The organism is Mycobacterium gordonae (assembly GCF_001417955.2).
GTDB classification, from domain to species: Bacteria; Actinomycetota; Actinomycetes; order Mycobacteriales; family Mycobacteriaceae; genus Mycobacterium; species Mycobacterium gordonae_B.
In genome coordinates, this window is sequence record NZ_LKTM01000112.1 from 1 (window position 1) to 230,686 (window position 230,686).

The 230,686-nt window shown below is 66.8% G+C and carries 178 protein-coding genes, 3 tRNA genes and 1 pseudogene (1 of these 182 cut by a window edge); 91 read left to right on the forward strand and 91 right to left on the reverse strand.

Features of this window, described 5'->3' with window-relative positions; all coding sequences use genetic code 11:
- Positions 1–57: 57 nt before the first annotated feature.
- From AO501_RS10850 to AO501_RS10870, 5 genes and pseudogenes are all read left to right on the forward strand, one after another.
- Positions 58–1,332 (forward strand): amidohydrolase family protein, encoded by a 1,275-nt coding sequence (locus AO501_RS10850; RefSeq protein WP_055577909.1) that lies wholly within the window; start codon positions 58–60, stop codon positions 1,330–1,332.
- A gap of 8 nt (positions 1,333–1,340) precedes the next feature.
- Positions 1,341–2,960 (forward strand): annotated as a pseudogene (locus AO501_RS10855) (acyl-CoA synthetase).
- Positions 2,957–3,811, forward strand: a complete 855-nt coding sequence (locus AO501_RS10860; RefSeq protein WP_055577720.1) for an amidohydrolase family protein — start codon at positions 2,957–2,959, stop codon at positions 3,809–3,811. Before AO501_RS10855 ends, AO501_RS10860 begins: the two are co-directional and overlap by 4 nt.
- 3 nt (positions 3,812–3,814) lie before the next feature.
- The gene (locus AO501_RS10865; protein WP_055577721.1) at positions 3,815–4,852 is read left to right on the forward strand and encodes an acyl-CoA dehydrogenase family protein; all 1,038 of its coding nucleotides are present in this window, start codon (positions 3,815–3,817) and stop codon (positions 4,850–4,852) included.
- A gap of 5 nt (positions 4,853–4,857) precedes the next feature.
- The gene (locus AO501_RS10870) at positions 4,858–6,060 is read left to right on the forward strand and encodes an acyl-CoA dehydrogenase family protein (RefSeq protein WP_055577722.1); all 1,203 of its coding nucleotides are present in this window, start codon (positions 4,858–4,860) and stop codon (positions 6,058–6,060) included.
- A 51-nt stretch (positions 6,061–6,111) separates the two neighbouring features.
- On the opposite strand, the gene AO501_RS10875 is transcribed toward AO501_RS10870, so the two are convergent.
- Both AO501_RS10875 and AO501_RS10880 read right to left on the reverse strand, forming a co-directional pair.
- Positions 6,112–6,360, reverse strand: coding sequence for a hypothetical protein (locus tag AO501_RS10875; RefSeq protein ID WP_055577723.1), 249 nt, complete (start codon positions 6,358–6,360; stop codon positions 6,112–6,114).
- Positions 6,361–6,512: 152 nt separating this feature from the next.
- Positions 6,513–7,580 (reverse strand): YihY/virulence factor BrkB family protein, encoded by a 1,068-nt coding sequence (locus tag AO501_RS10880; RefSeq protein WP_055577724.1) that lies wholly within the window; start codon positions 7,578–7,580, stop codon positions 6,513–6,515.
- Between the two features lie 160 nt (positions 7,581–7,740).
- On the opposite strand from AO501_RS10880, the gene AO501_RS10885 reads away from it, so the two are divergent.
- Both AO501_RS10885 and AO501_RS10890 read left to right on the forward strand, forming a co-directional pair.
- A complete protein-coding gene (locus AO501_RS10885; RefSeq protein WP_055577725.1) occupies positions 7,741–8,460 on the forward strand; it encodes a YoaK family protein in 720 nt (239 codons plus the stop codon).
- A gap of 181 nt (positions 8,461–8,641) precedes the next feature.
- Complete coding sequence (locus AO501_RS10890; protein WP_055577726.1) at positions 8,642–9,847, forward strand: cytochrome P450; 1,206 nt, start codon at positions 8,642–8,644, stop codon at positions 9,845–9,847.
- Here the strand turns inward: AO501_RS10890 and AO501_RS10895 are convergent.
- The 3 genes from AO501_RS10895 to AO501_RS10905 form a co-directional block, all read right to left on the reverse strand.
- A complete protein-coding gene (locus AO501_RS10895; protein ID WP_055577727.1) occupies positions 9,844–10,221 on the reverse strand; it encodes a lipocalin-like domain-containing protein in 378 nt (125 codons plus the stop codon). The genes AO501_RS10890 and AO501_RS10895 overlap by 4 nt on opposite strands.
- A complete protein-coding gene (locus AO501_RS10900) occupies positions 10,218–11,855 on the reverse strand; it encodes an acyl-CoA synthetase (RefSeq protein WP_055577728.1) in 1,638 nt (545 codons plus the stop codon). The genes AO501_RS10895 and AO501_RS10900 overlap by 4 nt, the downstream gene beginning before the upstream one ends.
- 78 nt (positions 11,856–11,933) lie before the next feature.
- Entirely contained in the window at positions 11,934–12,551 is a 618-nt protein-coding gene (locus tag AO501_RS10905) for a PaaI family thioesterase (protein ID WP_055577729.1), read from the reverse strand.
- A 288-nt stretch (positions 12,552–12,839) separates the two neighbouring features.
- Here AO501_RS10905 and AO501_RS10910 point away from each other — a divergent pair, with 288 nt between their 5' ends.
- Genes AO501_RS10910 through AO501_RS10920 form a run of 3 tightly spaced genes read left to right on the forward strand, consistent with a single transcriptional unit; the run spans position 12,840 to position 15,396 of the window.
- Positions 12,840–13,985 (forward strand): PHB depolymerase family esterase, encoded by a 1,146-nt coding sequence (locus tag AO501_RS10910; RefSeq protein WP_055577730.1) that lies wholly within the window; start codon positions 12,840–12,842, stop codon positions 13,983–13,985.
- Entirely contained in the window at positions 13,985–14,362 is a 378-nt protein-coding gene (locus tag AO501_RS10915; RefSeq protein WP_055577731.1) for a nuclear transport factor 2 family protein, read from the forward strand. The genes AO501_RS10910 and AO501_RS10915 overlap by 1 nt, the downstream gene beginning before the upstream one ends.
- Positions 14,359–15,396 (forward strand): TIGR03857 family LLM class F420-dependent oxidoreductase, encoded by a 1,038-nt coding sequence (locus tag AO501_RS10920; protein ID WP_055577732.1) that lies wholly within the window; start codon positions 14,359–14,361, stop codon positions 15,394–15,396. The genes AO501_RS10915 and AO501_RS10920 overlap by 4 nt, the downstream gene beginning before the upstream one ends.
- 73 nt (positions 15,397–15,469) lie before the next feature.
- Here AO501_RS10920 and AO501_RS10925 read toward each other — a convergent pair whose 3' ends face one another.
- Positions 15,470–16,966: an acyl-CoA carboxylase subunit beta gene (locus AO501_RS10925; protein ID WP_055577733.1), complete on the reverse strand. Its 1,497-nt coding sequence runs from the start codon at positions 16,964–16,966 to the stop codon at positions 15,470–15,472.
- Positions 16,967–17,061: 95 nt separating this feature from the next.
- Between AO501_RS10925 and AO501_RS10930 the strand changes: the two genes are divergently transcribed.
- The 5 genes from AO501_RS10930 to AO501_RS10950 are packed head-to-tail and all read left to right on the forward strand — an operon-like array spanning position 17,062 to position 21,451.
- On the forward strand, positions 17,062–18,081 hold the full coding sequence (locus AO501_RS10930; protein WP_055577734.1) for an LLM class F420-dependent oxidoreductase: 1,020 nt from the start codon (positions 17,062–17,064) through the stop codon (positions 18,079–18,081).
- A gap of 11 nt (positions 18,082–18,092) precedes the next feature.
- Entirely contained in the window at positions 18,093–19,313 is a 1,221-nt protein-coding gene (locus tag AO501_RS10935) for a cytochrome P450 (RefSeq protein ID WP_055577910.1), read from the forward strand.
- A 12-nt stretch (positions 19,314–19,325) separates the two neighbouring features.
- Complete coding sequence (locus AO501_RS10940; RefSeq protein ID WP_055577735.1) at positions 19,326–20,159, forward strand: SDR family NAD(P)-dependent oxidoreductase; 834 nt, start codon at positions 19,326–19,328, stop codon at positions 20,157–20,159.
- 21 nt (positions 20,160–20,180) lie between these two features.
- Positions 20,181–20,663: a VOC family protein gene (locus AO501_RS10945; protein WP_055577736.1), complete on the forward strand. Its 483-nt coding sequence runs from the start codon at positions 20,181–20,183 to the stop codon at positions 20,661–20,663.
- A complete protein-coding gene (locus AO501_RS10950; RefSeq protein WP_231752438.1) occupies positions 20,660–21,451 on the forward strand; it encodes an SDR family NAD(P)-dependent oxidoreductase in 792 nt (263 codons plus the stop codon). The genes AO501_RS10945 and AO501_RS10950 overlap by 4 nt, the downstream gene beginning before the upstream one ends.
- A gap of 70 nt (positions 21,452–21,521) precedes the next feature.
- On the opposite strand, the gene AO501_RS10955 is transcribed toward AO501_RS10950, so the two are convergent.
- Both AO501_RS10955 and AO501_RS10960 read right to left on the reverse strand, forming a co-directional pair.
- On the reverse strand, positions 21,522–22,679 hold the full coding sequence (locus tag AO501_RS10955; protein WP_055577737.1) for a Zn-dependent alcohol dehydrogenase: 1,158 nt from the start codon (positions 22,677–22,679) through the stop codon (positions 21,522–21,524).
- A complete protein-coding gene (locus AO501_RS10960) occupies positions 22,676–23,902 on the reverse strand; it encodes a cytochrome P450 (RefSeq protein WP_055577738.1) in 1,227 nt (408 codons plus the stop codon). The genes AO501_RS10955 and AO501_RS10960 overlap by 4 nt, the downstream gene beginning before the upstream one ends.
- Before the next feature lie 120 nt (positions 23,903–24,022).
- On the opposite strand from AO501_RS10960, the gene AO501_RS10965 reads away from it, so the two are divergent.
- Genes AO501_RS10965 through AO501_RS10980 form a run of 4 tightly spaced genes read left to right on the forward strand, consistent with a single transcriptional unit; the run spans position 24,023 to position 27,603 of the window.
- Positions 24,023–24,382, forward strand: a complete 360-nt coding sequence (locus AO501_RS10965; RefSeq protein ID WP_055577739.1) for a Rieske (2Fe-2S) protein — start codon at positions 24,023–24,025, stop codon at positions 24,380–24,382.
- On the forward strand, positions 24,379–25,437 hold the full coding sequence (locus AO501_RS10970; protein ID WP_055577740.1) for an amidohydrolase family protein: 1,059 nt from the start codon (positions 24,379–24,381) through the stop codon (positions 25,435–25,437). The genes AO501_RS10965 and AO501_RS10970 overlap by 4 nt, the downstream gene beginning before the upstream one ends.
- A complete protein-coding gene (locus tag AO501_RS10975) occupies positions 25,434–26,600 on the forward strand; it encodes an amidohydrolase family protein (protein ID WP_055577741.1) in 1,167 nt (388 codons plus the stop codon). Before AO501_RS10970 ends, AO501_RS10975 begins: the two co-directional genes overlap by 4 nt.
- Positions 26,601–26,643: 43 nt before the next feature.
- Positions 26,644–27,603: an alpha/beta hydrolase gene (locus AO501_RS10980; RefSeq protein ID WP_055577742.1), complete on the forward strand. Its 960-nt coding sequence runs from the start codon at positions 26,644–26,646 to the stop codon at positions 27,601–27,603.
- 81 nt (positions 27,604–27,684) lie between these two features.
- Here AO501_RS10980 and AO501_RS10985 read toward each other — a convergent pair whose 3' ends face one another.
- Both AO501_RS10985 and AO501_RS10990 read right to left on the reverse strand, forming a co-directional pair.
- A complete protein-coding gene (locus AO501_RS10985) occupies positions 27,685–28,392 on the reverse strand; it encodes a hypothetical protein (RefSeq protein ID WP_371935002.1) in 708 nt (235 codons plus the stop codon).
- A 50-nt stretch (positions 28,393–28,442) separates the two neighbouring features.
- A complete protein-coding gene (locus AO501_RS10990) occupies positions 28,443–29,282 on the reverse strand; it encodes a hypothetical protein (RefSeq protein ID WP_055577743.1) in 840 nt (279 codons plus the stop codon).
- Positions 29,283–29,466: 184 nt separating this feature from the next.
- Between AO501_RS10990 and AO501_RS10995 the strand changes: the two genes are divergently transcribed.
- On the forward strand, positions 29,467–30,588 hold the full coding sequence (locus tag AO501_RS10995) for an acyl-CoA dehydrogenase family protein (protein WP_055577744.1): 1,122 nt from the start codon (positions 29,467–29,469) through the stop codon (positions 30,586–30,588).
- A complete protein-coding gene (locus AO501_RS11000; protein WP_055577745.1) occupies positions 30,585–31,820 on the forward strand; it encodes an acyl-CoA dehydrogenase family protein in 1,236 nt (411 codons plus the stop codon). Before AO501_RS10995 ends, AO501_RS11000 begins: the two co-directional genes overlap by 4 nt.
- Before the next feature lie 6 nt (positions 31,821–31,826).
- On the opposite strand, the gene AO501_RS11005 is transcribed toward AO501_RS11000, so the two are convergent.
- From AO501_RS11005 to AO501_RS11020, 4 genes are all read right to left on the reverse strand, one after another.
- Positions 31,827–33,791, reverse strand: coding sequence for a SpoIIE family protein phosphatase (locus AO501_RS11005; RefSeq protein ID WP_055577746.1), 1,965 nt, complete (start codon positions 33,789–33,791; stop codon positions 31,827–31,829).
- Between the two features lie 140 nt (positions 33,792–33,931).
- A complete protein-coding gene (locus AO501_RS11010; protein ID WP_055577747.1) occupies positions 33,932–34,357 on the reverse strand; it encodes an anti-sigma factor antagonist in 426 nt (141 codons plus the stop codon).
- A gap of 173 nt (positions 34,358–34,530) precedes the next feature.
- Complete coding sequence (locus AO501_RS11015; protein ID WP_055577748.1) at positions 34,531–35,736, reverse strand: amidohydrolase family protein; 1,206 nt, start codon at positions 35,734–35,736, stop codon at positions 34,531–34,533.
- Positions 35,737–35,807: 71 nt separating this feature from the next.
- A complete protein-coding gene (locus AO501_RS11020) occupies positions 35,808–36,836 on the reverse strand; it encodes a hotdog fold thioesterase (protein ID WP_055577749.1) in 1,029 nt (342 codons plus the stop codon).
- A 78-nt stretch (positions 36,837–36,914) separates the two neighbouring features.
- Here AO501_RS11020 and AO501_RS11025 point away from each other — a divergent pair, with 78 nt between their 5' ends.
- From AO501_RS11025 to AO501_RS11035, 3 genes are read left to right on the forward strand one after another with little or no spacing between them, the layout of a single operon-like run.
- The gene (locus tag AO501_RS11025; RefSeq protein ID WP_156452473.1) at positions 36,915–37,718 is read left to right on the forward strand and encodes a hypothetical protein; all 804 of its coding nucleotides are present in this window, start codon (positions 36,915–36,917) and stop codon (positions 37,716–37,718) included.
- Positions 37,705–38,190, forward strand: coding sequence for a hypothetical protein (locus AO501_RS11030; protein ID WP_055577751.1), 486 nt, complete (start codon positions 37,705–37,707; stop codon positions 38,188–38,190). Before AO501_RS11025 ends, AO501_RS11030 begins: the two co-directional genes overlap by 14 nt.
- A gap of 43 nt (positions 38,191–38,233) precedes the next feature.
- Complete coding sequence (locus AO501_RS11035; RefSeq protein ID WP_156452474.1) at positions 38,234–39,706, forward strand: hypothetical protein; 1,473 nt, start codon at positions 38,234–38,236, stop codon at positions 39,704–39,706.
- A 358-nt stretch (positions 39,707–40,064) separates the two neighbouring features.
- Here the strand turns inward: AO501_RS11035 and AO501_RS11040 are convergent, their stop codons facing one another.
- The 10 genes from AO501_RS11040 to AO501_RS11085 all read right to left on the reverse strand — a co-directional run bounded on the left by AO501_RS11040 (position 40,065) and on the right by AO501_RS11085 (position 51,565).
- Complete coding sequence (locus tag AO501_RS11040) at positions 40,065–40,835, reverse strand: hypothetical protein (RefSeq protein ID WP_055577753.1); 771 nt, start codon at positions 40,833–40,835, stop codon at positions 40,065–40,067.
- Between the two features lie 21 nt (positions 40,836–40,856).
- Entirely contained in the window at positions 40,857–42,236 is a 1,380-nt protein-coding gene (locus AO501_RS11045) for a hypothetical protein (protein WP_055577754.1), read from the reverse strand.
- 35 nt (positions 42,237–42,271) lie between these two features.
- Complete coding sequence (locus AO501_RS11050; RefSeq protein ID WP_055577755.1) at positions 42,272–42,631, reverse strand: hypothetical protein; 360 nt, start codon at positions 42,629–42,631, stop codon at positions 42,272–42,274.
- Positions 42,632–42,776: 145 nt separating this feature from the next.
- Positions 42,777–43,490: a hypothetical protein gene (locus tag AO501_RS11055; RefSeq protein ID WP_055577756.1), complete on the reverse strand. Its 714-nt coding sequence runs from the start codon at positions 43,488–43,490 to the stop codon at positions 42,777–42,779.
- The gene (locus AO501_RS39135) at positions 43,487–45,007 is read right to left on the reverse strand and encodes a hypothetical protein (RefSeq protein WP_231752439.1); all 1,521 of its coding nucleotides are present in this window, start codon (positions 45,005–45,007) and stop codon (positions 43,487–43,489) included. Before AO501_RS39135 ends, AO501_RS11055 begins: the two co-directional genes overlap by 4 nt.
- Before the next feature lie 67 nt (positions 45,008–45,074).
- A complete protein-coding gene (locus tag AO501_RS11065; protein ID WP_055577758.1) occupies positions 45,075–45,326 on the reverse strand; it encodes a hypothetical protein in 252 nt (83 codons plus the stop codon).
- A complete protein-coding gene (locus AO501_RS11070) occupies positions 45,323–50,230 on the reverse strand; it encodes a glycohydrolase toxin TNT-related protein (protein WP_055577759.1) in 4,908 nt (1,635 codons plus the stop codon). The genes AO501_RS11065 and AO501_RS11070 overlap by 4 nt, the downstream gene beginning before the upstream one ends.
- A 76-nt stretch (positions 50,231–50,306) precedes the next feature.
- The gene (locus AO501_RS11075; RefSeq protein ID WP_055577760.1) at positions 50,307–50,600 is read right to left on the reverse strand and encodes a hypothetical protein; all 294 of its coding nucleotides are present in this window, start codon (positions 50,598–50,600) and stop codon (positions 50,307–50,309) included.
- A gap of 42 nt (positions 50,601–50,642) precedes the next feature.
- A complete protein-coding gene (locus AO501_RS11080) occupies positions 50,643–51,161 on the reverse strand; it encodes a YbaB/EbfC family nucleoid-associated protein (protein WP_055577761.1) in 519 nt (172 codons plus the stop codon).
- 86 nt (positions 51,162–51,247) lie between these two features.
- Positions 51,248–51,565 carry a WhiB family transcriptional regulator gene (locus tag AO501_RS11085; protein ID WP_055577762.1) on the reverse strand — a complete coding sequence of 106 codons (318 nt, stop codon included), beginning with the start codon at positions 51,563–51,565 and terminating at the stop codon, positions 51,248–51,250.
- A 348-nt stretch (positions 51,566–51,913) separates the two neighbouring features.
- Here AO501_RS11085 and AO501_RS11090 point away from each other — a divergent pair, with 348 nt between their 5' ends.
- Positions 51,914–53,041 carry an FHA domain-containing protein gene (locus AO501_RS11090; RefSeq protein WP_197419820.1) on the forward strand — a complete coding sequence of 376 codons (1,128 nt, stop codon included), beginning with the start codon at positions 51,914–51,916 and terminating at the stop codon, positions 53,039–53,041.
- Here the strand turns inward: AO501_RS11090 and AO501_RS11095 are convergent.
- Both AO501_RS11095 and eccE read right to left on the reverse strand, forming a co-directional pair.
- A complete protein-coding gene (locus AO501_RS11095) occupies positions 53,034–53,816 on the reverse strand; it encodes a DUF5336 domain-containing protein (RefSeq protein WP_055577763.1) in 783 nt (260 codons plus the stop codon). The two genes, AO501_RS11090 and AO501_RS11095, sit on opposite strands and share 8 nt — an antisense overlap.
- 15 nt (positions 53,817–53,831) lie before the next feature.
- Positions 53,832–55,544, reverse strand: coding sequence for a type VII secretion protein EccE (gene eccE / locus AO501_RS11100; RefSeq protein ID WP_231752440.1), 1,713 nt, complete (start codon positions 55,542–55,544; stop codon positions 53,832–53,834).
- Positions 55,545–55,664: 120 nt separating this feature from the next.
- Between eccE and eccB the strand changes: the two genes are divergently transcribed.
- On the forward strand, positions 55,665–57,161 hold the full coding sequence (gene eccB / locus AO501_RS11105) for a type VII secretion protein EccB (protein WP_231752441.1): 1,497 nt from the start codon (positions 55,665–55,667) through the stop codon (positions 57,159–57,161).
- A gap of 5 nt (positions 57,162–57,166) precedes the next feature.
- Here the strand turns inward: eccB and eccD (AO501_RS11110) are convergent, their stop codons facing one another.
- Positions 57,167–58,651, reverse strand: coding sequence for a type VII secretion integral membrane protein EccD (gene eccD / locus AO501_RS11110; RefSeq protein WP_055577765.1), 1,485 nt, complete (start codon positions 58,649–58,651; stop codon positions 57,167–57,169).
- Between the two features lie 119 nt (positions 58,652–58,770).
- On the opposite strand from eccD (AO501_RS11110), the gene eccCa reads away from it, so the two are divergent.
- The 4 genes from eccCa (at position 58,771) to AO501_RS40155 (ending at position 68,812) form a co-directional block, all read left to right on the forward strand.
- Positions 58,771–62,784 (forward strand): type VII secretion protein EccCa, encoded by a 4,014-nt coding sequence (gene eccCa, locus AO501_RS11115; RefSeq protein ID WP_055577914.1) that lies wholly within the window; start codon positions 58,771–58,773, stop codon positions 62,782–62,784.
- A complete protein-coding gene (gene eccD, locus AO501_RS11120; protein WP_231752442.1) occupies positions 62,781–64,250 on the forward strand; it encodes a type VII secretion integral membrane protein EccD in 1,470 nt (489 codons plus the stop codon). The genes eccCa and eccD (AO501_RS11120) overlap by 4 nt, the downstream gene beginning before the upstream one ends.
- Positions 64,250–65,635 carry a type VII secretion-associated serine protease mycosin gene (gene mycP, locus AO501_RS11125; RefSeq protein ID WP_055577766.1) on the forward strand — a complete coding sequence of 462 codons (1,386 nt, stop codon included), beginning with the start codon at positions 64,250–64,252 and terminating at the stop codon, positions 65,633–65,635. Before eccD (AO501_RS11120) ends, mycP begins: the two co-directional genes overlap by 1 nt.
- Before the next feature lie 102 nt (positions 65,636–65,737).
- Positions 65,738–68,812 (forward strand): MinD/ParA family ATP-binding protein, encoded by a 3,075-nt coding sequence (locus AO501_RS40155; protein ID WP_055577767.1) that lies wholly within the window; start codon positions 65,738–65,740, stop codon positions 68,810–68,812.
- 151 nt (positions 68,813–68,963) lie between these two features.
- Here AO501_RS40155 and AO501_RS11135 read toward each other — a convergent pair whose 3' ends face one another.
- The 13 genes from AO501_RS11135 to AO501_RS11195 form a co-directional block, all read right to left on the reverse strand.
- Complete coding sequence (locus AO501_RS11135) at positions 68,964–69,305, reverse strand: hypothetical protein (RefSeq protein ID WP_055577768.1); 342 nt, start codon at positions 69,303–69,305, stop codon at positions 68,964–68,966.
- Positions 69,306–69,307: 2 nt separating this feature from the next.
- Positions 69,308–70,006, reverse strand: coding sequence for a hypothetical protein (locus AO501_RS11140; RefSeq protein ID WP_055577769.1), 699 nt, complete (start codon positions 70,004–70,006; stop codon positions 69,308–69,310).
- 1 nt (position 70,007) lies between these two features.
- On the reverse strand, positions 70,008–72,377 hold the full coding sequence (locus tag AO501_RS11145) for a hypothetical protein (RefSeq protein WP_156452475.1): 2,370 nt from the start codon (positions 72,375–72,377) through the stop codon (positions 70,008–70,010).
- Positions 72,378–72,498: 121 nt separating this feature from the next.
- Positions 72,499–72,849 (reverse strand): hypothetical protein, encoded by a 351-nt coding sequence (locus AO501_RS11150; protein ID WP_063892853.1) that lies wholly within the window; start codon positions 72,847–72,849, stop codon positions 72,499–72,501.
- Positions 72,850–72,943: 94 nt separating this feature from the next.
- Positions 72,944–73,240 carry a hypothetical protein gene (locus tag AO501_RS11155; protein WP_055577772.1) on the reverse strand — a complete coding sequence of 99 codons (297 nt, stop codon included), beginning with the start codon at positions 73,238–73,240 and terminating at the stop codon, positions 72,944–72,946.
- Between the two features lie 17 nt (positions 73,241–73,257).
- Positions 73,258–73,533, reverse strand: coding sequence for a hypothetical protein (locus tag AO501_RS11160; protein WP_055577773.1), 276 nt, complete (start codon positions 73,531–73,533; stop codon positions 73,258–73,260).
- Between the two features lie 67 nt (positions 73,534–73,600).
- Complete coding sequence (locus tag AO501_RS11165; protein WP_055577774.1) at positions 73,601–74,419, reverse strand: ESX secretion-associated protein EspG; 819 nt, start codon at positions 74,417–74,419, stop codon at positions 73,601–73,603.
- Entirely contained in the window at positions 74,416–75,489 is a 1,074-nt protein-coding gene (locus AO501_RS11170) for a PPE domain-containing protein (protein ID WP_055577775.1), read from the reverse strand. Before AO501_RS11170 ends, AO501_RS11165 begins: the two co-directional genes overlap by 4 nt.
- A 54-nt stretch (positions 75,490–75,543) precedes the next feature.
- Positions 75,544–75,834: a PE family protein gene (locus tag AO501_RS11175; protein ID WP_055577776.1), complete on the reverse strand. Its 291-nt coding sequence runs from the start codon at positions 75,832–75,834 to the stop codon at positions 75,544–75,546.
- Positions 75,835–75,844: 10 nt separating this feature from the next.
- Positions 75,845–77,209: a hypothetical protein gene (locus AO501_RS11180; protein WP_055577777.1), complete on the reverse strand. Its 1,365-nt coding sequence runs from the start codon at positions 77,207–77,209 to the stop codon at positions 75,845–75,847.
- 10 nt (positions 77,210–77,219) lie between these two features.
- The gene (locus AO501_RS11185) at positions 77,220–77,507 is read right to left on the reverse strand and encodes a hypothetical protein (protein ID WP_055577778.1); all 288 of its coding nucleotides are present in this window, start codon (positions 77,505–77,507) and stop codon (positions 77,220–77,222) included.
- A 185-nt stretch (positions 77,508–77,692) separates the two neighbouring features.
- On the reverse strand, positions 77,693–78,043 hold the full coding sequence (locus AO501_RS11190; RefSeq protein ID WP_055577779.1) for a YbaB/EbfC family nucleoid-associated protein: 351 nt from the start codon (positions 78,041–78,043) through the stop codon (positions 77,693–77,695).
- Complete coding sequence (locus AO501_RS11195; protein WP_063892854.1) at positions 78,040–78,387, reverse strand: hypothetical protein; 348 nt, start codon at positions 78,385–78,387, stop codon at positions 78,040–78,042. Before AO501_RS11195 ends, AO501_RS11190 begins: the two co-directional genes overlap by 4 nt.
- Positions 78,388–78,580: 193 nt before the next feature.
- On the opposite strand from AO501_RS11195, the gene eccA reads away from it, so the two are divergent.
- Both eccA and AO501_RS11205 read left to right on the forward strand, forming a co-directional pair.
- A complete protein-coding gene (gene eccA, locus AO501_RS11200; protein ID WP_055577780.1) occupies positions 78,581–80,416 on the forward strand; it encodes a type VII secretion AAA-ATPase EccA in 1,836 nt (611 codons plus the stop codon).
- 173 nt (positions 80,417–80,589) lie between these two features.
- Positions 80,590–82,020 (forward strand): MinD/ParA family ATP-binding protein, encoded by a 1,431-nt coding sequence (locus AO501_RS11205; RefSeq protein WP_082658571.1) that lies wholly within the window; start codon positions 80,590–80,592, stop codon positions 82,018–82,020.
- Between the two features lie 30 nt (positions 82,021–82,050).
- On the opposite strand, the gene AO501_RS11210 is transcribed toward AO501_RS11205, so the two are convergent.
- From AO501_RS11210 to AO501_RS11230, 5 genes are read right to left on the reverse strand one after another with little or no spacing between them, the layout of a single operon-like run.
- Entirely contained in the window at positions 82,051–83,541 is a 1,491-nt protein-coding gene (locus tag AO501_RS11210) for a class I adenylate-forming enzyme family protein (RefSeq protein ID WP_055577782.1), read from the reverse strand.
- Positions 83,538–84,473: an acyl-CoA dehydrogenase family protein gene (locus AO501_RS11215; protein WP_055577783.1), complete on the reverse strand. Its 936-nt coding sequence runs from the start codon at positions 84,471–84,473 to the stop codon at positions 83,538–83,540. The genes AO501_RS11210 and AO501_RS11215 overlap by 4 nt, the downstream gene beginning before the upstream one ends.
- Positions 84,470–85,627 (reverse strand): acyl-CoA dehydrogenase family protein, encoded by a 1,158-nt coding sequence (locus tag AO501_RS11220; RefSeq protein WP_197419821.1) that lies wholly within the window; start codon positions 85,625–85,627, stop codon positions 84,470–84,472. The genes AO501_RS11215 and AO501_RS11220 overlap by 4 nt, the downstream gene beginning before the upstream one ends.
- Entirely contained in the window at positions 85,624–86,718 is a 1,095-nt protein-coding gene (locus AO501_RS11225) for an acyl-CoA dehydrogenase family protein (RefSeq protein ID WP_055577784.1), read from the reverse strand. Before AO501_RS11225 ends, AO501_RS11220 begins: the two co-directional genes overlap by 4 nt.
- On the reverse strand, positions 86,715–87,779 hold the full coding sequence (locus AO501_RS11230; protein ID WP_055577785.1) for an acyl-CoA dehydrogenase family protein: 1,065 nt from the start codon (positions 87,777–87,779) through the stop codon (positions 86,715–86,717). The genes AO501_RS11225 and AO501_RS11230 overlap by 4 nt, the downstream gene beginning before the upstream one ends.
- A gap of 76 nt (positions 87,780–87,855) precedes the next feature.
- Between AO501_RS11230 and AO501_RS11235 the strand changes: the two genes are divergently transcribed.
- Positions 87,856–88,707: an LLM class flavin-dependent oxidoreductase gene (locus tag AO501_RS11235; RefSeq protein WP_055577786.1), complete on the forward strand. Its 852-nt coding sequence runs from the start codon at positions 87,856–87,858 to the stop codon at positions 88,705–88,707.
- On the opposite strand, the gene AO501_RS11240 is transcribed toward AO501_RS11235, so the two are convergent.
- Both AO501_RS11240 and AO501_RS11245 read right to left on the reverse strand, forming a co-directional pair.
- Entirely contained in the window at positions 88,670–89,398 is a 729-nt protein-coding gene (locus tag AO501_RS11240) for an SDR family oxidoreductase (RefSeq protein WP_055577787.1), read from the reverse strand. The two genes, AO501_RS11235 and AO501_RS11240, sit on opposite strands and share 38 nt — an antisense overlap.
- Positions 89,395–90,216, reverse strand: a complete 822-nt coding sequence (locus tag AO501_RS11245; protein WP_055577788.1) for a FadR/GntR family transcriptional regulator — start codon at positions 90,214–90,216, stop codon at positions 89,395–89,397. The genes AO501_RS11240 and AO501_RS11245 overlap by 4 nt, the downstream gene beginning before the upstream one ends.
- Before the next feature lie 86 nt (positions 90,217–90,302).
- Between AO501_RS11245 and AO501_RS11250 the strand changes: the two genes are divergently transcribed.
- From AO501_RS11250 to AO501_RS11280, 7 genes are all read left to right on the forward strand, one after another.
- On the forward strand, positions 90,303–92,693 hold the full coding sequence (locus tag AO501_RS11250; RefSeq protein ID WP_055577918.1) for a CaiB/BaiF CoA-transferase family protein: 2,391 nt from the start codon (positions 90,303–90,305) through the stop codon (positions 92,691–92,693).
- 17 nt (positions 92,694–92,710) lie between these two features.
- Entirely contained in the window at positions 92,711–92,902 is a 192-nt protein-coding gene (locus tag AO501_RS11255; RefSeq protein WP_055577789.1) for a ferredoxin, read from the forward strand.
- Between the two features lie 199 nt (positions 92,903–93,101).
- The gene (locus AO501_RS11260) at positions 93,102–94,229 is read left to right on the forward strand and encodes a Rieske 2Fe-2S domain-containing protein (RefSeq protein WP_082658572.1); all 1,128 of its coding nucleotides are present in this window, start codon (positions 93,102–93,104) and stop codon (positions 94,227–94,229) included.
- A gap of 10 nt (positions 94,230–94,239) precedes the next feature.
- The gene (locus tag AO501_RS11265; protein WP_055577791.1) at positions 94,240–95,799 is read left to right on the forward strand and encodes an AMP-binding protein; all 1,560 of its coding nucleotides are present in this window, start codon (positions 94,240–94,242) and stop codon (positions 95,797–95,799) included.
- 22 nt (positions 95,800–95,821) lie between these two features.
- Positions 95,822–96,244 (forward strand): nuclear transport factor 2 family protein, encoded by a 423-nt coding sequence (locus tag AO501_RS11270; RefSeq protein ID WP_055577792.1) that lies wholly within the window; start codon positions 95,822–95,824, stop codon positions 96,242–96,244.
- 59 nt (positions 96,245–96,303) lie between these two features.
- Positions 96,304–96,777, forward strand: coding sequence for an FAS1-like dehydratase domain-containing protein (locus AO501_RS11275; protein WP_055577919.1), 474 nt, complete (start codon positions 96,304–96,306; stop codon positions 96,775–96,777).
- The gene (locus AO501_RS11280) at positions 96,774–97,214 is read left to right on the forward strand and encodes a MaoC family dehydratase (RefSeq protein WP_055577793.1); all 441 of its coding nucleotides are present in this window, start codon (positions 96,774–96,776) and stop codon (positions 97,212–97,214) included. Before AO501_RS11275 ends, AO501_RS11280 begins: the two co-directional genes overlap by 4 nt.
- Here the strand turns inward: AO501_RS11280 and AO501_RS11285 are convergent.
- Positions 97,186–98,670 carry an aldehyde dehydrogenase gene (locus AO501_RS11285; RefSeq protein ID WP_055577794.1) on the reverse strand — a complete coding sequence of 495 codons (1,485 nt, stop codon included), beginning with the start codon at positions 98,668–98,670 and terminating at the stop codon, positions 97,186–97,188. The two genes, AO501_RS11280 and AO501_RS11285, sit on opposite strands and share 29 nt — an antisense overlap.
- A gap of 93 nt (positions 98,671–98,763) precedes the next feature.
- On the opposite strand from AO501_RS11285, the gene AO501_RS11290 reads away from it, so the two are divergent.
- Complete coding sequence (locus AO501_RS11290; protein ID WP_055577795.1) at positions 98,764–100,077, forward strand: lipocalin-like domain-containing protein; 1,314 nt, start codon at positions 98,764–98,766, stop codon at positions 100,075–100,077.
- Here AO501_RS11290 and AO501_RS11295 read toward each other — a convergent pair.
- On the reverse strand, positions 100,066–101,217 hold the full coding sequence (locus AO501_RS11295; RefSeq protein ID WP_055577796.1) for an aromatic ring-hydroxylating oxygenase subunit alpha: 1,152 nt from the start codon (positions 101,215–101,217) through the stop codon (positions 100,066–100,068). The two genes, AO501_RS11290 and AO501_RS11295, sit on opposite strands and share 12 nt — an antisense overlap.
- Positions 101,218–101,257: 40 nt before the next feature.
- On the opposite strand from AO501_RS11295, the gene AO501_RS11300 reads away from it, so the two are divergent.
- The 5 genes from AO501_RS11300 (at position 101,258) to AO501_RS11320 (ending at position 114,897) form a co-directional block, all read left to right on the forward strand.
- Entirely contained in the window at positions 101,258–102,115 is an 858-nt protein-coding gene (locus tag AO501_RS11300; RefSeq protein WP_055577797.1) for a MerR family transcriptional regulator, read from the forward strand.
- A gap of 89 nt (positions 102,116–102,204) precedes the next feature.
- Positions 102,205–102,921 carry a DUF1906 domain-containing protein gene (locus AO501_RS11305; protein WP_055577798.1) on the forward strand — a complete coding sequence of 239 codons (717 nt, stop codon included), beginning with the start codon at positions 102,205–102,207 and terminating at the stop codon, positions 102,919–102,921.
- 536 nt (positions 102,922–103,457) lie between these two features.
- Complete coding sequence (locus tag AO501_RS11310; protein WP_055577799.1) at positions 103,458–112,679, forward strand: type I polyketide synthase; 9,222 nt, start codon at positions 103,458–103,460, stop codon at positions 112,677–112,679.
- A 28-nt stretch (positions 112,680–112,707) separates the two neighbouring features.
- Entirely contained in the window at positions 112,708–113,100 is a 393-nt protein-coding gene (locus tag AO501_RS11315) for a holo-ACP synthase (protein ID WP_055577800.1), read from the forward strand.
- Positions 113,101–113,331: 231 nt separating this feature from the next.
- The gene (locus tag AO501_RS11320) at positions 113,332–114,897 is read left to right on the forward strand and encodes a cytochrome b (RefSeq protein WP_055577801.1); all 1,566 of its coding nucleotides are present in this window, start codon (positions 113,332–113,334) and stop codon (positions 114,895–114,897) included.
- A gap of 66 nt (positions 114,898–114,963) precedes the next feature.
- Here AO501_RS11320 and AO501_RS11325 read toward each other — a convergent pair whose 3' ends face one another.
- From AO501_RS11325 to macS, 3 genes are read right to left on the reverse strand one after another with little or no spacing between them, the layout of a single operon-like run.
- Positions 114,964–116,799 carry a DUF2339 domain-containing protein gene (locus AO501_RS11325; RefSeq protein ID WP_055577802.1) on the reverse strand — a complete coding sequence of 612 codons (1,836 nt, stop codon included), beginning with the start codon at positions 116,797–116,799 and terminating at the stop codon, positions 114,964–114,966.
- Positions 116,800–116,858: 59 nt separating this feature from the next.
- Positions 116,859–117,515, reverse strand: coding sequence for a response regulator (locus AO501_RS11330; RefSeq protein WP_055577803.1), 657 nt, complete (start codon positions 117,513–117,515; stop codon positions 116,859–116,861).
- The gene (gene macS, locus AO501_RS11335) at positions 117,508–118,638 is read right to left on the reverse strand and encodes a MacS family sensor histidine kinase (protein ID WP_055577920.1); all 1,131 of its coding nucleotides are present in this window, start codon (positions 118,636–118,638) and stop codon (positions 117,508–117,510) included. Before macS ends, AO501_RS11330 begins: the two co-directional genes overlap by 8 nt.
- A gap of 453 nt (positions 118,639–119,091) precedes the next feature.
- Here macS and AO501_RS40160 point away from each other — a divergent pair, with 453 nt between their 5' ends.
- Together AO501_RS40160 and AO501_RS11345 are read left to right on the forward strand one after the other, a co-directional pair.
- The gene (locus tag AO501_RS40160; protein WP_055577804.1) at positions 119,092–120,561 is read left to right on the forward strand and encodes a PE family protein; all 1,470 of its coding nucleotides are present in this window, start codon (positions 119,092–119,094) and stop codon (positions 120,559–120,561) included.
- A gap of 42 nt (positions 120,562–120,603) precedes the next feature.
- Positions 120,604–121,932 (forward strand): dipeptidase, encoded by a 1,329-nt coding sequence (locus tag AO501_RS11345; protein WP_055577805.1) that lies wholly within the window; start codon positions 120,604–120,606, stop codon positions 121,930–121,932.
- On the opposite strand, the gene AO501_RS11350 is transcribed toward AO501_RS11345, so the two are convergent.
- Positions 121,925–122,296, reverse strand: a complete 372-nt coding sequence (locus AO501_RS11350; RefSeq protein WP_055577806.1) for a nuclear transport factor 2 family protein — start codon at positions 122,294–122,296, stop codon at positions 121,925–121,927. The genes AO501_RS11345 and AO501_RS11350 overlap by 8 nt on opposite strands.
- A gap of 56 nt (positions 122,297–122,352) precedes the next feature.
- Entirely contained in the window at positions 122,353–122,826 is a 474-nt protein-coding gene (gene bcp, locus AO501_RS11355) for a thioredoxin-dependent thiol peroxidase (protein WP_055577807.1), read from the reverse strand.
- A gap of 80 nt (positions 122,827–122,906) precedes the next feature.
- On the opposite strand from bcp, the gene AO501_RS11360 reads away from it, so the two are divergent.
- The gene (locus AO501_RS11360; RefSeq protein ID WP_055577808.1) at positions 122,907–123,134 is read left to right on the forward strand and encodes a DUF3618 domain-containing protein; all 228 of its coding nucleotides are present in this window, start codon (positions 122,907–122,909) and stop codon (positions 123,132–123,134) included.
- 74 nt (positions 123,135–123,208) lie between these two features.
- Here the strand turns inward: AO501_RS11360 and AO501_RS11365 are convergent, their stop codons facing one another.
- Together AO501_RS11365 and AO501_RS11370 are read right to left on the reverse strand one after the other, a co-directional pair.
- Positions 123,209–123,586 (reverse strand): SDR family NAD(P)-dependent oxidoreductase, encoded by a 378-nt coding sequence (locus AO501_RS11365; RefSeq protein WP_082658558.1) that lies wholly within the window; start codon positions 123,584–123,586, stop codon positions 123,209–123,211.
- Positions 123,583–125,334, reverse strand: coding sequence for a DUF3556 domain-containing protein (locus AO501_RS11370; protein ID WP_055577809.1), 1,752 nt, complete (start codon positions 125,332–125,334; stop codon positions 123,583–123,585). Before AO501_RS11370 ends, AO501_RS11365 begins: the two co-directional genes overlap by 4 nt.
- Before the next feature lie 438 nt (positions 125,335–125,772).
- Here AO501_RS11370 and AO501_RS11375 point away from each other — a divergent pair, with 438 nt between their 5' ends.
- From AO501_RS11375 to AO501_RS11385, 3 genes are read left to right on the forward strand one after another with little or no spacing between them, the layout of a single operon-like run.
- Positions 125,773–126,507 carry an ABC transporter ATP-binding protein gene (locus AO501_RS11375; RefSeq protein WP_055577810.1) on the forward strand — a complete coding sequence of 245 codons (735 nt, stop codon included), beginning with the start codon at positions 125,773–125,775 and terminating at the stop codon, positions 126,505–126,507.
- Complete coding sequence (locus AO501_RS11380) at positions 126,504–127,664, forward strand: ABC transporter substrate-binding protein (RefSeq protein WP_055577811.1); 1,161 nt, start codon at positions 126,504–126,506, stop codon at positions 127,662–127,664. Before AO501_RS11375 ends, AO501_RS11380 begins: the two co-directional genes overlap by 4 nt.
- Positions 127,661–128,452 carry an ABC transporter permease gene (locus AO501_RS11385; RefSeq protein WP_055577812.1) on the forward strand — a complete coding sequence of 264 codons (792 nt, stop codon included), beginning with the start codon at positions 127,661–127,663 and terminating at the stop codon, positions 128,450–128,452. Before AO501_RS11380 ends, AO501_RS11385 begins: the two co-directional genes overlap by 4 nt.
- 1 nt (position 128,453) lies before the next feature.
- Here the strand turns inward: AO501_RS11385 and AO501_RS11390 are convergent, their stop codons facing one another.
- Positions 128,454–129,302, reverse strand: a complete 849-nt coding sequence (locus tag AO501_RS11390; protein WP_055577813.1) for a lysophospholipid acyltransferase family protein — start codon at positions 129,300–129,302, stop codon at positions 128,454–128,456.
- A 64-nt stretch (positions 129,303–129,366) separates the two neighbouring features.
- Here AO501_RS11390 and AO501_RS11395 point away from each other — a divergent pair, with 64 nt between their 5' ends.
- Positions 129,367–129,939 carry a TetR family transcriptional regulator gene (locus AO501_RS11395; protein ID WP_055577921.1) on the forward strand — a complete coding sequence of 191 codons (573 nt, stop codon included), beginning with the start codon at positions 129,367–129,369 and terminating at the stop codon, positions 129,937–129,939.
- Here the strand turns inward: AO501_RS11395 and AO501_RS11400 are convergent.
- The 6 genes from AO501_RS11400 to AO501_RS11425 are packed head-to-tail and all read right to left on the reverse strand — an operon-like array spanning position 129,920 to position 136,304.
- Positions 129,920–131,161: a flavin monoamine oxidase family protein gene (locus tag AO501_RS11400; protein ID WP_055577814.1), complete on the reverse strand. Its 1,242-nt coding sequence runs from the start codon at positions 131,159–131,161 to the stop codon at positions 129,920–129,922. The genes AO501_RS11395 and AO501_RS11400 overlap by 20 nt on opposite strands.
- 1 nt (position 131,162) lies before the next feature.
- Positions 131,163–131,966 carry a TauD/TfdA dioxygenase family protein gene (locus AO501_RS11405; RefSeq protein WP_231752444.1) on the reverse strand — a complete coding sequence of 268 codons (804 nt, stop codon included), beginning with the start codon at positions 131,964–131,966 and terminating at the stop codon, positions 131,163–131,165.
- Positions 131,945–133,006, reverse strand: coding sequence for a D-alanine--D-alanine ligase family protein (locus AO501_RS11410; RefSeq protein ID WP_055577815.1), 1,062 nt, complete (start codon positions 133,004–133,006; stop codon positions 131,945–131,947). Before AO501_RS11410 ends, AO501_RS11405 begins: the two co-directional genes overlap by 22 nt.
- Complete coding sequence (locus AO501_RS11415) at positions 133,007–134,335, reverse strand: ATP-grasp domain-containing protein (protein WP_055577923.1); 1,329 nt, start codon at positions 134,333–134,335, stop codon at positions 133,007–133,009.
- Positions 134,336–134,361: 26 nt separating this feature from the next.
- Positions 134,362–135,588: a sedoheptulose 7-phosphate cyclase gene (locus tag AO501_RS11420; RefSeq protein WP_055577816.1), complete on the reverse strand. Its 1,227-nt coding sequence runs from the start codon at positions 135,586–135,588 to the stop codon at positions 134,362–134,364.
- Positions 135,589–135,629: 41 nt separating this feature from the next.
- A complete protein-coding gene (locus AO501_RS11425) occupies positions 135,630–136,304 on the reverse strand; it encodes an HAD family hydrolase (RefSeq protein WP_055577817.1) in 675 nt (224 codons plus the stop codon).
- A 248-nt stretch (positions 136,305–136,552) separates the two neighbouring features.
- Here AO501_RS11425 and AO501_RS11430 point away from each other — a divergent pair, with 248 nt between their 5' ends.
- A complete protein-coding gene (locus AO501_RS11430; RefSeq protein WP_055577818.1) occupies positions 136,553–137,146 on the forward strand; it encodes a TetR family transcriptional regulator in 594 nt (197 codons plus the stop codon).
- Positions 137,143–138,051 (forward strand): oxygenase MpaB family protein, encoded by a 909-nt coding sequence (locus AO501_RS11435; protein WP_231752445.1) that lies wholly within the window; start codon positions 137,143–137,145, stop codon positions 138,049–138,051. Before AO501_RS11430 ends, AO501_RS11435 begins: the two co-directional genes overlap by 4 nt.
- Here AO501_RS11435 and AO501_RS34530 read toward each other — a convergent pair.
- Both AO501_RS34530 and AO501_RS11440 read right to left on the reverse strand, forming a co-directional pair.
- On the reverse strand, positions 138,034–139,413 hold the full coding sequence (locus AO501_RS34530; protein ID WP_063892855.1) for a tetratricopeptide repeat protein: 1,380 nt from the start codon (positions 139,411–139,413) through the stop codon (positions 138,034–138,036). The two genes, AO501_RS11435 and AO501_RS34530, sit on opposite strands and share 18 nt — an antisense overlap.
- A gap of 1 nt (position 139,414) precedes the next feature.
- Positions 139,415–139,490 (reverse strand) — tRNA-Lys (locus AO501_RS11440).
- 208 nt (positions 139,491–139,698) lie between these two features.
- On the opposite strand from AO501_RS11440, the gene AO501_RS11445 reads away from it, so the two are divergent.
- Positions 139,699–140,907 carry a L,D-transpeptidase gene (locus AO501_RS11445; protein WP_055577819.1) on the forward strand — a complete coding sequence of 403 codons (1,209 nt, stop codon included), beginning with the start codon at positions 139,699–139,701 and terminating at the stop codon, positions 140,905–140,907.
- Positions 140,908–141,008: 101 nt separating this feature from the next.
- Here AO501_RS11445 and AO501_RS11450 read toward each other — a convergent pair whose 3' ends face one another.
- The 10 genes from AO501_RS11450 to AO501_RS11495 are packed head-to-tail and all read right to left on the reverse strand — an operon-like array spanning position 141,009 to position 151,385.
- Entirely contained in the window at positions 141,009–141,776 is a 768-nt protein-coding gene (locus AO501_RS11450) for a mannan-binding family protein (RefSeq protein ID WP_055577820.1), read from the reverse strand.
- Positions 141,777–141,793: 17 nt separating this feature from the next.
- Positions 141,794–142,444, reverse strand: a complete 651-nt coding sequence (locus AO501_RS11455) for a hypothetical protein (protein WP_055577821.1) — start codon at positions 142,442–142,444, stop codon at positions 141,794–141,796.
- A gap of 19 nt (positions 142,445–142,463) precedes the next feature.
- Positions 142,464–143,714, reverse strand: a complete 1,251-nt coding sequence (locus AO501_RS11460) for an MlaD family protein (protein WP_055577822.1) — start codon at positions 143,712–143,714, stop codon at positions 142,464–142,466.
- Positions 143,711–144,913 (reverse strand): MlaD family protein, encoded by a 1,203-nt coding sequence (locus AO501_RS11465; RefSeq protein WP_055577823.1) that lies wholly within the window; start codon positions 144,911–144,913, stop codon positions 143,711–143,713. Before AO501_RS11465 ends, AO501_RS11460 begins: the two co-directional genes overlap by 4 nt.
- Positions 144,910–146,016 carry an MCE family protein gene (locus AO501_RS11470; RefSeq protein ID WP_055577824.1) on the reverse strand — a complete coding sequence of 369 codons (1,107 nt, stop codon included), beginning with the start codon at positions 146,014–146,016 and terminating at the stop codon, positions 144,910–144,912. The genes AO501_RS11465 and AO501_RS11470 overlap by 4 nt, the downstream gene beginning before the upstream one ends.
- Positions 146,013–147,053 (reverse strand): MlaD family protein, encoded by a 1,041-nt coding sequence (locus tag AO501_RS11475; RefSeq protein WP_055577825.1) that lies wholly within the window; start codon positions 147,051–147,053, stop codon positions 146,013–146,015. The genes AO501_RS11470 and AO501_RS11475 overlap by 4 nt, the downstream gene beginning before the upstream one ends.
- Positions 147,046–148,110, reverse strand: a complete 1,065-nt coding sequence (locus AO501_RS11480) for an MCE family protein (RefSeq protein WP_055577826.1) — start codon at positions 148,108–148,110, stop codon at positions 147,046–147,048. The genes AO501_RS11475 and AO501_RS11480 overlap by 8 nt, the downstream gene beginning before the upstream one ends.
- Positions 148,107–149,660, reverse strand: a complete 1,554-nt coding sequence (locus tag AO501_RS11485; RefSeq protein WP_055577827.1) for an MlaD family protein — start codon at positions 149,658–149,660, stop codon at positions 148,107–148,109. The genes AO501_RS11480 and AO501_RS11485 overlap by 4 nt, the downstream gene beginning before the upstream one ends.
- A 2-nt stretch (positions 149,661–149,662) precedes the next feature.
- Positions 149,663–150,526, reverse strand: coding sequence for an MlaE family ABC transporter permease (locus AO501_RS11490; protein ID WP_055577828.1), 864 nt, complete (start codon positions 150,524–150,526; stop codon positions 149,663–149,665).
- A gap of 1 nt (position 150,527) precedes the next feature.
- Positions 150,528–151,385: an MlaE family ABC transporter permease gene (locus tag AO501_RS11495; protein WP_055577829.1), complete on the reverse strand. Its 858-nt coding sequence runs from the start codon at positions 151,383–151,385 to the stop codon at positions 150,528–150,530.
- A 313-nt stretch (positions 151,386–151,698) separates the two neighbouring features.
- Here AO501_RS11495 and AO501_RS11500 point away from each other — a divergent pair, with 313 nt between their 5' ends.
- Positions 151,699–152,304, forward strand: coding sequence for a TetR/AcrR family transcriptional regulator (locus AO501_RS11500; RefSeq protein WP_055577925.1), 606 nt, complete (start codon positions 151,699–151,701; stop codon positions 152,302–152,304).
- A gap of 100 nt (positions 152,305–152,404) precedes the next feature.
- Here AO501_RS11500 and AO501_RS11505 read toward each other — a convergent pair.
- Together AO501_RS11505 and orn are read right to left on the reverse strand one after the other, a co-directional pair.
- Positions 152,405–152,480, reverse strand: a tRNA-His gene (locus tag AO501_RS11505).
- A gap of 28 nt (positions 152,481–152,508) precedes the next feature.
- Positions 152,509–153,156 carry an oligoribonuclease gene (orn, locus tag AO501_RS11510; RefSeq protein WP_055577830.1) on the reverse strand — a complete coding sequence of 216 codons (648 nt, stop codon included), beginning with the start codon at positions 153,154–153,156 and terminating at the stop codon, positions 152,509–152,511.
- Between the two features lie 97 nt (positions 153,157–153,253).
- Between orn and AO501_RS11515 the strand changes: the two genes are divergently transcribed.
- A complete protein-coding gene (locus AO501_RS11515; protein ID WP_055577831.1) occupies positions 153,254–154,801 on the forward strand; it encodes a helicase HerA-like domain-containing protein in 1,548 nt (515 codons plus the stop codon).
- A gap of 3 nt (positions 154,802–154,804) precedes the next feature.
- Here the strand turns inward: AO501_RS11515 and cmrA are convergent, their stop codons facing one another.
- Positions 154,805–155,611: a mycolate reductase gene (cmrA, locus tag AO501_RS11520; RefSeq protein ID WP_055577832.1), complete on the reverse strand. Its 807-nt coding sequence runs from the start codon at positions 155,609–155,611 to the stop codon at positions 154,805–154,807.
- Positions 155,612–155,686: 75 nt separating this feature from the next.
- Between cmrA and AO501_RS11525 the strand changes: the two genes are divergently transcribed.
- Positions 155,687–157,051, forward strand: a complete 1,365-nt coding sequence (locus tag AO501_RS11525) for an MFS transporter (RefSeq protein ID WP_082658559.1) — start codon at positions 155,687–155,689, stop codon at positions 157,049–157,051.
- Here AO501_RS11525 and AO501_RS11530 read toward each other — a convergent pair.
- Together AO501_RS11530 and AO501_RS11535 are read right to left on the reverse strand one after the other, a co-directional pair.
- A complete protein-coding gene (locus tag AO501_RS11530; protein ID WP_055577833.1) occupies positions 157,048–157,839 on the reverse strand; it encodes an MmpS family transport accessory protein in 792 nt (263 codons plus the stop codon). The two genes, AO501_RS11525 and AO501_RS11530, sit on opposite strands and share 4 nt — an antisense overlap.
- Before the next feature lie 67 nt (positions 157,840–157,906).
- The gene (locus AO501_RS11535; protein WP_055577834.1) at positions 157,907–158,548 is read right to left on the reverse strand and encodes a TetR/AcrR family transcriptional regulator; all 642 of its coding nucleotides are present in this window, start codon (positions 158,546–158,548) and stop codon (positions 157,907–157,909) included.
- Between the two features lie 66 nt (positions 158,549–158,614).
- Between AO501_RS11535 and AO501_RS11540 the strand changes: the two genes are divergently transcribed.
- From AO501_RS11540 to AO501_RS11580, 9 genes are all read left to right on the forward strand, one after another.
- On the forward strand, positions 158,615–160,258 hold the full coding sequence (locus AO501_RS11540) for an AMP-binding protein (protein WP_055577835.1): 1,644 nt from the start codon (positions 158,615–158,617) through the stop codon (positions 160,256–160,258).
- A gap of 103 nt (positions 160,259–160,361) precedes the next feature.
- Positions 160,362–161,105, forward strand: a complete 744-nt coding sequence (locus AO501_RS11545; protein WP_055577836.1) for a CoA transferase subunit A — start codon at positions 160,362–160,364, stop codon at positions 161,103–161,105.
- Positions 161,106–161,196: 91 nt separating this feature from the next.
- Entirely contained in the window at positions 161,197–161,844 is a 648-nt protein-coding gene (locus tag AO501_RS11550) for a CoA transferase subunit B (protein WP_055577837.1), read from the forward strand.
- Complete coding sequence (locus AO501_RS11555) at positions 161,841–163,418, forward strand: carboxyl transferase domain-containing protein (protein WP_055577838.1); 1,578 nt, start codon at positions 161,841–161,843, stop codon at positions 163,416–163,418. Before AO501_RS11550 ends, AO501_RS11555 begins: the two co-directional genes overlap by 4 nt.
- 1 nt (position 163,419) lies before the next feature.
- Positions 163,420–165,414 carry an acetyl-CoA carboxylase biotin carboxylase subunit gene (locus AO501_RS11560; RefSeq protein ID WP_055577839.1) on the forward strand — a complete coding sequence of 665 codons (1,995 nt, stop codon included), beginning with the start codon at positions 163,420–163,422 and terminating at the stop codon, positions 165,412–165,414.
- 6 nt (positions 165,415–165,420) lie between these two features.
- Positions 165,421–166,587 carry an acyl-CoA dehydrogenase family protein gene (locus AO501_RS11565; RefSeq protein WP_055577840.1) on the forward strand — a complete coding sequence of 389 codons (1,167 nt, stop codon included), beginning with the start codon at positions 165,421–165,423 and terminating at the stop codon, positions 166,585–166,587.
- Positions 166,584–167,138: a MaoC family dehydratase gene (locus tag AO501_RS11570; RefSeq protein WP_156452476.1), complete on the forward strand. Its 555-nt coding sequence runs from the start codon at positions 166,584–166,586 to the stop codon at positions 167,136–167,138. Before AO501_RS11565 ends, AO501_RS11570 begins: the two co-directional genes overlap by 4 nt.
- A complete protein-coding gene (locus AO501_RS11575) occupies positions 167,135–167,956 on the forward strand; it encodes an HpcH/HpaI aldolase/citrate lyase family protein (protein ID WP_055577841.1) in 822 nt (273 codons plus the stop codon). The genes AO501_RS11570 and AO501_RS11575 overlap by 4 nt, the downstream gene beginning before the upstream one ends.
- 56 nt (positions 167,957–168,012) lie before the next feature.
- Positions 168,013–168,759, forward strand: a complete 747-nt coding sequence (locus AO501_RS11580) for an adenylate/guanylate cyclase domain-containing protein (RefSeq protein WP_055577928.1) — start codon at positions 168,013–168,015, stop codon at positions 168,757–168,759.
- Here AO501_RS11580 and AO501_RS11585 read toward each other — a convergent pair.
- Both AO501_RS11585 and AO501_RS11590 read right to left on the reverse strand, forming a co-directional pair.
- The gene (locus tag AO501_RS11585) at positions 168,738–169,892 is read right to left on the reverse strand and encodes a hypothetical protein (protein ID WP_156452477.1); all 1,155 of its coding nucleotides are present in this window, start codon (positions 169,890–169,892) and stop codon (positions 168,738–168,740) included. The genes AO501_RS11580 and AO501_RS11585 overlap by 22 nt on opposite strands.
- A 269-nt stretch (positions 169,893–170,161) precedes the next feature.
- On the reverse strand, positions 170,162–171,370 hold the full coding sequence (locus tag AO501_RS11590) for a PucR family transcriptional regulator (protein WP_055577843.1): 1,209 nt from the start codon (positions 171,368–171,370) through the stop codon (positions 170,162–170,164).
- Between the two features lie 130 nt (positions 171,371–171,500).
- On the opposite strand from AO501_RS11590, the gene AO501_RS11595 reads away from it, so the two are divergent.
- Both AO501_RS11595 and AO501_RS11600 read left to right on the forward strand, forming a co-directional pair.
- Positions 171,501–173,012, forward strand: a complete 1,512-nt coding sequence (locus AO501_RS11595; protein ID WP_055577844.1) for a flavin-containing monooxygenase — start codon at positions 171,501–171,503, stop codon at positions 173,010–173,012.
- A gap of 71 nt (positions 173,013–173,083) precedes the next feature.
- Positions 173,084–173,644 carry a DoxX family protein gene (locus tag AO501_RS11600; protein WP_231752446.1) on the forward strand — a complete coding sequence of 187 codons (561 nt, stop codon included), beginning with the start codon at positions 173,084–173,086 and terminating at the stop codon, positions 173,642–173,644.
- A gap of 20 nt (positions 173,645–173,664) precedes the next feature.
- Here AO501_RS11600 and AO501_RS11605 read toward each other — a convergent pair whose 3' ends face one another.
- Positions 173,665–175,092, reverse strand: coding sequence for a PE-PPE domain-containing protein (locus tag AO501_RS11605; protein WP_055577845.1), 1,428 nt, complete (start codon positions 175,090–175,092; stop codon positions 173,665–173,667).
- A complete protein-coding gene (locus AO501_RS11610; protein ID WP_063892856.1) occupies positions 175,089–176,711 on the reverse strand; it encodes a PPE family protein in 1,623 nt (540 codons plus the stop codon). Before AO501_RS11610 ends, AO501_RS11605 begins: the two co-directional genes overlap by 4 nt.
- 370 nt (positions 176,712–177,081) lie before the next feature.
- Here AO501_RS11610 and AO501_RS11615 point away from each other — a divergent pair, with 370 nt between their 5' ends.
- Both AO501_RS11615 and AO501_RS11620 read left to right on the forward strand, forming a co-directional pair.
- Positions 177,082–178,770, forward strand: a complete 1,689-nt coding sequence (locus AO501_RS11615; protein WP_231752447.1) for an ABC transporter ATP-binding protein — start codon at positions 177,082–177,084, stop codon at positions 178,768–178,770.
- Positions 178,767–180,551, forward strand: a complete 1,785-nt coding sequence (locus tag AO501_RS11620; RefSeq protein WP_082658562.1) for an ABC transporter ATP-binding protein — start codon at positions 178,767–178,769, stop codon at positions 180,549–180,551. Before AO501_RS11615 ends, AO501_RS11620 begins: the two co-directional genes overlap by 4 nt.
- Here the strand turns inward: AO501_RS11620 and AO501_RS11625 are convergent.
- Positions 180,518–181,336 (reverse strand): class I SAM-dependent methyltransferase, encoded by an 819-nt coding sequence (locus AO501_RS11625; RefSeq protein WP_055577847.1) that lies wholly within the window; start codon positions 181,334–181,336, stop codon positions 180,518–180,520. The two genes, AO501_RS11620 and AO501_RS11625, sit on opposite strands and share 34 nt — an antisense overlap.
- A gap of 31 nt (positions 181,337–181,367) precedes the next feature.
- The gene (gene gjpA, locus AO501_RS11630; RefSeq protein ID WP_055577848.1) at positions 181,368–182,591 is read right to left on the reverse strand and encodes an outer membrane porin GjpA; all 1,224 of its coding nucleotides are present in this window, start codon (positions 182,589–182,591) and stop codon (positions 181,368–181,370) included.
- A 303-nt stretch (positions 182,592–182,894) separates the two neighbouring features.
- Between gjpA and AO501_RS11635 the strand changes: the two genes are divergently transcribed.
- From AO501_RS11635 to AO501_RS11650, 4 genes are read left to right on the forward strand one after another with little or no spacing between them, the layout of a single operon-like run.
- Positions 182,895–191,924 (forward strand): non-ribosomal peptide synthetase, encoded by a 9,030-nt coding sequence (locus tag AO501_RS11635; protein ID WP_082658564.1) that lies wholly within the window; start codon positions 182,895–182,897, stop codon positions 191,922–191,924.
- Entirely contained in the window at positions 191,921–197,380 is a 5,460-nt protein-coding gene (locus tag AO501_RS11640; RefSeq protein ID WP_082658565.1) for a non-ribosomal peptide synthetase, read from the forward strand. The genes AO501_RS11635 and AO501_RS11640 overlap by 4 nt, the downstream gene beginning before the upstream one ends.
- Positions 197,377–198,438 carry a saccharopine dehydrogenase NADP-binding domain-containing protein gene (locus tag AO501_RS11645; protein ID WP_231752448.1) on the forward strand — a complete coding sequence of 354 codons (1,062 nt, stop codon included), beginning with the start codon at positions 197,377–197,379 and terminating at the stop codon, positions 198,436–198,438. The genes AO501_RS11640 and AO501_RS11645 overlap by 4 nt, the downstream gene beginning before the upstream one ends.
- A complete protein-coding gene (locus AO501_RS11650; protein WP_231752449.1) occupies positions 198,435–199,472 on the forward strand; it encodes a Gfo/Idh/MocA family oxidoreductase in 1,038 nt (345 codons plus the stop codon). The genes AO501_RS11645 and AO501_RS11650 overlap by 4 nt, the downstream gene beginning before the upstream one ends.
- Here the strand turns inward: AO501_RS11650 and AO501_RS11655 are convergent.
- Positions 199,467–201,797 (reverse strand): ABC transporter permease, encoded by a 2,331-nt coding sequence (locus tag AO501_RS11655; RefSeq protein ID WP_055577850.1) that lies wholly within the window; start codon positions 201,795–201,797, stop codon positions 199,467–199,469. The genes AO501_RS11650 and AO501_RS11655 overlap by 6 nt on opposite strands.
- The gene (locus tag AO501_RS11660) at positions 201,794–202,558 is read right to left on the reverse strand and encodes an ABC transporter ATP-binding protein (protein WP_082658566.1); all 765 of its coding nucleotides are present in this window, start codon (positions 202,556–202,558) and stop codon (positions 201,794–201,796) included. Before AO501_RS11660 ends, AO501_RS11655 begins: the two co-directional genes overlap by 4 nt.
- A gap of 127 nt (positions 202,559–202,685) precedes the next feature.
- On the opposite strand from AO501_RS11660, the gene AO501_RS11665 reads away from it, so the two are divergent.
- The 5 genes from AO501_RS11665 (at position 202,686) to AO501_RS11685 (ending at position 210,500) form a co-directional block, all read left to right on the forward strand.
- A complete protein-coding gene (locus AO501_RS11665) occupies positions 202,686–204,155 on the forward strand; it encodes a biotin carboxylase (RefSeq protein ID WP_055577851.1) in 1,470 nt (489 codons plus the stop codon).
- Positions 204,152–205,321 carry a serine hydrolase domain-containing protein gene (locus AO501_RS11670; protein WP_055577852.1) on the forward strand — a complete coding sequence of 390 codons (1,170 nt, stop codon included), beginning with the start codon at positions 204,152–204,154 and terminating at the stop codon, positions 205,319–205,321. The genes AO501_RS11665 and AO501_RS11670 overlap by 4 nt, the downstream gene beginning before the upstream one ends.
- Positions 205,322–205,773: 452 nt before the next feature.
- Positions 205,774–206,529, forward strand: a complete 756-nt coding sequence (locus AO501_RS11675) for a hypothetical protein (protein WP_055577853.1) — start codon at positions 205,774–205,776, stop codon at positions 206,527–206,529.
- Positions 206,526–208,658, forward strand: a complete 2,133-nt coding sequence (locus AO501_RS11680) for an Rv1355c family protein (RefSeq protein ID WP_055577854.1) — start codon at positions 206,526–206,528, stop codon at positions 208,656–208,658. The genes AO501_RS11675 and AO501_RS11680 overlap by 4 nt, the downstream gene beginning before the upstream one ends.
- Before the next feature lie 18 nt (positions 208,659–208,676).
- Positions 208,677–210,500: a putative bifunctional diguanylate cyclase/phosphodiesterase gene (locus AO501_RS11685; RefSeq protein ID WP_055577855.1), complete on the forward strand. Its 1,824-nt coding sequence runs from the start codon at positions 208,677–208,679 to the stop codon at positions 210,498–210,500.
- 210 nt (positions 210,501–210,710) lie between these two features.
- On the opposite strand, the gene AO501_RS11690 is transcribed toward AO501_RS11685, so the two are convergent.
- Positions 210,711–210,784, reverse strand: a tRNA-Arg gene (locus tag AO501_RS11690).
- 187 nt (positions 210,785–210,971) lie between these two features.
- On the opposite strand from AO501_RS11690, the gene AO501_RS11695 reads away from it, so the two are divergent.
- The 9 genes from AO501_RS11695 to AO501_RS11735 all read left to right on the forward strand — a co-directional run bounded on the left by AO501_RS11695 (position 210,972) and on the right by AO501_RS11735 (position 226,410).
- Entirely contained in the window at positions 210,972–212,231 is a 1,260-nt protein-coding gene (locus AO501_RS11695) for an alpha/beta hydrolase (protein WP_055577856.1), read from the forward strand.
- A gap of 158 nt (positions 212,232–212,389) precedes the next feature.
- Entirely contained in the window at positions 212,390–213,859 is a 1,470-nt protein-coding gene (locus AO501_RS11700; protein WP_055577857.1) for a WS/DGAT/MGAT family O-acyltransferase, read from the forward strand.
- Positions 213,856–215,691, forward strand: a complete 1,836-nt coding sequence (locus tag AO501_RS11705) for an HAD-IB family hydrolase/lysophospholipid acyltransferase family protein (protein ID WP_055577858.1) — start codon at positions 213,856–213,858, stop codon at positions 215,689–215,691. The genes AO501_RS11700 and AO501_RS11705 overlap by 4 nt, the downstream gene beginning before the upstream one ends.
- 8 nt (positions 215,692–215,699) lie before the next feature.
- On the forward strand, positions 215,700–218,051 hold the full coding sequence (locus AO501_RS11710) for a glycerol-3-phosphate 1-O-acyltransferase (RefSeq protein ID WP_055577859.1): 2,352 nt from the start codon (positions 215,700–215,702) through the stop codon (positions 218,049–218,051).
- Positions 218,052–218,177: 126 nt separating this feature from the next.
- Complete coding sequence (locus AO501_RS11715) at positions 218,178–218,666, forward strand: single-stranded DNA-binding protein (RefSeq protein ID WP_055577860.1); 489 nt, start codon at positions 218,178–218,180, stop codon at positions 218,664–218,666.
- Between the two features lie 64 nt (positions 218,667–218,730).
- The gene (ettA, locus tag AO501_RS11720; RefSeq protein WP_055577861.1) at positions 218,731–220,407 is read left to right on the forward strand and encodes an energy-dependent translational throttle protein EttA; all 1,677 of its coding nucleotides are present in this window, start codon (positions 218,731–218,733) and stop codon (positions 220,405–220,407) included.
- Positions 220,408–220,535: 128 nt separating this feature from the next.
- Positions 220,536–225,356, forward strand: coding sequence for an NAD-glutamate dehydrogenase (locus tag AO501_RS11725; RefSeq protein ID WP_055577862.1), 4,821 nt, complete (start codon positions 220,536–220,538; stop codon positions 225,354–225,356).
- A complete protein-coding gene (locus tag AO501_RS11730) occupies positions 225,353–225,766 on the forward strand; it encodes an acyl-CoA thioesterase (protein WP_055577863.1) in 414 nt (137 codons plus the stop codon). Before AO501_RS11725 ends, AO501_RS11730 begins: the two co-directional genes overlap by 4 nt.
- Positions 225,754–226,410, forward strand: a complete 657-nt coding sequence (locus AO501_RS11735) for a hypothetical protein (RefSeq protein WP_055577864.1) — start codon at positions 225,754–225,756, stop codon at positions 226,408–226,410. Before AO501_RS11730 ends, AO501_RS11735 begins: the two co-directional genes overlap by 13 nt.
- A gap of 32 nt (positions 226,411–226,442) precedes the next feature.
- Here AO501_RS11735 and AO501_RS11740 read toward each other — a convergent pair whose 3' ends face one another.
- Entirely contained in the window at positions 226,443–227,459 is a 1,017-nt protein-coding gene (locus tag AO501_RS11740; RefSeq protein WP_055577865.1) for a pyridine nucleotide-disulfide oxidoreductase, read from the reverse strand.
- 383 nt (positions 227,460–227,842) lie between these two features.
- Here AO501_RS11740 and AO501_RS11745 point away from each other — a divergent pair, with 383 nt between their 5' ends.
- Positions 227,843–229,609: a PE family protein gene (locus AO501_RS11745; RefSeq protein ID WP_055577866.1), complete on the forward strand. Its 1,767-nt coding sequence runs from the start codon at positions 227,843–227,845 to the stop codon at positions 229,607–229,609.
- A 40-nt stretch (positions 229,610–229,649) separates the two neighbouring features.
- On the opposite strand, the gene AO501_RS11750 is transcribed toward AO501_RS11745, so the two are convergent.
- On the reverse strand, positions 229,650–230,686 hold the 3' portion of the coding sequence (locus AO501_RS11750; protein WP_055577867.1) for a glycoside hydrolase family 13 protein. It continues 538 nt past the right edge of the window; the window shows 1,037 of its 1,575 coding nt (coding positions 539–1,575); its start codon lies off the right edge, out of view — the gene reads right to left on this strand; it ends in the stop codon at positions 229,650–229,652.

The following is a 230,686-nucleotide window of genomic DNA, read 5'->3' on the forward strand; positions in this document are numbered from 1 at the left end:
GATCAACCCACCAGCCCAGGAGGCCGACACGACCGCCGCTTAACACCCGATGGACTCATCCGCCTTGACAAGTTCCGGATCGACGTCGACAATCACTACTACGAACCGATCGACTCGTTCACCCGTTACCTGCCGAAGGAATTCAAGCGGCGTGGGGTGCAGATGCTGCGCGACGGCAAGCGCACCTGGGCGGTGATCGGGGAGCGGATCAATCAGTTCATCCCGAACCCGACCTTCGACCCGATCATCGAGCCGGGTTGTCTCGATCTGCTGTTTCGCGGTGAGATTCCCGACGGCGTCGAGCCGGCGTCGCTGATGAAGGTCGACCGGCTGGAAAACCATCCCGAATACCAGAATCGCGATGCCCGGGTGCGGGTGATGGACACCCAGAATCTCGAGACGGTGTTCATGTTGCCGACCTTCGCCTGTGGCGTCGAGGAAGCCCTCAAAGACGACATCGACGCCACCATGGCCTCGGTGCACGCCTTCAATCAGTGGCTCGATGAGGACTGGGGCTTCGATCGTCCCGATCACCGGATCATCTCAGCGCCGATCATCTCGCTGGCCGACCCGCAGCAGGCGGTCGACGAGGTCGAGTTCGTGCTGGGTCGGGGTGCCAGGATGGTGCTGGTGCGTCCGGCGCCCGTGCCGGGCCGGGTCAAGCCGCGCTCGCTGGGCGATCCGTCGCACGACCCGGTCTGGGCCCGCCTGGCCGAAGCCGGCGTCCCGGTCGGGTTCCACCTCAGCGACAGCGGCTATCTGGCCATCAACGCGCTGTGGGGTGGAAAGGCCACCTTCGAGGGATTCGGCAAGAAGGATCCACTCGACCAGGTACTGCTGGACGACCGGGCGATCCACGACACCATGGCGTCGATGATCGTGCATCAGGTCTTCACCCGGCACCCGACGCTGAAAGTCGCCAGCATCGAGAACGGTTCCTACTTCGTCTACCGGTTGATCAAGCGGTTGAAGAAGGCGGCCAACACCGCGCCCCACCATTTCAAAGCGGACCCGGTGGAGCAGCTCAGAAACAACGTCTGGATCGCGCCGTATTACGAGGACGACGTGAAGTTGCTGGCCGAGACGATCGGGGTGCAGAAGATTCTGTTCGGTTCGGACTGGCCGCACGGTGAGGGCCTGGCCGATCCTATGTCCTTCACCGCCGACATTCCGCAATTCCCGGAGTTCAGCGCCGAAGACACCCGGAAAGTCATGCGCGACAACGCTCTTGACCTACTGGGCGCGAACAGTCTGGGCGTGACTGTGAATTCCGCGACGCGACACGCCGCTGCGGCGTCGCCGGATTCGCACTCGCGGCGCGCGTCGGTGTAGCAAGCCCGATGAGCGAGTGGACCATCGGAGCGGTACTGGACGCGGTCGCCGAGGCCGTGCCCGATCGGGTGATGACCGTCTGCGGCACCCGCCGAAGCACCTTCGCCGAATCGGCAGCCCGGACCCGCCGCCTCGCTGACTACCTGGCCGGCAAGGGTTTCGGCGCGCACACCGAGCGCGACGCGCTGGGAAACTGGGAATGTGGCCAGGACCGGGTGGCGCTCGTCATGCACAACGACCTCTACCCCGACATGGTCATTGCCTGCCTGAAAGCGCGGGTGGTTCCCGTCAACGTCAACCACTACTACACGCCGCGCGAAGTCGCCGACCTGCTGGCCTACGTCAAGCCGCGCGGGGTCATCTACCACCGATCCTTCGGCGGCAAGGTCGCAGGAGCGGGCGTCGAACTGCTCGTCTCGATCGACGACGGCAGCGAGGTTCCAGAACTCGACGGCGCCGTCAGGCTCGAAGAGGCGCTGGCGCAGGGCGATTCCGGCCGTCTCGGCACGCCGTCACCGGACGATCTGCTGATGATCTGCACCGGCGGCACCACCGGCCGGCCCAAAGGCGTCTTGTGGCGGTAGGCCGACATGTACGTCGCGTCGATGAACGGTGACGACCACGCGGGAGTGGACGAGATCCACCAGCGGGCGCAGCGCGCCGGCGCACCCTGGTTCGCGGTGTCCCCGCTGATGCACGCCGCCGGTCTGTGGACCGCGTTCTCCGCGATCCTGTCCGGGCAGACGGCCGTCCTCTACGACACGCAACGCAAGTTCGATCCGGCGGCGGTGCTCGAGATCGCCGAACGCGAGAAGGTCGGCCTGATGACGATGGTGGGCGACGCTTACGCGGGGCCCCTGGCCGACCAACTCGGGCGGCGCAGCTATGACCTGTCCGCCCTGTTCGCGATCGGCACCGGCGGAGCGGCGACCAATGTCCGTCACCAGCAGGCGCTGCTGAACTACCTGCCGCATATCACGGTGATCAACGGCTACGGGTCCTCGGAAACCGGGAACATGGGTTTCGGGCACAGCCGGCGCGGCACCCAGGCACACACCTTCACCATCCGGACCGGCGGTCTGGTGCTGGCCGAGGATTACAGCCGGTTCCTCGAGCCGGGCGAGCCGCAGATCGGCTGGGTGGCCCGCACCGGCCGTATTCCGTTGGGCTACTTCGCCGATGAGGCCGCGACGGCCAAGACGTTCCCGGTCGTGGCGGGGCAGCGGGTGGTGATCTCCGGCGACCGTGCCTCACTGGAGGCTGACGGCACGCTGCGCCTGTTCGGCCGGGATTCGCTGGTGGTCAACACCGGCGGCGAAAAGGTGTTCGTCGAAGAGGTCGAAGAGGTGCTGCGAGCGCACTCCGCGGTTGCCGATGCGCTGGTGGTGGGTCGCGCCAGCGAGCGGTGGGGGCAGGAGGTGGTCGCGTTGGTCGAGCCGGGCGACGGAGGCGAGGCCGACACCGACGCAATACGTGCGCACTGCGCGGCGAAGTTGGCAGGGTTCAAGGTGCCCAAGGCCTTTATCGTGGTAGACCGGGTACGTCGGCTCGGCAACGGCAAGGCCGACTACCGGTGGGCTGCGTGCCACGCCGAAACCGCCAGCAGCGCAAGGACAGTGCAGCAATGACGTCACCTTATGCCCGGCCGGTCATCGACTGCCTCGTCAACGTGCATTTCGGTGAGACGGAGACCCAGCCGGAATTCATGAACAAGGTGCGCGACGACTACTTCAAGGGGCCGCAGTCGATGTTCGACCCCGTCGATCTCGCCGCGCTGCTCGACGAGATGGACGAACACGGGGTGCGCAAAGCCATCCTGATGGACAACCTGGCCAAACCGTCGGTCACCGCGCGCAAGTTCGTCGACGAACGGCCCGACCGGTTCGCGCTGGCCATGGGCGGGATGAACCTGCTGCGCCCGGTCAGGTCGTTGCGGGAGTTGACCTCGGTGGCGGCCGACCTGCCGGTGGCCTATGCGGTGGTCGGACCCAGTTTCTGGGCCGACGGCCAATATCCGCCGAGCGATGCCGTGTATTACCCGCTGTACGCCAAGTGCGCAGAGATCGAGCTGCCGCTGTGTGTCAACACCGGCCTGCCCGGACCGCCGATCCCCGGCGAGGTGCAGAACCCGATCCACCTCGACCGGGTGTGCGTGCGCTTTCCGGAACTGAAGTTGTGCATGATCCACGGTGCCGACCCGTGGTGGGACATCGCGATCCGGATGCTGATCAAATACCGCAACCTGCGGCTGATGACTTCGGCATGGTCACCGAAGCGATTGCCGGACAGCCTGATTCACTTCATGCGCACCCGCGGACCGGACAAGGTTATCTTCGCCTCCGACTGGCCGGTGCTGCGTCAGCACCGGGTGGTGCCGGAGGCCCGCGCCCTGGACCTTCCTGCCGATGTCCTGGACAACTACCTCTACAACAACGCCAGTGAGTTCTTCTTCGGCGCCGACACAGATCAGGAGCGCTAACGCATGGATCGCTACGAACTACGCCGAATCGACTACAGCCTGACCGAGGATCACAAGGCTCTGCAGGCCGCCTACCGCCAATTGCTGGACACCCATTGCCCGATCGAGACGGTATGGGCAGCCCAGGAGACCGGTTTCGACAAGAGCCTCTGGGAGCGTTTGTGCGCCATGGGCGCTACCTCGATGGCGGTGGGTGAGCACGCCGGTGGTGACGGGGCGACGCTGGTGGACCTGGCGTTGGTCGCCGAGGAACTGGGGCGGGCGCTGGCACCGGTGCCGTGGATCGATCATGTCTGTGCGGCGCGGCTCGCCGAGCGGCTCGGTGCCGTGACGTCAGACGCGGTCGACGGCAACCGGATTCTGGGCCTGGACATCGCCCCGGAACCCGTTGCGGGCCGGCGCCTCATTCCGTCCGCGGCGGTCGCCGACGGTCTGATCGTGTGCGACGGCGACCAGGTGCTCCTGGTCAGTTTCGCCACCCGGCCCGAGCGCGTCTCCAATCTCGGCCAGCTGCCGATGGCCTGGGTTGATCCGGGAACAGCCGATTCGCGCACCGTCCTGGGTTCGGGTTCGCAGGCCGTCAAGGAGTACCGCCGGGCTATCGACGAGTGGCGGGTGCTGACCGCCGCGGCTCTGGCCGGTCTGGTCGAGCAGACGATGACGATCGCGGCCGAGTTCGCGAAGTCGCGCTACACCCTCGGAGTGCCGATCTCGACGCTGCAAGCGATTTCGCACCCGCTGGCCAACATGGCGATCGCCGTTCAGGGCGGCCGCAACCTCGCCCGCCGCGCGGCGTGGTTTCTCGACAACGAACCCGGGGAGCGGCCCGAACTGCCGGGGTGTGCATTCGTGTTCATGGCCGAGGAGGCGCCGAAGGCGGCGACCATGGCGGTACACATCCAGGGCGGACTGGGAGTCTCGGTGGAGGCGGCCGCAACGGCCTATCTGGTCCGGGCCCGGGGTTGGGCCCTGGCCGGCGGCGATCTGGGCCTCACGGCCCGGCAGGTGGGACGGATCGTGGCCGAGCGGGAAAGCGCGTAGCGGCAATGGATTTCAGCCTTGTCGAACTCGACGACGATGACCAGGCCTTTCACTCCGAGGTCCGCGCGTTCCTGGCCGAACACGTGACCGACGAGGTCCGACGGCGTGACCGCGAAACCGGTGACAATTTCGATGAGGGCGTACATCTGGCGATCGGCGCGGCCGGTTACCTGGAAAAGGAGTGGAAGCCGTTGTCCGACGGCGGTTTCACCCGGGTCCGTCGCCGAATCTGGGAATTGGAGAAGCGCCGTGTCCATACCCCTTGGGTGACGTGGGGGACCACGGCCATGGTGGCACGGGCCGTCGCCGCCTTCGGCAAACCCGAACTCGTTGCGGAGGTGATGCCGAAGGTTTTCACCGGTGAGGTGCGAATGTGCCTGGGCTACACCGAACCCGAGGGCGGCTCGGACATCGCGACGTGTAAGACGCGCGCGCTGCGGGATGGCGACCAGTGGGTGATAAACGGCTCGAAGATGTTCACCACCGGTGCGCACAACTGTCAGTACGTCTTCCTCATCACCAACACCGACCCGGATGCGCGAAAGCACAAGAGCCTGACCATGTTTTTGGTTCCCCTCGACCTGCCGGGCATCGAGATCCAGGGCATCCGCACCGTCGACGGCGACCGGACCAACATCGTCTACTACAGCGACGTCCGGGTCGACGACAAATATCTGCTCGGTGAGGTCAACGGGGGCTGGACGGTGCTGCGCGGGCCACTGGACGCCGAACACGGGGCCGTCGCAGCCGCGCCGGACGGGTTGCAGGACGTTGCCATCATGCAGCATCAGACCGGGTTCATGTCCGCGGCACTGGACGCCGTGGCCGCCCGCGTCGCACAACCCGACGCGAGCGGTACGTGCCCGATCGACGACGGATCCGTCGCATATCGGTTGGGGCGCAGCGCCGCTCGCTTGGAGGCGGCTCTGTCGACTCCGAGCATCTTCGGCCGGGTGGCGCAGGCGCAGACTATGCGCGACATCGGCCCGGACCTGATGGACATCGCCGGGCCGGCCTCAGTGCTGCCCTTCGAGACCGACGGTGCCGCCGATCACGGGACGTCGGAATACCTGTACCGCTTCGCTCCGCTGGCGGGGATCTACGGCGGCACGCTGGAGGTGTTCCGCAACATGATCGCCCAGCACGTACTGGGCCTCGGCAAGCCGAGCTACTCACCTCCCGCGGCTCCTGTGGCGAGCAGACGCTAACTCGCATGAAAATGCTGACTTTTATGCGAGTTAGCGTCTGCTCGCGGGTGGTCAGGTGTGCGAGGTGGGGCTTTGGACGGACTCCCACTTCGATTCCAGTGACCTCGTGACGGCGGTGCCGGCCGCCAGGTCGATCTGGAACGTTTCACCATTGTCGCCTTCGAGCGTGATGACGTACCCGGAGTCAGTGGCGTCCTTGAACACCACCTTGTAGGGCTTTTCACCCGATCCGCGGTCGACGGCGATGACGTCGCCCGGCGCGACGTCGTCGATTCGATCTTTTCCCGAGATTTCGGCCATAGCTTCGACGGTAGACGACGGGAGCAGCCGCGGTGGCACCGGCGTTGCACCGTGCAACGGCTTCTGCTGCGCTGGCCGATCGTCTTCTGGATATCCGGCGGATCTACCACGAACCCGGCGTTGAGTGCTTCCGCGTGCCCGCGACGTCCTTGTTATTCGCGTTGTCCGCGGGTGCGCCGTAACCACCGGCCGCGCCGGACGTCCTTGCGCTCGGCGGCCTCGTTCTTCAGGAGTACGCGAGTGTCCTTGGGAGGCAGCTGCAATTCGTGTTCGGCCTCGATGCCGGCCTGCAGTTGCCGTCCCCGCTCCAGTTCGGCATCGAGTTCGGCGCCGAACAACAGCGCGAGATTGGTGATCCACAGCCACAACAGGAACACGATGACGCCGCTGAGTGCGCCATAGGTCTTGTTGTAACTGCCGAAGTGGCTGACATAGAAACCGAACCCGACCGAGGCGGCGGCCCACACCAAGATGGCTACCGCGGCACCGATGCTGATCCAGCGGAACCTCGGCTGTTGGACGTTGGGTGTGGCGTAGTAGAGGATCGCCACCACGAGCGTGACGATCGCCAGTATGGCCGGCCACTTGGCGATCGCCCACGCTGTCTGGGCGGCACTCCCCACGTGGGCGGCCCGTCCGACGGCCTCAGTGACCGGACCGCTGACCACCAGCATGAAAGCCACCGCGGCGGCCAGCACCAGACCACCCAGCGTCAGCACCAACTGCAGCGGCCGCAGCTTCCACACCGGGCGGCCTTCGCCGATCTCGTAGACCCGGTTCATCGCGCGCCCGAATGCGCCGACATACCCGGACGCCGACCACAGAGCGGCGAGCGCGCTGAAAATCAGCGCCAGGCCGGCCGACGGATTGTCGACCACCTGCTGAATCGGTTGGCGCAACATGTCGACCGCCGAGGCCGGAGCCACCCCGGCCACCACCTCAAGCAGGGCGTCGGTGGTGCGGCGGCCCTCGCCGAAGACGCCGAGCAGCGACACCAGCACCAGGAGCGCGGGAAAGAGTGACAGCACCGCGTAGTACGTGAGTCCGGCGGCCAGATCGAGACATTGATCTTTGTTGAACTCATACGCGGTCTTGCGCAGCACGAACAACCAGGACGCCCTGGTCAGGTCGTCCGGGGAATCCGGTTTGCTCGGGTCGTCGGGGTCGGGCGCGTGTTTGCGCTCCACCTGCGGTGTGTCACGGGCGTCAGATCGGGCCATACCATCCGGTTCCCGCCGCGGCGCCCGTCCACACCGGCAATTTCGCTGTGCCGCGCCAGGAATCGTCCAAGGATCCTCCAAGGCCGCCGCCCCAGCATGGAGGTCAGGCCACCGGCAGCGCTGACCAGCGTTCGTAACGGTTCACAGGGGAGGAACACGAATGTCCAACGATGCCGCGCAGGAAAGCAGCCCGCCGACTCCGCACGGGCGGCTGCTCGGTTTCTGCGCGGCATTGGCGTTCAACGCCGGATTGGTGAATGCGGTGGCGATCATGATCCTGGCGGTGCCGGTGGGAAACCTCACCGGTGTGACCACCCAACTCGGCATGGACACCGCCAACCCGTGGCGGTACCAGAGCCACGTGCTGATCGCCATCTTGCTGGGCTTCCTGCTCGGCTCGGCCGTTGCAGGCGCGCTGGTCACGTCAAGCCGAGTTGCGTTGGGCGCGCGTCACGCCGCGGTGCTGACGATGCAGGCGACACTGCTGTTGCTGGCCGCCGCCGGGGTGGAGGAAACCGCTGTAGGCACCGGGGTACAGGCGCTGTTGGCCGCGGCCGCGCTCGGTCTGCAAAACGGCCTGACCTCCAGCTTCCGTGGAATGGCTGTCCGCACAACGCATTTCACCGGTACTATCACTGATCTCGGTCTGATGATCGGCCGCAGCCGCAAACAGGGCATCGACAGGGAGAAGGCCGCGATCCTCGCGGTGACGCTGCTGCTGTTCCTGGGCGGCGGCGTGGTGGGGATACTGGCCGGCGCCCGATTCGGGGGATATGCGCTGCTGATCCCCGCGGGGATCTGCCTGGCTCTGGGCGGCGCGTACCTAATGCAGAACCGAGCCGTCAACGAGCATGCACCGCAGCCTGTAGCAGGTAACTAGGCGGTTGCTCATTTCCCGCGCGAGCCGGCAGGTAAAGCGCCTGGCCCTGCGCGAGCAGTCGCATAATCGCGTTGGAGCGCGGGCCCCGGTGCGAGCTTGTGTCTGCTCGGCTTTCCGCAGTCACCTGTTCGTATTACTGTAATTGTTACCGTAAATGGGCCGAGCGGGAGATGAAGCGTTAATGACCACTGCCACGGTGGTTTTCGATCCGTTCTCCGAGGACTTCTTCAACAGTCCCTACGAGACGTACCGACGGATGCGCGACGAAGCCCCTGTCTACTACAGCCGGCAGTACGACTTCTACGCGTTGACCCGCCACGAAGACGTGGCCGCGGCGTTCAAGGACTACGCGACGTACTCGTCGGCTTACGGCGTGGATCTCGCCCAGGTGCGCAAAGGCCACGTGACCGAGCACGGTTCGATCATCGCCATGGACCCGCCCGCCCACCGCCGCATGCGCGGACTGCTCAACAAGGTCTTCACCCCGCGGGCCATCCAGGCGCTGCGGCCGTTGGTGACCCACGTCGTCGACACCTACCTGGCCGCGGTGGACCCGAGTGGTTTCGACTTCGTCCAGGACTTCACGGCGCTGTTTCCCGTCGACGTGATGACCACGCTGCAAGGTGTGCCGGAACAGGACCGGCAGCAGATCCGGTTGTGGATCGACGACCTTCTGCACCGCGGGCCCGGCGAAGTCGAGATGGGCGAGACCGGACAGAAGTCGGCCGTCGACATGGCCGTCTACTACTACCGGCTCACCAGACAGCGACGCAAAAATCTCGGCGACGATCTGTTGAGCAGGCTGATCGAGGCGGAGATCGAACGCGACAACGGCGAGACCGGTCCGCTGAGCGATGTCGAAATCACGGAATTCGCAACTCTGTTGGGCGGTGCGGGCGCGGAGACGGTGACCAAGCTGATCGGCAACGCCGCTGTGGTGTTCGCCAAGTATCCGATCCAGTGGCGCAAGCTGCTCGACGACCGCTCCAAGATCCCGCTCGCGGTCGAGGAACTGCTCCGATACGAGGCGCCCGCGCAGTACAACGTCCGGCGCTCGACGCGCGAGGTCACGCTGCACGGTGCCACCATCCCGGCGGGCAAACCGGTATTCCTGGTAGGAGCCTCCGCCAACCGAGATCCGTTGGCGTGGAACGATCCCGACACTTTTGAAATCGATCGCGACCGCACGCAAGCGCAGAACCTCGGCCTCGGCTACGGCATCCACAGCTGCCTGGGTGCGGCGCTGGCGCGGCTGGAAAGCACCATCGCGTTGGACCGGATGCTCGACTTCATGCCGCGCTACGAGGTCGACTGGGCCGGCTGCAAACGGGTGAACATGCAGAATGTGGCTGGCTGGAGCCACGTTCCGGTGCGGGTGTCGCGCTAGCGGTCGCGGCGCCAGACCAGCGTGCTGTGCGTGGAGCCGCCGTCGGCCGAGGTGACGCGAGCCGACAGCGTCAGACGGTCGCCCTCGACCTGTGCGTGCCGAATCTGGGGCTGCAGCAACAACTCCGGCATCGTGGCGATCAGCACATGGTGGGTAACCGTTCCCGCCGCCTCGTCGACCTCGAATCGTCCTCCGTAGGAGACGAATTCGTGGCCTGGACCGGGCGTCAGCTGCGCCGACATGTGGCCGTCGGTGGTGTAGAGGATCAGACCGGAGGGTTGGTCACCGAACGGGTGACGGACCGGGCCGGTGTCACGCCGGGATACGAAGGACTCCAGCCGCCAACCGCCGGGCAGCGCCTGCCGCAGGGTCACGGGTTGAGCGCCTGCTCGCGCGCCCACCGGTAGTCGGCCTTGCCCGACGGGCTGCGCTCGATCACGCTGCGGAACACCACGGCCTTGGGCAGCTTGTAGCGGGCCAGGGACTGCCCGGCATGAGCCACCAGTTCCTCGGCCTCGACGCCGGCGCCTTCGGCAAGTGCGACCACGGCGACCACCTCCTGGCCCCAGCGCTCGCTGGGCCGGCCGGCCACCACCACGTCGGCCACCGCGGGATGCGACGCGATCGCCGTCTCGACCTCCTCGGCGAAGATCTTCTCGCCACCGGAGTTGATGGTCACCGAATCGCGTCCCAGCAACTCGATGTGCCCGCCCTCGTGATGGCGGGCACGGTCACCCGGAATCGCGTACCGCACGCCATCGATCACCGGGAACGTCGCAGCCGTCTTGACGGCATCGCCCTTGTACCCCAACGGGACATAGCCGCGCTGCGCCAGCCAGCCGATGCCGTCGTGCCCTGGGGCCAGGATCGTCGAAAAGTCCTCGGCCGCAACAAATGTGTCCGGCCCGGCATTGAACGTGCCGGTCGACACCGCACCGGAGGTCGACAGGTGGTGCATCTGGGCGCCGGTTTCCGAAGACCCGACTCCGTCAACGATCATGGCGTTGGGCAGGGCGTCGATCAGGCGTTGCTTGACGTAGGGCGTCAGCAGGGCGCCGCCGTTGGCGACGACGAACAGAGACGATACGTCGGCGATACCTTTCTCGATCGCGGCGACCAGCGGGCGGGCGATGGCGTCGCCGACCACCGACACCACCGCCACGCCCTCACGCTCGATGGTGCGGACCACGTCGTCGGCGTCCAGATGATCGACCACCGTGGGGAAGACGATGGTCTGTCCAGTGTTCACCGCCATCATCACCGTCCACTGCGCGGCACCGTGGATCAGCGGCGGCAACACCATGACCTTGGTGCCGGGACCGGCGCTCACCCGCGCCACCACCTCGTCGACGGACGTCACGAACTGCCCGGTCATCAGGTCGCGGCCACCGAAGGAGGTCATGAAGATGTCGTGCTGGCGCCACAGCACGCCCTTGGGCATGCCCGTGGTGCCGCCGGTGTAGAGCACGTAGAGATCATCGGGTGAGTGCTGCACCGGCGGCGGGTCGGCGGGCTTGGACACTATGCTCTCGTAATCGACTGCCCCGTAGAGCAATTCGTTGCCCGAGTCATCGGCGATCTGAATCAGCACCCGCAGGTTCGGCAGTTCGGGCAGCACCTCGGCCACCCGTGGCGCGAATGCCGCGTGGTACACCAGCGCGGTCGCCCCGGAGTCCGACAACAGGTACAGCAGCTCGTTCTTGACGTAGCGGTAGTTGACGTTGAACGGAGCGACGCGCGCCGCGAAGCTGCCGAACAGCGCCTCGACGAACTCGTTGCCGTTGTAGGCGTACAGGCCCAGCAAATCCTGGCCGGCCTCGTGGCCGGGCAGATCGACACGCTCGGTGTGGCAGCCCAGCCCCCGCGAGTGCAGGTAGGCGGCCAGCCGGTTCGATCGCTCGATGATCTGCGCGTAGGTGAAGCGCTTGTCACCCTGGATCACCAGTTCGCGATCGGGTACCGCGGCGGCCACCGCCGCCGCGACCTCCGGCACAGTGAATTCAGGCACGTGAGTCCTTCCTGCCGAGCAGTCGCAAAATCGCACGCGTGGGCCCCGACGGGTGCGATTTTGTGTCTGCTCGCGCCATTACGGTTGGTGGGGGAGCAGGCGGACCATCAGCCCGCTCGCTTCAGTGAGTACCGCACCATCGGAGCTTGTCATGCTCGCGGTGATGAACACTTTGCGACCCTCGATTCGGTCGATGCGGCCGTGAGCGGTCAGCGGCGCGTCGATCGGCGTGATCTTGCGGTAGTCGACATGCAGGTAGGCCGTGCGGGTGGGACGGATGTCCGCGCCGGTGACCACCATGCCGAACAGCCAGTCGTAGAACAACGGGATCATGCCGCCGTGCACCGCGTGGTTGCCGCCGACGTGGGAGGCGGTGAAGTGTCCGTGCATGCTGACTCCGTCGGACCTCATCTCGGTGAGTGTCCATGGTGGCATCAGGGGATGACCCAGTCCGGGGATCTCCAGGACCCGCCCGGCCGGCACCTCGACCTCGGGTGCCCGATGGGACTCCAATACGACGCAAGCACTTTCGAGTTGCTCACTGGCCGCGTCCCACGCCGCGGCGTCCGGTTTGGTGGAGACGGTCAGGTCCTGCAACCGGCGCAGGGCGGTGATGTAGCGCTCCAGCCCGGGTGGCGCGTCCAGTGGCCGCACGTCGGGGAAACCGCCCTGGATCTCGCTGGCTGTGTGTGTCATGGCGTCCCTTCAGCCCAGGCCTCGAGCAACCGGTCGGTGGTGGTGATCACGGCGTCGGGGCCACCGGGCATGCGCGAGCTTCATGCGGACGCCGTCGCCGGCAGGTCGTAGCACCCTCGGGCCGACTTCGGTAGCGGCGCACACCCGCCGGTGGCCTTCCAGGTGAACGGAACCCTCATGCCGGAGACCTCCCGCCGTCTGATACTAAAGTCGTTACAGTATAGATTTCAGCAGCTCGGCACTACTCGCCGGCTACACCGGTTTCAACGCTGAGGTAGGTGATCGGTCATGTCGTGGGCAATGCGTGGGCTGGGGATCACCCGGGAACTCGGCATGGTGCTGCCACGGACAGTGGCCGGCTTCAACGAATCGACGCGGTCGGGCCCTGCGACCGCGCGAGGTGTGCGCCAGTTCGGTGAAGTCTTTCTGGACGAACTTGTGCTGACCGGGTTTTCGGTGCTCGGGGGCAGCACGCCGCGCAACATCCGATCGCTGGACGCATGTGTCGCGGCGGCTGAGGAGTTGTCGGCGCTCGGCATCGACGGTGCGCACGCCGAACCGGCTCCGTTGCGGGTACGGTCCATCCGGCGCCACCGGATCGCCGGGCTGCACTACGAGCGGATGTCCTTCGAGCACGACCCCGTGCTGCCGCGGACGCTGGTCGACGCGGGCTTCGGCGGCCCGTCCCGGGCCGCGGTGCATCTGTGCCGGCACCGCTCACCCGGTCCGGATGGCCGTCGGCCCTGGCTCGTGTGGATACACGGCGCCGGCCAGGGCGGGGCCGAGGACATGTTGATGTCGCGCATCGACCGTATCTACCGAGGGCTCGGCTACAACGTCGCGATGCCCATCCAGCCGGGCCACGGAAGCCGTCGGGGCTATTGGCCGAGCTATCCGGACATGGATCCCCTGGGCAACGTCGCCGGCATGATGCGGTCGGTCTCGGAGATCCGCGCGGTGGTGCGCTGGGCGCGGCGGCAGGCCAGCGCGGTTGTGGTGGCCGGAGTTTCGATGGGCAGCCCGGTCGCCGCGCTGGTGTCGCACCTCGAGCGGGACGTCGACGCGGTGGCGCTGTATACGCCGATCCTGGGGCTCAACTCGATGATCGCGCGACACCTCGGACGCTCGGGGTCGGCGCACGGCGAGTACCGGCGGTTGCTGCGGTCGGAAGTAGTCTCCCAACTCACGACGGTGATCGACCCGCTGATGGCTGACCCGGCGCCCCCGCCGCAGCGCCGGCTGATCGTGGCCGCGCGCCACGACCGGATGGCGATGCTCGAACCGGCCCTGATGTTGCAGGAGAAGTGGGGCGGTCAATTGCACTGGTACGGGGGCGGCCATGTCAGCCATGTGTTCTCCCGCCGCGTGCAGGCCGTTTCCGAGCGCTTCCTGCGTGAGGTCAGAGACGATATGGCGCTGCGGACGGCCGATTGATGGGCGCGGTGCGCACCCCGCGCGAGGTGGTGGAGCTCTACAACCTCGTCGTCTGGAACGAACGTGACCTGCGGCTCGCCGAAGAATTATTCGCCGACAACGTCATTCGGCACGGCGTCGATGCGTCCCAGACGTTGACCCACGATCAGGCGGTGCAACGTGTCGCCGACATGTGGCAGGTATGTGACTCGCTGCGCTTCGACCTCAATATCGTGATTGCGGGCGATGACGGCGAGCACGTCGCCATCGTCTACGACTCGACCATCATGGCCAACGGCGCCGAAACCAACGTGGCCAGCATCGAGGTGTTCCGCGTCGTCGGCGGCCGGATCGCCGAGGTCTGGAATTGCGGCTACCAGCAAGGGGTTTGGAAGTGACTGAACGGGTGCTCGAGGAGTTGGGCTACTACCTGCTGGCCGGAGCCGGGGGTGAGGGGCCGGCGAGCCTGATGGACGAGGCGCGCCGCGGCGAAGAACTGGGCTTCGGCACCGCGTTCATCTCAGAACGCTGGAACGTCAAAGAGGCGTCGTCTCTGGTCGGGGCCGCCTGCGCGGTGACCAGTCGCATGCAGATCGCCACTGCCGCAACCAATCACAACACCCGCCATCCCCTGATCACCGGATCGTGGGCGACCACCATGCACCGCCTCTCCGGTGGACGTTTCACGCTGGGGATCGGTCGAGGCATCGCCGCGATCTACGGGGCGTTCGGCATACCCGCGGTGACCACGGCGCAGATGGAGGACTGGGCCCACGTGATGCGCCGGTTGTGGCACGGCGAGGTGATCTTCAACCACGACGGGCCGATGGGCAAGTACCCCATCCTGTTTCTGGACCGGGACTTCGACGAGGACATCCGCCTGGCGCTGGTGGCCTTCGGTCCCAAGACACTGGCGCTGGGCGGGCGCGCGTTCGACGATGTCATTCTGCACACCTACTTCACGCCCGAGACGCTGCAGCGCTGTGTGACAACGGTGAAGTCCGCGGCCGAGAAGGCCGGCCGCGACCCGGACAGCGTGCGGGTGTGGTCGTGCTTCGCGACGGTGGGCGACCACCTGCCCGAGCCGTTGCGGCTGAAGAAGACCGTCGCCCGGCTGGCCACCTACCTGCAGGGCTACGGCGACCTGATGGTGCGGACCAACAATTGGGATCCTGCTGTGCTGCAACGATTCCGCGAGGACTCGGTGGTCACGTCGATCGCCGGGGGAATCGATCACAAGGCCACAGCGGAACAGATCGAACACATCGCGACGCTGATCCCCGACGAATGGCTGGAGCCGTCGGCCACGGGCTCGGCCCAGCAGTGCGCCCAGCGGATCCGGCGCGAGTTCGACTACGGCGCCGACGCGGTGATTCTGCACGGCGCCACGCCCGACGAGCTCGAACCGGTGGTCGCGGCCTACCGCAGTTAGCCCTGTGAGCAGACGCGAACTCGCACGGATTCCGAAGGAATCGTGCGAGTTCGCGTCTGCTCGCGGTACACAATCAGGGCAGGATCACCGTGCGGGTGACCGGCTCGGCGGCCACCTGCCGCGCGTACAGCGCGCGCTGCAGCGAGGCCAGCAGCGCGTCCCGGGTCTCCCGCGGGTCGATGAGTTCGTCGAAACCGAAACCCTCGGCAGACCGGAAGGAAGCCTGCAACTCGGCGTCGCGCAGCTTGGCGGTCAGGTCCTCACCGGCGTGGGAGGCGCGGCTTAGGGCAGCGGCACTCATGGCTCCCATCGTGGCGCCCGGATAGGCGAAGGTGGCGGACTGGTGGTCGAAGCCAAGCAACGACATGACCATGGAGCCGAAGCCGTAGGCCTTGCGCAACGTGAGATGCAACTTGATCGTCGTCGCGGCCGTCTGCGCCGCGAACATCCGCCCGCCGCTTCGCAATACGCCGGTGCGCTCGGAGCGGCTGCCGGGCAGCATGCCCGGGTTGTCGGCCAGAAAGACGATGGGCAGATGGAAGGAGTCGGCGACCAGGATGAAATGCGCGGCCTTGTCCGCGGCATTGGCGTCGATCGAACCGGCCAGCACCTGCGGCTGGTTGGCGACGACGGCGACCGGATGCCCGCCCAGATGCGCCAGTGCGCAGATGATCGCCTTGCCGAACGACGGCTGGACCTCGAACCAGTCGGGACGGTCGAAGACCACGTCGAGCACCGCACGCATGTCGTAGACGCGGCGATTGTCGCGGGAGACGATGTTGAGCAACTCCGGGGTCGGCCGTGGCCCCGTCGTTTCGTCGGCGGGCAGTCCGGCCGGGTAGGACCAGGCGCTGGACGGAAAGTACGACAGGTAGCGGCGGATCTCGTCGAGCACGGTTTCGTCGTCCTCGGCGACGTTGTGAATGACCCCGCTGGGCAGCGCAACGTCCGGCCCGCCCAGGTCTTCTTTCGAAATGTCCTCTCCGGTGGATTCTTTCACCACTGGTGGCCCGGCAGTGAAGATGGTGCCGTGCCGGCTCATGATCCGGAAGTCGCAGACCGGGGCAACCAGCGCGCCGTGTCCGGCCGACGGGCCCAGCACCGCGGCGACCGTCGGCACCCGCCCCGAACACTGCGTCTGGGCCAGCAAATCGGTGGGCGTGCGCCCGTAGTGCCCACCGGTGGGCCGGAAACCCGCGCCGTCGAGCAGCATCACCAGCGGAACCCGGTCGCGCACCGCCAGTTCGGCGATCCGGTAACGCTTCGAATTGCCTCCCGGGCCGATGCTTCCGGCCAGCGTCGTGAAGTCCTCGGCCCCCACCAGCACCGGCTTTCCGTGCACCAGGCCCGAACCCGTGACGATCGCGTCGGCGGCGACGTCACCGCCGACCAGGGTGCCGATTTCCCGGAACGAACCCGGATCGACGAGTCGCTCGATGCGCGCCCTCGCGTCCAATTTGCCCTTGCCGCGGTGCTTGTCGAGGCGCTCGGAGCCGCCCATGCCGCGCGAGAGCCGGCGGCGACGGTCGAGATCGTCGAGCGTCTCCTGCCAGTCCTGAGAGTTGGCCATGTCTGCGGTCTCCCTCGTTGCCGAGCGGTCGATGGCTCACTGTAGCGCCGCGCTGACGTTGACCCTACCGAATCGCTTACTGTAGCTTTTGCCTCATGGTGCTCGGGGGCCTCAAGATCGACGGTGGCATACCCAACAGGCTGGACCGGGTGGTCGATGCGGCCGGCGCCCTGGAAGAACAGGGTTACGACGGCGGCTGGACCGCCGAGACCAGCCACGACCCGTTCCTGCCGCTGTTGCTGGCCGCCGAACACACCGCGCGCATCGAGCTGGGCACCAATATCGCGGTGGCGTTCGCCCGTAACCCGATGACCGTCGCCAACCTTGCATGGGACCTGCAGGCCTATTCGCAGGGACGGTTCATCCTGGGGCTGGGCACCCAGATTCAGGCCCACATCGAGAAGCGGTTCAGCATGCCGTGGAGTCACCCGGCCCGGCGGATGCGCGAGTTCGTGACCGCCCTGCAGGCGATCTGGTCGGCCTGGAAAGACGGCACGAAGCTCCGGTTCGAGGGCGAGTTCTACACGCACAAGATCATGACCCCGATGTTCACGCCCGAGCCGCACCCGTATGCGTTGCCGAAGATCTATCTCGCCGCCGTCGGAGAGGCGATGACCGAGATGTGCGGCGAGGTCGCCGACGGGCATCTCGGGCACCCCATGGTGTCCAAGCGCTACCTGACCGACGTCACCCTGCCCATCCTGCAGCGCGGCATCGCGCGTTCCGGTCGTGAACGCGGCGACTTCGAGGTGTCGGCCGAGGTGATGGTCGCCACCGGCACCAACGAGGACGAGCTGAAAACCGCCATGGCGGCCACCCGCAAACAGATCGCGTTCTACGGTTCCACGCCCGCCTACCGCAAGGTGCTCGACGTGCACGGCTGGGGTGACCTGCATGACGAACTGCACCGCCTCTCCAAGGAAGGCGAGTGGGACGCCATGGGGTCGCTGATCGATGACGAGATCCTCGGCACGTTCGCGGTCGTGGGCCCGGCCGACGAAGTCGGTGCCGCGCTGCGCGCCCGCTGCGAGGGTGTGGCCGACCGGGTGCTACCCATTTTCTACGCCGCCTCGCAGGACTGTATTCGTCTGGCGTTGAAAGATTTTCGCCAGTGAGCGCACCGACGATGGAAGAGGCTGCCAGACTGCTGGCCGACCCACAGGCCTACACCGATGAACAACGGCTCCACGCGGCCCTCACCCGGCTGCGGGCCGACGCGCCGGTGTGCCGCGTCGAAGTGCCGGGTTACCGGCCGTTCTGGGCGATCACCAAGTACGCCGACGTCATGGACATCGAGCGCAACAACGCGCTGTTCACCAACTGGCCCCGGCCGGTGCTGGCGACCATCGAGGGCGACGAGCTGCAGGCCGCCTCCGGCGTGCGCACCCTGATCCATCTCGACGACCCGCAACACCGGGTGGTGCGAGCCATCGGTTCGGACTGGTTCCGCCCGAAAGCCATGCGCGCGCTGAAGATCCGCGTGGACGAGCTGGCCAGGATCTACGTCGACAAGATGATGGCGGCCGGCCCGGAATGTGACTTCGTCCAAGAGGTCGCGGTGAATTTCCCGCTCTACGTGATCATGTCGCTGCTCGGCATACCGGAGGCGGACTTCCCTCGCATGCTCAAGCTGACCCAGGAGCTGTTCGGCAGCGACGACAGCGAGTACAGGCGCGGCACCACGGCCGAAGACCAGTTGCCGGCCCTGCTGGACATGTTCAGCTACTTCAACGGCGTCACAGCCGCGCGCCGCGAGAACCCGACGGAGGATCTGTCGTCCGCGATCGCCAATGCCCGCATCGACGGCGAACCGCTGTCGGATATCGAGACGGTGTCCTACTACCTGATCGTGGCCACCGCCGGTCACGACACCACCAGCGCCACCATCTCCGGTGGGCTGCATGCGCTGCTGGAAAATCCGGACCAGCTGCGGCGACTGCGGGACGACCCGGGCCTGATGCCGCGTGCCACCGAGGAGATGATCCGGTGGGTCACCCCGGTCCGGCATTTCATGCGCACCGCCGCCGCCGACACCATGGTGCGCGGAGTCCCGATCGCGGCCGGCGAATCGGTGCTGTTGTCGTACGTGTCGGCCAATCGGGACGAGGACGTGTTCGACGATCCGTTCCGCTTCGACGTCGGACGCGAGCCCAACAAACATGTGGCCTTCGGATATGGCGTGCACTTCTGCATGGGCGCCGCACTGGCCCGAATGGAGGTGGGCAGCTTCTTCACCGAGTTGCTGCCCAGGCTGAAGTCCATCGAGCTGGCCGGCGATCCGCAACTGGTCGCGGCGACGTTCGTCGGGGGTCTCAAGCACCTGCCGGTCCGGTATTCGCTGTCCTAGGATGCCTTCGATATGACGCGTAAGACGATCGTCATCACCGGCGCCAGTGACGGCATCGGCGCCGCGGCCGCGCGGCAGCTGACCCGCGGCGGCGCACACGTTGTCGTAGTGGGCCGCTCGCAGAGCAAGACCACCGCGGTGGCACAGGAACTCGGCGCGGACTACCACGTGGCCGACTTCGCCGACCTGTCGCAGGTGCGGGCGCTGGCGGACAAGATCCGCTGCGAGTACTCACGAATCGACGTGCTGGCCAACAACGCGGGTGGCATGTGCCGAGAGCTCGAGATGACCGCCGACGGCCTGGAGAAGACGTATCAGGTCAACTACCTGGCACCATTCCTGCTCACCACGCAGTTGATGGACATGCTCGCCGACTCCCGCGCGACCGTCGTCAACACCACCAGCTCGTCGCAACGGCTGCTGCCGAAAGTCACAATCTCCGACCTCGAGCACACCGCCGAGCGCCGGCCCGGCATCGCCTACGCGCTTACCAAACTGGCAATCGTGTTGTTCACCAAGGAATTACATCGCCGCTACCATGACAGCGGCGTGTCGGCGGCCACCTTCCATCCCGGCTACGTCAACTCCAACTTCGGCGATGCCTCAGGCTCGCGGCTCCTGCTGTTCATGAAGAACTATGTTCCGGTGACGGCGCGATTCACGGCCACCGTGGACCAGGGGGCCGAACAGCTGGTCTGGCTGGCCTCGAGCGCTCCCGGTGTCGACTGGCAGCCAGGGGAGTACTACTCCAAGCACAAGGTCGCCAAGGCCAACCGCGCGGCGTACGACCCCGTCCTGGCCGGCGAACTGTGGGATCGCACGCTGGCCGCGCTGTCTAGGACTTAGGGTCGCTGTCGGGCTGTCGCCGTGGGGGCGGTAATACTGGTTGCGCTACCGGAAGGGGAATTCGTGCTGGGTGTTCATCACGCCGCCATCTGTACCGCCGACGTGGGGCGTTCGCTGCGCTTCTGGCGGGACGGGCTGGGGCTGACCGAGTTGTTCGACCACACCTTCACCGGCGACTGGCCAGAGTTGTTCGGAGCCAAGACGGATCAGTTGAGATCGATCTTCCTGGGGGACCCGCAGGCGCCCGACGGCGGCATCGTCGAGTTGGTGGAGTTGTCCGGCGCGGGCGAGGCGCCGAGTGAGTACTCCGGGCCCCGGCACGGCTTCTTTCTGCTGTCGTTGCAGCGCGAGGTGGACGCCACCCTGTCTGCGCTGGCCGACCTGGGATTCACCGACGGCGTCCGCCAGATCACCATGCCCGCCCCGGCGGGCAAGACCGTTCCCATGGCGGTGATCACCGCGCCGGACGGAGTGCTGGTCGAGTTGATCGGACCCGCGGCGTGAGCGCCACCGGCGCCTCGGTGGCCCTGGTGACCGGCGGCGGGTCCGGCATCGGGAGAGAAGCTGCCGCCATGTTGCGCGACGCCGGCCACGACGTCGTGGTGTGGGACGTCGCCGGAGGCGACATCGATTGCGACATCAGCGATCTCGACGCAGTGCAGGCGGCGATGGAGCAAACCGTCCGGGAGCACGGGGTGCCTACCCGGGTGGTGGCCTCGGCCGGTATCGGTTCGTCGGGTCTGCTGCTGGCCATCGATCCGGCCGAGTGGCAGCGGGTGCTGGCCGTCAATCTCACCGGCACCTTTCACACCATCCGGGCGGCTGCCCAGGCCATGGTCGACGCCGAAGTCCAGGGCTCGATCGTGGTCGTCTCCAGCATCAGCGGCACCGTCGCGGACCGGGACATGGGGGCCTACTGCGTATCGAAGGCCGGCCTGGACATGCTGGTGAAGGTCGCGGCCGTCGAGTGGGGTGTGCACGGCATCCGCGTCAACGCCGTCGGGCCCGGCGTCACCCGGACCCCGATGCTCCCCGACGCCGAGAAGTGGCCCGCCTGGGTGGAGGGGATGTCCAAGCGCACCGCGCTGCGCCGGCTGGGAGAACCCGGCGACGTGGCGCAGGCGATCGTCGGGGTCCTCGAAATGTCCTGGGTGACAGGCCAAGTGCTGCACGCCGACGGCGGGCTGTCGCTGCACAGCCCGATCGACGCCTACGGTCAGGTGGAGAAGCTGATGCGGCTCAAGAAGCTACAGGAACTGCACAAGGCGAAGCAGCAGGCGAACGACTCCTAGCCCGCGAGCGTGAACGCCACGACGCCCCGGCGGCGTGTCGCGTCGCCATATTCACAATCGGCGACGGGGCCTACGAAAGCCCGTAATCGATCACGCCCCTGACTATTTCACCGTTCAACAGGTCGGCGTAGGCCTGGTTGATGTCGTCGAGACGGTAGCGCCTGGTGATCATCTCGTCGAGCTGCAGCTGACCGGTCTGGTAGAGCCGGGCGAGCCGGGAGATGTCGGCCTTGCCGTTGCACGAGCCGAAGATGGTGCCCGCCAACGTCTTGTTCATCAGGATGAAGTCCTGCAGGTTGATATTGACTGAATGGGTCAGTTGCGAAGTCATGCCGGTGAGCACACACGTCCCGCCCTTGCGGGTCAGCGCCACCGCATCGCGTACGTCGTCGGCGGTGATCAGCGACGGCGACACCACCACCGAGTCCGCCATCACCCCATAGGTGAGGCCGCGCACCAGGTCGGTGGCCTCGGCCACCGACGCGACGGAGTGGGTAGCGCCGAACTGCAGGGCCGACTTCTGTTTGAACTCCACCGGATCGACGGCGATGATCTGCGCGGCGCCGTTGATGCGGGCACCCTGGATCGCGCCGGTGCCGATGCCGCCGGCCCCGATGACGACGACGGTGTCGCCGCCGCGCACCCCGGCCCGGTTGGCGGCCGAGCCATACCCCGTCGGGATCGCGCAGGACAGCAGGGCACTGGGCACCAGGGGCAGGTCGCGCTCGATCTTGATCAACGAATTCACGGACACCACAGTGTGTTTGGCGAATGCGCCGACCTTGGCCAGGTGGCCCAGCGGCTTACCGTCGGCGGTGTGATGACGGAAGGTGCCGTCGGTCGGCATGCCCGGAATCATGGTGCCCATGCCCTGATCGCAGATGTACTCCATGCCGCTGGCGCACCAACGGCACTGCCCGCACACGGCGACGAACGACATCACCACGTGGTCACCCACCGCGAAATCGGTGACGCCGGGGCCTACTTCGCGCACGACGCCCGAACCCTCATGGCCGCCGATCATCGGGAACATGGTCGGCAGTCCCAGGGCCTTCATCACCTCGTTGGGCGCCGACATGTCGCCCTTGAGGATGTGATCGTCGGAGTGACACAACCCCGCCGCGGCCATTTCGACCAGGGCCTCGCCGGCCCGCGGCGCGTCCAGTTCGAAGTCCTCGACCGACCAGGGTCCGCCGATACCGTGCAGGATCGCCGCGCGGCTTTTCATGATGCGGGACTGAAGGTGACGGGAAGTTTGTTGGGAGAGCGGAAGACCAGTCCGACGATCTTGGACTCGACGCCGGTGCCGTCGTCGGGGACGAACCGCAGATCTTGGACTCTGTCGAACAGGCTGTTGAGCATCACCCGTGTCTCCAGCCGGGCCAGGTGCATGCCCAGGCACATGTGAATGCCGCCGGCGAAGGCGATGTGGGCCTGCCGCGGGCGGCGGATGTCGAAGGAATTCGGGTCCTTCCAACGGGTTTCGTCACGGTTGGCCGACCCCATACACATGTCGATCTGTGCGCCGGCCGGAATCGTCTTGCCGCCCAGTTCGATTTCGCGGGTCGTGGTGCGCATGACCATGGTCAGCGGGGTCTCGTAGCGCAGGCCTTCCTCCATCGCCACCGGGATCAGCGACCGGTCCCGATAGACCATCTCCAACTGCTCGGGGTTGGTCAGCAGCGCGTGCAGCAGATTCCCGGACGAGCGATAGGTGGTTTCCAGCCCTGCCGGCAACAGCAGCCGCAAGAACGCGATGATGGCTTCGTCGGTCAGCTTCTCGCCGTCGATCTCGGCGGCCACCAGGTCGCCGATGATGTCGTTGGTGAGCTTGCGGCGACGCTGCTCGACCTGGTTGAGGAAGTAACCGTGCAACTCGCCGGCCGCGGTCAGGCCGGCCATGATGTCGGTCGAAATCGAGATGAGATCCATCGACAGTCGACGGAACATGTCCAGGTCTTCGCGCGGCAGCCCGAGCAGTTCGGAGATGATCCGGGTGGGGAACTCGAAGGTCAGTGCCTTCACCAGATCGGCGTGTCCGTCCTTCTTGATCTCGTCGATGAGCTGGTCGCACACCGGTCCGATGACCGACGGCTCCCAGCGTTCCAGGGCGGTGGCCCGGAAGGCCTTGGCCACCAGGCTGCGGTGGTCATGATGCTCCTTGCCGCCCATCGCAAGGATGGTGTGGCCCATCACCAACCCGATTGTCTCGTCGTACTTGGCGGAGGTGAACGTCGCGTCGTCGCGGAAGCCGTGGAACACGTCGTCATAGCCGAAGAAGACCCATTCGTCGCTGGGTCGCAGTTCCTCCGGCACCTGCTCGGTATCCATCAGCCCGCCGTGCCAGACCGGGTCGGTGCGGCGCATGTACTCGAAGAACGGGTACGGACTGTTCTCGCCGGTGAAGTCGAGCGCGACGGGCGCACCCTCTTGGTCGGTGCTGACCGTCATCAGCGCTCCTCCCTGAGCAACCGAGTTTGCCCGGGCACGCGGGCAGGACAGTGGAATGTCGCTATCATAATATAAATAGCAACGAAGCTGAACGACGGGCCGGAAGGCGGTGACATCGGAATGCCGCAGCGTCGATTCGTCTGTGCCGTCGACGAGTTGCCGCCGGGCGCGATGAAGCTGGTCGACATCGGGAAATTCGGGGTGGGCGTGTACAACGTCCGCGGTTCGCTGTACGCCATTGTGAACTACTGCTCGCACGAGGGTGCGCCGCTGTGCCTGGGCCTGCTGGGCGGCACCAACGAGCCCGCACCCGACCAGCCCGACGGGGTGCGCCGGGTGCGTGACGGTCAGATCGTCCGATGCCCTTGGCACAATTGGGAATTCGACATCACCACCGGGCGCAACGTGGCTGACCCGTCCCGGCGCGTCCGCACCTACCAGGTTGACGTCACCGATGGGGAAGTGTTCGTGACCGCATGACCGGCCCGGTAATCGACGCCAACGTCCAGCCGCATTTCCGCTACAACGCCGAGATCCGGCGCTATCTCCCGCCCGCCCACAAGCTGCGGTCGATCCCAGACGTCGAACAGCAGTGGTACCAGGCGCCCGGCGGCGATTACCGCGCCGATCTGTACGGCGACGGGTATCCAGGGTCGGATCCGGAGACCGTGAGCCGCCACCTGTTCGACGAAGGCGGGTCGCACTACGCGATCCTGAACCCGCTGACCCGGGGCAATATCGCCGACTACCTGCTGAACAGCCGTATCTGCGCCGCGGTCAACGACTGGCTGCTGAACCGCTGGCTGGAGCCGGACAACACCGACCGCTTCCGGGGCACCATCCGGGTCAACCCGGAAGATCCCAGAGGCGCGGTCGCCGAGATCGAGCGCCTGGCCGGCCACCCCAAGCTGGTGCAGGTCGGCGTACCGATGCAGTCCCGCGAGCCGTTCGGCAAGCCGATGTTCGAACCGATCTGGGAGGCCGCCGCCGCCCACGGGCTGCCGGTGGCGGTGCACATCAACGGCGGCAACGGCGTCGACCATGCGCCCACGTTCGCCGGGCATGCGCACACCTATCCGGGCTACGCGTCCTTCATGCCGCTGAATTACTTCGTGCACCTGGCCACGTTGATCGTCGAGGGCGTGTTCGGACGGCATCCGGGGCTGAAGTTCGTGTTCGCCGACGGCGGCTACGACATCCTGACGCCGCTGATGTGGCGGCTGGACACCTTCTGGCTGTCAATGCGAGACCAGACACCGTGGGTGGACCGCTATCCCAGTGAATACCTGCCGGGACATGTCCGGTTCTGCTCGTCGGCGCTCGACGGGCCGGCCGACACCACGCACGCGGCCCGATGGTTGGACTTCTCCGGCAAGGCGGACCTGATCATGTACGGGTCGAGTTATCCCCATTGGTCGACGTCTTCCCCCGACGACGTGACGGACGGGCTGACCAGCGAACAACGGGAAAAAGTTCTGTGGCGCAACGCCTCTGAGCTGTACGGGTTGCCGGTGAGTGAAGGAAGCACGTTATGACAATTGTCGAACGGTCGGAGTCGGACATCACGCAGGACGTCGCGGTCACCGTCGTCGACACCGATGTGCACCCGCTGCCCGTCTCCGCCGACGTGCTCAAGTCCTACGCCCCGGCCGAGTGGGTGGACAAGATCTGGCCGACCGGCAACGCGGTGACGCCGGTGCCCCATTTCTATGACACCCCGGACTCGTACAAGACGATGTCGATGCGACTGGACGCCGCGCCGCCGGGCGGCGGATTCGCCGGCAGCGACCCGGACTACGCCGCCAAGCAGTTGCTGGTCGACGCCGGCGTCAGCATCGCCTCGCTGGAGCCGATGTGCGATGCGCAGTTGCCGCAGGCCGAGCACGTGCTGAAGTCGACCTACAACGACTGGCTCGCCGACGTGTGGCTGGGCAAGCACAACTGGCACGGCCGCTGGCGCGGATCGATCAGTGTCAGCGCGCAGACGCCCGAGCAGGCGGCACGGGAAGTCGAGCGGTGGGCGGGCCATCCGCATATGCACCAGGTGCTGATGACGCCGCAGACTCGCGGAATACCTTTCGGCAACTCGCATTTCGACCCGCTGTATGCGGCGGCGGCGCGCAACGGCCTGCCGGTGGCCACCCACCTGATGGGTCAGACGCCGTTCGAGCTGATTCCGCTGTACCCGGTCGGCAACCCGGCGCACTGGCACGACTTCTTCGCCTCCTGGCCGCTGCTGTACGTCTCCCATCTGATGAGCCTGGTCTTCGACGGCGCATTCGATCGTCGTCCCGATCTGCGGGTGGTGTTCATCGAGGGCGGCTTCACCTGGGCCATGCCGGTGATGACCCGCATGGACCGGATCTGGGAGGCTCGCCGCGGCGACCTGCCGCACGTGCGGCGGCGCCCGTCGGAATACGTGCGCGAGCACGTGCGGTTCACCACCCAGCCGCTGGAAGACGCCGACACCGTGCAGTTCCGCGAGTATCTGGAAATGATGGACCTGGGCGACAACCTGATGTTCTCGACGGACTACCCGCACTGGAGCTACGACTCCCCGATGTATGCCATCAACCGGTTCCCGCGCGAGCAGCGGGAGCGGATCATGCGCGGCAACGCGACGGCCCTCTACGGTCTGCCCGCGACCGTCAAGGCCCTGCCCGGCGAGCGCGTCGACGGCGGTACGGTTCTCGATTAGCCGTACAAGTCCGTTTTCAGGTCGAGCCGGAAGATCAGAGGGCATGACACAAACGAATCTCACTCGGCCGCAGGGCCTGGGCCGTATCGATCCTGAGCTCAGAGACGCCGCTTCGGCGCTCGCCATGGTCGAGTTCAGTGCCGACACCCTGCCGGCCGAGCGCGAGCGTGCCGACCGGGAGGCCGCCGAACGGGCCGCCGCGGTCGACACCACCGGAGTCACCGTTGAGTCGCTTGCGATTCCCGGTCCGGACGGCGGCGAACTCAACCTACGGTTGTATCGCGGTGCCACCGGAACGGGCGTGCCGCTGGTGATCTACGCCCACGGCGGCGCATTCGTCACCGGCAACCTGGACACCGACCATGCGCACTGCGTCGAGTTGGCCCGCGACGCCGGCTGCCTACTGGTGTCGGTCGATTACCGCCTCGCTCCCGAGAACCCGTGCCCCGCTGCACTCGACGACGTCGAAGCGGCGCTGTGGTATGCCATCAAGCACGCGTCCGAACTGGACATCGACGCCGCTCGCCTGGCCGTGATGGGCCGCGATGCAGGTGGTGCGCTGGTCGCCGGAGTGGCCCAGCGCGTGTTCGACGCGGAGGGCCCACGGATCGCGGTGCAGATCCTGCATCAGCCCATGCTCGACTCCGACGCGACGCCCTCGCGGCGGGAGTTTCAGCGCACACCGGGGCTCAACGGTCCGGCGGTCAGCCGGGCGTGGGGACACTACCTCGAGCACGCCACCGCCACCGGGCAGTTGGTGCCCGCGCACCGCGCGAACCTGGAGGGATTACCGCCCGCGTTCGTCAGCTGCTCAGACGTCGACCCGTGCCGCGACGAGGCCATCGACTACGCGAACCGGCTGCTGCACGCCTACGTGCCCGCCAGCCTGCACGTCATCGCCGCGACGTTCCACGGCTTCGACTCCGTGGTACCCGATTGGGTTGTCTCGCAAGAGAATCGGGCACTGCACGCCCAGACACTGCGGCGCGCGTTCGCCGTCTGACCGCGCGCGCCCAGCGTGAACACAGGGCGAATTTCGGCGCTGTTTCCCGCCCTCAGTTCACGCTCGGCGACAGGGGTCCGGCTAAACCGGCGTGAACTTGGTGATCAGCCACTTGCCGTCGACCAGGGCGAGGTTCACCAGCGCGCTGCTGGCCGCCATCGACGGCTCGGGGTTGTCCTTGCTGGTGGTGCTCTGGTCCACGAACACCAGCACGACCGCTGAGTCGGGGTGCAGTTCCTGCACCGCGGCGCGCATGACGTGCGCCGAGGTCTTCAGCGACTTCTGCTTGGCCGCGGGCGCGACGATCTGCTGGGTGAACTGGTCGTAGTAGGACAGGAAGTCACCGGTCAGGTGCGAGCGGGCGGCGGCGAAGTCCTTGTCGAGGCTGTCGGGAGAGTAGGACAGCAACGCGACCGTGCCGTCGGAGGCTGCGCTGACCGCCGCGCGCGCCACGCCGGGACTGGTCCGCTGGTCCGGCTTGTGATAGTGGGCGTACAGCCAGGCCGTCACCCCACCGGAGATCAGGACCAGCACGATCAGGATCACCGGGATGGGCTTGACGGTGATCTTCCGGCTCCAGATGTCGCGCCGCCAGTTTCGCTTGGGCTCCGCGGGCCGGGCTTCCTCGACGGCCGCAACCTCGGTTTCGTCGTCCGCGTCTGCTTCGGCTTCGTCGTCGACGTCCCCATAGGCCTCATCGGCCGGGTAGGCGTCGTCGGCGTAATTGTCGGGATGGTCGTCGGCGTAGTTGTCGAGCTCGGCGTCGTGCTCTTCGCCGACGGTGTCGATCACCGCGGTTTCGGCGTCTTTGTTCGCGTCCCGGTCGCGTTCGTCGTCGCTCACGGCACGAACTCAACTTTCGACATCTTGTACTGTCCGTCCTCTTCGGTCACGGTCACCCGCAGACGCCAGGCGCGCGGCTCGTCCTTGGCGCCGGCGGAATTGGTCACGCGGGAGGTCGCCGACACCAGAACCTGGGCGGTGCGGCCGTCCATGGATTCGATCGCGGCCGCGTTCACCGTCCCCTCGGTGACCACCTTGGACTGTTCGACCACCTTGGTGAAGTCGGCGGCGCGTTGCTGGAAATCATCACGGAACTCGCCGGTGGAACTGTCGATCACCCGCTGGACGTCTTCCTTGGCTTTCTTGAAGTCCAGCGAAGTCATGTTGACGACGCCCTTCTTGGCGCCGGCGATGAAAGCCGCTGCCTTCTGTTCGCGTTCGGTGGCTTCGTGGTGCTGCCACATGAAGTACGTGCTGAGGCCGCTGAAGCCCAGGATGAGCAGTACCGCGACCACTTTGGCGATCGTTGACACACGCGGGAATCGCACGGCACTGCGCATGCGTTCCCGGCGCGACGGCTTGGCCGCTACCTCGGGTTCGGCCTCGCTGTAGTTCTCTGCCTCTTCGTACTCGCCGGACTCTTCGTATTCGTCGGAGTCTTCGTACTCCTCGGACTCGTCGTACTCGTCGTCGTAGTCCTCGTACTCGTAGTCCTCGTCGTCTTCGTCGTCATCGTCGGCCGCGGCGAGCGCTTCACGACGGAGCCGGGCGGCGCGGGCCTTGGCGCGTGCCGCGGCGGCCAGCGCCTCTGCCTCGGCGGCTTCCGCCTCAGCCTCCGCCGCCAGGGCCAGCACGTCGGCCTTCGACGGCACCGCGTCGTCGTCTGTGTCAGCCATTACGGCCACCGCTCGTCATTATCGACTGAACTCCGGTATCTCTTACGGTATCGCCCATTGGTAACATCGGAGTCGCCAGCGAACTCCGACGAGGACCGATCAGGCGGATGATCAATCACCCAATCATTTCCCCCAGCTTCCCTCGCGACCGCGAAGGAATGCCGAGGAAAGTCCGGCCGGCATCATGACCGCTGTCGACTCTCCCGAAAAGATACTCTTTACCACCACCAGCCAAGCCTTTCTGTCCAAAGAAGCGTCGCTGCGTCATGTCCGGGAACTGCACGCCGCGGGCTCATCGTGGGATCCGGCGTGGTGGCGGCGAGCCGCCGAACTCGGCTGGACCGGCCTGCTGGTTCCCGAGGAACTGGGCGGCGGCAGCGTATCGGGTGACGGCCTCGCGGATCTGGCCGTGGTCGCCGAGTTGCTGGGCAAAACGGTGGCGCCGGGACCGCTCTATCCCGTCAGCACGGTGCTCGCCGCGCTGGTGGACTGCGCCGACCGGGACACGCACACGGCACTGATCGATTCGCTGATCTCCGGGGAGACGGTGGCGTCGTGGGCCGTGTCGGAGCCGCGTCGGGGATGGGCCCCTCAGGAGCCGACGGTCACCGCGACCGCCGTCGACTCCGGGTACCGGATTGACGGCACGAAGGACCGGGTCGAGGCCGGCGCCCAGAGCGCGGCGCTGTTGGTGGTGGCGCGCAGCGCCGAGGGTGTGCGTCAGTTCCTGGTTCCGACGGATGCGCCGGGCGTGCGGATCACCCCGGTGCAGTCGGTCGACCTGGTCAAGCAGTATGCGCGGGTGGAATTCGACGGCGCGGTGGCCTCCGGGGTGGTCGGCGACGTTACCGAGACCCGCGCCCTGATCGACCGGCAGAGTCAGATCGCGCAGGTGCTGCAATGCGCCGAGTCGGTCGGGATCTTGCAGACCGTCTTCGACTTCACCGTGCAGTGGGCGCTGGACCGGCACAGCTTCGGCCGCCCCCTGGCGTCGTACCAGGCGCTCAAGCACGGGTTCGCCGACATGAAACTGTGGCTGGAGGCGTGCCGCGCGACGACGGCCGCGGCGGTCGCCGACGTCTCGGCGCGCGCCCCCGACGCCGGCCTGTCGGCCAGTGTCGCCAAGTCCTATGTCGGTGAGGTCGGTGGTGAGATCGTGCAGCGGTGCGTGCAGATGCATGGCGGTATCGGCGTCACGTGGGAGCACGACCTGCACCTCTATCTCAGGCGAATCACGTTGTACCGCTCCATCTTCGGCACGCCCGAAGAGCACAACGTCCGGGTGTATCAGGCGGGTGCGAAATGAGTCCGACGGAGACCGTCGCCGAATTCGCCGCCCGCGCCAGAAGCTGGCTGGCCGAGAACATGCCGAGCATCGACCCCGATTCGCCGCCGGCCGTGCCGCGCGATGCCGAGCAGTCCTGGCAACGGGCCCGCGAACTGCAAAAGCGGCTCTACGCAGGCGGATTCGCGGGCATCTGTTTTCCGCGTGAGTACGGCGGCCTCGGACTGGACTACGAATACCAGCGGGCGTTCGACGTCGAATCCCTCAACTACGAGATGCCGCTGATCCTCAACGTGCCGACCTTCACCATCTGCTGTGCCACCTTGCTCGACACCGGCAGCGAGGAGCAGAAGAAGCAGCACATCGGCGCCGCGCTGCGCGGCGAGGAGATCCTGGTGCAGCTGCTCTCCGAACCCAGTGGCGGCTCGGATCTGGCCGGTGTGATCACGCGTGCCGAACGGCAGGGAGACCGCTGGGTCATCAACGGCGCCAAGACCTGGAGCACCAGCGCGTTCGCGGCCGACTACGGACTGTGCCTGGCCCGCACCAACTGGGATGTGCCCAAGCACGACGGGCTGACCATGTTCCTGGTGCCGATCAATCACCCCGGCATCACGCTACGGCGCATCACCCAGGTCAGCGGCGGCGCCGAGTTCTGCGAGGAGTTCCTCGACGGAGTCGACGTCGGCGACGACGCGGTGGTCGGTGAGGTGAACAAGGGCTGGGCGGTGGCGTCACGGCAGCTCTATCACGAACGACGCGCCGTCGGGCAGGGCTCGGAGTTCGCCAGCGGCTCGGGCAGCGAGGGCGGACACACCACGCCGGTGGACTATGCCGATCTGCTGGCACGCACCGGGCAGGCCGACAGCGAGCGTGCGCAGGAGATGGCCGGACGGGCGCTGGTGCATCGCGCCGTCGCCGAGCAACTGATCAGTCACGTTTACCGCAGTGTCAGGGACGGCGCGCTGCCGCCGGCCGGCGGGACGCTGATCAGGCTCTTCCATGCCGAGACGGTGATGCTGGAAATGGACACCGCCCTGGCGCTCGCGGGTGCGGCCGGCGTGGTGGGCGAGGTCGGAGAAGGGTTGCAATCCGGGCTTCGTTACCTGTCTCGCCAGTCGGTCGCCATCGGCGGCGGCACCACCGAGATGGCCCGCAACGTCATCGGCGAGCGGGTGCTGAACTTTCCGCGGGAGTACGCCGCCGACCGCGGCGTGCCGTTCAATCAGGTGCGGCACGGCAAGACGCGGTAGGCGCCGTCAGTCCTCGACGAGGATGTCCTCGGAGTCTCCGGTGCTGACGGGGATCTGAACCAGCGACAGAACGTGGTGGGCGGGGCTGCCCGGCGGTGCCACCAGCACGCAGTCGCCGCCCTGCTTACGCGCTCGTTCGCGCGCCGCGGCCAGCGCGCTGACGCCCGCTGAGCCGAGATGGGTGACCGCGCTCAGATCTATCGTCAAAGACGCTATGCCCGAGCGACTTTCAACCGCAATCTGCCGATCCAGGGTGGACGCGGTGTTCGAGTCGACCTCGCCGCGTACCACGATCCGGCCGCCGTCGGTGACCAGCGACACGAACTCGCTGTCGATCTCGCGGGGGTGCCCGACCCGGTTGGGCACCGGGTCGCTGACGAAGTTGACCGGGCGGCTGAGCCGGTGAACGATCGTGGCGGTGGTGCCGTCGAGGCTGTGCCTGACGTGAGATTCGGTCACCAGTGCCTCGGCCATCGCCAGGCCGCGTCCGCGGCCCTTTTCGCCCTCACGATGGTCCTTCCACTCGCCGCGGTCGATCACCGATGCCCGCAACCTGCCGTCGCCGCCCAGTGACGCTTCAACGATGAGCCCCCCGGAAACCTCTGTGCCATAGCCGTGTTCGACCGCGTTCTCGACGAATTCGGAGATCGCATGCACCACGTCGGAGATGTCGGCGGAGTCGGCGCCATTCTCGGACAGCCATTCCCGCAACTTGGCGCGGATGCCCCGGGCGGCATGAATGTTGGCATCCGCCATGATGTGCAACGGCGGTGCCGGTGTCCGCCGCTGCACCGCAAGGAGGGTGACGTCATCGGTGTAACCCGTTGAACGCAAGAGCAATTCGAGCGTTTTCGAGCACAGCCGGTCGATCGGCCGGGCGGGTGAGTCGAGCACGAAGCCGCGGGTGCCGGCGGCGATGCTGCCCGCCAGGTCGGCGAACTCCGCGGTGCTGGCCACCAGCGGACGCCCCGGGCGTTCGATCAGGCCGTCGCTGTACAGCAGCACGGAGTCGCCGATGTCGAGGGTCTCGGTGCGGACCGGAAAACCCGTGCCACTGCCCAATGGTCCGCCACCCGAGGGTTGCACGTACCGCGCGCTGGCATCGGCCGCGACGATCAGCGGGGGCGGGTGCCCGGCGGTGCAATACTGAAACTCGCCCGTCGCCAGGTTCAGTGAGCCGACGCAGACCGTGGCCGACTTCGATCCGGGCACGTGCTCGTGGAAGTCGTCGAGCGCCTCGAGCGCCTCGGCGATCGGGCGTCGGGCGGTGAGCTGCATGCGCAAAGCGGTGCGCAACTGTGACATCACCGCGGCCGCTTCGACGCCGTGCCCCACCACGTCGCCGACGACCACCACCAGGCGGTCGCCGAGCGCCAGGGCATCGAACCAGTCCCCACCGGCCGCGGTATCTTCGGCCGCCACGAGGTATTCGGCCGCGATGTCGGCTCCCGGCACCACCGGGACCGAGGGGGCCAGCAGCGTCTGCTGCATCAGGATCGCCGAGTCGCGGACGTTGCGGTACCGCTTGGACAGCTCTTCTACCCGGGCTTCCGCGGCCAACCGTGCCTGTACCCGAGCGGTGACGTCGTCGAAGACCAGTTGCACACCCTCGATGGATCCGTCCGGGGCGCGCCGGGGCGTGACCAGGAAGTCGAAGTAACGCTCTTCGAGCCCGGAACCCTGCAGGTCCACCTGCAGACGCCACTCGGAACCCGACTGCGACTCGCCGGTCTGATAGACCCGGTCGAACATCTCGTAGATCTGTTGGCCTTCGAGTTCGGGATAGATCTCTTTGGCCGTCTTGCCCACGGTGTTCAGCGATGGATTGAAGGCGCGGAAGGCAGCATTGACCGCGATGAAGCGGTGATCCGGCCCATGCAGGCCGACCACCATGGCCGGGATGTTCTCGAAGATGCGACGCACGTCCTCAGCCGCGCCCACCGTGTCATCCCAGTCCTTTTCGGCCGACATATGGCCGTACCTCCCGCGGACCGATGTAGCAAACTAGTCGGGTGCGCTGACGACAGCGCCAAGCAACACCAACAAGACTAGCAATGTGCGGGACATGCACCACGCACCAAAATTTTTGAGCGGCGCGCGGGCCGCGCAAGCTACGCCGCGGCGAGCGCCGATTCCGTCGTGGGGTGAACCGGCAACATGTGACCGAACCCGCACGCATTCACGATGCGGGCGATGCCGGGGTCACTGCTGACCAGTCGCAGGGTGATCCCGCGGCGTCGGCACCGTTCCGCTTCGTCGGCCAGCACGGCGAAGGCGCAGCAGCCCATGAAGTCGAGTCCGGTGACGTCCACGATCAGCGGGCCGGGCCGGGCCGCGACCGCCGAAGCCTCGACAAGCAGGCCCCGCCAGGTGTGCTCGTTTGACGCGTCGACTTCGCCGCCGGCGCGGATGACCACCGCCGAGCCGCTGCGCACCGTGGTGGCCCGCAGCGTGCCGTTCGGTTCACCCAGCTCCAGGGACAACCGGTCGCTCAATGGCACCGGGATGGAGAAAGAGTCGGATGGACCCAGGTTCATCGTGCACCCCCAATGAGGGCCGCGCGGAAAAATCCCCCCGATGGAATGTCCACTGCGCGTGCCCGGAAGACAAAGTGATGCCTTGTGTATAGCAGAAACTGTTGCCGGATTAGGCCGAATGGAAAGATCGGTAGGAGCCCGATACGTCCGGCTCCCACCGATCGATTTGGTGGTCAGGCGGAGACCGGTTTGGCGGCCGGCGCGGAGACCTTCATCAGCTTCATCAGGTTGCCGCCCATGATTTTCGCGATGTCGGCCTCGTCGAAGTCGGTGAGTTCGTCGACGAAGGAGATGGGGTCCTTCAAGCCTTCGGGGTGCGGCCAGTCCGAGCCGAACAACACCCGGTCGGTTCCGACCATCTTTACGATCTCGGTGAACCTGTCCTCCCAGAACGGGGTGATGTAGACGCAGCGCTTGAACGCTTCGACCGGGTCCTCGCTGAACGCCTGCGGCATCTTCTTGTAGACGCCCTTGAGGCCCTTGAAGAGGTCCGGCACCCAGTCGGCGCCGTTCTCGATCGAGAGGATCCGCAGCTCCGGGTTGCGGGACAGCGCGCCGTGGCACACCAGTGCACCCATCGCGTCCAGGATCGGCCGATGCCCCATCGCGAAGCTGCGGAACGGGGTCGGCTTGAACGGCAGGAACTCATCGCCGGGTTCCCACACGTTGGCGAACTCCGAGTAACCGCTGTCCGAGGCGTGCATCGACACCGGCAGCTCGGCTTTGACGCAGGCCTGCCAGAACGGGTCGAACTCTTCGAGCCCGAACGAGCGGCTGCCCTTGTAGCCGGGGACCGGCGCCGGGCGGACCAGCACGGTGCGGGCACCCCGCTCCAGGCACCATTCGAGCTCTTCGAGCGCCCGCTCGACGATCGGCAGGGTGATCACCGGGGTGGCGAAGATGCGGTCCTGGTAGTTGAACGACCACTGCTCGTACATCCACTGATTGAGCGCATGGATGACGTCGTGGGTCATCTCCGGGTCGTCCTTCATCCGCTCCTCGACCAGGCTGGCCAGGGTGGGGAACATCAGGGCGTAGTCGATGCCGAGCTCGTCCATCACCTCGAGACGCGCTCCCGGCTCGCGGAAGGCGGGAATGGCCTTCATCGGCTCGCCCAGGATCTCGCGGTAGCTCTTGCCCTGTGCGCCGTTGCGGAAGTAGTCCTCCTGGGCGCCGGGGCGTGCCACCACCTCGAACGTCGGATTGGGGATGTACTCGCTGATGTGGCCGCGCACCACGATCTTGGTGCGGCCGCGAACCTGCACGTAGTCGATGACCCGCTTGCGGTTTTCCGGCAGGAACTTGGTCAGTGCCTCCTGCGGCTCGTACATGTGGTTGTCGGCGTCGAAGACGGGGAAGGGAAGTTCGCGGGACGGCATGGCGATCTCCTGTAGAAGTCTTGATCTCACTGTGCGGTAATGACGTTACCACTTGGGGCCGGGTGCGCGTATCAGCGGTCGGTGGGGGCGGCACCGTCCGGGTTGCCGATGATGGCGAAATTCACCGTCGCGGTGGCTGCCAGCTCGCTTTCGCTGTCGCCGTAGATGTCGATCTGCATGACCAGCGACCGGCGCCCGGCCCGCAGGACTTTCGGGACGGCCAGCGCGGAGCCCTGCCTGATCGGCCGCAGGTACCGGATCACGAGGTCGGAGGTCGTCATCGCGGTGCCCGGCTGCAGGTACTGCAGGCCGAGTTGTCCGCCCGCGACGTCGGCCAGGGTGGCGATCAGCCCGCCCTGTAGCGCGCCCGAGGTGTTGACGACCTGAGGGCTGACCGGCATGGTCATCGCGAAGCCGTCGTCGTGAAAACTGGCCGGGCGCAGGCCGATCCGGGCGAACAGTTCGGCCAGCGAGGGATCGGGGGTGTCGTCGTCGGCCTCGCGGATACCGAGGGCGCGGCTGCAGAAGTCGTAGAGTTGACCGGAGTCGATCGGCGTTCCGTTCAATTCGGTTCCCAGCCAATGCAATCGGAGCGCGCCGACCATGGTCTGCATGACGATCGCGGCGGCCGCGCCGACGTCCAGGCCCGGGTTGAAGACACCCTCGGTGATGCCCTGCCCGATGATGTCGCGCATCAGGCGGTGCAGAGGCGAAAGAACACGGGCGTATTCACGGGGCCGGGTTTCGGCCAGGTTCTGGTTGTAGAGGCTCAGCGCGCGGTTGAGGCTGTCCTGGGTGCTGGACTCCGGCTGGGCGCCGACCCGGTCGATGATCAGTTTGAGCGCCGCGGTGCTGTCCAGGCCGGCGGTCTCGGCGCGCCAGGTCTGCGCCGCCTGCGCCATCGTGCGCTCGAAAAGCGCCAGTAACAGTTCGTCCTTGCTGCCGAAGTGTTGGTAGAAGGCGCGCAGCGAGGTCTTGGACCGGGCGACGACCTCCTGCACGGTGAAGTCCGTGCGCCCCGTCTCGCCGAGGATCTCGACCGCGGTCTTGATGAAGCGGTCGGCGCGGGTGTCTTCGGCTTCATCGGTGGGGCCGGCCATGGGCGGTCTCCTCCTCCTAGGGCGTGGCACACGCTGTGAGAATGAGATTACCGCCATCCCCTTCGATAGGGTCGGGCGGTGAGCGTCGGCGCCGCTGGTGGGGGAGCGGCAGATGATCGTGGCCTGGTAGAGCAGGCGGTTGTCATGGTGCTTGGCGAAGCGCCGCCGGGCTGGACGCGCGTGAATATCGCATTTGACGCCGCGTCGTCGGCGGTGACGGCGACGGCGGACGGACGGGCGGCGCCGCTTTCGGTGCCTCTCCAAGCGGTCGAAGCGCTGAGCGAATACCACCGTCAGGAGGTGTTGGGTGGGTCGTCTTGGCGTCGCCTGTCGATCGATTGCGAGTCCGACGGAACGCTGTCGATGCGGAAAGATGCGGCCGCGCAGGCTGTTTCGCACCGGTGGCCGGAGCGCGTGCTGGCGGCAATCACCGTCCTCTGTCTGGCCGCCGCCGCAGTGGTGTTCGCAGTCGGATGGCGGCGGTCGGAGCCACCTCGCCTGGGGGTGCTCGCCGTGCCACCCCCGGCGCGTGCCAAGGCGGCGTTCGCGGTGCTCGAGCAGTGGTATGCCGCCGAAGACCGCGGCGACGCAGCACGAATGCGGGAACTGTCCTGCGCTCATCCGGCGCAGTCGCTTAGCGACTGGATCAACACCATCGCGTATTACGGGCAGGACCAGGGCCTGGTCTTCCCCGATGCGCTGACCCAGTTCCGCGACGACGGTGAAACCGTGTGGGTGAAAGTGGCGGTGCGGATCCGGCCGATCGATGACCGGATGAAGCGCGCAGTCGAAGAGGCGCAAGGGCATGGCGGGTTCTTCTTCGAAACGGTGACTTTCGCCGACGAAGGCGGCACGCTCAAGGTGTGCGATGGCCAGCGCTGAGCCGGGCGGGGTCCGGCACCGGGCGCGAATCACGATGATTCTCTGGGTTTTCGCGGCTGTGTCGTCGGTCGCGCTTTTAATGTTCGCGGTCGTCGGTCGAGACCCCGGCGACGGGCCGACGTTGCGGCCGAGGGTGGTCGGCGACTCGATGACGGAAGCGCAGGCGTACGAGGCTGCCGATAGCACGGTGCGGGCCTGGGTGCGAGAACGCAACGCACGACACCTGTCCAACCTCGAAGCGCTGACGTGCCCGGACAGCGAGGGCACCGTGACCTCCGAGGTCGACGGCGTCCGCAAGAATGAACCGGTCGGCAAGCCGATGCACGTGGTCTCCACGGGGGCGCTCGGCCGCCACGAGTCGCTGTGGACCATGAGCACGCACTTCGACAATGACGTCAGCGTGCAGTTCGTTCTGGGCGTGCGTCAGGGTGAATTGCTGGTCTGCCGGATCGCTTCCGCGCCAGTGCCATGACTAGCGTGATCGCCGTGACGGTGTCGAACGGGGGGTGGTGTTGATGCCGGATTCGTCGATGCCGCCGCAGGGGTTTCGCTGGGTCGAGCCGCCGCCACCGCAGCGGCGCTCGCGCCGATTCTGGTGGGGCACCGCGGCGGTGGTCGTCGTGATCGCGGTGGCAGTCGGCGTTGTTGTGGTGCTGCGGGGTCACGCACCCGGCCACGGCGCCGACGTATCCGCTGGACGCCCACCTATCGGGACACCGCAAGACCTGCTCGTGTCGTTTCCGCTGAATCGCCGACCGGTGCCGGGTTGGCAGGTCAGCGGCACTGATATCGGACTGCCTGCCGGCGTCAAGGTCGGAGACCTGTTCTCCCGTAACGGCACCAAGGCATATTTCATCACGCTGGAGGGCTGTGACAAGTCCTGCCACAATCCGACGGGTTGGCTGTACGGTCTCGAAACGACCACTGGTGCCACGCTTTTCCCGCCGCTGGCGCTGCCGGGCTTTTTCGGCACCAATTCGGATTGCCACAGCAATGGTCCTGCGGTGGCCGTCTGCACGAGCCGCACCGAAGGCCAGGAAGCGCATCTCCCGCCACCGGGAGCATGGGTGATCGATCTCGATCACGGTGCCCTGACCTATCACGGACCAAACACCCTCAATCCCAGCATCATTGGCGGTGGCATCCAACTCGAGGCCGTGGGTTACAAGTACGGCCCTTCCTATTTGGTGGCCGCCCGCCCCGGAGAGGGACTGCACGGTATCGGCGCACACGCTGAGCTGACCTGGTTCCTGCCCGGCAGCGGGCAGATCAGCGTTCCGGGGGCGTGGAATCCCGACATCCCGCCACTGACTCTCGCCGTGCAACCGGCGAAGTCTGCCGGCGATAACCGGGGAGATCAGGTCTTTTCGGTTGTTGACGGCAAAGTGCTGACGCCCACGCCGCCTTCGGGCACGAGACTGGAGGCGGCTGTGGTGTACAACGGCGGGTTTGCCTACCAGGTCGATGCGGGCTCGGCGACGGGCACCCGGATGTACGACACCACTGGACGTGAAGTGGGACGGCAGGAACCCGAGCGCAGTTACCCGCGGCAGAACGCCGCGATGCTGACGCTCGTGGTCGGGGGCAACTTCCAGATCTACGATGCGGCAGGCAAACTCGTCGCGACGATCCCGTCGCGCGGTCTGGCCGCCGATTTCGAGACCGTCGGTCCGAAGGTGTACATCAAGACCGCGGGTAGCGGCGACGGCGGTAAGTCGGCCTGGCAGCAATGGGACCTGCGCACCGCGGCGCCCGGTGCCACCTGCACCATGGCCCTGGGGCCCGACTATGCCGCCTCCGATGGCACCGTGGTGGTAACCAACAGTCATAGCGGCGCCGGGTCCCACTACGTCGCCATCGACACCACGAACTGCCAAAGCCAGTGGGAGATAACCGGAAAGACCTGGATCCATAAGATCGGCACGGGTCTGATCCAAGTGGACCATGACCGGGACACGGTCTCGTCGCTACGGGAACCCGCGAAGTAATACCGGTGCAATTGTCGATTGGCCGGGTGTCGCCGCCGAATACGTCGGGTCCGACGGGACGATCGTCATCTCTCGCAGAACGTTAGAGGGCTATGCGGCCATCGACACCTCAAGCTGCCAGACGCTGTGGCAACTTCCTGGAGCGAAGAGGATCGACATCAGGAAAGTCGGGACCGGGCTAGTGCGGATCGATCACGAACAGCAGACGATCAGTTCGCTGCGGCCGCCGCACTGAGGACCGGTAATGACTTTGTGTACGGGGTTTCGGCGAAATACGGAAAACACCCACGCGCTGATGTTTCGATGCCGGGCCGTACGAGCAGCCTCCGTCCAAAAGGCAATTGATTGACTGACCGGTTCACCGACGTGATTCGCGCAGGTCAGCGACGTCCTCGGCGATCGCCGCGTCGATCCGACTGCCGAGATTTTGCATGGTCGTCGGCGTCAGGTAGTCGAACCCCGGCGAGTAGATGTAGTCGCCGTCATTGCTGACGGCCACGGTGGCCACCGTGGTTTTGCGACGGTCGAATCCCCAATCTCGCGCCGGCCGCCAGCGGCTTTGAATGCGGGTGTACCGCGTCACCTTGTTTCGGGGTACCGAAACTCGGCCAGTTCTGCTGTCACGTTGCACGACTGAGGAATCGCTGTCGCTGCCGCCACCGGCCGGGAAGGGCTGCCGCACGAGACCCGGAATGACGACTTTTGGATGCGTGCCAGGTTGCGTGAGTGCGAGCGAACCGGCGATCACCGCACCGAGTTCGTACGGCGACACCTCAAAGATGTCGACACAATCGTTCTCATAATTCTGGGCGGCGATGAACCCCAATTGATCCCGGCGATGTGCCATGATCCGTCCCCGCTGTGAGCCCACGATGCTGACGACACATTCGACCCGAAGATCGGCCTCCTGATAGGAGGCAACCCACCGACTGATGCTACGAAGATCCCCGCGGGCTATCCGCTCGGGAATTGCCGCCACGTAGTCCTGGTATTGCTGGTAGCTGCCGAAGCGCGACTGCCGGAGCACGACAAACGGATGCGGGATGAAGTCCCGTCCGAGACTGTCGCTGACTGCCTGCAGGTCGACCAGGTCAATACTGCCGACTGGACTAAGTGCGGGGCGCTTCATGTTCAAATGCTGTGCGACCGTTCACTTCGGATTGGATGGGCCGCTTTCGTTGGATTCGTCGCCGACGACTGGAACCACCCCTTCGGTCTCACCGATCACCTCTTGGCCGTGCTTGGTGTTACGGAGCGCCTTGCTTGCCTTGTGTTCTCTGGCGGTGCCACCGGGGCCCCGCTGGCCCGCCACCGGCGTGCCCGCGCCGGGCGAGGCGGAGCCGCCCGCCACCCCTGACCTCGGGGCCGGAGCGCTCGTGACCGCCTTGCTCGGCTGTGTCAGCGGGGCGGACGGCTTACTGACGGCAGGGGATCGAGCACCCCCGGCTCCTCCGCCGCGGGCGCCCGACCCCGAACCGTTGGCCGCGCCCTTGAGTCCTTTGGGTCCCAGACCCAACACGCCCTCCGGTAGGCCACCCGTGCCGCCCTGCCTTCCTTTCGGCGTCTGACCGAGCGCTTGATTTGCGGCGTTGCCAGCCTGGCCGGCGGCATTCTGCGCTTGTTGGCCTGCATTGTTGGCGGCGTCACCAGCGCCTTTCGCCGCATCGCCGAGGCCTTGCAAAGCATCCGCCGATGGGGTCGGCGCGCCGGACTGGGCCGCCGGCGCATGGGGCAGAGCGAGTCCTCCGGGGGACGGAGTCGCCGGCGCTCCGAGACCGCCAGGCTTCAGGCCGCCCGGGGGTCCCCCTCCTAATCCACCCGAGCCCGGCGAGGGCGAGCCCCCGATCTGGGGCGCTGCGGTCGACATGTCGGGGTGCCGTTGGCCTATCCATTCGATCGGCGGGTTGTAGAACGAGTGGATCGTTTGCTGCGCTTCACGATTGTAATGAGCTACGAGCAGGTCATCCCTGGCGTCATTTTCCGGTATGTCCATATAAGCGGCCCGGGCTTTGGCGTCGTTGTCCAACTGCGCCTTGGCCGCGATGAACCAGTCTCGTGTTTCTTTGATGTCTCGCGAAAATGTGTCTACCAGCGGATCCATGCGTTGAGTCGCGTCGGTCAACGCCATCAGGTAACCGAGCGATTCCCTGGCTTTGTTGAAGACGGCAGTCGCTGTCGCGCCAGAAAGACTGTTCTCTGCTGCTGCGATGGCGTCCTGGAAAGCATTGTGCGCACTCTGCAGGGCAGTACTGATGTTGTTCCAGATGTTGTGGTGCCCAACCGCAATATCGTCGGCCGCGTCTTTCAGGCCGTCGTAGCCTTCGACGAAAGTGTTGATGTGCTCGAGAGGTGCAGCTTTTGTGCTCTGGCCCGCACTCTTGGTGCTGTCGAGATTATTCAAGTCGTTGAAGAGCGTCTGGCCGATATACGACTTGATGAGGTGGGGCAGCTTATAGTTTTCCGGACCCGGATCGCCGAGATATTGATCGTCGTGAACTGTCCACTCTAGATCGGGCGGATCATTAGACATAGGCGTCGCTCTGACTTATCAAGGGCTGACACTGCTCAACGGTCGGTGTTGAGCAATGCGTTGTAAGCCGCATCAGAGAAGTCTCGCAGCGCTGCGGCGAAGGTTGCATACTCGCTGATCCGTTGTCGAATGGCGTCGCCGGTCTCATTCAAATTGCGAGCGGTGATTCTGGCCGACTGGAAGCTGCCGACCGCTCCCTCGTTGATTTTGAGGTTGCCGGCGGCGGCTGCTTGCTCGTGCAGCGCATCCACCAGCCGCCCAGCGGCGGCGAACCATTGACTCATGGCCGCCCGGTCGAGTTTGAGAATGTCCTCCGGCACGTTCTGCCCCCATTGGCGCAGTTGTTGTGTCGCATCGTTCAACGATCCCAGTGACGGCGGCTCGTCAACAGACATGGCAGTTAACTCCCCTCGGTGTGCCGTCGGTCGCGTCGAGTGCTGGTTGACTCGACCTCGCCTATCCCCGAAATGATCGCTGGTTGCCCAGTGCCAGGCGCGTGGCCAACGGAACGTCCTGCCAGCATAAGACACCGAGTCAGCACTATTCCTCGCCTGATTTCCGCACGGGGTTTTCCCGGTCGAGTTCGCTTTCCACCTCGGCTGATCCTCGGCGTGCCGCTGAGGGAGGCGCTGACGACGCCAGCTGTTGGATGCGTCCGTTGCTGCCAACGACGAACGTCGCCGTGTCGACCGGTGCGTGCCTGGGCGTCGCGGCAGGACTGGGGTCGACAGCGGCTGGGGCGTGGACCAGCCAGCCGGTACCGAGTCGTTCGGCCACCAAGGCGGTCGTGGGGTGGTCGATTCCCGCCTTGCCGAGGTACTCGATTACCGCGGTCACCGCCTGTTCCGCGTTGTCGATCGTTGTGGCGGCGAAAGCGCGGCGCAGCCCGGCCTGAGGGTTCTCGACGGACCGTCCGGCCATGCGGGTGTGCTGGGCCCATTCGCTGAGTCCGACGAGGGTCGCGTACCAGACTGCGAAACCGAGGGGGACCGCGATGAGCGGGTAGAAGAACGTCGGCCCGCTCGCCCTGGTCGCGAGAACCACTGCCGTGAGGTAGATCCCGAAGAGGAAGAACGCTGGCACCGCAAGTGCTGCCGCCCGCTGCAGCGTATCGATTCGGCCAGGACGCGCCTGTTGCTGATCCATGGCGACGCCGGCGGTGAAGACGCCGAAGGGGAGACCGAAGAAAATCACGAGAGGCGCGCTGACGACGAAGGCGGCGACGGTGATCGCGGTGTCGGTGGCCGGGCTCATCGGGTCAGGCCGGCGAGGGTGAGTTGTTCGTACGCGGCGTCGAGATCCGGGTCGGCGAACTGAGCGAAAACGGCGGCAAGATCATCCCGTCTGACCTGGTGATCTCGGGCCGTGGACAGCAGCCGGTGACAGGCGGACTCCACCCCCGGGCCCACGACGGAAGTCATGGCGCCGACTGTCTCCTCGGGTGTCCAGATCGGCGGGAGCGGGTCGTCGAGTTCGTCGAAGGTGTCGGTCGCACCACGCCACCAGCGGCCATCGTCCCACCAGTAGCAGAAGCTGAGCAGGCCGTTCTGGTTTCGGCTGTTCAGCACCGAATCCTCGACCCAGGCCGGAGCGCCGCAATAGAGGTCGGGCAGCGGCTGGTGCCCCTGGTAGGCAGCTGTCAGCAGGGCTGAGTTCCACAGTCCGCCCGACAGCACGGCCCGGTTGTCGGGCAGGAGGCACAAGCTCGATCCGCTGCGCGCGTCGGATTCATACGACGCCAAGCCCACGGCGATGCGCGGTCCCCACTGCGAGCGGGCGCCCGCGTAGACCGCGGCAAGCACGGACCACCGGCTCCAGGTGTCGGGCAATGGCTCGATGTCGTCCGTCTCGGCGGCGTGCCGACCGGTTGCCTGGTCCCTCGCCACCGCCGCTGCGGCTTGGGTCGCGGTGCGGCCCTGAGCGGCGGGGCCGGCGATGTAACCGGCAAGCCAGACAGGTATCAGGGGGCGTGGGTGGGCGCCGATATCGTCGCGGTAATTCTCCGGAGGCTGGAGTTGGTTCTCGGGAAAGGGTTGATCGCCATAGTCGTAGTCGGCTCTCAGCTGGCCATCACTGGTCACCGTGAGCAGCAACCGCCACCAGGGCCCGGCCGACATTAGGGCGCTCGTCTCGCGTTGGGCGTGCACGAGTTCCATCACCGAGCGCGGCACGGTGATCGGCTGCCAACCGTCGCCCGTGGCGAATGCGCACTGGGCGCTGCCGCCGCGTACCGTCAGCGAAAATACTGCGCTGAAGACGTGCCAGCCCGGTGGCCCCAGCTGCGCCAGTTCCTGGGCGACCGGTTCCAGCATCGCTGAAGCTCTGGCGCCGATCTGTTCATCGCGGCGCGATACCTCCGGATGCGCCGCGCCGTCATCGACCATCGTGAAGTCACGGGAGACCGGCCGGCCTCCGTCAGGCCCCTGGCCGAACGACTCGGCGAATCCGGTCATGAACTCAGCCGAGTCGGCGGGTTCACCCGCGTTGGCCAGGGCACGCTCGCGCTCGACGAATCGTTGTCGCGCCAGTTGCGGCGGCGTCGACGACGTCGTCTGCTCGATCCGTCCGCTGTCACCGATCAAGAAAACCGCCCGGTCGACGGGCATCGCCAGGAACGCGTCGGAATCACCGGTGTCGACGCGTACCGGCTGGAATACCGACCAGCCCGCTTCAAAGCGGTCGGCGACCAAACCGCCCGTCGGATAGTCGATTCCCGTCGCCCGAATGTAATCACTGACGGCGGCAATCGCCTCGGCAGCACTGATGCTCACCGCCACCGACCCCCTCCATCGTGTGGTATCCGAGGCGTCTGGCTGTGAATCCGGCGGCGCGTCAGGTTCATGACGGCCGTATCGCCCCTGCGAGAAGCTGGCTATAGGCCAGCCGGCCGAGCAACTGGTAGCACGCATCCGTCTCGGTAGGCAGCCGGACGAGCCCGTTCTTGTTTCCGCGCTCTGACCAGTACACTTCCCACGCACCGTCCTGGGCCCGTTCGACGCACCACGAATAGTCCGCATGACCGCCCAAAGCCAGCACTTGGGCAGAAATGCCGATCGCGTCCAGTACGCGGGCCAGTTCGTCCAGATTCACAGCGGGATCTCCCTCAAGTAGCCGGCATTCACCAGGTCGACGATCGAGCGCGGGAAGTAGTACTGAACACCGCCGCCGGGCTGACCCATGGCGGGTGCGATCGGGCCCTCCCAGACCGGGACGGGACGCAGCACTTCATAGCGATGGAAGCCGGCGTCAAGGCTGTGCGGGGGCAACGCACGTTCGGGAAACGACGTGCCCGGCGGTGAGCCGAACACGCCGAAACCCGGCCCGAATCGGTCGAAAACCTGTCCCGGGTTGAGCACCACGGGTGTGCGTGACTCGGGGGTAGCGAAACCTTGCGGATGCGTGCCGGGGTCCGGCCAGACAAGCTCCGGGTTGCCGTGCGCGTCACGGTTGCCGGTCGGCCAGTATCTGTCATTCCAGGCCTTCTCGCCCAGGCCCGCGAGCGGGTCATAGCCTTCGAGAACCATGTGCTGAACTTCCGGATGTGTGCTGGGTACGCCTGGCGCCAAAGCGTCGCTGACCCGGTGCGGGTTTGCGGCCGCGCCGTCCAACAGGCTCAGATCGAGTAGCTCGGCTTGAGGATGGACGAGTCGGTCGGTGGGAATTGTGTGGCCGCTGGCATCGTAATCGCGCTGCGGGGTGACAGGTGCAGGGCCGTTGTCGCCAGGGCCCGGTTCGGCGCCCGCCACGTGTCCTATCGAGTCGGCCGCCGCAAGGTGAGCGGGCGTGCCGGACAAGGGTTCGATCGGGTTGCCGTAACGATCGAAGTAGCCGACGGCGGTCCTGTCGACCGCGTCTTGGCCCCACGACGGCGGCCATCCCGATCGCTCGAAGCGGTCGACCAGATACACCGCGCCGCCGTCATTCACGGCGATGTAGGCATGCCCTCCCTGCTCGGAACCTCCTGCCCACTGAGACGTGAGAAGCGCAGCCGACCCGTCACCGTGGCGTATCAGCGCGTCGTGGATTTCGTTGTAGCTCGCAAAGTTTGACGCGGATCCCCATGCTTCGAAGAGATTTCTGGCGGGTACGCCCGACGGTGTCGACCCGGCGCGCAATGCGGTGTCGCGGCCGTAACGCTCGGATAGAAAGTCGCTGACATCGTGAGCACACCGACCCTCGTGCACGTTGGGCACGCGAGGTTGCACGCCGCCTTCAGCGACGAGGGATTGTTGGGCATCGGCATGGTTTTCGGGATGGCCGGAGTGCCAGTCAGGGTCCCAGATGCGGCGATTGACTGAATAGGGCTCGCCGTTGGTCGGCTCCAATCGCAGCGGGCGGCCCACTACGGGTTCGTCGGTCAGCTTTCCGGCACTCCACCACCGTCGCGCGGTTCGATGCTGATCGAGTTGCACCTCGTCGAAGTGACCCGCTGCGATGCGGCCGAAGTTGGCGAGCGACTCGGTGCGTACCCCGAGCCGGGTATCAAACGCGTAGTACGCCGTGTGAGTGCCTTTGGTGTCCCAATTGTCCATGTGGTGCGGGAATTCGGCGGTGATCCGCGTCGCCCCGAAGCCCTGCATGGCGGGATCCATTCCGAGCCCGATGCCCCGGACCCTTCCACGCCATACGGGAGTGCGAGCGCCGGCCGCGGTGACCGGGTCACGCGATGACGATGCGACGAAGACGCGGTCGCCGATCTCGAACTCGCTTGCGCGGTGCTGGCCCGCGGCGCCGGGCGAGCCCAGCAGCGTGACGGAGCGGACATGTCCGGCCAGCCCTCCGTCGCTGCCGGCGAAGCTTGTGGTGGTGGAACCATAGGAGTGACCGAAGATGTGGTTGTCGTTGAGGTGCCCCCTGATGACACTGACGGCGGAGTTGAAAGCCGCGACGTCGGACCGCAAAATGGCCCCTCCCGCCCGGGCCAGCCCGCGAAAAGGCGTCCGGATCAATCCCTTACCGCTGGGCGCGTCATAACCGATCCATGCGATCGACGCGGCCGCGAGGTGCGGGTCCTCTCTGCGGGTCGATTCGAGATGGTTCAGCGCATTCGTCAGGTTGATGTCCAGGCTGGCGATGGTGGTGGTGATCCCGGGAACATGCCAGGAAACCGACTCTGCGTGGTGGGGGTCGTGTCCCACGCTGACCACGATCCGGCCGTCTCCGCCGAAGGCGTGCGGATCAAATGCAAGGATGTGGACTTGACCGCCGCGGCCCGCGAGTTCGGCACGGGCGTTGTCGAGTGTGCGTCGTATCTGGTCAAAGCGCCTGAGCTGCTTGACCTCTCGACGGCTCAGGTGCTCGCCCGCGTCTCTGCGAGCCTGCAACTCGTCGTGCAATCGGGACAGCTGGTGCTCGTTCGCCTCGGTGCGCGCCCAGGCGGGAATGCCTTCGGCGTTACCGATTTCGCGGGAGTAGGAGTCGATCAGCGCGCGCTGTTCCTCGCCGCTGAGCTCGCGCCACCAGGTGGCGTTGTCCCTGGCCCGTTGCTCGCCGAAAGCGCTGTCCGCCAGGTGATGTCGAACCTCTTCGGGGCGGACCGGCGGAATACGTTTCCACAGAGCCTCATTCGCCACGCCCCGCGCGTGTGCGGGATCCGGGTCAGAGGCGACCCCGCGCCCGCGGTCACCGGCACCGGGGTCGGAAGCCGCGGCGTCGATTACTAGCGCATCACCGTCGCCTTCTCTGGCCAGGTTCCTCGATTGTGCCGGCTCATCCACACGGCGCGAGACATCGCCACCCTCGACAGGGCGTCCCTGGTTGGCACGTCCGTCGACGGCCGGGCCGCCGTCATTGACGAGGGCACCATAGGCGTTGGTACGTGGGTCGGCCCCTATCTGGTACTCGCCGTTCGGCTTTCGCAGAGCCTGCTCCAGCGCGGTCTGATGCGCGTGATCTTCAAGCCGAGCAAGCTCATTGGGTCCGTAATTGCGATGATTGGCCGGGTTGCCCACACCCGTCGGGTCGACGGGATCGGGCCCCGGCGGCGGGAGGTCGTCACCGCCGCGCGAAGTGTCGCCCTCCGGACGCCGGGGCGGCGGGTCGTCGGCTGCCGGGTGCCGATCTCCACCCTGTGGACCCGGTGGGCGCACGGTGTCGGACGGTGTCGGACGAAACCGGCCGGTCTCGGGTGACCCCGCGGCCGCGATGATGGGTGGCGTGTCTGCTGTGGTGCGCGGGAGCAGTGGATCGGGAGTGTTCTCCCCGTGTTCAGCGCCGCTCTTGCCATGACCGGGCGCAGAATCCGCGCGCCGCACGGTGTCGGCGTGGGTCTCGCGCGTAGATCGACTCTCCGGGGCCGCAGGACGCGACCTGTCCCCGGTGTCAGCGGTGCTGTCGCGGGAAGACTTTGCGTCTCCTGCTGACTGGGCATCCCGTGGCGCCTGGCCGTCGCGCGGTGGTTGGCCGTCCCGGGCCGACACAGGGTCGCGTCGCGGCTGCGGGTCGCGAGCCGGCTGCGCATCTGGAGCCGTTCGGGTGTCGTGTGGTGGGGGAGCATCACGTGGCGGCGGCGCGTCACGCGGAGCCGAGACGTCACGCGATGCCGTTGCTTCCCTAAGGAATTCGGGACTCGGCTGTGCGGCGACCTCACGAGCCGGATCCGCTGCGCCCCGCCCCGGATGCGCGTTGGGACCTGTCGGCGTGACGGCGTCGGATGCACGGGCGGCAGGGGCAGCGGCCCCGTCGGACACTCCCGCGCGCGCGGCCGGAGCTTGTGGGCCGGCGGTCGACGGGCCGGCATGGCCGGCGGGCGCCGTGGGCGGTCCCGTCGAAGCTGATGCGCCGTGGCCGGCAGCCGGTGAGGCGGCGGACGGCGATCCCGTCATCGGGGCGTCGGTGACGCCGGTGTGGGACGTGGGTGCGGAAGGTTGCGGGGTGGCGGTCTCGGCGCCGGCAAACCCACTGGGATTCATAGGTACTGCGTCGTGCGGCGGCGAACCGAGGTTGAACGGTACATCCACATCGGCAGGCCGAGCGGAGCTCACGTCGGCGGGCCGACCGGCGACGCTCGGGGACGACTCGATCGGCGTCTGCTGATGCTGCGTCGCCGGCAAGGGCTCGACCAGAGGACTGCCCCGCCGGTCGCCGGTCAGCACGGGTGTGTCCGGGCCGCCGCCGTGCACGCCCGGACTGCGCACCCCGTCCACCGCACCGAACACCGCGCCGGCGCCCAACGCGTCGGCGAGATTGACGTGCCCCGTCAAGGCCTGCTGCGCCGCCGCCGCGCCACCGGCATTGCCGACGAATGACGCGCCGAAGTTCTTGGCGCGGTTACCTAACGCGGAGCCTGCGTCGAAATCGTGCGCGCCCTTGAGGATCGGTCCCATGACAGCGCCCGAGATGGCGCCGGACGCGACGTCATTCCGCCAAGATTCCCAGTCGAAGTCATGCCGGTTGCCTTGCACCATCTGCTGGCCCTGGATGCCCGCGTTGAGTCCTGCGGAGATGCCGGCGTTGACCGCTGCGCTACCGAGTGCGCGCGTGACGAGCTGGGCGATCACCCGGGCGAGGGCTTCGGAGGCTACTTTCGCGGCTGCTGCCCGAATGCCTTGGCTGATAACAAGTTCGATGCCGGCGATGGCTGCCGCAGCCTCGACAGGAGCGCCCCAGTTGATCCATGCAGACGCGGCCAGCGCGACCAGAGTCGCGGCCAGCGCGGCAAGATTCGCGATGAACATCTCTTTGGCGAACTCGATTTCGGTCGCCACATTGTCGACCGCGTCCGCCAACTGGCGTAACTGCCCGGCGATCTGGTCGATCGACGAGCCGTACGGTTTGAGCAACTCGTCCAGGGTGTCGTGAAGCTCGCCGGACGTGAATCCGGACAAAGTCGTCCGCGTGGCGGCGGACAGTCCGTCCCTGTGCGACTCCAACTGATCTGCGTAATGCCGCCATCGGTCGGCCTGGCGGCGGCACGCAGTCTCGTCTCCTTCGGGGAACGGCTCGCCGATGAGGTCGCCTACCCACCGCAGCCAACCGGGGATCTCGATGCCCACGGATCAGGCGCCCGAGATGTTGAGGCAAGCCCAAAAACGTTTCACGGCAATGGTTCCGGTCGGTCCAGGGCGGCGCTTAGCCGGCCGTGCCGCCGTCCTGAGCGACGATTTCGTCGGCAGCGTCGGTGAGTGTCGGCGCCACGCTCTGTATGGCCTTGCGCAGATCGCCCGCATTGCCGATCACCTTCGAACGATCCGGGTCGAATTTGCCGGCGAAACTCGAGCCGATCTTGTCATGCGACCACGGCGAATCACCGGACAGCTCGCTGCTCAAGCTGTCGATCAACGAGCCGAGGGAGGCTCCGAGTTCATCGAACTGGGAGATACCCGCGCGGGCCGTCCCGTCGTCATACTCGAACCGTTCTGCCATGGTGCCTCTCCTTCATCGCCCGACCTTCAGTTGCTGTCGCGATCAGTCCTTATCGCGGATGCTCGGCCGCCAATCCTGCGAGTCGATGTCCGCGTGACCGGTCCCCGCGCCGGGGTTGAGTTCGGCGGCCGCACGCCTTTCCCGCGAACCGGGGCCCGACAGCGGCACCTGCGGTTGCATCGCCTTGAACTCGTCGATCTCGTTGATCGGCCGGACGCCGAACTGAGCCACCTGCTGCCACAACCCGGTCTGAAATTCGTCGGTCTTCGCCCGCATCTTGGCAGCGGCCGCCTGCGCGGCCTGCACCACTGCGACACCTGCCTCGGCGCCGGTTGCCTCGGGGAACAGGCGGTCGTCGAACTCGACCTGAACGACGACACCCTGGGCATTCACCCAGACGTGCGCCAGGTCGTCCTTCGACCAGGCGTCCGCGGTCTCGATCGCCATCCGCTGCGCGGATTGGGCTGCCGCACCGGTGAACTCCTGCAGATGCGACAGCAACTGCTCGACATCGAGCCCGTCGGAACTCACGCCGCCGAACAGGTCACCGAGACCGCTCACTGCTTCCCCCATACCGATCTGAGCTGTGCCGATAGTTTACGGTGCCGCCGGCGGACAAACATGCGCGAGTTCCCCCTGCCCGGGGCTCAGTTGCGCGATCCGCGGGGCCGCCCGCGACGGCGCGGCCGAACGTGGTAGCCGCCGCGTTCGGCCAGAGCGCGCAGTCGGCGCAACGCAAAATCACGTGCCCGTCCGGACTCGGGGATCACCACTCCCGCCCACAAACCCTCGACGCCGGTGACCTGGTAGGCCTCGCTGGCGCACAGCCACCGCCGGGGGCACGCAAGACAGAGCGCCTTGGCATCCTCATCGGGCTCGGTGGTAGTCCATCGCTCGGGCTCGCTGGTGCACGCCGGAACGTACTCGTTCAGCGGTGTGGACAACGGAATTGCCGCAGCAGTCATCGCTTTCCTCCCAGTTCGGGCGCGCACGCGCCGTCGATGCGACGACATAACCACAAATCTAGCATCAACGCAACATCTAAACCGTAGCAGCTACAACTTTAAGTCTAACTCGGCGGTGTTAGACATGTGTACTACAACTGAATCGTGGCACTTGTCTTGTTCGGATTATTACCGGGCCACGCCGACTCGCGCGGAAAAACCGCAGATAAGGCGGTAAAAATATGTCCAGGGTGCGATGTCGGCTGCAGAGCCGTAGCGGGAAAGATGTAGCATCTACAAACGTAGTGCCGACGGAAGGCTTTTGCGACGTGCCCGAGACTTCTGGGTTCGAGCCGGGGGAGAAGCGCAGTGACGTCTGACCAGGCGGTGTACAAATGGCCACCTGCTCTGGTGGTGCGACTCGGCGATGAGGTACACACTCTGGACCCGCGGGCGGGTATCGCCATCATCGGCCGGGACAACTCGGCCACCGTTCGTCTCGCCGACGACAGGATTTCGCGCTGGCATGTTCGTCTGGAACCCCACCGCGAAGGCTGGCAGGCCATCGACACCAGCACCAATGGCATGTATCTGGACGGCGTGCGGCGCAGTTCGGTGCTGGTCTCCGGCGCGACAACCCTGCACCTGGCCAACCCAGAGGGTTTTCCCGTCACGCTGACACCGGAGGCCGACGATGTCACCGGCGTGATCGACCTCCCCGAGCCCGACGAGGACGAGTGGTGGGATGCCGACCTCGACCCGGGTGTCGCGCGCGCCGGGCAGGCGGTGGCCGCGCGCCGCAGCGAACTCGAGATCACCCAGCGCGGCCTGGCCAAGGACAAGATCATCAACGCCGGCACATTGATCGCCTTCGAGAAGGGACGTAGCTGGCCGCGGCGCGGCACGCTGGCCAAGCTCGAGAAGGCGTTGCAGTGGTCGCCAGGCACCATCGCCCGCATCCGGAGCGGATCTGCGGTGATACCGATCTCGGGGCCGGCGACCGCGCCGGCCGAGATGCCGGGCGTCACCGACGAGGCGACCGAGTCGCTCACCGACACGGTTCGAGCGCCGCTGATGGCCGAGGCGGTCGAACTGGCGATGCACTCCATCAGTGCGGCCACCCAAGAGCTGCCCGAACCGTCGGAACCCGCGTTCACCCCGAAGGTCACCAAGATCCTGGCCGACTTGCGCAAGCTCGAGAACGTCGCGGCCAGCGCGGCCCGCAATGCCAAAGGCACCCCCTCGGTGGTGCTGGCGTTGAGCACCGTGCGGCGCACCTACAACGATGTGATGGCCAAGGCCGCGCAATCTCCGAATGCGACGCTGGGGCAACGGCTTTACGAAGCTCGCCACCGCGCCGCCCTCAGCCTCGACGAGGCCGCGGCCGCCGCGGGCCTGCACGCTGACGCACTGGCTGACGCCGAGGCCGAACGGCCCATCCCTGACGACGTGGCAGCCGCGATCACCACGCTGATCGGGCAGCTCTCGGTCAGTTAGACGTGCGGTACTCCGGCTCGCTCGCAACGTGCTGTTGTTCGGCGGGCGCCGCCGAATGCCCCATATTCGGCAGGCCGGCCGCCGGCGGTGCCGCATGCGGGGTGGACGCCTGCCCGGGCTGTGCGTGGCCGACGAAGTCGTCGTAGCTCGCCTGCTGCGGTGCCACGGCCCGTCTGGGTTCCGGAGCGGAGACCTGCTGCGCCTGTTGGGCGTGTGCGGTTCCGCTCTCGTATCCGGCCTCGGGTGGGTCCTGGTCTGCGTACTCGCCGTAGTACTCGGCCGCGGCCTGTGCGTACTGCTCGGCGTATGCCGCGTACCAGGCTTGTTGCTCATCGGACCCGCTCGGCTGAGTCAGCAGTGCGCCGACGGCCGCGCCGGCCTGTAAACCGTTGAGCACCAACACAACCCACATGGCCCAGCCGGGCTGAACGCCCTCGGGAAGGACCAGCACGCGGGACAGGGCATCGAGGAATCCGATCGTCGCCAGCGCGGCGACGATCTTGCCGGACTGGCCGGATGGTGACGTCTGCCGGGGTAGAAGTGCGAAACCGGCGAGCAGCCCGGCCAGGACGGCGAAGCGCACATCCCAGTCGATCCCGAAGCCGTTGAGCATCGGCCCGAAACTCACCAGATAGGAACACCCGCCCAGGAGCAGGACGGCCCAGGTCAATTGGCGGTGTGAAACCTTGGTGCCGGTCTCGGGTTTTGGGGTCCACTGTGAATAGCCGCCGGCATGGTCGGCCGGGTGATAGCTCTGGCTGCCAGGGTAGGCCATGATCGCTCCTCTGAGTCAGTCTTCGGCGGCGAACGACGCTTTCAGGTAGCGCATCTCTTCGTCGGTGGCGACCATGGTCACGACCGACGAGCCGGTGCGCGTGCTCACCTTGACGGTATCGGTGTCTATGTTCAGCGATTCCAGCGCGACGTCGGCGTTGGCCGTCACCGGCGAATTGGGCGGCACCACCACGATCGCGGTCACACCCACTCGCACGGATTGCTCGGCCACTCCGTCGAACATCTCGACCGAGTAGTTGCGATCGGCGCCGGCCTGCATGGACCCGCGGTTGAAGTCCGACACCCACAGCAGATCGTGGTCGTCCACCTCGTCGACCATGGTGCGCCACTTCGTCGGACGCCGGCTGTGCACCAGCACGTGCGCCCCCAGAGCCAGCGAACGCAACACCACCTGCTGGGCCAGATGCAAGGTGCCGGCGATCTCGACGCGCCGGATCTGCGGGCCGAACAGCGACAGCGCCACCGCGCGCCCGAGGTCGTCCGCGCCGATCACCTGCCCGCAGCCGGAGGCGGGTATGCGCAGGTCCTGAATATCGGCTGGATCGCTTGCGTACGACCACTTTTCAACCGGCCGGGGTGGCGGGGGCACCGGCAGGCTGGCGGCCAGGGCGGAGTACTGCTGCCCACGCAAGTGGGTCAGGCCGCGTAGTTGGATGCGGGCCCGGCCGTGGGTGTCGAATCGGGCCATTCCCCGGACCTGGATCGGCCCACGAAGATCGTCGTGGCGCAACGAGAGCGTCATGGTGGTCGAGTAACTGGGGATGGTCCACAGCAGGCCGAGCCCGGCCGTCGTGAGCATGCGTGGCCTGATCGCGAAGCTGCGCAACCGGAAGCGGCCTTCCCGGCAGGTGCGCCAGGTCTCCTCGACGGTGGTCAGATCCACGCCGTCGGTCAGTTGGTTGGTGGCCTGCCCGATCTCGCCGGCGGTCAATACCCGGGTACGCAGGCCGCCCTCGGTCAACCTGTCGGCCACCCGGCGGGTCGCGGTGCCGGCGGTTCGGATGATCCCGTTGCGGCCGCCGCCGCGCCGGCGCACCGCGGCGGCACACCGCGACGGGTCGAGGCGGATGGCGATCCACACGTTGCGCTGGGCGATCGCCGGAAGCGGGCCCAGGACCGCGTCGTACACCGCGGCGACCTGACTGTGGCCCTGCGACCGGGCGCCCTGGCTGATCACGTCGATCGAATCCAGCGTGATGTCGAACTGCCGCAGGCAGTCCACCAGAGCCTGCACCGGGACGGTCTCCCCCGACACCGTCATGCCCGGCTCCATGATCGTCATCGCCTGCGGGTTCTCTTCGATCTGCAGCAGCGACATCAAAGTGCTTCCATCCCAACGAAAGCCGATCAGGGAACCGTCAGCCATCGGCACGTCGAATGGTTCGGCCGGTGTGGTTTTCCGGATTCGTCGACGTCGCTGCCACCAGAACCCGGTCCGTGACGCGACCAACCGCGGCAGCGTCGTGCCACGCAGCCGGACTACCAGGACCAGAGCGAGCGCCAGCCCGGCGATGCTGCCCTGCCAGCCCGGGAAACCGAGAAGCGGCGCTGTCACCGTCCCGGCGGCCACGATCAGTTGCAGGACCAGCAGGTCGGGGAGGGGCAGCAGACGCGCGGCGCCGATGTCGGTCGTCGACCGCAACTCGTTCTGTTCCGAAGGCGCGCCCTTTGCGGGCGTCGCCGCTGGGTGGGCGGGACGACGCGGCACAGAGCGATCCTATCCACAGCGGTGGGTGAAAATTCGCGCGGATTTGGCCGCTGACGTTGTTATACGCTACCGAGGCTCGGTGCTTGCCCGACGCTGATGGGGGTGTTTATGCCCGCGCAAGTGACTACGCGCGCGCAGGTCAATGGCTATCGGTTCTTGATCCGCCGGTTGGAGCATGCGCTGATTCGCGCCGACTCCCGGATGATCCACGACCCGATGCGCGGCCAGATCCGCTCGCTGCTCGTCGGTCTGGTGATCGCCATCCTGATCACCGGTGCGGCCGGGGTGCTGGCCTTCTTCAAGCCGTCACCCAACATCGGAAATGCGCAGATCCTGCTGAGCACCTCCAACGGCGGCCTGTACGTCCGCATCGGCGATCGCCTGCACCCGGTTCTCAACCTCGCGTCCGCACGCCTGATCACCGGGAAGCCGGACGCCCCGAAATCCGTCAGCGACAAATGGCTGAATCAGCTGCCGCGCGGGCCCATGGTGGGAATCATCGGCGCCCCCAACAGCATTCACGCCGGTGCGGACATGCGGACCTCGGTGTGGACCGCGTGTGACTCGGTCACCACACCGGATGTGGCCAAGAGCGTCGGTGTGGCGAGCGTGCAGACCACGGTGATCGCCGGCGACCTCACGCTCAACGAAGACATCGGCAAGGCGTCGCCGGCGCAGATGCTGCTGGTCCGATCGGGCGATACCTCCTATCTGATCTACGGCGGCGTGCGCGCGGTGATCGACCCCAACGACTCGGTGGTCCTCAATGCCCTGCACCTGCAGAACGCCCAGACCCGCCCGATCTCCGGAGCGTTGCTCAACGCCTTTCCGCTGGTGCCACCCATCCGGGCGGTCACGATCCCGGGTGCCGGCACTGCCATTCCCGGCCTGCCCGCCGGATTCCCGGTGGGCTCGATCGTCAAGACCGTCGACTCCCGCGGTGAGCAGCTGTACGTCGTGCTGCCGGACGGGTTGCAGCCGGTGTCCTCGGCGGCGGCCGACATCATCCGCTACAGCAACCCCGGCGAAGCCTCCTCGCAGGGAGCGCGGGAAGTGGCGCCCTCGGTGATCAGCCGCGTCCCCCTCGTGCATTCACTGGCGATCGACCACTACCCGGCCGTGTCGCCGCAGATCGTCAACACCGAGCCGGACCGGGTGGTGTGCATGACGTGGGACCGGTCCAACTCCGCCGCGCAGGCAGCAGTCGGGTTGCTGGTCGGGCATCGGCTGCCGATTCCGGACGGTGCCCAACCCGTCGGGCTGGCCACCGGAGACGGCAACGGGCCGGGCGTCGACTCGGTGTACGTGAAGCCCGGCAGCGGCGAATACGTCCAGGCGACCGGAGGAGAAGCGGACAGCCGCGCCCTGGGGCAGCTGTTCTACGTCTCCGACGCCGGGGTGCGGTACCACATCAAGGACCTGCCGACGGCCGGCGCGCTCGGGGTGACCGGCGTTCACGATCCCCGCGTCGACGCCGACGTTCCGCAACTGGCGCCCTGGCCGGTCGTTTCACTGTTACCGGCCGGTCCAGAGTTGTCTCAGGAGGCGGCGCTGGTCGCGCACGACGGGATGGGCGCCGACCCGCGCGGATTGAAGGTCGAACCGCCGAAGTCGTGAGGCGGCTACAAGCGCAGCTCGCGGAATACCGCGTAGAGCCGCACGATCCAGAAGCACAGTGGGAACACCAGGACGATCGCGAGGTATTCCAGGATCTCCACCTGCCGACGCATCACCGGTGAGAACTCGAGTCGCGGCGCGATGACACCGCAGGCGACCATCAACACCATCAGAACGACCAGCGACAGCGTTGCGTAGACCTGCCACCCGTCGAGGCCGACCGCAATCTCGACGATGGACAGCAGCGCGATCGCCGTCCCGGCGGCGATCAGCGTGGCGGACTGCACCAGATCGTGATGGCTGCGACCGCGCAGGCACAGCACGGTGGCCACTACGACCGCGAAAACGGTTCCCTGCCAATAAAACCCGTCACTGAGATCGAGCGCCAGATAGCATCCGGCGGTCGCCGTGACCGCGGCCGCGGCCAGGATGCCGGTCAGGTACTGGCCGGCCCTGCGGACCCGCACGATCATGCCCTCCTCGGTCGGGATCACCTGTTTGCCGACGGCATTGACGCCTTCGACGGTGGTGCCGCCCTGGGTCTCGATGTCATCCAGCGGCTCGCCGGCGGTCGGTACCCGCGGCACCGGCAGCTTGGCCAGCAGGATTGTCACGCGGGGCGACAGGTAGACGACGATCACCGACACCGTCGCCAGCACCGCTCCGACGGCCCGCGGCGCCGGATCCCAGAGCAGGTCGGCCGCTCCCGCGGCGCCGCCGATGACGGCCAGCGAGATCACCGCGGTGTGCAGGGCGCGACCGCGTCCGGTGACCAGCAACACCAGCAGTGAGGCGAGCCCGGTCAACCCGAACGCCATCGGCAGTGACTTCGCGCCGAAGCCGTCGGGAACCACGTACAGCGCGCCGCCGAACAACAGCGGGGTGGCCACCGCCGCCAGCCATTCCGAGCGCCGGGCGCCCGCCGAACGGTGCGCGATCACGCACGCGGCGATCACGGCCAGGACACCGACACCGAGGGCGGTCGCCGGCACATAGAACTCGGTGGCGCGGCGCGGCAGCAGGAAAGCGGCGGTGAGAGCGGCGGCCAGTCCGACACCGAAGCAGGTGACCAGGCGTGCGTCACGGGACAACCAGTCCAGGGTGGGGTGCTCTTCGTGGCGGGCCTCGTCTTCGACGTCGTCGAACAGCATCCGGCGGCTCGGCTGGTCCAACGCCCGGATCATCAGCAACTCGCCGTCGTAGACGTTGGCTTCGCTCAGCGACCGGCCGGGATCGATCGCGTCGTCACCGAGGCGGGCCAGGGTCCACTTTCCCTCGGTGGTGTCGAACATGAGGTCGTCGGTGCCAGGGTGTGCGGCGAGTTGCTCGTTGGCGATGTCGATGACGTCGTCGATGAACCCGGCGATGCTGTTGTCGGCCGGTAACCCCACGTCAAGTCGTAACTCCCCGACCACCAGGGTGACCCGGCTGAGCGTGGGCTCGGCCTCAGATTCCGCGTCTAATTCCGACAGCGACGGCGGTAGAGTCATCGCTGTCGGCCTCCTGGGGGTTGTGTCATTTGCTGGTGACATTACCTAGGCACCGGGGGCCAAATCTGAGCCAATTTTTGAGTTTCGGGGAATTTGGGGAGATTTCAAGGGATGTGGCGTTGAGTACGCAGGGTTTCGTGCGCCGCCTGCGGGTTTCGCCGCCGCGGATGCCGGGCGGCGAGGTCAACCTGCAACCGCCACCCGAGGTGCCGCGGGTCATCCCCGGCAGCCTCCTGATGAGGCTGCTGCCATTCGTGATGATCGTCGCCGTCATCGGGATGATCGCCCTGATGGTGACCGTCGGCGGGCGGGATCTGATGAAGAACCCGATGTTCCTGATCTTCCCGATGATGATGGTCATGTCGATGGCCGGCATGTTCATCGGAGGTGGTGGCCGATCCGGCAAGGCCGCTGCGGAACTCAACGAAGAGCGCAAGGACTATTTCAGCTACCTGGCCAATCTGCGCGACGACGCTGACATGACCGGTGCGGGTCAGCGCACGGCGCTGGAGTGGAGCCACCCCGATCCGCGGGCGCTGGCCGACGTCGTAGGCACCCGCCGCATGTGGGAACGCCGTCCCACCGACACCGACTTCTGCCATGTCCGGGTGGGCATCGGCACCCACCGCCTGGCCACCCGGTTGCTCGCACCGGAGACCGGCCCGCCCGAGGATCTGGAACCGGTGTCGACGGTGGCGCTGCGCCGGTTCGTCAAAACTCACTCGGTGGTGCACGCCCTGCCCACCGCGGTGTCGCTGCGGGCGTTCCCGGCCATCACCTTCGAGGGCGACCGGAAGTTGGCTCGGCAGTTGGTGCGCTCGATGGTGTTGGAGCTGTGCGCATTTCACGGACCCGACCACGTCCAGGTCGCCGTGGTTACGGCCAATCCGGATGGCGAGAGCTGGAGCTGGGTCAAGTGGTTGCCGCATGCCCAGCACGCGACGGCCCGGGACGGCATGGGTTCGATGCGACTGCTGTTCCCCACATTGGAGCTGCTGGAGCGTTCGCTGGCAACGGATCTGGGGGAGCGGGGCCGGTTCAGCCGCAACGCCGAGCCGACCAAGGGCCTCAAGCATCTCGTGGTGGTGATCGACGACGGATACATCGCCGGAACCGAACGTCTGGTGACCGACGCAGGCCTGGACAGCGTCACGTTGCTGGACCTCAACGGCGCCGACGCTCCGGCCAACCGGCGCGGCCTGCAACTCGTGGTGGATGGTGACGACGTCGGGGCGCGCACCGCGGTCGGTGTCGAGCGTTTTGCCACGCCGGACACGATCACGGTGGCCGAGGCCGAGGCGACCGCCCGCCGGATCGGCCGGTACCGGCTGGCCAGCGCCGCCCACATCGTCAACCTCGAAGCCGACGCACGCGCCACCGACCCGGGCCTGATGGCGCTGCTGAAAATTCCCGATGCCGCCGAGATCGTCCCGGAACAGGTGTGGCGCAAGCGCTCTCCGCGTGAGCGGCTTCGCGTGCCCATCGGCTACACGCCCAACGGCCAGCCGCTGGAACTGGACATCAAGGAGTCCGCTGAGTCCGGCATGGGCCCGCACGGGTTGTGTATCGGCGCTACCGGTTCGGGCAAGTCGGAGTTCCTGCGCACGCTGGTGCTGTCGATGGTCACCTCGCACTCGCCCGAGGTGCTCAATATGGTGCTGGTCGACTTCAAGGGTGGCGCAACGTTTCTCGGTCTGGAGGGGGTGCCGCACATCGCGGCGATCATCACCAACCTCGAGGACGAGCTGATCCTGGTCGACCGCATGCGCGACGCACTGGCGGGTGAGCTGAACCGCCGCCAGGAGCTGTTGCGATCGGCCGGCAACTTTCCCAACGTCAACGAGTACGAGCGCGCCCGCGCCAACGGCGCAGAACTGGATCCGCTGCCGGCGCTGTTCGTGATCGTCGACGAGTTCTCCGAACTGCTTTCGCAGAAGCCGGATTTCGCCGAGCTGTTCGTGATGATCGGCCGCCTGGGCCGGTCGCTGCATGTGCACCTGCTGCTGGCGTCCCAGCGGCTGGAGGAAGGCAAGTTGCGCGGCCTGGATTCGCACCTGTCCTACCGGATCGGCCTCAAGACCTTCTCGGCCGGGGAGTCGCGCAGCGTACTCGGTGTGCCGGACGCCTATCACCTGCCCAGCGTCCCAGGCTCCGCGTTCCTGAAATGCGATGCCGCCGAACCGGTCCGGTTCAACACCTGCTATGTCTCCGGCGAATACGTCCGGCCGCGCCGGGCGCAAACCGGCCGCGGCAGGCAACTGGGCGCGCTGGCGCCGAAGCTGTTCACGGCGACCCCGGTAAAGAAGGATGCGTTGCCCGCGGCACCCGCGGTCGAGCCGGAAGCTCCCAGCGTCTCGTCGACCCCGGTGCGGACCACGCTGCTCGACGTCGTGGTGTCGCGGTTGCGGGGCCACGGACGCCCGGCGCACGAGGTGTGGCTCCCGCCGCTGGATGAGAGCCCCGCGGTGAATCAGCTTCTGGCGGATGCCGATTGGTCGGCCCCGGAGAATCTCGACGGGCGGTTGTGGCTACCCATGGGGGTGGTGGACCGGCCCTACGATCAGCGTCGCGACGTGTTGATGGTCGATCTGTCCGGCGCTCAGGGCAATGTGGCGGTGGTCGGTGGGCCGCAGTCGGGCAAGTCGACGGCGTTGCGCACCCTGATCATGTCGGCCGCCGCTACCCACACCCCCGAGCAGGTGCAGTTCTTCTGCCTCGACTTCGGCGGCGGCACGCTGGCGAGCCTGGTCAACCTGCCGCACGTGGGCGGGGTCGCGGGCCGCATGGACGCCGACGGGATCCGGCGCACGGTGGCCGAAGTGGCCGGGGTGCTGCGCGCCCGGGAGGTGCGCTTCCGCGATCTGGGCATCGAGTCGATGCGTGACTTCCGGCAGCGCAAAGCGCACCTGGCGACGCTGCCCCCCGAGGTGGCCGCCCGGGATCCGTTGAGCCAGGACAAGTTCGGTGACCTCTTTCTGGTCATCGACGGCTGGGCCTCGATCCGCAGCGACTTCGAGATACTGGAGCCCACCCTCAACTCACTTGCCGTCCAAGGACTTTCCTACGGAATTCACCTGGTGATCTCGGCGACGCGCTGGATGGAGATGCGGGCCGCGGTCAAGGACATGCTCGGCACCCGCATCGAGCTCAAGTTGGGCGATGCGCTGGACAGCGACGTGGGCCGCAGGTTCAACGAACTCATCCCGGTCGGCCGGCCGGGTCGTGGCATGAGCCACGAACGGCTGCATATCCTGATCGCACTGCCCCGCCTGGATTCCAATTCGGGGGTGGAGGATCTGCCCGAGGGAGTGTCGGCCGCCGTCAAGGCGATGCGGGCGCATTACGGCACCCGGCAGGCGCCGCGGGTGCGGATGCTGCCGCACAAGGTGGACCGCGCCGCGGTGGTCCGGGTGGCGCGCTCGGCCGGAAGGCTGGGCAGGGCCCGTTTCGCGATCGGCATCAACGAAGCCGAATTGATGCCCGTCGTCCTGGATTTCGATGTGCAGCCGCATCTGGTGGTGTTCGGTGAAGGGGAGTGCGGCAAAACCGGTTTGCTGCGCAACATCGCCACCGGGCTGATGGAGAACGCCACCTCGGAGCAGTGCAAGATCGTGCTGGTCGATTACCGTCGCTCCATGCTGGGCGTGGTCGGCAACGACTATCTGGGCGGCTACGCCACCGCCTCGCAGTCCTGCACGGAGCTGATGACCGCCCTCGCGGGCACGCTGCGGGAGCGGATCCCACCCAGCGACATCACCCAGCAGCAACTCAAGGAGCGGTCGTGGTGGTCGGGTCCGGACATCTTCGTGATGATCGACGACTACGACCTGGTCGCAACCGGTTCCATCGGCAGCCCGTTGAGCCCGCTGGTCGAGTTCCTGCCGCAGGCGCGTGATATCGGATTGCGCATCGTGGTCGCCCGCCGGATCGGGGGAGCCGGACGCGCGATGATGGACCCCTTCGTCGGGCGGCTCAAGGACCTGTCCTGCAACGCGTTGGTGATGAGTGGAACCAAAGACGAAGGGGCATTGTTCGGCTACAAGGCCACTGAGATGCCGCCCGGCCGTGGAATGCTGATCTCGCGCACGACCAAGAGCGGTGTGATCCAGCTGTCCAGGATGCCGGACCTGTGACCGGTGTGAGCGAATTGCGACGGGTCCGGGTGGTCTCGGCCGCGCCCGACCATATCCGGGTATCGATCTTCGGTGGCCGGACGCAGCTGGATATCGCGCTGCCACTTGATGTTCCCGTGTCGGGCTTCGTCCCGGAGGTGGCGCGGCTGGTCAGCTCCCGGGACGCCGACGACGAGACGTCCAAAGACGAACGCCGCACGTTCTGGGTGCTCAGCCGGTTCCACGGCGGCACCGAGCTGCGACCCGAACAGACGCTGCGCGAGGCCGGGCTGGTCAGTGGGGAACTGCTGCGGCTGTCGCCGCGCCAGGCACTGACGCCACCGACCCTCTACGACGACGTGGTCGACGCGGTCGGCCGGCTGAACAAGGCTGCTCATGCCGCCTGGGGTTCGGTATCCGCACGCTGGATGGCTTTCGCCGGAGTGCATTTCGCGGCGCTGGCGGTCGCCTATTGCCTGGTCGGCAGACCCGGCGCGGCGAATCTGTACGTGATGGTCGGTGTGGCCGGCGCGGCGGTGCTGGCGCTGGTCGGCGGTGCCACGATGGCGCACCGCTCTTACCGTCTTGACGACGTAGCCGCCGCGCTGGGGTGGGCGGCCATCCCGATCACCGCCGGGATCGCCCTCGCGCTGCTGAGCCGTTACGGGTACTTCGGTCTGGCCGGCGCCTGTGGTGCGGTGCTGGTGCTGTGCGTTGTGTACGACCGGGTGATCGGCACCGGGCACTGGGCTTATCTGGCGGGTGCGTTGACGTTCGGGTTGGTTGGCGGCGCGTTGCTGAGTCGAGCCCTGCAGGCACGCGCCGACATCGTCTTCGTGACCGCGTCGGTGGTGGTGATCCTGGGCTGCCTGTCGGTGCGACGGTTGACAGCGCGGTTGGGCCGATTTGAGACGCCGACCGTCACCGTCGAAACCAACCGCGAGGACTGGGATTTCGAGAATCCGTTCGAGCCGTCCGCCGCAACCGAGGATGGGGACTCGGGTACGGCGATGCCGACAGCCGAGGCCGTGTGGAACAGAGCGAAGTCGGCTGCCATCACGCGGTCGGGGCTGCTGACCGGATTGGCCTCCACCGCCGCGGTTTACGTGGTGCTGCTGCTGCGCAGCGGCACGGTTGTGGGCTGGCCGGTGTTCGTGTTCGCGCTCACGGTCGCCGCGGTGCTGGCGTTGCGCCCTCGTACGCTGCGCACCTGGTTCGAGCGCGCTGCGGTAGCGGTGCCGGCGGTGGTCATCCTGGTCGGCACCTGCGTGATGGCGCAGGACGGATTCGCGCCGATGCCCGTGACGGCGCTGGGCGTACTGCTGGCCGTCGCGGGTGGTGCCACGGTGGCCGGCCTGGTCATCCCCGCGGACGGCACGCGACAGCGAGTCGTCACGTTGCTGGCCTACCTGGACTACCTGGCCGTCGGATCGCTGATCCCGCTGGCGCTCTGGGTGGTGGGTGTCTACCAGCGGCTGGGACTGTGATGAAGCGGTTGCTCGCGGTGTCGGCCGCGCTGATCCTGGCGACCCTGATGGACCCGGCGCCGGCGTGGGCGATCCGGCCGCCGGTGGTGGAGCCCGGACCGCCGCCGAACGGGCCGGTGGGTCCTCCCGAGCCGACCGACCTCAAAGCCATCTGCGGAGTCCCGACCGGGGTGCTGCCACAGACCGACTTCACCCTGCAGACCAGCGCCGAAGCCATGCTCAACTACACCGATGCCTGGCGGTTCTCCCGCGGCGCGGGCCAGAAGGTCGCGGTGATCGACACCGGTGTCAACCGGCACCCCCGGTTGCCGCAATTGGAGGGCGGCGGCGACTACGTCTCCAGCACCGACGGCCTGCAGGACTGTGACGCGCACGGAACCCTGGTGGCCGGACTCATCGCCGGTGCGCCCAGCCCCGCCGACGGCTTTGCGGGGGTGGCACCCGAGGCGACCATTCTCTCGATCCGGCAGAACAGCACCGTCTACGGCGTCAAAGAGGGTGGGTCCGGGCAGGCCAACGACCCCAACGCCACCTCGCCGGGCTATGGGAACACCGTGACGCTGGCATATGCCATCACGCGTGCGGTCAGCCTGGGTGCGACCGTCATCAACCTCTCCGAAGTGGCGTGCAGTCCGGTCGGTGGCGGCCTGGACGACGCCCTACTCGGGCGCGCGGTGCGCTACGCCTACGAGCACAACGTGGTGGTGGTGGCCGCGGCGGGCAACTTCAACAACCAGGGATTGTGCAAGCTCCAGAACGCGATGCCCGATCCGAACATGCCGCTCAAGAGCGGCTGGGACTCGGTACGCACCATCGCCAGCCCGGCCTGGTTCAGCGATTACGTACTGACCGTCGGCGCGCTGACGACGTCGGGCGAGCCCGCCGATTTCAGTCTGCACGGGCCGTGGGTCGGGGTGGCAGCGCCGGGCGAGCGGATCCTTTCGCTCGATTCCAACGGGGCGGGTCTGATCAATGCCGTCATGAGCCAGCAGGGGTTGGCGCCGGTCAACGGCACCAGTTTCGCCGCGCCGTTCGTGTCAGGGGTGGTGGCGCTGATCCGGTCGCGCTTCCCCGAACTGAGCGCGGGTCAGGTCATCGATCTGATCAAACGCACCGCTCACATGCCGGGCGCGGGTCCCAACGAGGCCACCGGGTACGGCGTGGTGGACCCTATCGCTGCGTTGACGTATCGGGTTCCCGCGCCCAATGAGGCGCCCAACCCCGAGGCCGCGAAGCCGATAGCCGGACGTCCGCACGTCGACCCCCGCAGCCAGCGCGCCCGCGTCATCGTCCTCTCGGTGACGGCGGGTGCGGTGGCGCTGGCCGCGGTGGCGTGCGCATTCTCGGTGGCCAGACGGCAGCGGGATTCGAGCCGCTTGAAGTAATTGCGCTTATCGTCGCTTATCGGACTGAAAATTATGCGATTAGCGCTACGTAGAATTGAATACGGCGAATAACACGTTCTTGTTGCGGAAAGGGGGACGACGATGTCGAAGCAATCGCCTGAGCAGAAGCCCGACGAGGACGAGCGCGGGTCGCTGGCGCGTCCTCCTTGGTTGACCGGCGAGAAGAAGCGCCGCCGGGTTCAGATCGGTCGCGGGAAGCGGCACGAGGACGCCGACGAGCCCCGGGATCGACCGGTGAAGTCCGAACAGGAGACCATCGACACCGGCCCGCAGCGCGTTCCGGTGTCTAGCCGCGGGCCGGACGCCGAGTCCGAGGCTCCCGCGGAGCGTTCCGACGAAACGCCGGAAATACGGCCGAAGCGGGTCGCGGTGCCGTTCGACCGCACCCGCCGTCTGCAGCAACTGGAGCCCGAACCGGCGCCGCCGGCGCCTCAACAGATTTCCGCTCCGGTGCCGCACAATCCGGCCGCGGACGCCGAGGTGTCGGAGGTAGCGCCTGACGAGGAACCGGAGCCACCGTTCGCGTCGGACCAAGTGCCGCCCGCATCGGACCAAGCGCCGCCCGCGTCGGAGCCCGTGCCGGAGCCTGTGCCCGAGCCGGTGCCGCCAACCGAAACGGCGCCGGAATCGGTGGAGTGGGTGTCCGAGGCGCTGGCGCGATTGGAATGGCAATATGATTCGCTGCTTGCCGAGTCCTTGGTAAAACCCGAAGCGCCGTCTGAGCCGACGGTCGGCTCCGAATGCGAGTCGGCTGCCGAGGTTTCGGCGGAACCGGATCTCGAGTCCGTGATCGAAGTGCCGAGTGAAATCGCCGGTGCCGCTCACCCGGATCCGGAGCCCGAGACAGCCGAGGAGCTGCCGCAAGCGGAACCTTCGGCGGATCCCGAGCCGGACGTCGAGTTTCCAGGCGAACCCGTTGCCCCGCTGTCTGTTTCCGCAGATGCTTTTGCGGCTGAGCCGGACTTTGAACTTCGGGACGAGCCCGAGCTACCCGAGACGGCGACAGAAGCCGAGCCTTCTTCGGATGTGTCAGAACCGCGGTGGGACCCACCGCCGACGGAAACCGAGGCAGTGGTTGAGGTTTCGGCAGAGCAGGTGGTGGAACCCGAATCGGACGGCGATCATTCGATCGAACCTGTTGCGCCAGTCCTTGTTCCGGAGGATGTTGTCGAGGACGCGCCCGACTTTGAACTCCGGGAGGAGTCTGAGTTGCCTGCGACGGTGACGGAACCCGCGCCGGTCCTGGAATCCGAGCCCGTCGCGCTTGCGTCGGAACCGGAGTGGGTACCACCGCCGCGGTCGGAACCCGTTGCAGTGGTTGATGTTTCGACGGAGCGTGACTGGACGCCTGAGGATGAGCCGGCGCCGGTGGAACCCGAGCCGGCCGAGGAATCGACGCAGGAGTCCGGATCCGGGGAACTCGACGAGATCGAGTTGAGAGCCGCGGCCTTGCTTGACCGGATGGCCGCCAAGAGGGCGCAGGCCACGGGCGCCCCGCAGGAACCGGAGGTTGACCTCATCGCTGACGACGAACGGGACGCGGAAGGCCCGGACCGGATACCTGTGGCACCCACAAAAGAATTCGGACCGCCGCCAGAAGAAGAACACGCCGACGAGGCGGTGCCGGAGCAATGGCTGCCGGCAGATCTGGTGGGCGACGTCCAGCAGGCTGCGGTCGAGCCGGAATTTGACGCCGAACCGCTCGATGACGACGCAGTCGTCGCCCCGACCGAATCTTTCGTGGCTGCGCAGCCAACGGAGGACGTCCAAGAGACCGCGCCCGTCGCCGCGGAGCGAACGAAAGAACCTCGTCGTCCGGCACCACCCCCGTGGCAGACGCCGAGCTCCGCCATGGCGGCGGAGATCGAAGAGGTGGTGATGGATGCTTCTGTCGCGCAACAGGAGCCGGTGGCCGAGTCGTATGAGCCTCCAACACAACAGGGGCCGTTGATTCCCGGCCCGCGACCGCCCGCGCCACCGTCGCCGCCCAGAAAACGACCCAGCACGGGAGCCCGGCCTCCCTTTCCGCCTCCGCCGCCGCCCGGACCATTCCCGCCGCCGCCCTGGTGGCCGGGACCGCCGCCCGGGCTGCGTGTGCCCCCGTCGGCAAGGCCGGCAGCGTCAGTCGCACCGCCGCGGGCGCCGCAGCCGACACCGCCGCCGGGCCGGCCCCAGCCGCCCGTCGGAGGCCCCCCGCCGGGTTACCAGCCTTTCCGGATGCCGCCATCGATCGACGAGGCGGAGATCGCCAACCCGGATCGCTTTGCGCCGCCGTCGGGTTGGCGCCGTGCGGTGCACAAAGCCACCGGCGGTCACGTCAATCCGGGGGCGTCGCGGAAGGAACGTCAGCAGGACCACCTGCTCGCCGAGATTCGGCAGCCCATCGTCGGCGACTTCCGCATCGCCGTGCTCTCGATCAAGGGCGGGGTCGGCAAGACCACCACTACATTCGGGTTGGGCTCGGCGCTGGCCACGGTGCGGCACGACAGGGTGATCGCCGTCGACGCGAATCCCGACCGCGGCACGCTGGGGGAGCGGGTCGGCGACCTGTCGACGCGATCGACCGTGCGTGACCTGTTGTCGGATCCCAACATCAACCGCTACGCCGACGTCCGCAATCACACCCTGATGGCGACCAGCCGACTGGAAGTGCTTGCCAGCGAGCAGGACCCGGCGGTTTCCGAGGTCTTCGGCGCGGACGATTACCGGCGGACCGTCGATATCCTGCGGCACTACTACAACATCATCCTGACCGACTGCGGCACCGGCATCATGCATTCGGCGATGTCGGCGGTCCTGGACCTGGCGCACACCATCGTGCTGGTCAGCTCGCCCGCCATCGATGCGGCACGCAGCGCGTCGGCCACGCTGGATTGGCTGATGCAGCACGGACATTCGGGTCTGGTGCGGGAAGCGCACGTGGTGCTGAGTGCCTCCCGCCCGGGCTCGGCCGCGCTCAAACTCGACAAGGTTTATGAGCACTTCCAATCACGTTGCCGTTCCATCCATCTCATCCCGTTCGATCCGCATCTGGCCGAGGGTGCCGACGTCGACTTCGGTCGCTTGAACCCAGCCACCAGGCAGGCTTACCTCGAACTGGCCGGCTCGGTGGCGGAGAACTTCGGACGGCTGCGGGCGCCGCGGGAACAGCCTTGACGCCTGCCGGCGCCGGCATCATGGTGGCCGACACCGGTCGCGTCGCAGGCGTTTTCGACGGCGAGCATCCGGCTAGGAGCACAGAACACAGGTCGTTACCCACCCGGGGAGGACGCTGGTCGTTGATCGAAGGCGAGCACTGTCGCGCCTACTACGGGCCACGCCCGTCACCGTCGTCTCGGTCGTCGAGTTCGTCTCGCTTGCTTACAAAAATGCGCCACTGGTGTTGGATCTGGCGCTCGCAATATGCCTCGATCCGCTCGCGTTCCTGCTCCGGAACGCTCTTGCCGTAGCCGGGGTTCTCATCGAGCCAGTCCGCGATGCGTTCGTCGACCATGGCCCGATACCGGCGACGAAACCGCTCGGCGTCCTGCCCGGAAGATTCGTCGGGTTCGGCTGCGACCTCAGGATTGGAATCGAGCAGGTGCGGCGGAAGTTTTCCGGTCCGCAGCGCGTAGAGCACCTCTGGCGGCAGATGCGAGGTATCGGCCAATGTTAGACCCCCGGTGTATCGGGCCACCCCGGGGTGGACACCGGACTTTTGTCCACTGGCGGCGGATCGGTCGCACAGTCGGGATCCATCAATGGGTACTGGGTTGTGAATGTGCTTGTGTACCAGTCACCGAACACCGATACCAACGGTGCCCGGGCCGGCCCCTTCTGGTTGGCAGGCGGCGCCTGTCCCACCCGTTGGAAGGTGAGGGTGCGCTTGAAGATGCCGTAGTTGTCCGGGAAAGAACCGCTTACCGATACTTCGCCGGCGTAGCAGACCACAGCCGTCGCCGACCCGTCGGGAGCTGCGGTGAGTTCGTGCACCCAATTCGTGTGAAAGCCCTTCGCCGGAAACCCAGTCCCGGTCCAGTGATAGCTGCGGTCCCGGGCAGCCTTGGCGAAACCCGGATAGGATCCGTCAGCGCGGTCCACGTTGTAGTCTGCGACGTGGTCGGCTTCGATGTAAGCGCGGAGGTAAGTGCCCTCGGGGCTCATCAGATCCACCGCGGGCGTCGTCGCCCAATGCTCGGAGAACATCACATTGCGCGGCACCTGATAACCCGCCGGGGCAGTGGTGTTCGACGATGGGGCTGTCGCAGGCGCCTTCGACGACGAACATCCGGCCAGCACGGCCACCGCGCAGCCCAACGCGCACCAGGCCGTCGACTTGGCGCCGCGGCGAGTCATCGCTGAAATGCGCATGTCATCGTCCCGTGGGTGGTTTAGCCACGTTTCCGGGGTCGGGTAGCCCCGCATAGTCGATCACAGTGTTCTTCATACCTTCTTCGTACTTCGTGTCCCAGCTCCCGACGTCTATCTGATGACTGCCTTCCCAATTCGAGTAGATTTGCTTGAATTTGTCGCCGTTCTGTGTGACGGCGTTCCAGTCGAGTTTCCAGCCGTTGCTGCCGTCGGGAACGAAGAAATTCACCGGTCCGTCCGGAGTCTGCACATTCTGAAATGCACTGACAACCGATGGGTCCCGAATCTCGTATCCGGAGACGATGCTGTAGTCATGATAGATGCTGTCATTGAGGATGGTGAATTGTGCGTCGTTATTCCGCAGCGCGGCCGCGGCGGCTTGTTGTATGTCGTTCGACGGTGTCAGCGGTGGTAGCTCGTCCAGTTTGAGGTAGGGGTTATATCCGTCAATCACCATTTTTCCGAGGAACGACAACGCATCCCCGCCGGGTAATTTACTCAGGGGCAGGGCGCCGAAGACGTCGCTGATCATGCCTTTCTTACTGTCCCAGTCCGCAGACCGCTGGTTGTATTCCAGGATGCGCGCGGTGTCGTGATTGGCCTTCATGGCATCCAGTTCTGCGCTGTAGCCTCCGTGCACAGCGGTGTCTAATTGGCCGGCCGCGTGCGCATATTTTATTTCGCCGGTCTCTCCATACCGCTCGGCGTAGTGATGCTCCCAGGATGCCGCTGCCGCCTGGAGTCCTTCTGCCGAGGCAGGGTCGGAGGACAGCACCTTGAACAGATTCAACAGGTCAGTCGAATTCTTGAATCCAGGGACACCGGCCGAATCGATACCCGGCACCTCGATTCCCCCGAGGTTTCCGAAGTACGGGGTCAGGTTGCGAGTCAATGCCTTGACCAGTTCCGGATCACGCTGCCCCAAACTCTCGAATTGTCCTGAGGGGTTTCCGTCGGCACCCAGGATCGGGATTTTTCCGCCCAGCAATTCGTGGTGCGTAGCAGTCAGACGCGCCAGCGAGTCCGCAGCAACCGCCGCATGGTGGCCCTCGAAGCCGGGGGTGTGCGCATTGGGACCGATCCAGTCCAGCATGTCCTTCCAACCGTGGTCGTTCGGGTCGAAACGCACCGTCGCCAGTGCCTCGAACGCATGACCGTTGTCGAAATGGCCCCCGGCGACCCGGTCCATCGCCGGACCGGCGTGTAGAAAATCAGCCACGGCCTGATGGTCGACGGAGGCGTTGGACATCATCGCGCTGACCGTTTCGTTGACCTTGCTGAGCGAAACGTACTCACGCCGGAGATCGCCCTTCGGCTGATCGGGATCAGCAATGACGGCGATCGGCGACCGTTCGGTGGCGGCGATCCGCGATGCCTGGTTGAGCAGCGCCCGGTCGACGTCTGAACCCAGCGCCAAACCCTTATTGCCTTTGCCCAGCATGTCATTGAGTGCATTGAACTGCGTCACCGGTATCGACCGGGATCCGAACTCCGGGCTGCCGATCAACCCCGCCGGATCCTTGGTGAGTAACTCACTGACTTTGGTGGGCAACGTCTGTAGTCCACCATGGGCACCGAGTGCAGTCTGCGTGTTCGGGTTGCCCATCATCCGCATGCCGTCGCCCATTGCCCCTTGCAGGCCGTACTTGCCCATCGCCGCGTCGATGTCGGCCACCGATTTGCCGTCCATCGCGTGCATCAACGACGTCAGATAGTCGTACTGCCCTTGTGGCATGTCCGCAGGTCTGCCATTGGCCAAGGCCGCCGACTCTTCTGGTGTCCAGCGCGTCAACGACGCGCGCACCCGAGCCACTTGCTGAGGTGTGGCGTTGCCACCCAAGATGGCGCCGGCGTCATCACGGGCCTGCTGGCCTCCCACCAGGCCAGTGGCGATGGGCGCGGCTGCACCGAGTTCGGCCTTGGCCGCGTCAATCGCGTTCTTGGTGTCGGCGTCCGCTACGCCCAATTCGTCGGCGAGCCGCTGCAACGTCGCGGTTCCGGTCGCCGCTTCGTTCGCACGCTGGGCCTTGAGGCTGTCCATCTGATCCTGCGCGGCCTGCTCATCCGAGCCCAGCAGCATCAACGCCATCTTGCCCATGTTGTAGTTGTATCTGTCGGTGACTTTCCAGTCCTCGGACACGTCGAAGTCGTCGCCTTCGAAACCCTTGCCCTGCGAACGAAGACTGTCGATCATCGGCTGCATGGCCTTCGCGCCGTTCTCGTACGCGTTGGCCAGCGCGTCATAGCCCGCAGCGACTTTCCGGTCCTGAGCAAGCTCTCGATCGGCCCTTCCGTCGCACGCGTTCTGGGTGTCACCTTTCCAATCAAGGCCATGAACGGTTTGTCGGACGGTTTCGGCGGCCGCCAGCATCCTGCGGCCTACCTCGCGGGTCGGGGCAGCCAGATCGGCCAACGCGTTGGCGTTCGCGTTGTAGACCATCGTCTTTTGCGGACGTGTCACTACATCGGTCCAGGTCGTGGATTACGGAGAGCTAGGACGCCGGGTTCATATCACCTAGCGCTGTCATCGATTTACCGACCGCTGTCGTCAACGCCTGCTGTCGCGTTTGTGGTGGCAGCGCTTGGTCAGCCAACTGGAAAATGGTTGCGGCTCCGCGAATCATCTCAGACATCTTCTCGTAGCGTCCGGCCACGACACCCAACGAATCAGCCACCGCTTCCTTCACCCCGGCCAACGCCCCGGCGGTCTGAAATCCGGCCAGCCCGCCGGCTGCGGCACCGGTGTCCGGCGATTGGATGGCGGCAATAGTGCTCTTTGCTGCGCCGATCGCGTTGGCTCCCGCCAGCACATTGTCGAAGTTCACCTCTAAAAGCGGGGCCACTCATATCCTCCTTGACAGATTCGCTGATGCTGCGACGTAGGCCCGGACTCACCGAGAACAGTGAGCCCGGGCCACGGTCAGGCCGCCGGAACGATCAGCAGCTGATGTTGGCAGCCTGGCTGTTGTCGAGGTCCTGAACCTGCTGGTTCTGGTCGACGGCACGCGCCCGTGTGGTGTGCAGATCGTTGATGATCTCGTCCATCTCGTTGGAGAACTGCGTGCGCAGCGCGTGAATCTCTTCCGGGGCGTGGCCGGTGTAGGCCCCCGAGGTGAGCGCGTTGAACAGTTGGTCGACTTCGCTGCGCATCTGCTCGGCGTCGGAGGTGATGCTGCCGATCAGGTCCAGCGATTCGTAGTTCGCCGCGAAGTTGTACTTGATGCTGTGCGTCATGATCTTCTCCTGAATTCCTAGCCGTCGAGGTTCTGGTGGGCCTGGATGTACTGCATCGAGCTTTCTGCGAGATTCTTTGTGCGCTGCTGGATTTGGGTCAGGTGCTCGAGGTGCTCGGTCATGCGTCCGTGGAACACCTGGGCCTGGTTGCCGGCCCAGTTCGGGCCGACCATCAGATTGACTTCGTCTTCCATCTTGCGCAGCAGTCGGTCGGTCTCGACGAGGTGCTCGTGGATCGACTTGACTTGTGGTGGTGCGTCTTCGGTGACTTCAAACTGCCCTGGAACTGCCATGTTTACTCCTTTGTCGGGTGCCCTGGATGGTCGGGCACGACGGGTCTGGTCTCATCGAAAAACCGTGCTACACCAATGACGCCTCCCACTGGTCCGTCGATATTTCGACAAGCTGGCGGATCGCCTGGCCGATCGCGTGATCCGAACCCGGCTTCAACGTGGTCCACAGCTGGCCGCTCGGTGAGGCACTCGGTGCGGCCACGATGCGGCCCTTCCTGGTGTAGAACACCCCCGCCGCGGCGGGACGACGGGTGAACCGGTCCTGTTCGGGGCACAGTGCGTAGTACACGATCTCCGCGAACGCCATTCGTGACGAAAGTGCGGCTCCCAGAACCATTGCCGCGCGCGGCTCGGCGCCCAGGGCACGGACCCGGTCGGCCAGCTGCCGTGCGTCATGAGTGCCGATGAGGTTGCGGGTGACGATTTCCGTCGGCGCTCCGACCGGCGTGACGTCGGCGGCTTCCGCACGCGGCAGCGCACCGATCAGCGCGTGCGTGGCCCAGGAGAGGCTCGCGGCATCGTTTGCCGCCTGCAGGCTGATGTTGTTGCTCACCCGTCGCGCAACCACACCCGAAGCGCCGCAACGAATTACGCAAACCCGTGCGATGCCGTCCGGGGTGACCAGCCGCATCGCGAGCTCGCGCTCCGGCCGGCGCAGCGCCCGCAACAGCGGCGCCAGGTCGGGATCGATCGCACCGTCGGCGATCAGGCCGCGTGCGATGAGGCTGCGGGTGGCCGCGTCGAAAGCCGCCTCAAGGGTGTCGACGCGCTCATACCGCGGCCGCACATCCAGCACGGTGGGAAACCCCTGAACACCGGCCCGCTCACCGACGACCTGCAGTTCGTCGTCAGTCAGCGTGAACCCGGACGTCACGGCGGCGGTCACAGGCTCACCTCCTGCTCAGCGCCGATCACCGGCGGGGAGACCCACCGATCGGACACCTGCTGCAGCGTCCGCTCGGGTTCGTCGGCAAAGCCTTCCGGCTGCTGCGGATCGGGCGCGGCGAGGTCGTCGAAGATCGCGGTGTTGGGGCCCCAGCTGACGTGCGAAACCTCGAAGGGTGCGTCACTCTGCTGCGCGGCCGGCAGCCAGGACTGGCCGCCGTCGGACAGGCCGGCTCCGGCTTCGCCCGCCCCTTCCAGCGTGCCCGCCTCGCGGAACGACTCGTAGGACTGGCCGCTGCCGTCGCGCCGGTTCCCAGCCATCGGCGCATAACCTCCGCCGCGGCCCATCCCGGAGCCACTGGAACCGTCAGATTTGAAGCTGGTCTTCTTCAGTTCCTTGGCCTCGGCGCTGGCCGCGACCGGGGTAGCCAGCATGGGTGACAGCTGGCGCGCCGCGCCACCACCACCGCCGCCACCGCGCGACCCGCCGCCGGACTTGCCGTCCTTCTCGCCTTTGAGTGCAGCGGAATTGGTGACCTGCGGCGGAACCGGCTGTTCCCATGGTTCGGCGAGTTCGGAGACGGCGTCCTCGTAGCGATGCATCACCGCGGCGGCGTCCGCCTGCTGCGCGGACGCGGCTTCTTCGAATTCGGCGAAGCTGCCCTGCACGATTGCGCCGTTGTAGGCCGACAACGACGCCATCATGTCCTGGGCCGCTTTGGCTTCGATGGCTTCGGACACGCTGGGCATCGACAGGATGGCAACGGTGTTCGCGACGGCGGCCTCTTCGGCCCGGCGGCCGTTGGCGGCGGCGCTCAGGCTGGCCGCCTGCAGCCACTTGCCGAACGCCTCCAGCTTGCGGACGGCAGCTTCGGAGGCGTTGCTCTCCCACGACCCCCGGACGCTTTCGACCAACCGGTCGTAATCGGCTGAAATCTTGGCGAATTCGTTGGCCACCCGGATCCACGCGGCGCCGGCCTCACCGACCGAGGAGGGGCCGGGACCCTCGGTCAGATCGCGCGCCAGCTGCTCGGTGCTGCGCGATTCCCAGACCACGTTGGTGAATCCCATTGCCGTTACCTCCTTTCGGTGTCTTCGCGATGTGCCGGTGCTGGTCGGTCCGAATCAGTCCGCGAGATCGGTATCGGAGATGCGTCCCGCGTGGGTGCGCATGGTCGCCGAGACCTCGCGAATCTCGTTGGCGCCCTGGTCGGATGCCTTGGTGAACGACCCGTGCACCTCGTTGAGGGTGTGGGCGACGCGCTGAGAAACCTCGTCCTGACCCGACGCGATGGTGGTCAGGTTGGGCCGCTCGGTGTCCAGCACGTGCTGCATCCGGTTGGCGAGTTCGTCGAGTTGCCGGGTCACCTCGGTGACCTCGTCGGGCCGGATCGAAAGTCGGTTGTAGTCGGTCATGTCGGTGCTCCTAGATTCGAAGTTTGATGTCGGGGCTGTCGTCGGGATCGATTGTGGTGTCGCCGATTACGGCTGGACTGGCATGGCCGAGGTCGCCCACGATCTCGCCGCCCTGATCGGTCGTGTGCAGGAACGAGGCGGCGGTGTGGTTGCCGCCGGCACCGGCCTTGCCGCCGTGAGCGCCGGCCGCGCCGCCCATCATTCCCGCGCCGCCCATGCCCATTCCGGCCGCACCGCCGCCGACCGAGGCTCGCGCGGCGCCGATGGATCGTGCCGCGGCGGCGCCGCTGTTCTCGTTCTGCACCAGCGGCGAGGAGGCGGGGCTGCGGGCCGGTGTGGTCGCACCGACCCCACCGCCGCCGCCACCGTGCCCGCCGCCGCTGGGGTGGGTCGAGCTGACCATGCGGCCCGTGTGGCCCAGAGCGGAGGCGGGTGACGCAGCGCCCTGCCCGGCTTGGCCCAGACTCGATATCAACCCGGTGCCGGCCTGCATGCCCGCCTGCAGGGCCTGGGTGCCGGCCTGGACGCCCATCGTCAGCGGCATCATGCCCATCTGCATCGCCGGGCCGATCATGCTCATGCCCACCGACATCATCGGGCCGAGCATTCCCATGGCCATCTGAGGTCCCTGCGCAATGGCGACCGGAGCACCGGTGGCGGTGGTGGTGGCCGCCTGGCTGGTCAACGTGCTTTCCAGCTCGGTGATGCACTCGGTGGCCAGCGCGCTGGCCCGGGATGCGGACTCGACCATGTTCGCCGCGGTCCACGGCAGCCCGGCGGCCAGGCCTTCCAACTCGTGCTGGCACTGCTGCAGGATCTCCAGCAAGCGCGCCTGGCCCTGGGCGACGTTGGCGGCCGCGGCGCTGTATTCGCCGCCGAGTGCGGTGCCCTGGGCGGCCACCGCGGCGCCGTTGGCCAGGGTCTCGCCGGTCTTGGCGGCGGCGGCACCGGCCCCGGCGCCGGACCAGCCCTGACCGCCCATGCCGCCCATCATCTGGCTCATGGCCTGCTGCACACCGCCCGCAGCTTGCTGGAAGGCCTGCGTGATCCCGCCGAACATTTGCGTCGGATTGAGGCCCTGGAACAGGCCCGGTCCCAGGGTGCCCAGCATGTCGGTGACGGGCTTGAGCAGCCCACTGGTGAAGTTGCTGCCCATGCCGCCGGGACCGGCGGCGCCGGCGAGTTCGGCGGGGATGTCTTCGCCGGGTATGCCCGGGCCGCCGGCGGGGAGCTGCCCCAGGTTGAACTGGTTCAGGATGTCCTGAACGGGCCGGTTCAGCCACTCCTGCAGGTCGTTTTCCATCTGGTTGACGACCGGGGTGTGATCGAAATCGGGAATCGGCCCGGGCTGCGGCGCCGGGTCGGTGGTGGCCACGACCGGCGACCTAGACGTCGGTGGCGTCGATCGCGGCGTGGGTCGCGCCGACGATGTGGGTTGCCGCGCCGAGCGCCCCGTGCTTGGCGGCGGTCATCATCCCGCTGGCGACATTGTTCGCCGTGGATTCGAACATCGCCGGGATCATGTTCGCCGCGGCGATCGGGCCGAGCGCCATCGAAAACGAGCTCAGCTGCGCCGGTGTGACCGCACTGAAGGCGGTGGTGATGGCGGTGCCCGCGGCCTCCTGCGCGTCGGTGAGCGCCTCCATGAACTCGGGCTGTAATTCAAATGTCATAGTCGGCTTCTTTCCCCCAGGATTCCCGTTGAGCTGCCGCTGGCGCTGGTCTCTCAACCTTAAGTGCCGTCGCCACCAATAAATTGCACGAAATTTAAGCAGACTTTCGGAATGACCGCAGTTCACGTGTGTGCAATAACGCGAGGGTAGTGCTCGACATATGTTCAATAAGATGCGGAAGTCGGCTATCTCGGTTCGATAACGGTGCCATCGGAGCGGGTCAGCGGGGCCTTTTGGAGCTCGTCCATGCGGGTCATGAACTCCTTCAGCAGGAAGTTGTACCGCTCGGCGGCCACCTTGGCCGCGGCCTGCGCGGTCTCCACGATCAGGGCGGCCAGCGCGTCGGGGTCAAGGCGGCTCGCCGGGGGGCCCAGCCACAGTCCGGTGAGACTGCCGAGCCCGTCCACTTCGGCGCTCACCGCCCGGTCGCGGCTGGTCACCCGCGCTGTGATGGTCTTGGATTGCTCGGTCATCGCCTGCATCAGGTCGCGTTGCTTGATGGCCCGCGCGATCACGGACTGCGCCAGGCTGGTCATACCGACCTCATCCAGGTGGCGGGGAGCTCGCCATCGTCGTCCTCGCCGAACAGGTCTGCTTCGGCTCGGGCGAGGTCTTCCTCGGTGGGCAGGCCGATTTCGCGGAGCGTCGAGGCGGGGTAACCCTTGCCGGCCAGGTCACGCCGGAAGGCGACCTGGCCGCGCAGGGCCGACAGCTTGCACAGCGCGAGGATTTCGTTGGCCAGTTCCTGAGGGGGTCGGGCGAGTTCGGAGCGGTCGAGCTTGAGTGCGGTAGGCAGTCCGCGCTCCGTCGTGACGACTGCGATGGTCCCGGTGCGGGACCGCACCGGCGGCCGCTGTTGCGGCTGTTGCTGTTGTGGCATGCGGCCTCGTTTTGGCTGGCGTGATTTGACGGCGAATTGAAAGTCGTCAAATCGGTACAATAACTTTCTACCGCTATGTCGTGGCGCCGGACGTTTACGTGCATGATTACGCGGGACACCTCGAGGGGCAGCGGATTTGCCGGTGCGGCAAGACCACCGAGCGGCAGCCGCTAGAAGTAAGGACACCGAGTAGATGCCTGGCACCAGGGACGCGCAGCGGGTCTTCGACGCCGGCGTGCTGTCACTGGGAATCCCCATCGACGGCTTGGAAACCGACCGCGATGTCGCCTATGCGGCACTGGCTTTCAAGCGTGCGACCGAGCACGACCCGCAGATGAGCGACGCCTGGTTGGGGCGTGCCGCAGCCGGCGACGTCAGCAGTGAGGTGCTCTACCACCTGTGGCGCACCAGCAAGGACAACCTCAACCGCGAGCAGCGCCGGCTCGGGCTGCCCCGGCACGCGCTCAGCGGCCGGTTTCAAACCGGCCTCTACCTGGACTACACCCTGAGCACGCTCACCGAGGTGTGGCTCGCGTACGCGGCCAGCATGATCGCGGGCAAGGACTACGACGAGGCCGAGCGCGTGCTCGACGAACTCGAAACGTTGCGACGCTCGATGCCCGACGGCGACGCGGGCAACAACGAGATCTGCGCCTACATCCGGGCGGTACTGCACTTCACCACTCAGCGCTGGCCGGATGTGCTTACCGCACTGGCTAATTCGTCCTCATTCAGCGACGAGTACATTTCCGCCGGGGCGCATCTGATGGTGGGTTCGGCCTGTGCTCAGATGGGTTTGTTCGGCGAGGCCATTCGCCGGCTCGACCAGGCCATCGAGGGACCTATTCCGGCGGCGAGCCGGGCGGCCGAATTCTGCAAAGGGCTCACGCTGCGCGAGATGGGCAAGGAATCCGAAGCGCGGACCATCTTCGAGCGCATCTACAGCGAGGAGCCCGGCTTCGAGGCTAATGCGGCCGCGCTGCACGACCCGAAGTACCGCCTCATCGTCAGCACCAGAGACGACATCGACTCCCGTACCGACAAGTGGGATCCCTCAACCGCGCGCAGTGCCCGAGACGTCAGCGCCGAGAGCCTGACCGAACGCGGCAACGAGTACCTGCGTACCGCGCAGATCGAGCTGGACCGCCAGATCGGCCTGACCGACGTCAAGTTGCAGGTGGCCAAGCTGCGCTCGGCCGCCAAGCTGGCCAAGGTGCGGGAAGGCAAGGGTCTCAGCGCGGCCGCGCGCAGTCTGCACCTGGCGTTCACCGGCCCTCCTGGCACCGGCAAGACCACCATCGCGCGCGTCGTCGCACAGGTGTACTGCGGACTGGGCCTGCTGAAGACGCCCGCGGTCATCGAGGCCAAGCGCAGTGATTTCGTCGGCGAACACCTTGGTAGCACGGCGATCAAGACGTCGGCCCTGATCGACTCGGCGATGGATGGGGTGCTGTTCATCGATGAGGCGTACAGCCTGATCCAGACCGGGTTGTCCGGTGGTGACGCCTTCGGCCGGGAAGCCGTCGACACCCTGTTGGCCCGGATGGAGAACGACCGGGACCGCCTGGTGGTGATCATCGCCGGATACGACGCGGAGATCGACCGGTTCCTGGCATCCAACGAAGGCATGGCGTCGCGATTCACCAAACGGATCCGGTTCGCTTCCTACAACCCGACCGAACTCGGCGACATCGGCCGCCTGATCGCCAAGACCAGGGATTCCGAGCTGACCGAAGCGGCGTACGACGAACTCGTCTCAGCCTGCGAGGTGCTCTACCGCAACCAGTCGGCGGACGACACCGGAGCGCTGCGCCGCGAGATCGACCTGATGGGCAACGGGCGCTTTGTCCGCAACGTCATCGAATCGGCCGAAGAGGAGCGGGAGTATCGGTTGAGCGAGCGCGCCGACGTCGACGTGGAGGATCTCGACGAAACCGAACTGATGCGCATCGAGCTCGGCGACATGCGCGCCGCGCTGGAGAACGTGCTCGGAATGACTACCGGCCAGCTGATGTCGAGAACCCGATAGTGAGCGGACCCGACACCCCGAAGTTCAAGCGCAGCAGCGACGCGGACACGAATCCCATTCCGGTGCGCGAGATCCGGGCCGAGCTGGCCCAGGAGGCTGCGGAGTCCGAAGCGCCCACCGTCGTCGAGGACGTGCCGGTGGCGACGGGCCCGTCGACCGCGGGGACCAAGGTGATGGACGTGCCGCCGCTGCCCGAGCCTGAGCCTGAGCCTGATCCGGTGGTCGAGGCCGAGCCGGTGGTTGAGCCGGGACCCGTGCTCGCGGCCCCCACCACCGAGGGCACCCGGGTGATGGACTTACCGCCCTTGCCGCGGCGTCCGGTGCCCGAGCCGCCAAAGGAAGCGCCGCCGCCCCGTCCGGCTCCGGTATTCAGCAGGCCACCGGTGTTCAGTGAGCCGCCGCCGCCACCCGAGCCTCCGAAGGCGGAAGCTACGGCTGTCATCGAGGTCTCGGAGCAGCCGCCGGTTCGCCCGGCGCCGATTCCGGGCCGGCGCGTTCCCGAACCGCCGCCGCCGGCACCACCGCCACCAGCGCCGACGCCCGCACCGCCTGCTGCGGTCACCCAGCGACCGCCCGATCCGAGGCTGAACCCACCCGCCCCGCCGCCGGTGGCAACACCTTTCACCCAGGCCGCGCCGAGTGCTCCCCCGCAGCACTACCAGGACCCGCGGATGCCCTCGCACACCGATCTGGGGCTGGTCCGTCGTGTCCGGCCGCTGCCGCAGAGCGGATGGCGCAAGATGGTGCACCGCGTCACCGGCCTCAATCCCAAAGAGTCCGAACAGGAGAACACCCGCCAGAAGCTGGTGGCGAGGGTGAGCCAACCGGTGCGCGGCGACTACAGCATCGCCGTGTTGTCGATGAAGGGCGGCGTCGGGAAGACCACGACAACGGTCGGGCTGGGATCCACCTTCGCCGCGATCCGGGGTGACCGGGTCATTGCAGTCGACGCCAACCCCGACTTCGGCACTTTGGCGCAGCGCGGTCCCGATCAGAGCCGCTCCACGGTGCGGGATTTGTTGCTGGACGACAACATCTTTCGCTACTCCGACATCCGCCGGCATACCTCTCAGAGCACCAGTCGGCTGGAAATCCTTGCCTCCGAACGTGATCCGGCGACATCTGAGGCATTTTCCGAGGCCGACTACCGGGTGGTGATCCGCCTGCTGCAGCGGTTCTACAACCTGATCCTCACCGACTGCGGCACCGGGCTGGTGCATTCGGCGATGTCCGCCGTGCTGGACGAGGCCGACGCGATCGTGTTGGTCGCCTCGCCGGCCATCGACTCCGCGCGCAGCGCGTTCGCCACGCTGGACTGGCTGGAACACCATGGCCGCGGACATCTGGTTCCCAACGCGACGGTGGTCATCAGCGCGGCGCGACCCGGGAAGTCGTCGGTGGACCTGGACAAGCTGGCCGCACAATTCCTCACCCGGATTCGCGCGCTCCATGTGATCCCCTTCGACGACCATCTGGCCCAGGGGTCGGAGATCGTCCTGGATCTGATGGGCGGGAGAACCAGGCAGGCGTTTCTGGAATTGGCCGCATCGATCGCGGACGGTTTCGCCGGCACCAAACGCACCGATCGGACTTCCCGGGGCTAGACCGTCGGCGCGATTGCACGCTCGGCTTGTCTACCCGCCCCGTGCCGCGACCATTGCGGACCGGTTCACCTTAGTGGCCGCGGTGCGCGGGATGCTGTCGACGAATTCCACCGTCTTGGGGACCTTGTAGGGCGCGAGTCGGCTCTTGGCATACTCGATCACCTGCTGCTCGGTCAGGGGACCAGCGGCGTGTATGACGGCGTGCACCCGTCGTCCCCATCGTGCGTCGGCCAGGCCGATGACCACGACATCGGCGACGCCCGGGTGCCCCGACAGGGCTGATTCCACCTCTGCCGGAAAGACATTCGCGCCGCCGCTGATGATCATGTCGGCGCGCCGGTCGGTGATGTGCAGGTAACCGTCCTCGTCCAGGTGGCCGATGTCGCCGGCCGAGCGAAACCCGTCCTCGGTGGACGGCAGCGGCGGCGCCCCGCCCAGGTAGCGGTAGCCGGCGCTCATCGGAGCCCGCAGATAAATGTCCCCGTGTTCGCCCGGCCCGAGGGGCCGCTTGTCGGCGTCCAGAATCCGGATCTCGGTGTCCCGGAAGCCACGACCGACGCTGCCCGGATGGCTCAGCCACTCGTCGCCGCGCAGTGCGGTGAGCCCCAGGTTCTCGGTCATGCCGTAGGCCATCACGATCTGTTCCGGGCTGAGCAACTCGAACCAGGTGTGCAGCAACGACGGCGGCATCACAGCCGCGCCCTGCAGGATGAACACGATGCTGGACAGGTCGCGCCGGCCGATGTCCGGCAGCGCGGCGACGCGGGACAGCATCGTCGGCGTCGCCGTGAAGTTGGTGATGCGGAAGCGCTCGATGGTGTCGACAAACGTTGGTGCGTGGAACTTTTCGAGGATCACCAGGTGATCGCCGCCCAGCAGCATCAGTAGCGGGGCGAAGCCGTTGGTGTGATACATCGGCGCCGGCACCATGATCCGCTGCGGCTTGGGCACCGGTGTCCAGTTCTCCATGAACGGCTCGCCCTGCTGCGGGATCCACAGCGACGGCGCCAGGTTCAGGATCACCTTGGGCACGCCGGTGGACCCGCTCGAACAGATGCCGTTGGCGGTCGGGGACACCGCGGTCGGCAGCGGCCTCGCGGGTGCGGCGGACGCGAATGCGTCCAACTCCCAGCGGGTGGTCTCGTCGACCACGACGGTCGGGTTGATCACCGCCCGCACCCGCTCGCGTTCCCACTCAGGCAGGTCCCAGTGCATCGGAATCGGAACGGCGCCAACTTTCCAGCAGCCGAGTGTGGCCAGCACCAGGTGCATAGAGTTCGGGATGGCGATGGCGACCAGCGAACCCGTCTCCGCACCGCGTGCCGCCAGTGCCCGTCCCCACTGATTGGCCCGGGCATCGAGTTCTCCGAAGGTCAGTGCATGCGCACTGCCGTCCAGCGAGACGACCGTGACCGCGGTGTCGTCACGTTGTCGTTCGGCGAGTTCGGTCAGCTTGGTCGCGAAGGGGACGCCGTCTTCGAACGGGTTGGGGGGAACCTCTTCGGTGACTGGCTGATTCATGCCGGGATGCGCCCGCTGAACAGAGTCTCGAAGGAACCGTCGGCCACGTTTGAAATCAGCCGCAAGGCCAGCGCCTCGGGACTCAACGGCAATCGGATCAGCGGCTGGGTGTGCCGGTCGAGCACGCTGATGTCGGACTCGTCGCAGAAGCCCAGCGCGCCGAGCAGTTGGTGCGCGGTGCGCAACACCTGTCGTGCCGTCTCGGCCGCCTTCAGTCGCAGCACCAGCGCGTCTGCCGAAAGAGTCCGCGCCGGAATCGATTCCGGCCGGCACAGGGTGTACTTGGCCAGCTCGTGCAACCCGCGCACCGCGACCGCGGCATCGGCGACGGTGAACCGGACGGCCTGGAAATCGGCGAGCGGCTTACCGAACTGCACCCGGGCCTGCACGTGCTGCGTCGCGATGTCCAGCGCCTGCTGCACCGCACCCAGAATCCGCCATGATCCCAGCACGAGATGAAGGTTAACGTCGGCGGCCGGCACCGTGCCGTCCGGTGCCGACAGTGTGGCCGGCACCAGAAACGGTCCCAGCTTCGCGGCCGTCCGCGACGCGGGCCGGAGCTGGTAACTGTTGCCCTCGAGATCGGCGCCGAGCCACGGGCCGGGCAGGTCGCCATGATCGACGCGCGGCGCCAGCGGGTTCACCAGGCTCAGCCGGGCACCGTCGACCGTCAGCAGTTCCTCCACGACCGGATAGGGCAGCGCCGTCGCTCCCGCGGCCTGGCAGAGTACCGCGGCGGCCAGCAGGTCGTCGGATCCCGACCGGACGTCAAGATCGAATGCGCCGACCTCGATCAGCGCGTCGCGCGCCGCGAGCCGGATGCCGTCGTCGGTCTCGGCGCGCAGCGCCGCCGGCGGACCGCCCAGCCGGCCCAGCCGCTTGACGGCAACGGCGGCGAAGTCGGTGATGTCCTGTGGCAGTTCGGTATTCACCGGTGCTCTCCCAACACGTCACGCGCCACCATCATCCGCTGAACTTCGATGGTGCCCGAGGCGACGGTGGCGGCCTGCGCATAGCGCCAATGGTCGTCGACCGCGCCGTACAGTGCCGCCGAGCTGCCGCTGTCCAGCGCGGTGGGGCCCAGCACGTCGAAGAGCAGCTCGGCGACCAACTGATCGCAGGTGGTGGTGGCGATGCGCGCGGCGCTGGCGGCCGCCCCTGCGGCCGGGTCGTCCTGCAGTGATACGGCGCGGTAGGCCATCAATCGGGCCACGCGCAGATCGACCAGCGCCCGAACCCATCGCACCCGAATCGATTCGGGCAACTTGTCCCAGTCCGGTCCGAGCTCGTCCTGCATCCGGTGCAGCAGCGATTCGCAGCGCGCGTAGCGGGCGATGCCGACGCGCTCGAATGCCAACGCCTCCCGCATCACCCGCCAGCCGTCGCCCGGCTCGCCGAGCACGTCACCGGAATACGCCGGCAGGTCGTCGAGGAACACCTCGTTGAGGTGATGCGGTCCGAGCATGGACGGGATGCCGCGGACCGTGAAGCCGGGCCGGTCCATCGGAATCAGAAACAGGCTCAGCCGCTTGGGTTTCGGCGCGTCCGGGTGGGTGCAGGCGGCCAGCACGCACCAGGACGCCATCCGGGCGTACGACGTCCATACCTTCTGGCCGGTGATCCGCCAGCCGTCACCGTCCGGGACGGCGCGGGTGCGCAGCGACGCGAGGTCGGTTCCGGCCTCCGGCTCGGAGAAGCCCTGGCACCAGATCACTTCTCCGGATGCAATGCCGGCGAGGTGTTTGGCCTTCTGCTCGTCGGTCCCGTAGCGCATGATCGCCGGGCCGACCCAGTTGATGCCCATGTACTGTGGTCCCCGGGGCTCGTAATTGGCCCACATCTCCTCGCGCAGCACGGTCTGCTGCCAGATCGAACCACCGCCACCACCATGTTCTTTCGGCCATGCCAGCGCCAGCAGCCCCTCGGAGGCCAGCAGCTTGCAAAAGGATTCGGTGGTGGCCAGGTCGTCGGGATCATCGGTGCACGCGCCCAGGAAGTCGGCAGGGATGTGTTCGGCGATCAACTGCCGCAACCGGTTTCGCAGTTCACCCGCGTCGTCTCCGAGGTCATAGTCCATCCTGGTCATCCCTTCGGCAGCCCGAGCAGTCGCTCGGCGATGATGTTGCGCTGAACCTCGGAGGTCCCGCCGTAGATGGTTGCGGCCAGGGCGTCCTGCCGCTCGAACAACAAATCGGGGTCCGCCGCCGAGGCCGGTCCTGCCGCGGCCGCGGACAGGTCCCAAACCCGTTGCAAGGTAATTGATCCAAGCAGTTTCATGGTGTCGGCTTCCGGGCTGGGGCGGCTGGCGAGCTCGTTCGCCAGGGCACGGTATCCGGTGGCCCGCAGAGCTTCGGCGTCAGCGATCAGCGCGCCGAGTTCGGAGTAGATGTCCTCGGTTGCCGCACCCCGGATCGAGTCCAGTCCCCGCTGGATCTCCACCCAGTTCATGATCCAGATCATCTGGCGCTCATGGTGAAGCGACGACATCGCGACGGTCCAGCCGCCGTGCAGGGGACCCAGCAGGTTGTCCACCGGCACCTCGACGTCGTCGAGGAAGACCTCGCAGAACGTCTCGTCGGAGATCGAGGCCATTCGGATCGGCTCGATCCGCACGCCGGGCGACTGCAGATCGAGAATCAGGCAGGAGATGCCGCGGTGTTTGGGTGCCTCCGGGTCCGTGCGGGCATACAGGGTGCACCAGCGCGACTCATGAGCCTGAGTGGTCCAGATCTTGTGGCCGTTGACGCGGAACACATCGGCGTCGCGCTCGGCGCGGGTGCGCAACCCGGCGAAATCGGACCCGGCTTCGGGTTCGGACATGCCCAGCGCCCACCATTCGTCGCCGCGCAGCAACGGCACCAGCAGGCGGTCGACCTGGTCGGGCGTGCCGAATTGCCGGATCCCTGGCGCAGCGACACCCGGTCCCGCGACGTTGGGCAGCTTGGGTGCCGACCGCAGCGCGGCCTCGATGCGGATCTCCATCGCGTCCCGCAGGCCCAGGGACCGGCCGCCATGTTCACGGGGCCAGGTAGGTTGCAGCCAACCGGCTTCGAAGGCGGCCCGCTGGTAGTCGCGGCGCAACGGGATGTCCCAGCGGTACTCGCGATAACGGTCGTAGTAGTCGCCCGGCAGGAAGTCGGCTAGCCAGGCTCCGAATTCCGCTGTGATGGAAGTCATTTAGCACCTTCCGCGTACCGGCGGCCCACTTCGTGGTACAGCGCGCGGCTGTCGCCCAGCAGGGTTGCCCCCTGCCAGGCGTGCCGGACATAGAGGTGCGCGTCGTGCTCCCAGGTCTGACCCAGCGCGCCGTGCACCTGGACCATCGTGCGCGCGCAGGCGCTTGCGGCATCGGCGGCGGCGGCTTTGGCCAAAGCGGCCGCGGTCCATGAGCCGGGTTGCTCGAGCCGGCCCGCGGCAGCGTAGGTGAGACTGCGGGCGCGCTCAACGCTGACGTAGTTGTCCGCCAGCGCGTGTTTGACGCCTTGGAAGGCGCCGATGGGGCTGCCGAACTGACGACGAGTCTTGGCGTGCTCGACGGAACGCTGCAGGGCTGCGCTCGCCGCTCCGAGAAGGTCCGCGGCGATCGCGACCAGCGGTGCCGATAGCGCGGAGTCGACGGATTCCACCGGCGCGACGGCCAGGGGGACGGTGTCGATCTCGACCTCGGCGACGGGCTGGGCGGGGTCGGTCGACTCGCCGGCCACCATGCTGACGCCGTCACCGGCACGTACGACCGCGGCCACCGGGCCACGCTCGTCGGCGTCGGCCAGGGTGACGATCAGCTCCGCGCGGGCCGCGTGGGGGACGACGACCGCCCGCCCGCGCAACCGGCCGTCGCGCAGCGTCGTAGCCGTACCCGGCAGCCGGGCGTCGGGGGAGTGCACCGCCAGCGTCGCGACGGCTCCCGAGGCGATCTCGGCAAGCGCCTCATTGACCTCCGGGCCGGCCGCACGGAGTACGCCGGCGGCCAGGCCCACGCTGCTCAGCAACGGAACGGGCGCGAGGGCGGCGCCGCATTCCTCGAGCACCACCGTCAGCTCGACCGGTCCGAACTCGCCCCCGTCGTCGTAGCTGGCCAACTCGGTCCAGCCCAGGTCGACGAACGTCTTCCACAGACTGCTCCACCGGTCCGGGTCCGCACAGGCCTGACGGGCGGCATCGGGTGGACACTCGGCGCGCAGGATGCCGCGCACGGTGTCACGCAGCGCCAGCTGCTCCGCAGTCAGACCAACATCCATAAGACCCCTAACATAATAAAAATAGTAAACTAGCGAGCGGCACGCAATCGCAGCCACCGGGAAAGGGTCGGGTCGGATGGTCGAGTGGTATCTGTTCCTGCCGCAGGTGCGGGTATCGGTCGCGGACATCGTGGATCGCGCCCAGTGTGCCGAAGCGGCCGGATTCGACGGAATCGCCTTCATCGATCATCTCGAAGCTCCGGGGCAGCCCGATGAAAACATCTGGGAGGCAATGGGCATTGCCAGTTGGGTTGCCGCCCGGACCCAGCGGCTGCGCATCGGTCACCTGGTGCTCTGCGACGCGTTCCGGCATCCGGCGGTGCTGGCGAAGCAGGCAGTGACGCTGTCCGCGGCCTGCGACGGGCGCTTCGACCTCGGCCTCGGATCGGGCTCGTGGCCCGCGGAGTTCACGAAATTCGATGTCGGCCAGCAGGATCCGGTGGCACGGGTCGAACAACTCGGACGCCATCTCGAGCTTCTCACCAAGTACTGGGCCGGGGCCCAGAATCCCTCGCCGGCGCACCCGATACCGCTGGTCCTCGGCGGCAGCGGCCCACGAATGATGAAACTCGTTGCCAAGTACGCGGATTGGTGGAATCTGCAGGCGAACCACCTGGATCGGCTGCCGCGGCTGGCCGATTCCACGGGATCGGCCCGGATCTCGGTTCAGCAGATGGTCGGCTTCGCGCGGGCGGGAACCGACCCCGGCACCGTGCGGGAGGTCAGCGTCCGGCGATTCGGCCATCTTGGACCGGGCCTGGTCTGCGGCGATGCCGACGAGTTGATCGCCCATTTCGCGGGCCTGGCCGCGCAGCGGGTCGAACGCTGCTACGTCTGGTTCGCCGACTTCGCGGCACCGCAGACTCTCGAAGACTTCGGTGAATCGGTGATCAGGAATTTTCCGAACGACGCCGGCGCACTTCGGTAGGCACCACCGGCGGGCGGGCATAGGGTCCGCGCTGCACCGCGCTGAGCCTGATTTCCGGCAGGTCGACCGACGGTTCGACGGTGTCCAGCCATGCCACCGCGTTGGCGATGTCGGAGACCTGAATCGCGTACATCTCGAACGGAACATCCTGCAGCATTTCGGTTTCCACCGGACCCGGGGTCACCAGATGTACGGCGATGCCGTCGCGGTCGACCTCCATCGCCAGGGCACGGGCGAATGCGTTCATGCCGGCCTTGGACGCCGAGTACGCGGTGCGCGCCATCATCGGTTCGTGCGACGCCGACGATGAGATGAAGATCAGACGTGAGCCCGGGCGCATCCGGGGGAGCACCGCGGAGGTGACGACGAAGCAGGAATCGAGGTTGGCCGAGATGATCGTGCGCCACTGCTCGAATGTCTGCTTGCGCGCGTAGGTTCCACCCAGCGCCCCGGAGGCGTGGACGACGAGGTCGACATGTTCGAGCGGACTGATGGCAGCGGCGAATCCGTCGGGGTCGGACGCGTCGGCCACGATGGCGCGGGCGCCGATCTCCTCGGCTGCCGCGCGCAGGGGTTCCGCCCGGCGCGCCACCACCACGACGTCGTAGCCGAGCTGACTCAGCTTGGCGGCACACGCTTTTCCGATGCCACCGCTGCCGCCGGTGACCAATGCGGTTCGCGGGGTCGTCAAGGGCGCCGGACGTCCCGCGGACGCGACAACGCCTGCGGGGACAGTGCGTAGATCCGTTGTTCCGGTCGGCCGGAGAGCACGTAGGTCTGGGTGTCGGCGAGGTGGCGGCCGGCGATGCGCCGGGCCCGGTCGACGTCGCCCTCGGCGATCGTCTCGGTGAGCTTGATGTGGGTGTTGAGGGCCGCGCGGCGCTTGGCCAGCGAGGGATAGGTGCCGCGGGCGGAGCTCTCGTCCGCCCACTGTTGTTCGTGGCTGCTCCACAGTGTTTCGAGGCTGCCGACTACGGCGATGATGGTGTGGTTGCCGCAGCCTCGGACGATGAGATTGTGGAATTCGCGGCCGATTTCGGTGAACAACCGCCCGTCTTCCAGGTTCTCGGCCATGGCGTCGTTGACCCGCTTGAGTTCGGGCACCAAAGTGTCGGCGCGGTCGGGGCGCTGGGCGGCGAGCGCGGCGCAGGCGGGCTCCAGCTCCTGCAATGCCGCGCCGAGGTCGCTGACGGCGACGGACTCGCTCTGCAGGACCAGGCCCAGCATGTAGGCGGCGCTGGTCTTGGCCGGTGCGTGTACGACGGCACCGCCGCGGTTGCCCCGCCGCACCGAGACCAGCCCTTCGGTCTCCAGGATTCTCAGGGCCTCGCGCAGCGACACCAGACTGACCTTGAACTGCTCGACGAGCACTTCCTGGCGCGGCAGCAGATCGCCGTCGGCCAGTTCACCGTCGATGATCTGGCGGCGCAACTCGTCGGCTACGATTTCAGCGATCCTGGGCGCCGACAGCCGGCGACGGGCGTCGGGTCCAATACCCAAGGCGGTCATCCGGTTCCTCGCAACCTGCAGCAGGAGAGAGCGCACGGTGATTGAGCCGCGAACTCGGTTGGCTTAGCTATTTTAGCAGTAATGGTATAAATAGCCGCGTGAGTCACCAGGCCGATAACCGGCCGACGCCCCTGGACGAACTTCGGGTCGTCGAGATCAGTGACCGCCTGGCCGGCAGCTACTGTGGGAAGCTGTTGGTGGATGCCGGCGCACAGGTCCGCAAAGTGGAGCCGCCACAAGGGGATCCGCTGCGTGGCTACTCGGCGACGTGCTCGCCCGTACCGCCCGGGCACGACGCGCCGCTGTTTAGCTACCTCAACGCCGGTAAGAGCAGCCTGAGCGTGTCGCCGGAATCACAGCGATTGCAAGCCGAACTGGCTGGGGCTGACGTGGTGATCGTGGCCGTGGCACCTTTGCGCGCCACCGAGTTGGGCATCGACCCGCAGCGACTGCTGGCCGAGTCGCCCCGCGCAGTCGTCGTCACCATCTCAGACTTCGGCTGGTCCGGTCCGTTCGCCGACCGCGCCGCCACCGAGTTCACGCTGCAGGCCTGGTCGGGCTGCACCGGTTTCCGCGGCGACCCGGCGGGTCCGCCGATCTCGATCGGCGGCGACCTCGGCGAGTACATGGGTGGCGTGTACGCAGCGTTCGGAGCGCTGGCCGTGCGCCGCCGGGTCCAGCGAGGCGGCCCCGGCGAGCACCTGGACCTGTCCATGCTCGAGGCGATCACCGCGATGCAGAGCAGCGAATGGCTGCATTCCCAACTGCTGCGTGTCCCTCCGATCCGCCGCACCCTGGAGGTGCCGTCGATCGTGCCGGCCAAGGACGGCTACGTCGGCATCACGATGGTCACCGGACAGCAGTGGCTGGACTTCGCCGCGATGGTCGAATGCCCGCAGTTCGAGGAGATTCCGCAGCTGCGGTTTCAGATCGGCCGCTGGGAATACCGCGACTTCATCTACGAATCGATCGGTCCCTGGTTCGCCGAGCGGACGGTCGCCGAAATCGTCGAGCTGGGCCAGCTCTTCCGGCTGCCGATCGCGGCCCTGGGCAACGGCGCCACCATCCGTGACATGGAGTACATGACCGAACGTGGGGTATTCGTGCGCAACCCCGCGGGATTTCACCAGCCTCGTGCGCCGTGGCTGATGGCGGAGTGTGGGCCCGCGCCGGTGGGCGAAACCCCCGCGCTCGGTGCCAATGATGACGAATCACCATGGCAGCCAAGCGAACACGCGTCTTCGACCGCGGATGCCGGGCTGCCGCTGCGGGGTGTCCGCATCGTCGACCTGACCGCCTTCTGGGCCGGGCCCGCCGCCACCCACCTGCTTGCCGCGTTCGGCGCCGACGTGCTGAAGGTGGAGTCCATCCAGCGTCCCGACGGCATCCGCTATTCGGGCGGCATGCGCACCGATGTGGACGACTGGTGGGAGTACGGCTGGGTCTTCCATGCGATGAACACCAACAAGCGTTCCGTCACACTCGATTTGGGCAGCGAAGAAGGCCGGGGCCTGTTCCGGACCCTGGTTGCCGGCGCCGATGTGGTGATCGAAAACTTCTCGCCGCGTGTGATGGACCACTTCGGTCTCACCGCCGACGTGCTGCTGAAGATCAATCCCGCACTCGTGGTCACCCGGATGCCGGCGTTCGGACTGGCCGGCCCGTGGCGCGAGCGGGTGGGATTCGCTCCCACCATGGAGCAGATCGGCGGGCTCACCTGGGTGACCGGGCTACCCGAGGCGCCACCGGTGACGCCGCGCGGCGCCTGCGACCCGCTGGCAGGCGTGCACGCCGCGTTCGCGGTACTGGCCGCGCTGCATTTCACCGAGCGCACCGGAACCGGCCAGCAGGTCGAGTTGCCGATGCTGGAGACGGTGCTGAATACCACGGCGATCCAACCGATCGAAGCCGAGGTATTCGGTAAGACGTTGAGCCGGAGGGGAAATCGCGGACAGGGCGGCGCACTGCAGAACATCTACCGGTGCGCGGGGGACGACGACTGGATAGCGGTCAGCGTGTGTGACGACCGTCAATGGGCGTCCCTGGTGGACGTGATCGGCGCATTACGCGACGAGGAATTGACTGGCGAGGCCGGTCGCCGGGAACGGGCCGACGAGATCGACCTCGCGCTGCAGGAATGGTTCGCCACACAACCGCTCGATGCGACGGTGGAGTTGCTGGCAGCGGCCGGTGTGCCCGCCGCACCGGTCGGTTCGCCGTCGCTCGTCACCGAGAACCCTCAGCTGCGCGCACGGGGCTTTTTCGAGTCGCTGGTGCACCCGAGAACGGGCCCGGGCCTGTATCCCACCCCACCGTTCGCCCTGCTGTCCGGTCAGCGGCAGTGGCTGTTGCGCCCGCCGCCGACGCTCGGCGAGCACAATGAGGACATACTGCGCGATCAATGTGGGCTGACTGAGGCCGAACTCGAGCATCTTGCCGCCGGCAAGGTGATCGGGACCCGCCCAGTAGGGCTCTGAGGAGGAAGGGGCATTCGATGCGGGTGATCGTCGACCCGGATATGTGCGAGGCCAACGGTTTTTGCGAGTCCATCGCCCCGGACATCTTTGAACTGGGGGATGAGGACGTCGTGCAGATTGCCGATGGTCCGGTGCCCGCGGAACGCGAAATCGACGTGCGCGCCGCAGTCGAACAGTGTCCGAGGGCGGCGCTGCGCATCGTCGAGTGACATCGAACTGAGCGCGCTGCGTCAAGGCGCGACCGACATTTGGCCTTTGAGTGACTGGCGCAAACCCATGTCGAATCGGGGCTGAGGCAGCCGCGTTGACGTTCAATGTCTAAAATAGTAAAAATAGACATACGCGCCGAACCGCGGTGAAGTGTGAGCGTCCTCATCGCTGCACCGCCGCGTGGGAAACGGAGAACTCGTGACGGACATATCTTCAGACCTGGCATCGGCCGACACCGAGGACCCGTCGGAACAGGAGTTCGGACCCTCCGGGATCGCGCTGTCCACCTACCGTTTCCCGACCGGCTGGTTCATCGTCGGCTTCGCTTCTGACCTCGCGGCCGGCGAGGTCAAGAGGGTGCACTACTTCGGCGAGGAGTTGGTGCTGTTCCGCACCAAGTCCGGAAAGGTGCATGTGCTGGACGCCTACTGCCAGCACCTCGGCGCGAACATGGGCGTCGGCGGCACGGTGGAGGGTGAGCACATCGTCTGCCCGTGGCACGGCTGGCAGTGGCGCGGTGACGGCACCAACGCGCTGATCCCGTACAGCAAGATCGGTTGCAAGAACAACGTCCGCATCCGTACGTATCCGGCCGCCGAGTGGTACGGCTTCATCCTGGTCTGGCACGAACGGCACGGCCGCGCGCCGTACTGGCAGCCGCCGGTGCTGCCCGAGCTGGAGACCGACGAGTACTACCCGCTGCATCCGCACACCCGCATGGTCAACCGGGTCAAGGTGCATGCGCAGATGATCATCGAGAACGCGGCCGACCCGTATCACGTGCAATACGTGCACAAAGCGGCAAATCCCGCCAACACCGCCTCGTTCGAGGTGTCCGGCTATCACCTGCACGCCACGGTCAACGCCCACTTCGGCGGCGGCCGGGCCAAGACGTGGTTGACGCCGAACGGCCCGGTGGACGCCAAGATCATCTACGACAACTACTCGCTGGGACTCGGCGTCGTCCGCTTTCCCAGCGACCTGGTTGCCACCTGTCAGGTCACCGGGCAGACCCCGGTCGACGAGGATTACACCGACTACTTCTACACCCAGGCCTCTATCCGTGAACCCGGTGACAGCGGCGACGCGCCGACCGGTCGTGCGGCCAAATTCCTGGCGCTGCAGCAGGAAGTGATCAAGCAGGACTTCTTCACCTGGGAGAACATGAAGTACCTGGAGAAGCCGAACCTGGCGCCGGAAGAGGCGCACGATTATGCGGCACTCCGGCGCTGGGCACACCGCTTCTACCCGGGCAAACAACCGTCGCCTAACGACTTCGGCTACACCGCCGACGGCGAGCCGGACCCGGCGGCTGCCAAGGCCTGATGGCAGCCTGATGGGACGCCCGCGGCCCGACGACTTCGGTGTCGACAGCTTCACCGTGGCGGCAGTACTCGATCGCCGCGCCGAGCAGTATCCCGACCGGGTCATGCTGTCAGTAGCCGGGACGGACATCACCTTCGGGCAACTACGGCAACGGTCCTGCGCGGCGGCGAACCTGTTGCTGGATCAGGGTATCGGCTCGGGCGATTGTGTCGCGTTGTTCAGCGCGACCTGCCCGGAGTGGATCTACTTCTGGTTGGGGGCGGCCCGGATCGGCGCGGTGAGCGCCGCGGTGAACGCGGCCAACAAGGGCGACTTCCTGCTGCACGCTCTGCAGTTGTCACAGGCCAAGCTGGTTATCGCCGATGTCGAGCGGCGCAGTCGCATCGATGAGATCGTCGATATCAGAACCATTGTGATCCAGGATGATTGGGTGGCCGAGGTGCTGTGTCAAGACGTTCCGGTGCCGGCCGTCGGGACCCCTGAAATGTTGACGTTGTTCTTCACCTCGGGCACCACCGGCCCGTCGAAAGCGGTTGCCACATCGTGGCAGTACCTTTTCACCGTGGCGGCTACCGCGGTCGCAGCCTGGGAGTTCGCGGCGGGGGAGGTGCTGTGGACCGCGATGCCGCTGTTCCACCTCAGCGCGGCGCCCAGTGTGCTGGCGCCGCTGCTGGTGGGCGGAACGACGGTGCTGGCCGGCGCTTTTCACCCCGCCGCCGTATGGGACGCCGTGCGGGCACACGGTGCGGTCGGCTTCGTGGGTGCCGGTGCGATGGTGTCGATGCTGCAGAACCTGCCACCGGATCCGCGTGACGCGCAGCTTCCGCTGCGGTTCATCTCGGCGGCCCCGATCGACGCGAAGTCCTACCGGACGATTGAAAAGCGTTACGGCTGTGCCGTTGTCACCATGTACGGGATGACCGAGGCCTTTCCGCTGGCGGTCAACGGCGTCGCCTATGACGGGGTGCCCGGCACGTCGGGCCAGATCAATCCGAACTTCGAGGTACGCATCATTGATGCCGCCGGGGCGGAGTTGCCGGCCGGATCCGTCGGCGAGATCACCTGCCGCGCCCGGTACGGCGGCGTGATGAGTCATGGGTATGTGCGCGGGGGCGACGGCCCGGATCTGCAGGTGGATCCATACCCGGACTGGTTCCGCACCGGTGACTTGGGCTCGCTCGACGCCGACGGAAACCTCACGTACGTGGACCGGGTCAAGGACTCGCTGCGCCGACGTGGCGAGAACGTCTCGTCGGTGGAAGTGGAGGCGGTGGTGACGAGTCACCCGGCCGTTGCCGAAGCCGCCGCGGTTGCCGTGCCGAGCGACCTCGGTGAAGACGACATCCTGTTGGTCGTGACGTTACGTGGCGGCGCCGCACTGGATTGCGCGGAGCTGCTCGATTACTGCGCCGCCCGGATGCCTTACTTCTGCGTGCCCCGATACGTCGATACCGTTGATGAACTTCCGCGGAACGTCATCGGGCGGATACGCAAAGACCTGTTGCGCGCCCGCGGGTTGTCGGCGGGCGCGTGGGATCGTGAACGCCACGGATACGTACTGAGTCGGTGACAGACAGGTTGGAGAAACAACGATGACAATGACCTATCAGGAGCAGCAGATGCTGCAGGCCGCGACGGGACGTGCGGGCATCCTGGACCTGACCGCGCGGCACAACCGGGCGTACTCGCAGGGGAACCGCGAGGCGTGGATCACCACGTTCCGCCATTCCGGCGCCCGCTACATTCGCGGGGGTGAGTCATTCACCGACCTGTGGTCGGCCTTCGACGGCGGCGACGGACAGCGGCTGGTCTCGGTTGACCATGAGATCCACATCGACGGCGTCAATGCGACACAGCATTGTGTGGCAATACTTTTCGCCGCCGTGCACAACGACACCACGCTGCAGGCCACCGGCACGTACCGGGACCGGCTGATCTACGAGCGGGGCGGCTGGTATTTCACGTCCCGCGAGCTCGTCTGGGATTCGGTGCCGAGCCGCCACCTCGTCATGTGAGTGCCGACGTGGAGCTGAGCTACCAGCTGGCCTTCGGCACCTACGAAGACGCGTTGCGGATGGTTGGCATGGCGGGTGAACCCCGCACGGCGGCAACGCCGATCAGTGGCGCGCGCATCCACTTGTTCGCTGCGATGGTCCGCGACGGCAACCGCTCTTACTGGGATGCCGAGTTCGCTCGCGAGCGGTGGGGCGGCCTGGCGGCGCCACCGGCGCTGTTGATGGGATGGCTGATACCGCCGCCCTGGCAACCGGGAGGGCGCCCGCCGAGCGCCTCACTGGCCCTGCGTGTTCCGCTGCCGGGTACCACATTCATCAACGCCGCCAACGACGTTGAGCTTCTGCACCCGATTCTGGAAGGCGATCTGTTGACCGCGGTGGAGGAGTTGGTGTCGGTATCGCCGGAGAAGCGGACCCGACTCGGTGTCGGACACTTCGTGGAGACCTTGGAGACCTACCGCCGGCAGGACGGCGCCGTCGTTGCCACATCCCGTAACACGCTGTTCCGATTCACGCCCGAGGCGGCCCCGTGAGCGAACTGGATTGGAACGCGATCAGCATCCCCGCCGACCTGCCCGACGTTGTCGACGAGATCAGCTATCAGCGGGTGGTCGAGAACGCCGGCGCCACCTGGGACTACTTTCCCGGCCACTTCGACCCGGCCTACGCGCAAAGCCAGGGCAATCCAACGATTTTCGTCAACACCATGCACCTGGCCGGATTTGCCGACCGCATCGCCACCGATTGGGCCGGTCCGAGCAGTCGCGTGGTGCGACGCTCGATGCGACTGGCCGGCTCCATCTATGCCGGCGACTCCATGGTGGGTCGGGGGCGGGCGGTGGCCAAACGCTGCGACACCACGACGGACCCCCCGCGCTACCTCGTCGACCTGCAGATCGAGGTGCGCAACCAGCACGATGTTTTGTGCTGCCCGGTCGAGATCACGGTGCAGTTTCCCCAACCGCGTTGAGCGGCGGCAACTTTCCGTTGCAGGCGACCGACTGCAGCTCCACGTACTCTTCCAGGCCCTCGGGCCCGAACTCACGGCCGATGCCGGAGTGCTTGAAGCCACCGAACGGGGTGCTGATGTCGAGCATGTACATGTTGATGCCGTAGGTTCCCGTGCGCACCCGCGCCGCGATGTCGAGGCCGTGGGCGGTGTCCGCGGTCCACACCGACCCGGCCAGCCCGTAATCACTGTCATTGGCGATCGCGACCGCGTCGTCCTCGTCGGTATAGGTCAGCACCGTCAGGACCGGGCCGAAAATCTCCTCGCGCGCGATCCGCATGTCGTTGGTGGCATCGGTGAACAGCGTTGGGCGCACATACCAGCCGCGGGGCTCCGGAGCATCCGCGCCGCCGATCACCAGGCGCGCGCCCTCCTGCTGCCCGGACCGGATGTAGTCCTGCACCCGCTGCTGTTGGCGTTGGGCGACGAGCGGTCCGATGTCGGTCTTGTCGTCGGTGGGATCGCCGACATTCAGGCTCGACATCATGTCGGTGAGTGCCTCGACCAGCTCGTCATGGCGGCGTTGGCTGACCAGGATGCGCGTCTGCGCGACACACGCCTGCCCGTTGTTCATCAGGCCTGCCGTCTTCAGGCCGGCCACCGTCTTACCGATGTCGGCATCGTCGAGAACAATCGCCGCCGATTTGCCGCCCAGCTCCAGGCTCACCCGCTTCAACTGCTCGCCGCACAGGGCCGCGATGCGTCGTCCCGTGGCGCTGGATCCGGTGAACGCGACCTTGTCCACGCCGGGATGCCGGACCAGGGCCTCGCCCACATCCGGGCCGCCGGTCACGACCGACACGACTCCCTCCGGCAGGTCGAGCTGTTCGATCATCTCAGCCAACCACAGTGCGTCCAAGGGGGTTTCGGGCGCGGGCTTGATGATCACGCTGCAGCCGGCGATCAACGCGGGAATCAACTTGGGCATGATCAGGCATTGCGGCACGTTCCACGGCACGATCGCCCCGACCACACCGACCGGCGCGCGGCGCAGGTGTGCCTCGCCCAGCACGCCTTGGCGGCGCTCCACCCAGGGGAAGTCACGGGCCGCCGCGAGTGTCAGATGGATCATGGAGGCGGCGCCGGCCGCCTGACCGAGCCGGCTGAAACTGCGCGGCGATCCCATCTGCGCTGTGATCAGGTCGGCCATCTGCTCGATGTGCCGACCATAAACCGCGGCCAGTTCTTCGATTTTGCGCATCCGCTCCTGCGGTTGCAGCCGCGGCCACGGACCCTCGTCGAACGCACGGCGGGCGGCCCGGACGGCCGCGTCGACCTCATCGGCAGAGCCGGCGGGGACTTCGGCGATCGGTTCCTCGGAGTGCGGCGAAATGACCTGCAGACGCTCCGGTCCGGACGGCGTGCGCCACCGGCCGCCGATGAACAGTTGGTCATAGGAACGCAGACTCGCCGTCATCGGGGTAACCACCTCAGGGCAGGCGACGGTAATTTCACTATTGATGCTAACATAGCCAAAAAAGCGGGCTTTTCCTTCGACACGAGGCGTGACGTGACCGGCGATTGGCGTAGCTACCCGTTCGAATTGGTGCCCGGGGACAGCCAACTGGATTTTCCCGCGGCGGAAGGTCAGCACCCCGACCAGGAGTCCGATACGTGGTTCATCGCCGGTGAACTTGCGTCTGCCAACAGGTCCTTCGCGTTCCTGACCATCTTCAACCGGAACCGGCCCGGCGGCAGCATCGTCGCCGATTTCTACACGCTGGCGTTGTTCGATCTCGACAGCGGCGAGTACGGCACCTACACGGACTACGACATGCCTCCGGCCAGCACGGAGCCCGGGGCGAAACCCAAACTGTCCAGTGCGGTAGGGCATCTCGACGTGTCGTACGACACCGGTGCCGGCACTGCCCGGTGGGCCACCGTGCGCGACGCTGACGGCGCATTGCGGCCTTACACCTACGAGATCAGCCTGACGGGCACCGACCAGGCGGGCCAGTCGATGCACCTGGACCTCACGGTCACGCCGACCCGGGCCCCGACACCGCTGGGCGCCTCAACGTACAACGGCAAGATCGCCTGCTTCGGCCAGGACGACACCTACTCGTACTTTCAGACCGGCATGGCCATGACCGGGACCCTGCGTTGGGGCACGACCACGGAGCAGGTCAGCGGCAGCGCTGGGCATGTGGATCGGCAATGGTTCCCGAAGTACGCCGGCGGCGGAACCGGCGAGCCGCCGCGCACCAGGTCGCACGAGTGGCGCACGATCAATTTCGACAACGGTGTGGACATGAGTATCTGGCGGCAGTTCCTGCGCACCGAAGGCAATGCGCTGCAACCGTTTACCGGCATCACGACGAGCTATCCCGACGATCGGCCACCGCAGTGCGCCGAGGATTTAGATGTCACGATCAGCAGCTACGTCCGCTGGCCGGACGCGATCCGGACCCTCATCCGGCCGCCGAGCAAGCCGAGGTACATGCCGGACCGGCATCGGATCACCTGTGCCGCTTTACAATTGGATATCGTCGGGGAGCCGCTGGTGGCGGCCCCGGCGCACGGCCTGCCGATCGAGTACATGGAAGGCCCGTACCGCTACCACGGGATGCTCGGGGGCGAGGCCGTCACGGGGTTCGCGTTCAACGAGCGTTCGCTGGCCATGTACCGGGACTGGGAGCTGGTGGATGTGCTGGCGTGCGCCGGCGCCGATGAGCAGCAGGACCTGGCGGATCAGTTGAGGCCTCTGCTAGCGGCGGGTCGCCGCGAGGAGGCCCTGGCGCTGGTGCGCAACGAGCGCGATGGCCAACAGGAACCGGTCGCAACCATCCTCGACGATCTCGGCACCGCACTTTCAGGTAGCTGAGCCGTCCTGGTCCACCGCCCGCTGCCACGCGATGTGACGGTGCTGCAGCCCAGGCTCGTTGCGCCCGAACACAAGTCGCGCCCGGGCGCCCGATTCGAGGTTGGCCTGCAGCCCCTCGACCAACCGGTAGTCCTCGTCGCGCACGGTGGCGTGGGCGTACTCGAAAACGGCTTGCGCGCCCGCGGCCATGGATTCGTCGGACATGTCCAGAGGTGTCGAATTCTGGTGAACCGTGGTGGATCGGCCCGGCCGGTCGCCGGGGTACACGCGGAACAACTCGCCGTTGGCGATGGTCACCGAGATGACGATGTTCGGGAACAACGCGTAGATGACGACCAAATTGTTCAGCGGAACCCACTGGTCCTCGGCGGTGTCGTCGAGGTCCAGGATCGTGTTGAGCGGGAAGATCAATCGGTGGTGCGGCCCGTAGGCGTCGAACACGGTGCAGTTGCTGCGCGCAATCGTCGCGAAGGTCTGCTGGTGGACGGTCGCGAAGTGGTAGTTCTCGGCGAAGGTGTCAATGGCGAGCTTCCAGTTGATGGGGGAGTCGAGCACCTTCTCGCCTAGCGGTGACCAGCGACCGATGCCCCACGAGTCGAGTTCTTCGGCCAACGGCCCCAGATGCGCAGCCACGTCCAGATTGGTGCCGGGTTCCATTGCCACCCAGAGGAATCCGGCGAACTCGGTGGCCGGCAGCTCGGTCAGGCCATCGGATTTCGGCATCACTTCCGGAAAGCCTTCGCGGCCGGGAACGGCGAACAGGCGGCCCGTGTTGTCGTACGTCCAGGCGTGGTACGGGCAGGTGAACCGCTTGGCCACGCCGCATCCCGATACGACCTGCGCCTGCCGGTGCAGGCAGACATTGTCGAATGCCTTGACCGAACCGTCGGCGATTCTGGTCAGCAGGATCGACCGGCCCATCACCGTCTTGGTGCAGTACGAACCCGGCTCGGGCAACTCAGAGACATAGCCGACCAGTTGCGGGCTGGCCAGCACCAGGGAGCGGTCCCGCTCGTGCCGTTCGGCCGAGGTGTACTCGCGCGCGTCGACCAGGTGCTGTGCGGGCGCGAGGTCGGTCGTTTTGTCCCGCGCTAATTTCAGCGCGCGGCGGGTGAGGTCGATGAGCTGGTCGTGTTGCATCGTTCCATTACAGACCTTCCGACGGTTGTAAGGTCAAGGAGTGGCTGGGCAGTTGCTGATCGGCGACGTTGCGGCTTTGACCGGGATCGCCTCAGGCCGCATCCGCCACTACGAGAAAATCGGGTTATTGCGCGCCGAGCATCTCAGCAACGGATATCGGGTCTTCGGCGTGGAGCAGGTCCTCGATCTGTTGCGGATCGATCTGATGAGAAGTCTCGGCGTCAGCATCGATGACATTCAGCGGTTGGTTCACGGCGGACAGACCACGCTGGCAGATCTTCTCGACGAGCACCGGGCGTTGCTGGTGCGCCAGCGCGAACGGCTCGACCAACTCATCTCGGCAATCGACGCGGCAACAGAGCATCCGGGCGCCGATGTCGACGAGAAGATCTTGCGCAGGCTGGCGACAACGCACCGCGACAGCATCGGTGTCATCGGACGCCTGAGCACCCCGCTGGCCGCCCCGGTCGCGGCCATGTACGCCGAACTGTTCGAAGAATGGGAGTTACCGGTTCCGCCGCTGTTCGGGCAGATGGTGCTGCCCGCACCGGCCAGCACCTTATTGGCACAGCTCGCGGTGACCCCGGGTCGCGAGGTGCTGTTCGACCGGCTGCGCAAGCTTGCCACCGAAGTGGTCGCTCTGGATGAAGACCGCAGTGCGGCAACCCAACTCGCGGTCAAGTGGATCGAGGAGCAGGTGGCCGACCCGCTGCCGTCCGACGTGGCCGAAGCGCTGCGGTGCGTGCACCCGCTACTGGCGCACGATCCGGTGATCGTGCAGGGCTTTCGGGCCTGGGCCGCGACGATCAATGGGGCTGCGGCCCATTTCATCGACGAGATGGCGGTCCAAACTGCCGAGCGCGGTCTGCAGGCTGTGAGTGTCATCGTGCTTCCTTGACTTGCGGCCCCGCAGCGGGGCCAAAAGTGACCCATCTGTGACTGCTGAGATCCCTGAGTCTGCTGGGGTTGTTGCGTACCCTGTCGCATGTGTCAGTCTCCCGACGTGACGTGCTCAAACTCGCGGCCGCGATGCCGGGGCTGCTGGGCCTCGGTGTGGCGGCGTCGCTGAGTGCCGCCCCGGCGTCGGCGTCCCTCGGGACCTTGCTGGACTACGCGGCTGGCGTCATCCCGGCCAGCCAGATCAGGGCGGCGGGCGCGGTCGGGGCGATCCGGTACGTCTCGGACCGCCGGCCCGGCGGCAACTGGATGCTGGGCAAGCCGATGCAACTCGCTGAGGCCCGCGACCTGCACGGAAGCGGCCTGAAAATTGTGTCGTGCTATCAGTTCGGTAAGGGCAGCACCTCAGACTGGCTCGGCGGTGCCGCGGCCGGGTTGCAGCACGCCAAGCGTGGCGCGGAACTGCATGGCGCGGCCGGAGGGCCCGCCGGTGCCCCGATCTACGCGTCGATCGACGACAACCCGTCGCTGGAGCAGTACAAGAACCAGATCGTGCCGTATCTGCGATCGTGGGAGTCGGTGATCGGGCACGAGCGCACGGGCGTATACGCCAACTCCAAGACCATCGACTGGGCGGTGCACGACGGGCTCGGCGCCTATTTCTGGCAGCACAACTGGGGCTCGCCGAGCGGCTACACCCACCCCGCGGCCCATCTGCACCAGGTGGAGATCGACAAACGCACGGTGGGTGGCATCGGGGTGGACGTCAACGAAATTCTCAAGCCCCAATTCGGGCAGTGGGCCTGACGCGCGGAGTTCCTAAGACTCTGACAAACATTCCAGCAAACACTCGTTCGCTCAGTCCGCGCCGTCGGCTACATCGATGAATCCGCGCGGCCGCGGCATGCCACACCAAGGGCGGCCGACACAACAGAATTTTTTCGGATAACGATTTGGTAACAATGCTGCTTTGAACAGCGCCGTTATAGCTACTCGACCGTAACCACCTACATGCAGGACGTTTGTTCGAGACGCTCGTGCCAGTTGTTTGAGCCGGTGTTACCCGTGACACGGTTACCCGTGCGTAGAACTCGTCAGTAACCTTCCGACGTCAAGAAAACGTACAGACCCTTATGACACTCTTATGGGGTCCGATGCAGGTAGATGGCGCCTCGTCACGGAGGGATCGGGCGCCGACGAAGCACCGGTCAGACGACTATCGGCTGCGATTCGGTGTGGAATCGCCCGGATTGTGACGGGGCCTTCTGGCAGGGGCCGGCCCGAACGACCCGACACGTGGCTCACGCAGACGCGCGACACAGACGCATACAGGAGATTAAAAGGTGACGATCCACGAGCACGACAGGGTGTCAGCAGACCGCGACGGCAGTGGACCGCACAACGCCCATGCTCTGGTTGATCGGCTGGCGGCCGGCGAGCCCTACGCGGTCGCATTCGGTGGCCAGGGCAGCGCCTGGTTGGAGACGCTCGAGGAGCTGGTCTCCGGTGCCGGCATCGAACCGGAACTGTCCGAGTTGGTCGGCGAGGTGCAGCTGTTGCTGGAACCGGTGGCTAAAGAGCTGGTCGTGGTGCGTCCGATCGGCTTCGAGCCGCTGCAGTGGGTCCGTGCGCTGGCGGCCGAAGACACGGTTCCCTCGGAAAAGCACCTGACCTCGGCGGCGGTCTCCATCCCGGGCGTGCTGCTGACCCAGATCGCTGCCATCCGGGCACTTGCCCGTCAGGGGATGGACCTCGCCGAAACTCCGCCGGTTGCGCTGGCCGGTCACTCGGCGGGCGTGCTGGCGGTCGAGGCACTCAAGGCAGGCGGTGCCCGCGACGTCGAGTTACTGGCCATGGGCCAGCTGATCGGCGCGGCCGGAACTCTGGTGGCGCGCCGCCGCGGTATCTCGGTGCTCGGCGATCGCCCGCCGATGGTGTCGGTCACCAACGCAGACCCGCAACGGATCAGCCAGCTACTCGACGAGTTCGCCCAGGACGTGCGCACGGTACTTCCGCCGGTGCTCTCGATCCGCAACGGTCGCCGTTCGGTCGTCATCACCGGGACCCCCGAGCAGCTGTCGCGCTTCGAGCTCTACTGCCAGCAGATCTCGGAGAAAGAAGAAGCAGACCGCAAGAACAAGGTGCGCGGGGGCGACGTCTTCGCGCCGGTCTTCGATCCGGTCAAGGTCGAGGTGGGCTTCCACACGCCCCGGTTGTCCGACGGCATCGACATCGTCGGCCGCTGGGCCGAAAAGGTCGGCCTCGATGTCGAGCTGGCCTGCCACCTGGCTAACGCCATCCTGGTCCGCAAGGTCGACTGGGTCGATGAGATCGCCAAGGTGAATGACGCCGGAGCTCGCTGGATTCTCGACCTGGGGCCCGGAGACATCCTGACCCGGCTGACGGCCCCGGTGATCCGTGGTCTGGGCATCGGCATCGTGCCTGCGGCCACCCGCGGCGGCCAGCGCAACCTGTTCACCGTCGGCGCCACCCCGGAGGTGGCCCGCGCCTGGTCGAGTTATGCGCCGACCGTCGTGCGCCTGCCCGACGGCAGGGTCAAGCTGTCGACCAAGTTCACCCGGCTGACCGGCCGGTCGCCCATCCTGCTGGCCGGCATGACCCCGACCACCGTCGACGCCAAGATCGTCGCCGCGGCGGCCAACGCCGGCCACTGGGCTGAGCTGGCCGGCGGCGGTCAGGTCACCGAGGAGATCTTCGCGGCCCGCGTCGCGGAGCTGTCCGGTCTGCTCGAGCCCGGCCGCACCTACCAGTTCAATGCGCTGTTCCTGGACCCGTACCTGTGGAAGTTGCAGTTGGGCGGCAAGCGGCTGGTGCAGAAGGCCCGCCAGTCCGGCGCCGCGATCGACGGCGTCGTGGTCAGCGCCGGCATCCCCGACCTCGAAGAAGCCGTCGAGCTGATCGAGGAGCTCAACGACATCGGCATCAGCCACGTCGTTTTCAAGCCCGGAACCATCGAGCAGATCCGCTCGGTGATCCGCATCGCCACCGAGGTGCCCACCCGGCCGGTGATCATGCACGTCGAAGGCGGCCGCGCCGGCGGCCACCACTCCTGGGAGGACCTCGACGACCTGCTGCTGGCGACCTACTCGGAGCTGCGTTCGCGCGCCAACATCACCGTCTGTGTCGGCGGCGGCATCGGCACGCCGGAACGAGCCGCGGACTACCTGTCCGGGCGCTGGGCGCAGGACTACGGCTTCCCGCTGATGCCGATCGACGGCATCCTGGTCGGCACCGCCGCGATGGCCACACTGGAGGCCACCACGTCGCCGTCGGTCAAGCAGATGCTGGTGGAGACCGGTGGCACCGACCAGTGGATCAGTGCCGGAAAAGCTCAGGGCGGCATGGCTTCCAGCCGTAGTCAACTCGGCGCCGACATCCACGAGATCGACAACAGCGCCTCGCGCTGCGGCCAGCTGCTCGACGAGGTGGCCGGCGACGCGGATGCCGTCGCGGAGCGTCGCGACGAGATCATCGCCGCGATGGCCAAGACCGCCAAGCCTTACTTCGGCGACGTCGCCGACATGACCTATCTGCAGTGGCTGCGGCGTTACGTTGAACTGGCTATCGGAGAAGGCGATTCGACCGCAGACACCGCGGCACCCGGCAGCCCGTGGTTGGCCGACACCTGGCGCGACCGCTTCGCGGAGATGCTCAAGCGGGCCGAAGCGCGTTTGCACGCACAGGATTTCGGTCCCATCGAAACCCAGTTCGCCGACCCGGCGCTGCTGGAGGACCCGGAACGCGCTGTCGCCACGCTGATCGCGCACTACCCGGACGCCGAAACCGTACAGCTGCATCCGGCAGATGTGCCGTTCTTCATCTCGCTGTGCAAGACCCTGGGCAAGCCGGTGAACTTCGTGCCGGTCATCGACAAGGACGTCCGGCGCTGGTGGCGCAGTGACTCGTTGTGGCAGGCTCACGACGCCCGCTACGACGCCGATCAGGTGTGCATCATCCCCGGACCCGCCGCCGTCGCCGGCATCACCCGACTGGACGAGCCGGTCGGTGAGCTGCTGGACCGCTTCGAGCAGGCCGCCATCGACGAGGTGTTGGGTAGCGGCGCCGAGCCGCAGGATGTCACCGCGCGCAGGCTCGGCCGCGCCGACATCCGGGGACCGCTGGCCGTGGTACTCGACGCGCCCGACGTGCTGTGGGCGGGCCGCACCACGATCAACCCGGTGCACCGGATCGCCGAGCCCGGCGACTGGCAGGTGCACGAAAACCGCACCGCGACACACACGTCCACCGGATCGCGACTGCAGGTGACGGCCGACGGCGTCACCCTGAGCGTGCCGGTGTCGGGCACCTGGATCGACATCCAATTCACCTTGCCCGCCAACACCGTCGACGGCGGCATTCCGGTGGTGTCCACTGAAAATGCCACCGCCGCCATGCGTTCCGTGCTGGCGATCGCCGCCGGAGTCGACGGCCCGGAGTCGCTGCCCGAGGTGGTCGACGGTACCGCAACGCTGACCGTGGACTGGGACCCCGAGCGGGTCGCCGACCACACCGGTGTCACCGCCACTTTCGGTGAGCCGCTGGCGCCGAGCCTGACCACCGTGCCCGACGCGCTCGTCGGACATTGCTGGCCCGCGGTTTTCGCGGCCATCGGGGCGGCGGTGACGGACGCCGGCGTCCCGGTGGTGGAGGGCCTGCTGAGCCTGGTGCACTTGGACCACGCCGTGCGGCTGGCCGGTCAGCTGCCGAAGGAACCGGCCCAATTGACCATCGCCGCAACCGCTTCCGACGCGACTGACACCGACATGGGCCGCGTCGTGCCGGTCACCGTCACGGTTACCGCGAGCGACGGTGGCGCTGTCGCGACCCTCGAGGAGCGGTTCGCGATCTTGGGCCGCACGGGCACGGCCGAGCTGACCGACCCGGCCCGGGCCGGCGGCGCGGTCTCCGAGAATGCCACCGACACCCCACGTCGGCGCCGCCGCGACGTCACTCTCGGTGCCCCGGTCGACATGCGTCCGTTCGCCGAGGTGTCCGGGGACCACAACCCCATCCACACCGACAAGGCGGCCGCGCTGCTGGCCGGTCTGGAATCGCCGATCGTGCATGGCATGTGGCTGTCCGCCGCGGCACAGCACGCCGTGACCGCTACCGACGGGCAGGCCCGGCCGCCGGCCCGGCTGATCGGCTGGACCGCCAGGTTCCTCGGCATGGTGCGCCCCGGCGACGAGGTGGAATTCCGGGTAGACAGGGTTGGAATCGACCAGGGCGCAGAGGTTCTGGAGGTTGCCGCCCGCATCGGATCGGATCTGGTGATGTCGGCGACCGCCCGGTTGGCCTCGCCGAAGACGGTCTACGCGTTCCCCGGGCAGGGGATTCAGCACAAGGGTATGGGCATGGACGTCCGGGCCCGTTCCAAGGCGGCCCGCAAAGTGTGGGACGAGGCCGACCGCTTCACCCGCGACACCCTCGGCTTCTCCGTGCTGCACGTGGTCCGGGACAACCCGACCAGCATCATCGCCAGCGGTGTGCACTACCACCACCCGGACGGCGTGCTGTTCTTGACGCAGTTCACTCAGGTCGCGATGGCGACGGTCGCGGCCGCACAGGTCGCCGAGATGCGCGAGCAGGGCGCCTTCGTGGAAACCGCGATCACCTGCGGGCACTCGGTCGGCGAGTACACCGCGCTGGCCTGCGTCAGTGGCGTGTTCGAACTGGATGCGTTGCTGGAAGCCGTGTTCCACCGCGGCTCCAAGATGCACGACATCGTGCCGCGCGACGAGCTGGGACGTTCCAACTACCGCTTGGCGGCCATCCGGCCCTCCCAGATCGACCTGCCCGATGACGAGGTGACCGACTTCGTCGCCGGAATCGCCGAGCGCACCGGGGAATTCCTGGAAATCGTCAACTTCAACCTGCGTGGCTCGCAGTACGCGATCGCCGGCACCGTGCGCGGTCTGGAGGCGCTGGAGGCCGAGGTCGAGCGGCGCCGCGAAATCACCGGCGGCAAGCGCTCATTCATCCTGGTGCCGGGTATCGACGTGCCCTTCCACTCGCGGGTGCTGCGGGTCGGGGTGGCCGAGTTCCGGCGCTCGCTGGAGCGCCTGATGCCGCGGGACAAGGACCCCGACGTGATCATCGGGCGTTACATCCCCAACCTGGTGCCGCGGCCGTTCACCCTGGACCGCGACTTCATTCAGGAGATCCGGGACCTGGTGCCCGCTGAACCGCTCGACGAGATCCTCGCCGACTATGACACCTGGCGTAACGAGCGCCCGCGCGACCTTGCCCGCAAGGTCCTGATCGAGCTACTGGCCTGGCAGTTCGCCAGCCCGGTGCGCTGGATCGAGACGCAGGACCTGCTTTTCATCGAAGAGGCCGCCGGCGGCCTGGGCGTGGAGCGGTTCGTCGAGATCGGTGTGAAGACCGCGCCGACCGTCGCGGGTCTGGCAACCAACACCCTCAAGCTGCCCGAATATGCGCACAGCACAATCGAAGTGCTGAACGCCGAGCGCGACGCCGCGGTGCTGTTCGCCACCGACACCGACCCCGAGCCGGAAGACGAGGTGGTGGAAGAGGCTTCCGCCGACGTTCCTGCGTCCGAGGCCGCGCCGGCCGCCTCAGCGCCGGCGCCAGCCGCACCGTCGGGCGGCCCCCGCCCCGATGACATTCCGTTCGATGCCGCGGACGCCACTTTGGCGTTGATCGCCATCTCCGCCAAGATGCGCCTGGACCAGATCGAGCCGCTGGACTCCATCGAGTCCATCACCGACGGCGCGTCGTCGCGGCGTAACCAGCTGCTGGTGGACCTCGGCTCCGAGCTGAACCTGGGTGCCATCGACGGTGCCGCGGAGGCCGATCTGGCCGGTCTGCGGGCGCAGGTCACCAAGCTGGCCCGCACGTACAAGCCCTTTGGCCCAGTGCTTTCCGATGCGATCAACGACCAGCTGCGTACGGTGCTCGGGCCCTCGGGCAAGCGGCCGGCGGCGATCGCCGAACGCGTGACGAAAACCTGGGAGCTGGGCGAGGGGTGGGCCAAGCACGTCACCGTCGAGGTGGCGCTGGGCACCCGGGAAGGCACCAGCGTTCGCGGCGGTGCCATGGGTCACCTACATGAAGGCGCCCTGGCTGACGCCGCGGCCGTCGACAAAGTCATCGACGCCGCGGTGGGTGCGGTCGGCGCGCGGCTCGGTATCGCCGTGTCACTCCCGTCCGCGGGTGGAGGCGGCGGCGCGACCGTCGACGCGGCCGCGCTGAGCGAGTTCACCGACCAGATCACCGGCCGCGACGGCGTGCTGGCTTCGGCGGCCCGGCTGGTGCTGGGTCAGCTGGGTCTCGACGACCCGGTGTCCGCGTCGCCGACCGCCACCGATGCGGAGCTCATCGACCTGGTGACGGCCGAATTGGGCGCGGACTGGCCACGTTTGGTGGCGCCGACGTTCGACGGCAAGAAGGCCGTGGTCTTCGACGACCGCTGGGCCAGTGCCCGCGAAGACCTGGTCAAGCTGTGGCTCACCGACGAGGGCGACATCGACGCCGACTGGTTGCGGCTGTCCGAACGCTTCGAGGGCGCCGGGCACGTGGTCGCCACCCAGGCCACCTGGTGGCAGGGCAAGTCGCTGGCTGCGGGCAAACAGATCCACGCCTCGCTGTACGGCCGCATCGCCGCCGGTGCCGAGAACCCGGACCCCGGGCCATACAACAACGAAATCGCAGTTGTGACAGGCGCTTCCAAGGGTTCCATCGCCGCTGCGGTGGCGGCACGCCTGCTCGACGGCGGCGCCACCGTGATCGCGACGACCTCCAAGCTCAACGACGAGCGACTGGCGTTCTACCGCACGCTCTACCGCGACCACGCCCGCTACGGTGCGGCGCTGTGGGTGGTGCCGGCCAACATGGCGTCCTACTCCGACATCGATGCGCTCGTCGAGTGGATCGGCAACGAGCAGAGCGAAAGCCTTGGGCCGCAGTCGATTCACATCAAGGACGCGCAGACTCCGACGCTGCTGTTCCCGTTCGCGGCACCGCGTGTCGTCGGGGACCTGTCCGAGGTCGGTGCGCGCGCCGAGATGGAGATGAAGGTGTTGCTGTGGGCCGTGCAACGGCTCATCAGCGGGCTGTCGAAGATCGGCGCCGAGCGAGACATCGCCTCGCGGTTGCACGTGGTGCTGCCGGGCTCGCCCAACCGTGGAATGTTCGGTGGGGACGGCGCCTACGGCGAGGCCAAGTCGGCGCTGGACGCCGTGGTGAGCCGCTGGCACGCCGAGACCTCCTGGGCGGAACGGGTCAGTCTTGCGCACGCGCTGATCGGCTGGACCCGCGGCACCGGGCTGATGGGCCACAATGACGCCATCGTCACCGCCGTCGAAGAGGCCGGCGTCACCACCTACTCGACCGATGAGATGGCGGGGTTGCTGCTGGGGCTGTGCGACGTGGAATCCAAAGTCGCCGCGGCCAGTTCGCCGATCAAGGCGGACCTGACCGGCGGCCTGGCCGAGGCGAAACTGGACATGGCCGAACTGGCGGCCAAGGCGCGCGAGGAGATGACCTCGGAGGCCGCGGGCGCGGAGGATGACGCGGCCGAGGGCACCATCTCAGCGCTGCCGTCACCGCCGCGCGGCTACACCCCGGCACCGCCCCCGGAGTGGGCGGACCTCGACGTCGACCCCGCCGACCTGGTGGTGATCGTCGGCGGCGCCGAACTCGGGCCGTACGGTTCGTCGCGCACCCGCTTCGAGATGGAGGTCGAGAATGAGCTGTCGGCCGCCGGCGTCCTCGAACTGGCCTGGACCACTGGCCTGATCCGTTGGGAAGACGACCCCCAACCGGGTTGGTACGACACCCAATCCGGCGATCTGGTCGACGAGTCCGAACTGGTCGAGCGGTATCACGACACCGTCGTGGAACGTTGCGGCATCCGCGAATTCGTCGACGACGGTGCGATCGACCCCGATCACGCCTCGCCGCTGCTGGTTTCGGTGTTCCTCGACAAGGACTTCACCTTCGTGGTGTCCTCGGAAGCCGAGGCTCGATCCTTCGCCGAGTTCGACCCCGAGCACACCGTGGTGCGCCCGGTGCCCGACTCCGGTGACTGGCAGGTCACCCGCAAGGCCGGCACCGAAGTGCGGGTGCCACGCAAGACCAAGCTGTCGCGAGTGGTGGGCGCGCAGATCCCGACCGGGTTCGACCCGACGGTGTGGGGGATCAGCCCGGACATGGCCACCTCGATCGACCGGGTGGCGCTGTGGAACATCGTGACCACCGTCGACGCCTTCCTGTCCGCCGGGTTCAGCCCGGCCGAGGTGATGCGCTACGTGCATCCGAGCCTGGTGGCCAGCACCCAGGGCACCGGTATGGGTGGCATGACGTCGATGCAGACCATGTACCACGGGAACCTGCTCGGCCGGAACAAGCCGAACGACATCCTGCAGGAAGTGCTGCCGAATGTTGTTGCCGCGCATGTGATTCAGTCCTACGTCGGCAGCTACGGGTCGATGATCCACCCGGTTGCCGCCTGTGCCACGGCGGCGGTCTCGGTCGAGGAGGGCATGGACAAGATCCGGCTCGGCAAGGCCGAGTTGGTGGTGGCCGGTGGCCTGGACGACCTGACGCTGGAGGCCATCATCGGCTTCGGCGACATGGCCGCCACCGCCGACACGTCGATGATGCGCGGCCGCGGCATCGAGGACTCGAAGTTCTCCCGGCCGAACGACCGGCGCCGGCTCGGCTTCGTCGAAGCCCAGGGCGGCGGCACCATCCTGCTGGCACGCGGCGACCTCGCCCTGCGCATGGGACTGCCGGTGCTGGCCGTCGTGGCCTTCGCGCAGTCCTTCGGCGACGGAGTGCACACCTCGATCCCGGCACCGGGCCTCGGCGCCCTGGGCGCTGGCCGCGGTGGCAGGGACTCGGCACTGGCGCACGCGCTGGGCAAGCTGGGTGTGACCGCAGACGACATCGCGGTGATCTCCAAGCACGACACGTCGACGCTGGCCAACGACCCCAACGAGACGGAACTGCACGAGCGGCTCGCGGACTCCCTGGGGCGTTCAGCCGGTGCACCGCTGTTCGTGGTGTCGCAGAAGAGCCTGACCGGTCACGCCAAGGGCGGTGCCGCCGTCTTCCAGACGATGGGGCTGTGCCAGATGCTGCGGGACGGAGTGATCCCGCCCAACCGCAGCCTGGACTGCGTCGACGACGAGCTGGCCGGTTCGTCGCACTTCGTCTGGGTTCGGGACACACTGCGGCTCGGCGAGAAGTTCCCGCTCAAGGCGGGAATGCTGACCAGTCTCGGGTTTGGCCACGTGTCGGGTCTGGTTGCGCTGGTGCACCCGCAGGCGTTCATCGCCTCGCTGGAGCCTGGGCAGCGCGCGGACTACCAGCGTCGGGCCGACGCACGGCTGCTGGCCGGTCAGCGCCGGCTGGCCTCGGCGATCGCCGGCGGCGAGCCGATGTACCAGCGGCCGCCGGACCGTAGGTTCGACCACGACGCGCCGGAGAAGCGGCAGGAGGCGACGATGCTGCTGAACCCGGCCGCGCGGTTGGGTGACGACCAGATCTATGGGGCCTACCAGGCCCCTGCCGGGTGACCCGTCGGATCCGTTAACCTGGCCACCCATGGGAATCGTCGGAATCGGGATTGACCTTGTCTCCATACCTGATTTCGCCGAACAGGTGGACCAGCCGGGAACGGTGTTCGCGGAGACCTTCACTCCGGGTGAGCGCCGCGACGCCTCGGACAAGAGTTCGTCGGCGGCGCGTCACCTGGCGGCCCGTTGGGCGGCCAAGGAGGCGGTGATCAAGGCGTGGTCGGGGTCCCGGTTCGCCCAGCGACCGGTGTTGCCGGAGGACATCCACCGCGACATCGAGGTGGTCACCGACATGTGGGGCCGCCCGCGGGTCCGGTTGAGCGGTGAGATCGCCAAGCACCTGGCCGACGTGACGATCCATGTCTCGCTGACCCACGAAGCCGACACGGCAGCCGCGGTCGCGATTCTGGAGACCTCTTAGGGCGAGCAGACACAAAATCGCCGTGGAGCTTGCGCTCCAACGCGATTTTGCGTCTGCTCGCGCGGGCGGCGTGGGTTTTTCTGCCGCGCAACTCTTTTCGCCACGCCGCACTACGCAGATGAATGAATTCATTTACACGCGGAGCTCGAAGTACTACTCTTTGTGGTACTACCGAACGTAGTAATACGCGCGACAGCCGGCTCGCAACGGCGCGGGTCCGGTGGTGAGGGGATGATCGCCATGACGGCCCATGCCATTGACTCCCGCTTCCATCCGTCGGCGACGCTGCGCCGTCAGCTCAACAAGGTGTTCCCCACGCACTGGTCATTCCTGCTCGGCGAGATCGCGCTGTACAGCTTCATCGTGCTGCTGATCACCGGCGTGTACCTGACGTTGTTTTTCGACCCGTCGATGGCGGAGGTGACCTACCACGGCGTCTATCAGCCGCTGCGCGGCGTGGAGATGTCGCGGGCCTACGAGTCGGCGCTGAACATCTCCTTCGAAGTCCGCGGAGGGTTGTTCGTCCGCCAGGTGCACCACTGGGCGGCGCTGATGTTCGCCGCGTCGATCATGGTGCACCTGGCACGGGTGTTCTTCACCGGCGCGTTCCGGCGCCCGCGTGAGGCGAACTGGGTGATCGGGTCGCTGTTGCTGATCCTGACGATGTTCGAGGGTTACTTCGGCTACTCGCTGCCGGACGACCTGCTCTCGGGCATCGGTCTGCGCGCGGCGCTGTCGTCAATCACGCTGGGATTGCCGGTGATTGGCACCTGGCTGCATTGGGGACTGTTCGGCGGTGACTTTCCCGGCACGGTCCTGATTCCGCGGCTGTACGCGCTGCACGTACTGCTGATCCCAGGGCTGCTGCTGGCCCTCATCGGGGTGCACGTGGCGCTGGTGTGGTTTCAGAAGCACACCCAGTTCGCGGGTCCGGGCCGTACCGAGCACAACGTGGTCGGCGTGCGGGTGATGCCGACGTTCGCGGTCAAGTCCGGTGCCTTCTTCGCGTCCATCGTCGGTGTGCTGGGCCTGATGGGCGGGCTGCTGCAGATCAACCCGATCTGGAACCTGGGACCCTACAAGCCATCTCAGGTGGCGGCGGGTTCGCAGCCGGACTTCTACATGATGTGGCCGGACGGCTTGCAGCGACTGCTGCCGGCCTGGGAGCTGTACATCGGGCACCACACGGTGCCGGCGACGGTCTGGGTGGCCCTGCTCATGGGGCTGGTCTTCGTGCTGCTGATCGTCTATCCGTTCCTGGAGAAGCGGTTCACCGGTGACTACGCGCACCACAATCTGTTGCAGCGCCCGCGGGATGTGCCGGTGCGCACCGCAATCGGCGCCATGGCGGTCAGCTTCTACCTGGTCCTCACCCTGGCGGCGATGAACGACATCATCGCCTTCACGTTCCACATCTCGTTGAATGCGACGACGTGGATCGGGCGCATCGGCATGGTGATCCTGCCGCCGCTGGTGTATTTCATCGCCTACCGGTGGGCCGTAGGCCTGCAGCGCAGTGATCGCGCGGTGCTGGAACACGGCGTGGAGACCGGCATCATCAGGCGGCTGCCGCACGGCGCCTACATTGAGTTGCACCAGCCGCTCGGCGGGCCAATTCCGTTGAGCTATCAGGGCGCACCGCTGCCGAAGCGAATGAACAAGCTGGGCTCCGGCGGCTCACCCGGCAGCGGCGGCCTGTTGCTGGCGGATCCGGTGACCGAGGACTCGGCGTTGCGCGAGGCGGGTCGGCGGGCCCACCAGCGTGCTTTGGCCGCATTGCGTGACGCAAACAGCTAGGCCGAGCAGACGCAAAATCGCCTTGGAGCTTGCGCTCCAAGGCGATTTTGCGTCTGCTCGCGGGAGTTAGCGAGCCAAACTGCGGGCGTAGCCGGCGCCCATGCTCAGCAAGACCAGGCCCACGATGATGAACGCGGCGACCCGGAAGATGCCGTCCAGGGTGGCGAGGTCGAACAGGAACAGCTTCCCGGTGGCCGCCGCGGTCAGTGCCAGACCGGCGGTGATCGACTCGGTGCGACGCTCCCGCTCGCTGCGCAGCGCATGGACGAAAAGTCCTGCCGCCATGGCGATCCAGCAGATGGTGGCAGCCATGTGACCGGCCAGGAATCCCCCGCCGGTGCCACCGATGACGACACCGGCGGTCACCGTGAAAGCCGTGACGGCGTACACGACCAGCGCTGCGGCCGAGGCCACCAGCAACCCGGCGGCCTCGGACTCGAGCCACGCCCGGGTCATCACCACGGCGAAGGCGATGACGAGCAGGCTGGCGGCCAACGTCGACACCGCCACTGAGGTCGGTATCGCGGTGGCCCGCAGCAACGCCTGCAGTGGCGCATAGCTGTAGAACAGTCCGCAGCCGATGACGCCGAATCCCAACGCAATCCAGCGGGCAACGGTGTCCCGGCGGCCCACGATGGCGGTGACGATGGCCAGCGCCAACAGCACCGGGCCTTCGACGTAGCCGGTGCACGCGACACTGAGGGCGACCAGCGCCGAGATCGCCGACCACACCAGCCAGATCTGGGTGACGATGCGGGGGCGCCGGCCGATCAGCGCGGCAGCCAAGATACCCACCGCCAGAGCAGCGGTCAGAACGGCGGCCAGCACACGATCCACCGAGATTGCACTGGCCAGTACCGGGGCGGTGCCGACCGAGGTCAGCAGCGCCAGTGTGCCGGGATTCCTGGTGGCCGGCAGCAGCACGAGACCGGTGGCGATCGCCAGGATCGCGGCCACGGCGCAGGCGCCGCCCAGCAGCCACGCATTGTCATGCGGGCCGGCTGCCGGTAACGCGACCAGTAGCGGCAGTGTGGCCGCCGCGATCCGGGCAGCATGCATCCACGTCCAGTCCTTGCCCAACTGCACCGGCAGCGCAGCGGCGGACAGGGCGAGCATGAAGCTGATCAGCAACAGGTCCACCCCGTGGGTGATCTCCGGAGCCAGCACGATCAGCGGCACCAACACCAGCAGGGCGAGGTGTTCGGAGTCCCAGCGGCGGGCCAGCACCAGCCCGGCGCCGCCCACGACGGCGGCCAGGACCAGCCCGAGCGGCGCGGCAACCCACCTGTAGATGGTCACGACGGCAATGACGTCCAGGTAGGCGGTGGCAATACCCGTGGCCGCCAACGCAATTGCACCAGTCCGGCCCCCGGGCCGGCCGAGCAACCGGATTGCCGCACCGACCAGTGCGCCCGCCAATGCCATGCCACCGGCCACCCGGATCTCCGGCCGAAGCAGACCGGCCTGCGCGGCCAGCACCAGCAACAGCACGACACCGATCAGCGTCACGGCGACGCCGGCGACGGCGAGCAGCTTGCCGATCCAGCTCGATTCGCCCTGTTCGGACACTGTTTCCGGGCGCTGTGGGGGAGGGGTCGCGTCAGGCCTCGGTGTGGATCGGGGCTGAGGTCGGGGCACCGGTGGCGCGACGGCCGCCGGCTGCCAGTACTGCCAGTAGTTCTGCCAATACGATGCGGCCTGCTGCTGAGGTGTCTGCGGCTGCGGGGCGACGGGCGGTGGCGGTACGAAGACGGGCGCCGGCCGCGGCGTGGGACGGGCCTCGGTTGTGGCAAGCAATCTGTCCAACTGCGTGAGTTCACCCGAGACCCGGGACATTTGCCGGGCCAGGGCATCGAACTCGTGCGAAAGCCGGCTGATCACAGCCTGATGCGATTCGGTCATGGTGACCCACCCTGCCGGGACCGCGGCGCGACCGGATGAGTAGGACTACCTGAATGGCGCTATTGGTCGAGCCCGTGCTCGATCGCGTAGCGCGTCAGTTCGACCCGGTTGGCGACCTGCAGCTTGCGGAAGGTTGCCTGCACGTGGTTTTCCACGGTCCGGTGGCTCAACGAGAGCCGCTCGGCGATCTGTTTGGCGGACAACCCTTTTGCGACAAATCGCAATACCTCGGTCTCCCGTTCGGTGAGACTCGGGGTGGCCGGGCCGGTGTTTGGGCTCGTCGCGATACGCCGGTACTCGCCGAGCACCAGCCCGGCCAGACTCGGCGTGAAGACGGCGCGCCCGCCCGCGGTGGCCCGCACCGCATCGGCCAGCTCGGCCTTGGACGCGCTCTTGACCAGATAACCGGCCGCCCCGGCCTTGACCGCTTCCAGCACGTCGTCGCGTTCATCGGAGGCCGAGAGCACCAGCACCTTGGTGGACGGCGAAACCTCGAGCACCTGCATCGTCGCTTCAACGCCGTCACCGTCGGCCAGGCGCATGTCCATCACCACCACATCGGGTTTCACCACCGCTGCCCGCCGCCGCGCGGACGCGACGCCGTCGGCGGTAGCGACCACGTTGAAGCCGTCGTCGGCCAGATCGCGGGCCACCGCGTCGCGCCAGATGGGGTGGTCGTCGACGACCATCACCGTAGGTTCGGCCGCCTCAGTCATGACGGGGCACGCTCAGTTCCCATTCCGTTCCCTTTCCCGGGCTGGTGTGCAGTTCAGCGCTGCCGCCCAACGACTTCAACCGTCCCACAATCGACTTCGAAATTCCGACATGTCCCTGGCCGGCCGCTTCCTGCAGGCGACCGGGGGCGATGCCCACCCCGTCATCCCGAATGCTCACTGTGACCGAATCGCCCAGGTCCTCCAGGAGCACGAAGGCGCGCGCTTCAGGACCGGCGTGCGCGCGCACGTTGTCCAACGCGTTGCCCACCGCGGCGTCCAATTCGGTGGCGATACCGCCGTCCATCAGAACAGCGGTGCCCGGCAGGCTCATCGAGACGCGCTCGCCTTCCCGGCGGCGGAGCAGGGCGCGAACATCGACGGTCTCGTCGGTGTCTGCTTCCATCTCGGTAGAGGTCACCCAACTACGCAGCGCCCGTTCCTGTTCGCCGGCGAGGGTAGCGAGTTCGGCTGCGGCGCCACCGATTTCGTGGCCCCGTTTGGCCACCAGCGCCAGCACCTGGATGACACCGTCGTGCACCTGCCGCGACAATCGCTCTCGTTCCTCCACCGCTGCCGACAAGCGCGCGGCGCGCTGCAGTTCGTCATGCGCGCGGCGGGCCGTGCTGGCCGCCAGTCCCACCGCGAGGCCGGCCGCCAACTCGACGATGATCGTGGCGTTACGCCCCAGGTTGACGTTGATATAGCCCTTGACGAATTCGCTGGCGGCGGTGACCGCCACGCCGGTCAACATGCCGCCGGTGGGGCCGAACTGCAGAGCCGCCGAGATCGTGGCGTTGCTGGCCCACAGGGTCGTCGGCCAGGTCTGATTGTTGTGCGCCCACTGCCCGGAGGCGACCACCTCGGTGGACAGCATGAGCGCCACCACCACGATGAGTTCGGCGATCACCCAGGCCGGTCGTCGTCCGAAACCTTGCAGGTAGGCGAAGGCGCAGGCCGCGCTCCAGCCGATGAGCACCGCGAACAAGGCCCAGCCCAGCGCGGGATGGCGCAGATCAGAGCTGACGGCGACATGAAAACCCAACGCGTACAGGCAGCTCAGCAGCCGGAACAGCTGTGCCGCCCGCCACAGCGGTGTCGTCGGGTCAGGGCCGGTGGTCGCCATTACGGGCTCAGCATAGCCAGCGCCTGAGGCCTGACCGATCTGCTTCGGTGGGCCGTTGGTCATGGGGTTGCTTCGGCCGACGCCTATTGCGCACGCATGGAACAGCGGTTAGCCTGCCAATGTTACTCAGCGGTAGGTTAAGTGGGGTTTCGCTCGAGGATTCGATCTGCGAGTCACCCCAGGGGCGGCGCGCTGACCGGGTGATCAGATCGGCGGGAGTGGTTCCCAGCTAACTCCGCTCGCTCGCGGAACTGTGAGCTCAGTTCGTGCATAATCGTGACCCTCAGTGGTTTCTCTGAGGGAAGAAGTTCCTGCCTGAAAACTATTCTTGGTGCTTAAGTACAGCTTGCTGTCAATTAGCTGAGAGTTACTGACGCCCCGCGATCTCATATTAAATTCATCTTCGTGCAGCGACCGCTGGTCACTTCCCTCAGCTAATCAAAGGAGACGTAGATGTCATTTGTGATCGCCGTACCGGAGCTGGTTGAGGCGGCGGCCGACGACTTGGCCGGCATTCAAGTGGCCCTGGGGGAGGCGACCGCGTCCGCGGCGGCCCCGACGACGTCGGTGTTGCCTGCCGGGGCTGACGAGGTTTCGGCGGCGATCGCTCAGTTGTTCGGTGCCCATGGCCGGGACTTTCAGGCACTGACTACGCGGGTAGCGTTGTTCCACAACGACTTTATGAGTCTGCTGAGCTCTGGCGCGACGCAGTACGCCAGTGCCGAAGCGAACGCTGCGGCGCTGCTCGCCAGCTCGGCGGCCGGTGCGGCGACGTCGCCCATGCAGGGACTGGTGGCATTCGCCAGTGCTGTCGCGGCGCCCTATCAGGCGCTGTTCGCGAACACCGCCGCCAACCTGCAGAATCTGGGTGCCGCCATCTCGGCGAATCCGCTGCCGTTTCTCCGCCAGTTAATCGAAAATCAGGGCGGTTATCTGCAGACGGCAGCAGCCGCGGTGGCCGATGCGGTGCAAAATCTTCCCGTCGCAGTAGCCAATTTGCCGCTCTCCATTCAGAACGGCATACAGGCCATAACAAATTTTCAGCCCGCTGCTCTGGCGCAGTGGGTCGTCAACAACCAGATCGGCTATTTCAACACGATTGCGACCTCACTCCAGGCTGCCGGCAAAGACTTCATGACCGGCTTGCAGGCCTTGCCGGCCAGTTTTCAAGCTGCCGGCCAGGCCCTGCAGGCAGGCGACTTTCAGGGCGCTGTAGACGACGTCTCGACCGGCTTCGTGAACCTGTTCCTGACCGGCTTCAGCGGCGAACTCGACTTCGACACCGGCTTCGTCAACGTCGCGGCGACGGGTGCCTTCGGCGATCTGACACCCATCTTTTCCATTCCCGGACAGATGGCACAGAACTTCACCAGCCTGCTGCCGACCGGGTCGATTCCGGCCATGATCTCCCAGAACGTCACCAACCTCATCGACACAGCCACCGACACGTCGCAGTGGATAAATCTCGGTGTGAGCAGCCTTCCCATCCCTCTGCATGTCGGGTTGCCCGTCGTTCTGGCGCTCGATGCGATCGGTCCGGTGCTCACCACCGGCGATGCGGTGCAATCGAGCCTGGCCTCGTTGACCGCGGCGGTGCAGACCGGCGATGTCGCGGGGGCGGCGGCGGCAATCCTCGGTGCGCCCGCAACCGTCGCCAACGGTTTCCTCAACGGGCAGACCATGCTGCCGCTGAATGCGGGGGTCAGTTTCCCGGGCGGTGGTGGGGTTCTCAATTCGACGACGTACCTGCCGCTGGGCGGAATTCTGACCCCGCTTCAGGGCGGCGAACTCGTCACAGACATCACGCCGGGCGTGCCGTTCCCGCTCGGTGGCGCCGAGTTCGGCGGCATCATCCCCGGCCTGCTGACCTACCTGCCCGAACAATTCGCGCAGGCCATCGGGGCCCTGCCGCCGGCGCTTTAGGCGTTTGGGCGGGCCGTGCTGGGCTTGGCTAGCCTCGAACCCATGACTGATCTGGTTGAGCGGGTGCGCGAGGTGTTGCCTTCGATACGGCGCGATCTCGAGGATCTGGTACGGATCGAATCGGTGTGGGCCGACCCAGATCGGCGCGACGAGGTGCGTCGCAGCGCGCAACTGGTCTCGGACCTGTTGTCGCAGGCAGGTTTTGACGACGTCCGGATCGTCAGCGAGGGCGGTGCTCCCGCCGTCATCGCGCATTACCCGGCGCCGGCGGGAGCGCCCACCGTGCTGCTGTATGCCCACCACGACGTGCAACCCGAGGGCGACCGCCGCCAGTGGCACTCGCCGCCCTTCGCGCCGACCGAGCGTGACGGGCGCCTGTACGGCAGGGGCACCGCCGACGACAAGGCCGGCATTGCAACACATTTGGCGGCCTTCCGGGCGCACGGTGGGCGGCCGCCGGTCGGCGTGACCGTGTTCGTCGAGGGCGAGGAAGAATCGGGTTCGCCGACGTTGGGCCAGTTCCTGGCGGCGCATCGCGACGAGTTGGCCGCGGACGTGATCGTCATCGCCGACTCCGACAATTGGAGCACCGAGGTTCCGGCGTTGACGGTGTCGTTGCGGGGGATGGCCGATTGCGTGGTGGAGGTCGCCACCCTGGATCACGGACTGCACTCCGGCCTGTGGGGCGGCGTGGTGCCCGACGCGCTGAGCGTGCTGGTACGGCTGCTGGCCAGCCTGCACGACGACGACGGCAACGTCGCGGTCCAGGGCCTGCACGAGAGCAAGGCGGCCGATGTCGAGTATCCGCCGGACCGGGTCCGGCGGGAGTCGGGTCTGCTGGACGGGGTGACCGAGATCGGCTGCGGCTCGGTGCCGCAGCGGCTGTGGGCCAAGCCGGCGATCACGGTGATCGGGATCGACACGACGCCGGTGGCCGCGGCGTCGAACACCCTGATCCCGCGGGCGCGGGCGAAGGTCAGCATTCGGGTGGCTCCCGGTGGTGATGCGGTGCAGCACCTGGACGCGGTGGAAGCTCACCTCAAGCAGCACGCCCCGTGGGGTGCCCAGGTCAGCGTCGTCCGCGGCGACGTAGGTCAGCCGTACGAGATCGACGCGAGTGGGCCGGTGTACGACGCCGCACGCGCGGCATTCCGGCAGGCCTGGGGCGTGGACGCGATCGACATGGGCATGGGCGGGTCAATCCCGTTCATCGCCGAGTTCGCCAAGGCGTTCCCGCAAGCCAAGATCCTGGTCACCGGGGTTGAAGACCCAGCGACGCAAGCACACAGCATCAACGAAAGCCTGGATCTGGGCGTGCTGGAACGCGCGGCCATAACCGAGGCGCTGTTGCTGGCGAATCTCGCTACGTGAGCTTCGGGTTGAGGTAGACGTAGAGGGTCGCGATCTTGTCGTCCCGCACAACGACGACGTCGAGGCCGGTGTAGGCGGGCGGCTCGCCCTGCGGTCCGGACCCCCAGGCGAAAATTCCTCCGTTGTGCAGGGCCTGCGGCTCTCCGCGGTGGGTATAGACGAAGTCCGGGTGACTGGCGCGGAGGTCCCCGGCGAAGCGGTCCACCGCGTCACGTCCGACGAGAACATCGCCCGGAACGTAGAGCACGCAATCGTCGGTGTACAACTCGTCGACGGCGGCGCGCCGGCGGGCTGCGTCGCCTTCGCCGAACACGTCGGTCAGATTTCGTTGGAGAAGCTCGATCACGCGCTCGTCAGTCGTCATGCCGGGCTAAACGGACTACAGTCCGATTTCATTCCACTCGCGGGTGCCTCGCCGGGTCAGACCGACAGATCCCGCCGCAACTTGGCCACGTGCCCGGTCGCCTTGACGTTGTACTGCGCGACCGCGATCTTGCCCTTCTCGTCCACCACGAACGTCGAGCGGATGACCCCGGTCACCGTCTTGCCGTACATCTGCTTCTCGCCGAAGGCGCCGTACGCGGTCAGCACCTTGCGTTCCGGGTCGGACAGCAGCGGGAACGTCAGCCCCTCGGCGTCACGGAACTTCGCCAGCTTCTCCGGCTTGTCCGGGGAGATCCCGACGACGTCGATGCCGGCCTCGTTGAGTTCGGCCAGGCTGTCGCGGAAGTCGCAGGCCTGTTTGGTGCAACCGGGTGTTGAGGCGGCCGGGTAGAAGTACACGACGACCCGGCGTCCCTTGTAGTCGGAGAGCTTCACGGTGTTGCCGTCGGCGTCGGGCAGGTTGAAGGCGGGCGCTTTGTCGCCTGGCGCCAGCCGCGTGGTCTCGGTCAAGGTGCATCCCTTTCTTGTCGCCGAAGCGTCGGCACTAGGGTAGTTCCTCAGTGCATCAGCCTGACTTGGAGGACAGACACGTGGCGGACCGCGATCCCGACACCATCAAGCAGGAGATCGACCAGGCCCGCGAGCAGCTGGCGGCAACCGTCGACTCGCTTGCTGAGCGGGCCAACCCTCGCCGCCTCGCCGACGACGTCAAGGCCAAGGTCATCGAGTTCCTGAACAAGCCCATCGTGACGGTGTCGCTGACCGGGATCGGCGCGGCGGCCGTCGTAGTGGTGATCTACCGGATCCGGAAGCGCTGACCCTCCTTGCGCGAGCGTGAAGCCAGCTTCACCCCCGACGCCGAACGTGAAGCCAGCTTCACGATGGGCGCACCTCAGTTGCGCAGCGTCGTCAGGTCGGTCAGCGTCACCACGTTCAGCTGGACCATCTTCGAGACGGCAACCGGATCGGACTCCTGGATCTTCAGACCGAGGATTCCCACTCCGGCGTTGTTGACCAGGTACTCGACGTCGACGCCGAGGTCGTCGACGCGGGCCACCAGGTCGGCTCCGGCACCCGGCGCCGCCAGGTCCATCGTGATCGGGTCGGCGCGGACGCCGTGGCGTGCCCGCAATTCCCCGGCCAACTCGTCCAATTGCGCCGCGCTGCGTTCGCTGGACACCACCACCACATCGATACCGTCGCGCGCGAAGAGGCGGGCAAACTCCCGACCCAGGCCGGTCGAGGCGCCGGTGATCAGCGCGGTCGTCATGCGGGCAGGCCTTGCCTGCCCGGCGCCTGGCTGGTGACGTGGATCGGGATGTCGTCGTCCCAGGGCTGTGCGTCGGCCATATCGGCGACCTCCACATAACCGCGCTCGAACTCGCCCGTCGCGGCGTCGACGAGCCGGTACTCCTGCCGCTGCGTCTGAATAGGCTGTGAGTCCAGAATGACCACGCGCACCTCGCCCGGTTCGAATCCGCACCGCTCCTGCAGCGCCTCTATCAGGCACTCGTTGTGCAGATGCCCGTCGCCGAAGTTCCAGCCCAGCACCATGGCGCACAACACCTCGCCCTCACACAGGTTGTAGTCGTCCTCGTCGTATCCGGACAGCGCCCGGTGCGCGAGGGTGAACAGGGCGCGCCCGTGCGTGTTCATCCCGCGGAATGCGTACGCGAGGTGAATGGGAACCAGCGTGGCCTCTTTGCTCTTGTACAACCGCTCGAGCTGCAGATGCTGCATCGGGCCGAGCGCGCGCGAGCCGATACGGATCTTCTCGTCGGCCGACGGCTTGACGCACCACACCGTGGTGTCCCAGTTTCCGGCGTAGTACCGCATGCCCGGGAGGAAGGAAACCTTGCGGGGGAACAGGTTTCCGACGACGACGGTACCGGCGACCACCGCGAACAACAGTGCCACCAATACCGGCTGGTGCGCGTCGGACAGGCCGATGCCCGCGTGCGCGACGAACAGCCACAGCACCCCGAACATCATGAAGACGTTCCACTCCAGCGGAACTCCCATCGGGAAGGCCAGCAGAATGTTCAGGTGGAACACGATCATCACGAATGCGGCGATGGCCGTGGGCCATCCGCCGTGTGAAAAGAGCAGTACCAGCGGCACCAAACCCTCGATTGCGGTGGAGAAGTGCGCAATGAATCCCGACAAGGCACTGGGCCGCAAATCATCCGGGTACCGCTTGAACAGTGACCGCTTGAGGAATCCCGACGGAATGAACGGGTTGTTCGCCAGCATGGTGGAGATCACAAAGGGAAAGTGCCTGTTCAGCTTTGACGTGGCCGCTCCGAGCCAGATGACCATGAAGACGACCTTGGCCCCGACGACGATGTCGGTCCCGGAGAACAGGAAAGCCACCGTCAGGGGCGCATACACCTCGCCGCGGGCGGCCAGGAAGATGATCTTGTCGCGCAGGCTGACCACGGCCAGGACCGCGAGGATGGCCACCGGTTGCCACCGGGGCAGCACTCCGATCGTTGTGCCGAGCGCCGGAATCGGCCCGGTGCCGTCGGAGACCAGCGCGGTGACGAGCAATACCAGCAGGGCTGCGTAGAGCAGAGCCTCGAAAGGGGTCCTGTTGGTGCCCCTGGTCAGCGGTACCCGTCCGGGCCACGGCGGCAGCCGGATGGTCCCGGGGCGCAGCCAGTACAAGGCCGATCCGATGGGCGGGAAGTACCGCCCGGCCAACGGCCCGAAGCAGCAGCCCAGGCCGACGACTTCGAACAGCATCGTGTAGAGCACGGCCTTCTGGAAGACGATCGGCTCGGTCCACCACGAGGCGACGTCGGTGAAGCCGCCGATGCCCGTTGTGGTCCAGGCGAATACCCAGGCCCCCAGGATGTAGAGTCCGATCTTCACGCCGTACATCACGTGCATGATCAGCGGAGTGCCGAATCCGTTGGCGGCGATGTGCTGCATCATCGGGATCACGCGTCGGGCCCGCGGAAGTTTGCTCCATTCGGCTGTCTCCACGACGGGCAGGTTCGGCTGGATGAACCCCATTGCTGCTCCTTCGAACTGTGTGCGCACGAGCGCCCGCACGTTGCCAACGACACGCCGCCGTGGCCGGCAATTTGGGGACGCTCGCGAGCGAGGGTCGGGCCCGAGAAAAAACTACCTGCGACGCGGGTGCTGCAACAGACCTGCGTCGACTCACCGGGACAGAATCTGCCGGTTCCGCGGGCCGGTTGCGATCAGCGCGATCCCATCTCGCCGGGCCGCCGGGCTCCGCCGGGGAGCGACCGCGTGGCGTCACCGTCTTGGATGGTGAGTATTGTTGGGCGACAGTGCTATTCAGTCCCACCGGACCAGCACGCGCTCGACGGTACCGCCGCGTGGCTGTCTATCGCGCCGCTCTCGCCGGCGCGCCGGTCCGCTTGGACAAGCGGCGGCGAGACCGGGAAATGTGGGGAACACAGGTCTGCCGAGAGGAACGCGAACGTGGGAACTGCCACTGTACGAATAGTCGGTGGCCACAAGCGCTTTGATGCCGACAGTCATGCCCTCAACGACATCAACCTGACCATCGACGACGGCGACTTCCTGGCGATTCTCGGGCGCAGCGGCAGCGGCAAGTCCACCCTGCTGCGGGTCATCGCCGGGCTGGAGACGCTCACCGCGGGCACCGTCGAGTGGTCCAGCGCCAACGGTGTGGCGCGACCCCACACCGGCGTGGTTTTCCAGCAACCCCTGCTGTTGCCGTGGTTGACCGCCGGCGAGAACGTGACGATCGCCGGGCGATTCGCCGCCAACAAAGCGACATTCCAGCCGGGATACGCCCAGGAACTGCTGCAACGTTTCGACCTGCAACGGGTGGCCGACCGCTACCCCGATCAGCTCTCCGGCGGCCAGGCGCAGCGGGTGGCGATCATCCGCGCGGTGGCCACCCGGCCGCGATTGTTGCTGCTCGACGAGCCGTTCAGCGCCCTGGACCCCGCGATCCGGGCGGACCTGCAATCCTGGCTGGCCGTCCTGGCCGCCGAGCTGGGAGTGACCGTGGTGCTGGTCACCCACGACGTGGACGAAGCCCTGCTGCTGGCCGGCCGCGTGGTGCTGCTGGGACCCGACGGCAGGATTCGCCGAGAGTGGCAACCGGCCGTCACCGCCGCGGTCCGCACCGGCGACGATCAACTGCGACAAGAGATCCTGGACCAGTACCGCCTGGTCGAACAGTGACCGGACTGTTCACCCGGCGCCGTCTGCTGATCGGCGCGGCCGCGGCCGGCGGGCTGGCCGGAATCGCCGACCTCGCCCACGCCGCGAGCATCGACCGCACCAACACCAGCGGGCAACTCCGAATCGGGTATCTGCCCATCACCGACGCGGCGCCCCTGTTGATCGCGCACGCTGCCGGCCTGTATCAACCAGGCGTGGTGAGTTCGGCCAAACCGGTGCTGTTCCGCAGCTGGGCCTCGCTCGCCGAAGCATTCGTCACGCGTCAGGTGGACGCGGTCCACATGCTGATGCCCACCGCGATCCAACTGCGCTTCCTGCTGCGCAGCCCGGTGCGGGTACTGAGCTGGAATCACACCAACGGATCGGCCCTGACCGTCGCGCCCGGCATCACCGATCTCGGGCAACTTGCCGGCACTCAGGTGGCGATCCCGTTCTGGTGGTCGATCCACAACATCATCCTTCAGCAACTGCTGCGCGCCCACGGCCTGACACCGGTGGTGCGCCGCAGCGCCTCTCGAAGCGCGCGCACGGTCGAGCTGATCGTCATGAGCCCCTCAGACATGGTGCCGGCGTTGGCGAACCGGTCGATCAGCGGCTACGTGGTGGCCGACCCGTTCAACGCCATGGCGCAGGTACGCAAGATCGGGCGCATCCACACCTTCCTCGGTGACGTGTGGCTTGACCACGCCTGCTGCGTGGTGCTGGCCCACCAGGACCTGATCGAGCACCGGCCGGACGCGGCTGCGTCACTGGTCAATTCGATCGTGGCGGCCCAGCAGCACATCAACGCGGATCGGCCCGCGGCAGCCGTGGCGCTGTCCAACGGTGCCTACCTGCCGCAACCTCAGCCGGCCATCAAGACCGCGCTGACCTACCGCGCCCAGGACTACCGCTTCGCGCACCCTGACTGGCAGCCACAACGGTTGGGGTATCAACCGTTTCCCTTCCCGAGCTTCACCCGCCGCCTCGTCGAGGCCATGCATGACACCGTCGTCGACGGCGACCGCGCCTTCCTGGACCGGATCGATCTGGCGTCGGTGCATTCCGAACTGGTCGACGACACGTTCGTGCGGAGGGCGCTGGTAGCGCATGGCGGACCCGCAACCTTCGGAATCCCCGCAGATCTGACCCGAACCGAACAGGTGCAGCCGCAATGACTCTGAACACCCCGACAGCCGAAGCGCCGGCGCCGGCCCGCCCCGCCCGGCAGTGGTGGCCGCCCGTCCTGGCCATCGCGACCGCAGTCGGGGCGTGGTGGCTGGCGACCGCCGTGCTGGCCCCGTCGCAGTCCCTGCTCCGCGAGACGACGCCGGTGAAAGTGGTCAAGTCCCTGGTTGATCTGTTCAACCGCGGCGTGCTGCTACCCGACACCGGGGTGAGCCTGTGGCGGCTGCTGGTCGGGTTGCTGGTCGGTGCCGTGATCGGCATCCCCGCCGGGCTGTTGATCGGGCTGAACGACACCGCCGATCGCGCCACCCGTCCCGTCGTCCAATTCCTGCGGATGATCTCGCCGCTGTCGTGGGCGCCGATCTCGGTGGCGCTCTTCGGGATCGGCAACGAGCCGGTGATCTTCCTGATCGCCGCGGCATCGGTGTGGCCCATCCTGATCAACACCGCAGCCGGTGTGCACGCCATTGACCCGGGCTACCTGCAGGTCGCCAAATCGTTCGGCGCCACCCGCCTCGAGCAACTCACCGTCGTCGTGCTGCCCGCGATCCGCGGCCATCTGCAGACCGGTCTGCGGCTGGCGTTGGGGATCGCGTGGGTGGTGTTGGTCCCGGCCGAAATGCTGGGCGTGCGTTCGGGTCTCGGCTACCAGATCCTCAACGCCCGCGACCAGTTGGCCTACGGACAGGTGGTTGCGGTGATCGTGGTGATCGGCGTGATCGGCTACCTGCTGGATCTCGTTGCACGTCGGGCGTTGTCGGGCTCGCGCCCGGCATGAGTCACGCGACCGCGCGCGACCACGCCAGCGGGTTGAGTTCCCGGAACGGGTCGTCGGCCCGCAACGCCAGCAGGTCCCGGAGTATGACTTCGAGTTCGCGCTGAGTGTTGTCGCGGACCGTGCTCACCCAGGTCTCGGCCGACACCCGGGCTGGTCTGCTGGTGTCGATCGGGTCGCCGAACCGCAGATACATCCGCTGCGGGCGGGGGATGAGGGTGGGGCCGATTCCTCTGAGCAAGGGCATCGCCATGCCGGCATCCCCGCTGAGCCTCTTGCTGACGGCTTGGCTGAGACGGCCCAGCCTGCTGTCCCGCGTGACCAGGCTCTTGTAGACGTCGTCGCCGCCGACCAGTCCGACCGGCACGATGGGGTAGTCGTGTTCGGCGGCCAGGCGCGCGAAGCCGGACCGGCCCTGCCAGTTCAGCCGGTATTCCTCACCCTTGAATTTCGCGATCTCGCGGCCCCCTCCCGGGAACACCAGGATGGTCTCGTTGTCGCGCATCAGTTCGCGGGCGGTCTCCGGGGCGCCGACGACGCCGCCGTAGGCGGCGATGAGGTCACGTCCCAGCCCTTTCGCCTCACCGAACTTGCGATCGGCCAACGGCCGCACCCGGGTGCCCGTCACCCGCCGCACGTAGTGCGGAACGAGCAGGATTTCTGCGAATGCCTGTTGAGTGTGGTTGCCCACCAACAGGAATCGGCCATCCGCGGGCAGCTTCTCCAGCCCGCTGACATAGGGCCGGTACAGGTCGACGACGGGTTGGATCCCGCCCTGGATCTTCTGCAGTGCCTCACTCAGGATCTGCACGCGGCGGGGGTGGTTCATCACGGTTTCACGTGCTTCGGTCATGGATTCTCCTCTGTTTCGCTGCTCACTATACCGAACGAACTAGTTCGTATGGTACCTTTTGGAGGTGCGCACCACAGATGAACTTCGTGACACGATCCTGGGTGCCGCGCGATCGGAGTTCGCTCAATTCGGGCTGGCCGGTGCGCGGATCGACCGCATCGCCAGAGCGGCGAGTGCCAGCAAGGAGCGTCTCTACGCGCACTTCAGGGACAAGGAGACCCTGTTCCGCAGCGTCGTCGCCGCCGACAGTGCGGAGTTCTTCGCCGCCGTCAGCCTGCGGCCCGAGGCGGTACCCGACTTCGTCGGCGACATCTTCGACCTGGCCTGTCGGCGGCCCGAGCACCTGCGCATGATCACCTGGGCCAACCTGGAGGGGCTGACCCTCGATCCGCCGCCCGCGCACGAGTGGGATTCGGTGCCGGCCCGCGACATTCGTGCCATTGAGGAAGCGCAGGCCGCCGGCTACGTCGACCCGACCTGGCAGCCCATGGAACTGCTGGTGATGTTGTTCGGCGTCGGACTGTCCTGGGCGCAGTCACCGCACCCGGACGCTCAGTCGTCCGATCCCGAGATGCTGGCGGCGCGGCGCGCGGCCGTCGTGGAGGCGGCCCGGCGAATCATTGCGCCGCGAGAATAGCCTCGGCCGTGCGGCGCCCGCTCACCAGGGCGCCTTGAATCGAGGCGGTGTCGCGGTGGTCGCCGCACAGCCATATCCCTGCCGAGGTGCGGATCGGTCGGCGCACGCACAACGGTGGGTGTTGAGCGGGCAGTGCCTTGGGAATCACGTGCCTGGTCAACGGCTTCCAACCGCGAGGGTCGGTTTGCATGATGTCTGCGGCGTGCTCACGCACGACACTTTCCGACGGCACGGCGCCGTCCCGCTCGACCACCGCCGACGCCGCGACGAGGTGCCGTCCCGGCGGCGCGTACGTCGGGGCGGCCGCACTGATCACCGCGGTGTTCACCACTGGCCCGGGGGGATTGCGGCGGCCGTCCACCCGGAGCATCGGTGGCCCGGGCACCGCCTGGTCGGATTCCCACCAGTCGGTCACGACCCCGTGCATCTGCGGTGCCGTTTCGGTGGTCAGCCATGCCGCCGCGACCGCGTCCGTCGCAACGACCACATGCTTCGCCTGGACGTTCACACCCTCCGCATGTACGAGGTATCCATTCAGGTCGGGATCGATACGAAATGCCCGGTGCTCGAACGCTATCCGATCACCGATCCGAGCGGCCAACTGCTCGGGCAGGGCCTGCATGCCGTTGGCCGGCAGCGCGGGGACGCCGAGGGCGAACATCCGTGCCAGCAGTAAAGCGAACGCGTTGGACGTGGCCCCGGTCGTCTCGAGCAGAACGCCCGCGAAGAAGCGGTCCACCACCCTGCGCACCTCGCCGTGCAAACCGGCCCGATCCAGCGCCTCCCTGAGGGTTAGGTCCCGATTGCTGTGCTCCTTGAGGTGTTTCGGCCGCAAGGCCGGCCCCGCCCAGCGCGCCAGGGCCACCACGTCGCGCGGCCTGATGGCTCCCGAGGACAACATCGCGGGCACCCGACCGGGGGCGCGCAGCGGATGCACCCACACCTGCGAACCCTTCTCGGAGCGGACCATGACGCCGGCGCCGAACGGTTGCAGGCGCAGTTTTGCCAGATCGACCGCCTCTTGCAGCTCCGGGTACGCCGGATTGAGCACCTGAAAGCCGCGGTCGCACCGGAACCCGTCGATGTTGTCGGTACGGATCCGGCCGCCGACCGCGCTCTTGGCCTCCCAGACCCGCACGTCGCGACCGGCGGCCACCAGCACGTCAGCACAGCGCAGGCCGGCCAGCCCCGCGCCGATGACCAGAACTTCCACTTCGTCCATATCAGCTCACCCTTTCGGCGGAACTGGAACCTGACCGGTGATCGGCGACCATACCCCGGTGCATGACGCGGTCGCCGATCACCCCGCTGTGGTCGGCGCAGTGCAGCACGCAGCGGTTGTCCCACATCACGAGATCACCGTCCGACCATTCGTGGCGGTAGACATTGTCCGCCCGCGTGGAGTGGCGGAACAGGAAGGCGATGGTCGCGGCCGCGACCTCCGGCGACATGCCGCTGACCGCGGCGCAGCGCTGCGGGGCTGACAGGTACAGCGCCGTCCGGCCGGACTCGGGGTGATCGAGAAAGACGGGGTGCTGTGCCGTCGTCTCCTGGTCGGCGTCCAGGTCCAGTCCCGTCATGATGTGGGTGATGGTGCGTCCGTGGAGCCGGTCGCGGACTTGGCCGGGCAGTGATTCGTAGGCCGCGTACTGGTCGGTGAACAGCGTGTGCCCGCCGCGGCTTGGAACCCGGACCGCGCGTAAGGCGGTGTAGGCGGGTGGATTTCGCACGTAGCTGGTGTCGGTGTGAAACGTCGAGCGGGGTGGTCGGTCGCGACCCACATTGCTGACCACGTTGAGGTCCGGGAATCCCGGCACGGGCGATTCGCCGACGGTGAACACGATCTCACCGAAACGTCGCAGGAAATCCACGAACTGCGCGTCGTCGATGGCCTGGCCCGGCAGGACGACGACACCGCGTCGGGCAAGCACCGCGCGCAACTCACACACGTCGCGGTCGGTCAGAGCGGTGACTGACAGACCAGTTATCAAGGCCCCCAGCGGTTTCAGCGCCGTGTAGTCAGGCACGGCGCCCCTTCGAGACCGATCTCGCGAAGTTGATCGGCGAACAACTCCGTGACGTCCATGCCGGCCGCCGCCGCCATGACGGCGATGACGCTGGTGGGAGCGAAGGAGCAATAAAGGCCGGCCTCGAGGAACCACGGCTTTCCGGCCGGGTCGATGCGGAAGTCGAACAGGCTGTAGTGCCGGCAACCCAGCGCCCGATGACAGCGTCGCGCCGCCTCCCAGACCACTTCGGTGACCGGGTCGTCGGTGGGGACGATCCACGCATGGCGGGTGTCCTTGGCGACGAGGTAGAGGCCACCGTCGTCGGTGCGGCGCAATTTGTCGGCGTGGTCCCGGATGGGTTTGGTCGTGGCATGCACCGCGTACTCTTCCAGCGGTAGGCACACCAGTTCGTTATCGCGAACGACGATGCCGCACCGGACTTCCCGGCCGAGCTCGACGTAGGACTCGACCAGTGCCGACTCGCCATGCGCCAGCGCCCGGTCCAGCGCGCCACCGAGTTCGGCCTGCGTGCCGACGAGTGAGACACCGACCGAGTTGTCGGCCATGACAGGTTTGACGACCACCGGTAACGGCAGGGTGGTGCGTTCGCCGGCCCGCACCACCTCACCGGCGGGCACCGCGACGCCCGCTGCGGCGACGATCGCCCGGGTCGTCGCCTTGTCCGCCGCAATCTCCATCACATCGGGCGCGTTGCCGATGTATGGCAGCCGCAGCGCGCTCAGCAACCGGCGGTAAGAGGTCATGCCGGGCAGGCAGAACATCTGCGGCACCACGACATCCACCCGCAGCGCGCGCAGCCGCGTGATCGCCTGTGAGACCGGCAAGGGCGTGGCCGAACTCAGCGCGCGGGCACTGAGGTCATCGGGAAACCGCCATGACCCGTCGGGGGACACGTACGCCAGCAGAACGTCGTAGCGGTCGTCGGCAGCGAGCGCGTCAAGGCAGGCGCGCGCATAGAGCCGGGACAACTCGGCATGGAAGTCGTCGACCGCGGACCCCACGAGGTGCAGGACCGAGACGCGCGCCGGTGCGGTCATTCAGTCCCCACCGTTCTCGACGAGCTTTCCGATATTGAAATCGATCCGGCTCCAACCCTTTCCGACACGGAGATTGGCCCACAACAGAGCCGGAATCTGCAGATGGTGCACCATCAGATAAGGCACCGGATCCCACCCGGTGAAGATCGCGTCCGTGCCCCGCAGGATGGTCGCCAGCCTGCCAAGCCGTCCCGGATGCCGCAGCAGACGCCACAGCTCGTGATAGATCCAGTAGGTCGGACGGGAGTTGTGCTTCGGCGTGATGAGGGGATGCCCGTCGTTCAGGTAGGCCGCGGCAAGGTCGGGGTGGTCGTGGAACATGGTGATCGCCGAGTGGGTCCGCGGATTGCATTCGATGGCGTACACCTGACCGTCGTGGGCCTCGATGAAATCGAAGGACACCTGCCCGCTCAGGTTGAGGTTCTTGACGAAAGTCTCGACCCACCGCCGGATTTCGGGCTTGTCCACGCTGCGGTAGTTGACCTGGGCCGCCGAAGACTCGCAGCACCCGTAGACCTGGAGCCGTCCGCTTCGGGCGGTGCCGTGCGTGCAGTATTCGCGTCCCTCGATGAATTCCTGCAGTATCCAGGGGTCGTCCTCGGAGATCGACAGGGATCGCGCGTAGGCGGCATTGCGATCCGGCGTCGCCGCGGAGAGCCGGGTGAGGTTCATCCGTCCTACCGGGTTGTAGGCGATGCGTTTCAGGATGTAGCTGCGTCCGGGTGGGAACGGGAAGTCCGCGACCTGCCGGGCGTCGGTGATGCGGTGCGAATCGGGCACCTGCAGGCTCAAAGATGCTGCGGTCGAGGCGAACTCGGCCTTGTCGTCGAGCAGCTGCACCGTCTTGGCATCGGAATGGACGACGTCACAGGCGCCGTCGAGCAGTTCCCTGGCGACGGCATCGGGGACGCTCCCGGCCGGGCTGGACACCGGCACGTAGACGTCGACGTTCTCGTACCGGACGATGTTGAGCAGCGCCGGCGCGTAGCCCGGTGTGCCCGGTTCCGGCACGCAGTAGAAGGCGTCCACCGCACGGGAAAACCGGTGCCCGGTCCAGCGATATTTCGCGGATTCGACGAGTATCACCCGATGCCCGGCGAGGTGAAACGACCGCGCCAGCTGCAGCGCCTTCGTCATCTTCCCACCATTGAGCAGGACGGTTCGGCGTGCCTCGGCCGGAAGGCGGCCGCGGGGAGGTTGCCGACCGACCAGCAGTGCAACCAGCACCACTGCCAGGTCCACCGGAAGGGTGGCGCACAGAGCGGCGAGTGCGGCCACCGTGCGGCCCGGCCCGGCGTCCCAGATCCGGTGTACCCGAACACCGCTCATGGGCGCGCCTGCGTTCAGCGTCGCCATCACCGCCGCGCGGGCCCCGATGCCGGCACCGCGAACACGTCCACACCGTCTCCGGCGCGGGGAAACTCGAGACAGATCTTCTTGTGCAGCAACAGCGTATCGGCCAGCTCGCCGGTGGTGACGTCGTTGAGGAAGCGGCAGCGGCCGATCGGGTCCGGTATCGCCGCGCGGAGCAGGCCGTCGCGTGTCTTGAGGATGGCTGCCGTCGCCCGCTCGAGCAGCTCCGCCGTCAGGTGTTCACTGTCCAGGGCCAGACCCAGCGCGCTCATCACGCTCAGGATGCGATCGCGATCGCTGACCGACAGGTGACCGCGCTGCTCGGCGAGGGTGGTCGACAACGCCATGTCGATGTTGATGGCGTGGCCGTGAAAGAACGGGGTCGGTGGCGTGAGCTCCAAAGTGGGACTCCACGTGTGGCCGAACGCGATGACCCGGTCCAGGTCGATCTCATGCAGGTTCGGCGCCTCCAGGTCGAGCATCGTGGCGATCGCCTGATAGGTCAGCCGGTCACCCACAGATCGCAACTCCGGGGTGCCGTCGAGATGGCCGAAACGTGTCCGCAGCAGCTCGGCGCCATAGTCTTCCAGCAGCTGGAAGATCTCGGCGTTGCCCACCACGGCGATCTTGATCAGCTCGGCCATGCCGTTGCGCACCTGATCGTCGGGCAACGTTTTCAGGAATGAGAAGTCCAGCAGCACCTTCTCGGATGCGTGGTAGGCGCCCAACCGGTTCTTGTGCTTGCCGTGGTTGACGGCCACCTTGATCGACACACTGGCATCGATCAGACCGATCAGCGTGGTCGGAATGCGGATGTAGGGGGTGTTGCGCCGGTAACTGGCGCAAGCGAATCCGGCGACGTCGGTGGTCAGTCCGCCGCCGACGACCAACACGGGTTCGGTGCGCACCAGACCGAAGGCGTCGAACCGGCTGACGATCTGCTCGTAGGTCTCCAGCGATTTCGCCGTCTCACGGATCTGGACCGGGATCACGGTGAGTTCGATTCCGTGGTGGTCGAAGTAGGCCCGCATCGACTCGCCGTAGATGTCGTGCACGGTCTCGTCCACCACGGCCAGCGCGCGCCCGTACAGGCGGTAGCTGTCCGCGAGCTCGGTGTTGTCCGGAGCGAAAACGCCGTCGACGTAGAGCAGGTCGTATTCGATTCGTTCATATCCTTCGACGTGAAAGGCTCTGTCGCCGGCCGTCACTCGGGCTTGAAGATTGCTCACGGTGCTCCTCCTCGGGGCAGGGTGGCTCGGTGGGGAGAGGGTCAAGATGTGGCGAGACCGAGAACCGTTGCCGGTTCCAGTGATTCGACGATCTGGATGGCAGCGGTGAATTCGGCCTGGCCCGCTCTACTGGTGTTCTCGTTGGGAAACGCGATGCACGCGATGCCGGCTTGCACCGCCGCTGCGACACCGCCCACGTTGTCCTCGATCGCGACGACGTTCTCGGCCCGCTCGCCGAGCTTTTCCAGCGCGAACTCGTAGGACTCCGCGCTGGGTTTCGCCGCTGACACTGAATCCCGGTCGACGATGAGATCGAAAGTCTCGGCACTGATCTCAGGCTCGAGCGCGGACAACAGCGCGTCGATGTTGGCCTGCGAGGTGGTGGTCACGAAGCCGACCTTGTGCTGGTTCTTCTTTGCCTCAGCGATCGTGGCGGCGACTCCCGCGCGCGGTGTCACGGTCGAGTCACCGAGCAGGCGCTGGAAGATCTGCGATTTGAGCGTGTGCACGGCCGCCGTATCGACGTCCTGTCCGCGCGACTGTGCGTAATCCTGGATCCGCTGGGCGCCGCCGTTGGAGCCCAGCATCGCGATGTAGTCGTCCCGCGACCACTCCCAGTCGAGCCCGGAGTCGGCGAATGCCTCGTTGAAGGCACGGCGCTGCAGTTCCGAGGTGTCGACCAGGGTGCTGATGGATCCGAACAGGACAGCTGGCATGAGTTTCCTTAAGTCGAGTGGGCAATGCTGTGTTGGTTCCCCCGTCCACTACTGATCTAAACGTACAGTAATGATTGGATTTGCGGATAGTGGATATACGGTTCAAGACCGCATAGCCTGCGACATGCAGAGATGCCCTCGCGTCACGCACGAGGGACCGGTTGTTCAGTAGACTTCTGGCCCGAACGAGCCAGCGGGCGGAGAGGGGCCACTGCAAGAAGCGTGGCAAGAACAGGGGCGCGGCACGCATGACTCCGGTACCGGCTGACCGGCCGTCCGACGGCGAAGACGCACGGGTCGCGCGGACCCGTGCCGACGTAGCCCGGGCCACCCTCAAGATCCTCAATGGTGAAGGCTCCGAAGCGATTACGCACGCCCGGGTCGCCGAAATGGCCGGGTATTCCAAAACCACGGTGTACACCCACTGGCCCGCGCGCGTCGACCTGATCACGTTGGCCATCGAGTCGCTCGGCGAGATGCCGCACCACGAACGCACCGGCGATCTGCGCGTGGACCTTGTGGAGGAGCTCAAGGTCTTCCGTTCGGGCATCATCGAACTGCGGCTCGACCGCGTGCTCGCCAGCATGGCGCAGTGGGCGTCTCAGGAACAGGTCAGAGAGCTCAGGGACAAGGTCAACAGCGACGGTCAGCGTCAGATGTACGCGATGCTGGGGGAGGTCTTCGCGGGCGCGGAATTGGACGCGTCCGTCTCCATGCTGACGGGTGTCGTCGCGTGCCCCTCGCTGATGTACGGCACCCTCCCGGACGACGACATCATCGAAGCCGCCGTCGACATGGTCTTGAGAAGCGCCGGCTCGCCGCCTCGTACCGTGGAAACATGACCATCTCGATGCCTGGCTTGCAGGCCGTGAGCGCGGTGCGGCGCGACCTGGGCAGCAGATTGTTCGGCATGGTGGCCGGACCCGACGGGCCGGCGAATCGAGAGCGCATTCACCGCACACCGGGTGATCGCTGGTTCGCGCCGGACCGTCCCGTCAGGCAGGTGAACGCCGATGCGTCGATGTTCGTCGGCGGACTGCGGGCACTGCTGTTGCAATCGTTGCATCCCCTTGCCATGGCCGGTGTCGCCGAACACTCGGACTATCGGGGCGATCCCTGGGGGCGGTTGCAGCGCACCAGCACGTTCCTGGCCACCACCACCTTCGGCTGCGCCGCCGATGCGCAGGCCGCTGTCGACCACGTCCGTCGCATCCACCGCTACGTGCACGGCGTCGCGCCGGACGGGCGGCCCTACGACGCATCTGACCCCCATCTGCTGGAGTGGGTTCACATCGCCGAGGTGGACAGTTTCCTGCTCGCCCATCAGATGTACGGCGCGGCGCCGCTCGACCAGGCCGGCCGGGACGGCTACGTCGCCGATATGGCCGTCGTCGCGACGGCGCTGGGAGTTCCGGATCCGCCGCGCTCCGAGCAGGAACTACAAGACCGCATTCAGGACTTCCGCCCTGAATTGCGCGGAACGCCGGCCGCCCGGGAAGCCGCCCGGTTCCTGTTGTTGACGCCGCCGTTGCCGCTGCCGGCCAGGCCCGCCTATGGCGTATTGGCGGCCACGGCGGTGGCGATGCTGCCCACGTGGGCGCGCCAGCCCCTGCTGCTGCCGTACGTCCCGGTGCTGGAGACGACGGTGACCCGCATGGCCGGACGACTGCTCGTCGGAAGTATCCGCTGGGTCATGACCCCGGGTGCGGACGCGGCGGCGTCTGAGGTGTCAACGTCCCCGGCGTGACCGGAAGATCTGTCTGCGGCGTGTTGGCGGGGCGGTGCTCTGTGAGCGCTCCAGGGCCTTCGGCGCCCACACCGGATGGCCGGACTCGATGGCCCGCCGGAAGGCCGCCTGCGCGGCCGGCACGTCGCCGTGCTCGGCCCACAAGGTGCCCAGCCCGAATTCGGCGGCGGGCCCGGATTCGGCATTTCCGGAGTCGACTGCCGCTTGGAACGCGGCCGCCGCGCGTTTGACCTCGCCCTGCCCGGCCCACAGGATCCCGAATCGGAGTGCGGCTGCCGGCGCATGATCGGAGTGGCCTGAGTCGAGCGCGAACTGGTAGGCGGCCGTGGCGCCCTCGACGTCGCCCAGTCCGGCTCGCAGCATCCCGAGTGAATTCGCGGCGTCCGGCGCATGCTCGGGATGCCCGGAATCGATCGCCGACTGATAGAAGGCCGTGGCCCCGGCGAAGTCGCCGTCCTTCTCTTGCAGCTTCGCCATGTTGATCGCGGCCTTCGGCGCCGCCTCGGCGTCGCCGGTGTCGATCGCTGACCGATACGACGCACTGGCTTGCTCGGCATCACCGGATCTCTCCCGCAGCTGCCCGAGATTGACCAGGGCCTTGGCCACCAACTCGGGGTCTCCGGAATCGATGGCGGCCTGACAGGCGGTCGCCGCGCCGGCCAGATCACCCTGCTTTTCCAGCAGGGTGGCCAGGTTGAATTCCGCGATGGGCGTCAGTTCCGGATGGTCGGTGGCGATGACGATCTGATAGGCCTCCACGGCTCCCTCGGCATCGCCCAGCGCTTCTCTGGTCAGCGCCAGGTTGATTGCGGCAGTCGGAATCACCTCGGGTTTCCCCGATGCAACGGCGATGCGGTAGGCCACCTCGGCGCCGGCCGCATTGCCGCGGCCGGCCCGCAATCCGCCCAGTTGCAGGAGGGCGATCAGAATCGACTGCTCGTGCTCGGATTCGATGGCCACGCGGTAGGCCGCCTCGGCCTCATCCGGGTCACCGTGTTCGGCCAGCAGGTTGCCGAGGTTCAGTGCCGCCATCGGAGCATGCTCGTCGTGACCGGACTCGATCGCCTGCTGGTAAGCCGCCGTGGCGCCCGCCGTGTCACCCTGCCCGGCCAGCATGAACCCGAGCGCGAACGCGGCTGCCGACGCCCAGTGCGGGTGGTGGGAGTCGACCGCCCACTGATACGCCGCCAGGGCACCCTCGGCGTCGCCCTCGGCGGCCCGCTGCCGCCCGAGGTTGAAGGCCGCCGGCGCGGCCTGTTCGAGGTCGCCGGAGTGAAGTGCCCGCTGAAACGCCGCCTCGAGGTCGCCGGTTTGGGCCGACGCGTCCTGCGGTCGCGTGTTCTCGGATGGAGAGGTTGGCATGTGGTGCGCCGTCAGGGTTTCGAACCCCGGACCCGCTGATTAAGAGTCAGCTGCTCTACCAACTGAGCTAACGGCGCGTGCTCGGCCTGAGACCGGCTATCGACAATAACAGGCATCGCGTCGCAGAGTGAAATCCCCGGGTCAGGGGCCGGATGAGGATGCATAACTTCGGAGCACCAATCGGTCCGCATGTCCACGCCGAGTGGTGGTGAGGCACTACAATACTGGAAACAATCCAGGGTCAGCGGTGACCGTAATTTGCGAACAGAATGTGAAGGTCACTTGATGGCGCCTTTGCGCAGACGTCGATCGTGGCTGGCTGCCGCCATGGTCTTGGTTGCTGTGTTCGGTGTTGCCTGCAGCAGTGGGCCCAGTGCGCCCGTCGCTGCCAAAGTCATCGAAAACAAGGGCACACCGTTTGCCGACCTGCTGGTCCCCAAGCTCACCTCGTCGGTCACCGACGGCGCGGTCGGAGTCACCGTGGACGCGCCGGTGACGGTGACCGTGGCCGACGGCGTGCTGGCGTCGGTCGCCTTGGTCAACGACAACGGCCGCGCGATCGCCGGACAGCTCACCCCCGACGGCCTGCACTGGCAGACCACCGAGCAGCTCGGCTACAACCGTCGCTACACGCTGAACGCGAAGGCGACCGGGCTGGGCGGCGCGGTGACGCGCCAGATGACGTTTCAGACCAGTTCGCCCGCGCACCTGACGATGCCTTACGTGGTGCCCAGCGACGGTGAGGTGGTTGGCGTCGGGCAACCGGTCGCGATCCGATTCGACGAGAACATCGCCGACCGCGCCGCGGCCGAGAAGGCGATCAAGATCACCGCCAACCCGCCCGTCGAGGGTGCGTTCTACTGGCTGAACCGCCGCGAAGTGCGTTGGCGCCCAGAGCATTACTGGAAGCCCGGCACCAACGTCGACGTGGCGGTCAACACCTATGGCGTGGACCTGGGCGAGGGGATGTTCGGCGAGGACAACGTCAAGATGCACTTCACCATCGGTGACGAGATGATCGCGAGCGTCGACGACAGCACCAAGATCATCACGGTGCGGATCAACGGCGAGGTCGTCAAGACCATGCCGACCTCGATGGGCAAGGACAGCACTCCGACCAACAACGGGGTGTACATCGTCGGCGCCCGGTTCAAGCACATCATCATGGACTCGTCGACCTACGGCGTGCCGGTCAACTCGCCCAATGGTTATCGCACCGACGTCGACTGGGCCACGCAGATCTCCTACAGCGGCATCTTCGTGCACTCGGCACCGTGGTCGGTGGGCGCGCAGGGGCACTCCAACACCAGCCATGGCTGTCTGAACGTGAGCCCCAGCAACGCGGTGTGGTTCTACGACCACAGCAAGCGCGGCGACGTCGTCGAGATCGTCAACACGGTGGGCAGCATCCTGCCCGGCACCGACGGCCTGGGTGACTGGAACATCCCGTGGGACCAGTGGCGCGCGGGTAACGCCAACACCGGCGATCGCTAGCGGGCCCGGTCGCCGGTATCAGGCGTCACACCGGCACCGTGGGGAAAGGCATGACTCCGTCTGAAATGTGATAGCGCATGCGACATCACAGTCAGCGGCATCTACACCCGCAGCGCCGACCCCAGCGCCGACAGCGGGATGTGTGCCTCGACGGTGCCCCCGTCCATGTACCACTGCTGGGCGCCCGGGGTGAAGTCGATCGGTTCGTCATGGCCCACCGGATAGTCGGGCATGTAGAGGATCAGCTCGTCCGGAGTGAGCGCCCACGCCCGGTACGCGCCGGAATAGACCTTGTCCGGGGTCCAGCGGTCGGCGAGAAACGGGTACGTTCCCGGGTCATGCGGTGGCGCAGCCTGATTGAGCGCGGTCTCGATGTAGGGCTGAGCCAGCGGCGGTATGGCGGTCAGTGGATTGCCGTTTGTCAGGTCCGCCAGTTGCACCCGGCGCCCGCCGGCCATGTCGAAGGTGAAGGTGCGGTAGGCGTTGTTCGGCCGCGGGCCGTCGGCGTGGTAGTCCTCGTGGAAGACGGCGCTGAGCAGGTTACCGTGCTGGAAGACCTGGTAGTTCTCCTCTCCGTAACTGTCGGCGACCATGTGCGAGTTGGCATTTCGCCAGTTGCCGACCAGGGTCCGCAGATAGTCCCGGATCACCGGTCCGGTGGTGGGGTTGTCCACCAGGTCGACGGGCACGGCAACCTTGATGTCGCGCACGGCGTTGCGTTCGGAGGTCACCGCGGCATGGCAGTACTGCCCGTCCCAGCCGCCGCCGAGTTCGCCGCAGAAGGACTCGGCCGACGCGTGCGCGGGCGCCGCGCCCAACAGGGTTGTCGCGGCGGTCAGTAACGACGCCGAGAGAATTCTTCCGATCACCGTTGGCTCCGAATCGCTTACAGCAGCTGGACTTTGCTGGCGCGCCAGCGACCGTCGACCTTCTCCATGGTCATCTTGATCCGGCTACGGTCGATGCGCGGATCCGGCACGGCCATGTTTGCGACGGTCTGGTCGATGAACACCAGCACCACAACCTTGTTCGCGGATTCCGAGGCGATCGCCGAATCCACCACCACCCCGTGCGCGGTGGCCTTGTTGTCGATCAGCAGCTGGCGCAGTTGCACACTCGACTGCGTGTACATGTCCTTGAACTCGCCGGTGGCGCCGTCCAGCACCTGACGGAAGTTCTCGTCGACGTTGTTGGAGTCGATGCTCGTCAGCACCCCGGCATACTTGACCGCCGCCTGCTGTGCTTCCTGGCCGGCCACATGCACCTGGTGAGCCTGCCATTGCAGCCAGCCCAGATAACCCGAAACCCCCAGGGAGGCAGCCAATAACACCGGCATGATGCTGCGACGAAGGTAGTGGCGCCAGGGTCGGTTGAACCGCTTGGGCTTCTCCTTGCGGCTCAGCAGTGGCCCGTCGTCTTCCTCGTCAGCCGCGTCTTCTTCGTCTTCCTGGACGGCGGCGTCCTCCTCGGTTGCTTCATCGGCAACCTCGGAGTCCTCGGCGTCGGTGTCGGTCTCGGTAGCGGCGGTCACTGTCATCTCCTCGTGCTGGATGGGCTCAATGTGGCGGTTCGATCGGCAACGGCGGACCGCCGTAGGGCGTGGGAATCGTGAAGCGGCCCCGCGGTGTCGGATCGGTCCTGCGTCCCAGGTCCGCCCCGGGCGGAGGGCCCGCGGTGTCGTCGCCACCCGGTCGCGGCGCGTTCTTGGCGCCCCGGATCCCGACTCCCGGGTCGTCGTCGCGGCAATAGGTGTACATGAACGGCTCGTAGTAATCGGCGGCCGACGGCGGATGCGACGGCGTGCCGTAGTCGCACGCGTAGCGGGGGTAGAGCTCGGCCGTCGCCCACACCCCGTGGTCGTGGAAGGAGCTGGCCACCGCATCGAGCACCGAGCCGCGGTAGTCCGGGAAGAGGGCGTTGAGTGCGGGCACCCGAAGGTAGAGCAATTGCGAAGCGGTGGCCAGGCTGCCCAGCAGCGCCACCATGGTCTCGGAGTTGTCGGCGAACAGGCTGTCGATGGCGCTGAGCGCCTGCGGCGTCTGCGCGGTCAGGCGCCGATAGCCGTCCCGCATTCTGGCGATGCCGGACAGGGTGCGGTTGAGGTCGACGGTGGTGGCGGCCAGCCCCGCGTTCTTGTCCGCCGCCAGGGTCAGCACGACCCGGCTGGTGCGCAGAATGCTGGTCGTCTCGGGCAGCACCGAATCCAGTGTCGACAACAGCATGGTGCCACCGTCGACGATGGCGGCCAGCTTGCCGGGCCCCTCCTTGCTGAGGCTCAGTTCCTTCTTGATCAGCTCGAGCTTGCGGGGATCGACCTGGGCCAGCAGCCCGTCGGCGTCGCCCAGCAGCTGTGCCAGGCTGACCGGGACGGTGGTGCGGTCGAGCCCGATGACGCTGCCGTCGTGCAGATAGGGGCCGGCGTCGGATTCGGCTTCGAAGTTGATGTACTGCTCGCCGGCCGGCGACAGCGCCGATACGTGTACCGCGGCGTTCGCCGGGATCCGCACCTGCGAGGTGATACTGGCGACGGCGTTGACGCCCCGGTCGGTGATCTGCAGCGAGTCCACGCTGCCGATCCGGACCCCGCGCAGGGCGACGTCCTGATTGGGCAGCAGGCCACCGGATTCCGGCAACTGCACGGTGACCCGGTATGACGAGGCGAACGGCGTCACGCGCAGCGCGCCGATCAGCAGGTAGGTGGCGGCGACGACCAGGGTGAGCACCAGGCCGGCGACCGACAGCCAGACCTGGCGGTGATGGGCGGCCCGAACCCCGCGGACGATTGCGCTTGCCACAGAGTCGATCACGGCGGTGGCCCCGGCAACTGGGGTCCGGGAGCGACGATGAGTCCGCCCGGCACATTCGGGTCGGGCATCACCGGCACCTGTGGCGAGTTCGGCCCGCGCCCGACGACACGTTCCTGGAGCCGCCACAGGGTGTACTTGAGGGAGCCGATGAATTCGTTCCAGGTGAACCGGGTCGGCCCGTGCAGGCCCCGGTCGCCCGGGAAGCCGATGTCGGGGATTGAGCCCAGGATCAGCTGGTCGACCACAACGTGCACCGAAATCGCATTCCCGGCAGTGGATTTCACCAGAGCCGGAATCATCCGGTTCAACGGCAGCCAGCTGGTGTCGGGGCTCACCGCCACGTCGTTGGCGGCTCCGGCGATGGTGTTCAGGTCACGGACCACGCTGCGGCCGCTGGTGTCGGTGCCACCCAGGGAGGGGAACCTGGCCAGCAGCCGGCTGGTGTCACCGACCTGCACCACCAGGTTGGACAACTCGGCGGTGTTGGCCGCCAAGGCGCTGGTGGCCGGGTCGGCGGCCGCCATCACGTCGCTGAGGGTCTGGTTCTTGGCGTCGAGTTCCTGGCTCAGGCGTGACAATTCGGTCAGGGCGTTGGAGATCTGCCCGGACCGCGCGTCCATCGTGCCGAGCAGCCGGTTGGACTTGCGGACCAGGTCGCCGAACGCGTGGCCCTGGTCGCCGGTGGCCTTGCCGAAACCGTTGATGATGTTGGTGAAATTGCGCACCGCGCCGCCGTTCACCAGGATCGCGGCCGAGCTCAGGACCGACTCGACGGTTGCGGCCGCCGCGGTTGAGTCCAGCCCGATGGTGTCGCCGTTGGTCAGCATCGGTGCGTTCGGCGCGATCTCGGCGGGCGGGCGCACCGAGACGAACACGTCGCCCAGCGGGGTGGCGGTGCGCAATTCCGCGGTGCTGCCTCTGGGCAGCAGCACGCCGTCGCGGATGCGCAGCGTCGTGACCGCCGTGTAGTTGCGGGCCACCATCGACTCGACCTGCCCGACGTCCGCGCCGGCAAGCTTGACCTTGGCGTTCATCGGCAGGTTCAGCGCGTTGGCGAACACCGCGGTCAGTTCGTAGCCGCCCGATCCCAGGCCGGGAGCCGGAAGGGGAAGGCTGGCAAGGCCGTTGGTGGCACAACCCGAGGTGAGCAGCACCGCCGCGGCGATCGCGGCGGCGGTCCGTGTCCTGGTGCTCGTCATTTCTGGCCCATCGCCGCGAGACCGTCCAGCACATACGTCAAGCCGAAGTCGGGTCCGAAGTCCTGCACCGTCCCGGTGCTGCAGCCGAGCTGGCGCAGACCCATCAGGTTACAGATTTCCTTGGTCAGCTGGCTGTCGAACACCATCCGGTCGGTGAGGAAGTGGGCGCGCACCGCGCCGTTCTCCCGGTCGACCATGTTGTAGGCGTTATCGGCCAACATCGGTGCGACATCCAGTGTTTCGGCGAGTTCGCGCCGCCGGTCGACCAGTGTCGTGGCCAGCTTGTTGCCATTGAGAGCGGCCTGTCTGATGGTGTCGCGGTTGGCGTCGAGCAGGTCGCCCGTGCGCTGGACCAGTTGATCGAGCTTGCGGCCGGTGCTGCCGGTACCGAGGTCCTCGTCGGCCAGGATCTGGCTGACCTGGTGGATGGTGGCGGCGAAGTCCCGAAGCTTGCCGTCGTTGTTGGCGGCGGCCTCGAACAGGGAGCTGATGTTCTTGACGATCGTGGTGATCTGTTCGCGGGTCTGCGCGCCACCGTCGCTGCTCAGCCGCAGCGCCCTGGACAATTCGTCAAGCGCGCCTTTGATTTTCCCGCCGTTGCCGTTGAGGACCTCGCTACCGCCGTTGAGCACATCGGCCAGCGGGCCGCCGCCGTGTCCGTCTCCCTCGAGCGACTTGGTCACCTTGTCCAGAACGGCCAGCACGCGGCTGAATTCGACCGGAGTCCGGGTGCGGGTCAGTCCGATGGTGTCGTGGTTCTCCAGCGCCGGACCACCGCGGTAGGGCGGCGTCAGTTCGATCTGCCGGTCGGTGAGGATCGACGTGGACACGGTGACGGCTTGCGCGTTCGCCGGGACTTTGACGTCACGGTCGACGGTGAACTGCACCTCGACGTAGCCGCCCTTCGGCGTGATCCTGGTGACCTTGCCGACCGGCATACCCAGCACCGCCACCACGTTGCCCTCGTATAGACCTGACGCGCTGTCGAATTGAGCGGTGACCGTGATCGGTTCCTTCTTGCCGGCCAGGTACCACCAGAAGCCGCCGACCGCGGCGACCACCACGGCCAGGATGGCGACGACGGTGATGACGCGGCCCCTCATTTGCAGTCCTTGTAGTACGGAATCATCCCGAACTGCTGAGCGCGGCCACTGATGGCGCACATCCAGGAATCGACGAGCAGTGCACTGGGGGCGTTGAAGCTAACCGCGTTCGCGTCGCCGGTCAGGTTTGCCGCCTCCCGCATGAAGATGGGGGTGATCTGCAGCAGGTCGCGCAGCAGATCGTCGTGCTTGGCCATCATGTCGGTGAATTCCCGCATGTCCCTGAGTAGTCCGTCGACCCCCGACCGATCGTTGACCACGATCTGGTGCATGGTGTCGACCAGGCTGGTCAGGGACCGCATCATCGCGTGGAACACGGCGCGCCGGGCCACGAACTGCCCCAGTAGGTCCTGCGCCTGGTTCACCACATTGCCGATGCTGGACTGCTGGCGGCGCAAGGTGTTGGTGACCTGTTCGGTGCTGTGCAGGAGCTGGCCGAGCTGGTCACGGCGCTGGGCGATGATCGAGGACAGCGTGTCGATGTTCGTCATCGCCTGGGGTACCACGGCGGGCAGGCCCTCGAGTTGCTTGCCCAGCACTGCCAGCGACTGGGCGAAACGGTCGGAGTCGACCTGCTCGAAAGTCGTTGTGGCGTCCTGTAATGCGGCCTGCAGGTCATAGGGGACCTCGGTGTGGGTCAAGTCGAAGGTGCCGTGCGGCAGTGAGCCCGGACCGTCTGGCTGCAGCGCGAGGTAGCGCGACCCGAGAATCGTGGTGACCTTGATCGAGGCCTTGGAATCGCGGCCCAGCGCCACGTTGTCGCGAATCTTCAGGCCCGCCTCGACGTGGTCGCCGTCGAGCCTCATGCTGGTGACCTCACCAACCGGAATGCCCGCCACGGTGATCGGGTTCCCGGGCCGAAGCGAGGCCGCCTGCAGGAATTCGGCGGTGTAGTGCTTGTACCCGGCGCCCACCGCATGCACGACGAGCATTGCCCCGATGACCGTCGCAACCACGACGACGGCCGAAAGGCCAAGCCACAACGGGTTGTAGCTCTCCAGCGGACGCTTCTTCCGTCTCGACAATGACTCAGCCACCGGGTGCCCCGCTCGTGTTCCGGCAGCGGGGCGTGTGCCACGCTTGGTTCCCCGGCGTTGCGGCGTTGACGATGATCGGCACCACGTCGTTGAGGCCGGGGAAGAACCCGAACATGTTCAGGTCGCACAGGTAGGCGTTGCCGTAGGCGCCCTGGTTGCCCACCCGCACAAGCCCTTTCAGCAGCAGCGGGATGTTGTCGCCGAAGAACGCCACCTGGGGTTCCACATCCATCAAGTGGCGGGCGACGCCCGGCCGACGATCGATGAATTCCCGTAGTGCCGGGTAGTCCTGTTCGGCCGCGACCGACAGGTTGCTCACCATGCGCGACAGGGAACCCATGGAGGACACCAGCTCCGGCCGGCGCTGGTCGAGGGCCGCGACCACGTCACGGGCCTGTGTGATCACCCCGTCGAGGTTGGCGTTCTGCGCGGCGAGGTTGGTGACAACCTTGTTGAGGTTGGTGATCACGTCACCGAGCGCCTGATCCTTTCCGGCGAAAGTCTCGGTCAGCGTGGATGTCTGGCTGATCAGCGTGGCAAGGGATGAGGTGTCGCCCTGCAGCGACTCGATGACGCCCTTGGTGAGGTTGTCGGCGTCGCGCGGGTTCAGCAGGCTGAACAGCGGTTCGTAGCCGTTGAGCAGCGCCGTGACGTCGAAGGACGGATCGGTGCGGTCCAGGGGAATGGTGGCTCCCGGCGGCAGCTGGGCCTGACTTCCCTCCTTACCGAGAGACAGTCCGAGATAGCGCTGCCCGACGATGTTCTGGTAGGTCACCGAGGCGACGGTGTTGCCGAACAGTTGCTGGTCGGTCTGCACCACGAACGAGACTCTCGCGAGTTTGCCGTCGAGTTCCACCTTTTCGACCCGGCCGACGCGCACCCCGGCCATTCGGACGTCGTCACCCTCGCGAAGGCCGTACACGTCGGTGAAGATCGCCGAGTAGGACGCCGTGGTCCCGGCGACGTCACGTCGCAGGCTCACGTACACCAGCCACGTCAGGGTGAGCGCGATGACCATGAACAGTGTCAGGCCGATCAAGGGTCCCCGGAACTTCACTTGGCACCCCCGGTCACCGACACAGTGGTGCCGCGCGCCACGGGGCCGAGCAGGATCTCGGTGGCGGCAGTGGCCGGGCGCCCGGTGATCACGCCCAGCATCGTGCGCTCGTAGTCACTGCCGACCGGGCCGACGGTGCCTCCATAGGACGAAGGCAACGACCCCGCGGCGGGGGGACCCAGCAGCGGCGGTGGCGGTAGCGGGCCGTGCGCCGGGGGAGACGGGTCCGGGTCGTCCGGGTTGGCGCCGGTCCGTATCGGTGGCGACGGCGAGATGAACGGCGGCAGTGGCGGATTGGGGTCGGTGAGGTTGGGTGGCGGATTGACCAGTGGTGGGCCGACGGCCACCAGGTTCCCGTCGGGACCGACGACCGTGCCCGGCGGAGGGGCCAGATCCTTGGGTGGCTGGTAGTTCTGCGGCAGCAGCACATCGGGCAGATCGGGCTTGTTGGGGACCAGCGGTGCGGTGTAGCAGCTGGGGCCTTTCAGCTCGCCGTAGTGCGGGCAGTCGGCACGGCTGTAGGCGAACGTCTGGGTGAACGAGATCCTGGTTCGCATGTTCCCCACGCCGAGTTCGGGTATCCAGACTTCCTCCATGAACTTGCGGGCCAGGTTGTCCAGTTTGGTGACGGCGGGGACGAAGTTGTTCGACCGCATGGCCAGCACGCCCAGCACCGGCGTCATCTCGGAGGAGATTCGGATGAGTTGATCCAGGTGATTGTCGAACGATTGATAGGTGGTGCCGATGGTGTTCTGGGCGCCGGAGAGCAGCGACGTCAGCTGTCCGCGCGTTTCGGCGAAGGTCCGCATCGGTTCGACCGCTTCGTGGAGCGCGTCGATCAGGTCGGGCGCGGTGGACTGCAGCCCCCGCGTCGCGTCCAGCAACGCCGACACGGTCGATGGGCCCGCGTCGGTGCTCACGATCGAATTGAGTTGGTCGATAAGCCGATTCAGCTGGGTGCCGCTGTTGAGCAGGGATGCCCGGCGGTGGTCGGTGGCTGCCGCCAGCGCCGCCAGGATGCCGACCGATCTGTCCTCGCGGCCCCGGCCGGCCGCGGCGAGCAGGTCGCGCAACTTGCTGACGGTGGTCTGGAACAGCACGGTCGGCAGGTTCTTGTCCTCCTGGATGTGGGCTCCGGGGCGGATGGTCACGCCCGGGCCGTTCCCCACTAATTGCACCGACGACACCGCGAACACATTGCTGGGCACGACGCGGGCGGTCACCGCAGCCGGAATCGACTGGGCGTATTCGGGTTTGAGGTCGATGTGCACGAAGTTCGGTTGGCCGTGCGCCGCCGGCACCACGCTGTTGACCATGCCGACCAGCACGCCATGGTATTTCACGTCGGACTTCTGCGGCAGGCCGTCGCCCACGTTGATCAGGTCGGCGACCACCCGCACATAGTCGTTGAGCCGGCCCGTCGACTTGTACAGCAGGCCCACGGTCAGCAGTGTCGCCACCAGTGCAACGGCCACTCCGCACCCCAGTAGCTGACGATCCGAGGGGCCGCGCCCGTCGGTGTCGAAGGAATTGCCTTTCGATGCAGTCAAACTCAGCCACCGAACCTTGCGCCGGCGTCGACTCCCCACAGCGCCATGGTGAGCAGCATGTTGACCATGATCATCACGGTGATGCTGGCCCGCATGCCGTGCCCGGCGGCCACACCCACACCCTCGGGTCCGCCGCTGGCGTAGAAGCCGTAGTAGCACTGGATCGTCGATGCGATCCAGACGAAGATGACGGCTTTGACCAACGAATAGAGAATGTCTTTGCCGGCCAGCATCATCGAGAAGTAGTGCAGGTATGACCCGGTGGAACCGCCGCTGCTGATCTGCACCACCACCTGGGTACTCAGATAGCCGATGGCCAGGCATGCGGCGTAGAGCGGGATCATCGCCATCACCGACGCGATCAGCCGAGTGGTAACCAGGTACGGAATCGGCCGAATCGCAATCGACTCCATCGCGTCGATCTCCTCGGCGATACGCATCGACCCGAGCTGGGCGGTGAATCGGCAACCGCCCTGAATCGCGAAGGCCATGGCCGCCATGAGCGGGGCCAGCTCTCGGGTGTTCACCAACGACGACACGAAGCCGGTCGCCGGTCCCAGCCCGAGCAGGTCGAGAAAGTTGTATCCCTCGATACCGACCAGCGCTCCGACCGTCATGCCGAGAACCACGGCCACCCCGGCGGTGCCACCACCCACCACAATCGAGCCGTTGCCCCAGGTGATGTTGGACAGCAGGCGCAGGAACTCGCCGTTGTACTGCCGCAGCGTGAGTGGAACGGCAACCAGCGCCCGCACGAAGAACACCAGCATGTGGCCCAGCCGGCTGATCGGCTTGGTTCCCCTGCGGTACAACCGGATCAGGCGCCCGGTGACGGGCGCCAGTGGTAGGTAGGGCGACGCCGTCAACTCACAGCCCCGTCCGGGGTGACAGCATGATGTAGAGCTGGCTGATCGCGACGTTGACGATCATCAGCAGCAGAATGGACTCCACCACAGCGGCATTCACCGAGTTGGCCACACCGGTCGGCCCGCCCTTGGTGGACAGCCCCTTCTGTGCCGAGACGATGGCGACGATGGCCCCGAAGATGATCGCTTTGAGTAGCGCCAGAATCATGTCGCCGGTGGTGGCGAACGAGGCGAAGGTGGAGACGAAGCTGCCCGGGGCGCCGTTCTGGAAGTACACGTTGAACAGGTAGCTGGCGAAGAACCCGACGAAGCACACCACGCCCGTCAGCGCGACACCGATCATGATCGCGGCGGCGAAACGCGGCACCACCAGGCGGCGGATCACCGACACCCCCATCACTTCCATCGCGTCGGTCTCTTCGCGCATCGTCCGGGAACCCAGGTCGGCGGTGATGGCCGAGCCCACCGCCGCCGCCATCAGTACCGCGGCCACCAGTGAGGCGCCCTGCCGGATCACCGCCAGCCCACTGGCCGCCCCGGCAAGCGAGGTGGCGCCCACCTGTCCGGCCAGCAACGCGAACTGGATCGACAGGGTGACGCTGATCGGCAGCGATACCAGGATCGTCGGCAACACGGCGGTGCCGGCCATGAAGGCGCCCTGGCGGACGAACTCCTGCCACTGGAATCGGCCGGTGAACAGGTCGATGAAGAAGTACTGGGTGGTGCGGATGCCGAGCACGAACTGTTGGCCGACGGTCCGCAGCGATGCCAGCGGGTGACGGTCGACGTAGCCGACACCCCATTCCTGAATGGCGGCGACGCCGTCATCGCGCACTGCGGGTTCGGATTCGGTGGTCATCGTGGCGCGACCGGAAGGTATCGCAGCAAACCCAGAGCGCGAGTCATCGCGTACCTGGAACCGTCGTCATAGACGCACTCCCCACCCGTTGCTCCCTGAGCGCCGAGCGGAAGGGGTTGGGTGCCATCGAGTAATCCCTGCCCTGCAGGTGCCCGTGATCCCACAACTCTGCAGCTCAATCCGGTTTGCGGTATCACGCTAGCCTACTTGATAGGCACTATCAATAGTGTAGAGTCACTCATCTACGAGCTGCACTTCCAGGTTCCGGGACTGCACGGTCGTGGTGGAATGTCAGGCGCACGAAGGTGATGGCATGTCCTCAGCAAACATCGAATCGCTGCGCGACCGACGCCGGGCCGAGCTGCTCTCGCAGATCCAGCACACCGCGCACGAGCTTTTCGCGGAGCGCGGATTCGATGCCGTGACCACGGAGGACATCGCGGCGGCCGCCGGAATCTCGATCAGCACCTACTTCCGGCACGCGCCGACCAAGGAAGGTCTGCTGGTGGATCCCGTCCGCGAGGCCATCAGCGAGATGCTCGACTCGTTCAGCACCAGGCCGGCGGACGAATCAGCGGTCGAGGTGCTGATCCAGTTGTTCGTCACCCATGCCAGGGATGCCGGCGAGTCCAGCCATCTCGACACCTGGCAACGCGCGATCGTGACCGCCCCCCACCTGTTGAGCAAGTCGACGCTGGTGCGCGAATCCGATCAACGCAAGTTCGTGGAACTCGTTGCGTCGCGGATGGGCGTCGACCCGGCGACCGACATGCGCCCCTCGCTGCTGGTCTATACGAGCCTGGCCACCGTCAAATTCGTGATCAACCGCTTTTTGACCGAGGCCACCGTCCCATCAGAGCCGTTCCATGTGGTGATGGACGAGGCGCTGCGGATCACCCTGGCCGGGTTCGGACGTTGACTCTGCCCTCAAGGCGGAAAATCGGCCGAAATCCCGCCCTGGACGCTGAGTCAACGCCACTGAAACGCACAAACCCCGGCGCGTGGCCGGGGATTGTGAGTGGGGTGAGTGACGGGACTCGAACCCGCGACATTCAGGATCACAACCTGACGCTCTACCAACTGAACTACACCCACCATGGCCGCATGCGCGGCGACGTCGATACTAACCGCTTGAGCGCTCGTCGGCCGAATCGATTTCCTCTTCGGTGTCCGTTTCGCCCTGAAGATCGGCCACGACGGCGGCGATTTCGCTGGTAGCGGGCCCGGGCTGGGGTACGAACGCGGTTCGCCGGTAGTACTGCAATTCGCGGATCGACTCGTGGATGTCGGCGAGCGCGCGGTGCGCGAGGCCTTTGGGCGGCTGCCCGAAGTAGATGCGCGGATACCAGCGCCGGCAGAGTTCCTTGATCGAGCTGACGTCGATCATCCGGTAGTGCAGGAAGGCATCCAGGGCCGGCATGTCGCGGGCGATGAAGGACCGGTCGGTGGCGATCGAATTGCCGGCCAGCGGCGCCGTCTTGGGCGCTTTGACGTGCTTGTGGATGTAGTCGAGGACCATCGCCTCGGCGGTCGCCAGGTCGACGGCGGACGCCCTGACCTCGTTGGTCAGCCCGGACCGGGAGTGCATGTCCTTGACGACGTCGATCATCGAGGACAGCGCGGCGTCGTCGGCGTGGATCACCACGTCGATTCCGTCGCCCAGAACGTTGAGGTCCGCATCGGTGACCAGGGCGGCGATTTCGATCAGCTTGTCCGACCCCAGATCGAGCCCGGTCATCTCGCAGTCGATCCACACCAGTTCGTCACGCACAGGGCACACACTAAGCCCACGCGCAGCTCAGGGAAGCCCTGCCCCTGCCAGGCACGGGGAAGTAGGGTGATGCTTTCCCACATAGCGAGGGGCGTCGATGAGCACTGAATCAGAGCCAGGACCCGCGCAGCGGATTGCGGCGGGCTATGCCGTCCAGGGCCAGGCGCTCGAGCTGGGCACCGTCGTCGTCGACGGCCAGTCCGACCCGACGGCGCAGATCCGGATTCCGCTGGCCACCATCAATCGGCACGGCCTGGTGGCCGGGGCCACCGGAACCGGCAAGACCAAGACGTTGCAGCTGATCGCCGAGCAGCTCAGTGCCGCCGGAGTGCCGGTATTCATGGCCGACGTGAAGGGCGACCTGTCCGGTCTGTCCCGTCCCGGAGAGGCCAATGACAAGACCGCCGCGCGCGCCAGGGACACCGGGGACAACTGGGAGCCGACGGGTTACCCGGTGGAGTTCCTGTCGCTGGGCACAGAGGGCATCGGCGTGCCGGTGCGCGCGACGGTGGACAGCTTCGGGCCGGTTCTTTTATCGAAAGTGTTGGGCCTCAACGCTACTCAGGAGTCGACGCTCGGACTCATCTTCCACTGGGCCAAGGAGAACAACCGCCCGCTGGTCACCCTGAGCAATCTGCGGACGGTCATCAGCCACCTGGCCGGAGATGAGGGCAAGGCCGATCTGAAGTCCCTGGGCGGGGTGTCGGCGACGACGGCGGGCGTCATCTTGCGGGCGCTGGTGAACCTCGCGGGCGAGGGCGGTGACACCTTCTTCGGTGAGCCGAAGCTGGACCCGAACGATCTGCTGCGCACTGACAACCAGGGTCGCGGCACGATCAGCCTGCTGGAGTTCAGTGGCCAGTCGTTACGGCCGGTGATCTTCTCGACGTTCCTGATGTGGTTGCTGGCAGACCTTTTCGCGCAGCTGCCCGAAGTCGGCGACATCGACAAGCCCAAACTGGTGTTCTTCTTCGACGAGGCGCACCTGTTGTTCGCCGACGCGTCCAAGGCGTTCCTCGAGCAGGTCGAGCAGACCGTCAAGCTGATCCGGTCCAAGGGCGTCGGGGTGTTCTTCTGCACCCAGCTGCCCACCGACCTCCCCAACGACGTGCTGTCCCAGCTGGGTGCCCGCGTCCAGCACGCGCTGCGGGCCTTCACCCCCGACGATCAGAAGGCGCTGAGCAAGACCGTTCGCACCTACCCGAAAACCGATGTCTACGACCTGGAATCGGCGTTGACGTCACTGGGCATCGGCGAGGCCGTGGTCACCGTCCTGTCCGAAAAGGGCGCACCGACGCCGGTGGCCTGGACGCGCATGCGCGTGCCCCGGTCGCTGATGGGGGCCATCGGCACCGATGAGGTCAACAAGGCGGCCAAGGCAAGTCCGTTGCACGCCAAGTACGGGCAGACGATCGAGCAACCCGAGCCCCCGCTGATCACAACGGGCGGTCAAGCTCCGTCGATTCCCGATTATCCGGGGCTGCCGACGGACTACGAGTTGCCACCCATGCCCGCGCCGGCCGAGCCGAAGGGGCCGGCCGTGTGGGAGGAAGTGCTGAAGAACCCCACGGTGAAGAGCGGGATCAACACGGCGATACGCGAAGCGGTGCGCAGCATCTTCGGCTCCGGACGCCGCCGGCGCTGAAAGCTATCCGCCGCCGAGCTTCTTGTAGAACGCGCCCACGATCGGCGCCACGATGGCCCGGGGCGCGTATCCGCTCGCCACCGACATCGCCTTCGACGTCAGCCCGGGGACGATGCGCATCTTGTTGCGCTCCAACGCATCCAGCGACACCTGCGCGGTGTGTTCGGTCGAGATCCACAGGAAGTCGGGCACCAGTTTCTCCACCAGCGACCGTTCGTCGCCTTCGGGCAGATCCGTGCGCACCGGACCGGGGGCGAGCAGTGTGACGTGCACGCCGTGCTTGCGGACTTCACCGCGCAGCGATTCGCTGAAGGTGTTGGCGAAGGCCTTGGTGGCGGCATAGGTGGCGTTGTACGGAATCGGCGAATTGCCGGCCGCTGAGCCCGAAATCAGGATTCCGCCGGCGCCGCGCTTGATCATGCCGGGCAGCACCGCCAGCGTAAGGTCATGCACCGCAACGGCATTCAGCTGCACCTGGGCCTTCTCGCCGGCCGGGTCGAGATCGGCGACCGAACCGAATGTCGCGGTGCCGGCATTGGCGCACAGGATAGAGATCGGCCGGGTGGCCAGTTCGTCGCAGAGCCGGGCGCGCTCGGCGGGGTCGGCGAGGTCGGCCGGCCGCACCTCGACGGTGACGCGGTACCTGTCGGCGAGCCGGGCGGCGAGCTTGTTGAGCAGGTCCTCGCGTCGCGCGGTGATGATCAGGCTGTGGCCGCGGGCGGCCAGCTCGGTGGCCAGCGCCTCGCCGATGTTCTGGGAAGCCCCGGTGACAACGGCGCGTGCGTCAGGGCTGGGAGCGGGTACCGGCATGACGACGATCGTAGACAGTGCACGGGAGCGGGCGGGCGGAGCGGGTGTGCGGCGCCAAGCAATAAAGTTCTGTGCATGAGTGACCCGGGGGCGGGCGCGGCGGATCGCCAGAGCGCCGAGCCTGAAGATTCGCAGGCTCGGCGCGACGAGCTGTGGCCCGCCGCGAAACGCTCCCGGATCGCGGCCTGGGCGCTGTGGGACTGCGGCTCCACCGGCCTGAACGCGATCACCGCGACCTTCGTGTTCTCCGTCTACCTGACCAGCAGTGTCGGGGAGGGGACCCCGGGCGGCGCCACGCCGGAGAGCTGGCTGGGGCGTGCCGGAGCCGTCGCGGGGATCGTCGTGGCGTTGCTGGCGCCGGTCGTCGGCGTATGGGTGGCGTCGCCGCACCGACGGCATGTCGCGCTGGGCGTGCTGACCGGTCTCGCGGTGGTGACGACGTGCGGAATGTCACAGATTCGCGATCAGCCCGGCTACCTGTTCGCGGGCCTGGCGCTGCTGGCCGCGACGGCGGCGTGCGGCGACCTGGCCAGCGTTCCTTACAACGCGATGCTGCGGGAGTTCTCGACGCCGGCGACGGCCGGGCGCATCTCCGGCTTCGGCTGGGCAGCGGGCTACGTCGGCAGCGTTCTGTTGCTGATCCTGGTCTATCTGGGCTTCATGACCGGCGACGGCGAGCAGCGCGGCCTGCTGCACCTGTCCACCCACGACGGGTTCAACGTGCGGGCGGCGATGTTGTTGGCCGCGGCGTGGCTGGCGATCCTGGGACTGCCTTTGCTGCTTGTCGCCCGCCGGTCGACCGATCCGGTAACGGCAGCGGTCGTTCCGCAGACCAGCCTGCTCGGTGGCTACCGCAAGCTCTGGATCGACATCTCCGCGGAGTGGCGGCGCGACCGCAATCTCGTCTACTTCCTGGTGGCCAGCGCGATCTTCCGGGACGGCCTGGCGGCGATATTCGCGTTCGGCGCGGTGCTGGGCGTCAACGTCTACACCCTGTCGAAGGCCGACGTGCTGATCTTCGGGGTCGCCGGGAGCGTGGTGGCCGCGATTGGTGCGGTGCTGGGCGGGTTGATCGACCACCGGGTGGGCTCCAAGCTGGTCATCGTGGTGTCGCTGACGGCGATCCTCGCCTCGGGACTCAGCTTGCTGGCCCTGTCCGGTGCGCTGGCTTTCTGGGTGTGCGGGCTGCTGCTGTGTCTCTTCATCGGCCCTTCCCAGTCGTCGGCGCGGGCGCTGCTGCTGCGCATGGCGCAGAACGGCAAGGAGGGTGTGGCTTTCGGGCTGTACACGATGACGGGCCGCGCGGTGGCCTTCCTGGGGCCGTGGTTGTTCTCCGTCTTCGTCGACATCTTCGGCGTGGCCCGGGCCGGTTTGGGCGGCATCTGCCTGGTGCTGCTGGTCGGGCTGCTGGCAATGCTGAAGGTGCGTGTCCCGAATTAGCGCGGGGCGTCGCAGATGGTCAGGCCCTGTCCGGTGCGCTGTCTGACCTGCACCCCGGCCACCGTGACCGAGCAGGTGATCTCGTGGCCGATGTTGACGACCGTGACGCTCGCCGGGGCCTTCGCCGAGGTGGACAGGCTGACTTGTTTGGTCCACGGCAGGGCCACGTTGAACTCGGTCTGGATCATGTCGCCGGCGTCCATGTACATCACGCTGATCGCGCGGCCCTCACCGGAGACGGTGTAGACGACCGTCTGCATGGCACCCGGTGTGTTGGGCGGCGCCCCGGGCGGCGTGGTCGTACCCGGCGGCGCGGTCGTGGTGGTGCGCGGCGGTCTGCGGGTGGTCGAGGGCGGCGACGTCGTGCGGGTGGTCGGGGGAGCGACCGTGGTGCTGGGCACCGGAGGCAGGGGTTCGATCGCGGTCTGCTGCTTCAGCGATCCGTTGGCGATGACGAGCGCCACGACCAGACCGATGACGAGTAACACCGCCGCGCCGGCCACGAACCACAACCAGCGTGGTGAACGCGGCGGGCCCTCCGGGGGTTGTTCAGCCTTCGGCGGCCCATCCTGCTGCCAGTACTGCGGCGGCAACTGCTGGGTGGCGTTGGGTTGATAGGCGCCGGGCGACCATGGCGAACCGCCACCGCCGCCGTAGCTGGCGTAGGGCATCTCATCGGCGTATGCCGGGTAGTCGACGGGTTCCGAATCCCCGGGGTGCTGCGCCCACGACGAACTAGACCCCGGTTGAGGGGGACCGAATTGCTGGGTGCGACGTGGATCGTTCATATCCACTTCGAAGGGTACCGGGCATCGCGCCGTACGGGTTTCAGGACCGGCTCAACCCCGCGGGTGGCTACTGGCCGCCGGCGGTCAGCGCTGCGAGGGTCATCGCCCGCATGACCGCGCGCGACCGGAGCGTGCGGGCAGGCTTGGTCTCGGCCGACTTCATGCTGTGCGGCGTGGAGTTCAACAGCCCGAATACGGCGTGTGCCATCAGCCGGGCGTCGGCTTCGGCGAGGGTGGGGTGCAGTTCGCGCAGCACTCCCACCCAGATCTCCACGTACTGCCGCTGGGCCCTGCGTACCTGCCGTTCGGCGGCCGCGGGCAGGTGGGCAAGATCACGGTCTTGAATCCGGATCAGGTCAGGTTCGCCGAGTGCGAAGTCGAGGTGGAAATCGATCAGGCCGTCCAAGGTCGCGGCCGCGCCGGCGCCACGGGCCTGCACGGCCCGCGCGCCGGCGAGCAACCCGGCGCTGATGCCGACCAGCAGCTCGACCAACAGTGATTCCTTGTTGGGGAAGTGGCGGTAGATGGCCGGCCCGCTCACGCCGGCGGCGGCGCCGATGTCTTCCAGCCGCACCGCGAGGAATCCGCGCTCGGCGAACAGCCGCTCAGCAGCCGACAACAGTTGCTGGCGCCGGTCGGACTTCAACTGGCTGCGGCGATTTGGCGGCTCGGGCGGTCCGGGTTCGTTGTCCGGGGCGGACGCAGGCATGACGGCCTCCTGGACATGTCGGTTAATCGTCACTAACGTAGCACCCAATCACCGGCCGGAGGAACCGTGGCAACCACCGACGCCGCAGAACGCAAACCGCTTTCCTACGAACGCGGTCCGGCTGTGCCGCCACTGCTCGAGACGACCATCGGCGCGAATCTTGCAGACACCGCAACGACGTTCGCGTCGCGCGACGCACTGGTCGATGTCGCGGCGGGTCGGCGGTGGAGCTACACCGAATTCGTCGCCGACGTGCGCCGGTTGGCGAGTGGGCTGTTACGGGCCGGCATCGGTGTGGGGGATCGGGTAGGCATCTGGTCGCCCAACCGGTGGGAGTGGGTTCTCGTCCAGTACGCCACCGCCGAGATCGGGGCGATCCTGGTGACCATCAATCCGGCCTATCGGGCACGCGAATTGGCCTACGCCGTGCAGCAGTCCGGGATTTCGATGGTGGTCGCCGCCCCCGGTTTCAGGGACGCCGATTATCTGTCGGTGCTGACCGAGGTCAGGCCGGACTGTGTCGATCTGCGCGACGTGGTGATCATGGGAACCGATCGCTGGAATGAGTTGGCCGCCGCCGACGCCGACCTGAGCGTGCTGGCGCAGGTGGCAGCGACGCTGTCGCCCGCCGATCCGATCAACATCCAATACACCTCTGGCACAACGGGTTACCCGAAGGGCGTCACGCTCAGCCACCGCAGCATCCTGAACAACGGCTACCTGGTGGGGGAGCTGCTTGAATACACCGAACACGACCGGATCTGCATCCCGGTGCCCTTCTACCACTGCTTCGGCATGGTGATGGGCAACCTGGCGGCCACCAGCCACGGCGCCTGCATGGTCATCCCGGCGCCCAGTTTCGATCCCGCTCTGACCTTGCATGCGGTGCACGCCGAACGCTGCACCAGCCTGTACGGAGTGCCGACGATGTTCATCGCCGAACTCGGCCTGCCGGATTTCGCCGACTACGAGCTGGACAGCCTGCGCACCGGAATCATGGCGGGTGCGCCGTGCCCGGTCGAGGTGATGCGTCAGGTGATCGGGCGCATGCACATGCCCGGGGTCTCGATCTGCTACGGAATGACCGAGACAAGCCCGGTGTCAACGCAGACCCGCACCGACGATGCGCTGGAACGGCGCGTCTCTACCGTTGGCCGGGTGGGTCCGCACCTGGAGATCAAGGTGGTGGACCCGGGTACCGGCCAGACGGTGCCGCGCGGCACGTCCGGTGAGTTCTGTACCCGCGGCTACTCGGTGATGTCGGGTTACTGGAATGACCCGGCGAAGACGGCCGAGGTGATCGACGCAGACGGATGGATGCACAGCGGGGACCTGGCCGCGATGGACGCCTGCGGGTACGTGCAGATCACCGGACGCATCAAGGACATCGTCATGCGCGGTGGCGAGAACATCTCGCCGCGCGAGATCGAGGAGTTCCTGCACACCCATCCCGCCATCGTCGATGCACACGTGATCGGAGTGCCGGACGAACGCTACGGCGAGGAGGTCATGGCCGTCGTGAAGCTACGCGACGGGACCGCGGAGTTGACCATCGACGAGCTGCGGGAGTTCTGCGCAGGCCGCATCGCCCGGTTCAAGATTCCGAGGTATCTGCGGATCGTCGAGGAGTTCCCGATGACGGTCACCGGCAAGGTCCGCAAAGTCGAGATGCGCGAGGCGGCGATGGAGTGGCTCCGCGGCAGTCCGTAGCCGCTGCTGAGCGGCCCACCCGCCCTGGACGCACCCGGTTGGGAATGGTATTCTCACTGACTTAGTTAATGATTATTAACTGAAATCGGAGGCTCTGCGACAAATGGACAAGGTGGTGGCTACCGCCGCGGAGGCGGTCGCGGACATAACCGACGGCTCGTCGCTGGCCGTCGGGGGATTCGGGCTGTGCGGCATCCCGGAGGCGCTGATCTCGGCGTTGGCCGACCTCGGGGTCACCGACTTGGAGACGGTGTCCAACAACTGCGGCGTCGACGGCATCGGTCTGGGAGTGTTGCTGCTGCACAAGCGAATCCGTCGGACCATCTCGTCCTACGTAGGCGAGAACAAGGAGTTCGCGCGGCAGTTCCTCTCCGGCGAACTCGAGGTGGAGCTGACCCCGCAGGGCACCCTGGCGGAGCGGCTGCGGGCCGGCGGCATGGGCATTCCCGGTTTCTACACCCCGGCCGGAGTGGGAACCCAGATCGCCGACGGTGGGCTGCCGTGGCGGTACGACGCCTCGGGCGAGGTCGCTATCGTGTCGCCGCCCAAGGAGACCCGCGAGTTCGACGGTGTGACCTACGTTCTCGAGCGGGGGATCCGCACGGATTTCGCGCTGGTGCACGCCTGGAAGGGCGACCGGCACGGCAACCTGGTGTATCGCTACGCCGCCGGCAACTTCAACCCCGAATGCGCGCCGGCCGGGCGCATCACCATCGCCGAGGTCGAGCACCTGGTCGAGCCCGGTGAGATCGACCCGGCCACCGTGCATACGCCCGGCGTGTTCGTGCAGCGCGTGGTGCACGTGCCCAACCCGGAGAAGCGGATTGAGAAGGAGACGGTGCGGTGATGGCGGTCGACGGCGCCGAATGTGAGGCTGGCCGCACGCTCGGCGACGAATGTGAAGCTGGCCGCACACTCGCGGGGGAAAGGGGCAAGCGGTGACCTGGAGCAGAGATGACATGGCGGCCCGGATCGCCGCCGATTTCGAGGACGGCCAATACGTCAACCTCGGGATCGGAATGCCGACGCTGATCCCCAACCACATTCCCGACGGCGTCCACGTCGTGCTGCACTCGGAGAACGGGATCCTGGGCGTCGGGCCCTACCCGCGGCGCGAGGACGTCGACGCCGACCTGATCAACGCCGGCAAAGAGACGGTGACTGTGCTGCCCGGCGCGTCGTTTTTCGGCTCCTCGACCTCATTCGGGATCATCCGCGGTGGCCACCTCGACGTGGCTGTCCTTGGCGCCATGCAGGTTTCGGTCACCGGCGACCTCGCCAACTGGATGATCCCCGGCAAGATGGTCAAGGGTATGGGCGGCGCGATGGACCTGGTGCACGGCGCCCGCAAGGTGATCGTGATGATGGAGCACGCCGCCAAGGATGGCAGCCCCAAGATCCTGGAGCGCTGCACCCTGCCGCTGACCGGTGTGGGCTGCGTCAACCGGATCGTCACCGAGTTGGCGGTCATCGACGTCCGCGACGACGGCCTGCACCTCATCGAGACCGCCCCGGACGTCTCGGTCGACGAGGTGGTCGCCAAAACCCAGCCGCCGCTTATTCTTTCGGACCTGGTGACGCGGTGACGACAATAGCTCCGTCCTTCGCCGACGAGCACCGCCGGCTGGTCGCCGACCTCAACGAGAAACTCGCCGCGGCCGCCCTCGGCGGCAACGAGCGCGCCCGCGAGCGGCACGTCAGCCGCGGCAAGCTGCTGCCCCGCGAACGGGTGGACCGCCTGCTCGACCCGGGCAGCCCGTTCCTGGAACTGGCCGCGCTGGCCGCCAACGGCATGTACGGCGACGAGTCCCCCGGGGCGGGCATCATCACCGGCATCGGGCGGGTGTCGGGCCGCGAGTGTGTGATCGTCGCCAACGACGCCACCGTCAAGGGCGGCACCTATTACCCCATGACGGTCAAGAAGCACCTGCGGGCGCAGGAGGTGGCGCTGCAGAATCTGCTGCCCTGCATCTACCTCGTCGACTCCGGCGGCGCTTTCCTGCCCCGCCAGGACGAGGTGTTCCCCGACCGCGAACACTTCGGCCGGATCTTCTACAACCAGGCGACCATGAGCGCCAAGGGAATTCCGCAAGTCGCGGCGGTGCTCGGCTCGTGCACCGCCGGCGGCGCCTACGTGCCGGCGATGAGCGACGAAGCCGTCATCGTCCGCGAGCAGGGCACCATCTTCCTCGGCGGCCCGCCGTTGGTGAAGGCGGCCACCGGCGAGATCGTCACCGCCGAGGAGCTCGGCGGCGGGGATCTGCATTCCCGGGTGTCCGGGGTCACCGACCACCTGGCCGAGGACGACGAGGACGCGCTGCGGATCGTGCGTTCGATCGCCGCCACGTTCGGCCCGCGCGAACCCGCACAGTGGGACATCGCGCCGGCGGTGAGCGCCAACTTCGACCAGGCCGAGCTGTACGACGTGGTGCCCCCGGACCCGCGGGTGCCCTATGACGTCCACGAGGTGATCGTGCGCCTGGTCGACGGCGGCCAGTTCAGCGAGTTCAAGGCGAATTACGGTAAAACGCTGGTGACCGCCTTCGCGCACATCCACGGCCACCCGGTGGGCATCATCGCCAACAATGGCGTGCTGTTCGGCGAATCCGCCGTCAAGGGAGCGCATTTCATCGAACTGTGCGACAAGCGCCGGATCCCGCTGCTGTTCCTGCAGAACATCGCCGGGTTCATGGTCGGCCGCGATTACGAGGCGGGCGGAATCGCCAAACACGGCGCCAAGATGGTCACCGCTGTGGCGTGTGCGCGGGTCCCCAAACTGACGGTGGTGATCGGCGGATCCTACGGCGCAGGAAACTACTCGATGTGCGGACGCGCGTACTCTCCGCGGTTCCTGTGGATGTGGCCGAATGCGCGCATCTCGGTGATGGGTGGCGAACAGGCCGCCTCGGTGCTGGCAACCGTGCGCGGTGAACAGCTTTCGGCCTCCGGCAAGCCCTGGTCGCCCGAGGAGGAAGAGGCGTTCAAGGCGCCGATCCGCGCGCAGTACGAGGACCAGGGCAACCCCTACTATTCGACCGCCCGTCTGTGGGACGACGGCATCATCGACCCCGCCGATACCAGAACGGTTGTGGGACTCGCACTTTCGGTGTGCGCCCATGCCCCGCTGGAATCGGTCTCCTACGGCGTCTTCCGGATGTGACATGTTTGACACTGTCTTAGTGGCCAACCGCGGCGAGATCGCGGTACGGGTGATCCGCACGCTGCGCCGGCTGGGAATACGTTCGGTCGCCGTCTACAGCGACGCCGACGCCGATGCCCGCCATGTGCTCGAAGCCGACTGCGCGGTACGGCTGGGGCCGGCGCCGGCCCGGGAAAGCTATCTCGACATCGCGAAGGTGGTCGACGCCGCGGTGCAGACCGGGGCGCAGGCGATCCACCCCGGGTACGGATTCCTTTCGGAGAACGCGGATTTCGCCGCTGCCTGCGACCGGGCCGCGGTGGTGTTCCTGGGGCCGCCGGCGCGCGCGATCGAGGTGATGGGCGACAAGATCGCCGCCAAGAACGCCGTCGCGGCGTTCGACGTGCCGGTGGTGCCCGGGATCGCGCGGCCGGGCCTGACCGATGACGAGCTGATCGCCGCGGCCGACGACGTGGGCTACCCGGTGCTGGTCAAGCCGTCCGCCGGTGGTGGCGGCAAAGGCATGCGGATGGTGCAGGACCCCGCCCGGTTGCGTGAGGCGTTGGTGAGCGCACGACGCGAAGCCGCCTCCGCGTTCGGTGACGACACCCTGTTCCTGGAGCGTTTTGTGTTGCGCCCCAGACACATCGAGGTTCAGGTGCTCGCCGACACCCACGGCAACGTCGTGCACCTCGGCGAGCGTGAATGCAGCCTGCAACGACGCCACCAGAAGGTGATCGAAGAGGCGCCGTCACCCCTGCTGGACCCTGCGACCCGGGCGCGGATCGGCGCCGCGGCGTGCGACACCGCCCGCAGTGTCGACTACGTCGGCGCCGGCACCGTGGAGTTCATCGTCTCCGCCGACCGTCCCGACGAGTTCTTCTTCATGGAGATGAACACCCGGCTGCAGGTGGAACACCCGGTCACCGAGGAGGTGACCGGGCTGGACCTCGTCGAGTGGCAGCTGCGGGTGGCCGCCGGCGAGAAACTGGCGTTCGCGCAGGACGACATCGAATTGCGTGGACACGCAATCGAAGCCCGAGTTTACGCCGAGGATCCGGCGCGCGGGTTTTTGCCCACCGGCGGCCGGGTACTGCGGGTCGTCGAGCCGTGCGGTCCCGGCGTTCGCGTGGACTCGTCGTTGTTGAGCGACACGGTGGTCGGCAGCGACTACGACCCGATGCTGAGCAAGGTGATCGCCCACGGGACGGACCGGGCGCAGGCGCTGGCGAGGCTCGATCAGGCATTGTCGAAGACCGCAGTGCTGGGTGTTCAGACCAACATCGAGTTTCTCCGCTTTCTGCTCGCCGACGAACGGGTGCAGGCCGGGGATCTCGACACCGCGCTGCTGGACGAGCGGCTGGGTGACTTCGAGCCGCTGCCGGCACCGGACGATGTGTTCGCCGCAGGGGGCCTGTACGTCCAGTGGGCCCTGGAACGGCGAGCTCGCGGCAACCTGTGGGCCGCTCCGAGCGGATGGCGGGTCGGTGCGGAGAGCGCCCCGGTGCGCACCGCGATGCGCACCCCGCAGCGCACCGAGACCGTCTCGGTGTGGGGCCTGCCGGATGCGGCCGAGGTTCAGGTCGGGGAGGGTGAAACCGTCTCCGCGAGCGCGCGACTCGAGTCGGGCCGGCTGAGCGTGGTGCTCGGCGGTGTGCGCCGGGAGTACCGGTGGGCCGAGGCCGATCGGCATCTGTGGATCGCCGACGAGCGGGGTACCTGGCACATCCGCGAAGCCGAGGAGCACAAGATCCACCGCGCCGCGGGCGAGCGTCCGGCTGAGGTCGTCAGCCCCATGCCGGGCAGCGTCATTGCGGTACAGGCGGATTCGGGCACCGAGGTTTCGGAGGGCGACGTGGTGGTGGTCGTCGAGGCGATGAAGATGGAGCACTCGCTGGCGGCACCCGTCTCCGGGCAGGTGGAGGTATTGGTGTCCGTCGGTGACCAGGTGACAGTCGACCAGGTGCTGGCCCGCCTGGCCCCGGCCACCAAAGAAGCAACAGAAAGCAAGGATTAGCGAATCATGACGACAACGATTCCCGCAGGGACCATTCCGAAGGAATACGAGGACCTCCGCGACACAGTGGCCGACTTCGCGCGCACCGTGGTGGCGCCCGTCTCGGCCAAACACGATGAGGAGCACAGCTTTCCGTACGAGGTCGTCGCAAAGATGGGGGAGATGGGGCTGTTCGGCCTGCCGTTCCCCGAGGAGTACGGCGGCATGGGCGGTGACTACTTCGCCCTGAGTCTGGCGCTGGAGGAGCTCGGCAAGGTCGACCAGTCGGTGGCCATCACCCTGGAAGCCGGCGTCGGTTTGGGCGCGATGCCGATCTACCGGTTCGGCACCGAGGAGCAGAAACAGCAGTGGCTGCCCGACCTGCTGGCGGGGCGGGCACTCGCCGGATTCGGGCTCACCGAACCTGGCGCGGGTTCGGACGCCGGCAGCACCCGCACCACCGCCCGCCTGGAGGGCGGTGAATGGATCGTCAACGGCAGCAAGCAGTTCATCACCAACTCCGGCACCGACATCACCTCACTGGTGACCGTCACCGCCGTAACGGGCAGCATCGCCGACGGCAAGAAAGAGATCTCGACCATCATCGTGCCCAACGGCACACCGGGATTCATCGTCGAACCGACCTATAACAAGGTCGGGTGGAACGCATCGGACACCCACCCGCTGACCTTCGACGACGCGCGCGTCCCGCAGGAGAACCTGCTGGGCTCCCGCGGCAAGGGTTATGCCAACTTCCTGTCGATCCTCGACGAGGGCCGCATCGCGATCGCCGCGCTGGCCACCGGGGTGGCGCAGGGCTGCGTCGACGAAAGCGTCAAGTACGCCAACGAACGGCAGTCGTTCGGCCAGCCGATCAGCTCCTACCAGGCGATCAGCTTCAAGATCGCCCGCATGGAAGCCCGAGCCCACGTGGCCCGCACCGCGTACTACGACGCCGCGGCAAAGATGTTGGCCGGCAAGCCCTTCAAGAAGGAAGCCGCGATCGCCAAGATGGTCTCCTCGGAGGCGGCGATGGACAATGCCCGGGACGCCACCCAGATTCACGGCGGCTACGGGTTCATGAACGAGTACCCCGTTGCCCGTCACTACCGCGACAGCAAGATCCTGGAGATCGGCGAGGGCACCACCGAGGTGCAGTTGATGCTGATCGCCCGGTCGCTGGGGCTGTCATGACGGCGGGGACACCCGCCGAGAGTGAATCTGGCGACGCTGCATCGGCGAGTCGCGTCGCAGATTCCACAGTCGGCGAGTCGAAGCGGATCGTCCAGCGTGGCTTGTGGTTTGAGGAGTTCGAGGTCGGCACCACCTACCTGCACCGGCCGGGCCGCACCGTCACCGAGGCAGACAACGTGCTGTTCACCACGCTCACCATGAACACCCAGTCGCTGCACCTGGATGCGGCCTGGGCGGCCGAACAACCGGGCTTTCGCGGCGAGCGGCTGGTGAACTCGATGTTCACGCTCTCCACGCTGGTCGGGCTGTCCGTCGCGCAGCTGACATTGGGCACCATCGTCGCCAACCTCGGCTTCTCCGAGGTGTCCTTCCCCAAGCCGGTGTTTCACGGTGACACCCTTTATGCCGAGACCGTGTGCACCAACAAGCGGGAGTCGAAGAGCCGCCCCGGCGAAGGCATCGTCACGCTGGAGCACACCGGACGCAACCAGCACGGTGACGTCGTGGCGAAAGCGGTGCGCACCACGCTCGTCCAGAAGCGCCCGTCATGAGCCTGCGCACAGCGGGGCCGGGATGGCTGTTCTGCCCGGCCGACCGTCCTGAGCGTTTCACCAAGGCCGCCGCGGCGGCCGATGTGGTGATCCTTGACCTGGAAGACGGTGTGGCGGCCGCGGAGAAGCCGGCCGCGCGCCAGGCGCTGCGGGACACGCCGCTGGACCCCGAGCGCACTGTGGTGCGGATCAACGCGGCCGGCACCGAGGACCAGGCGCGTGACCTGGAAGCATTGGCGGACACCGCCTACACGACGGTGATGTTGCCCAAGACCGAGTCGGCCGCCCAGGTGGCGGCCCTGGCGCCGCGCGATGTCATCGCCCTGGTCGAGACGGCGCGGGGAGCGTTGTTCGCTGCCGAGATTGCCGCAGCCGAGCGCACTGTCGGGATGATGTGGGGTGCCGAAGATCTGATCGCCACGCTGGGCGGCAGCTCCAGCCGGCGCGCGGACGGCACCTACCGCGACGTCGCGCGTCACGTTCGCTCGACAACCCTGTTGGCGGCCAACGCGTTTGACCGGCTGGCGCTCGACGCGGTGCACCTGGACATCCGCGACATCGAGGGCTTGCAGACGGAGGCTGTCGATGCTGTGGCGGTGGGCTTCGACGTGACCGTGTGTATCCATCCCAGTCAGGTGGACGTGGTGCGCAAGGCTTATCGGCCCAGCGACGAAACGGTGGACTGGGCGCGGCGGGTACTGACCGCGGCCAGGACCGAGCGCGGGGTGTTCGCGTTCGAAGGGCAGATGGTGGACGCCCCGGTGCTGCGGCACGCGGAGGCGATGCTGCGGCGGGCGGGGGAGCCTCTCCCGCAGTGAGTGCCACGGTCCTCTGGGCGCTCGTCGCCCTGGTCGAGTTCGCCTGCCTGATCGCGATGTTCGTCGTACTCGTCGTGTCCCGGAACAAGCTGCGCGGTGCCAGGAATGCACTGGAGCGGATCCGGCAGAACAAGCCACGCCGTCGACGACGGCCGGGAGTCGCCCCACTCGCAATCAGGACGGTGTGGCGCACCACGGATTCGCTGATAAACAAGGGAATCGGGGCGACCGTGCGCAATTCGGTGGAAGACCTCGCGGGCTGGGCCCGGGTGGAGCGCCCCGATCTCGCCAGGATGACAGCCGACGGCAATGTCGTGATCGCCTTCTCCGACATCGAAGGTTCGACCGAGCTCAACGAGGAACTCGGCGACCGGGGCTGGGTGAAACTGCTTGAGCGGCACAACAAGTTGATCTACCAGCACGTCGACGACTGCGACGGTCACGTGGTGAAGACGCAGGGTGACGGCTTCATGATCGCCTTCCCGGATCCGGTGAAGGCCGTGCGCTGCAGTATCGCGATCCAGCGCGCGTTGCAGTCAGAACCCGAGCGGTGGGATGACATCCGGGTGCGGATCGGCCTCCACATGGGTGAGTCGGTGCGGCGGGGGGACGACCTGTTCGGTCGCAACGTGGCTATGGCGGCCCGGGTGGCCGGTCAGGCCGACGGTGGAGAAATCCTGGTGAGCGAGACAGTGCGGGAGGCGGTCTCAGCGGATTCCGACATCGTGCTGGGCACCCCCAGGGAGGTCGAACTCAAGGGGTTCCGCGGCAGCCACGAGCTCTACCCGGTTCGTGCGACCTGACTGACCTGCTGAACCCGGTCGCCGATATCGACAATGGCGTGCGGCCGCACCGGCACGTCTTTGCGCGCGAGTGACTTCGCGTTGGCGATCGTCTCGCGCGCGGAAACCGGCTCCGCCAGTTCGGCTTCGAGCATCCGGCTGATCGACTCGTCGATGAAGTCGAAGGACCCGGCATCCGCCGGACCGGAGGCGCCGCGGGCGGATCCGGCCAGCGCCGGATACCCGACGTCGGTGGGTGCGAATGTCCGGAACGTCACCGCACGGGAGTACTTCGGTTGCACATCAACGACTTTGACGCGCAGCTTCTCGGCCGGCAGCTCTCCGATCACCTCACCCGTCTCGGGATCGCGAATCGGGTCACCCGCGGCTGAGAGCACCGCGAAGACCATCTCGGGCTGCACGCCGTGCACCAGACCACGGTTGATGATCAACGTGTACTGATCTTCGACGCGAGCGACGCTGCCGCTGATCAGTCGGCTTCCGTCGAGCGCCTCGACCGGTAGTGCCGAACCCCATTGGGGGGAAACCGGTTTCGCGGCACCCAAGGACAATTCCGTCGCGACCTTGGCGCGCACCACCTCGATCAGCGCGCCGTCGCCGTTACCGCTTTCGAGGTGATTCTGCGCGGCCGAAAGCCGGTCGTCGACGTAGTGGACCGATCTTCGCAACTGCTGGGTTTCCTGGATGGCGGTCTGCGTGACCTTCAGCATGTGCTGGTCGAGTCCCTGGCGGATGTGCCAGCGAGTTCCGAAGATGCCGATGGCGATGCAGAGTCCGGGGACGAAAGCGATGACGCACGCCTGCCCGATGGGATTGGCGGGGAACGCGAGGGCGCCGAAGATGCTGATCGCAGCCAGCCCGCCGAGCAGGGCGAGCTTCTGCGGCGGAGTCGGTTTGACCTCAGCCAGCCGCGCGAGGCGCCGGCCCACCCGGGCCAGCCACCGCCCCAGGTGATTCAGCCACTGACCGAGGTGGCTCAACCCGGCGGCGAGGTGCCCGGGCAGCGCGGCGAACAGGGTTTTCCACGTTGTCTTCTCGGTCCCGCTCACCGGCGGTGCGAGGATGGGTTGCTCGACGGGCGCCGATTGCTCGGGCGCGCCGGCGCCGTCTGAAGGGATTTCGCCGTCAGCCACGTGGTTATCATCCCACTGCGCGGCCGAACCGGGCACTAGGCGCGGTTCGGCTCCGTGTCACTGCTTCCCAACGGCGTGACCAGTGCCGGACGACTGCCCGATCAAGCACACGCCTGATGCGCATGGTCCACCGCTGAACGGTGTTGAATTTTAGGGTCCCCCGACCCCTGACGTTTTGGTCCCCCGACCTTGAAACGAACACTAGCGGCTCGCTGCTGCGCCCGCAGGGGATTCGCAAAATTCGCTGAATTCGCCGGCCAGACGCCCGACTACTTGCCACGCCAGCGCAGCACGTCCAGCGCTACAGCGACGTTGACGCTGCTTTCGGCCAAGGGCCGGGGCAGCAGCTCATCCGCGCGGGCCAAGCGGCGGAGCAGGGTGTTGCGGTGGGTGAACAGCCGCGCTGCCGCGCGGGACGCGTTGCACTGCTCGTCGACGAAAACCCGCACATATTCCTGTAGTTCGCTACCCGCCGCTTCCAGCTCGCCGAGCGCATGGTGGACGAACTCGGTGGCGCGGTCGGTGTCGCCGGTGATCAGCGCCACCAGTTCCACGTCGGCGAAAAACGCCACGCGCTGCGGTGATTGCAGACGCGCCATCATCTGCTGAGTGGTGATCGCGTCGAAATGGCTGCGCCGAAATCCATCGATGCCCTCGGCGCACGGCCCGATCGCGACGCGGATATCGGGCATGGCAGCGATCGAATTGCCGAGCGCCACAGTGTTTATGGACTTGCCCGGAACCCATACCCAACGAGTCGCGGTGCTGGCGAGGATCGTCAATGGCCGCACTTTGGCAGCTTGTCCGAGCGCCTCGGCGGCCGCATCGAGGCGGGCCATGTCGCCCGCTGGGTCGTCGCTCCAGATGACCGCCGCGGTATGGGGGCCGGTCAGGGCGTAGCCCAGACGCGCTTCGGCCCTCTTGCGGGTGATGGGGGCGCCATCGAGGATCAGCGCCACGGTTTCGCGCCGCTCGGCGTGGGTCCCACGGGTCAGGTCGTCGAGTTCCTGGTCGATCCGGGTGGCGATGCCCGCCAGCGTGCCGTCGATGAACGCGCTGATCGACCGGGAGCACACGTCGAGCAGCTCGTGCAGTTCGGCCGGGTCTGAGGTCAGCTCGAAGGCGATCTCCATCAATCGGCGCCATGCCACGGCTTCACCGACGCGATACGCGTCCAGGGTGAATGCGGTGAGCCCACGACGCGCCACCTCGCGCGCGATGTTCATCGGCTCGGGCCCGGTGTTGGGCGGAACCGGCGCTCCGGGATCGCGGACATTGGCCGCTCCCCAGAAGTAGAGGTTCGCCCGATTGCTGCGGCTGACCGCGGCGGCCAGTTCCGGGTCCGCGGCAATGGCGGGGCTGGCCGCGAGCACCTCGGCGTCGAGTTCTTCCAGCCATTCGGCGCGCGGGTTGACGGTGATCTGCGCACATTGCCGAATCAGCTCCCTGACCGGCTCCGACGGACGTTTCCAGGACATTTAGCCACAGTAATTTAGTGGTGCAATGTGCACCACGGGTTCAGGTGATTTGGGCAGATCTCATCTTGGTTTGAGGCCTCGCGATCGCCACCATGAACACAACAGTTCACCTGCGTCAGGAGCCAAGCTCATGTCCTACAAAGCCGTAGGCACCGCCATCGAGCACGTCGACGTCCTCATCGTCGGAGCCGGCATCTCCGGCATCGGGGCCGCCTACTACCTGCAGCGCGAACACCCGGCTCGCAGCTACGCGATCCTGGAGGCACGCGCCGCCACCGGCGGCACCTGGGACCTGTTCCGCTACCCGGGAATTCGTTCGGACTCCGACCTGCACACCTTCGGTTACGAGTTCAAGCCGTGGCGCGATGAGGACGCCATCGCAACCGCGGACAAGATCCTCGCCTACCTGCGCGAGACGGCCGCCGAGAACGGCATCGACCGCAAGATCCGGTTCCACCACAAGGTGCACGGTGCTTCCTGGTCGAGTGCCGACGCTCGTTGGGTGGTGGACGTCGAGCAGACCGACACCGGGACCCGGACACAGATCAGCGCCAACTGGTTGTTCTGCGCCGGCGGGTACTACCGCTACGACGAGGGCTACACGCCGCACTTCGAGGGCCGTGAGCGCTTCACCGGCCAGATCGTGCACCCTCAGCAATGGCCCGAGGACCTTGACTACACCGGTAAGAAGGTGGTCATCATCGGCAGCGGCGCCACCGCCGTGACGTTGCTGCCGGCCATGGCCGAACGTGCCGGGCACGTGACCATGCTGCAGCGTTCACCGACCTACATCATGCCGGTGCCGTCGAAGGACGTCATCGCCAATACGGCGCAGAAGTTGTTCGGCGGCAAGCGCGGTTATGCCCTGGCCCGCCGCAAGAACATCCTCCAGCAGCGTGCGGTCTTCGAGTTCTGCCAGCGGTTCCCGGTCCTGGCGAGAAAAGCCATCCGCTACCTCAACGCCAGGCAGCTCCCGGAGAACTACCCGGTCGATGAACACTTCAGCCCGGCCTACAACCCGTGGGACCAACGGCTGTGCGCGGTGCCCGACTCGGACCTGTTCAAAGCGATCAGGAACGGAAGCGCGTCGGTGGTGACCGACCGGATCGCGACGTTCACGGAGAACGGCATCCTGCTCGAGTCCGGCCGGGAACTCGACGCCGACATCATCGTCACCGCAACGGGTTTGAACCTGCAGGCGTTCGGCGGCATGTCTCTGACGGTCGACGGGGCGCCGGTCAACCTGCCCGACCACGTGGCCTACAAGGGCATGATGTTGTCCGACGTACCCAACTTCGCGTACGCGATCGGCTACACCAACTCCTCATGGACGCTCAAGGTCGGCCTGCTGTGCGAACACCTGTGCCGGCTGCTGGCGTACATGGACGCCAACGGTTTCGACACCGCCCGCCCCGTGCTCGACGACCCGGACATGGAAACCCGGCCATTGCTGGACTTCGGAGCCGGCTACGTCCAGCGCGCGGTACACCAGTTCCCGCGGCAGGGTGCCGGTCAGCCGTGGCTCACGTCGATGAGTTACTACACCGACGTGAAGACGTTGCGCAATGACGGCGTCGTCGACCCGGCCCTTAGCCTGACCAGGTCGGCCGACGTGCGCAGCCCCGAGGCGGTGCCGGCGTAAGAGGTTGTAACCCACGGCCCTAGATGTTGACGGGCTCGCGACGGGCGGGCCCATCAACGTGGAGGATCACCGTGACGACCCTGTACAACCAACCAGCCCTGCCGGCGAAACTGTGGCACTGGCTTGCTCATCCGCCCACCGGCGCCCCCGCGGCGACACTGCTGATCCGGCTGATGGCCGGCGGAGTGTTTCTGTGGGAGGGCACTTTGAAGTTCGTGCTCCCGAACCAGGGCGTCGGGCGCTTCACCAAGATCGGTATCCCGTTCCCGGAGTTGAGTGCGAACTTCGTTGGGCTGCTTGAGATCACCGGGGGAGTGCTGTTGTTGCTGGGCTTGTTCACCCGCTTCATCAGCATCCCCTTCATCGTGGAGATGATCGTCGCGATGCTGTCCACCAAGATCGCCATCTTCCTCGGGGTGTCGCCGCTGCCCTTGCCTCCGGTGCCGCCACAGACCGGGTTCTGGGCGGTGCTGCATGAAGTTCGCTCCGAGTACGCCCAGTTGCTGACGGTGACGTTCCTGCTCATCGTCGGGCCCGGCCCGTGGTCGGTTGACGCGCTGCGCGCGCGGCGACGTGGTCGCGGATCGGCGGAAGCCGCAGACGTCGCGAAAGCGCCGGCAGGAGTTCGCTGACGGGGACGGCGCGCCGCGGGTCAGCCCGTCAGGGGCGGAATGTTCAGCGCGCGCAACAGCGTGCCCAGCCCGGTCGTCACCGCGGACACCGCGGTGACGCTGGGCTGGCCGAGGTTGACGGTGAGTCCCGGGTGCAACGACGCGACGTAGGGATAGGTGTCGGGCAGGTATGTCTGCGGCAGCACACCCGCCCACACCAGGTTGGCCTGAACGCCTTGCACGGTTCCCTTGATCAGGTAGCTGCCGACGTTGACGGGGTTGATCACCGGGAACAGGCTGGCCGGAGTGGGCAGGTTCGCGTATTCGGTGTTGACGCCGCCGATATCGCCGTACCCCAGATCGATCAGCACCCGCAGGGGCGGCTGTATCAGGTTGAGCACGGGTTGTGGCAGATTCAGCGGCCGCAGCAGTGGCAGGTCCTGGCTCGGAATCAGATAGTAGGTGGTGTTGCCGACCGCCCCTGGCGACACCGGCGCGACTATCGCCGACGCAATCTGTGCGGGCGTTAGGTTTTCGTACGCGGGAGCCGGACTCAGGTGGCCGTAGTACATGCCGGCCAGGGCATTGGCGTCGGCCAGCAGGTTGAGCGGGTACCGGGGGAAGTGGGCGAACCCGTCGTACTGGATGGTGTAGATCGAGGTGGGGTAAACCGAATCCGGTGTCGCGCCGCTGAATGTCTCGTTGACGCCGGGAAGGTACATCCCGACGAAGCGCTGGAACAGGCCGCCGTTGGGGTTGTTGGGGTTGCCGGCCAGTACGAAGCTCAGGTCGGACGGGGGCGGCCCGGTGATCGAGCCGTTGGCGATGCCTTTCAGATATTCGGTGATGATGCTGGCGCTTTGGGAGAAGCCGAACGCGACGGTGTGCGTGCCCGGTGGTTGTGCGGCGATCGCCTGCTTCAAGATCTCGAGTCCCCGGGCGACCGACGTGTCGTAGGTCAGGCTGTTCAGGCCGGTCAACGGGAAGCCCTGCTCGGGGGTGGTCAATCCGGTCGGAATGGCCGACTGCGGCGCGATGAGCGGGGCGATGTAGGCGTTGTAGATGTTGTTGAGGTAGGCGGCATTCGGGGTGGGGTTACCGGTGCCGCCCATGATCAAGGTGGTGACGCCGGTACTCAGTGGGCCGGCGAGCGTCGATTCGCTCGTCGCCTCCGCGCTCAGGTACGAACCGCACGCCGCGCCCAACGTCCGAACGAAGTGCTGATGAAACGCGTTGGCCCGCTCGCTGAGTGCCTGGAACTCCTGGCCGTAACCGGTGAAGAACGTTGCGATCGCCGCCGAAACCTCATCAGCCGCAGCCGATATCACGGTGGTGGTGTGCCGGGCTGCCGCCGCGTTCGCCGAGTCCAGCGTCACACGGATCGTCTCGAGACGCGACGCCGCCGCCGCGAGCGCCTCCGGAGTCACGGTGAGCAACGACACGCCGCCCGGCGGTGCCGGCCCGCTCATCGTGACCCCGCTGCATCGGACTCGTCGGGCGCCCAGGTGCTCGGCATCAGCGGTGTGGTTGGGCCACTACCGAATTCGTCGCCGCCCAACATGGTCAAGCCCGCGGCTTCGGAAGCGACAGCGGCCGGGCGGCGGGCGGTGCCGGTGAAGCCCAGTCGTTCCGCTCCGCGGTCCGAGGCCCTGGTAGGCGTGCTGGACGCGGCGTCGGGACCGTGCCCGGCATCACCCTTCACGTTGTCGTCCAGGTCCATGTACTCATAACCCCGTCCGCGCACTTCGACTTTGGCGCGCCGCTGCCGGCGCGCTCGCGCCTTCTCCTGCGCCAGGGCCGCCAAAGCTGCAGGGGTTTCGGCGGTCTCGGTAGCCGGAGACTTTCGTTTGACACCGGCCTTGGTGACTGCCGGAGAATTCATGCCGACCGACCCGCCCATCAGATACGAGAAGGGTCCGGCGGGGGTGCCGCCCGGGGGTGGCGTTGCGCCCGGCGCGACGGGTACCGCGGGTGCGGTGGTGGGCAACGGTGCGGCCGGTGCGAGAGCCGGGGCCACGGCGGCCGGCGCCGGCGCTGTCCCGGCCGGCGCCGGCATCGGAGCCGGGCTCACGACGGGGGCGGTCGGCCCGATCGGGACCGGCTCGGCGCCCGCGTGCACGTGGGCGGCCACTTCCGCGATTCCGACGCTGCCGGCGGCCGCCAGACCCGCCAGCGCCGGGCCGGCCAGCAGGGGGGCCAGGCCCGCCGCCAACAGCGGGAAGGTCACCAGAAACTGGATGACCTGAATCGTCACGTCGTACACGATGGCGACTCCGCCGAAGGCGTAGGCAGCCGCGATCAGTGCCGGGTTGTTACCAGCCGCAGCGACAAGTGCCTGCAACAGGGCCGGATAGCCGGTGGTCGGTGACGAGGCTACCGAGATGTCATTGAGAATCAGGGACAGCGGATCCGTTCCGGGCGGGACGCTGAACAGGTAGTCCAGCAGGGACTGGTTGCCCCCGCCCCCGACACGGTTGAAGATCTGCTCGACCTCGGTCAGAAACTCGGTCAGCGAGGACAGCGGGTCGGCCGAGGCTGCCGCCGGGCCGGCCCGCACGATGGGCGGGGCCGCCTCGGTGGGCGGTGCCGCGGTCACTGATGCGGTCGAAACACTCTGGTAGACAGTCATTGTGGTGGCGGCTTGCACCCACATGCGGACGTAGTCGGCCTCATTGAGCGCGATCGGGATGGTGTTGATGCCGAAGAAATTCGTTGCCAGCAGCACCGTGTGGGTGGCGTGGTTGGCGGCCAGCTCGCCGAGGGTCGGCATCGCCGCCAGTGCGGTGGCGTAGCTGACGGCCGCGGTTTCGTGCTGAGCTGCCGTCGCGGCTGCGTCGGCGGCCGCCCGGGTCAGCCACGCCACATAGGGTGCGTTGGCCGCCGCATACGAGGAGGCGGCAGCACCCTGCCACGACTGCGCCTGCGCGGCGGCCACGAGCGCTGACAACTCTTCGGCGACCGCGATGTACTCGGTGCTCAAGTGATTCCATGCCCCGGCCGCTGCCAGCAGCGGGCCCGGCCCAGGGCCGCTATTCAGCAAAGCCGAATGAACCTCGGGTGGGAACGCCATCCATACCGGCGCGGTCAATGCCAGTGGGACACAATCGGATACCTCCGAGGAAACAGCGGAATCGTCATAGCGCCACTCAGCTTTCTGCTCGCGCTAACGATGCCGGCGGGCGGGATGCCTGCCGCCGGGCGACCCTAGCAATCTTGCGAAGTGTTTGCATGTAGGACTTTAGGCGTTAGCGTAACCCAGGTGCGACTGACCGCGCTAGCAAAGGCTGCCGCAGCGGACCCGGATTCCGAAGTTGCTGCCGTAGCGCACTATTACCGGTCGGCCCGCAGCTGGACAGTCGCGACCGAGGAGAGGCGTGCGAGAAGACACTGAACCGAACGCCGCTCGACCGCCGGGAATTCTCAGGCCGGCGCGAGCGACACTCGTTGCATGCGGCCTGTTGTCGGCGCTCAGCTCACTTGCCGGGATGGCGCCGCTGTTCGCCGTCGTGGAAGTGAGCCGACGACTGCTCGCGGGCGACGCCGACGTGTGGCCGATCATCACCGTGGCGGTGGTGGCGCTTGCCGCAAAACAGCTGGGTGTCTTGACTGCCGGTGTGCTGACCCATCTGGCCGACATCCAGGTGTCGTTTCGGATCCGCCGTGAACTCCTGGTCAAACTCGCCAAGGTCCCACTTGCCTGGTTCAGCGATCGCAACTCCGGCATTGTGAAGAAGGCGGTGGAAGACGATGTGGCGGCGCTGCATCGTCTCGTCGCGCACTCGATCGTGGAACTCAGCGCCGCATCGGTGCCGCCCGTGGTGGCGTTCGTCTACCTGTTCGCACTGGACTGGCGGATGGCATTGGCGACGCTGTTGCCGGTCGTCGCCGGGTTCGCCGCTTATCAACGCGCGATGGCCAGTGCCGGCACCAAGTATCCGGAGTTCATGGAATGGCTGGTTCGCCTCAACAGCGCGGCAGTGGAACTCGTCAACGGCATCGGGGTGGTGAAGGCGTTCGGCACGCCGGGCACGGCGGGCCGCCGATTCCGGGACGTGTCAAAGGCTTTCGCGCACTTTTTTCTCGACTGGGCAAAATCCACCAGCGTGGCGGGGGTGACGGCGGAGATCCTGCTCTCGCCACCGAGCATCCTAATCGTAGTCGCAACGGCCGGCGTGTTTCTGACCGCTGACGGCGATCTCAGGCCGGGAGACTTCATCGCCTTCCTGGTTTTCGGCACCGTCATCACCGCGGGGTGGATGACGGTGCTGATGTCCGTACACCCGTTGGTCACCGCCCTGAAGGTCGCCCGCGGCATCCGCGAATTGCTGGCTACGCCGGAACTTCCGGTGGCGGGCGAACCGGTGGCGCCGGATGCCACGACGCCCGGGCCGGTGGTGCGGATGCGCGATGTGTGCGTCACCTTTGGTGACACCTTGGCCCTGAACGGAATCGATCTTCGTCTCGAACGCGGCACCATCACCGCGCTGGTGGGGCCCTCCGGCTCGGGAAAGTCGACACTGGCCAAGCTGCTGCCCCGGTTCGATGACCCCTGCTCGGGGTCGGTCGAACTGTACGGAGTGGACCTGCGGCGGATCGCTGCCGCCGAGCTCTACCAGCAGGTGGCATTCGTGTTCCAGGAGTCACACCTGTTGTCCACCATGAGCATCCGCGACAACATCCGGCTGGGTTGTCCCGGCGCCGACGACACGCAGGTGCGCGCGGCCGCTGCCAAGGCCCAGATCCTGTCGAAGATCGAAGAGTTGCCCCGCGGATTGGAGTCCGTGGTGGGCGAGGATGCGGCGCTTTCCGGCGGCGAACGGCAACGTGTCTGCATCGCCCGCGCGATTCTTGCCGACCGCCCGGTTCTGGTACTCGACGAGGCGACGGCCAGCGCCGATCCGGAGAACGAGGCGCGCATCCAGGAGGCCCTCAGTGAGGTCGCACGGGACCGGACGGTCCTGGTGATCGCGCACCGACTCAGCACCATCCGGGGTGCCGACAACATCGTCGTACTCGACCGCGGCCGGATCGCCGAATCGGGAAGACATGCCGACCTGCTGGCGGCCGGGGGAGGTTACGCCCGGTTGTGGCAGCAGGAAAGAACCGCCGAACGCGGCGTCGTCGAGCAACTGGAGGCGGGGCGATGATCACTGTGATCCGCTACCTGCTCGAACTGCTCGACGGCCGTGGGCGGCGCCGACTGCGCACGATGCTGATGCTGCAAGGCGCGCAAGGGATTCTGCAAGGCGTCGGTTTCCTGTTCGTGGTCCCGCTCATCGGCGCCGTCGTCCAGCGTCCCGCGAATCACGGGCAGCTCTGGTTCGCGGTCGCCGCGATCGGGGTCACGGTGGCGATCCATCACGTGTTGCTGGCGTGGAGCACGACACTGGGCTATCAGGTCGGCACGGACGCACTGACCGGATTTCACGCCCGAATCGGAGACCACCTGGCCAGGTTGCCGCTCGGCTGGTTCGGGCCCGACCGCACCGGGCCGGTCGGACGCTTAGTGGCCAAGGACGCGATCGACGTCGCGGACTTCCCGTCCCATCTGCTCCGGCACGTCATCGTCGGGGTGAGCGCGCCGCTGACCCTGATCATCGGCAGCTATCTCAGCGACTGGCGCATCGGTCTCGCGCTCACCGTGGGCGCCGTGTTGTGCGCACTGTCAGTGCGAATGTTCATGGGTATCGTGCACCGCAACGACGGCGACTACGAGGACGATATCGGTGCCACCGCGTCACGGATCGTCGAGTACGCGCGCATGCAACCCACCTTGCGGGCCTACGGCGTCCTGGGCCGGCGGGAGCTGGGCACACTGGAGGAATCCCTTATCCGGCAACAACGTTCACAGTCAAGGCTCACCATCCGCGGTGCATGGGGGCTGATCGCCTGCTTCGGCACCATGCAGCTGGTCGTGACGACCGTCATCGCCTTCGCCGTCATGTTGACGCTGCGCGGCGAGTTGGCGCTACCCACCATGATCGGCCTGCTCATCATCACCCTGCGCATGATCGATCCCATCTCTCAGCTGGGCGACCTCGCCGGGCACGTGCAGGTGACCGCGGACGCGATCGTCCGGGTGCGTAAGCTGCTTGCGGTGCCGGCCCTCCCGGAACCCGAGACCGAAAGTCCGGCACCCCTGGACTTCGGCGTCGAGTTGCGCGGTGTGCGTTTCGGTTACCGCGACGGGGAAACCGTCGTCGACGGCGTCGACGCCGTCATTCCGGCGGGCGGTCTCACCGCCATCGTCGGTCCATCCGGGGCGGGAAAGACGACGTTGCTGCGACTGATCGGCCGGTTCTTCGACGTCGACGACGGCAGCATCCTGATCGGCGGCCGCGACGTGCGTCAACTCGGCACCAGCAGGGTTGCGCACCTGACCGCACACGTCTTCGAAGACGTGTACCTCTTCGACGGGACCATCGCCGACAACCTGCGGATGGCTGCTCCGGGAGCCACGGACACCGCACTCGACTGCGTCGCGGCCATTGCCCGGTTGGACGAGGTGATCGCGCGGCTGCCCGAGGGCTGGCAAACCCGGGTCGGCGAGGGAGGCTCGGCACTGTCGGGCGGCGAACGGCAGCGGGTCGCCATCGCCCGGGCGCTACTCAAGGACGCCCCCATCGTGCTCCTGGACGAAGCGACCGCCGCGCTGGATGCCGTCAACGAGGCGGCAATCGCCGACGCCATTCGTGAGCTGGCCCACGACCGCACCGTTGTCGTTGTCGCGCATCGGCTTTCGACCGTGATGTCAGCCGACCAGATCTTGGTGCTGGACCACGGTTGCATCACCGCCCGCGGCCGTCATGACCAACTACTGTCCGAGGGCGGCACCTATGCCCGATTCTGGCGGGAGCGTCTTCAGGCCCGCGGCTGGGCACTGCGGGCCGAGCCTCAGGTAACGGATCTGAACACGTTGAATTTGTAGGTGTTGACCATCGACGGCATCAGGCGCGCCAACACCGACATGCCCACCCGCCTTGGCCGGGGCCAGGATTCGGCAATCTCGGGCAGCGGGTTGGCCAGCGTGCGAGTGTCGAGCAGCTTCAGGCCACAGGGCTCGACGTCATGTGGATCGTCGCAGACCCATCGCAGCCGAGCCTTCACCTTCGCCAGCGACCGGTTGCGGTCCTGCCCGGTCACCATCCGCTGTCCGGCGGTGTCGAACGCCAGCAAGGAGCCTGGAAACCGTTGCGCGAGTTGGGTGAGAACGCGACGCACGTCGTCGCCACCGAGATAGATCAGCACGGCTTCGCTGAGGAACAGGTACGGCCCGGGGGAGGCGGCCACCACGTCGAACCAATCGGTGTCCAGCACGGAGCCCGCCAGCATCGTGCACCGCTCGCTGTCGCCGAAGAACCTGCGGCGCAAGGCGATGGTGTCGGGGAGGTCGAGGTCGAACCAGTGGATGCGGCCATTGTCCAGCCGGTCGAATCTGGTGTTCAGTCCGGTGCCGATCTCCACGACCGTGCCGCCCGGGTGCTGGCCGATGAACCGGGCCGCCCAGCCGTCGAAAATCGACGATCGGTACACCGACCCGGATAACGACGAACCGCCGAATCCGCTGAAGTCGTAGTCGATGGACTCGACGAGTTCGCGCGCCCGGCGGTCGCCGAGCACCGGGCGGCGGGATGCGGCGTCACAGGCTCGGGCGTAGAGCGGAATCAGCAGTGTTTCCTGGACCTCACCTAGGTCCGGAGCGGCCCTCCTCATGAACTCACCATGCCAGTTATCAGGGCGGGTATCAGAGGGTGCCGCCCAGAGCATGTCCGAGAATGCTGATCAGACCCGCGGTGGCGCCGATCGGACCCACCGGAATGGCGGGGATATTCAGGCTCCCGCCGGCGAAGTCGTCCGGCGGGAAGAAGCTGAACTGCAATCCCAGAGCGTTGAGCATGGACCCGCCGGTGCCGTAGTACATCGGGCCGCTGGCGCCCGTCACCACCTCGCCCGGGCTGAACAGCCCGCCGAAGGCGAAGCTGAGACCGTCGAGTCGTTCCCCGCCCGCCGATCCCGACGTGACGAACGGGTCGAACGTCGGAGCGAGTGCGTCCAGGTTCAGAGTGGCGCCGTTGAAGAAGGCGTCGACGACGTTGGCCGGTGCGTCGATCAGGTGACCCAACGCCGCGACCGGCGAGCCACCGGTGAGGTCGGCGAAGACGGACCCCGCGGTATTCCACAGCGCCACAGCGGGGCTGACGAACGGCCCGACCGCACCGAGCAGCACACCGCTGGCCGGCGATGCGGCGAAATTGGTGAGGCCGGCCACCAGGGCCTGCTCGAAACCGGACGAACCGGTCTGGAAATCCGCCAGGCCGGCCAGCCCTTCGTACAGCTGGACATGCACGTCGTTGATGGGAACGATCTCCGGAGGCGTGACGCTTCCGTTGGTCGCCTGGGTGACCCCGCCCAGGGTGTGCTGGACGACGGCGGAGACGACATCTTGGGGTGCGCCGACCAGGAACACGGATTGCGCCGCGGTCCGGAGGTTTCCGAAGAATGCCGTCGGGTCGGTCGCAAGTTGGCGAAGACCGGTGGAGATGCCGCCGGCCAACGTGTTCAGGCTCGCCGGCGCGGCTCCGAATACCGTCTGGGCATTGCTGGCGGTGGCGTCCAGGGTCGCGGTCCATCTGGATAGCGGTTCGATGCCACCTGGGCTCGCGGCGGCGGTGAGCACCGCACGGGCGTTGCCGGCCTCGGCGCCGGCGTATGCCGCGGCGCCGGCGTTGACCGAGTTGACGAATTCCGCATGGAATGACTGTGTCTGAGCGCTGACGGCCTGGAATTCGCGGCCGAGGTCACGGAACAAGGCGGCGATCGCGACCGATATCTCGTCTTGTGCCGCCGCGGCGATGCCGGTCGTGGGCCCGGCAACGGTCGCGGCCGCGTCGGCCAGCGACGTGCCGATGCCGGCCAGCTCGTGGGCCGCCTGGTGCACCAGTTGCGACGCTGCGATCACATACGACATCCGTTGGTCTCCTGAGCTCCCAGAGGTGACGAGCGTTGGCCGGCGGAACCACATCGGGACTTCTTGCATATGATTCGCATGTAGTAATCTGCTGCGGTCGGGGCGTCTTGTCAAGCGGGAAGTTCGATCGAACGCGTGGTGTTTGCCTCGGCATCCGCGTCGAGCGCTTCCGGTCCTTTCAGAGAGGTTCACCGAGCACCTTGACGCCGGAGAACGTGTTGCACATCGTTTGCAAGTAGTAACTTGCTTGCAGGACGACACCGCGTGGTGTGCCCGTAACGCCAGGTTCGGAGGAGTCAAGGGATGGTGTTCGTGTCGACCGAAACACCCGAACTCCGGTCCCCTGATGGACAGTGCAAGCGGGATAAGGCCGGACCGCTCACCGATCGCCGCGTCCCCGACGTGATCGCCGAGTGGGTGCAGCGGCGTCCCGAGGCCATCGCGCTGCGCATGGTCGACCAGGCAAGGACGGAAGTCTGGACCTATCGGCGATTGTGGGAACAGGTCTGCCGAATCCGGGACAACGCGTTCGGGGATCTGCCGGTGGGATCCCGCGTCGTGATGGCCCAGGCCGGAGACGCGGACTACGTCGCCGGTTTCATCGCCGCGATGGATGCCGGGCTGATCCCCGTCCCGCTGTATCTGCCCGCCGCCGACGCGCCCGAGCGCTTCCTGCGACGGGCGCAGCACATTCTGCGGGACTGCGAACCGGCGGCCGTCTACACGAGCGCCGGCCTTGCCGAGACGCTCGACGGTGAGGTGCTCCTGGACGGAATCGCGCTGCGGACGCCGGACTCGAGCGTGCGGATGGCGCGGCGCGCCCTCGCCCCCGGCGAAGTCGCCTTCCTGCAGTACACCTCGGGCTCTACCGGAGAGCCGAAGGGAATCGTCAACACCCACAAGTCGATGCTCTGTCAACGCAGGATCGGATTGGCGCTGTGGAATCACCCGGATGACATCCGAACCGTCAGCTGGTTGCCGCTGTATCACGATCTGGGCATCTTCTGGGGGGTGTTGCTCGCCCTGGCCACCGGTGGGACCGCGACCGTCATCCCGCCCTTCGATTTCGTGCGCAACCCGCGCATCTGGCTGCAGACCGTCCATGAGGTACGCGGAAACTGGATCGCCGGACCGGATTTCGCCTACCGGCTCTGCGTCGATGCCTTCGACGAGGCGAGCGCAAAATCTCTGGACCTCAGCTGCCTGCGCCTGGCCGTCAACGGCGCGGAGCCGGTCCGGCCGGCCACGCTGCGCGATTTCGCGGCGAGGTTTCAGCCGGCGGGCCTGGGGGCCGACGTCATGGCTCCGCAGTACGGGCTCGCAGAAGCCGGACTGGCGGTATCGGGCACGACGAGTCCCCGGCCATGGGTGCAGGCGAGCTTGGACGCCGAGCAACTCAACCGTGGCCGTGCAGTCGGGTGCAGCGATGAGCCCGCGGATCGGCGCGCCCGCACCCTGGTCAGTTGCGGCGACAGCACACTGGGTTGGGACGTTCGCATCGTCGATCCGCACCGGTGCGTTGTCCTGCCGGACGGCACGGTCGGGGAGATCTGGGTCGCCGGCGAGGGCCTGCCGGTAGGATACTGGCGGCGGCCGGACCAGACGGCGGAAACGTTCGGCGCCAACACCTCTGACGGTGCCGGACCTTTCCTGCGTACGGGCGACGCGGGATTCCGCCGGGATGGCGAGCTGTACATCTGCGGTCGGTACCGCGACCTGATCATCGTGGGCGGCGGCAACTACTTCCCGAACGACATCGAGCTGACCGTCGAAGAGGCCGGTTGTGGCGTCGACAACGGCGGGGCGTGTGCGGTTCAGCCGGAGGCGTCCGCCGGAGAGTGGTGGCTGGTCGCCGAAACGGGCTCTCCGGCGCAAGACCTCGACGACTTGAGCCGTATTCTGCGCCGCCGGATTCTGGCCGCGCACCAGACCGCACCGGAGCGCGTCGTCTGGGTGCGACAGCGGACGCTGCCCCGGACGACGTCCGGGAAGATCCGGCGACGCAAAACGCTCGAGTTACTCGCGGCGGGTGAATTGGATGTCGTGCAACAGGTTTCGGCGAATCCCGTACACCCCGTCGCGGCAACGGAATTGGCGGTGTGCGTCGCGGACCTACTCGGTATGACGGCGGCTGATCTGGCTGGTGATGCCGATCTGGTTGCACGGGGCCTGACCTCGGTGATGGTCGCGCAGGTCGTGGAATGGTCGGCGCGGCGGTCGCGACGATTGGACTTCGCCGACCTCTATGCCGGGCCGACTCTGGACAATTGGCAGCAACTTTACGATGACGCCGCACCGATCAGCCCACGCCAGGCCGGGCCCGAGGGATCGACGACGGCATTACAACGCGCATACTGGGTCGGCCGCGGCGCCGAACAACCACTCGGCGGAGTGGGCTGCCAGACATACTTCGAACTGGGCGGCGCGGCCATCGAGCCGGCTCGGCTGGACGCTGCGCTGGACGCACTGGCGCGCCGGCACCCGATGTTGCGCAGCAGGTTTCCCGATGCCGACCGATTCCACGTCGCGCCGCAGAACATCCACACCCCGTTGCGGACACACGATCTGACCGGTACCACCGACCCCCACCGGCATCTCGCCGAGGTGCGCGCCCGGCTGCGCACCCACCGGTTCGACATCGAAAGCGGCGACACCTGGCGGGTCGAGCTCACGCGTCTGGATGATCGTTGCATTCTGCACTTCGCCATCGACCTCATCATCGCCGACCTGACCAGCATCGGCATCTTCCTGCGCGACTTGGCCGCGCTCTACCGCGGTGATGAATTGCCCGGCGCTCCTGCCGCTTTCGAGGTAGCGGCACGGACGCCATCGCCGACCGGTGACGATGCCGAGTTGTTGCCCGAGGGCCCGCAACTGCCCCGGGTCGAAGAGCGGGACATCGTGTTCCGGCGGGAGCAACACACGCTGAGCCGCGACTCGATCACGGGCCTGGACGCGGCGTGCCGCGCCCACGGCGTCACCCGGGCCGCAGCCTTCCTCGCCGCGTACGCCTTGGTACTGCAACGCTGGAGCACCACACACGACTTCCTGATCAACGTGACGACCTTCGGCCGCCCGCCCGGTGTCGCGGACGTGATCGGTGATTTCACCCAGACCCACCTGTACCGGACCGGCGGGCATGCTCGAACCCCTTTCGCCGAGCAGGTGCGCAACGCAAAGCAAGGCCTGCGCGCCGCGCTCGCCGCACCCGAATCCACCGATCTGTTGGCGGACCAACTGCGGGCGGGTACCGGGCACAGTGGGATCGCCCCGGTGGTGTTCACCTACGCGGCGGACACCACCGTCCTGCGGCAGGCCGACGCCGAAACCCTGGGCGCCGTAAGCGAAGTGACGTCGATGACACCGCAGGTGATCATCGACAACCAGGTCGGCGCGCTCGGTGACGGGCTGATCGTGTCCTGGGATTACCGCGCGGGTTGCTTTCCCGGTGGTGTCGTCACCGACATGTTCGCGGCATACGTCGGGCTGCTGGAGCGCCTCGGCGGCCACGACTGGGCCGCCCCGATCCCGATCGGGCTGCCGAAACGTTCAGCCCTGGCCCGGCAACGCCGTAACGCCACGACCGTGCCCGCGCCCCCGGGAGTTCTTTACCAGGCGTTCCGGGAGCACGCGCAACGCAACCCCGCCGCGATCGCTTTATGTTGGGCCGCTGACGAATTCGTCTCAGGCCCGAACGATGATGATCCGATCGCCGCCGCTCACCCGCACCTGACCTACGGTGCACTCGACGAACTGGCACGCCGCGTCGCCGGCGCGCTGGCCGCTCGGCACACGCCGGGCTCGATCATCGGAATTCAGCTTCCCAAGGGACCCGCGCAGGTCGTCGCCGTGCTCGGAGTCCTGATGTCCGGCTGCGCCTACCTGCCGGTCGGTGTGGATCAGCCTGGCGAGCGATTCGCCCGCATCTGCGCACTGTCCGGAATGGCGGGTCTGATCCGGCCGGAAGGCCGGGAGAACGGCGCGACCACTGCGGGCCCGGTCGTGTACGACATCGGGTCCATGCTCCGGAGCGCGCCGGCCGAGCCAATCCCGTCGAACCCGCACGACATCGCCTATGTGATCTACACGTCCGGCTCAACCGGTGAACCCAAAGGTGTTCTCACCTCCCACGCGGCGGCGCTGAACACGATCGTCGACGTGAACCGCCGGAACGAGATCGGCGACGCCGACGTCCTGCTGGCGCTGTCGGCACTGGATTTCGACCTCAGTGTGTACGACATCTTCGGGCCGCTGAGCCGCGGCGCCCGCGTGGCGACGATCTCCGAGGCGCACCGGCGCGACGCGTTCCGCTGGAAGGCGCTGATCGCTGAATTCTCGGTGACCGTGTGGAATTCGGTTCCAGCGCTGCTGGATATGCTGTTGATCGCGGTGGGAGGCCAAGCCGCCGCGCTATCGCCCCTACGCTCGGTGTTCCTCTCCGGCGACTGGATTCCGCTCGACATGCCACCGCGCCTGCACGGCGTCGCCCCGCAGGCGCGGCTGGTCGCGATGGGCGGCGCCACCGAGGCCGCGATCTGGTCCAACGAGTTCGTCGTCGCCGACCCGGACCCCGACTGGGTGTCGGTCCCGTACGGATATCCCCTGTCCAATCAGGTGTTCCGGGTCGTCGACACCACCGGCGAGGATCGCCCCGACCACGTGGCGGGTGAATTGTGGATCGGTGGAGCGGGCGTCGCGCTCGGCTACCAGCACGCACCGGCGCTCACCGCCGAGAAGTTCGTGGCGGACGAGGAAGGGCGGCGGTGGTATCGCACGGGCGATCTCGGATGCTATTGGCCCGATGGCACCCTGGAATTCCTCGGCCGGATCGATGCCCAGGTCAAGATCAACGGCCACCGGGTGGAATGCGGCGAGATCGAGCACGTACTGCGAGGGCACCCGGGAGTCGGTAGCGCCGTGGTGGTCCCCATCCACGGCAACAGGGCGCTGGGTGCCGTCGTCGTCGCGGAATGCGCTGCCGCGGAACCGAGTTCCGCCGAATTGCGGACGCACCTCGAGTCCCGGCTGCCGCAGTACATGGTTCCGAACCTTTTCCTTTTCGGCTCCACGTTGCCGCTCAACGGCAACGGCAAGGTCGATCGCCGCAGAGCTGCCCAGGAGATCGAAGCCGGCGCGCACGCGGTACCGAGCGGTGCGCTCACCCCGGTGGAACGGCTTGTCGCCGAGGTGTGGTCGGCGGTACTGGACTCACCGATCACCAGCCGCGACGACAACTTCTTCCGGCGCGGTGGGGACAGCCTGCGGGCAACACAGGTGGCCCTGGAGCTGAAGCGCAAGGGCGTGCACGGCGCGGACGTCGGGCAACTGCTCAAACGTCAGACGCTGCGCGAGTTCAGCTCGGTATGCGTCACCGGCCCGCCTCCGCACGCTGCGGGCGGCCATTCCCGAGTGACCCCCGTGACGAAGTTCCCGCTGACGCGTCTGCAGCAGGCGTACGTGCTCGGCAGCGCGGGGATGAACGGAACCGTCCGCGCGCCAACATACTTCGCGATGGTGCTGGCGGCGACTGAGCCGGGCGGGGACATCGACCCGGTCCGGTTCGCCGCCGTTGTCAGCCGATGCGTCGATGAGTTCGACATGCTGCGTTGCGCCCTGAATACCGATACCGGACAACGGGTGCACGCCCACGCCGGGCCGGTTGCCGTCACGATGGTCGCCGGCCTCGACCCCGACGCGTTGATGCAACGAATGGCCGGCGCAACGTTCGATCCGCGCGCGGTTCCGGCCGTCCAGTGCTTCGCGCTCACCGGCTCCTCGCGCCACATCGGGCTGCTGATCAACTACCTGAGCCTCGATGCGCGCAGTCTGACCACGGTCATCGCGACGATCGTCGCCGACTACCAGCGCGCGCCGCGGCCGTTCCAGGTTGATTGCGGCGCCGCCGTTTTCGCGCGGTTCGCGGCCGAGACACCCCACAACGGCCACGCGCAGGAGCACAGCCCGCCACCGGCGCTGCCATTGTGCGTTGACAGCGCCGGTGACCACAACGCGCGGGTCCCCTTCGCAAGGTCCACCTTCACCCTTGACCCACGCGAGTTCGACTGCCTGCGCGAGCGGGCCTCCCGGTTGGGTGTCACCCCCACCGCGCTCATCTTCGAGGCGTTCGGCGCGTCGCTGTACGCGACGCGGGCCGGACCGCGGTTCGCACTCGTGGTGCCGATCTCACACCGTCCCGACTACGCGCCGGCTGACCGCGAGGTGCTGGGCAACTTCACCCGGCTGATGCTGTGCGACCTCGACTACAGCGTCGCCGAACCCGGCTCCGAGGAGGCAGTGTCCGCCGCCCAGGAGCAGTTATGGCGCGCTGTCGGCGATTCCGTTGATGCGACGGCATACCTTGCCGCGCTGCGGGCGGCCGGGTCGACCGGTTATCCGGTCGTCTTCACCAGTACGCTGGGCCTGGTCCCACAGCACGCCGCTGAGTTGTCGAGCCTCGGCACCCTGACTCAGACACCGGGGGTGTGGCTGGACTGCCAGGTGGAAGACGACCGCGGCGGCGCCCGGATCAGCTGGGACGTGGCCACCGGCGTCATCTCCGATGAGGCCCTGACACAGGCTTTCTCCTACTTCCAAAGTGTCGTGCACGGTGGGCGTGTCCCCGAGCCGATCCCGGCGACCGGGGAGTCCGATTGGCCGGCCGCGGTGATCGACTCCGCGAGAAGGCTGTATGGCCCGCAGCAGGTGCGGCAGGAGTACGCGGCCTTGGTGCGGCGTTGGGAACAAGTGCGGAGCGGAGTCGCGGCGCACCGCGACACCGACCGGGCGGCGCGCAGGCTGGCCGACATCGTGACCGGCGCGGCTTCCCCGCAGACGCTGATCGGTGACCCACAACTCGCTCCGGAGGCCCTGCTGGTCGCCGATGAGCGGCTGCGGGGAGCGCTCGACGAGCTCACCGAGCGGATCTTCGCGCATTCGCGCCGAGTCGGGCGGCGGCTGCGGATCATGGAGATCGGCTCGCGGACCGGTTTGATCACCCAGCGGCTCACCGGTCTGATCGGTGCGGTCGCAGACGAGTACCTGTGCTTCGAGCCGAACCCCGTACTGGCTGCCATCGCCGCCGGACGGAACATACAGTCCGTTGTCCGGCAACTTAATTCGCACGGCCAGCTCGCCGCATCCGAGGTGGATGTCGTGGTCTGTTGCGGCTCCCTGCACCAGCTCACGGATGCGGGCGCGGTGCTTGACGCGGTCACCGTGGCCGAGGATGGGTGGCTCTGGGTGGCTGAAGTCTGCGAGGTCACCGCGGCCACTTTGGCCAGCGCAGCCGTGCTGAATCCCGACCTACTCTCGGCGGGGTCGTTGCCCGCGGCGGACGAGTGGTGGCGGTTCCTGGCGCAACGGCATTGGCGGCCGGCCCAGATGACGCAGAACGGGCCCGGCCTGACGATCATCGCCCATCCCCGGCGGCACGATCGGCGGCGCTGCTTGGCGGAGGTGTCTAAGGTGGCCGCGCCGGCGCCGGTCCGGGCGCCCGTGCGGGTGGTCGACGAGTCGGTGCTGGCCACGATCGCCGGAATCTGGCAGCAGCACTTGAACATCGCCGGATCCGCCCTACCCGCCGCCGATGACGATTTCTTCCTGCTCGGCGGTGACAGCCTGGTGGCGACCAGGGTGTACGCCGATCTGCAGAGCGCCGGCTTCACCCGGTTGGCCCTCGTCGACCTGTTCAACTATCCAGTGCTGGCCGAGCTTGCCCAGCACGCTGGTACGCCCACCGCGGCGCATCCAGCGCGGCAGCAGGTGACCAGCGCGGCCGGCGACGAATCGTCGTATCCGCTCACCGTCGTCCAGCAGGCCTACCTGGCCGGCCGGTTCGGTGGCTTCATGCTCAGCGGCGTTGCCGCACACTGCTATTTCGAATTCGAGGTTCCCGAGTTCGACGCGGCCAGGTTCGAGACGGCCGCGCGACAACTCATCGACCGCCATCCCGGCCTGCGCACCACGGTGATGCCCGAGTCGTCGCGCTGGAGCGCGGTGGTGCATCCGGCCCCGATCGAACCGGTGGTCCGCAGCTACGACGATGTGCGGACGCCGCTGGTCGATCAGGTGATCGATCTGACGACGCGGCCCGGGATCGACTTCGGCGTACAACTGGCCGACGGCGGACGCGCTGTCGTGGGGATCAGCATGGACAACATCATGCTGGACGGCACCAGCATGATGATCGCCCTGGCGCAGCTGGAATACCTTTACCGCGGTGGCGACGCCGATGAGTTGCCCTTGCTCCCAACAACATTCGCACGCTACGTGGCCGGTCACCCGGAATTGTGGCCGGACGCCGACGAAGACGTTCTGCCGACGCTGGCCGACAGCCGTGACTACTGGCGCGCCCGCCTCCCCGCGCTGCCGCCGGCGCCGCAGCTGGCTGCGACGCCGGTGCTGCTCGACATCGAGAGACCGGTCTTCGAGCGGGTGGAAGCCACCGTCGGGGCTACCGACTGGCGACGGATAACCGAGGCGTGCCGCGCCGAACGGGTAACCGCCGCCTCGTTCCTGCTGGCCCATTACGCACGGGTGCTCGGCCGGTGGTCCGGCAACAATCACTTCTGCGTCAACGTCACGCTGTTCGACCGCGATCCCGACGTGCCGGGAATCGAACATGTCATCGGCGACTTCACCTCGCTGCTACTGCTGGAATGCCAAGTCGAATCGGCCGTATCGATATGGGAACAGGCGCGCCGGTTGCAGCGACAACTCGCCACCGACGTGCCGCACCGCGCCGCCGACGCGGTATGGCTGCAGCGTGAGCTGCTGCGCCATCACGGCCAACCGGCCAAAGCGGTGTTCCCGGTCGTGTTCACCAGCGGGCTCGGCCTGATCGGCACATCTCCCGGAGTGCCGTCCGGATTGGGCCGGCCGGTGTTCGGCCTGTCCCAGACGCCGCAGACGGTACTGGACTTTCAGATGTGGGAGAGCGCCGAGGGACTGTCACTCTCGTGGGACTTCGTCACCCAGGCGATTCCGCGGGAAGTCGCACGGCACAACCTCGATACGATGGTCGACGGCATGCTCGCGGCCGCCGCCGCGAATCCGGCCGCCGCACACCCGGAGGTGCGGGGCGACGAATTCAGCGAGAAGGTTCTGCGGACATGCGCGGCAGCGCTCGGGCTGCCGCGTGTTGAACCGGGCGACAACTTCTTTCGGCTGGGCGGGGACTCGGTGACGGCGACCAGAGTGGTCGAACAGCTCAGCCGGGACGTGTCGGCCGCCGCGACGCTGCGGCTGTTGTTCGAGTATCCGGTGATCGGCGATTTCGTGACCCAACTCAGGACGGTCACCGGCGATTCGGACTTCGAAGAAGGCGTGCTGTGAGCGCCGCCGGGTTGATCGAGCAGGTGCGCGGCTTGGGCGTGCAACTCTGGGTCGACGGTGCGAACCTGCGCTTCCGGGCTCCGCAGGGGGTGCTGGACGCCGAGCTGAAAGCGCAACTGTCCGCCGCCAAGTCGGAGCTCATCGCGGAACTCAACCGCGAGACCGAGGTGCTGCGGGCGCCGCAGGACAGGTTCGAGCCTTTCCCCCTCACCGACGTGCAGGCCGCCTATTCCGTCGGGCGCACGTCGGCCTTTCAGTGGGGTGGTGTCGGCTGCCACGGGTACGCGGAGTTCGCCGTCGATCACGCCGTCGCCAGGCCGGACGCCCGGGCGTACCGGAGCGCGTGGCGCAAAGTCGTTGAGGCGCATGACATGTTGCGCTGTGTTGTCCATCCCGAGGGCTATCAGACCATCCGCCGTGAGCTTGATGACGGCCTGACGGTCCGGGAGAGCACCGACCACCAGCGAATCCTCGGTGAGCGCGAACGCATCGCGGACGAACTGGCCCACCGGACCTACCCGCTGGGTCAAGGGCCGATGTACGACGTCGTAGTGACGATCGGGCCCCACGACACGGTGGTGCACGTCTCCATTGATCTGTTGATCGCGGATTTCGTCAGCATCTCGATCGTGATGACCGATTTCGGGCGGTTGTTGCTCGCGCCGGAACAGCAGCTGCCCTCAGCCGATTTCAGTTTTCGCGATTATCTGCTGAACGTCGCGCAGCACCGCGCCACGGTGGCCGGCGCCTCGCGCAGGCAGCGGGATCTCGCCTACTGGCAGGCCCGCCTGGGCCAGCTTCCGCCGCCGGTTTCGCTGCCGCTGTTGCCGGCCGGGTCGGTGCTGGAGGTCGCACCGACGTTCACCCGGCGGTCGATGCGGCTATCTGCCGACCAGTTCGCCGCGTTCAGCCGTCTCGCGACCCAGCATGATGCCACCGCCAGCGTCGCGATCACCGCGGCATTCGGCAGCGTGCTGGGCCGCTACGGTGATCGCGACCACTTCCTGCTCACGCTGACCACCATGGGCCGCCAGCCCTTCACCCCGGACGTCGGCCGGCTGGTCGGGGACTTCACCGGGACCAGCCTGCTGGAGGTGGACGTCCGGGACGGGCGGCCCTTCACCGAGCTGTTGCGGACGATCGGCGGGCGTCTCTTCGAGGACATGGACCATTCCGCCGTCGGCGGCGTCGAGGTCGCGCGCATGCTGGCCCAGAGCGAGGAGAATCGCGGCGCGCATTCACCCGTGGTGCTCACCTCGACGCTCGGTGCCGGCATCGTGCAGGACCTGGGCGCCAACGCGTCGTTCCTGCAACCGATACCGGGGCGTGGTCTGAGCCAGACTCCCCAGGTGCTGCTGGACTGCCAGGTGTTCGAGACCGGCGGTCAATGCGAGATCAATTGGGACACCCGGGACGCGGCGATCAGCGACGAGGTCCTCGACCGGGCTTTCGCCGACTTCCGCGACGTGCTGCGGAGGCTGTGCACCGACCCGCCGGCCTGGGACCACCCCGTGCTCCCGGTGACGGCCCCGGCACCCGCCTCAGTACTGCAGAACAGCGAAACCACGCTCCTGCATTCGGGTTTCGTACATCATGCCGCGCACACGCCGGACGCGGTGGCCATCCGGCAGGGCGATCAGTCGACCACCTACGGTCAGTTGCTGGCCGCCGCCCATTCGGTGGCGGCCGAGTTGGCAGCCGCTGGTGCCGGCACCGGTGACTATGTCGCAATTCGCCTGCCGGAGGGCCGAAGTCAGGTCGCCGCGATTCTGGGTACCCTGCTGGCCGGTGCGGCCTACGTGCCACTCGACGTCGAGTGGCCGGATCAGCGGACCGAGCAGATCACCCGGCAATGTTCACCGGCCGTGGTCTGCGAACCCGGCGGACCGATCGACGACCTCCTCGCCGAACCGACGACCTGGCACCCGGGCGGCACGGCCGTCGGCCCGACCGCCGCAGCACCCGACGACATCGCGTACGTGATCTTCACATCGGGGTCCACCGGAACACCGAAGGGAGTCATGGTCACTCACCGCGCCGCGATGAATACGGTGGCCGACATCAACGACCGACTGGGCATCACGGCGAGCGACGCGGTGCTCGCCGTCTCGCAGCACACCTTCGACCTCTCGGTGTACAACATCTTCGGGCTCTTGGCGGCGGGCGGCGCGATAGTGTTCGCCGAAGGCGGCGGGCGTAGCGACCCCCGGGCATGGGCCGACGCCATCTCGAAACACTCTGTCACCGTCTGGAATTCGGTGCCGGCGCAGATGCAGCTCCTGCTGGACGATGGTGCGGGGCGCCGACTGCCCACGCTGCGACAGATCATGTTGTCCGGCGACTGGATCCCGGTGTCCCAACCCAGACAGATCTCATCAGTGGCCCCGCAGGCGTCGATGCTGAGCCTCGGTGGTGCGACCGAGGCGGCGATCTGGTCGATCTGCCACCCGATCCAGCCGCGCCGCTACACCCGCAGCGTCCCGTACGGCACGGCGATGCGCAACCAGACTGTCCAGGTCCTGACCCACCGTGGCGAACCGGCCGCACCGTGGCAGATCGGCGAGATCCACATCGGCGGAGCGGGTCTCGCGCACGGATATCTCGGCGATCCGGCCCGCACCGCGGCGGCATTCATCACCCACCCCGTCAGCGGCGAGCGGCTCTACCGGACCGGCGATTACGGCAGGGTCACCGACGACGGTGTGATCGAGCTGCTCGGCCGTCGGGACAATCAGGTCAAGATCCGTGGGCACCGAATCGAATTAGCGGAAGTGGATTCGGCACTGAGTGCCCTGCCCGGGGTCCGTGGCGCGATGAGTGCCGCCATCGGTGCGGCGCCCCACGAACGGATCATCGCCGCGGCAGTGGTCCCGGACCCCGCCGACGACCAGGAGCATTCCGAACGTCACCGCCGCACAGCGACGGTCCGGCGCGGTCTCGACAAGGCGCACCGCCACCAGATCGCCGATATCGATGTCGACAAGGTGCTGCTCTTCGCCTCCGCAGCCCGCGCGACCGCGCTGATGAGCATGTCCGCAGCGCTGGGCACGGCCGTGGCCGCGGACGAACTGGTCGCCGTCGACGAGCTGGCTCGCCGGCTGTCGCTCCCGGACCGCCTGTACCGGTTGTTCCACCGGTGGCTCGATGCGCTCGCCGACGATGGCCGGGTCCGGCTGCAGGCCGGAGCGCGGCTTGAACTGATTGACCGCCAGAATCTTTCGGATTGCGTCGCCGACTGGCAGCGAGTCCGTGAACTGGGCGCGGTGGTCGACTACGGCGACGACCTGCTGGCGTATGTCGGGGAATGCATCGAGCACCTGCCCGGCCTGCTGGCCGGCACCGTCGACCCGCTACAGCTGCTCTTTCCCGAGGGAACCGTCGACACCGCGACGGCCGCCTATCGAGACAACCTGGTCAGCCGGTACACCAATCACGTGCTGACATCCGGCATCACCGCACGCGCCGGCCAGGCGACGGCGCAGCGGGCGCTACATGTCCTCGAAGTCGGCGCCGGTGTCGGCGGCACCAGCGTGGGATTGATCACCGCGCTGGCGCCCTACCCCGTGCACTACACCTTCACCGATGTGTCCCACTTCTTCCTCGCCCGCGCTCGAAACCTTTTCGCAGAGCACGATTTCATCGACTACCGCCTCTTCGACATCAATCGGCCTCCCGCGGAGCAGGGCCTCGCCGCGGCCTCGTTCGACGTCATCGTGTGCGCCAATGTGCTGCACAACGCGGTCAACATCGACCACGCACTCGTGATGCTGGACCGCCTGCTGGCGCCCGGAGGGTCCCTTGTCTTCGTCGACGCCACGGCCGTTAACCACCCGCTGATGATCTCGATGGAATTCAAGGAAGGCCTGCACGGCTTCACCGACGTACGCGCCGAGACGAACTCAGCGTTCCTCTCCTACGCGCAGTGGCACGACGCACTGCGGCAGTCACCACTGGGCGAGGTGCACAGTTTCCCGCCGCCCGCGCATCCGCTGGGGCTGCTCGGCCAGCACGTGTTCTGGTGTGACTCAGCATCTCCCGCGCAAGCGCTGCGGCCCCAAGAACTGATCGAGGGTGCCCGGCGGGCGCTGCCGGGCCACATGCTTCCCCAGCAGCTGGTCTGTCTGCCGGCATTCCCGCTGACCGACAACGGCAAGATCGACCGGCGCGCGGTGATCGCCGAACTCGAAACGCTTCGGGTCGCGGCCCGGGTCACCAGCGGTGCCGCGGGCGGGCGCCCGGCTGTTCTGGACGGAATGCAGTCCCGCATCGCCACCATCTGGGCGTCGGTGCTGGGGATGGACGTGGACCAGTTGTCGCCCACCTCAGACTTTTTCGCGCTGGGCGGTGACTCGCTGCTGATGGCGCAGGCGATCGGGCGGATCCGCCGGGAGATCGCCGAAGCCTCCGGGCTGGCCTGGGATGAGCTGCTCCGCGCGATGGTGAGCAATCCCACCCTGGCCGTCGCCGCCGATGCGGTGCGCCGTCCCGCGGCCGGCCGCGCACCGGGTGCATTCGGGCATGTCGTGTCGCCACTGGTCTATCTCGGTGCGGGCCAGGGCTTTTCCCCCGGCGGTGAGATCGCCGTCCTGGTGCACGACGGGAGCGGCGGACTGGCCCCGTATGCCGAATTGGTTCCCCACCTGCGGGCGGGAGACCGGGTGCCCGACTTGTACGGACTGCGCAGGGTGCCCGGTGACGGCTATTCCCAGATTCCACCCGCTGAGTTGTTCAGCACTTTGGCCGCTCGTTACAGCGAACCGGTTGTCGCCCTTGCACCCGCGAAGGTTCACCTGCTCGGCTACTGCATGGGCGGCCTGCTGGCCGCCGAGATCGCAAAGTGTCTCGAAGAGGCCGGCGTTGCCGTCGAGACGGTAACCGTCGTCAGCTCATACCGGGTACCCATTGATGTCGAGGACGACGACATTCTCGACTACTGCTTCGCCCAGATCCTCGGAGTGTCGGCTGAAGTACTCGGGTTGCGCGTGGACGAGGACGCGGTGCGCGGCGCGTTCACGCGGGCCCGGTCCCGGTACGTCGACGTCATACCGGCCGGTGCGCTGCGCAGCGTCGCCGAGCCGGTGCTCGCCGAATGCTTGCGGCGAAGTGCGGAACCGGGGGACGCCCGGTTGCGCCTGCTGGCGGAATCCGGAGTCCTGGGCCGGTCGTGGGATGTCGACGCGCTGCGTGAATTGCGGTCGGTGTTCGTGCACAGCCTGCGGGCTGTGGTGCACGGGGCGGCCGAACCGTTCCTGGGCGACATCCACTTCCTCCGGCAGCGCGGTGACATCCACTTCCTGCCGACACTGCAGGAAGACATGACCGCCTTCTGGTCGGACTACTGCCTGGGCGACCTGACGGTCAGCACCATCGACGGCAACCATTTCGACTGCCTGACAGGCGAAAACGCGCAATCCGTCGCCAGACTGCTGGCGGACTGCTGGATCACAGACTCGTGAAGGCACTGCTGTTCGGCGCCACCGGCGCCGTGGGAAGAAGCTGCCTCGACGTCCTGACGGAGGCCGGAAATGCCTCGGTGGTGCTCGCGGGGCGCGACGCTACGCGGCTGCGGGAGGTGGCCACCGGCGCCCAAGGCGACATCAGCATCGCGCGCCTCGACCCGACCAATCTCCGCGTCGCACCGGACTGCGACGTCGTGATCAACTGCGCCGGCCCGTCACACCGACTCAGCGCATCAGCAGCCGCGACCGCCATCGAGGCCGGGATGCCCTATGTCGACCCCGGTGGTGACCAGGCGCTGCTGGAGCGCCTCACGGCCGCGGAGCCCGCCGTTCCGGTCGTGCTGCAGGCGGGTGTCCAGCCCGGCCTCTCCGGCCTGCTGCTGCGTGAACTGGCCCGCGACCTGACCGGCGGGAGCGACGGCGTCACCGCATGGTGTGGGGGACTGCAGCAGCTGACGCCGGCGTCGGTGCTGGAATACCTCGCCAGCCTGCAGGACCGGAGCAGCCGCCCCGGTGCCGAGTTGCGCGGCGGGAGGATTCAGCGTGTCGATCGTGCCGAGCGCAAAATGCCACCGGGTCAATACTTTTCCGACTCGGTCACGGTGCATCCACACCTGGACGCCGAAACCCTATCGGCAGCTACGCATCTCGGTCTCGACAATGTCTCGTGGATGAATGTGTTCGACGGTGTGCACACCACCCGGGTGATGCAGGCGCTCGCCCTCGACGGCGGTGCAACGTGCGACGCCGACCTGAGCGCGGTGCTGGCGGCCTCCAAGCTCGATATGTTCGGACGCCGACCCTACTTCGCGATCGTCGGCGTGGCCGGCGCCAGGACGGTCGCCTTCACCTGTCCGGACAGCTATCGCGTCACGGGGGCGGCGGTGGCCTATGCGGCCCGGGTGGTGGCGGAATTGCCGCCGGGTGTCCTGCCCTTCTGGCGCATCGACGAGCCGCGGCGGGTGGTCGATTTCGTGACCGAGATGGTGCCCGACGCCGCGGCGACTTACGCCGATCAGCCGGTGGCGCCGATAATCGAGGAAGGGGCGCTGTGACTCGGTCCAGCCGTCCGCGCGCAATCGTCGTGGGAGCGACGTTCGGCGCGGTCTACGCCGAGGCGCTGGCGGCCGCTGATTCACCGGTCGAGTTGGTCGGACTGGTCTCCACCGGGTCGGCGGCATCGGCGGCACTGGCGGATCGCCTGGGCATCGCGCTCTACCCGAATCTGGACGACCTGCCACACGTCGACGTCGCGTTCGTGGTGGTGCGCTCGGGTGTCGTCGGCGGAGATGGTGCCCAACTCAGCGAGCGGCTGCTGACGCGAGGCACCCATGTGATGCAGGAGCAGCCGGTGCATGCCGACGAGATTCTGTCCCTGCTGCGTACCGCGAAGGCGCACTCGGTCCGTTACGCCGTTAACGACTTTTACAGCCGGGTAGCGCCGGTTCGGCAATTCATCGACGCCGCAAGGGTACTCGACGAGATTGAGCGGATCCGCTACGTGCATGCGCGATCGTCGATCCATGTCGTCTACCCGCTGTTCGTCATCCTGAGCCAAGTCGTCGGGCCTCTGGCGCCGGCGCGCATCCGGGTGTCCGGGGAACGCGGGCCGGGCCCCTTCATTGCGGGCCGGCTGGTGCTCGGTGACGTGACCATCGACCTACTGGTGCAGAACGAGCTGTGTCCCACTGACCCCGACAACCACGCTCGACTGCTGCATGCCATCACCGTCGGGTCCGACGCCGGCGAACTCGTCCTCAGCCACACCCACGGGCCGACCCGGTGGCACCCTCGTCCTCGCGCCGAAGCAGCGGTGGAGGACTGGCCCATCTCCGAGTTGGTCGGTACCGAATTCGAGCCGACCACGTCGATCGTGCGAAACGAGCTGTGGCCGGCGGCAGTTCGGCTGGCAGCGGCCGACTTCATCGACTCGATCGCCAATTCGGCCACCATGATCACCCAGAGGTTCATTCGGGCGACCCGACTGTGGTCGGAGTTCACGTCCGCGATGGGTCCGGTGGACTTGATCGAAGCCAAGGTGGCCAATCATGTCTCGGCGGCGGACTTGCTCGCCCCGGGTCCGTCATAAGGCGCGTTCCCGCACGATCCGCGCCAGATCGAGGCGGTGAATCCTGCCCACGGTAGGCAACTGGGCCAGCGCGGCAGCGCAGAGAATGGCGACGGCCACCACCGCCGGTGTCGTCGCCTGCATCTCAAGACGCAGGTGGTAACCCAGGCTGTGGTAGGTGGACAGCAGCCGATCCGCGAGCAGTACGCCGCCCAACAGGCCCAGTGGCAGCCCGATCAGCGCGATGCCGAGATTTTCCGCGGCGATCAAGCGGGACAGCATCCCGGCGCCCATGCCTTCAGCGTGCACCGCGCCGAGTTCACCCAGTCGCTCGGATACGTTGGCAGACATCGCGTTATACAACATCGCGGCGGCCATCACCGCAGCGAACACCAGCATGATGCTGACCAGCGTGTCATAGAGGCTGAAAGCCTGCCGCATGGTCGAGGCGAGCGCCGTCGCCGAACGGTAGGCGACCACTCCCGGCAAGGCGGCTATCCGGTCCCCGGCCACCCGCGCGTCGGACCCGGGACGCAAGGTGATCAGCACGCCGTTAACGGGCAGTGAAACCGCCTGAGCTCTAAGGCGATTGAGCGAAATGTAGACGACCGGTGAGAAAGGTTCGTCGACGAATCCGGCCACTCGCTCGGTGAGTCGCACTCCGGACTGTGGCACCACCACGTCGATTAGGTCGCCCAGCGACACGGCCAGCAGATCGCGGAGTCCCACTCCGAGTAGGACTCCGTCGTCTGACAACCGGTTCGATCCAGATTCCGTTGGGAAGGAGTGCATCCGGCTCTGTGGAGACAGTCCGATCAACAGGGTCTGGTAGCGGTGCGTGCCGGCGGTGACGGAGACGCCATAAGCACCGTACGGCTCCGCGGCGGCGACGTCGCGGTCTCCGAGCAACTTCTCCGCGACGGCGTCGGCCGAACCGGACACAACCAGCTCACCGTCCTGCTTCGCGATCTGCCCGAACTGGCGATCCACCATGCCGGGCAGGGTGTCGCGCATGCCGGCGAAGACCATCACCAAGATGACGGACACAGCCACGCCAAGCACCGTGAACACCGTCCGGCGCCGGTTGCGCAGTTGCGATCTGAGCACCATCCGCCATCTCGCCGGGATGCGACCAAACGGCAAGCGGTATCCGGTGACACGGCGGCGGTCCGGCGGTGGGGCCACTCGCATCGCTTCCGCGGGCTGCATTCTCGCGGCGGCATTGGCCGGTGCCACCGCGGCCGACAGCGCGACGCCGACCACCGCGACCGCCGCGACGACATACGTGAGTGGATGAATCGAGGTGAGGTGCATCGGCAATGCAATGGCCGCAGTGTACTTCGTCGTAATCCACTGTCCCAGTTGGTAGCCGCCGAACAGTCCGGGCAGGATTCCCACCACGGCGCAGGCGAGTCCGTACCCCAGGTAGTGCCTGCGTACCGCGCCCGGCGAAAGCCCGTTGGCTATCAGGGTTCCGATGACGGCGCGTTGGGCGGCGACGATCCGGGAAAGCAGCACATAGGTGCCCAGCACGACGGCGGCAAGAAACAGCCAGGGCAGAAGCCCGGCGAGGCTGCCGAACTGCATGACGTCGTCCCGCAGCGTGTGGAACGACGGCTGCTGCTCGCGCGGAAGAAACTGCAGCCCTTTGTCTGTCGCCAGCGCGCCGACGGCCGTGGTCAGGGTGTCGGCCGCGGAGCGGTCGCGCGCATACACGGCCAGCTGTTCAACGGGCTGCGGCAGCACCCGCAGCAGTTCGTTGTCGGGCAGGAACACCACGCCGAAGTCCTCGGGGGTGGTCAAGACCTCCTGCGGGGAGCGCGCGGGCCACAGGTACTCCGTCGACAGAACCGATCCGGCGATCGTAAAAGGTTGCCAGCCTTGCTTTCCCAACAACTCGACCGTGTCGCCGGTAGCGAGGTGATAGTGCTCGACGAGGTGCTGCTCGATCGCCAATTGGCCGGTGCGGGGCAGGGCACCGGTCCGGACGTCGAGCAACGACACGCTCGGCTGCCCGGAGTCGGGCACACCGATCGCGCGTCCGTACAGCGCGTGGCCGTTCACCCGGATGCCGACGTCGGCCTGGTGCCGGATCTCGACGTGCGGACTACCCGCCATCGCGCCGACAGCGGTACGCAATCCGGCCGCACCGGGCCCGGACACGACGGCGTCGGGCAACCGCTGGCTGGAATAGGACCGTTCGAAGGAGCCTTTCAGATTGCGGTAACTGTCGGTGGCGGCGACGAAGACCGCGACGCCGATGGCCATGATCAGGGCGATCGCCCCGAACCGCCACCGCGCCCGCCACACATCGCGACGCACCTTGCGGCGCAGCGTGCGGCTCACCAGTCCAATTCCGATGCATCCACCGGGTTTTCAATCCACTCACTCTTGCTGATCGTGCCCGCATGCAGCCCCAGCACCCGATCCGCCATCCGCGATATCTCGGTGTTGTGGGTCACCACGATCACGGTCTGCCCACCGTGCCGGGCGAGGTCACTCAGGGCCGCCAGGACTTGACGACCGGTGTTCAGATCCAGGCTTCCGGTCGGTTCATCGCAGAGCAACAATGGCGGCCGCTTGACGATCGCCCGGGCGATCGCGACCCGCTGCTGCTGGCCCCCGGAGAGTTGCGCGGGAAAGCGATCGGCGACGTCCCCGACTCCCACCTGTGTCAGCGCGGCGGCACTGCGGGATCGTGCATCAGGTCCCGTCAGCTCGGCAAGCAGTTCGACGTTCTCGCGGGCAGTCAATGTGGGCACCAGGTTGAAGAATTGGAATACGAAACCGACATGACGGCGCCGATACCGCGTACGGCTGTTGCGGCTGAGCGCGCCGACATTGCGCCCGCCGACCTCGATCACCCCCTCGGATGGCTGATCGATTCCGCCAATGATGTTGAGCAGCGTCGTCTTTCCCGATCCGGACGGGCCGAGAAGCACCACGAATTCGCCGGCCCGGATGTCCAGGTCCACCCCGTCCAATGCGATGACCCGGGTGGGCCCGGCGCCGTAGGTCTTGCCGACACCGGCCAACCTCACCAGCGGTTCGCCGTTTCGAGAGTTCGACTCCGAGTCCGCGTCACCGCCGTCCGGTTGTGCGCTCATGCACTCACTATTTCATCTCCGTCGTGGCGCGATCGGCACCCACATGACCAGGTGACCGTCGGCGGGTCCACACTTGTGCCATGAATGTCAGTGATTTCATCACCCCAGCCCCAGCGCGGGAGGCGTGATGGCGCCCGCCGGCCCCGAGCCCCGCCGCCCGCTCAACGGCCTCTCGGACGTGCGGGCGTTCTTTCACACCAACACCACACCGCTGTACTTCATCTCGCCGACCCCGTTCAATCTGCTGGGCGTCGACCGCTGGATCCGGAACTTCTTCTATCTGACGTACTACGACGCTTTTGAGGGCACCCATTCGCGCGTGTTCGTGCCCCGGCGGCGAGACCGCCGTGATTTCGACTCCATGGACGAGGTGTGCAGCCACCTGCTGTCCGATCCGGAGACGCTCGACTTCATCGCGGGCAAAGGCCCCGGGGGTAAGTGCTGCTTTGTGATGATGAACGAGGAAATCCAGGCCCTGGCGCGGTCGGCGGGCTTGCAGGTCATGCATCCGCCGATCGAGCTGCGCGAGCGCCTGGGCTCCAAGATCGTCATGACGCGGCTGGCCAATGATGCGGGTATACCGAGCGTGCCGAACACGATCGGACGGGCCGGCTCCTACGACGAATTGCTGACGCTCGCGCAGGACGCCGGTCTGGGCGATGACCTCGTCATCTCGATCGCCTACGGCAACGCCGGTAGTGGGACGTTCTTCGTGCACGGTCAGCGCGATTGGGACCAGCACGCCGGTGATCTGGTCGGGCAGGACCTCAAAGTCATGAAGCGCATCCGCAATGTCGAGGTGTGCCTCGAGGGTGCCGTGACCCGCCACGGCACCGTGGTCGGCCCCGCGATGACGAGTCTGGTCGGTTATTCGGAGCTGACGCCGAGCCGGGGCAGCTGGTGTGGCAATGACATCTGGCACGAGGTGTTGCCGCCGGCCCAGACCCGCGCCGCGCGGGAAATGGTGACAAAGCTGGGCGACGTCATGCGCCGCCAGGGTTACCTAGGCTACTTCGAAGTGGACCTGCTGCATGACCTCGACTCCGATGAGCTCTACCTCGGCGAGGTGAACCCGCGCCTGTCCGGCGCCAGCCCGATGACGAACCTGACCACCGAGGCTTACGCCGACATGCCGCTGTTCCTCTTTCATCTGCTCGAGTACATGGACGTGGAGTACGAGCTCGACATCGACGAAATCAACTCGCGCTGGGAGCGGGGCTATGGCGAAGACGAAGTCTGGGGTCAGGTGATCATCACGGAGACCTCGCCGGAAATCGAGATCTTCACCGCGACGCCGCGCACCGGGGTATGGCGCATCGACGACGACGGTCGCGTCTCCTTCGCGCGGACCGCCAATGACTGGGCCACCCTGCTCGACGGCTCCGAGGCCTTCTACATGCGCGTCGCGGCGCCGGGCGACTTACGTTCCGAGGGTGCCCAACTCGGCGTGCTGGTCACCCGTGGACACCTGCAGACCGACGACTATCGGCTGAGCGACCGCTGCCAACGCTGGGTCAAAGGCATGAAGGCCAAGTTCACCTCGACGCCCCTGACGCCCGCCGCCCCGATCGTCTCTCGGCTCGTCGCACGAGCGTGAGCGCCCCGGCCGGCATCTCTCTGGGCAACTGGCTGGCGGCGCCCTACGCGAAGTGGTCGTTCCAGCACGTCGAAGACTTCGTGCCGACCGCGGTCATCTCGCGGGGGAGCGGGCCGGTCGCGGAGTTACCGGTAGCCGAGGTGCCGTTGGGGGACATTCCGGTAGCCGGCAACGGTGGGGTGGCCACCACCGTCGGCGCGGTGATGCTCGCCACCGCCACCGACGGGTGGGCCGTTGCCCACCGCGGGTCCATGGTGGCCGAGGAATATCTCGACGGCATGCAGGCGCAGACCCGGCACCTGCTGTTCTCGGTCAGCAAATCCCTGGTGGCCGCGGTCGTCGGCGCGCTGCACGCCACCGGCGCCATCGAGCTTGACGCGCCCGTCACGAAATTCGTTCCGGCCCTGGCGGATTCCGGCTATGGCGGAGCTACGGTGCGCCACCTGCTGGACATGAGGTCCGGAATCGCCTTCTCGGAGAACTACGACGATCCGGCCGCGGAGATTCACCGCCTCGACCAGGCGATGGGGTGGGCACCCCGCACCGGTGCGGACGCGCCCGCCACGCTGCACGACTTCCTGCTGACGCTGCGACGCAAATCACCGCACGGCGGTCCCTTCGAATACCGCTCGTGCGAAACCGATGTGCTCGGCTGGATCTGCGAGGTCGCCGGCACCCGGCGGATGCCTGAGCTGATGTCGGAACTGTTGTGGAGTCGCATCGGCGCCCAGAGCGATGCCACCATCGGCATCGACGCGGCAGGAACCGGACTGTTCGACGGCGGCATCAACGCCTGTCTGGCCGACATGATCCGCTTCGGGTCGCTGTTCCTGCGCGACGGCGTCTCATTGACCGGTCATCAGGTGTTGCCGACTGCGTGGATCGCCGACACGCTGCAGGGCGGTCCCGACTCGCGACAGGCGTTCGCCGCGAACCCCGACAACAACGAGATGCCCGGTGGCATGTACCGCAACCAGATGTGGTTTCCCTACCCCGGCAGCAATGTCGTGCTGTGCCTGGGTATGTGCGGTCAGATGATCTACGTGGACCGGTCGGCGGAGATGGTCGCCGCCAAGCTGTCCACCCAGGCGCACTCGCACGAGCCGCACATGGTGGACACGCTGCGCGCCTTCGACGCCGTAGCGCGCGAACTACGGTGCAGGTAATCGGCTGCACCGCAACACGATCAGCGGCGGGGAATCAGCGGGCTTGATCGCGGTCGATAACGAACCGCCGGTCACCGTTCGGGCGGCATACAATCCGAAGCGAACCGGACCCTTGGTCACGACAATCGCGCTGTGGCCTGATCACCCGCAGGCGAGGTCATGAAAAAGCGCTATAAGGGACAAACTCCGAAGGCTTGGCGCCCCGACCGGGAAATGCCACGGTGCCCCGGCTATGACTACGCCGTGAGATCCGGTGCCCACGTCCGGAAAGTGCGCGCCGAGTTTCGCGCCCGGTTATTTTTATATCTCTCGGGTTGGCAAGAAGGGTCCGAACAGGGGATCCACTGACGGGTCAGACGACCCCAACTGCGGGAAACGGCTGAATTCCGGGTAAACCATCTCACAGCACCGGAAATTGAAACTGCACCCGCAGCTCGACAGATTGGAGAATAATGACCACCGCCGCATGCGATTCCTTCGCACCAACGAAGTTTCCGTTTGTGAAGAATCTGATTTTGCCGGTGCCGGACGGTAATTGCAAACTCGTCGTATCAAATCCAGCGCTCGACCCTACTTTATGGACCGAATATCTCGACGGCGCGGTTCGTAGCTACACCGAACACGGCGTAGAGCGTACTTTGAATATCGACGCTGTCCGGGATGGCATGGACACCCGATTGTTTTACGCGGCGGTGGACGGCCGGGGTGCTGTCGTCGGGGGTGCTCGCGTCGTAGGCCCGCTGTGGTCGGCCGATGATTCTCATGCTGTGATCGAATGGGAGGGTAGCCCCGGAGCGATCGCGGTTCGGAAGATGATCGACGATCGGGTGCCGTTCGGCGTCGTCGAAGTGAAGACGGCATGGGCGGACAGTGCTTCTCGCCACCGTGGTGCCATCGCGGCGGCCCTGGCACGCACGGCGCTGCCGAGCATGGCACTGCTGGGGGTTCAGTTCGTGATGGCGACGGCGGCCGCCCACGTGCTGGACCGGTGGCGCGCGTCGGGGGGAGTGGTGGCTGCGACGATCCCCGCGGTGGCCTACCCGGACGAGCGTTACCGAACCAAGATGATGTGGTGGGACCGCAGCACGATCGCTAACCATGCTGACCCCAAACAACTCTCGAGAATGTATACGGAGACAAGCGAGCTTATGAGGGACGCGGAGGCGTTGAACGGACTCGGCATGGCCGGCGCGGGCGCCGCCAGGTGACAAACGCGCACGACGGCGAGGACTGCCAAGCGCTCGTCCTGTGCGACGGCGACCCCGAGGACCGCCGTGCACTCGACCGGCTCCGGGCGGATCCGGATATCCAGTGGATCGACCGGTTCGAAGAACAGCTGGATACGGGACGGCGCTCGCTACCGGCGCCGGACCCGGATCTGCTGAGTGAAGCGAGGCGGTGGGTGTACTACCCGTGGCGCCGTGTGGTGGCCGCCATACTCGGGCCCCGGGCCTTCCGGGCGGTGCGCCTGGACCGCAACCGACACCTCATCACCGCGCAGGAGCAAGATATTTTGAACGGGCTGCGGGTCGGTGTCGTCGGCGTCAGCGCCGGCCACGCGATTGCCTACACACTCGCTACCGAAGGCGCCTGTGGCACGCTACGACTGGCTGATTTCGATGAGCTGGAATTGTCGAATCTCAACCGGGTGCCCGCAACCGTCCTCGACATAGGCCTCAACAAGGCGACCGTCGCCGCCCGGCGGATCGCGGAGTTGGACCCGTATCTCAAAGTCGAGGTGGTCGCGTCGGGGCTTTCGCCGCAGTCGATCGAGGAGTTCCTTGACGGGCTCGATGTCGTTGTCGAGGAATGTGACTCGCTGGATATGAAAGTGCTGCTGCGGCAAACGGCGAAGGCCCGCGGCGTCCCGGTGCTGATGGCGACCAGCGACCGAGGCCTGATAGACGTCGAGCGCTACGACACCGATCCCGGGCGACCGATTCTGCATGGTCTGCTGGGTGACATCGACGCGGGCCGGCTGGGCGGTCTGACGACCCGGGAGAAAGTGCCGTACATACTCAATATTCTTGACAGTCAGCAGCTTTCAGCACGTGGCGCGGCCTCGCTGGTCGAGGTCGGCCAGACGTTGGCGGGCTGGCCCCAGCTGGCCGGCGACATCTGGGTAGGTGCGGCGACGGTGGCGAGCGCCGTGCGCCGAATCGGCCTCGGCGAGCCGCTTGGTTCCGGCCGGGTCCGGGTCGATGTCAGTGCCGCGCTGGATCGCCTCGATGAGCCCGCGCTGGCCAATGGCACGAAGGCGGTGACGCCGCAGGTGGCGATGGCCACCGCGCCGGACGCGCGACGGCCGGTGAGCGAGGCGGTGGCCGAGGCCGCGACGTACGCGCCCTCCGGCGGCAATGCGCAGCCCTGGCATGTTGTGGCCGAACAGGATTCGCTCACCGTGCGATTGGTGCCAGAACGCACCTCGATGATGGACATCGCCTTCCGCGGCAGCGCGGTCGCACTCGGTGCGGCGATGTTCAACGCCCGGGTCGCGGCGGCGGCTCACCAGGTTCTGGGGCCCGTCGAATTCGACACGAGGCAGCCCGGCTCACCGTTACAGGCGACACTGAAGTTCGGCCGGGGCGAGGACCCGAGTCTGGCCGCCCTCTATCAGCCCATGCTGCTTCGAGCTACCAACCGTTACTGTGGCACGCCCACTCCGCTGGACGCCGCGACCGCGGCCATGCTCCAAGAGGTCGCGGCAAACGAAGGCGGGCGGTTACGGATGTTGCTGTCGCGCGATGAGATCGAGCGGGCCGCAGCCATTTTGGCCGCCGCCGATCGCATTCGCTATCTCACCCCCAGGCTTCACGAGGAGATGATCTCCGAGCTTCGCTGGCCCGGGGATCCGTCGGTGGAGACCGGCATCGACGTGCAAAGCCTGGAATTGGAGCCCAGCGAGTTGCGCGTTCTCGAGTTGGTGAGCCGCGCCGATGTCATTGCAAGCCTGGCGAAATGGGATGCGGGTGGGGCTCTCGGGACCAACATGTCCGAACGCGTCTCGGCGAGTTCGGCACTCGCCGTCGTCTACGTCCAGGGCGCCGAACTCACCGATTTCGCCCGCGGCGGTTCGGCCATGCAGGCGGTGTGGATCGCCGCGCAGCAATGCGGCCTGGCTGTGCAACCGGTGTCGCCCGTCTTTCTCTACGGCTGCACGAAGGAAGATCTGCAGAAGGCCGCACCACACTTCGCCGCGGAGCTGCACCAACTGCAGCAGGAGCTGCGCGGCCTGGCCCAACCCGGGGGAGACGAGCACGAGGTCCTGGTATTCAGACTGTTTCACGCCCCGCCGCCGTCGGTGCGCAGCCGCCGGCGCCGGCTCGGAACCAACTGAGAGTCTCGAACATCGACAATGCACGACTACGCCACCCCGCACCGGCTTGACCAGATCGTCACCGCCGTCGCCAATCAACTCATCGCCGCCGACGCCGGCACCTCAGTCGACGTCAGCCGGCGGGTACTGGCCTACCTCGTGGACCAGCTGGGCGTGGACGTCAGCTTCCTCCGGTACAACGACCACGACATCGATGCGACGAAGCTGGTGGCCGAATGGCCGCCCCGCCACGACATACCGGATCCCGATCCACTTGCGGTGATCTACTTCGCCGACGCCGACCCGGTTTTCGCGTCAGCCCAGCACGCCAAGGAACCACTCGTCCTGCGGCCGGACACGGAATCGGACGACTATCAACGGCGCATCCGGGAAGGCCGCCAGATCATGGCCACGTCGTTGGCCGCCGTCCCGCTCATCTCTGCCGACGTCACCACCGGGGTGCTGGGGTTCGTCAAATACGGCGACCGGGAGTGGCACCAGGCCGAGCTCAACGCCCTGACCGCGATCGCCAGCCTGTTCGCTCAGGTCCAGGCTCGGGTGGCCGCCGAAACGCAGCTCCGCCACCTCGCCGACCATGACGACCTGACCGGCCTGCACAACCGTCGGGCACTGCTGGCCCATCTCGACCAGCGGCTGGCCGCCGGTCAGACCGGCCCCGTGGCGGCGCTGTTCCTCGACCTCGACCGCCTCAAGACCATCAACGACTACCTGGGTCACGCGGCGGGCGACCAGTTCATCCAGGTGTTCGCACAGCGGCTGCGCACCGCGTGCCTCAGTGACAGCGTGATCGCGCGACTCGGCGGCGACGAGTTCGTCATCGTCCCGCCCGCGCCGATGAGCGCTGACGCCGCGGTGCGGTTCGCCGAACAACTCAGCGACCAGTTCAAGGAACACGTTTCCATCGGAGGCGAGGTGCTCACCCGCACCGTCAGCATCGGCACCGCTTGCGCGACGCCCGGGATAGACACACCGTCGAACCTCATCCGCCGGGCGGACCAGGCCGTCCTGGCGGCCAAGCATGCCGGCGGCGACGGCATCGCGACCTTCACCGAAGACATGTCCCAGCGAAGCGAACTGCGCAACGACATCGAGCTGCACCTGCGCAGCGGCATCGAATCCGACGCTCTGCGATTGGTGTACCTTCCCGAGGTCGACCTGCGGACCCGCTCGATCATCGGCGTGGAGGCCCTGGTCCGGTGGCAGCACCCGACCCGTGGGCTGTTGCCCCCCGACTTGTTCATCCCGGTCGCCGAATCGGTCAATCTCGCAGGCGAACTGGACAGGTGGGTGTTGCGTTCGGCCTGCCGGGAATTCGCGGACTGGCGGTCTGCCGGGCTCGGCCGTGACCTGGTGCTGCGGATCAACGTCTCGCCCGGTCAGCTGGTCACCGGCGGATTCGTCGACTTCGTCGCCGACACGATCAACCGGCACGGTATCGGCGCCTCCTCGGTGTGTCTGGAGATCACCGAGAACGTCATCGTTCAGGACCTGCAGACCGCCCGCGCCACCCTGTCCGGCCTCAAGGACATCGGAGTGCGGATCGCCATCGACGACTTCGGAACCGGATACAGCGCCATGTCGCTCTTGCAGACGCTGCCGATCGACACGCTGAAGATCGACAGGTGTTTCGTGCGGCGACTCGGCACCGACTCCAGCGATCTCGTCATCGTGCGCGGGATCATGGTGTTGGCCCAGGGGTTCAACCTCAACGTGGTGGCCGAAGGCATCGAGACCGAGGCCGCGGCCCGGGTGCTGATCGATCATCAGTGCTACCGCGGGCAGGGGTTCCTGTACTCGCCGCCGGTGACCGGCGCGGCCATGCGCGGCCTGCTCGCCGGCTAGCCGCGGAGGTCTCGACCAGCGCATTTCATCGCCGCTGCGGTATCCCTTCACCGCCGTTTGACACGAATTCCCGTGGGTATTCACGGGGCCGCGGTTGAGGAGGGACATGATCACGACCAGTGGGCTGCACCCGGCGGCGGCCGTCGCGCCTGATGCGCAAGAGCCACTCGCGTCACATCTGTCACTTGAGGTAACCGACGCCCCAGTCGGCGCCCCCGGCACGACTCGAACGTGCGACCTAGGGATTAGAAGGCCCTTGCTCTATCCACCTGAGCTACGGAGGCAATGCGCAGGTCAGTCTATCCAAAGCCGAAAAATCAAGGGGCGCAGGCGACACAACGCGCCGGAAAAGAGTTTGAGTGCGCCGGAAATGGGCTATGGTGTGAGCCTCGACACACGTACAACACCGGCCGGTCATCGGCCGTTAACCGCAGCGTGGCGTGTGCCTGACGTCGAGGGGTGTGCTTAGCAATGTGTATTGCAAGTGTGACCGCGCGGTGCTCGCAAGCGGGTGCCGAGGCGTTGCGCCAGGGCGCGCAGCTCGCGGCTGACGCCCGGGGCATCTCCCGGGCCAGCGCGGTGCTGCTGCGTGGCTCACCGTTCGCCGTGGGCTGGATTGCCGGCTGGCTGGCCACCGAGTTCCCGCCGCACGTGCTGACCGGCCATGCGCTGTCCCGGGTGGCGCCGCCGGCGATCAACCGGGTCGGCACCACGTGGGCCGCGCAGCGCGCGGACCGTGCGCTCACCGCAGCCCTCGAGGCGTCGTTCGGGTCCGACTTCCGTGACCAGGTTTTCCACCCGACCACCAACCCGGCGCTGAGCGTGCGCCGCGGCATCCTGCCCAAGCCCAAGCCCGGCCCGCACCGCCGCTACGCGGCGAAGACGTCGGACATCTCCTACGGCCCGGGTGGCACCGAGCACCTGCTCGACATCTGGCGCCGTCCGGACCTCGCCCCCGGTCACCGGGCCCCGGTGTTGATCCAGGTTCCGGGCGGGGCATGGAGTGTCAACGGCAAGCGTCCGCAGGCCTACACGCTGATGAGCCGGATGGTCGAACTGGGCTGGATCTGCGTCTCGATCAACTACAGCAAAAGCCCGCGCGCCAAGTTCCCCGCACACATCATCGACGTCAAGCGCGCGATCGCCTGGGTCCGGGAGAACATCGGCGACTACGGCGGCGACTCCGACTTCATCGCCATCACCGGCGGTTCAGCGGGCGGGCACCTGGCTTCGCTGGCCGCCCTCACCCCGAACGACCCGACCTTCCAGCCCGGGTTCGAACGCGCCGACACCACGGTGCAGGCCGCGGCCCCGTATTACGGGGTCTACGACTTCACCGACTTCGACAACATGCACGAGCTGATGATGCCGTTCCTCGAAAACTTCGTCATGAAGGCCAGGTTCGCCGACCAGCCGGAACGCTTCACCGCGGCGTCGCCGATCTCCTATGTGCACCGCGACGCGCCGCCGTTCTTCCTGCTGCACGGCGACCGCGACCAGCTGGCACCCATCGGTCAGGCCCGGGCCTTCTGCGCGGCGTTGCAGGGAGCCGGGGCCCCCACGGTTGCCTACGCCGAACTGGCGAACGCGCACCACGCCTTCGACATCACCCCGACGGTGCGCTCCCGGCTGGCCGCCGACGCCGTCTCGGACTTCCTGGGTGTCGTCTACGGCCGGCGGGAGAGCGCCCTCATGGGCTCGTTCGCGCTGTCCGCCTCACCCGCCAGCTGAGCCGAGGTCGCCTCCGCACGCTGAGAGCACCCTCACTTTCACCACCGCCGCAACCGGACTAGCGTTGGGTGGGCATTCCGGTGGCGGGGCCTGATAGCAGGAGGTTTGATCAGCGGTGAAGGGGTTGACGTGTCGGGTGGCCCGGCTTTCGGGGGGTCGTGACCGTGGCTGAGGCCGTGGGATTGTCCGACGAGCTTGGGCCGGTTGACTATCTGTTGCACCGCGGCGAAGCGAACCCGCGGACGCGCTCGGGGATCATGGCGCTGGAACTGCTCGACACCACGCCGGACTGGAACCGCTTCCGCTCCCGGTTCGAGAATGCGTCCCGCAAGGTTCTGAGGTTGCGGCAGAAGGTCGTCGTGCCGACGCTGCCGACGGCGGCGCCGCGCTGGGTCGTCGATCCGGACTTCAATCTCGACTTCCACGTCCGGCGCGTGCGGGTGGCCGAACCCGGCACCCTTCGCGAGGTGTTCGACCTCGCCGAAGTCATGCTGCAGTCCCCGCTGGACATCTCCCGGCCACTGTGGACGGCCACGCTCGTCGAAGGACTGGCCGACGGCAGAGCGGCCACGCTGCTGCACCTGAGTCATGCGGTCACCGACGGGGTCGGCAGCGTCGAGATGTTCGCCGAAATCTATGACCTGGAGCGCGATCCCGAGCCCAGGCCACTGCCCCCGCAACCGATCCCGCAGGATCTGACCCCCAATGACCTGATGCGCCAAGGCATTAACCACCTGCCCATGGCGCTCGTCGGCGGCGCGCTGGGGGCGTTGACCGGAGCCGTGTCGGCCGCCGGGAAGGCGGTGCTCGATCCGTTGTCCACGGTGTCCGGGATCCTCGGGTACGCCACGTCGGGGGCACGGGTGTTGAACCGGGCGGCCGAGCCCTCGCCGCTGCTGCGCCGGCGCAGCCTGGCCAGTCGCACCGAGGCGATCGACATCCGGCTTGCCGACCTCCACAAGGCGGCCAAGGCCGGTGGCGGGTCCATCAACGACGCATATCTGGCCGGTCTGTGCGGCGCGCTGCGGCGCTACCACGTCGCCCTCGGTGTGCCGATCAGCACACTGCCGATGGCGGTTCCGGTGAACCTGCGCGCCGAAGGCGATGCGGCGGGCGGCAATCAGTTCACCGGAGTCAACCTCGCCGCCCCGGTCGGCACGGTCGATCCGGTGGCCCGGATCAAGAAGATCCGGGCACAGATGACGCAGCGGCGGGAAGAGCCCGCGATGAACATCATCGGGTCCATGGCACCGGTGCTCAGCGTGCTGCCGACCGCGGTGCTGGAGGGCATCAGCAGCTCGGTGATCGGCAACGACGTGCAGGCCAGCAACGTCCCGGTCTATCCGGGCGACACCTACATCGCCGGCGCAAAAATCATGCGGCAGTACGGTATCGGCCCGCTGCCGGGCGTGGCGATGATGGTCGTGCTGATCTCCCGGGGTGGCTGGTGCACCATCACCGTGCGCTACGACAGGGCAGCGGTGCAGAACGACGAACTGTGGGCCCAGTGCCTGCTGGAGGCTTTCGACGAGATCCTCGCGCTGGCCGGCGATCCGCCGCCGCACGCGATTGCGGCATCGTTCGAAGCCAAGCAGGTCGCCTCCGCACGATCGGTGTCGGGCTCGTGAGCGCCGCCGACGAGAAGGACGCGGCGGTCAAGGACCTGCGGTTGCCCGGTTCGGTGGCCGAAATCATGGCCAGCCCACCGGGTCCGAAGGTCGGGGCGTTCTTCGACCTGGACGGAACACTGGTCGCCGGCTTCACCGCGGTCATCCTCACCCAGGAGCGGCTGCGCCGCCGCGACATGGGGGTGGGCGAGCTGCTGAGCATGATCCAGGGCGCGCTCAACCACACCCTGGGCCGGATCGAGTTCGAGGAACTGATCAGCAAGGCGTCCATGGCGCTGGCCGGTCGGCTGCTGGACGACCTGGACGAGATCGGCGAGCGGCTGTTCAATCAGCGCATCGAATCCCGGATCTACCCGGAGATGCGGGAACTGGTGCGCGCGCACGTGGCACGCGGCCACACCGTGGTGCTCAGCTCGTCGGCGCTGACCATCCAGGTGAACCCGGTGGCGCGGTTCCTGGGCATTTCCAACACGCTCACCAACAAGTTCGAGACCAACGAGGACGGTCTGCTCACCGGCGGCGTGATCAAGCCGATCCTGTGGGGTCCGGGCAAAGCCGCTGCGGTGCAACGCTTTGCGGCCGAGCACGATATCGACTTGAAGGACAGCTACTTCTACGCCGATGGTGACGAGGACGTCGCCCTGATGTACCTGGTCGGCAATCCGCGCCCGACCAACCCCGAGGGCAAGATGGCCGCCGTGGCCAGGCGCCGCGGCTGGCCCATCCTGAAGTTCGACAGCCGCGGCGGTGTCGGGTTGCGTCGTCAGATCCGCACCCTGGCCGGCTTCGGCTCGATGGTTCCGGTTGCGGCCGGTGCGGTGGGTCTGGGCCTGCTGACCCGCAACCGGCGGCGTGGGGTGAATTTCTTCACCTCGAACTTCTCCTCGTTGCTGTTGGCCACCTGCGGTGTGCATCTCAATGTCATCGGTCAGGAGAACCTGACCGCGCAGCGGCCCGCGGTCTTTATCTTCAATCACCGCAATCAGGTTGACCCGATCATCTCCGGTGCGCTGGTGAAGGACAACTGGGTCGGCGTGGGCAAGAAGGAACTGCAGCGCGACCCGATCATGGGCACGATGGGCAAGTTGCTCGACGGGGTGTTCATCGACCGCGACGACCCGGACTCGGCGGTGGAGATGCTGCGCACCGTCGAGGACCGTGCCAGTAACGGCCTGTCCATCGTGATCGCCCCGGAGGGCACCCGGCTGGACACCACCGAGGTCGGCCCGTTCAAGAAGGGGCCGTTCCGGATCGCGATGTCGGTGGGAATTCCCATCGTTCCCATCGTGATCCGCAATGCCGAGATCATCGCGTCGCGCAACTCCACCACCCTGAACCCCGGAACCGTCGATGTTGCGGTGTTCCCACCGATTTCGGTCGAGAACTGGACCCTGGACACGTTGTCCGACCGGATCGCCGAGGTCCGTCAGCTCTACCTCGACACCTTGGCGGACTGGCCGTACGACGGGCTGCCCGAGGTGGATCTGTCCGCGAAGAAGCGCGCGCCTGCCGCCGCCGAGAAAGCGCCCGCGAAGAAGGCTGCCGCGAAGAAGGCTGCGAAGAAGGCGCCCGCCAAGAAGGCGCCGGCCAAGAAGGCCGCCGCGAAAAAGGCTCCGGCGAAAGAGGTTCCGGCCAAGAAGGCCCCCGCGAAGAAGGCCGCCGCGAAGAAGGCCCCGGCCAAGAAGGCTCCGGCCAAGAAGGCTGCCGTCAAGCAACCTCCCGAGCCGACGCCCGACGTCACTCCGCACGAATCCAGCGTGGACCCGAAGTCCGTGAGTGAGAGGCGACAAGAGAACTCGGAGCAGTCCGACTCGTCGACCTCGCAGCCCTGAGGCCCGCCGTGACCAGACCGGCCGCCGACACCAGCGCACTCCTGACCGCCGAGGATTCGCTGGTGCTCGCGTCCATGGACACACCGGTCGAGATGGAACTGATCATGGATTGGCTGGGCCAGCAGCGGGCCCGCCTGCCGCAGAACACCTTCGACGTGCTGAAACTGCCGGCGCGCACGGCGCCGCCGGGAGCCTTGACCGCGCTGGTCGAAAAACTCGAATCCTGCGACGACCGGTCGATCGTTCCGGTCCGTGTCTTCTGGCTGCCCCCCGCCGACCGGGGCAAGGTGGCCAAGGTGGCCGCCCTGCTCCCGGGCCGGGACCCCTACCACCCCAACCAGCGTCAGCAACGGCGCATTCTGCGCACCGAGCCGTGGCGGGCCCGGGTGGTGGCCGGCGAGTCGGCCAGTGTGTCCGAACTGCGCCGGCAATGGCGCGACACCACCGTCGGTGAGAACACCCACGAATTCGCTGAGTTCGTCACCCGGCGGGCGCTGCTGGCGCTGGCCCGGGCCGAGTACCGGATCCTGGGGCCGCAGTACAAGTCCCCACGCCTGGTCAAACCGGAGATGTTGGCGTCAGCGCGATTTCGGGCCGGCCTGGAGAAAATCCCCGGCGCCACGGTGGAGGAAGCCGGGCACATGCTCGACGAACTGGCGACCGGGTGGAGCCAGGCATCGGTCGACGTGATCTCGGTGCTGGGCAAGATGCTCAGCCGCGGGTTCGACCCGGACTTCGACTACGACGAGTATCAGGTCGCGGCCATGCGTGCCGCGCTGGAATCTCACCCGGCCGTGTTGTTGTTCTCGCACCGGTCCTACATCGACGGGGCCGTGGTGCCGGTTGCGATGCAGGACAACCGGTTACCTCCGGTGCACATGTTCGGCGGGATCAACCTGTCGTTCGGCGTGATGGGGCCCCTCATGCGCCGCTCGGGGACGATCTTCATCCGCCGCAACATCGGCGACAACCCGCTCTACAAATATGTGCTCAAGGAGTACGTCGGCTACATCGTGGAGAAGCGGTTCAATCTGAGCTGGTCGATCGAGGGCACCCGGTCGCGCACCGGAAAGATGTTGCCGCCCAAACTCGGTCTGATGAGCTACGTCGCCGACGCTTACCTGGACGGTCGTAGCGAAGACATTCTGCTGCAAGGTGTTTCGATCTGCTTCGACCAGTTGCACGAGATCGCCGAATACGCGGCCTATGCGCAGGGCGCCGAGAAGACGCCGGAGGGCTTCAGCTGGCTCTACAACTTCATCAAGGCCCAGGGCGAGCGCAATTACGGCAAGATCTATGTCCGCTTCCCCGAAGCGGTGTCGATGCGGCAGTACCTGGGACCGCCGGACGGACCGCTGGCAGCCGACCCGGCCGCTAAACGCCTTGCGCTGCAGAAGATGTCGTTCGAGGTGGCCTGGCGGATCCTGCAGTCGACGCCGGTGACCGCGACGGGTCTGGTGTCCGCGCTGCTGCTCACCACGCGCGGGATGGCCCTGACACTCGATCAGTTGCACCACACGTTGCAGGACTCGCTGGACTACCTCGACCGCAAGCACACGCCGGTCTCCACCAGTGCGTTGCGGTTGCGCTCGCGCGAGGGTGTACGCGCCGCGGTCGACGCGCTGTCCAACGGGCACCCGGTGACTCGGGTCGACAGCGGCCGGCAACCGGTGTGGTACATCGCGCCCGCCGACGAGCACGCCGCGGCGTTCTACCGGAACTCGGTGATCCACGCGTTCCTTGAGACCTCGATCGTGGAACTTGCGCTGGCGCATGCCCGTAACGCGACCGGTGACCGGGTGGAAGCGTTCTGGGCTCAGGCGATGCGGCTGCGCGATCTGCTGAAATTCGATTTCTACTTCGCCGACTCGGCGGCATTCCGGGCCAATATCGCCGAAGAGATGGCCTGGCACCAGGATTGGGAAGTCCAGCTTGCCGCCGGGGGAGAAGCGGTCGAGCAGATGCTGTACGCCAAGCGGCCGCTGATGTCGGATGCGATGCTGCGGGTGTTCTTCGAGGCCTACGAGATCGTCGCCGACGTGCTGCGCGATGCCCCACCGGACATCAGCCAGAAGGAGCTGACCGATCTGGCACTCGGGGTCGGCCGGCAGTACGTCGCCCAGGGCAGGGTCCGCAGCAGTGAGTCGGTGTCCACGCTGTTGTTCGCCACGGCCCGGCAGGTCGTCGTCGACCAGGACCTGATCGCGCCGGCGGCGGACCTGACCGAGCGCCGGGTGACCTTCCGCCACGAACTGCGCAACATCCTGCGTGACTTCGCCTACGTCGAGCACATCGCCCGCAACCAATTCGTCGAGCGTGAATTCAAGATGCGGCAGCTGCGCTCCGGAGAACCGGAGTAGCCCCGTCCACAGTGGCGGGTTTGTCAACAGGCGCACCGATCACCGTGCCCGCGCCGGCACGATCCGTCGGTGCCGGCGGGCTCAATGGGTCTCAACACCAGCACGACCCGAGAGAAAGTTGAGCCAATGTTCGAAACATGGATGACCATCGTCGGCCACATCGTCAACGACCCCCAGCGCCGTCGCGTCGGCAGCGAAGAACTGATCAAGTTCCGGGTGGCCAGCAACTCGCGCCGACGGACCGCCGACGGCAGCTGGGAACCGGGCAACTCACTGTTCATCACCGTCAACTGCTGGGGCCGGCTGGTCACCGGGGTCGGTGCCGCGCTGAGCAAGGGCGCGCCCGTGATCGCGGTGGGTCACGTCTACACCAGCGAGTACGAGGACCGCGAGGGCAACCGGCGCTCGTCGATGGAGATGCGCGCGACCGCGGTCGGCCCGGACCTGGCCCGCGCGATCGTGCGCATCGAGAAGCCGAGCTACACCGGGCCGCACCCGGTCGAGAATCCGGCCGTCGAGAGCGCCGGCGGAGTTGCCGAACCGACCGAAGCCGCCGTCCCGGGCAGCACGGCCGAGGGCACCGACAGCGCCGCGGCGCTGCCACTGTCGGCCTAGCGCTTTCCCGCGGTGCATAGGATGGTCCGCGGATATCCAAAGACCAGAAAGGCAACACCGCGGCATGGCTGAGTTCATCTACACGATGAAGAAGGTCCGCAAGGCGCACGGCGACAAGGTGATTCTCGACGATGTGACGTTGAGCTTCTACCCGGGCGCCAAGATCGGCGTCGTCGGCCCCAACGGGGCGGGCAAGTCGAGCGTCTTGCGGATCATGGCCGGACTGGACAAGCCGAACAACGGCGACGCTTTTCTGGCTACCGGCGCGACGGTAGGCATCCTGCTGCAGGAGCCGCCGCTGAACGAGGAGAAGACGGTCCGCGGCAACGTGGAGGAGGGCCTGGGCGAGATCAAGGTGAAGCTCGACCGCTTCAACGAGGTCGCCGAGCTGATGGCCACCGACTACTCCGACGAGCTGATGGAGGAGATGGGCCGGCTGCAGGAGGATCTGGACCACGCCGACGCGTGGGACCTGGACTCGCAGCTGGAGCAGGCCATGGACGCTCTGCGCTGCCCGCCGCCGGACGAACCCGTCACCAACCTCTCCGGCGGCGAGCGCCGCCGGGTGGCGTTGTGCAAGCTGCTGCTGTCGAAGCCCGACCTGCTGCTGCTCGACGAGCCGACCAACCACCTGGACGCCGAGAGTGTGCAGTGGCTCGAGCAGCACCTGGCCAGCTACGCCGGGGCGATCCTGGCGGTCACCCACGACCGCTACTTCCTGGACAACGTGGCCGAATGGATCCTCGAGCTCGACCGCGGCCGCGCCTACCCGTACGAGGGCAACTACTCGACATACCTGGAGAAGAAGGCCGAACGTCTGTCGGTGCAGGGCCGCAAGGACGCCAAGCTGCAAAAGCGGCTGACTGAGGAACTGGCGTGGGTGCGCTCCGGCGCGAAGGCGCGCCAGGCCAAGAGCAAGGCACGCCTGCAGCGCTACGAGGAGATGGCGGCCGAGGCCGAGAAGACACGCAAGCTCGATTTCGAGGAGATCCAGATCCCGGTCGGGCCGCGGCTGGGCTCGGTGGTTGTCGAAGTCGAGCACCTGGACAAGGGCTTCGAAGGCCGCACTCTCATCAAGGACCTGTCCTTCACCCTGCCCCGCAACGGCATCGTCGGCGTCATCGGCCCCAACGGTGTCGGCAAGACCACGCTGTTCAAGACCATCGTGGGCCTCGAACAGCCCGACAGCGGCACCGTCAAGGTGGGCGAGACCGTCAAGCTGAGCTACGTCGATCAGACCCGCTCGGGCATCGACCCGAAGAAGACGGTGTGGCAGGTCGTCTCGGACGGACTTGACTACATCCAGGTCGGACAGACCGAAGTTCCGTCGCGGGCGTACGTGTCGGCATTCGGGTTCAAGGGGCCCGATCAGCAGAAACCGGCGGGGGTGCTGTCCGGTGGTGGGCGCAACCGGCTGAACCTGGCACTGACCCTCAAGCAGGGCGGCAACCTGATCCTGCTGGACGAGCCGACCAACGACCTGGACGTCGAGACGCTGAGTTCGCTGGAAAACGCGCTGGTCAACTTTCCCGGGTGTGCGGTGGTGATCTCCCACGACCGGTGGTTCCTGGACCGGACCTGCACGCACATCCTGGCGTGGGAAGGCGACACCGACAACGAGGCCAAGTGGTTCTGGTTCGAGGGCAATTTCGGCGCATACGAGGAAAACAAAGTGGAACGACTCGGTGCCGATGCCGCGCGTCCGCACAGGGTGACCCACCGCAGGCTCACACGGGACTAATGTCAGTCTCGCCACGGCCGTGCTGAGTGGGGCGGTCGGGCAGCACCCGCGACGATGCGGCCGGTAGAAGCCGCTGAGGAGTGGGGCATCAACCGAGCGGTATCCGTCGCGAGTGGGGAGCAATCGGAATGACGATCGATCCCGGGGCCAAAGAAGACGTCGCGGCGTGGACCACGTTCACGCGCGGCGCTGAGATCCCTGACTGGGTGTCGAAGGCCTACCGAGACAGCTATCGGGGACCGCGCGGCGACGGGTCCCACGGCACGAGCGAATCAGGCTCGGTCGTCACCCCCAGCGTGCTGGATGCGCACTGCCGGCTGGCGCAGCACCGCCCGTCCGGTGAAAGCGCGGTCGCCGTCTACCCGGCCGAGGATGCGGCCGGCTTCGGACCCGCCCTGCAGGTGGTCACCGATCAGGGCAGCATGCTGATGGACTCGGTCACCGTGCTGCTGCACCGCCTCGGCCTGGGCTACACGGCGATCATGACGCCGGTGTTCGAAGTGCGTCGCGACCCGTCGGGGGAGCTGCAGCGCGTCGAACCCAAAGCCGACGACGCGTCGCCCTACGTCGGCGAAGCCTGGATCCATGTCCAGCTGTCCGCGTCGGTCGACCGCAAAGTCCTCGCCGAGGTCGAGCGGTTGCTGCCCAAGGTGCTCGCCGACGTGCAACGCGTCGCCACCGACGCGGCGGCGATGATCGACACGCTGGGCGAGGTGGCCGCGGCCGTCGACGACAATCCCGACGGCCGCTATGAAGCACCCGACCGCCAGGAGGTGGCGGCGCTGCTGCGCTGGCTCAACCGGGGCAATTTCCTGCTGCTGGGCTACCAGCGCACCCGGGTGCAGGACGGTCTGGTCGCCGGTGACGGCTCCAGCGGCCTCGGCGTGCTGCGGGCCCGCTCAGGCACCCGCCCCAGGCTCACCGACGAATCCAAGCTGCTGGTGCTGGCGCAGGCCGCCGTCGGCAGCTACCTGCGCTATGGCGCCTACCCCTATGCCATCGCCGTCCGCGAGTACGCCGGCGCCGGTGAGGTGTACGAGCACCGCTTCGTCGGACTGTTCACCGTCGCGGCCATGAACGCCGACGTGCTGGAGATCCCGACGATCTCGCACCGGGTTCGCGACGCGCTCACCCTGGCCGGCAGCGACCCCAGCCATCCCGGCCAGCTCCTGCTCGACGTCATCCAGACGGTCCCGCGGCCGGAGTTGTTCACCCTGAGCGCCGAGCAGCTGCTGGCCATGGCGAAGGCCGTCGTGGACATGGGCTCGCAACGGCGGGCGTTGTTGTTCCTGCGCGCCGACCGGCTGCAGTTCTTCGTCTCGTGCCTGGTGTATCTGCCCCGCGACCGTTACACCACCCCGGTGCGCCTGCAGATCGAGGACATCCTGGTCCGCGAGTTCGGCGGCACCCGGCTGGAGTTCACCGCGCGGGTCAGTGAATCGCCCTGGGCGCTCATGCATTTCATGGTGCGGCTGCCGGAGGACTCGCAACCGGGCTCGGTCGACGTCTCCGAAGCCAACCGCAACCGCATCCAGGCACTGCTCAGCGAGGCCGCCCGGACGTGGGCCGACCGGCTGACCGCCGCGGCCCCCACCGCCGCCGTCAGCTACGCCGACGCCGAGCACTATGCGACCGCCTTCTCCGAGGCCTACAAGCAGGCCGTCACGCCGGCCGAGGCCATCAACGACATCGCCGTCATCAAGGAACTCAGCGACGACTCGGTCAAGCTGGTGTTCTCCCAGGGCGACGAGCACGGGCTCGCCCAGCTCACCTGGTTTCTGGGCGGGCGTACCGCCTCGCTGAGCCAGTTGCTGCCGATGCTGCAGAGCATGGGCGTCGTCGTGCTCGAAGAGCGGCCGTTCACCGTCACCCGGCCCGACGGACTGCCGGTGTGGATCTACCAGTTCAAGATCCAGCCGCACCCCACCATCCCGCTGGCGGCGACGGACGAGGAGCGCGAGGCGGGTGCGCAACGCTTCGCCGATGCCGTCACCGCGATCTGGCAGGGCCGCGTCGAGGTCGACCGCTTCAACGAGCTGGTGATGCGCGCCGGGCTGACGTGGCAGCAGGTGGTGCTGCTGCGCGCCTACGCAAAGTACTTGCGGCAGGCCAACTTCCCCTACAGCCAGTCCTACATCGAGTCGGTGCTCAACGAGCATCCCTCGACGGCGCGCTCGCTGGTCGCCCTGTTCGAAGCGCTGTTCCACCCGAAGTCCGCGGGCAGCGGCCGCGACGCGCAGACGGCGGCCGCCGCAGTGGCCGCCGACATCGACGCGCTGGTGAGCCTGGACACCGACCGCATCCTGCGCGCCTTCGCCTCGCTGGTACAGGCCACCCTGCGCACCAATTACTTTGTGACACGCGAAGGTTCGGCCCGCAGCCGTGACGTGCTGTCGGTCAAGCTCAACGCGCAGCTGATCGACGAGCTTCCGTTGCCGCGGCCGAAGTTCGAGATCTTCATCTACTCACCCCGGGTCGAGGGCGTGCATCTGCGGTTCGGCCCGGTGGCCCGCGGCGGGCTGCGCTGGTCGGACCGCCGCGACGATTTCCGCACCGAGATCCTGGGCCTGGTCAAAGCGCAGGCGGTGAAGAACGCCGTCATCGTCCCCGTCGGAGCCAAGGGTGGCTTCGTCGTGAAGCGGCCGCCGCTACCGACCGGGGACGCCGCCGCAGACCGCGACGCCACCCGCGCCGAGGGCGTCGCCTGCTACCAGTTGTTCATCTCGGGACTGCTGGATGTGACCGACAACGTCGACCACGCCACCAAAGCCGTCCACCCGCCACCGCAGGTGGTGCGCCGCGACGGCGACGACGCCTACCTGGTGGTGGCGGCCGACAAGGGCACCGCGACGTTCTCCGACATCGCCAACGACGTCGCCAAGTCCTACGGTTTCTGGCTCGGTGACGCCTTCGCCTCGGGCGGTTCGGTGGGCTACGACCACAAGGCGATGGGCATCACCGCCAAGGGTGCGTGGGAGGCGGTCAAGCGGCACTTCCGGGAGATCGGCGTCGACACCCAGACCGAGGACTTCACCGTCGTCGGCGTCGGCGACATGAGCGGCGACGTCTTCGGCAACGGCATGCTGCTCAGCAAGCACATCAGGCTCGTCGCCGCCTTCGACCACCGGCACATCTTCCTGGACCCCAACCCCGATTCGAGGACGTCCTGGGTGGAGCGGCACCGGATGTTCGAGCTGCCCCGCTCCAGCTGGGACGACTACGACAAGTCGCTGATCAGCGAGGGCGGCGGCGTTTACAGCCGCGACCAGAAGGCGATCCCGATCAGCTCGCAGGTCCGCGACGCCCTCGGGATCGACGGTGACGTCACCGAGATGGCGCCGCCGAACCTGATGCGGGCGATCCTGCAAGCGCCGGTGGACCTGCTGTTCAACGGCGGCATCGGCACGTACATCAAAGCCGAAACCGAGTCCGACGCCGACGTCGGGGACCGCGCCAACGACCCGGTGCGGGTCAACGGGCACCAGGTGCGGGCCAAGGTGATCGGCGAGGGCGGCAACCTGGGGGTCACGGCGCGGGGCCGGGTGGAATTCGACCTGTCGGGCGGCCGCATCAACACCGACGCGATGGACAACTCCGCCGGTGTGGACTGCTCCGACCACGAGGTCAACATCAAGATCCTGATCGACTCCCTGGTCACCGCCGGCAAGGTCGATGCCGGCGAACGCACGGCGCTGCTCGAGTCCATGACCGACGAGGTCGGCTGGCTAGTGCTCCAAGACAACGAGGACCAGAACGACCTGATGGGCACCAGCCGAGCCAATGCGGCCAGCCTGCTCCCGGTGCACGCCGACCAGATCAAGTACCTGGTGGCCGAGCGCGGCGTCAACCGTGAACTGGAGGCGCTGCCGTCGGAGAAGGAGATCGCCCGGCGCACCGAGGCTGGTCTCGGGCTCACCTCGCCCGAACTGGCAACGCTGATGGCGCACGTCAAGCTGGCGCTCAAAGAGGACCTGCTGAACACCGAGCTGCCCGACCAGGACGTGTTCGCATCCCGGCTGCCGGCCTACTTCCCGAAGCCGCTGCGGGAACGGTTCACCCCGGAGATCCGGACGCACCAGCTGCGCCGCGAGATCGTGACGACCATGCTGATCAACGACATGGTCGACACGGCCGGCATCAGCTACGCCTTCCGGCTCGCCGAAGACGTCGGTGTCCCACAGATCCACGCCGTGCGCACCTTTGCCGCCACGGACGCGATCTTCGGTATCGACCACATCTGGCACCGCATCCGCGCTGCCAATCTTCCTGTCGCCCTTTCGGACCGGTTGACCCTGGATACCCGTCGGCTGATCGACCGCGCCGGGCGGTGGCTGCTCAACTACCGGCCGCAGCCGCTGGCCGTCGGCGCCGAGATCAACCGGTTCGCGGCCAAGGTCAAGGCTCTGACGCCGCGGATGTCGGAGTGGCTGCGCGGAGACGACAAGGCGATCGTGGAGAAGGAGGCCGCGGAGTTCACCGCCCAGGGCGCACCGCCGGACCTGGCCTACCGCGTCGCGGCCGGGCTGTACCGCTACAGCCTGCTCGACATCATCGATATCGCCGACATCACCGAGATAGAGACGGCTGAGGTGGCCGACACTTACTTCGCATTGATGGACCGGCTGGGCACCGACTCGCTGCTGACGGCGGTATCGGAGCTGCCGCGCACCGACCGCTGGCATTCGTTGGCGCGGTTGGCGATTCGCGACGACATTTATGCGTCGGTGCGGTCGCTGTGTTTCGACGTGCTGGCAGCGGGGGAGCCCGACGAAAGTGGTGAGCAGAAGATTGCCGAGTGGGAACACATCAGCGCGTCCCGGGTGGACCGGGCCCGCCGCACCCTCAACGAGATCCGGGAGAGCGGCGCAACGGATCTCGCGACGCTGTCGGTGGCGGCCCGGCAGATCCGGCGCATGACACGCACCAGCGGGCGGGCGTCGTCGGGATGAGCGTGGGATACGTCGCGGCCGTTCCGGTGCGGTGGTCGGACATCGACATGTACCAGCACGTCAACCATGCCACCATGGTCACGATTCTCGAAGAGTCGCGCGTGCCGTTCCTCTCAGAGCCCTTCGGCGCCGATATCGCCACGATCGGCCTGCTGATCGCCGACGTCCGGGTGACCTACAAAGATCAACTGCGCCTGGTGGATTCGCCGTTGCAGGTGACGATCTGGACGAAACGGCTGCGGGCGGTCGATTTCACGCTGGGCTACGAGGTGCGCTCGGTCAACGCCGACCCGGAGTCCAAGCCGGCCGTCATCGCCGAGTCGCAGCTGGCGGCCGTACACATCGAGGAGCAGCGCCTGGTGCGCTTGTCGCCTCATCATCGGGAGTACCTGCAACGGTGGATTCGGTAGCCGAGCGCGGGCTGTGGCTGGCCGACCCGGCGCACCGCGCGGACCTGGCCGCGTTCGTCGACCACGCGAAGCGACTTGACGAGGCCGCGGTCATCCGGATCCGTGCCCGGTCGGCGGGCTTGCTGACCGCCTGGGTGGCAACGGGTTTCGATGTGGTGGCAAGTCGCGTGGTGGTGGGCACAGTGAAGCCCGCCGACATGTCGGTGGCCGCCGACGCGCTGGCGCGTGGGCTAGAGGCGGCCTCCGAAGCGGGGTACGTCGACCCGGGATTCGCGATGGATTCGGCGTGGCGCGGCGGGCTGCCGCCGGAATCCGGCTTCAACCACCTCGAGGACGTACCCGCGAAGCTGATGCTGGATCTGGCGCATCAGGGGGCGGATCTGGCCAAAGAGCATGGCGGTGGCCATGGGCCGCCGGTCTCACTGCTGGACCAGGAGGTGCTCGAGGTCAGCTCCGGCGACGTGGTGGTGGGCGTGCCGATGCGTTGCGTCTTCGCTTTGACCGCAATGGGTTTCCTGCCGCAAACGATCAGCGACGACGACGAGATCGTCCGGGTGCGGATCTCGCCGGCCTGGCTGCGCATCGATGCCCGGTTCGGGTCGGTGTACCGGCGGCGCGCCCACGCGGCGCTGATGGTGCACTGAACGCTTGAAATCAGGCCGAGTTTTTCAGGCCGTCAGGTGCCGTAGACCATCCACAACGGCAGCACGGAGTTCAGGTAATCCATGAACTTCTTCAGTCCCACGCGGTGCTGCCCGTAGCCGTACGGGTCTTCGGCGTACTCCGGGAAAGCGATGCCCAGGCCGAACAGCCCGGGGGCGATGATTCCGTTCTGCGGGTTGTAGTGCAGCGGCCCCCACTGGGGCGTCGCGGGCAGCGTCCGCGGCGCGAAGCCCACGGTGTAGATAGCCCGGTCGCACTGCTGTAGCTTCTCTTCGAATTCCGGGCCCGCAACCCAGTACCGCTCCAGCCGGTCGGGATACGCACCGTCGATGTTCTCCCGGGCCCAATCGGCTGCCCGGCCCTTGAGGCCAGTGTCGTCGAAAAGAATCCAATCATCGAGGTAGACAGCGTATTTCAAGGGGCTGCGGTAGAAGTTGATCACCTTCGCCACCGGTAACCGCAACAGGTGCGGCAGGGCGATCATCGTCGAGTGCGACGAGCCGAAGACCGCGACGGTCGCCCCGTCCAACTGCTGCGCGGCGAGCTTTTCCGGGTCCAGGGCCACATCCACCGGTATCTCCTCGAGGTGCGGATACGACAGGCTCTTCGGAATCGCGCCGACCGCAAGGACGACGTTCTGCGATTCGACCTCGCCGAGTTCGGTCTCGATCCGCCATCGCCGGTTCGCCAATGTCAGCGTGGTCGCCGTGGTCTGGAAGATGTCGACGCGATCTCGCAGGTGTCCGGTGACCCATTGCAGCGGGTCGGCGACCAGGGCCAGGGCGCACGTCTCGTCGGGATCCACTTCCTTCAGCGGCAACGGCGGCGCCTCGGAGAACCGAAATGCTTTGGAGCCGTTCAGATACTCCAGGAAGGTCCCGACGATGGTGTTGCTGGACACCGCCCGCCACTTGCTGCCCAGGTCTCCCGCGGCGAAGGCCGGATCGATCCACGCGATCTTGTCCTCTGGGACTCCGTGGTCGAGCAGTCGTCCGACGGCGGCGATGCCTGCGGGTCCCGCTCCGATCACTGTCCATGCGTAGGGCGGTGTCATGCAATACGTATATCCGAGGGGGTGACGAGGGACCAAACCGTCAGAAGCAGTTCGGCAGCGAAATATGCACGTCAGCGGGACCTGCTCGGCAGGAGCCTTCGTCGCAGCGGGTGGCCGCTTTCAGGTCCGGGACCAGCATGCTTCTTCCGCCCTATTGCCCTGTATTTGAGCGCATTTCGGAACATGCACGATACATCTGTGTCGTCAGAGACAATTCCGTATTGCTCCGGGGAATTTTGCTCGAATGTTTGGGTTCGGTCGTGCATTCTCCAAAGATGTGCAGTGGCGGGACTTGGGCTACCCATCCAGTGCAGCACGGCTGCTGAGGCTGCGAACGATCGATCGGGAAAGGAACCGCGATGACGAGCATGCTGGCGGTGCCTCACATGATGACCGCGGCGGCCGGAGACATGGCCGAGATCAGCGCGTCGCTCAAGCAAGCCGAACGGGCTGCGCTGGGCCCGGCGGCCGGTGTGGCGGCGGCGGCCGCAGATGAGGTCTCAGCGGCAATAGCTGAGTTTTTCAGCACATACGCCGGCGGGTATCGGGCACTGAGTCGGCAAGCGGCGGCATTCCATGACGCTTTCGCGGAGGCGCTGAAAGCGGCCTCCGACTCGTACGCCCAGGCCGAGGCGGTGGCGTCGGCGTCGTTGGTAACGCTGACCGAACCAGCGCAGATGCTGCTTGCAGGTCTTCCTGGGCGCGCCACGGCAGCCACGCAAGCACTACTGGCCGTGCCGCCGCCGGTGCCCGTGGACGCTGCGTTGATTCTGAGCGAAAGCGGTGTCCCGACACCTTCGGCCGAGTACATACAGGACGTCTACACCAAATACGTTGTGCCGCATTTCCCGTCGGCGACTGCGCCGCAGGGTGTGTCGACGCCGAACGGCCTGTATCCGTTCACCGGTATCAAGGATCTGACCTTGGACATATCGATCGCCCGAGGGTCGACGATACTGACGGACGCAATTGTGCAGCAGCTTGCGGCCCTCCCCCCTGGCAGCTCGATCGCCGTGTTGGGGTACTCGCAAAGCGCCGTGCTCTCCTCGGTCGTCATGCCACGCCTGCTGGCCGAAGGCGTCACCAATGCGCAAGTCAATTTCGCATTGTTGGGCAATCCGATGAATCCCAACGGCGGTGTCTCCGCGCGCTTCGCCGGGCTTACTTTGCCCAGCCTGGGTTTCACCTTTTACGGCGCCACGCCGGACAACGCCTTCCCGACCGTGAACTACACGCTCGAATACGACGGTTTCGCCGACTTCCCACGGTATCCGATCAATTTGCTTGCCGATCTCAACGCTGTCATGGGAATCGTATTCGTGCACGGCGACTACCAACACCTGACGCAGACTCAGATCGACACGGCAATTCAACTGCCGACCGAAGGTCCCACCCAAAGCACCTACTACATGATCCCGACGGAGCGCCTGCCCCTGCTGGAACCCGTGCGGTTCATTCCCTACGTGGGCAACCCGCTTGCCGAACTGCTGGAGCCCAACCTTCGGGTTTTGGTAAACCTCGGCTATGGCGACCCATCGCATGGGTATGACACGGGCCCGGCTAACGTACCCACGCCGTTCGGGCTGTTCCCGCCGGTGAGCCCGCTCACCGTGTTGGACCACCTGACCGTAGGCACCCAGCAGGGCATTATCAATGCTGTCAACGAGATTCAGTCCCAGGGGCCGCCACCGCTGCCGCATATTGCGCCGTCGGACATCACGAACAACCTTCAATCGAACATGCCATGGTTGAGTAATCCGGGAGCGCTGACCTCCGTGTCACCGGTATCGGCGGCCAAAGACGCGATCCTGGCGCTCCAGGCGGCGAACACTTCGATAAGCGCTGGATTTGTCAAAGCGTATTCGACGGCATACGCGACTTTGCTTCCGACAGCAGATATCGCCAGTGAAATCGCTTTCACTCTGCCCAGTTATGATCTGAACTTGTTCCTGAATGGAATGATGCGGGTTGTCGATGGTGAAGTAATAGAGGGGCTGATTGAAGCGATCGGATACCCGATCGCTGCCAACGTAGGACTCGTCACACTCGCAGGAGGCTTCCAAGTCATAGTTATTGCTTATGCATTGGACACCATTCTATTTGGAACACCGCACCCTCTGCCGTGACTCTGCGGCGCGCGCCTTGGCGTAACGCCGTACGGCCGACTCAGACCAGCCAGACTGCCGAGTTCGCTGACAACCGCCCAGCCTCTAACGGCCCACTCGACAGAATGAGCTCACCCGCCGGCGGCAGGGTGATCGGCTCCTCGCCGGCATTCAAGACGCACACCAGTCCTCCGCGGCGCCGAAAGGCGACGGCGTGGTCGGACAGGGGCAGCCATTCGATCTCGGTGCCGCCGAATTCAGCACGGCTCCTTCGCAATTCGAGTGCCGCCCGAAAGAACGACAACGTCGAACCGGGATCCGCGCGCTGCTTCTCCACCGTCAGCGGTGCCCAGTCCGCCGGCATCGGCAACCAGGTGTCGGCGTTGCTGGAGAAGCCGAACGGGGGAGCATCACCGGACCAGGGCAGCGGAACCCGGCACCGGTCCCGGCCGCGCTCGGTATGTCCCGAGCGTTCCCACGTCGGGTCCTGCAGCACCTCGTCGGGCAGGTCCACGTCCGGCAGACCCAGCTCCTCGCCGTTGTAGAGAAACACCGCACCGGGCAGGGCAAGCATCAGCATCAGCATGGCCTTCGCCCGGCGCAACCCGATCTCGCCGCCGCCGTACCGGGTGACCTCACGCCCCACATCGTGATTGGCCAGCGTCCAGGTCGGGGTGGCGTTTTCCAGCGCCGCCGCCTCCAGCGAGTTCTGCACGGCCTCGCGGATCTCGGTGCCGTCGAATTCGGTGCGGGTGAGCCGGAAGTTGAAGCCCAGGTGCAGTTCATCGGGACGCACGTACTCTGCCCACTGGGCGTTGTCGTGCACCCACACCTCACCGACGGTGACGGCAGTGGGGTAGTCGTCCATGACCGTCCGGATGTCGCGGTGGATCGCGTGCACGTGCGGCCGGTTGAAGCGCGGGTCATCGTCGGTGTGGCGCAGGATCTCGACGTTGGCTTCGGGAGCGTCGGGCAGGCCCGGCGGTTTGGCCATGCCGTGCGCGACGTCGATGCGGAATCCGTCCACGCCGCGTTCCAGCCAGAACCGCAGCGTCTTCTCGAAGTCGTCGAAGATCTCCGGGTTGTCCCAGTTGAGGT

Bases quoted from the DNA above. Each gene is read 5' to 3' on its own strand.
- AO501_RS10860 (WP_055577720.1), top strand. From the start codon at position 2,957: ATGACGTCACCTTATGCCCGGCCGGTCATCGACTGCCTCGTCAACGTG.
- AO501_RS10865 (WP_055577721.1), top strand. From the start codon at position 3,815: ATGGATCGCTACGAACTACGCCGAATCGACTACAGCCTGACCGAGGAT.
- AO501_RS10870 (WP_055577722.1), top strand. From the start codon at position 4,858: ATGGATTTCAGCCTTGTCGAACTCGACGACGATGACCAGGCCTTTCAC.
- AO501_RS10875 (WP_055577723.1), bottom strand. From the start codon at position 6,360: ATGGCCGAAATCTCGGGAAAAGATCGAATCGACGACGTCGCGCCGGGC.
- AO501_RS10880 (WP_055577724.1), bottom strand. From the start codon at position 7,580: ATGGCCCGATCTGACGCCCGTGACACACCGCAGGTGGAGCGCAAACAC.
- AO501_RS10885 (WP_055577725.1), top strand. From the start codon at position 7,741: ATGTCCAACGATGCCGCGCAGGAAAGCAGCCCGCCGACTCCGCACGGG.
- AO501_RS10890 (WP_055577726.1), top strand. From the start codon at position 8,642: ATGACCACTGCCACGGTGGTTTTCGATCCGTTCTCCGAGGACTTCTTC.
- AO501_RS10905 (WP_055577729.1), bottom strand. From the start codon at position 12,551: ATGACACACACAGCCAGCGAGATCCAGGGCGGTTTCCCCGACGTGCGG.
- AO501_RS10910 (WP_055577730.1), top strand. From the start codon at position 12,840: ATGTCGTGGGCAATGCGTGGGCTGGGGATCACCCGGGAACTCGGCATG.
- AO501_RS10915 (WP_055577731.1), top strand. From the start codon at position 13,985: ATGGGCGCGGTGCGCACCCCGCGCGAGGTGGTGGAGCTCTACAACCTC.
- AO501_RS10925 (WP_055577733.1), bottom strand. From the start codon at position 16,966: ATGGCCAACTCTCAGGACTGGCAGGAGACGCTCGACGATCTCGACCGT.
- AO501_RS10930 (WP_055577734.1), top strand. From the start codon at position 17,062: ATGGTGCTCGGGGGCCTCAAGATCGACGGTGGCATACCCAACAGGCTG.
- AO501_RS10935 (WP_055577910.1), top strand. From the start codon at position 18,093: ATGGAAGAGGCTGCCAGACTGCTGGCCGACCCACAGGCCTACACCGAT.
- AO501_RS10940 (WP_055577735.1), top strand. From the start codon at position 19,326: ATGACGCGTAAGACGATCGTCATCACCGGCGCCAGTGACGGCATCGGC.
- AO501_RS10955 (WP_055577737.1), bottom strand. From the start codon at position 22,679: ATGAAAAGCCGCGCGGCGATCCTGCACGGTATCGGCGGACCCTGGTCG.
- AO501_RS10960 (WP_055577738.1), bottom strand. From the start codon at position 23,902: ATGACGGTCAGCACCGACCAAGAGGGTGCGCCCGTCGCGCTCGACTTC.
- AO501_RS10965 (WP_055577739.1), top strand. From the start codon at position 24,023: ATGCCGCAGCGTCGATTCGTCTGTGCCGTCGACGAGTTGCCGCCGGGC.
- AO501_RS10970 (WP_055577740.1), top strand. From the start codon at position 24,379: ATGACCGGCCCGGTAATCGACGCCAACGTCCAGCCGCATTTCCGCTAC.
- AO501_RS10975 (WP_055577741.1), top strand. From the start codon at position 25,434: ATGACAATTGTCGAACGGTCGGAGTCGGACATCACGCAGGACGTCGCG.
- AO501_RS10980 (WP_055577742.1), top strand. From the start codon at position 26,644: ATGACACAAACGAATCTCACTCGGCCGCAGGGCCTGGGCCGTATCGAT.
- AO501_RS10990 (WP_055577743.1), bottom strand. From the start codon at position 29,282: ATGGCTGACACAGACGACGACGCGGTGCCGTCGAAGGCCGACGTGCTG.
- AO501_RS10995 (WP_055577744.1), top strand. From the start codon at position 29,467: ATGACCGCTGTCGACTCTCCCGAAAAGATACTCTTTACCACCACCAGC.
- AO501_RS11000 (WP_055577745.1), top strand. From the start codon at position 30,585: ATGAGTCCGACGGAGACCGTCGCCGAATTCGCCGCCCGCGCCAGAAGC.
- AO501_RS11005 (WP_055577746.1), bottom strand. From the start codon at position 33,791: ATGTCGGCCGAAAAGGACTGGGATGACACGGTGGGCGCGGCTGAGGAC.
- AO501_RS11010 (WP_055577747.1), bottom strand. From the start codon at position 34,357: ATGAACCTGGGTCCATCCGACTCTTTCTCCATCCCGGTGCCATTGAGC.
- AO501_RS11015 (WP_055577748.1), bottom strand. From the start codon at position 35,736: ATGCCGTCCCGCGAACTTCCCTTCCCCGTCTTCGACGCCGACAACCAC.
- AO501_RS11020 (WP_055577749.1), bottom strand. From the start codon at position 36,836: ATGGCCGGCCCCACCGATGAAGCCGAAGACACCCGCGCCGACCGCTTC.
- AO501_RS11030 (WP_055577751.1), top strand. From the start codon at position 37,705: ATGGCCAGCGCTGAGCCGGGCGGGGTCCGGCACCGGGCGCGAATCACG.
- AO501_RS11035 (WP_156452474.1), top strand. From the start codon at position 38,234: ATGCCGGATTCGTCGATGCCGCCGCAGGGGTTTCGCTGGGTCGAGCCG.
- AO501_RS11040 (WP_055577753.1), bottom strand. From the start codon at position 40,835: ATGAAGCGCCCCGCACTTAGTCCAGTCGGCAGTATTGACCTGGTCGAC.
- AO501_RS11045 (WP_055577754.1), bottom strand. From the start codon at position 42,236: ATGTCTAATGATCCGCCCGATCTAGAGTGGACAGTTCACGACGATCAA.
- AO501_RS11050 (WP_055577755.1), bottom strand. From the start codon at position 42,631: ATGTCTGTTGACGAGCCGCCGTCACTGGGATCGTTGAACGATGCGACA.
- AO501_RS11055 (WP_055577756.1), bottom strand. From the start codon at position 43,490: ATGAGCCCGGCCACCGACACCGCGATCACCGTCGCCGCCTTCGTCGTC.
- AO501_RS11075 (WP_055577760.1), bottom strand. From the start codon at position 50,600: ATGGCAGAACGGTTCGAGTATGACGACGGGACGGCCCGCGCGGGTATC.
- AO501_RS11085 (WP_055577762.1), bottom strand. From the start codon at position 51,565: ATGACTGCTGCGGCAATTCCGTTGTCCACACCGCTGAACGAGTACGTT.
- AO501_RS11095 (WP_055577763.1), bottom strand. From the start codon at position 53,816: ATGGCCTACCCTGGCAGCCAGAGCTATCACCCGGCCGACCATGCCGGC.
- eccD (WP_055577765.1), bottom strand. From the start codon at position 58,651: ATGACTCTACCGCCGTCGCTGTCGGAATTAGACGCGGAATCTGAGGCC.
- mycP (WP_055577766.1), top strand. From the start codon at position 64,250: ATGAAGCGGTTGCTCGCGGTGTCGGCCGCGCTGATCCTGGCGACCCTG.
- AO501_RS40155 (WP_055577767.1), top strand. From the start codon at position 65,738: ATGTCGAAGCAATCGCCTGAGCAGAAGCCCGACGAGGACGAGCGCGGG.
- AO501_RS11140 (WP_055577769.1), bottom strand. From the start codon at position 70,006: ATGCGCATTTCAGCGATGACTCGCCGCGGCGCCAAGTCGACGGCCTGG.
- AO501_RS11145 (WP_156452475.1), bottom strand. From the start codon at position 72,377: ATGCTGGCGGCCGCCGAAACCGTCCGACAAACCGTTCATGGCCTTGAT.
- AO501_RS11155 (WP_055577772.1), bottom strand. From the start codon at position 73,240: ATGACGCACAGCATCAAGTACAACTTCGCGGCGAACTACGAATCGCTG.
- AO501_RS11160 (WP_055577773.1), bottom strand. From the start codon at position 73,533: ATGGCAGTTCCAGGGCAGTTTGAAGTCACCGAAGACGCACCACCACAA.
- AO501_RS11170 (WP_055577775.1), bottom strand. From the start codon at position 75,489: ATGGGATTCACCAACGTGGTCTGGGAATCGCGCAGCACCGAGCAGCTG.
- AO501_RS11175 (WP_055577776.1), bottom strand. From the start codon at position 75,834: ATGACCGACTACAACCGACTTTCGATCCGGCCCGACGAGGTCACCGAG.
- AO501_RS11185 (WP_055577778.1), bottom strand. From the start codon at position 77,507: ATGACATTTGAATTACAGCCCGAGTTCATGGAGGCGCTCACCGACGCG.
- AO501_RS11190 (WP_055577779.1), bottom strand. From the start codon at position 78,043: ATGACCAGCCTGGCGCAGTCCGTGATCGCGCGGGCCATCAAGCAACGC.
- AO501_RS11195 (WP_063892854.1), bottom strand. From the start codon at position 78,387: ATGCCACAACAGCAACAGCCGCAACAGCGGCCGCCGGTGCGGTCCCGC.
- eccA (WP_055577780.1), top strand. From the start codon at position 78,581: ATGCCTGGCACCAGGGACGCGCAGCGGGTCTTCGACGCCGGCGTGCTG.
- AO501_RS11205 (WP_082658571.1), top strand. From the start codon at position 80,590: ATGGACGTGCCGCCGCTGCCCGAGCCTGAGCCTGAGCCTGATCCGGTG.
- AO501_RS11210 (WP_055577782.1), bottom strand. From the start codon at position 83,541: ATGAATCAGCCAGTCACCGAAGAGGTTCCCCCCAACCCGTTCGAAGAC.
- AO501_RS11220 (WP_197419821.1), bottom strand. From the start codon at position 85,627: ATGACCAGGATGGACTATGACCTCGGAGACGACGCGGGTGAACTGCGA.
- AO501_RS11225 (WP_055577784.1), bottom strand. From the start codon at position 86,718: ATGACTTCCATCACAGCGGAATTCGGAGCCTGGCTAGCCGACTTCCTG.
- AO501_RS11230 (WP_055577785.1), bottom strand. From the start codon at position 87,779: ATGGATGTTGGTCTGACTGCGGAGCAGCTGGCGCTGCGTGACACCGTG.
- AO501_RS11235 (WP_055577786.1), top strand. From the start codon at position 87,856: ATGGTCGAGTGGTATCTGTTCCTGCCGCAGGTGCGGGTATCGGTCGCG.
- AO501_RS11245 (WP_055577788.1), bottom strand. From the start codon at position 90,216: ATGACCGCCTTGGGTATTGGACCCGACGCCCGTCGCCGGCTGTCGGCG.
- AO501_RS11255 (WP_055577789.1), top strand. From the start codon at position 92,711: ATGCGGGTGATCGTCGACCCGGATATGTGCGAGGCCAACGGTTTTTGC.
- AO501_RS11265 (WP_055577791.1), top strand. From the start codon at position 94,240: ATGGGACGCCCGCGGCCCGACGACTTCGGTGTCGACAGCTTCACCGTG.
- AO501_RS11270 (WP_055577792.1), top strand. From the start codon at position 95,822: ATGACAATGACCTATCAGGAGCAGCAGATGCTGCAGGCCGCGACGGGA.
- AO501_RS11275 (WP_055577919.1), top strand. From the start codon at position 96,304: ATGGTTGGCATGGCGGGTGAACCCCGCACGGCGGCAACGCCGATCAGT.
- AO501_RS11285 (WP_055577794.1), bottom strand. From the start codon at position 98,670: ATGACGGCGAGTCTGCGTTCCTATGACCAACTGTTCATCGGCGGCCGG.
- AO501_RS11295 (WP_055577796.1), bottom strand. From the start codon at position 101,217: ATGCAACACGACCAGCTCATCGACCTCACCCGCCGCGCGCTGAAATTA.
- AO501_RS11315 (WP_055577800.1), top strand. From the start codon at position 112,708: ATGGGAATCGTCGGAATCGGGATTGACCTTGTCTCCATACCTGATTTC.
- AO501_RS11320 (WP_055577801.1), top strand. From the start codon at position 113,332: ATGATCGCCATGACGGCCCATGCCATTGACTCCCGCTTCCATCCGTCG.
- AO501_RS11325 (WP_055577802.1), bottom strand. From the start codon at position 116,799: ATGACCGAATCGCATCAGGCTGTGATCAGCCGGCTTTCGCACGAGTTC.
- AO501_RS11330 (WP_055577803.1), bottom strand. From the start codon at position 117,515: ATGACTGAGGCGGCCGAACCTACGGTGATGGTCGTCGACGACCACCCC.
- macS (WP_055577920.1), bottom strand. From the start codon at position 118,638: ATGGCGACCACCGGCCCTGACCCGACGACACCGCTGTGGCGGGCGGCA.
- AO501_RS40160 (WP_055577804.1), top strand. From the start codon at position 119,092: ATGTCATTTGTGATCGCCGTACCGGAGCTGGTTGAGGCGGCGGCCGAC.
- AO501_RS11345 (WP_055577805.1), top strand. From the start codon at position 120,604: ATGACTGATCTGGTTGAGCGGGTGCGCGAGGTGTTGCCTTCGATACGG.
- AO501_RS11350 (WP_055577806.1), bottom strand. From the start codon at position 122,296: ATGACGACTGACGAGCGCGTGATCGAGCTTCTCCAACGAAATCTGACC.
- AO501_RS11365 (WP_082658558.1), bottom strand. From the start codon at position 123,586: ATGACGACCGCGCTGATCACCGGCGCCTCGACCGGCCTGGGTCGGGAG.
- AO501_RS11370 (WP_055577809.1), bottom strand. From the start codon at position 125,334: ATGGGGTTCATCCAGCCGAACCTGCCCGTCGTGGAGACAGCCGAATGG.
- AO501_RS11385 (WP_055577812.1), top strand. From the start codon at position 127,661: ATGACTCTGAACACCCCGACAGCCGAAGCGCCGGCGCCGGCCCGCCCC.
- AO501_RS11390 (WP_055577813.1), bottom strand. From the start codon at position 129,302: ATGACCGAAGCACGTGAAACCGTGATGAACCACCCCCGCCGCGTGCAG.
- AO501_RS11400 (WP_055577814.1), bottom strand. From the start codon at position 131,161: ATGGACGAAGTGGAAGTTCTGGTCATCGGCGCGGGGCTGGCCGGCCTG.
- AO501_RS11410 (WP_055577815.1), bottom strand. From the start codon at position 133,006: ATGACCGCACCGGCGCGCGTCTCGGTCCTGCACCTCGTGGGGTCCGCG.
- AO501_RS11415 (WP_055577923.1), bottom strand. From the start codon at position 134,335: ATGAGCGGTGTTCGGGTACACCGGATCTGGGACGCCGGGCCGGGCCGC.
- AO501_RS11425 (WP_055577817.1), bottom strand. From the start codon at position 136,304: ATGCCAGCTGTCCTGTTCGGATCCATCAGCACCCTGGTCGACACCTCG.
- AO501_RS11430 (WP_055577818.1), top strand. From the start codon at position 136,553: ATGACTCCGGTACCGGCTGACCGGCCGTCCGACGGCGAAGACGCACGG.
- AO501_RS11435 (WP_231752445.1), top strand. From the start codon at position 137,143: ATGACCATCTCGATGCCTGGCTTGCAGGCCGTGAGCGCGGTGCGGCGC.
- AO501_RS34530 (WP_063892855.1), bottom strand. From the start codon at position 139,413: ATGCCAACCTCTCCATCCGAGAACACGCGACCGCAGGACGCGTCGGCC.
- AO501_RS11445 (WP_055577819.1), top strand. From the start codon at position 139,699: ATGGCGCCTTTGCGCAGACGTCGATCGTGGCTGGCTGCCGCCATGGTC.
- AO501_RS11455 (WP_055577821.1), bottom strand. From the start codon at position 142,444: ATGACAGTGACCGCCGCTACCGAGACCGACACCGACGCCGAGGACTCC.
- AO501_RS11465 (WP_055577823.1), bottom strand. From the start codon at position 144,913: ATGACGAGCACCAGGACACGGACCGCCGCCGCGATCGCCGCGGCGGTG.
- AO501_RS11470 (WP_055577824.1), bottom strand. From the start codon at position 146,016: ATGAGGGGCCGCGTCATCACCGTCGTCGCCATCCTGGCCGTGGTGGTC.
- AO501_RS11495 (WP_055577829.1), bottom strand. From the start codon at position 151,385: ATGACCACCGAATCCGAACCCGCAGTGCGCGATGACGGCGTCGCCGCC.
- AO501_RS11500 (WP_055577925.1), top strand. From the start codon at position 151,699: ATGTCCTCAGCAAACATCGAATCGCTGCGCGACCGACGCCGGGCCGAG.
- AO501_RS11515 (WP_055577831.1), top strand. From the start codon at position 153,254: ATGAGCACTGAATCAGAGCCAGGACCCGCGCAGCGGATTGCGGCGGGC.
- cmrA (WP_055577832.1), bottom strand. From the start codon at position 155,611: ATGCCGGTACCCGCTCCCAGCCCTGACGCACGCGCCGTTGTCACCGGG.
- AO501_RS11525 (WP_082658559.1), top strand. From the start codon at position 155,687: ATGAGTGACCCGGGGGCGGGCGCGGCGGATCGCCAGAGCGCCGAGCCT.
- AO501_RS11530 (WP_055577833.1), bottom strand. From the start codon at position 157,839: ATGAACGATCCACGTCGCACCCAGCAATTCGGTCCCCCTCAACCGGGG.
- AO501_RS11535 (WP_055577834.1), bottom strand. From the start codon at position 158,548: ATGCCTGCGTCCGCCCCGGACAACGAACCCGGACCGCCCGAGCCGCCA.
- AO501_RS11545 (WP_055577836.1), top strand. From the start codon at position 160,362: ATGGACAAGGTGGTGGCTACCGCCGCGGAGGCGGTCGCGGACATAACC.
- AO501_RS11560 (WP_055577839.1), top strand. From the start codon at position 163,420: ATGTTTGACACTGTCTTAGTGGCCAACCGCGGCGAGATCGCGGTACGG.
- AO501_RS11565 (WP_055577840.1), top strand. From the start codon at position 165,421: ATGACGACAACGATTCCCGCAGGGACCATTCCGAAGGAATACGAGGAC.
- AO501_RS11570 (WP_156452476.1), top strand. From the start codon at position 166,584: ATGACGGCGGGGACACCCGCCGAGAGTGAATCTGGCGACGCTGCATCG.
- AO501_RS11575 (WP_055577841.1), top strand. From the start codon at position 167,135: ATGAGCCTGCGCACAGCGGGGCCGGGATGGCTGTTCTGCCCGGCCGAC.
- AO501_RS11580 (WP_055577928.1), top strand. From the start codon at position 168,013: ATGTTCGTCGTACTCGTCGTGTCCCGGAACAAGCTGCGCGGTGCCAGG.
- AO501_RS11590 (WP_055577843.1), bottom strand. From the start codon at position 171,370: ATGTCCTGGAAACGTCCGTCGGAGCCGGTCAGGGAGCTGATTCGGCAA.
- AO501_RS11595 (WP_055577844.1), top strand. From the start codon at position 171,501: ATGTCCTACAAAGCCGTAGGCACCGCCATCGAGCACGTCGACGTCCTC.
- AO501_RS11605 (WP_055577845.1), bottom strand. From the start codon at position 175,092: ATGAGCGGGCCGGCACCGCCGGGCGGCGTGTCGTTGCTCACCGTGACT.
- AO501_RS11620 (WP_082658562.1), top strand. From the start codon at position 178,767: ATGATCACTGTGATCCGCTACCTGCTCGAACTGCTCGACGGCCGTGGG.
- AO501_RS11625 (WP_055577847.1), bottom strand. From the start codon at position 181,336: ATGAGGAGGGCCGCTCCGGACCTAGGTGAGGTCCAGGAAACACTGCTG.
- gjpA (WP_055577848.1), bottom strand. From the start codon at position 182,591: ATGTCGTATGTGATCGCAGCGTCGCAACTGGTGCACCAGGCGGCCCAC.
- AO501_RS11635 (WP_082658564.1), top strand. From the start codon at position 182,895: ATGGTGTTCGTGTCGACCGAAACACCCGAACTCCGGTCCCCTGATGGA.
- AO501_RS11660 (WP_082658566.1), bottom strand. From the start codon at position 202,558: ATGAGCGCACAACCGGACGGCGGTGACGCGGACTCGGAGTCGAACTCT.
- AO501_RS11665 (WP_055577851.1), top strand. From the start codon at position 202,686: ATGGCGCCCGCCGGCCCCGAGCCCCGCCGCCCGCTCAACGGCCTCTCG.
- AO501_RS11675 (WP_055577853.1), top strand. From the start codon at position 205,774: ATGACCACCGCCGCATGCGATTCCTTCGCACCAACGAAGTTTCCGTTT.
- AO501_RS11685 (WP_055577855.1), top strand. From the start codon at position 208,677: ATGCACGACTACGCCACCCCGCACCGGCTTGACCAGATCGTCACCGCC.
- AO501_RS11695 (WP_055577856.1), top strand. From the start codon at position 210,972: ATGTGTATTGCAAGTGTGACCGCGCGGTGCTCGCAAGCGGGTGCCGAG.
- AO501_RS11715 (WP_055577860.1), top strand. From the start codon at position 218,178: ATGTTCGAAACATGGATGACCATCGTCGGCCACATCGTCAACGACCCC.
- ettA (WP_055577861.1), top strand. From the start codon at position 218,731: ATGGCTGAGTTCATCTACACGATGAAGAAGGTCCGCAAGGCGCACGGC.
- AO501_RS11725 (WP_055577862.1), top strand. From the start codon at position 220,536: ATGACGATCGATCCCGGGGCCAAAGAAGACGTCGCGGCGTGGACCACG.
- AO501_RS11730 (WP_055577863.1), top strand. From the start codon at position 225,353: ATGAGCGTGGGATACGTCGCGGCCGTTCCGGTGCGGTGGTCGGACATC.
- AO501_RS11745 (WP_055577866.1), top strand. From the start codon at position 227,843: ATGACGAGCATGCTGGCGGTGCCTCACATGATGACCGCGGCGGCCGGA.